Annotated in this window: 196 protein-coding genes, 1 pseudogene, 5 riboswitches and 1 other annotated feature (2 of these 203 cut by a window edge); of the genes and pseudogenes, 37 read left to right on the top strand and 160 right to left on the bottom strand. The window is 41.8% G+C overall.

Features of this window, described 5'->3' with window-relative positions; translation table 11 throughout:
* The 6 genes from hemB to hemA form a co-directional block, all read right to left on the bottom strand.
* A protein-coding gene (hemB, locus tag ACQV1I_RS06745) for a porphobilinogen synthase (RefSeq protein ID WP_116333166.1) crosses the window boundary here: on the bottom strand, positions 1-800 show its 5' portion. 181 nt of this gene lie to the left of the window's left edge; the window shows 800 of its 981 coding nt (coding positions 1-800); it begins with the start codon at positions 798-800; the stop codon falls past the left edge of the window.
* A 15-nt stretch (positions 801-815) separates the two neighbouring features.
* Entirely contained in the window at positions 816-2,324 is a 1,509-nt protein-coding gene (gene cobA / locus ACQV1I_RS06740; protein ID WP_197261742.1) for a uroporphyrinogen-III C-methyltransferase, read from the bottom strand.
* Positions 2,321-3,262, bottom strand: a complete 942-nt coding sequence (gene hemC, locus ACQV1I_RS06735; protein WP_116333164.1) for a hydroxymethylbilane synthase — start codon at positions 3,260-3,262, stop codon at positions 2,321-2,323. The genes cobA and hemC overlap by 4 nt, the downstream gene beginning before the upstream one ends.
* Positions 3,263-3,276: 14 nt before the next feature.
* Positions 3,277-3,915 (bottom strand): precorrin-2 dehydrogenase/sirohydrochlorin ferrochelatase family protein, encoded by a 639-nt coding sequence (locus ACQV1I_RS06730; protein WP_094701292.1) that lies wholly within the window; start codon positions 3,913-3,915, stop codon positions 3,277-3,279.
* A 13-nt stretch (positions 3,916-3,928) separates the two neighbouring features.
* Entirely contained in the window at positions 3,929-4,747 is an 819-nt protein-coding gene (locus ACQV1I_RS06725; RefSeq protein ID WP_116333163.1) for a cytochrome C assembly family protein, read from the bottom strand.
* 100 nt (positions 4,748-4,847) lie between these two features.
* On the bottom strand, positions 4,848-6,215 hold the full coding sequence (hemA, locus tag ACQV1I_RS06720) for a glutamyl-tRNA reductase (protein WP_018672777.1): 1,368 nt from the start codon (positions 6,213-6,215) through the stop codon (positions 4,848-4,850).
* A 359-nt stretch (positions 6,216-6,574) separates the two neighbouring features.
* Here hemA and ACQV1I_RS06715 point away from each other — a divergent pair, with 359 nt between their 5' ends.
* Entirely contained in the window at positions 6,575-7,492 is a 918-nt protein-coding gene (locus tag ACQV1I_RS06715; RefSeq protein WP_328588821.1) for a DMT family transporter, read from the top strand.
* 96 nt (positions 7,493-7,588) lie between these two features.
* Here the strand turns inward: ACQV1I_RS06715 and ACQV1I_RS06710 are convergent, their stop codons facing one another.
* The 14 genes from ACQV1I_RS06710 to racE form a co-directional block, all read right to left on the bottom strand.
* Positions 7,589-8,959 (bottom strand): protein O-GlcNAcase, encoded by a 1,371-nt coding sequence (locus ACQV1I_RS06710; RefSeq protein WP_116333162.1) that lies wholly within the window; start codon positions 8,957-8,959, stop codon positions 7,589-7,591.
* Positions 8,960-9,028: 69 nt separating this feature from the next.
* Positions 9,029-9,664, bottom strand: a complete 636-nt coding sequence (gene yihA, locus ACQV1I_RS06705) for a ribosome biogenesis GTP-binding protein YihA/YsxC (RefSeq protein WP_104030582.1) — start codon at positions 9,662-9,664, stop codon at positions 9,029-9,031.
* Positions 9,661-12,000, bottom strand: coding sequence for an endopeptidase La (lon, locus tag ACQV1I_RS06700; RefSeq protein ID WP_094701288.1), 2,340 nt, complete (start codon positions 11,998-12,000; stop codon positions 9,661-9,663). The genes yihA and lon overlap by 4 nt, the downstream gene beginning before the upstream one ends.
* Before the next feature lie 321 nt (positions 12,001-12,321).
* Complete coding sequence (gene lonB, locus ACQV1I_RS06695) at positions 12,322-14,049, bottom strand: ATP-dependent protease LonB (protein WP_094701287.1); 1,728 nt, start codon at positions 14,047-14,049, stop codon at positions 12,322-12,324.
* A gap of 298 nt (positions 14,050-14,347) precedes the next feature.
* Complete coding sequence (gene clpX, locus ACQV1I_RS06690) at positions 14,348-15,607, bottom strand: ATP-dependent protease ATP-binding subunit ClpX (protein ID WP_064017814.1); 1,260 nt, start codon at positions 15,605-15,607, stop codon at positions 14,348-14,350.
* 50 nt (positions 15,608-15,657) lie between these two features.
* Positions 15,658-16,236, bottom strand: a complete 579-nt coding sequence (clpP, locus tag ACQV1I_RS06685) for an ATP-dependent Clp endopeptidase proteolytic subunit ClpP (RefSeq protein WP_018672784.1) — start codon at positions 16,234-16,236, stop codon at positions 15,658-15,660.
* Between the two features lie 99 nt (positions 16,237-16,335).
* A complete protein-coding gene (gene tig / locus ACQV1I_RS06680; protein ID WP_116333161.1) occupies positions 16,336-17,619 on the bottom strand; it encodes a trigger factor in 1,284 nt (427 codons plus the stop codon).
* A gap of 134 nt (positions 17,620-17,753) precedes the next feature.
* Entirely contained in the window at positions 17,754-18,275 is a 522-nt protein-coding gene (locus ACQV1I_RS06675) for a metallophosphoesterase family protein (RefSeq protein ID WP_104030585.1), read from the bottom strand.
* Positions 18,276-18,277: 2 nt separating this feature from the next.
* Entirely contained in the window at positions 18,278-18,886 is a 609-nt protein-coding gene (locus tag ACQV1I_RS06670; protein ID WP_018672787.1) for an XTP/dITP diphosphatase, read from the bottom strand.
* 263 nt (positions 18,887-19,149) lie between these two features.
* The gene (gene rph, locus ACQV1I_RS06665) at positions 19,150-19,887 is read right to left on the bottom strand and encodes a ribonuclease PH (protein ID WP_116333160.1); all 738 of its coding nucleotides are present in this window, start codon (positions 19,885-19,887) and stop codon (positions 19,150-19,152) included.
* Positions 19,888-20,159: 272 nt separating this feature from the next.
* Positions 20,160-21,218, bottom strand: a complete 1,059-nt coding sequence (locus ACQV1I_RS06660) for a GerMN domain-containing protein (protein ID WP_094701283.1) — start codon at positions 21,216-21,218, stop codon at positions 20,160-20,162.
* A gap of 100 nt (positions 21,219-21,318) precedes the next feature.
* Complete coding sequence (locus tag ACQV1I_RS06655) at positions 21,319-22,476, bottom strand: MFS transporter (RefSeq protein ID WP_116333159.1); 1,158 nt, start codon at positions 22,474-22,476, stop codon at positions 21,319-21,321.
* Positions 22,477-22,543: 67 nt separating this feature from the next.
* Positions 22,544-22,960, bottom strand: a complete 417-nt coding sequence (locus ACQV1I_RS06650; RefSeq protein ID WP_116333158.1) for a MerR family transcriptional regulator — start codon at positions 22,958-22,960, stop codon at positions 22,544-22,546.
* 180 nt (positions 22,961-23,140) lie between these two features.
* Positions 23,141-23,965: a glutamate racemase gene (racE, locus tag ACQV1I_RS06645; RefSeq protein WP_116333157.1), complete on the bottom strand. Its 825-nt coding sequence runs from the start codon at positions 23,963-23,965 to the stop codon at positions 23,141-23,143.
* Positions 23,966-24,123: 158 nt separating this feature from the next.
* On the opposite strand from racE, the gene ACQV1I_RS06640 reads away from it, so the two are divergent.
* Both ACQV1I_RS06640 and ACQV1I_RS06635 read left to right on the top strand, forming a co-directional pair.
* Complete coding sequence (locus ACQV1I_RS06640; protein WP_094701279.1) at positions 24,124-25,149, top strand: superoxide dismutase; 1,026 nt, start codon at positions 24,124-24,126, stop codon at positions 25,147-25,149.
* 526 nt (positions 25,150-25,675) lie between these two features.
* Positions 25,676-25,948, top strand: a complete 273-nt coding sequence (locus ACQV1I_RS06635; protein ID WP_003338869.1) for an HU family DNA-binding protein — start codon at positions 25,676-25,678, stop codon at positions 25,946-25,948.
* Positions 25,949-26,092: 144 nt separating this feature from the next.
* Here the strand turns inward: ACQV1I_RS06635 and ACQV1I_RS06630 are convergent, their stop codons facing one another.
* The 16 genes from ACQV1I_RS06630 to cobJ form a co-directional block, all read right to left on the bottom strand.
* Positions 26,093-26,977: an energy-coupling factor ABC transporter ATP-binding protein gene (locus ACQV1I_RS06630; RefSeq protein WP_094701278.1), complete on the bottom strand. Its 885-nt coding sequence runs from the start codon at positions 26,975-26,977 to the stop codon at positions 26,093-26,095.
* Positions 26,978-27,052: 75 nt separating this feature from the next.
* On the bottom strand, positions 27,053-27,853 hold the full coding sequence (cbiQ, locus tag ACQV1I_RS06625) for a cobalt ECF transporter T component CbiQ (protein ID WP_116333156.1): 801 nt from the start codon (positions 27,851-27,853) through the stop codon (positions 27,053-27,055).
* Positions 27,850-28,158 carry an energy-coupling factor ABC transporter substrate-binding protein gene (locus tag ACQV1I_RS06620; RefSeq protein WP_018672796.1) on the bottom strand — a complete coding sequence of 103 codons (309 nt, stop codon included), beginning with the start codon at positions 28,156-28,158 and terminating at the stop codon, positions 27,850-27,852. Before ACQV1I_RS06620 ends, cbiQ begins: the two co-directional genes overlap by 4 nt.
* Complete coding sequence (locus ACQV1I_RS06615) at positions 28,158-28,925, bottom strand: energy-coupling factor ABC transporter permease (RefSeq protein WP_094701276.1); 768 nt, start codon at positions 28,923-28,925, stop codon at positions 28,158-28,160. Before ACQV1I_RS06615 ends, ACQV1I_RS06620 begins: the two co-directional genes overlap by 1 nt.
* Before the next feature lie 20 nt (positions 28,926-28,945).
* A complete protein-coding gene (locus ACQV1I_RS06610; RefSeq protein WP_116333155.1) occupies positions 28,946-30,544 on the bottom strand; it encodes a cobyric acid synthase in 1,599 nt (532 codons plus the stop codon).
* 15 nt (positions 30,545-30,559) lie between these two features.
* The gene (locus tag ACQV1I_RS06605; RefSeq protein WP_094701274.1) at positions 30,560-31,225 is read right to left on the bottom strand and encodes a cob(I)yrinic acid a,c-diamide adenosyltransferase; all 666 of its coding nucleotides are present in this window, start codon (positions 31,223-31,225) and stop codon (positions 30,560-30,562) included.
* A gap of 82 nt (positions 31,226-31,307) precedes the next feature.
* A complete protein-coding gene (locus ACQV1I_RS06600; RefSeq protein WP_116333154.1) occupies positions 31,308-32,744 on the bottom strand; it encodes a cobyrinate a,c-diamide synthase in 1,437 nt (478 codons plus the stop codon).
* The gene (locus ACQV1I_RS06595; protein ID WP_094701272.1) at positions 32,734-33,942 is read right to left on the bottom strand and encodes a cobalt-precorrin 5A hydrolase; all 1,209 of its coding nucleotides are present in this window, start codon (positions 33,940-33,942) and stop codon (positions 32,734-32,736) included. The genes ACQV1I_RS06600 and ACQV1I_RS06595 overlap by 11 nt, the downstream gene beginning before the upstream one ends.
* The gene (gene cobM / locus ACQV1I_RS06590) at positions 33,939-34,760 is read right to left on the bottom strand and encodes a precorrin-4 C(11)-methyltransferase (protein WP_094701271.1); all 822 of its coding nucleotides are present in this window, start codon (positions 34,758-34,760) and stop codon (positions 33,939-33,941) included. The genes ACQV1I_RS06595 and cobM overlap by 4 nt, the downstream gene beginning before the upstream one ends.
* A 5-nt stretch (positions 34,761-34,765) precedes the next feature.
* Positions 34,766-35,533 carry a precorrin-2 C(20)-methyltransferase gene (gene cobI, locus ACQV1I_RS06585; protein WP_176452436.1) on the bottom strand — a complete coding sequence of 256 codons (768 nt, stop codon included), beginning with the start codon at positions 35,531-35,533 and terminating at the stop codon, positions 34,766-34,768.
* On the bottom strand, positions 35,526-36,779 hold the full coding sequence (gene cbiE / locus ACQV1I_RS06580; protein ID WP_116333153.1) for a precorrin-6y C5,15-methyltransferase (decarboxylating) subunit CbiE: 1,254 nt from the start codon (positions 36,777-36,779) through the stop codon (positions 35,526-35,528). The genes cobI and cbiE overlap by 8 nt, the downstream gene beginning before the upstream one ends.
* On the bottom strand, positions 36,745-37,887 hold the full coding sequence (locus ACQV1I_RS06575) for a cobalt-precorrin-5B (C(1))-methyltransferase (protein ID WP_116333152.1): 1,143 nt from the start codon (positions 37,885-37,887) through the stop codon (positions 36,745-36,747). The genes cbiE and ACQV1I_RS06575 overlap by 35 nt, the downstream gene beginning before the upstream one ends.
* On the bottom strand, positions 37,884-38,549 hold the full coding sequence (locus ACQV1I_RS06570) for a precorrin-8X methylmutase (protein WP_018672806.1): 666 nt from the start codon (positions 38,547-38,549) through the stop codon (positions 37,884-37,886). The genes ACQV1I_RS06575 and ACQV1I_RS06570 overlap by 4 nt, the downstream gene beginning before the upstream one ends.
* Before the next feature lie 32 nt (positions 38,550-38,581).
* Positions 38,582-39,352 (bottom strand): precorrin-6A reductase, encoded by a 771-nt coding sequence (cobK, locus tag ACQV1I_RS06565; protein WP_094701267.1) that lies wholly within the window; start codon positions 39,350-39,352, stop codon positions 38,582-38,584.
* Positions 39,349-40,416: a sirohydrochlorin chelatase gene (locus tag ACQV1I_RS06560; RefSeq protein WP_116333151.1), complete on the bottom strand. Its 1,068-nt coding sequence runs from the start codon at positions 40,414-40,416 to the stop codon at positions 39,349-39,351. Before ACQV1I_RS06560 ends, cobK begins: the two co-directional genes overlap by 4 nt.
* A gap of 13 nt (positions 40,417-40,429) precedes the next feature.
* Positions 40,430-42,256, bottom strand: a complete 1,827-nt coding sequence (gene cobJ / locus ACQV1I_RS06555; protein WP_116333150.1) for a precorrin-3B C(17)-methyltransferase — start codon at positions 42,254-42,256, stop codon at positions 40,430-40,432.
* Positions 42,257-42,445: 189 nt separating this feature from the next.
* Positions 42,446-42,639, bottom strand: a riboswitch (cobalamin riboswitch).
* A 194-nt stretch (positions 42,640-42,833) separates the two neighbouring features.
* Between cobJ and ACQV1I_RS06550 the strand changes: the two genes are divergently transcribed.
* Complete coding sequence (locus ACQV1I_RS06550; protein WP_018672811.1) at positions 42,834-43,397, top strand: nitroreductase family protein; 564 nt, start codon at positions 42,834-42,836, stop codon at positions 43,395-43,397.
* Positions 43,398-43,494: 97 nt separating this feature from the next.
* On the top strand, positions 43,495-44,013 hold the full coding sequence (locus ACQV1I_RS06545) for a hypothetical protein (RefSeq protein WP_236645687.1): 519 nt from the start codon (positions 43,495-43,497) through the stop codon (positions 44,011-44,013).
* Between the two features lie 175 nt (positions 44,014-44,188).
* Here ACQV1I_RS06545 and ACQV1I_RS06540 read toward each other — a convergent pair whose 3' ends face one another.
* On the bottom strand, positions 44,189-44,761 hold the full coding sequence (locus tag ACQV1I_RS06540; RefSeq protein ID WP_018672813.1) for a bifunctional transcriptional activator/DNA repair enzyme AdaA: 573 nt from the start codon (positions 44,759-44,761) through the stop codon (positions 44,189-44,191).
* Positions 44,762-45,020: 259 nt separating this feature from the next.
* Positions 45,021-45,587 (bottom strand): energy-coupled thiamine transporter ThiT, encoded by a 567-nt coding sequence (gene thiT, locus ACQV1I_RS06535; protein ID WP_094701300.1) that lies wholly within the window; start codon positions 45,585-45,587, stop codon positions 45,021-45,023.
* 229 nt (positions 45,588-45,816) lie between these two features.
* Positions 45,817-45,928: riboswitch (TPP riboswitch) on the bottom strand.
* Between the two features lie 366 nt (positions 45,929-46,294).
* Here thiT and ACQV1I_RS06530 point away from each other — a divergent pair.
* Entirely contained in the window at positions 46,295-46,516 is a 222-nt protein-coding gene (locus ACQV1I_RS06530; protein ID WP_003334928.1) for a helix-turn-helix domain-containing protein, read from the top strand.
* Between the two features lie 66 nt (positions 46,517-46,582).
* Here ACQV1I_RS06530 and ACQV1I_RS06525 read toward each other — a convergent pair whose 3' ends face one another.
* From ACQV1I_RS06525 to ACQV1I_RS06465, 13 genes are all read right to left on the bottom strand, one after another.
* Positions 46,583-47,506 (bottom strand): ABC transporter permease, encoded by a 924-nt coding sequence (locus ACQV1I_RS06525; protein WP_116333149.1) that lies wholly within the window; start codon positions 47,504-47,506, stop codon positions 46,583-46,585.
* On the bottom strand, positions 47,499-48,362 hold the full coding sequence (locus tag ACQV1I_RS06520; protein ID WP_236645686.1) for an ABC transporter permease subunit: 864 nt from the start codon (positions 48,360-48,362) through the stop codon (positions 47,499-47,501). The genes ACQV1I_RS06525 and ACQV1I_RS06520 overlap by 8 nt, the downstream gene beginning before the upstream one ends.
* Positions 48,363-48,508: 146 nt before the next feature.
* Positions 48,509-49,924 carry a 6-phospho-beta-glucosidase gene (locus ACQV1I_RS06515; protein ID WP_116333148.1) on the bottom strand — a complete coding sequence of 472 codons (1,416 nt, stop codon included), beginning with the start codon at positions 49,922-49,924 and terminating at the stop codon, positions 48,509-48,511.
* A gap of 84 nt (positions 49,925-50,008) precedes the next feature.
* Positions 50,009-51,892 carry a beta-glucoside-specific PTS transporter subunit IIABC gene (locus ACQV1I_RS06510; RefSeq protein ID WP_116333147.1) on the bottom strand — a complete coding sequence of 628 codons (1,884 nt, stop codon included), beginning with the start codon at positions 51,890-51,892 and terminating at the stop codon, positions 50,009-50,011.
* A gap of 345 nt (positions 51,893-52,237) precedes the next feature.
* On the bottom strand, positions 52,238-53,071 hold the full coding sequence (gene licT, locus ACQV1I_RS06505; RefSeq protein WP_018672819.1) for a BglG family transcription antiterminator LicT: 834 nt from the start codon (positions 53,069-53,071) through the stop codon (positions 52,238-52,240).
* 160 nt (positions 53,072-53,231) lie between these two features.
* Positions 53,232-54,992, bottom strand: coding sequence for an FTR1 family iron permease (locus ACQV1I_RS06500; protein ID WP_116333146.1), 1,761 nt, complete (start codon positions 54,990-54,992; stop codon positions 53,232-53,234).
* Positions 54,993-55,026: 34 nt separating this feature from the next.
* Positions 55,027-56,343: an iron uptake transporter deferrochelatase/peroxidase subunit gene (efeB, locus tag ACQV1I_RS06495; protein ID WP_116333145.1), complete on the bottom strand. Its 1,317-nt coding sequence runs from the start codon at positions 56,341-56,343 to the stop codon at positions 55,027-55,029.
* A gap of 6 nt (positions 56,344-56,349) precedes the next feature.
* Positions 56,350-57,216: an iron uptake system protein EfeO gene (gene efeO, locus ACQV1I_RS06490; RefSeq protein ID WP_116333144.1), complete on the bottom strand. Its 867-nt coding sequence runs from the start codon at positions 57,214-57,216 to the stop codon at positions 56,350-56,352.
* A 143-nt stretch (positions 57,217-57,359) separates the two neighbouring features.
* Positions 57,360-57,740 (bottom strand): hypothetical protein, encoded by a 381-nt coding sequence (locus tag ACQV1I_RS06485; protein WP_104030610.1) that lies wholly within the window; start codon positions 57,738-57,740, stop codon positions 57,360-57,362.
* A gap of 118 nt (positions 57,741-57,858) precedes the next feature.
* Positions 57,859-61,656, bottom strand: a complete 3,798-nt coding sequence (locus ACQV1I_RS06480) for a S8 family serine peptidase (RefSeq protein ID WP_116333143.1) — start codon at positions 61,654-61,656, stop codon at positions 57,859-57,861.
* A 200-nt stretch (positions 61,657-61,856) separates the two neighbouring features.
* The gene (sdhB, locus tag ACQV1I_RS06475; RefSeq protein ID WP_018672825.1) at positions 61,857-62,606 is read right to left on the bottom strand and encodes a succinate dehydrogenase iron-sulfur subunit; all 750 of its coding nucleotides are present in this window, start codon (positions 62,604-62,606) and stop codon (positions 61,857-61,859) included.
* Between the two features lie 2 nt (positions 62,607-62,608).
* On the bottom strand, positions 62,609-64,372 hold the full coding sequence (sdhA, locus tag ACQV1I_RS06470; protein WP_094701256.1) for a succinate dehydrogenase flavoprotein subunit: 1,764 nt from the start codon (positions 64,370-64,372) through the stop codon (positions 62,609-62,611).
* Between the two features lie 18 nt (positions 64,373-64,390).
* Positions 64,391-65,002: a succinate dehydrogenase cytochrome b558 subunit gene (locus ACQV1I_RS06465; protein ID WP_018672827.1), complete on the bottom strand. Its 612-nt coding sequence runs from the start codon at positions 65,000-65,002 to the stop codon at positions 64,391-64,393.
* A gap of 449 nt (positions 65,003-65,451) precedes the next feature.
* Between ACQV1I_RS06465 and ACQV1I_RS06460 the strand changes: the two genes are divergently transcribed.
* Positions 65,452-65,931, top strand: a complete 480-nt coding sequence (locus ACQV1I_RS06460) for a DUF2507 domain-containing protein (RefSeq protein WP_018672828.1) — start codon at positions 65,452-65,454, stop codon at positions 65,929-65,931.
* 109 nt (positions 65,932-66,040) lie between these two features.
* Here ACQV1I_RS06460 and metX read toward each other — a convergent pair whose 3' ends face one another.
* The 3 genes from metX to ACQV1I_RS06445 form a co-directional block, all read right to left on the bottom strand.
* Entirely contained in the window at positions 66,041-67,141 is a 1,101-nt protein-coding gene (gene metX, locus ACQV1I_RS06455) for a homoserine O-acetyltransferase MetX (protein WP_104067985.1), read from the bottom strand.
* Between the two features lie 104 nt (positions 67,142-67,245).
* Positions 67,246-67,356: riboswitch (SAM riboswitch) on the bottom strand.
* A gap of 51 nt (positions 67,357-67,407) precedes the next feature.
* On the bottom strand, positions 67,408-68,229 hold the full coding sequence (locus ACQV1I_RS06450) for a GNAT family N-acetyltransferase (RefSeq protein ID WP_116333142.1): 822 nt from the start codon (positions 68,227-68,229) through the stop codon (positions 67,408-67,410).
* A gap of 181 nt (positions 68,230-68,410) precedes the next feature.
* Positions 68,411-69,649, bottom strand: a complete 1,239-nt coding sequence (locus ACQV1I_RS06445; RefSeq protein ID WP_116333141.1) for an aspartate kinase — start codon at positions 69,647-69,649, stop codon at positions 68,411-68,413.
* Positions 69,650-69,854: 205 nt separating this feature from the next.
* A riboswitch (Lysine riboswitch) is annotated at positions 69,855-70,045 on the bottom strand.
* A 165-nt stretch (positions 70,046-70,210) separates the two neighbouring features.
* Here ACQV1I_RS06445 and ACQV1I_RS06440 point away from each other — a divergent pair.
* On the top strand, positions 70,211-71,146 hold the full coding sequence (locus ACQV1I_RS06440) for an SDR family oxidoreductase (RefSeq protein ID WP_116333140.1): 936 nt from the start codon (positions 70,211-70,213) through the stop codon (positions 71,144-71,146).
* 2 nt (positions 71,147-71,148) lie between these two features.
* Here the strand turns inward: ACQV1I_RS06440 and uvrC are convergent, their stop codons facing one another.
* The 11 genes from uvrC to ACQV1I_RS06385 all read right to left on the bottom strand — a co-directional run bounded on the left by uvrC (position 71,149) and on the right by ACQV1I_RS06385 (position 83,541).
* Positions 71,149-72,876 carry an excinuclease ABC subunit UvrC gene (uvrC, locus tag ACQV1I_RS06435; protein WP_236645698.1) on the bottom strand — a complete coding sequence of 576 codons (1,728 nt, stop codon included), beginning with the start codon at positions 72,874-72,876 and terminating at the stop codon, positions 71,149-71,151.
* Between the two features lie 294 nt (positions 72,877-73,170).
* The gene (gene trxA, locus ACQV1I_RS06430; protein ID WP_018672834.1) at positions 73,171-73,485 is read right to left on the bottom strand and encodes a thioredoxin; all 315 of its coding nucleotides are present in this window, start codon (positions 73,483-73,485) and stop codon (positions 73,171-73,173) included.
* A 162-nt stretch (positions 73,486-73,647) separates the two neighbouring features.
* Positions 73,648-74,502, bottom strand: a complete 855-nt coding sequence (locus ACQV1I_RS06425) for an MBL fold metallo-hydrolase (RefSeq protein ID WP_116333138.1) — start codon at positions 74,500-74,502, stop codon at positions 73,648-73,650.
* Positions 74,503-74,694: 192 nt separating this feature from the next.
* The gene (locus tag ACQV1I_RS06420) at positions 74,695-75,657 is read right to left on the bottom strand and encodes an electron transfer flavoprotein subunit alpha/FixB family protein (protein WP_116333137.1); all 963 of its coding nucleotides are present in this window, start codon (positions 75,655-75,657) and stop codon (positions 74,695-74,697) included.
* Positions 75,658-75,671: 14 nt separating this feature from the next.
* Positions 75,672-76,439 (bottom strand): electron transfer flavoprotein subunit beta/FixA family protein, encoded by a 768-nt coding sequence (locus tag ACQV1I_RS06415; RefSeq protein WP_104030618.1) that lies wholly within the window; start codon positions 76,437-76,439, stop codon positions 75,672-75,674.
* 12 nt (positions 76,440-76,451) lie between these two features.
* A complete protein-coding gene (locus ACQV1I_RS06410) occupies positions 76,452-77,228 on the bottom strand; it encodes an enoyl-CoA hydratase (protein ID WP_094701246.1) in 777 nt (258 codons plus the stop codon).
* A 191-nt stretch (positions 77,229-77,419) separates the two neighbouring features.
* On the bottom strand, positions 77,420-78,007 hold the full coding sequence (locus ACQV1I_RS06405; RefSeq protein ID WP_018672839.1) for a TetR/AcrR family transcriptional regulator: 588 nt from the start codon (positions 78,005-78,007) through the stop codon (positions 77,420-77,422).
* A gap of 260 nt (positions 78,008-78,267) precedes the next feature.
* The gene (locus tag ACQV1I_RS06400; protein ID WP_116333136.1) at positions 78,268-79,977 is read right to left on the bottom strand and encodes an AMP-binding protein; all 1,710 of its coding nucleotides are present in this window, start codon (positions 79,975-79,977) and stop codon (positions 78,268-78,270) included.
* Between the two features lie 240 nt (positions 79,978-80,217).
* Complete coding sequence (locus ACQV1I_RS06395; RefSeq protein WP_116333135.1) at positions 80,218-81,255, bottom strand: LCP family protein; 1,038 nt, start codon at positions 81,253-81,255, stop codon at positions 80,218-80,220.
* Positions 81,256-81,406: 151 nt separating this feature from the next.
* A complete protein-coding gene (locus ACQV1I_RS06390; protein ID WP_104030622.1) occupies positions 81,407-82,582 on the bottom strand; it encodes a thiolase family protein in 1,176 nt (391 codons plus the stop codon).
* A gap of 23 nt (positions 82,583-82,605) precedes the next feature.
* Positions 82,606-83,541, bottom strand: a complete 936-nt coding sequence (locus ACQV1I_RS06385) for a 50S ribosomal protein L11 methyltransferase (protein ID WP_116333134.1) — start codon at positions 83,539-83,541, stop codon at positions 82,606-82,608.
* A gap of 353 nt (positions 83,542-83,894) precedes the next feature.
* Between ACQV1I_RS06385 and csaB the strand changes: the two genes are divergently transcribed.
* Together csaB and ACQV1I_RS06375 are read left to right on the top strand one after the other, a co-directional pair.
* Positions 83,895-84,998, top strand: a complete 1,104-nt coding sequence (gene csaB, locus ACQV1I_RS06380; RefSeq protein WP_018672845.1) for a polysaccharide pyruvyl transferase CsaB — start codon at positions 83,895-83,897, stop codon at positions 84,996-84,998.
* Between the two features lie 31 nt (positions 84,999-85,029).
* Positions 85,030-85,878 carry a class I SAM-dependent methyltransferase gene (locus tag ACQV1I_RS06375; protein ID WP_116333133.1) on the top strand — a complete coding sequence of 283 codons (849 nt, stop codon included), beginning with the start codon at positions 85,030-85,032 and terminating at the stop codon, positions 85,876-85,878.
* 122 nt (positions 85,879-86,000) lie between these two features.
* Here ACQV1I_RS06375 and ACQV1I_RS06370 read toward each other — a convergent pair whose 3' ends face one another.
* The 7 genes from ACQV1I_RS06370 to ACQV1I_RS06340 form a co-directional block, all read right to left on the bottom strand.
* Positions 86,001-86,912 carry an ABC transporter ATP-binding protein gene (locus ACQV1I_RS06370; protein ID WP_116333132.1) on the bottom strand — a complete coding sequence of 304 codons (912 nt, stop codon included), beginning with the start codon at positions 86,910-86,912 and terminating at the stop codon, positions 86,001-86,003.
* A 6-nt stretch (positions 86,913-86,918) separates the two neighbouring features.
* A complete protein-coding gene (locus tag ACQV1I_RS06365; RefSeq protein WP_116333131.1) occupies positions 86,919-87,989 on the bottom strand; it encodes a FecCD family ABC transporter permease in 1,071 nt (356 codons plus the stop codon).
* 18 nt (positions 87,990-88,007) lie between these two features.
* Positions 88,008-89,012, bottom strand: a complete 1,005-nt coding sequence (locus tag ACQV1I_RS06360; protein WP_116333130.1) for an ABC transporter substrate-binding protein — start codon at positions 89,010-89,012, stop codon at positions 88,008-88,010.
* A gap of 227 nt (positions 89,013-89,239) precedes the next feature.
* Positions 89,240-90,871: a PepSY domain-containing protein gene (locus ACQV1I_RS06355; RefSeq protein WP_438769130.1), complete on the bottom strand. Its 1,632-nt coding sequence runs from the start codon at positions 90,869-90,871 to the stop codon at positions 89,240-89,242.
* Entirely contained in the window at positions 90,852-91,397 is a 546-nt protein-coding gene (locus ACQV1I_RS06350) for an RNA polymerase sigma factor (RefSeq protein ID WP_104066226.1), read from the bottom strand. The genes ACQV1I_RS06355 and ACQV1I_RS06350 overlap by 20 nt, the downstream gene beginning before the upstream one ends.
* Before the next feature lie 194 nt (positions 91,398-91,591).
* Positions 91,592-92,785, bottom strand: coding sequence for a hypothetical protein (locus ACQV1I_RS06345; protein WP_116333128.1), 1,194 nt, complete (start codon positions 92,783-92,785; stop codon positions 91,592-91,594).
* 444 nt (positions 92,786-93,229) lie between these two features.
* Positions 93,230-93,610: a hypothetical protein gene (locus ACQV1I_RS06340; RefSeq protein ID WP_094701235.1), complete on the bottom strand. Its 381-nt coding sequence runs from the start codon at positions 93,608-93,610 to the stop codon at positions 93,230-93,232.
* Positions 93,611-93,783: 173 nt separating this feature from the next.
* Between ACQV1I_RS06340 and nfi the strand changes: the two genes are divergently transcribed.
* Positions 93,784-94,461 (top strand): deoxyribonuclease V, encoded by a 678-nt coding sequence (gene nfi / locus ACQV1I_RS06335; RefSeq protein ID WP_116333127.1) that lies wholly within the window; start codon positions 93,784-93,786, stop codon positions 94,459-94,461.
* 391 nt (positions 94,462-94,852) lie between these two features.
* Here nfi and ACQV1I_RS06330 read toward each other — a convergent pair.
* The 21 genes and pseudogenes from ACQV1I_RS06330 to ACQV1I_RS06230 form a co-directional block, all read right to left on the bottom strand.
* A pseudogene (locus ACQV1I_RS06330) lies at positions 94,853-95,076 on the bottom strand (bacteriocin immunity protein).
* Between the two features lie 151 nt (positions 95,077-95,227).
* The gene (locus tag ACQV1I_RS06325; protein ID WP_116333126.1) at positions 95,228-95,815 is read right to left on the bottom strand and encodes a CbrC family protein; all 588 of its coding nucleotides are present in this window, start codon (positions 95,813-95,815) and stop codon (positions 95,228-95,230) included.
* Between the two features lie 302 nt (positions 95,816-96,117).
* A complete protein-coding gene (locus tag ACQV1I_RS06320; RefSeq protein ID WP_438769950.1) occupies positions 96,118-96,288 on the bottom strand; it encodes a DUF7660 family protein in 171 nt (56 codons plus the stop codon).
* Positions 96,289-97,936: 1,648 nt separating this feature from the next.
* A complete protein-coding gene (locus ACQV1I_RS06315) occupies positions 97,937-98,506 on the bottom strand; it encodes a hypothetical protein (RefSeq protein WP_236645685.1) in 570 nt (189 codons plus the stop codon).
* Positions 98,503-104,454 (bottom strand): RHS repeat-associated core domain-containing protein, encoded by a 5,952-nt coding sequence (locus ACQV1I_RS06310; RefSeq protein WP_236645684.1) that lies wholly within the window; start codon positions 104,452-104,454, stop codon positions 98,503-98,505. The genes ACQV1I_RS06315 and ACQV1I_RS06310 overlap by 4 nt, the downstream gene beginning before the upstream one ends.
* Positions 104,455-104,497: 43 nt before the next feature.
* Positions 104,498-104,926, bottom strand: a complete 429-nt coding sequence (locus ACQV1I_RS06305) for a DUF4280 domain-containing protein (RefSeq protein ID WP_018671272.1) — start codon at positions 104,924-104,926, stop codon at positions 104,498-104,500.
* Entirely contained in the window at positions 104,914-105,471 is a 558-nt protein-coding gene (locus ACQV1I_RS06300; RefSeq protein WP_116333124.1) for a serine protease, read from the bottom strand. Before ACQV1I_RS06300 ends, ACQV1I_RS06305 begins: the two co-directional genes overlap by 13 nt.
* Positions 105,472-106,716 (bottom strand): pentapeptide repeat-containing protein, encoded by a 1,245-nt coding sequence (locus tag ACQV1I_RS06295; protein ID WP_236645683.1) that lies wholly within the window; start codon positions 106,714-106,716, stop codon positions 105,472-105,474.
* 35 nt (positions 106,717-106,751) lie between these two features.
* Complete coding sequence (locus ACQV1I_RS06290; RefSeq protein WP_116333123.1) at positions 106,752-108,176, bottom strand: contractile injection system protein, VgrG/Pvc8 family; 1,425 nt, start codon at positions 108,174-108,176, stop codon at positions 106,752-106,754.
* Positions 108,173-108,865 carry a hypothetical protein gene (locus ACQV1I_RS06285; RefSeq protein WP_236645682.1) on the bottom strand — a complete coding sequence of 231 codons (693 nt, stop codon included), beginning with the start codon at positions 108,863-108,865 and terminating at the stop codon, positions 108,173-108,175. Before ACQV1I_RS06285 ends, ACQV1I_RS06290 begins: the two co-directional genes overlap by 4 nt.
* Positions 108,866-108,896: 31 nt before the next feature.
* Positions 108,897-109,673 (bottom strand): DNA and RNA helicase, encoded by a 777-nt coding sequence (locus ACQV1I_RS06280; protein WP_094700500.1) that lies wholly within the window; start codon positions 109,671-109,673, stop codon positions 108,897-108,899.
* An 89-nt stretch (positions 109,674-109,762) separates the two neighbouring features.
* Positions 109,763-112,411 carry a molecular chaperone gene (locus ACQV1I_RS06275; RefSeq protein ID WP_116333121.1) on the bottom strand — a complete coding sequence of 883 codons (2,649 nt, stop codon included), beginning with the start codon at positions 112,409-112,411 and terminating at the stop codon, positions 109,763-109,765.
* 26 nt (positions 112,412-112,437) lie between these two features.
* The gene (locus tag ACQV1I_RS06270; RefSeq protein WP_094700502.1) at positions 112,438-113,133 is read right to left on the bottom strand and encodes an iron-dependent peroxidase; all 696 of its coding nucleotides are present in this window, start codon (positions 113,131-113,133) and stop codon (positions 112,438-112,440) included.
* Complete coding sequence (locus ACQV1I_RS06265; RefSeq protein WP_116333120.1) at positions 113,124-114,410, bottom strand: normocyte-binding protein; 1,287 nt, start codon at positions 114,408-114,410, stop codon at positions 113,124-113,126. The genes ACQV1I_RS06270 and ACQV1I_RS06265 overlap by 10 nt, the downstream gene beginning before the upstream one ends.
* 30 nt (positions 114,411-114,440) lie before the next feature.
* Positions 114,441-116,405, bottom strand: a complete 1,965-nt coding sequence (locus tag ACQV1I_RS06260; protein ID WP_116333119.1) for a PP2C family serine/threonine-protein phosphatase — start codon at positions 116,403-116,405, stop codon at positions 114,441-114,443.
* 52 nt (positions 116,406-116,457) lie between these two features.
* Positions 116,458-117,306: a PP2C family protein-serine/threonine phosphatase gene (locus ACQV1I_RS06255; protein ID WP_116333118.1), complete on the bottom strand. Its 849-nt coding sequence runs from the start codon at positions 117,304-117,306 to the stop codon at positions 116,458-116,460.
* Positions 117,307-117,316: 10 nt separating this feature from the next.
* Positions 117,317-117,832, bottom strand: a complete 516-nt coding sequence (locus ACQV1I_RS06250; RefSeq protein WP_094700506.1) for an FHA domain-containing protein — start codon at positions 117,830-117,832, stop codon at positions 117,317-117,319.
* A gap of 34 nt (positions 117,833-117,866) precedes the next feature.
* A complete protein-coding gene (locus tag ACQV1I_RS06245; RefSeq protein WP_116333272.1) occupies positions 117,867-118,427 on the bottom strand; it encodes an FHA domain-containing protein in 561 nt (186 codons plus the stop codon).
* Positions 118,428-118,563: 136 nt separating this feature from the next.
* Positions 118,564-119,010: a DnaJ domain-containing protein gene (locus ACQV1I_RS06240; RefSeq protein ID WP_018671285.1), complete on the bottom strand. Its 447-nt coding sequence runs from the start codon at positions 119,008-119,010 to the stop codon at positions 118,564-118,566.
* Between the two features lie 93 nt (positions 119,011-119,103).
* Positions 119,104-119,529, bottom strand: a complete 426-nt coding sequence (locus ACQV1I_RS06235; protein WP_018671286.1) for a hypothetical protein — start codon at positions 119,527-119,529, stop codon at positions 119,104-119,106.
* Between the two features lie 125 nt (positions 119,530-119,654).
* Positions 119,655-121,823 carry a transcriptional regulator gene (locus tag ACQV1I_RS06230; RefSeq protein ID WP_094700507.1) on the bottom strand — a complete coding sequence of 723 codons (2,169 nt, stop codon included), beginning with the start codon at positions 121,821-121,823 and terminating at the stop codon, positions 119,655-119,657.
* 502 nt (positions 121,824-122,325) lie between these two features.
* Here ACQV1I_RS06230 and ACQV1I_RS06225 point away from each other — a divergent pair.
* Complete coding sequence (locus ACQV1I_RS06225; RefSeq protein ID WP_094700508.1) at positions 122,326-124,362, top strand: vWA domain-containing protein; 2,037 nt, start codon at positions 122,326-122,328, stop codon at positions 124,360-124,362.
* Here ACQV1I_RS06225 and ACQV1I_RS06220 read toward each other — a convergent pair.
* Both ACQV1I_RS06220 and ACQV1I_RS06215 read right to left on the bottom strand, forming a co-directional pair.
* Positions 124,359-125,330: a serine/threonine protein kinase gene (locus tag ACQV1I_RS06220; RefSeq protein WP_116333117.1), complete on the bottom strand. Its 972-nt coding sequence runs from the start codon at positions 125,328-125,330 to the stop codon at positions 124,359-124,361. The two genes, ACQV1I_RS06225 and ACQV1I_RS06220, sit on opposite strands and share 4 nt — an antisense overlap.
* 45 nt (positions 125,331-125,375) lie before the next feature.
* The gene (locus ACQV1I_RS06215; protein WP_116333116.1) at positions 125,376-125,738 is read right to left on the bottom strand and encodes a thioredoxin family protein; all 363 of its coding nucleotides are present in this window, start codon (positions 125,736-125,738) and stop codon (positions 125,376-125,378) included.
* A 300-nt stretch (positions 125,739-126,038) separates the two neighbouring features.
* Between ACQV1I_RS06215 and ACQV1I_RS06210 the strand changes: the two genes are divergently transcribed.
* A complete protein-coding gene (locus ACQV1I_RS06210; RefSeq protein ID WP_116333115.1) occupies positions 126,039-127,415 on the top strand; it encodes a hypothetical protein in 1,377 nt (458 codons plus the stop codon).
* A gap of 118 nt (positions 127,416-127,533) precedes the next feature.
* Here the strand turns inward: ACQV1I_RS06210 and murJ are convergent, their stop codons facing one another.
* Positions 127,534-129,060 carry a murein biosynthesis integral membrane protein MurJ gene (gene murJ, locus ACQV1I_RS06205; protein WP_018671292.1) on the bottom strand — a complete coding sequence of 509 codons (1,527 nt, stop codon included), beginning with the start codon at positions 129,058-129,060 and terminating at the stop codon, positions 127,534-127,536.
* Between the two features lie 130 nt (positions 129,061-129,190).
* Between murJ and ACQV1I_RS06200 the strand changes: the two genes are divergently transcribed.
* From ACQV1I_RS06200 to ACQV1I_RS06190, 3 genes are read left to right on the top strand one after another with little or no spacing between them, the layout of a single operon-like run.
* A complete protein-coding gene (locus tag ACQV1I_RS06200) occupies positions 129,191-130,471 on the top strand; it encodes an O-antigen ligase family protein (protein WP_018671293.1) in 1,281 nt (426 codons plus the stop codon).
* 20 nt (positions 130,472-130,491) lie between these two features.
* Positions 130,492-132,138, top strand: a complete 1,647-nt coding sequence (locus tag ACQV1I_RS06195; RefSeq protein ID WP_116333114.1) for a hypothetical protein — start codon at positions 130,492-130,494, stop codon at positions 132,136-132,138.
* Positions 132,125-132,958, top strand: a complete 834-nt coding sequence (locus ACQV1I_RS06190; RefSeq protein ID WP_116333113.1) for a hypothetical protein — start codon at positions 132,125-132,127, stop codon at positions 132,956-132,958. Before ACQV1I_RS06195 ends, ACQV1I_RS06190 begins: the two co-directional genes overlap by 14 nt.
* Before the next feature lie 142 nt (positions 132,959-133,100).
* Here ACQV1I_RS06190 and ACQV1I_RS06185 read toward each other — a convergent pair whose 3' ends face one another.
* Positions 133,101-134,642, bottom strand: a complete 1,542-nt coding sequence (locus tag ACQV1I_RS06185; protein ID WP_116333112.1) for a glycosyltransferase family 4 protein — start codon at positions 134,640-134,642, stop codon at positions 133,101-133,103.
* 173 nt (positions 134,643-134,815) lie between these two features.
* Between ACQV1I_RS06185 and ACQV1I_RS06180 the strand changes: the two genes are divergently transcribed.
* Positions 134,816-135,958: a glycosyltransferase gene (locus ACQV1I_RS06180; RefSeq protein ID WP_094700515.1), complete on the top strand. Its 1,143-nt coding sequence runs from the start codon at positions 134,816-134,818 to the stop codon at positions 135,956-135,958.
* 193 nt (positions 135,959-136,151) lie between these two features.
* Positions 136,152-136,979, top strand: a complete 828-nt coding sequence (locus tag ACQV1I_RS06175; protein WP_094700516.1) for a M55 family metallopeptidase — start codon at positions 136,152-136,154, stop codon at positions 136,977-136,979.
* A gap of 111 nt (positions 136,980-137,090) precedes the next feature.
* Here the strand turns inward: ACQV1I_RS06175 and ACQV1I_RS06170 are convergent, their stop codons facing one another.
* The 3 genes from ACQV1I_RS06170 to ACQV1I_RS06160 all read right to left on the bottom strand — a co-directional run bounded on the left by ACQV1I_RS06170 (position 137,091) and on the right by ACQV1I_RS06160 (position 141,472).
* A complete protein-coding gene (locus ACQV1I_RS06170) occupies positions 137,091-138,389 on the bottom strand; it encodes a nucleotide sugar dehydrogenase (RefSeq protein ID WP_094700517.1) in 1,299 nt (432 codons plus the stop codon).
* 296 nt (positions 138,390-138,685) lie between these two features.
* On the bottom strand, positions 138,686-139,096 hold the full coding sequence (locus tag ACQV1I_RS06165; RefSeq protein WP_094700518.1) for a DUF350 domain-containing protein: 411 nt from the start codon (positions 139,094-139,096) through the stop codon (positions 138,686-138,688).
* 18 nt (positions 139,097-139,114) lie between these two features.
* Positions 139,115-141,472 (bottom strand): endonuclease MutS2, encoded by a 2,358-nt coding sequence (locus ACQV1I_RS06160; RefSeq protein ID WP_018671301.1) that lies wholly within the window; start codon positions 141,470-141,472, stop codon positions 139,115-139,117.
* A gap of 202 nt (positions 141,473-141,674) precedes the next feature.
* Between ACQV1I_RS06160 and ACQV1I_RS06155 the strand changes: the two genes are divergently transcribed.
* Positions 141,675-142,028: a phage holin family protein gene (locus ACQV1I_RS06155; RefSeq protein WP_018671302.1), complete on the top strand. Its 354-nt coding sequence runs from the start codon at positions 141,675-141,677 to the stop codon at positions 142,026-142,028.
* A 170-nt stretch (positions 142,029-142,198) separates the two neighbouring features.
* On the opposite strand, the gene zapA is transcribed toward ACQV1I_RS06155, so the two are convergent.
* The 5 genes from zapA to ACQV1I_RS06130 all read right to left on the bottom strand — a co-directional run bounded on the left by zapA (position 142,199) and on the right by ACQV1I_RS06130 (position 148,022).
* On the bottom strand, positions 142,199-142,489 hold the full coding sequence (zapA, locus tag ACQV1I_RS06150) for a cell division protein ZapA (RefSeq protein WP_003335012.1): 291 nt from the start codon (positions 142,487-142,489) through the stop codon (positions 142,199-142,201).
* 96 nt (positions 142,490-142,585) lie between these two features.
* On the bottom strand, positions 142,586-145,027 hold the full coding sequence (gene pheT / locus ACQV1I_RS06145; RefSeq protein WP_116333111.1) for a phenylalanine--tRNA ligase subunit beta: 2,442 nt from the start codon (positions 145,025-145,027) through the stop codon (positions 142,586-142,588).
* Positions 145,028-145,059: 32 nt separating this feature from the next.
* Entirely contained in the window at positions 145,060-146,094 is a 1,035-nt protein-coding gene (gene pheS, locus ACQV1I_RS06140) for a phenylalanine--tRNA ligase subunit alpha (RefSeq protein WP_018671304.1), read from the bottom strand.
* A 442-nt stretch (positions 146,095-146,536) separates the two neighbouring features.
* On the bottom strand, positions 146,537-147,364 hold the full coding sequence (locus ACQV1I_RS06135; protein WP_116333110.1) for a TrmH family RNA methyltransferase: 828 nt from the start codon (positions 147,362-147,364) through the stop codon (positions 146,537-146,539).
* Between the two features lie 4 nt (positions 147,365-147,368).
* Positions 147,369-148,022 carry a potassium channel family protein gene (locus tag ACQV1I_RS06130; RefSeq protein WP_003335016.1) on the bottom strand — a complete coding sequence of 218 codons (654 nt, stop codon included), beginning with the start codon at positions 148,020-148,022 and terminating at the stop codon, positions 147,369-147,371.
* A gap of 133 nt (positions 148,023-148,155) precedes the next feature.
* Between ACQV1I_RS06130 and sspI the strand changes: the two genes are divergently transcribed.
* The gene (sspI, locus tag ACQV1I_RS06125) at positions 148,156-148,392 is read left to right on the top strand and encodes a small acid-soluble spore protein SspI (RefSeq protein WP_018671306.1); all 237 of its coding nucleotides are present in this window, start codon (positions 148,156-148,158) and stop codon (positions 148,390-148,392) included.
* Positions 148,393-148,525: 133 nt separating this feature from the next.
* Here the strand turns inward: sspI and ACQV1I_RS06120 are convergent, their stop codons facing one another.
* From ACQV1I_RS06120 to ACQV1I_RS06095, 6 genes are all read right to left on the bottom strand, one after another.
* The gene (locus tag ACQV1I_RS06120; protein ID WP_094700521.1) at positions 148,526-149,608 is read right to left on the bottom strand and encodes a M42 family metallopeptidase; all 1,083 of its coding nucleotides are present in this window, start codon (positions 149,606-149,608) and stop codon (positions 148,526-148,528) included.
* Positions 149,609-149,640: 32 nt separating this feature from the next.
* Positions 149,641-150,021, bottom strand: coding sequence for a DUF1294 domain-containing protein (locus ACQV1I_RS06115; RefSeq protein ID WP_018671308.1), 381 nt, complete (start codon positions 150,019-150,021; stop codon positions 149,641-149,643).
* Positions 150,018-150,644 (bottom strand): DedA family protein, encoded by a 627-nt coding sequence (locus ACQV1I_RS06110; RefSeq protein ID WP_116333109.1) that lies wholly within the window; start codon positions 150,642-150,644, stop codon positions 150,018-150,020. The genes ACQV1I_RS06115 and ACQV1I_RS06110 overlap by 4 nt, the downstream gene beginning before the upstream one ends.
* A 231-nt stretch (positions 150,645-150,875) precedes the next feature.
* Positions 150,876-152,651: a B12-binding domain-containing radical SAM protein gene (locus tag ACQV1I_RS06105; RefSeq protein WP_116333108.1), complete on the bottom strand. Its 1,776-nt coding sequence runs from the start codon at positions 152,649-152,651 to the stop codon at positions 150,876-150,878.
* Positions 152,652-152,685: 34 nt separating this feature from the next.
* Positions 152,686-153,198, bottom strand: coding sequence for a MogA/MoaB family molybdenum cofactor biosynthesis protein (locus ACQV1I_RS06100; RefSeq protein WP_018671311.1), 513 nt, complete (start codon positions 153,196-153,198; stop codon positions 152,686-152,688).
* A 214-nt stretch (positions 153,199-153,412) separates the two neighbouring features.
* On the bottom strand, positions 153,413-154,114 hold the full coding sequence (locus ACQV1I_RS06095) for a pirin family protein (RefSeq protein WP_116333107.1): 702 nt from the start codon (positions 154,112-154,114) through the stop codon (positions 153,413-153,415).
* 255 nt (positions 154,115-154,369) lie between these two features.
* On the opposite strand from ACQV1I_RS06095, the gene ACQV1I_RS06090 reads away from it, so the two are divergent.
* On the top strand, positions 154,370-154,741 hold the full coding sequence (locus ACQV1I_RS06090) for a hypothetical protein (protein WP_018671313.1): 372 nt from the start codon (positions 154,370-154,372) through the stop codon (positions 154,739-154,741).
* A gap of 281 nt (positions 154,742-155,022) precedes the next feature.
* A complete protein-coding gene (locus tag ACQV1I_RS06085; protein WP_116333106.1) occupies positions 155,023-156,369 on the top strand; it encodes a TrkH family potassium uptake protein in 1,347 nt (448 codons plus the stop codon).
* A gap of 67 nt (positions 156,370-156,436) precedes the next feature.
* Here the strand turns inward: ACQV1I_RS06085 and leuB are convergent, their stop codons facing one another.
* The 7 genes from leuB to ACQV1I_RS06050 form a co-directional block, all read right to left on the bottom strand.
* Entirely contained in the window at positions 156,437-157,534 is a 1,098-nt protein-coding gene (gene leuB / locus ACQV1I_RS06080; RefSeq protein WP_116333105.1) for a 3-isopropylmalate dehydrogenase, read from the bottom strand.
* A 110-nt stretch (positions 157,535-157,644) separates the two neighbouring features.
* Positions 157,645-159,180, bottom strand: coding sequence for a 2-isopropylmalate synthase (locus tag ACQV1I_RS06075; RefSeq protein ID WP_094700527.1), 1,536 nt, complete (start codon positions 159,178-159,180; stop codon positions 157,645-157,647).
* An 80-nt stretch (positions 159,181-159,260) separates the two neighbouring features.
* The gene (ilvC, locus tag ACQV1I_RS06070) at positions 159,261-160,283 is read right to left on the bottom strand and encodes a ketol-acid reductoisomerase (protein WP_018671318.1); all 1,023 of its coding nucleotides are present in this window, start codon (positions 160,281-160,283) and stop codon (positions 159,261-159,263) included.
* A gap of 73 nt (positions 160,284-160,356) precedes the next feature.
* Positions 160,357-160,857: an acetolactate synthase small subunit gene (gene ilvN / locus ACQV1I_RS06065; protein ID WP_018671319.1), complete on the bottom strand. Its 501-nt coding sequence runs from the start codon at positions 160,855-160,857 to the stop codon at positions 160,357-160,359.
* A 1-nt stretch (position 160,858) separates the two neighbouring features.
* A complete protein-coding gene (ilvB, locus tag ACQV1I_RS06060; RefSeq protein WP_094700528.1) occupies positions 160,859-162,583 on the bottom strand; it encodes a biosynthetic-type acetolactate synthase large subunit in 1,725 nt (574 codons plus the stop codon).
* A gap of 862 nt (positions 162,584-163,445) precedes the next feature.
* Positions 163,446-164,621 carry a sulfate adenylyltransferase gene (sat, locus tag ACQV1I_RS06055; RefSeq protein ID WP_116333104.1) on the bottom strand — a complete coding sequence of 392 codons (1,176 nt, stop codon included), beginning with the start codon at positions 164,619-164,621 and terminating at the stop codon, positions 163,446-163,448.
* Between the two features lie 50 nt (positions 164,622-164,671).
* Entirely contained in the window at positions 164,672-165,364 is a 693-nt protein-coding gene (locus ACQV1I_RS06050) for a phosphoadenylyl-sulfate reductase (protein ID WP_116333103.1), read from the bottom strand.
* 299 nt (positions 165,365-165,663) lie between these two features.
* Between ACQV1I_RS06050 and ACQV1I_RS06045 the strand changes: the two genes are divergently transcribed.
* On the top strand, positions 165,664-167,289 hold the full coding sequence (locus ACQV1I_RS06045) for a nitrite/sulfite reductase (protein WP_116333102.1): 1,626 nt from the start codon (positions 165,664-165,666) through the stop codon (positions 167,287-167,289).
* Positions 167,290-167,386: 97 nt separating this feature from the next.
* Positions 167,387-167,593: a DUF3906 family protein gene (locus ACQV1I_RS06040; RefSeq protein WP_018671325.1), complete on the top strand. Its 207-nt coding sequence runs from the start codon at positions 167,387-167,389 to the stop codon at positions 167,591-167,593.
* Between the two features lie 161 nt (positions 167,594-167,754).
* Here the strand turns inward: ACQV1I_RS06040 and ACQV1I_RS06035 are convergent, their stop codons facing one another.
* From ACQV1I_RS06035 to ACQV1I_RS06000, 8 genes are all read right to left on the bottom strand, one after another.
* A complete protein-coding gene (locus ACQV1I_RS06035; protein ID WP_116333101.1) occupies positions 167,755-168,921 on the bottom strand; it encodes an aminotransferase class I/II-fold pyridoxal phosphate-dependent enzyme in 1,167 nt (388 codons plus the stop codon).
* Positions 168,918-170,081 (bottom strand): aminotransferase class I/II-fold pyridoxal phosphate-dependent enzyme, encoded by a 1,164-nt coding sequence (locus ACQV1I_RS06030; protein ID WP_094700533.1) that lies wholly within the window; start codon positions 170,079-170,081, stop codon positions 168,918-168,920. The genes ACQV1I_RS06035 and ACQV1I_RS06030 overlap by 4 nt, the downstream gene beginning before the upstream one ends.
* A 99-nt stretch (positions 170,082-170,180) precedes the next feature.
* Positions 170,181-170,289: riboswitch (SAM riboswitch) on the bottom strand.
* A gap of 128 nt (positions 170,290-170,417) precedes the next feature.
* Positions 170,418-170,777 carry a 50S ribosomal protein L20 gene (rplT, locus tag ACQV1I_RS06025; RefSeq protein WP_018671328.1) on the bottom strand — a complete coding sequence of 120 codons (360 nt, stop codon included), beginning with the start codon at positions 170,775-170,777 and terminating at the stop codon, positions 170,418-170,420.
* A gap of 100 nt (positions 170,778-170,877) precedes the next feature.
* Positions 170,878-171,075, bottom strand: coding sequence for a 50S ribosomal protein L35 (rpmI, locus tag ACQV1I_RS06020; protein WP_003335042.1), 198 nt, complete (start codon positions 171,073-171,075; stop codon positions 170,878-170,880).
* A gap of 24 nt (positions 171,076-171,099) precedes the next feature.
* Complete coding sequence (infC, locus tag ACQV1I_RS06015) at positions 171,100-171,609, bottom strand: translation initiation factor IF-3 (protein ID WP_116333100.1); 510 nt, start codon at positions 171,607-171,609, stop codon at positions 171,100-171,102.
* Between the two features lie 344 nt (positions 171,610-171,953).
* Positions 171,954-173,867 (bottom strand): threonine--tRNA ligase, encoded by a 1,914-nt coding sequence (gene thrS / locus ACQV1I_RS06010; protein ID WP_116333271.1) that lies wholly within the window; start codon positions 173,865-173,867, stop codon positions 171,954-171,956.
* Positions 173,868-173,946: 79 nt separating this feature from the next.
* Positions 173,947-174,191 (bottom strand) — a binding site (T-box leader).
* 10 nt (positions 174,192-174,201) lie between these two features.
* Positions 174,202-175,119, bottom strand: coding sequence for a putative sporulation protein YtxC (ytxC, locus tag ACQV1I_RS06005; protein ID WP_116333099.1), 918 nt, complete (start codon positions 175,117-175,119; stop codon positions 174,202-174,204).
* A 182-nt stretch (positions 175,120-175,301) separates the two neighbouring features.
* Complete coding sequence (locus ACQV1I_RS06000) at positions 175,302-176,354, bottom strand: FAD:protein FMN transferase (RefSeq protein WP_116333098.1); 1,053 nt, start codon at positions 176,352-176,354, stop codon at positions 175,302-175,304.
* A gap of 255 nt (positions 176,355-176,609) precedes the next feature.
* Here ACQV1I_RS06000 and ACQV1I_RS05995 point away from each other — a divergent pair, with 255 nt between their 5' ends.
* Genes ACQV1I_RS05995 through ACQV1I_RS05955 form a run of 9 tightly spaced genes read left to right on the top strand, consistent with a single transcriptional unit; the run spans position 176,610 to position 185,658 of the window.
* On the top strand, positions 176,610-176,996 hold the full coding sequence (locus ACQV1I_RS05995) for a NusG domain II-containing protein (protein ID WP_018671332.1): 387 nt from the start codon (positions 176,610-176,612) through the stop codon (positions 176,994-176,996).
* Positions 176,980-177,546, top strand: coding sequence for a Gx transporter family protein (locus ACQV1I_RS05990; RefSeq protein ID WP_094700536.1), 567 nt, complete (start codon positions 176,980-176,982; stop codon positions 177,544-177,546). The genes ACQV1I_RS05995 and ACQV1I_RS05990 overlap by 17 nt, the downstream gene beginning before the upstream one ends.
* A gap of 30 nt (positions 177,547-177,576) precedes the next feature.
* Positions 177,577-178,413 (top strand): ATP-binding cassette domain-containing protein, encoded by an 837-nt coding sequence (locus tag ACQV1I_RS05985; RefSeq protein ID WP_116333097.1) that lies wholly within the window; start codon positions 177,577-177,579, stop codon positions 178,411-178,413.
* Complete coding sequence (locus tag ACQV1I_RS05980) at positions 178,389-179,288, top strand: ATP-binding cassette domain-containing protein (RefSeq protein ID WP_094700538.1); 900 nt, start codon at positions 178,389-178,391, stop codon at positions 179,286-179,288. Before ACQV1I_RS05985 ends, ACQV1I_RS05980 begins: the two co-directional genes overlap by 25 nt.
* Entirely contained in the window at positions 179,282-180,112 is an 831-nt protein-coding gene (locus ACQV1I_RS05975) for an energy-coupling factor transporter transmembrane component T family protein (protein WP_094700539.1), read from the top strand. The genes ACQV1I_RS05980 and ACQV1I_RS05975 overlap by 7 nt, the downstream gene beginning before the upstream one ends.
* Positions 180,096-182,027 (top strand): peptidase U32 family protein, encoded by a 1,932-nt coding sequence (locus ACQV1I_RS05970; RefSeq protein ID WP_116333096.1) that lies wholly within the window; start codon positions 180,096-180,098, stop codon positions 182,025-182,027. Before ACQV1I_RS05975 ends, ACQV1I_RS05970 begins: the two co-directional genes overlap by 17 nt.
* Positions 182,028-182,055: 28 nt before the next feature.
* Positions 182,056-183,330 (top strand): aspartate aminotransferase family protein, encoded by a 1,275-nt coding sequence (locus ACQV1I_RS05965; RefSeq protein ID WP_116333095.1) that lies wholly within the window; start codon positions 182,056-182,058, stop codon positions 183,328-183,330.
* A gap of 26 nt (positions 183,331-183,356) precedes the next feature.
* Positions 183,357-184,811, top strand: coding sequence for a menaquinone biosynthesis decarboxylase (locus ACQV1I_RS05960; RefSeq protein ID WP_116333094.1), 1,455 nt, complete (start codon positions 183,357-183,359; stop codon positions 184,809-184,811).
* Complete coding sequence (locus ACQV1I_RS05955) at positions 184,786-185,658, top strand: UbiA-like polyprenyltransferase (RefSeq protein ID WP_116333093.1); 873 nt, start codon at positions 184,786-184,788, stop codon at positions 185,656-185,658. Before ACQV1I_RS05960 ends, ACQV1I_RS05955 begins: the two co-directional genes overlap by 26 nt.
* 362 nt (positions 185,659-186,020) lie before the next feature.
* Here the strand turns inward: ACQV1I_RS05955 and ACQV1I_RS05950 are convergent, their stop codons facing one another.
* The 6 genes from ACQV1I_RS05950 to ACQV1I_RS05925 all read right to left on the bottom strand — a co-directional run bounded on the left by ACQV1I_RS05950 (position 186,021) and on the right by ACQV1I_RS05925 (position 192,157).
* The gene (locus ACQV1I_RS05950) at positions 186,021-187,001 is read right to left on the bottom strand and encodes a polyprenyl synthetase family protein (RefSeq protein ID WP_116333092.1); all 981 of its coding nucleotides are present in this window, start codon (positions 186,999-187,001) and stop codon (positions 186,021-186,023) included.
* Positions 186,988-187,425, bottom strand: a complete 438-nt coding sequence (locus ACQV1I_RS05945; RefSeq protein ID WP_018671343.1) for a hypothetical protein — start codon at positions 187,423-187,425, stop codon at positions 186,988-186,990. Before ACQV1I_RS05945 ends, ACQV1I_RS05950 begins: the two co-directional genes overlap by 14 nt.
* A 129-nt stretch (positions 187,426-187,554) precedes the next feature.
* Positions 187,555-189,435: an FAD-dependent oxidoreductase gene (locus ACQV1I_RS05940; protein ID WP_116333091.1), complete on the bottom strand. Its 1,881-nt coding sequence runs from the start codon at positions 189,433-189,435 to the stop codon at positions 187,555-187,557.
* A 79-nt stretch (positions 189,436-189,514) separates the two neighbouring features.
* Positions 189,515-190,387, bottom strand: a complete 873-nt coding sequence (locus tag ACQV1I_RS05935; RefSeq protein ID WP_018671345.1) for a hypothetical protein — start codon at positions 190,385-190,387, stop codon at positions 189,515-189,517.
* A 362-nt stretch (positions 190,388-190,749) separates the two neighbouring features.
* Complete coding sequence (gene mqnC, locus ACQV1I_RS05930) at positions 190,750-191,856, bottom strand: cyclic dehypoxanthinyl futalosine synthase (protein WP_116333090.1); 1,107 nt, start codon at positions 191,854-191,856, stop codon at positions 190,750-190,752.
* An 82-nt stretch (positions 191,857-191,938) separates the two neighbouring features.
* A complete protein-coding gene (locus tag ACQV1I_RS05925) occupies positions 191,939-192,157 on the bottom strand; it encodes a hypothetical protein (RefSeq protein WP_018671347.1) in 219 nt (72 codons plus the stop codon).
* Between the two features lie 253 nt (positions 192,158-192,410).
* On the opposite strand from ACQV1I_RS05925, the gene ACQV1I_RS05920 reads away from it, so the two are divergent.
* On the top strand, positions 192,411-192,986 hold the full coding sequence (locus tag ACQV1I_RS05920) for a YqaA family protein (RefSeq protein ID WP_094700548.1): 576 nt from the start codon (positions 192,411-192,413) through the stop codon (positions 192,984-192,986).
* Positions 192,987-193,176: 190 nt separating this feature from the next.
* On the opposite strand, the gene ald is transcribed toward ACQV1I_RS05920, so the two are convergent.
* Together ald and ACQV1I_RS05910 are read right to left on the bottom strand one after the other, a co-directional pair.
* The gene (gene ald / locus ACQV1I_RS05915) at positions 193,177-194,301 is read right to left on the bottom strand and encodes an alanine dehydrogenase (RefSeq protein WP_094700549.1); all 1,125 of its coding nucleotides are present in this window, start codon (positions 194,299-194,301) and stop codon (positions 193,177-193,179) included.
* Between the two features lie 257 nt (positions 194,302-194,558).
* Complete coding sequence (locus ACQV1I_RS05910; protein ID WP_094700550.1) at positions 194,559-195,968, bottom strand: amino acid permease; 1,410 nt, start codon at positions 195,966-195,968, stop codon at positions 194,559-194,561.
* Between the two features lie 183 nt (positions 195,969-196,151).
* On the opposite strand from ACQV1I_RS05910, the gene ACQV1I_RS05905 reads away from it, so the two are divergent.
* Complete coding sequence (locus ACQV1I_RS05905) at positions 196,152-196,574, top strand: cell wall hydrolase (RefSeq protein ID WP_094700551.1); 423 nt, start codon at positions 196,152-196,154, stop codon at positions 196,572-196,574.
* An 18-nt stretch (positions 196,575-196,592) separates the two neighbouring features.
* Complete coding sequence (gene gerQ / locus ACQV1I_RS05900; RefSeq protein ID WP_094700552.1) at positions 196,593-197,066, top strand: spore coat protein GerQ; 474 nt, start codon at positions 196,593-196,595, stop codon at positions 197,064-197,066.
* Positions 197,067-197,226: 160 nt separating this feature from the next.
* Here the strand turns inward: gerQ and ACQV1I_RS05895 are convergent, their stop codons facing one another.
* From ACQV1I_RS05895 to ACQV1I_RS05795, 21 genes are all read right to left on the bottom strand, one after another.
* Entirely contained in the window at positions 197,227-197,685 is a 459-nt protein-coding gene (locus ACQV1I_RS05895) for a DUF420 domain-containing protein (protein ID WP_094700553.1), read from the bottom strand.
* A 33-nt stretch (positions 197,686-197,718) separates the two neighbouring features.
* Positions 197,719-198,624 (bottom strand): cytochrome c oxidase assembly protein, encoded by a 906-nt coding sequence (locus tag ACQV1I_RS05890; RefSeq protein ID WP_094700554.1) that lies wholly within the window; start codon positions 198,622-198,624, stop codon positions 197,719-197,721.
* 317 nt (positions 198,625-198,941) lie between these two features.
* On the bottom strand, positions 198,942-199,256 hold the full coding sequence (locus tag ACQV1I_RS05885; protein WP_018671355.1) for a cytochrome C oxidase subunit IV family protein: 315 nt from the start codon (positions 199,254-199,256) through the stop codon (positions 198,942-198,944).
* A 1-nt stretch (position 199,257) separates the two neighbouring features.
* Positions 199,258-199,884: a cytochrome (ubi)quinol oxidase subunit III gene (locus tag ACQV1I_RS05880; protein WP_018671356.1), complete on the bottom strand. Its 627-nt coding sequence runs from the start codon at positions 199,882-199,884 to the stop codon at positions 199,258-199,260.
* Positions 199,884-201,731: a cytochrome c oxidase subunit I gene (ctaD, locus tag ACQV1I_RS05875; protein WP_116333089.1), complete on the bottom strand. Its 1,848-nt coding sequence runs from the start codon at positions 201,729-201,731 to the stop codon at positions 199,884-199,886. The genes ACQV1I_RS05880 and ctaD overlap by 1 nt, the downstream gene beginning before the upstream one ends.
* A 36-nt stretch (positions 201,732-201,767) precedes the next feature.
* A complete protein-coding gene (gene coxB / locus ACQV1I_RS05870; RefSeq protein ID WP_116333088.1) occupies positions 201,768-202,787 on the bottom strand; it encodes a cytochrome c oxidase subunit II in 1,020 nt (339 codons plus the stop codon).
* Between the two features lie 561 nt (positions 202,788-203,348).
* On the bottom strand, positions 203,349-203,876 hold the full coding sequence (locus tag ACQV1I_RS05865) for an ACT domain-containing protein (RefSeq protein ID WP_116333087.1): 528 nt from the start codon (positions 203,874-203,876) through the stop codon (positions 203,349-203,351).
* A 106-nt stretch (positions 203,877-203,982) separates the two neighbouring features.
* Positions 203,983-204,297: a hypothetical protein gene (locus ACQV1I_RS05860; protein WP_099327268.1), complete on the bottom strand. Its 315-nt coding sequence runs from the start codon at positions 204,295-204,297 to the stop codon at positions 203,983-203,985.
* A gap of 124 nt (positions 204,298-204,421) precedes the next feature.
* The gene (locus tag ACQV1I_RS05855) at positions 204,422-204,886 is read right to left on the bottom strand and encodes a DUF1284 domain-containing protein (RefSeq protein ID WP_116333086.1); all 465 of its coding nucleotides are present in this window, start codon (positions 204,884-204,886) and stop codon (positions 204,422-204,424) included.
* Positions 204,887-205,155: 269 nt separating this feature from the next.
* The gene (locus tag ACQV1I_RS05850) at positions 205,156-206,580 is read right to left on the bottom strand and encodes an aldehyde dehydrogenase family protein (RefSeq protein ID WP_116333085.1); all 1,425 of its coding nucleotides are present in this window, start codon (positions 206,578-206,580) and stop codon (positions 205,156-205,158) included.
* Position 206,581: 1 nt separating this feature from the next.
* The gene (gene gabT, locus ACQV1I_RS05845) at positions 206,582-207,946 is read right to left on the bottom strand and encodes a 4-aminobutyrate--2-oxoglutarate transaminase (protein WP_116333084.1); all 1,365 of its coding nucleotides are present in this window, start codon (positions 207,944-207,946) and stop codon (positions 206,582-206,584) included.
* A gap of 204 nt (positions 207,947-208,150) precedes the next feature.
* Positions 208,151-209,566 (bottom strand): sigma-54 interaction domain-containing protein, encoded by a 1,416-nt coding sequence (locus ACQV1I_RS05840; RefSeq protein WP_116333083.1) that lies wholly within the window; start codon positions 209,564-209,566, stop codon positions 208,151-208,153.
* 45 nt (positions 209,567-209,611) lie between these two features.
* The gene (locus ACQV1I_RS05835; protein ID WP_438769125.1) at positions 209,612-211,087 is read right to left on the bottom strand and encodes an aminoacyl-histidine dipeptidase; all 1,476 of its coding nucleotides are present in this window, start codon (positions 211,085-211,087) and stop codon (positions 209,612-209,614) included.
* Between the two features lie 117 nt (positions 211,088-211,204).
* Positions 211,205-213,004 carry a M3 family oligoendopeptidase gene (locus ACQV1I_RS05830; protein ID WP_116333081.1) on the bottom strand — a complete coding sequence of 600 codons (1,800 nt, stop codon included), beginning with the start codon at positions 213,002-213,004 and terminating at the stop codon, positions 211,205-211,207.
* 236 nt (positions 213,005-213,240) lie between these two features.
* Entirely contained in the window at positions 213,241-214,485 is a 1,245-nt protein-coding gene (locus ACQV1I_RS05825; protein ID WP_018671367.1) for an MFS transporter, read from the bottom strand.
* Between the two features lie 11 nt (positions 214,486-214,496).
* Positions 214,497-215,861 carry an ATP-grasp domain-containing protein gene (locus ACQV1I_RS05820; RefSeq protein ID WP_018671368.1) on the bottom strand — a complete coding sequence of 455 codons (1,365 nt, stop codon included), beginning with the start codon at positions 215,859-215,861 and terminating at the stop codon, positions 214,497-214,499.
* A complete protein-coding gene (locus ACQV1I_RS05815) occupies positions 215,858-216,994 on the bottom strand; it encodes a KamA family radical SAM protein (protein WP_094700566.1) in 1,137 nt (378 codons plus the stop codon). The genes ACQV1I_RS05820 and ACQV1I_RS05815 overlap by 4 nt, the downstream gene beginning before the upstream one ends.
* 139 nt (positions 216,995-217,133) lie before the next feature.
* Complete coding sequence (locus ACQV1I_RS05810; RefSeq protein WP_116333080.1) at positions 217,134-218,279, bottom strand: mannitol-1-phosphate 5-dehydrogenase; 1,146 nt, start codon at positions 218,277-218,279, stop codon at positions 217,134-217,136.
* A gap of 1 nt (position 218,280) precedes the next feature.
* On the bottom strand, positions 218,281-218,703 hold the full coding sequence (locus ACQV1I_RS05805) for a PTS sugar transporter subunit IIA (protein WP_116333079.1): 423 nt from the start codon (positions 218,701-218,703) through the stop codon (positions 218,281-218,283).
* The gene (locus ACQV1I_RS05800; protein WP_116333078.1) at positions 218,700-220,868 is read right to left on the bottom strand and encodes a BglG family transcription antiterminator; all 2,169 of its coding nucleotides are present in this window, start codon (positions 220,866-220,868) and stop codon (positions 218,700-218,702) included. Before ACQV1I_RS05800 ends, ACQV1I_RS05805 begins: the two co-directional genes overlap by 4 nt.
* A gap of 34 nt (positions 220,869-220,902) precedes the next feature.
* Positions 220,903-222,363, bottom strand: coding sequence for a PTS mannitol transporter subunit IICB (locus ACQV1I_RS05795; protein WP_116333077.1), 1,461 nt, complete (start codon positions 222,361-222,363; stop codon positions 220,903-220,905).
* A gap of 444 nt (positions 222,364-222,807) precedes the next feature.
* Here ACQV1I_RS05795 and ACQV1I_RS05790 point away from each other — a divergent pair, with 444 nt between their 5' ends.
* Complete coding sequence (locus ACQV1I_RS05790) at positions 222,808-224,019, top strand: GNAT family N-acetyltransferase (RefSeq protein ID WP_094700571.1); 1,212 nt, start codon at positions 222,808-222,810, stop codon at positions 224,017-224,019.
* A gap of 64 nt (positions 224,020-224,083) precedes the next feature.
* On the opposite strand, the gene pflA is transcribed toward ACQV1I_RS05790, so the two are convergent.
* From pflA to ACQV1I_RS05765, 5 genes are all read right to left on the bottom strand, one after another.
* Complete coding sequence (gene pflA / locus ACQV1I_RS05785) at positions 224,084-224,824, bottom strand: pyruvate formate-lyase-activating protein (RefSeq protein ID WP_116333076.1); 741 nt, start codon at positions 224,822-224,824, stop codon at positions 224,084-224,086.
* 141 nt (positions 224,825-224,965) lie between these two features.
* Positions 224,966-227,230, bottom strand: coding sequence for a formate C-acetyltransferase (gene pflB, locus ACQV1I_RS05780; protein ID WP_116333075.1), 2,265 nt, complete (start codon positions 227,228-227,230; stop codon positions 224,966-224,968).
* 367 nt (positions 227,231-227,597) lie between these two features.
* Positions 227,598-227,918: a nitrite reductase (NAD(P)H) small subunit gene (locus ACQV1I_RS05775; RefSeq protein WP_094700574.1), complete on the bottom strand. Its 321-nt coding sequence runs from the start codon at positions 227,916-227,918 to the stop codon at positions 227,598-227,600.
* A gap of 49 nt (positions 227,919-227,967) precedes the next feature.
* Positions 227,968-230,403, bottom strand: a complete 2,436-nt coding sequence (nirB, locus tag ACQV1I_RS05770; RefSeq protein ID WP_116333074.1) for a nitrite reductase large subunit NirB — start codon at positions 230,401-230,403, stop codon at positions 227,968-227,970.
* A gap of 268 nt (positions 230,404-230,671) precedes the next feature.
* Positions 230,672-230,686 carry the final stretch of a Cof-type HAD-IIB family hydrolase gene (locus ACQV1I_RS05765; protein ID WP_116333073.1) on the bottom strand. 768 nt of this gene lie beyond the right edge of the window, so the window shows 15 of its 783 coding nt (coding positions 769-783); its start codon lies off the right edge, out of view — the gene reads right to left on this strand; its stop codon occupies positions 230,672-230,674.

Below are 230,686 nucleotides of genomic sequence, written 5' to 3'. Positions count from 1 at the left end.
GGCAAATCAAAGCTTTGACGCAAACGTAAAACCATGTCCATATAGGCAAGACCTGGTTTTACCATTAAGAAATCGGCCCCTTCCAGCACATCGGATTCTGCTTCACGTAAACCTTCACGCGCATTAGCATAGTCCATTTGGTAGGACTTACGGTTACCAAACTTCGGAGCGGATTGAGCTGCTTCACGGAATGGGCCGTAGTATGCAGAAGCATATTTAACCGCATAGGACATGATTGGAATATGTGTAAATCCAGCTTCATCTAAAGCTTCACGAATGGCGGTTACAAAACCATCCATCATATTGGAAGGCGCGATGATATCCGCACCAGCTTTAGCTTGTGATACAGCAGCTTGGCTTAATAAAATCAGAGACTCATCATTTAATAACTCTCCACATTCATGCAAAACACCACAGTGACCATGATCGGTATATTCACATAGGCATGTATCTGCAATGACCAGCATCTCGGGGAAAGAGGCTTTTATGTGACGAATAGCTTGCTGTACAATCCCATTTTCTGCATAAGCTTCCGTTCCAAGAGCATCTTTATGCTCTGGCACTCCAAACAAAAGAACAGATTGAATGCCTAAGCTAACGATTTCTTCAAGTTCTTCATTAAGACGATCCAAGGAAAAATGGAAAACGCCAGGCATAGAGGAAATTTCATTTTTAATATTTTCCCCTTCTACTATGAACAGTGGATAGATCAAATCTTCTACACGCACATGGTTTTCTCGTACAAGGTTACGCATCGCTTGGCTTCGGCGCAAACGACGATGACGGTCAAATTTAATCATAGTCTACTTCCCCTTTTACGTGGTAATTAGTGCATTTACGAGTCCTTCAATAGTATATTCACTTGCCATGATATCCACTTGCAGTCCTGCTTGTCTTGCCGTATCCGCTGTAATCGGTCCGATGCAAGCAATCTGCACACCTTGAAGTAATTGGGTAAGATCGTATTCCTTCAGCGCTTCCACAAAGTTTTTAACCGTGGAGGAGCTGGTAAATGTAATGATCTGTATCGCCTTTTCTTCCAACAGAGAAACTGTTTCTCCAACGTTCTGTGCATCTATAACTGTATCATAGGTATCTACTTCCGTCACTTCCATGCCGAGAGTTCTCAGCTCTCTTGGTAAGGTTTCGCGCGCTATATCGGCACGTGGAAGCAGCACTTTAGAGCCTGGTTGTAATTCATCCTTAAGGGACTCTACCAAGCCTTCTGCAAGAAATTCGCCGGGTAAGACGTCTACCGTCAAGCCTCTTTCTTCTAGCATGGAGGCCGTTTTTGGACCAACTGCCGCAATCTTACCGGTTAGGGTACGAATGTCAATCTTTAGTTCACGCAGGCGCTTAAAGAAGAATTGAACCCCATTTGGGCTAGTAAACATAACCCAGTCATACTCTGATAGCTGTTGAAGTGCGGTATCCAATTGTGGTAGGGCTTGTGGCTCAACCATTTTTATCAACGGGAATTCATATGCCTCCCCGCCCAATTCATTGATTTGATTCGATAGTTCGCTAGCCTGACTTCTAGCACGCGTCACGAGTACACGCTTCCCAAACAACGGTTTCTTCTCAAACCATTGTAGTTTTTCACGAAGCTGTACCACTTCACCAACCACAATAATAGAAGGATTCGTTAAGCCCGCTTGCTCACGCTTCTCTACAATGTCTTCCAAGGTACCAACCAAGGTTTCCTGCTCTACTAAAGTCCCCCAGCGCACCAAAGCGACCGGTGTTTTTGGAGAACGACCATTCTTCATTAATTGTTCCGTAATATAGGGTAGATTGCCTACTCCCATATAAAAGATGAGCGTGCCGACAGCCGTAGCTAATTTTTCCCAGTTAATACTTGATTCTGTTTTCTCTGGACGCTCATGTCCTGTCACTATCGCTAAAGAGGAATTAAAATCTCGATGAGTCACCGGGATGCCTGCATAGGCCGGAGCAGCAATCCCTGAAGTGATGCCTGGCACAATTTCAAATAAAATATCGTGCTTAGCTAACTCTTCAGCCTCTTCACCAACACGACCAAAAATAGAAGGGTCCCCACCTTTTAGGCGAGTAACGACTTTCCCTTCTAATGCTTTATCGACTAATACCTGATTGATTTCTTCTTGGGTTAAGGTATGACGGTCAGGCAGTTTTCCACAATATATTAGCTCTACGTCCGGTTTTGCATGAGCTAACAACCGTGGACTCGCCAAGCGATCATACACGATGCAATCAGCCATTTGAATCGTTTCCAATCCACGCACCGTAATTAACTTAGGGTCACCAGGCCCAGCACCTACTAAAAAAACTTTCCCTTTGTTCATTGGCGATTCTCCTCCAATACTTTAGCAAGCACTTCTCGCGCCCCTTGACGGAGCAGCTCATCTGCCAAATTTTCACCCAATGCTTGAGGATCGTCTCCAGTCAATGTTGCTTTAAACATTTGGCTTCCATCAGGAGACCCAACCATTCCTGTAATGCTAATGGAAGGTTTCTGTTCGGAGTCTAGCTGTACTTCCGCATAAGCACCAATCGGTACTTGGCAGCTCCCCTCCATCTTGTGGAGAAAAGCTCGCTCCGCCTCGACCGCATAACGGGTCTCCAGATGATCAAACCGTTGTAAAAGTGACATCATTTCAGCATCATGTGTACGGCACTCAATAGCAAGCGCCCCCTGACCAACCGCAGGAAGGCTGATTTTCGGATCGAGATACTGCGTGATCGTACCCTTCCATTCCACACGTTTAAGGCCTGCAGCAGCCAGAATAATCGCATCAAAATCCTCTTCTTGCAGCTTGCGGATTCGCGTATCAATATTTCCCCGAATGGGTTTAATAATTAGGTCAGGTCGATAATGTAGCAATTGGGAAGAACGACGCAAACTGCTCGTTCCTACCACCGCACCTTCCTTTAGTTCATCTAGTGTCTTACCGTCCTTGGAAATCAGTACATCCCTTGGGTCCTCCCTTTTCGGAATTGCACCGATCGTCAAACCTTCAGGTAAGACAGCAGGCATATCTTTTAAACTATGGACAGCCATATCAGTTTGTTCTTCCAACAGGGATTGTTCGATTTCTTTAACAAACAGACCTTTACCGCCCACTTTGGAAAGTGTAACATCCAGAATGCGATCTCCCTTTGTAACAATCTCTGTGATGCTAAAACGTGATGCAGGGTCTATTTCACGCAAACGAGCCAGCACCCATTTTGTTTGGGTAAGTGCCAGCAAGCTTTTACGCGATCCAACTTTCCACTCTTTCATGTCTGCCTCCCTAATTATTGCTCTCTTTGTTTCACCTGTTGTAGTAAAGCATCTGCCATCTGCTCTCTTTGCAGGGAAGGCGCCTCTACATATCTATCATCAAGCAACTCTTGAAAGATTTGTTTGCGTACGGTGGCATCTTTAACCTCTTGTAAAACCTTTAGCCTCATCTGAGCTAAAAAGTCAACATAGCCCTCATATTCCTGGCCAAATTCTCGCTCAAGCCTTCTGCGTAGTTTACTTGCCAAACTGGGGCTTGCACCCGAGGTAGATACAGAAATAACTAGCCTCCCTCGCTTTACCGTAGAGGGAACAATGTAATTACATAAGTCTGGTCGGTCTGTAATATTTATAAACGATTTCGTTCTTTTAGCTTGTTCATATACCGAATAGTTAACTTGTCGATGATTGGTCGCAGCTACGATAAAAAAATACGGACTTAGATCCTGTCCCTGATACAGCTCACGTTTCCAATTGATCTTACCCTGCTCGTTCCACTCAGCTAACAATGGCGTTATCTCAGGAGAAATAACGGTGATTTTTGCCCCACACTCTAGTAGAGAACCTACCTTACGTTGGGCTACTTCTCCACCACCAATAACTGCACAGAGCATTCCTTCCATTTTAACATGAATCGGATAATGCGGATTCATCTGCCCCACCTCTCTACGACCATTGATGAAATTGCGAGTAGGGATCAATCAGCAAAAAATTAAGCAATAAACATACAAATGCGATGATGTTTATCCAAGCCGCCACTTTTCCCAACCATTGATTCCGAACCCTTTGATATAACAGCACACTATATAAGATCAGAACAATGATAGACATACACACTTTTGCATCCATCCAGAATCCATGCGAAAAAATCAACTGTGCCCAAATACTGCCTAAAATGACCGACAACAGTAATAGCGGCACACCAAAAATGTTTAACTTAAAAGAAAACGCATCCAATTTCTCCAAACTGGGGAGTCGTTGCCAAAGTGGTGTCCATTTTTTTTGCTTCAGCATATGTAGGTTCACTAGATACATACCTGAGAATATCATGGACACTGCCAATAATGCATAGCTAATAATAGCGATTGTCACATGAATAAAAATAAAATCAGAGATAACCCCGCTATGTTGCAGAGTTGCTGGCTCTGAAAAGAACATGGATAAGGTGAGAACTCCAAACCCGATCACATTAGTAAAAAAGAGTAAGAAATCAATGCGAGCTACAGCATGAATGATCAGAGAAAGGGTCACCAGTACCCAGGAATAAAAAACTAAGGTTTCAAAAAATGTTACAACGGGCAAATATGACTTTACTATCACTTGGTAAACGAAAAAGATTGTTTGTAACACCCAGACAATCGAGAGTAGTCCTAGCGCAATTTGCTTCATTCGCCGGTTACTCTGCAAAAAATCATTGAAGTAACAAAGTACACCCGCTGCATAGAGAAAGATGGTCAAGTCATAGAGCCATCTTGCATTTGCCATACACGCTCACCTTTCCCTATTATCTATATCACGCCTATTTTCTCAATTGCCTGTGAAAACAGGCGGAGCAAGAAGAAAGGAGCTTCTCCCTCTCTTCTTGCTAAAAACGCTGTTCCCGTGATTGTAATGATACAGCTTTTTCACGTCTTAAGCTTTCACGCTTTTGTTGTTCCCATAATGCTTCCTGTTTTTTTCCTTCCAATCTTTCATCCAAAGCAAAAATAGTAGAAAAGATATCGAGTACCTCTTCTCCTTTCTTTTGGACGGTCAACTCCTTCAGTTGAACAATTGGGTCATGTAATAATTGAGAAATAATTCCCCTTGTATGTTTACGAATAATATGCATTTCCTTTTCATCTAAATGAGGCAATTTGTTTTCAATTTTGCGGATTGCTTCTCCGTGAATGGAAAATGCTTTTTCTCGCAATGCCGCAATTAGTGGTACAACGCCTAGCGTCTGTTTCCAGTTTATGAACTCCTGCTTCTCTTCTTCAATCATGAGTTCAATACGCTCTGCTTCCTTGGAACGCTCAGCTAAATTGCTCTGAACGATACCCTCCAGATCATCTATATCATATAAGAAAACATTTTCTAGCCCATGAATATCAGGATCAAGATCACGCGGCACGGCGATATCAATCATAAACAATGGCTTATGAGGACGCTGCTTCATAATCGGCTTTAATTGTGCTTTTGTTAACACAAAGCCGGTTGCTCCCGTCGAGCTGATGACGATGTCTGCTTTAGCCAGCTTCTGGGGCAGATCCTCCATGGTACAGGCTTCACCTCGGAACTGTTCAGCTAAGGTCTGTGCACGTTCTAACGTACGGTTTGCGACTGTAACATGAGCCACTCCGTTTGCGTGCAAATGCTTGGCTGTTAACAAGCTCATCTTACCTGCACCCAAGATCAGTACATGTTTATCAGCAAAGCTTCCAAAAATTTTTTTGCCAAGTTCAATCGCCGCATAGCTGATGGAAACAGCATTTTGGCCAACAGAAGTCTCTGTATGAGCGCGTTTTGCAAGGGTTACAGCCTGTTTAAAAAGTGTATTAAAAATGGTTCCAGTAGTCTCATGTTGTTGTGCTAGGAGAAAAGCGTTGCGAATTTGACCAATAATCTGTGTCTCTCCCATCACCATGGAATCAAGTCCACAGGTTACACGGTACAAATGTTCAATCGCTTCGTCATTTTCCTTTACATACATATAATCGAGAAGCGACTCTTTCTCTACGCCAAACCATTCTGCAAGAAAATTCCGTGTATAGAATCTACCGGTATGCAATTGATCGCAAACCACATAGATCTCAGTCCGGTTACAGGTTCCTACAATTATACATTCTAGAATGCTTTTGGTATGAGATAGAATATGAAGTGCTCTCGGCGTACTGTCGTCATTAAACGTGAATTTTTCACGAATTTCGACAGGCGCTGTCTTATAATTTAGGCCGAGCAGTAAGATTTCCATAGCCTTCCTCCCGTGTCATTCAAATACGGATTTTAGCTTCTTTATTATAACATTATGTCCGTAAGCAAGTAGTTTAAAATGTGAAATTTTCATTAAAGTTATCCAAAAAACCTTGTCAAATGTGCTATTCACTGGTTCGACAAATTACTTTCAGTATTTCACATCATTTTCCATTAATTAACATTTGTCGTTTTTGTTATTTTATCCAGATTTTTACTCACTTAGTTTGTCTCTTTTTTACTTGTTCATGCTTCTTTCGGAACTATCAAAAAACTCCTTCCTTCCCTGCTTATCAACTCTTATAATGAGTGATATAGATTAAAATCGGCCAACACATCTTCTAGAAACGAGGTAGTACAGTGAAAAAAGCATTTATGGTTGACTTTTTATTGTTATGTATCGTTTTTATCTGGGGAGCAACCTTTGTGGTCGTTCAGAATGCTGTTCATATGCTTCCTCCCAATACGTTTAATGCTGTCCGATTTTTTAGCGCTTCGTTATTCTTAGCCCTTATCTACTTTATTCGAAATCCAAAGGCTTGGCAAACATGTAACTTTTCTTTAATACTCAGCGGTGGATTTCTAGGCTTCTGGTTGTTTGTTGGGTATGCAACTCAAACAGTGGGGCTCTTGTATACCTCACCATCAAAAGCAGGTTTTATTACAGGTCTATCCGTTGTGCTTGTGCCACTACTCTCTCTTGTTGTTCTCAAGCATAAAGTGAAAACCTCTGCTCTTGTGGGCGTCTGCATGGCCGTGATTGGGCTCTATTTGTTAACGATGAATGGTAGTCTTTCTCTTACATTTGGCGATTTTTTAGTGCTTTGCTGCGCCATTTGCTTTGCGATGCAGATTGTGTTAACTGGACGGTATTCACCCCGATTCCCTACGATTCCCTTAGTTATCATTCAATTGTTCACTGTTTCATTTTTGAGTATGTGCTACGCCCTTCTCAAAGAAGACTGGCAAGCCGTATATGATCCTATGATCATAGGACATCCTGAGGTTCTATGGGCGCTATTTATCACTGCGATCCCTGCTACTGCCCTTGCGTTTTTAGTGCAAACTTCCTTTCAAAAGGAAACCTCTCCAACGCATGTGGCACTTATCTTTTCCTTAGAGCCAGTTTTTGCGGCATTCACCTCCTATCTATGGATCCACGAGGTGTTGACGATCAAACAATTGATCGGCTGTGCTTTTATCCTTAGTGGTATGCTGTACTCAGAACTCCCTATTCTATTATGGCTACGCAATCTAAAAGCAAAAATATCCGCTTAGTTTCCCAGCCCTTAGAACTAGCTATTTTCAGTTAAAAAATCAAACAGACATCTTCCTTGGTATTAGAAAGGTGCCTGTTTGATTTTGCTTCCTACCCTATACGCGTCGTTTCCATGTCCGATAATTGCGCACTTCCAAGCTAAGTGCTTCTACCATTAACCGCATTACATTGCTACTTACCTTCTCAGGAAGCTTCTCTGCTTGCCGTAATCTTCGTCTCATTCGTAAAAAATAAAAGACGGCACGGATCGTTTGTCCCTTCCGACCAGCATCAATTAAACGAGTTGCTGTCTTACCCAATTTAGCCCAGTATGCATATTTTTTGAGCCATCCTTTTATTTCTTTATATAACCTCTCATTTTGCATTCCGTTCAATAGGTGCTGAGCAGAACTCTCCATATGTGAAAAGGTATGCTCCAAGATTTTTACAGCTTTCTGTTGATCACCGTGAAAAAAGTGGTAGCGAAACTGATGTAATTTTTCCAGTAATTGCGGCGCTTCCTCGTCACATAAAAACGATGCACGCACATGATCGGCAAACAAAAGAAATGCATGAAAGTCTTCAGGCCCTACTATCTCTTTAACTGCGCGCTGAAAGGCTTCCTCAGGATCATAGGAATCCGGATGAGTTAGATACTCTCCGACCGTAATGATAGGAATTTTGGAGCTCTCAGGATATTCCATTGCATTAGCTACATACCCAGTAGCAAAACGATAAAGAGTAGCATCCCTATTTTGCAAAGGACCAATGTGTAGCTCGCTCGCCATCGCCAGGTCATTGACCGGATAATTATCCCAATAAAACGGATAGTGTCTTGTCTGTTCAAAAAAGTATTGAGAGTCTGCTTCTGTCAAATAAGGAGAGCAGACAAACCTTCCCGTCCAAAATAGATCAATTTCCTTTGGTAAATGTTGCCCCATATAAGTAATATACGCTTCATCACCTCTCCCATGATAAACCGTAGGACATACCACGAGATGGATGTCATCCCTACCATTCTCTTTTAACTTGTTCCAGACCATAAGGGTAACCTGTACATGTGCCTCTGCTAAATGGACGAATGTTTCTATGTCACTTTTGTGCATTAATTCTTGTGGAATATCGTCAAACAACAGGGCAAATTTCGTCACACCGCAAGTAAGAAGGTTCTCGTACTTTTCTATCAATCTATCTACATGTTTAGAGTTGGCATACTGCATACTCATCCCCGGGCTGAGACAATAGTAAAAGGCACATCCAACCGAATGTGCCTCTGTAATCAGCTCCGAAATGAGACGCATTTGGGCGGGAGAATGATGCATCTGCCAATCATCCCGCAGGATCGCATCATCTTTGGGCGCATAAAAATAGGCATTAAAGCCATGCTGACTGATAAAACGCAACATATCAATCCGTTCTTCATGCGACCACGGCTTACCATAAAATCCTTCAATAAGTCCCCGTAATGCAAATCCTCGTGAAGACATCCTTTCTCCTCCTCGGGAAGCTGTTTGTCTATCTAAGCTGCTGTGTCTCACTAACGTAGCTTGATGTATTTACTCATGACCTTCCAGTATATGAGTGGATTCCTCCGGCGATTCCTGCTTACCTTTTAGTCTACGTAAAATTTCTCCCCATAATTCATCCCTACCTTGTCCCATTTCCGTCGAGAAAACAATAAGTGAATCCGTTGACTGGAAATTCAAAGTTTGGCGAATTACTTTTAAATGTTGTAACCATCTACCGCGAGAAATTTTATCTCCTTTGGTTGCTACCACAATGGTAGGGATTCCAAGCTCCTTACAATATTCATACATACTAACGTCGTCTTTAGAAGGAGCATGACGAATGTCCACTAACTGAACAACAAATTTAAGCTCCTCTCGTTGACTCAAGTAAGCATCAATCATACCGCCCCAGGTTGACTTAATGGATTTGGAAACCTTCGCATATCCATAACCAGGAAAATCCACAAAGTACATTTGATTATTTACTTTAAAATAGTTAAGTGTCTGTGTTTTTCCGGGACGTGAGCTTGTCCGAGCAATTGCTTTACGACTTAGCATTTTATTGATTAAAGACGATTTTCCCACATTGGAACGACCCACCAGAGCAATCTCTGGCAGGCGATCCTTCGGGTATTGTTGAGGTCCTACGGCACTGATAATAAATTCTGCTGAAGTAATCTTCATTTCTTTTTCACCATTTTCTCTTGCACGAGAGCATATTTAATCACGTCATCCATGTGTTCTACAGGATGGAACGTCATATCATTTTTCACACTGTCTGGAATATCTTCTAAGTCTTTCTCGTTTTCAATTGGCAAGATAATGGTAGTTAAGCCGGCACGATGGGCAGAAAGTACTTTTTCCTTCAAACCACCAATCGGCAATACACGGCCACGTAATGTAATCTCACCTGTCATACCCACTTCTTTACGCACAGGAATATTTGTCATGGCCGATAACAAGGCCGTTGCCATCGTAATCCCTGCGGAAGGGCCATCTTTTGGAATTGCTCCTTCTGGTACGTGAATATGAATATCATTTTTCTCCAAGAAATCTTGTGTAATGTCCCATTGACTAGCACGAGAACGAATATAGCTAAGGGCCGCTTGCGCTGACTCCTTCATAACATCGCCTAATTGTCCTGTTAATGTCAAGGTCCCTTTACCTGGATAAACACTTACTTCAACGTTTAAGGTATCTCCACCCACCTGGGTCCAGGCTAATCCAGTAACAGACCCCACCTGGTCTTCCTTCTCTGCTAGACCATAGCGGAATCGTGGTTTTCCAAGCAGGTTTTCCAAGGTCTTCGGTGTTATGACGACACGCTTTTTCTCTCCACTAACAATGATTTTAGCCGCTTTACGGCATAGATTTGCCGCTTCACGGTTCAGGTTACGTACCCCTGCCTCCCGTGTATACTGACGAATCACCTTCATCATGGCTTCATCAGCCACTTGGAGTTTCTCTTTTGTAATTCCATGAGATTTTATATTTTTAGGAAGGAGATAATCTTGCATAATATGGAACTTCTCCAACTCGGTATAGCCGGCAATTTCGATCGTCTCCATCCGATCAAGCAATGGTCTTGGTATCGTGTGAAGCGTATTTGCCGTTGTCAAAAAGATAACATTGGACAAATCATAGGCTTCTTCTACATAATGATCACTAAATTTTTCGTTTTGATTCGGATCAAGCACTTCCAATAATGCTGACGCTGGATCTCCACGGAAATCACTAGCGAGCTTATCGATCTCATCAAGCAAAATTACGGGATTAACAGTACCCGCTTGACGCATGGATTGAATGATTCGACCCGGCATCGCCCCTACATAGGTACGACGGTGTCCACGAATTTCAGCTTCATCACGCACACCACCAAGTGAGATACGGATAAACTCCCGGCCCATCGCTCTTGCAATAGATCGACCAAGCGAAGTCTTACCTACACCTGGAGGACCTACAAGGCAAAGAATCGGCCCTTTCATCTCACTTACTAATTTTTGCACAGCAAGATACTCCAAAATGCGCTCTTTTGGTTTTTCAAGACCATAGTGGTCTTCATCCAAAATCGCTTCGGCATGGGCAATATCCAGATTATCCTCTGTCTTTTTCGTCCACGGCAAAGAGAGCATTGTATCGATATAAGTACGGACCACACTGCTTTCTGCAGAAGTAGCTGGCATCTTATCTAAGCGATCGAGTTCTTTCTCCAACTTGACCTTGATACGTTCCGGGGCATCAGATTGGTCCAATTGCTCACGCAAATCATCCATTTCCCCATTACGTCCGTCACGTTCACCTAGTTCCTTTTGAATGGCCTTCATCTGTTCACGCAGGTAATATTCCTTTTGCGTTTTTTCCATTTGCTTCTTAACTCGTTGACCAATACGTCGTTCTAGCTCCAGTACTTCTCGTTCATTGTTTAAGATATTTAGTAAAATTTCTAGGCGGCGATGTACATCTATTGCTTCTAATACATCTTGCTTATCCTTCATCTTAAGCGGTAGATGGGATGCAATGACATCTGCCATACGACCGGCTTCTTCAATATCACTAACTGAGCTTAGCGTCTCAGGAGACACTTTTTTAGAAATTTTGATATACTGCTCGAACTGCTGTAAAACAGTTCGTACCATAGCTTCGATTTCATTTTCGTTTTCCCTGGTTTCCGGTAAATATGTAATCGAAACATAGTAGTAATCATCTTTTTGTAGATATTCGTTAATAGAGGCACGCTCTAAGCCTTCCACTAATACACGAATCGTTCCATTCGGTAGCTTTAGCATCTGCTTCACTCGTGCAACTGTACCTACCGAATAAATTTGTTCCGCATCCGGTTCCTCCACCTGCACATCCTCTTGCGTAGAAAGCAGAATATAATTATCATCTACCATTGCTCTTTCAAGAGCTCTTACGGATTTCTCACGTCCTACATCCAAATGCAACACCATGCTTGGATAAACCAATAAACCACGAAGCGGCAGCAGTGGTATTTCACGGGATCCTGTATGTTCACTCATGACCAAGCACCTCCCATTTCTAAGGCCACGATATCTCTCTTTTATAATGTCTGAAAGACGGTATCGTCTCATTGTATCGCAAAATGATACCCAATGTCTAATGACCACATGCATTTGCTTACATTGCACGCCTCTCATTGAAACATTCGTACCATATTCGATGATGAGCAGTTTTTATTATACCCAAAAATTCCTAATCTTTCATAGAAGCTTCTGGCTCCTTTATACACTTTGATTGAAAAAAAAGGATAGAGATAGGCCCCGTCTAACCATGATAGGAACGGAGCCTATGTGTAAAACAAGCATATCTATCTTCTTCTGCTACAACGGTAAACCACCTGACTGAATCCCTTCCACTTGTACAGGTACACTAAACGGCGGTAAGTAGGATTCTTCGGTCTGCTCAGTCTCATCAACTTGAGTTAAAGCGCCTTCGTCTACAAACGCCATTCGTATTGCCTCCTCTACATGATGGATTGCGATTACTTCAATTCCCTCCATATCCGCAAAGATCGTCTGCCAGTTCTCCGCTGGAATAAAAACACGTTTAGCCCCTGCTTGACGAGCTGCTTCTACTTTAGCAACTACTCCGCCAACTGGCTTTACCTTTCCATGTATGCTAACCTCACCTGTAACTGCCAACAAATTGTCAATTTGTCTATCTTTGATAGCTGAATAGATAGCGATTGCGATCGTCAAACCTGCGGAAGGACCATCCACGGGCACACCACCGGGAAAATTAATGTGTAAATCATAGTCATATGGCTGAATACCCAAGCGGTGAAGAACAGTTAATACATTATCAATGGAGCCTTTCGCCATAGATTTACGACGGATGGTACGGCTAGGACTGCCTAACTCCTCTTCTTCCACTAAACCAGTCAGAGTTAGTCTACCTGCACCTTTAATGGGCGCTAGCGAGGCCGTTACCTCCAATTCCATCACTGTTCCCATGTTAGGGCCATAGACAGCTAGCCCGTTAATAACACCAATTTGTGCTTGCTCATGAACCTGTTTCTCTTGACGTGGCGATTTTTGACTGCTATGAACCACCCATTCCACGTCTTGAGTGGTTACAACCTCGCGTCCTTCTGTCATACATATTCCTGCAGCTATCTGTAAGGTATTAATTGCTTCTCGTCCATTGGTAGCATAACGTTCTATTACAGCAATAGCCTCATTCTCTACCTGAATTTGCATTTTTTTCATGGCATTTGCAACAATACTCCCAATCTCATTAGGCTGTAGAGGACGGAAAAAAATCTCTAAACAACGCGAACGCAGAGCAGGTGGGATTTCTTCTGGTGTACGTGTTGTAGCCCCAACTAAGCGAAAATCCGCCGGCAGTCCGTATTGAAAAATCTCATGAATATGGGCAGGTATCTGGTTGTTTTCCTCGCTGTAATAAGCGCTCTCCAGCATTACTTTTCGGTCTTCCAACACTTTTAGCAGTTTATTCATCTGTACCGTATGTAGCTCGCCTATTTCATCTAGAAATAAAATCCCTCCATGTGCCTTGGTGACCGCACCTGGTTTAGGTTGTGGAATTCCAGCTTGCCCCATAGACCCAGCTCCTTGGTAAATCGGATCATGAACCGAACCAATTAGCGGGTCAGCAATACCACGTTCATCGAACCTGGCAATAGTCGCATCAATCTCCACAAATTTAGCATCTAGCTTAAAGGGAGAAAGTGAGCTTTTTTTAGCAGCTTCCAACACTACACGGGCAGCAGCTGTCTTCCCTACACCCGGTGGTCCATAAATAATGACATGTTGTGGATTAGGCCCACATAACGCTGCTCGTAATGCTTTTAGTCCATCCTGCTGTCCAACGATATCTTCTAACTTACTAGGTCGTGTTTTCTCAGACAACGGCTCAGTCAATGCGACCATTTTCATTTTACGTAAATGATCTACCTCTTTACGGGATTCCTTTTCCGTCGAAACCTTTGTTGTTCTTTGCATCTTTAACAAATTAAAAAAGTAGATGCCAATAATGATCCCAACGACAAGCTCAATAGCCCCTACAATGACTGTTGTATATTCCAATTCTATACCCTCCCAAGTAATGCTGGTAGTACCTCCAACTATATAAAAGTAGTATTACCTAGTGCATGGGAGAGTAAACAGGATCGTTACACAACCTTTTTGTATCAGGTTAGCCCTTATGCACAAACTTCCTTTCTTTGCCTCACTGTTCTGCTCAGAAGCTGTATCACACATGAATCCTTGGCATAGAACAAACTATAATTTGACACAAAAAAAGGTGCCTGTTCCAAAGAACGAAGCACCTTTTTATTAGGATTTTCTCCAAATAGGCCTTAGCCTACATTGTTGAAAGTCTATTTTACGCTGATTGGATAATGTCGCCCTCTTTATTCTTTAGCTGTGGTTTCACTTTTTCGGTAACCACTTCCTCAGTAATTAGGCACTTCTCCACGTCCTCACGAGAAGGAAGCTCATACATCATATCCAACATGATTTGTTCAATAATTGCACGTAGACCACGAGCACCAGTGTTACGCTTAATCGCTTCTTTCGCGATTTGAGTCAAAGCACCTTCTGTAAACTCAAGTTCTACTCCATCTAGGCTAAGTAGCTTTTGGTATTGTTTGATCAAAGCATTCTTTGGCTCTGTCAAAATCCGTACCAATGTCTCCTCATCTAATGGTTCAAGCGTTGCATGTACCGGCAATCGACCTACAAATTCCGGTATTAAACCGAATTTAAGCAGGTCTTCAGGCAATACATATTTCAGGTATTCGCCTTGTTTTAAGTCGGACTTCACGCCTTCTACCATTTCAGAACCAAAACCAATTACCTTTTTACCAATACGACGCTTGATAATTTGCTCGATGCCGTCAAATGCACCACCGCAAATGAACAAAATATTGGAGGTATCGATTTGAATAAACTCCTGATGAGGATGCTTACGCCCACCTTGAGGTGGCACACTCGCTACTGTACCCTCTAGGATTTTCAACAACGCCTGTTGTACACCCTCACCTGAAACATCACGCGTGATAGAAGGATTCTCAGATTTACGAGCAACTTTATCAATCTCGTCAATATAGATAATCCCTTTCTCCGCTTTTTCTACATCATAATCAGCAGCTTGGATAAGCTTCAGTAAGATGTTCTCAACATCTTCCCCAACATATCCAGCTTCGGTTAGCGATGTAGCATCAGCAATCGCGAATGGCACATTCAGGATACGAGCTAGCGTTTGAGCTAATAACGTTTTACCGCTACCTGTTGGTCCAATTAGTACGATATTGGATTTAGATAATTCCACGTCCTCAATTTTCGCACCAGAATTAATTCGTTTGTAGTGATTATATACAGCAACAGCCAAGGATTTCTTAGCTTGATTTTGTCCAATAACATAATCATCCAAGATATTACGGATTTCCAATGGTTTTGGAATTTCCTTCATATCAATTTCTTCATCGGTCCCTAGCTCTTCTTGCACGATCTCATTGCAAAGCTCAATGCACTCATCACAAATGTAAACACCAGGACCAGCTACAAGCTTGCGAACCTGCTCTTGAGACTTTCCGCAGAAAGAGCACTTTAATTGACCTTTATCGTCATTAAATTTGAACATGTTTTTCACCTCACGTCGATGATTTTTTCAGCCTAGCACAGGATGGCCCCTTAACCGCGTTCGATCACACTGTCAATTAACCCGTAGTTTTTCGCTTCCTCAGCAGACATGAAGTTATCGCGATCTGTATCGCGGTCAATCACTTCATAAGGTTGACCTGTTCTTTCTGCCAAAATCTCATTTAATTGACGCTTTGTTTTGATAATCCAATCAGCGTGAATACGAATATCCTCCGCCTGACCACGAACACCACCCAGCGGTTGATGAATCATCACTTCACTGTTTGGCAACGCAAAGCGCTTACCTTTCGCGCCTGCAGCCAAAAGTACCGCACCCATGCTGGCCGCCATGCCGATGCAAATCGTGGAAACGTCCGATTTGATAAATTGCATGGTGTCATAAATCGCCATGCCTGCGGTTACAGAACCGCCTGGAGAATTTATGTATAGGCTGATGTCTTTTCCTGGCTCTTCAGATTCAAGGAATAACAATTGCGCAACTACCGCATTTGCTATTTCATCATCAATCTCACTTCCCAGAAATATGATACGGTCTTTTAACAGACGAGAATAAATATCGTACGCACGTTCTCCGCGGTTAGTTTGCTCTACGACCATAGGGATCAGCATAAGGGATGGCCTCCTTCACTCATTTCTGCTTCCTCTATCTGAGAAAACAAGGCACGAAAAAACGTTCGTGCCTTGCGCCCATATCTAAGGTTATGCAGTTTATTTGCTTTCTGCAACCAACAAATCTACAACTTTACGAGTTAAGATTTCACGGTACAATCCAGCAAGTCCGTCTTGAGCAGCAAAGATTTTCTTAAGCTCGTCAGCAGGACGACCATACATCTTCGCATATTGCTCAAGCTCTTGATCTACATCTTCTTCTTTTGTTTCAAGGTTTTCTGCATTAGCAATCGCTTCAAGAACCAATGCTGTGCGAACGCGCAACACTGCATCTTTACGCATTTGATCGCGAAGAGCAGATTCATCTGTACCAGAGAATTGGTAGTACAATTCTAGGTTCATACCTTGCATTTGTAAGCGTTGCTCAAATTCTTTAACCATCTGATCAAGCTCTGACTCAACCATAACATCTGGAATTTCAATCTCAGCATTCTCAGTAGCTTTTAGAACCAATTGCTCACGGACGTGGTTTTTCTTTTCCGCTTCTGCTTTTTCTTCTAATTTAGCTTTAAGGTCAGCTTTGTATTCTTCCAATGTGTCAAATTCGCTTACATCTTTCGCGAACTCATCGTCCAACTCAGGTAAGTTTTTACGTTTTAGGCTGTTCAATTTTACTTTGAACATAGCTTCTTTACCAGCAAGGTTTGGAGAGTGGTATTCTTCAGGGAAAGTAACAGTAATTTCTTTCTCTTCCCCGATTGCCATACCTACTACTTGCTCTTCAAAACCAGCGATGAATGTACCAGTTCCAAGTTCCAAAGCATAGTCTTCTGCTTTACCGCCTTCGAATGCAACTCCATCTTGGAATCCTTCGAAATCGATATTTGCAGAATCGCCAATTGCAGCTGGGCCTTCTTCAACTGTTACCAGTTCAGCGTGACGAGCTTGCAGAGTCTTTAATTCTTCTTCGACCTGTTCTTCGCCTACAGTAAAATCTTTCTCTTCAACAGAAAGACCTTTGTAGTTACCCAATTTTACTTCAGGTTTTACTGTAACAGTTGCTTTGAACACTAATTTTTGACCAACTTCCATTTGCTCTACATCAACCTCTGGACGATCAACAGGTTCAATACCTGCTTCACGAACAGCTTGTCCGTATGCCTTTGGAAGAAGAATGTCCAATGCATCTTGGTACAAAGACTCAACGCCGAAGCGATTTTCGAACATTTTACGAGGTACTTTTCCTTTACGGAATCCAGGTACGTTCACTTTTTTTACTACCTTTTTAAATGCTTCATCCAGAGCAAGGTTTACTTGATCGGCATCAACTTCTACCGTCAAAACCCCCTGGTTATTCTCTAACTTTTCCCATTTTGCTACCACTTAAACTTCCCCTCCTAGATTAAATCCAGAAAACATTGCCTCACCCACACAGAAACAATCTATGTCATTAAGAAGCAATTTACCTGCCATTATAACCATTTCAGTATATCACATAACAAATAAATTTCAAGAAATCAGCGTCGTACCAAAAATTGACCACCACGTTCAGAAATTTCTTGTCCTTGTCGATCGTTGAAGCGCACCTGTACCTTAATATGGAAATCATCAGTACCTATTTGGTCCAGAACAGCATATGTAGGAGTCCTAAAACCACGTGGCATCATCAAACTACCAGGGTTAATGAACAAGATATCCCTCTCGACTTCACATACTGGAAAATGAGAATGTCCAAACAACACAACATTCGCTCCCACTTCTTCAGCACGATAGTGTAGCTTCATCAGTGAGCTTTTAACATCGTACAAATGTCCATGTGTTTGGTAAATGATTAAATCTTTCCAGCGTGTAACTCGATCTTTAGCAACTGGTTCAAAATCACAGTTTCCTTGCACGAGTTTCATTTTTGAAAATGGTGCTTGCTTCTGGTCGACACAGAAGTCTCCACAATGCAAAATGATGTCTGCTGGGTGACGATCCACCACATCTTGTACCTCTTTGATTTGCCCATGTGTATCGCTGATGATGAGAATGCTCACGCCTATCTCTCCTTCAGTTTTTCTAGCAAATCCTTCATTGCCATGGCGCGGTGACTAATTGCGTTCTTCTGCTCTGGTGACAACTCTGCCATGGTGCATAATTGACTTGGTACAAAAAAGACTGGATCATAACCAAAACCATTGGAACCAGATGGTGCATGTGTGATTGCCCCTTCGCAAGCCCCTGTCGCAATAACTGGCTCTTGGCCTGGTGCTACATAAGCGAGCGTGCAACGGAATCGAGCTGTTCGATCTTTCATCGGAACATCTGCCAGTTTGGTTAATAGTTTCTGATAGTTTTCTTCATCTGTAGCCTTTTCTCCTGCAAACCGTGCAGAATAAACTCCTGGGGCACCATGTAAAGCATCTACCTCTAAACCAGAATCATCCCCGATTGCTGGTAATCCTAACAACTCTGAGATTGTTTTCGCTTTTTTGAGTGCATTGGCTTCAAACGTTTCGCCATCTTCCTCTACCTCGGGTGCATCTGGAAATTCCGAAACACTGATAGCTTCCAGATTCAATGCCGCAAACAATCTGTTGAATTCGCGAACTTTTCCTTGATTTCTAGTGGCTAACACCACTTTTTTCTTTGATGTTTGTTCACTCATGCTCGTCCCCCGCTTTCGTGATAAAAAGCTACCTTACAATCTTTATTGCTTATGTATTATCCCACATTATAACGCAAGCATTGTAAAAATTCACCTTTTCTCTGTAAACAAGATAGGCCTAAGACTTCTCATCCTTCCCTGACCTTTCATCCCTACAGTATTTTTTTCATGCCAATCATGTAAAAAACCCGAACAACAGACATATGAAGATGTCCGGTTTCGGGTTTTATTTCACCTATGTAGGCCTATTGTGTACAGGAAAGTTACGCTTTACTGTAAAGCTTCACTTCTCCTAGCACTTCTTTTTGTAGTTCAATAAGGTCTTGAATCCCCTTTTGACCCAGTGCAAGTAATTGCATTAACTCATCTGTGCTAAATGGAGATTCTTCCCCTGTCCCTTGCAACTCTACATATTTGCCAGCGCCTGTCATGATAACATTCATATCAACAATCGCTGAAGAATCTTCTTTATAATTCAGATCCAGCACTGGTACACCCTCTACTACACCTACGGAAGTAGCAGCTAAAAAATCTATGATGGGTAATTCTTTCCACGTTCCAGCAGTTACCAATGTATTCATAGCATCCACCATCGCTACAAATGCACCTGTAATAGACGCAGTACGCGTACCACCATCTGCTTGAATAACGTCACAATCTAACCAGATTGTCCGCTCTCCCATCGCTTCTAACTTCACAACTGAACGAAGAGCACGACCAATCAGGCGTTGAATCTCCATCGTACGACCTCCAACCTTGCCCCTAGAAGATTCGCGCGCATTTCGTGTTTCTGTTGCACGTGGCAACATAGAGTATTCAGCTGTAATCCAGCCTTTTCCACCGTTTCGCATAAACGGAGGTACTTTTTCTTCTAACGTCGCTGTACAAATTACCTTGGTATCGCCTACCTCAATCAAGCAGGAACCTTCTGCATGCTTGATGTAATTACGGGTAATTTTAACGGGACGCAATTGGTCGCTCGAACGTCCATCCAATCTCATAAAAGACCTCCTAATATTTTCAGATTCGTAATTATGTCGCTGTGCTTGTTTACTGGTTGTCTTTGGAATGGTAACGTTTAATCACAAAGCCTTCAACTAGTATACCAAGGCACACCATGAACTGCTAGTTTTTCACTCTGATTCTCAGAAGAGCATGCTCGTTTTAACACAAAAGCACCAGAAATAACACTGAAAAACCATTTTTGGAAGCTGTAAACCATGTAGACATGGACTATAAATAAACATCCACGCCCCTAGACGTGGATGATAGCTTACAATTCAAAGGCATTAATTTGAATCGGTCTGGATACAGGCTGGTCGAATTTCATTGAACCTGCTTGAGCTAACGGTTTTCCCTCCACCTGAACCTGCACCTTCTTTATTCCTGTATTCTCTGTTAAAGACAACACAAGTGATTCCATCGCTTCAGGGTTTGCTTCCTTCCCCTTATCATACTTTAAAACATCGTTGCTTAGATTTACAACTACTGTATCTTTTTGTTGCTCAACTCCAAGTACCTTTGTAGTTCGTAATAAGGAGCTAAATAATGGGGAACCTTCTTTTGGCCCTTTGATCAGCTCTTCAACAGCTGCTTTCGACATGTCTTGCGTCTCCGGGATTAAACGTGTTACTGGCACAAAATAGGTTCGTTTATCATCTAGCTGACTTTGAAAATATACTGTTACCGCAGAAGTTCTGCCAGGATGTGCCCCTTCCACCAGTTCCGTGTTAATGCCCTTTTGACGGTTCAATAATGAGATAGGTGTACCATTTGCAGGCATCTCGTTTAAGGCCTGCCCATTTACCCAAATGGCAATGTCTTTAACCGTATCAAACTCTGTCATGGAACGAGTAATTGCATCGAGAATTTTTTGTTCATCGGTAGCTTTATAATTTTTAAACTCAGATGAGAATTCTATAGTTGCTTTTCCTTCTTTAATTGACATACCCAAAATTTTCGTTCCTTCGGGCAACAGAGCCTCAAATCCTTGTGGCTTCAACGTTTCCACAGGACCTCCCTTTACCATATAGCTTAGCACTTGTTTTGCGGGCCCTTCTGCTTTAGGCAAGATTAAGGAGACTGGGACGACAAAACCATTGGTATCTTGCAGATAAACCGTACGCTTTGTCGTTTGAGTAACCACTCCTTGTGTCTCTTCTCCAGTCTGGTCTTCTGTTATCTGTAATGGATTAGGATCTACACCTGTAATGGATGGGGCCTGTATAGGGGCACTCGTTTCCTTGGACGGACCAAACAGCCCGCATCCTGTCATGAGTATCGCACTTAACCCAACAACCGCTGTCATTTTACCTATAGGTCTTTTTTTCATCCCATATCCTCCTCGTTGACACTTTGTACTACCATGTATACGAGCAGGGCTTGGGTTTATTCCTCCTTGGCCAAAGAAATCTAAAATCTAGCAAGCCTTCTTAGACAGATTTCTCTTTAGAAGCGATGTTTATACTGATGATGATAATCGCAGCAACCGACATAATTACTGCTACCGCAAATGGAGCTTGTGGTGCAATTGCATGTCCAATTACTCCTGATAATAGGGGAGCTATCGCTGCTCCTAACCAACGTACAAAGTTGTACACACCAGAGGTAATAGCCCGTTCAAATGGGGAGATTTCCATGACATAGCTAGAATATAGGGCATTATTTAATCCAAGTACCAATCCTGAGACAATAATAAGTATAATGTTAAATGTAATGCTAGGAATAGCATATAAGCCGATTAAAATAACCGCTAAAGCAAGTAATCCATAGCGAATCAATGCTTTATAGGGAAATAGCGCCTCTAGCTTATGGGAAAGAACCGCTGATCCATACGCTAGCATTAATCCCCATCCAAAAAACACAAAACCTAATTGAATGGCAGTCAAATGTAAAATAAGCGGCGAGTAGGCCAAAATAACAAAGAAACAATAATAATACAACATACCTGACAAAGCACCTTGCATAAACGGTCTGTAGGTTAAGAGGCTTAGAAGTTCCTTCATACCCGCTGTTTTGCGCTCTTGTTTTTTGGATGGTTCATTGACAAAAAAAATGACAAGAAGCAGTGCACAAAAAATAAAGAAAGAAGTAGCAAAGAATGGATAATTCCACGCAAAACCACCTAATAGACCACCTACTAAAGGACCCCCAGCCATTCCTAGTCCAATCGCTGCTTCATACATTCCAACAGCACCACTCACCTCATCCGATAGGGCAATTAATAACGTCATCGCTGTAGCAAAAAACATCGAGTTTCCCAATCCCCATCCCGCACGAAACCAAGATAATCCTACAATAGATGAGGACATTGCACACAACAACGAAAAAACAGTGACAATCGCTAAACCAATCGTCATTAATTTTTTATCCCCTAAACGCACAGCTAAAATACCAGATGGCAACATCATAATGGCCATGGTAAAAATATAGGCGGTAAATAACATCTCTACTTGCCAATGAGTCGCATGGATTTGTTCGGCAATGACTGGAAGAATGGGATCAACTACTCCTATTCCCATAAATGCAAAAAAAGTGGCTAGCACCGTGATGATACGTGCACGTTTTCGATTACTCTGAGTAAACTCCATCTTTGATACACCCCTACATTTTGATCTTGTTCCTGCATTCAGGTTGTATATACATCTTTTATAGAATCTATGTTGTTCGCTTGTCGTTCTGCCGAAGCTTATCTATCTCGAGAAGCATATGCTGAAGGTCTTGACGAAAAGACTCCATTCGTCTCATTTTTTCCGTTAACATATCCACCTGCTGCTCTAATAGTTCATGGAGCCTATCAGCATGGATTGACGCTTGTTCATCTTCTTTTTCATACGCTTGATCCATCTCTTCCTTCAAATTAATAAAATGTTGAAGCTCTGTTAAAGAAAAGCCAAGTACCTCGCGTGCCTCCAAAATCTTTTTGATATCACGAACATCCTCTGAGGAATATAGCCGAATTTTACCTTCCGTACGAATTGGGGGTTTAATCAAGCCTATCTCTTCATAATAACGTAATGTTCGTTTGGTTACTCCAACATGCTTGGTTACCTCATCAATTTTAAAGAACGTCATGGTATCTCCTCCTTTTATATAGTTTGATATACAACTATATTTCACAAATAACAATTTACGTTAACGTAACTTTTTTGTCAAGAGAGACAGAACTTTTTTAAAATGTCTAGTAAATAACAAAGCCAGTTTCCTCTGTTACAAGGAACTGACTTTGTTTACATATCAGTCTATCCAAAATTCCTAAAATGATGAAGTTGCTTGCTCCAACGCTTGCTGCTGTACATTTAATGGACATTCCAGCCACTCTTCTCCAATTTGCTGAAATACCTGTTTATTGCCGCTTGTATAAAACAAATGTTGTTTTGGTTCGATTTCCTGCCGCTCATTCAGAAGTCCCTGCATAGACAACATTGCACTGAGTTCACGCGCAGTTTCTTCTGCCGAATTAATCAATGTAATACTATCTCCCATTGCCTCCTGAATGAGTGGTGCAAGCAAAGGATAATGGGTGCATCCCAAAATCAATGTATCCAGCTCTTCATTTCGGAAAGGCTTCAAGGTCTCTGTGATGATGCGCCGAGCATCTTCGGTGTGTAGGCGCTGTTGTTCAACTAAAGGAACAAACGCCGGACATGCCATACCCACTGTGTACAGCTCCGGATTAATACGGCGCATCGCTTTTAGATAGGCTCCCGTACGAATCGTCATTTCTGTACCGATTACTCCGATACGTCCCGTGCGAGATGCAGAGATGGCAGCACGTGCTCCTGGTTCAATTACACCGATAACTGGCGAATTCATTCGTTCCTTCGCTTCATGCAACACCACGGATGCTGCCGTATTACAAGCGATTACCAACGCCTTTAATTGAAATTGAGAGACAAATTGAATCATTTGATTCGTATATGTGCGAATCTCTTTGGAATCGCGTGAACCATATGGACAACGGGCATTATCGCCAAAATAGACAATCTTTTCACGCGGTAATTGCCGCATTACTTCTTTTACTACGGTCAAGCCGCCTACTCCTGAATCTATAATCCCGATGGTTTCTTTTCCATTCATTGATGTTAGCTCCTTTGAAGTCAGAGTCCCTTTTTTACCATATGCCGTTCACAGGTTCTATGCAATGACGCAAAGAGAATTAGCCAGCAAAAAATTTTGAACCTGTAGGCATTTATCATCATAAAGTATACAGCAGGAAAGTTGAAGGAGGAATTACCTTGAACCACCGAATACAGCATCTCCTAGATTGGAGCGAATGGGGTCGGCAATGGGTCGATTACCTGCGTCAAAATCCTCATTGTGCTGAAATGAAGCGGGATTTGCATAAATTCCATGTGGCCTTTAGCGAAGTGGGGCGCAAAGCCAACTATTACCAAGATAAAGAGGACCGAGAGGAAGAAATTTCAAAATTAGCTTCCCAAGCTGAAGACATTCAGCGGCACTTCCATGACCTCCTCCGTCTCGTCCAAAATCGAAAAACAGAGGAAGAGAACAAAGAGGAAGAAAAGCAAGCCAACACGAAGACAAGAGGTCGCTTTCAACGGCATCCTAGGGTAGAACCACCCACAAAACCAGCTATTATTCCAGTTATGTCAGAATCAACCTATTCTAATAATGCCGTTCCGATTGGTGGTCACACCCTTCCACCTCTTCCCTATTCTTATGACGCGTTAGAACCATATATCGATGAGGAAACAATGCGTATTCATCATGATATACTACATCGCAATTATGTTAACAACTTAAACAAAGCTGAAAAAATGATGGCCCAAGCTCGCGAAACAGGAAATTATGACCTAATTAAATTCTGGGAAGGGGAAGCAGCTTTTAATGGTGCTGGGCACTACTTGCATACCATTTTCTGGTCTGTTATGCGTCCAGATGGTGGTGGTATGCCAACAGGAGAACTAGCTACCCAAATTAATAGTTACTTCGGTTCCTTTGATAAATTCATGCAACAGTTCTCACAAGCAGCTGAAAAAGTAGAAGGGGGTGGTTGGGCTATTCTGGTTTGGTCTCCACGCTCCCACCACTTGGAAATTTTACAGGCGGAAAAACACCAAAATTTATCGCAGTGGGATGTAGTTCCATTACTAGTTTTAGATGTATGGGAGCATGCCTACTTCCTCTCTTATCGTAGCCGAAGAGCTGATTATATCAAAGCATGGTGGAACGTCGTCAACTGGGAAGAGGTAGAAAATCGCTTCCGTCAAGCAAGTCGTCTACGTTGGAAACCATATTAATCTTGTATGGTTGCACTCTACTGTCTAAGATAATACTCCCCAGTCCTTGAGAAAAACATATCAGAGACATGAAAAATACATGACAAATTCAAGATAAAAGAAAGTAGATGGGATTATTCTTTTGTCCATTCGTTTTTACAATTTCAATACCCATTCAAACGAAAACACAAAAAGAGCATGCGAGTTGCCCTATGACCCGCCTGCTCTTTTGCATTTTTACTTTTATTAGCTTAAAAAAGGGGTAGATATCAAGTTCCTTACCTAACATGGTTACTATGTTTAACAGACTATTATCATTTGTTTTCTACGTTCTTCTCTCCTGATTTCGTTTTCTTTTCGTTGATTTTTAGGTTTGTAATAAGTAAAATTTGGCAAATATAGGAGCAAACAAAAAATTTTATCCTTTGTTTTGTCCTTTTTTGAAAAAAAAGGTGATTTTTTAAGGGTTTCTCTGCTTTTTTACTGTTCTAATAAAAGATTTTTTGGTATGATGAGTAGTAGTTTTTTAAAGAAAAGAGGTAAGAAAATGAACAAGACAGAATTGATTGCAAAAGTAGCTGAAACAGCTGAATTAACAAAAAAAGATGCTGGACAAGTGGTTGACGCCGTATTCGAAGCAATCACTGGCGCACTAAAAGGTGGAGAAAAAGTTCAATTGATGGGCTTTGGTACTTTTGAAGTACGCGAACGTGCTGCTCGTAAAGGCCGCAATCCTCAATCTGGTGAAGAAATCGAAATCCCAGCAAGCAAGCTACCAGCCTTCAAAGCAGGTAAAGAATTAAAAGAAGCTGTTAAGTAATCATTCTTCCTACATAAGAAGAGACAAATAAGGCTAGCAAATGACCAAAGGTTGTTTGCTAGCCTTTTTCTAATTAAATCACAATACACATCACTTACTGCTGAAGCGACTCCTCTTCAACGCTCTTACTCTAAGCTATGCGTTTTAGTTTTTCGTTACCAGCATCCGTTCCTTTTCTTTCATGCCTATTCTCTCTGCATAACTACACCATTCTTGTACGGTTCGTGGCGCCTTCCACGTAGCACGCTGCTCCTCATTTAATAGTGGTTGAGTACCTTCCCAGACAGTGTAGAGTAGAGGAATACCTAGCTGTACTTGGCGTAAAAGATCTTTCTGCTGAAAAACATCTTGTGGAGTTCCCTCCAAAAGGAGCGAGCCTCTATGCATAACAAAAACCCAATCTGCCCAAGCATAAGCTAGCTCCAAATCATGTGTAGACATAACAACGGTCGTACCTTGCTGATAAATTTGTTCCAATTGAGTCAGAAACAGCTGTGTATGATAGCTATCCAGATAAGCTGTTGGTTCATCAAGTAGGAGTAACTCGGGTTGTAATACAACAACTCCCGCTAGAGTCACTAGCTTTTTTTGTCCTAGGCTTAACTGATGTAATGGCAGGTGTAACCACTCTGTTATTTGAAAGGCTTCAGCTGTCGCCAACACACGCTCACGAACCTTATCTACGGATAGGCCTTGATTACATAAGCCATAGGATAGATCTTCAGCCACTGTAGCCGCCAATAATTGATGCTCCGGATCTTGCATCACTAATCCTACTTTGCTACGTAACTCTTGTAAAAAACGGCGATCATAACGGTATGGTTCTCCCTTGTAGTACAGTTCTCCCTCTGTTGGGCGGTAAATACCATTTGCCTGCAAAAACAAAGTAGATTTCCCCGAACCATTATGTCCGAGAAGTACGCTCTTCTTACCTTTTGGGATACGTAAACTGATTTCCTTTAGAGCGAGGCTATTTGTCTTGTGTTCGTAGGCATAACTTACTTTTTCCAGGCTGATCAAGGTTTCCACAAGAGCCACGCTCCCTTTCTAGTAGTAAAGAAACTTGGCGATTGCCAAGTCCCTCATTTTATCCGTTCTTATCTCTTATAAAAGGGAGTGCCAGAAAATCAGAGCTACACAGCACGCTCCCCCAATTGTAGCCTCGATGAGATATCGCTTTACATATACTTCTTTTTCCATATGAACTACTTGCAGATCTCCATCGAATCCACGTGCTAGAAGACCATAAGTTAATTGTTGATACCGTTGCATACTTTTAGCAAACAACAAGCTGACTAGTCGGCCCATGTCCTTCAATTGGGCTGAAAAACTCCCATGCCCACCACGTGCTTTTTGCGCAATCCATAAATCATGTGCCGTTTGGAAAAATACAAATAAGAATCGATACATCAACATAATAAGTTCAACAATGATGGGAGGCACTCGTAATGCGCGCAATACGTCAAGCAATTGAACTAAAGGGGTCGTTAGTAGCAAAAATGCAAAACAAGCACTAGCACCCAATGTGCGGCTAAACAACTTAGCGATCACAAACAAATTACGTTGATCAATAAAGACATACCAGTCACCTATCGTGATCAAGTGCCAGCTAGCTTCTAGCCCAATGTTGGCTGAGCCAGACAAGTGTTGTACGTCGATTAACAAGGCCGGCGTACTACTAATAAAAAACAAACAGGCAACTCCGATAAAAATAAGATAGCTACGCAAAGGAACACTGGCATAGCCTACAATCCAGATACTCATCCAGATAAAAATAGCAATTTGGATTTCCATATCTGCACATAAAGCAAGCACAAGCATTCCTGCCGCAAAACCAGCTTTGAAACGAGCAGATACTTCACGTAGTCGATTTTGGTACGCTATCCGATCGATCCAGAGATTCATTCTTGTACTTCTCGTGTCGCTTCATTTTTTTTGCGACCTTTAAAAAATCCAATTGCGTACCCAATCACACCAGCTCCAATGGCTGCCTGAACCGCAAACAACAAGCTTTCTGTTTCAGAGCCTGGTACTTCCATTAACGGTTGAAACCATGGTTCGTACTCTGGTGCTAGCTCCTGAATCGCTTCTTCTGCTTGACCATCTGCTCCACCAAATTCCGAGTCCTTGATCATCATTAGTGGAATGACAGCAATAACTACCACAAGGGCAAGTAACAACAAGTTTTTCCATTTGGCTACTCGTTTCATTATTTGGCACCTCCCCGCAAGCTAAGCAACATTTGCAATTCCTGACGGTTATACGCACTAATCCAGTTCCAAACAACTACAGTAAGTAGTCCCTCACAAATAGCTAACGGAATCTGAGTGACCGCAAAAATGGTTCCAAACTTAATGAACGCAGCAGCAAAACCACCAGTAGCCGCTGGAAAAGCGAATGCTAATTGAACAGATGTAGTGATATAAGTAGCTAAATCAGCCAAAGCAGCAGCGAAGAAAATGCTGACCCCTTGCTTTACTTGCATACCGCTTAGTAAGCGATAAATACCATAGCCTACAAACGGTCCCACAACGGCCATAGAAAAAGCATTAGCTCCTAGTGTGGTCAATCCTCCATGGGCAAGTAAAATCGCTTGAAATAACAGAACGATACTACCTAAAACGCTCATAATTTGTGGTCCGAATAACACTGCTCCAAGTCCTGTACCTGTTGGATGAGAGCTACTGCCTGTTACCGACGGAATTTTAAGCGCCGACAATACAAAACTAAACGCACCAGCCAATGCTAATAACAGTTTCACTTGGGGTTTGTCATTCGTCAAACGTATTAAAGAGCGAAGTCCCCAAACAAAGAACGGTACAAACACTACCCACCAAAAGATCGCCCATCCTATAGGTAAAAAACCTTCTGCAATATGCATAGCGTAGGCACTTTCAGGGGAGTTCACCAAAAAATACAGAGCAAACACAGGAAGTAACCATAACAAACGACTACTTGCTTTCCATTTCCGATTCATTTTTCATCATCCTTTGGAAATTAATTAGTATCCTTCTTTTGAAACCATGCTTCAAGATGACTAATATTTAAGTGACTTTCCACGTGATGTGCTAGTTGATCATAAGCTTTTTCGCGTCTCATCTGTTCGCTGACAACCTCTTCTGTAAAGATCGGTAACCCTTTTTCCTGACGTAACAGGTTAGTAAGTTGTCTGGTAAAATGTCGATTATGGAAAATCCCATGCAGGTACGTTCCACTAGCTCTTCCATCTTTAGATATGGCACCGTCTTGTTTTCCATCCTGTAAGACAAGGAAAGGAGAACCGGAGTGATCAGTCATACAGGTCTCTCCTAGATGGATTTCATATCCCGTTACTTCAGTTTGCAGATTCTGGTTGTCCCTAGTCTGTTCCATAGTGTGCTCATGCTGTTGGTCAACTTCCCCAATCGATAATCCTAGCATTTCCTGTGCCTTTGGATGTAACTCTCCGCTTACTTGCACGGTTCGTTTCTCCTGACAAAATGTCGTTTCAACAGGTAGGAAACCTAATCCAGCACGCTCTTGAACACTACCGTCTCCTTCTACGCCGTCTGGGTCGAGTAGTTTTTCACCCAGCATTTGGAACCCCCCACAAATCCCAAACAATCTTGTACCTGATCGATGCAACTGGCGTAGGGCATCAACAATTCCTTCCTGTTCAAGCCATGCCAAGTCGTCTAACGTATTTTTTGTACCCGGAATAATAACTAGATCAGGTGTTCCTAGCTCCTGTCGGTTACGTACATATCGCACGCCTGTTTCTGGTTCATCAAACAACGGATCAAAATCAGTAAAGTTCGAAATACGAGGTAATCGAAGAATAGCAATATCAATAGGGAATTCAGCTTCTTGTGGTTGTTTAAAGCGAAGCGATGATAGTGCTAGCGAATCCTCCGCCTCAATCTCAACAGCCATATAGGGTAAAACAGCCAAAACAGGTATCCCCGTTTTCTTTTCGAGCCATTCCACTCCATCGTCTAACAAATCGCGTCTTCCCCTGAATTTATTAATGATAAATCCTTTAATTCTTGCCCGTTCTTCTTCATCAAGTAGTTCCAGTGTCCCTATAATAGAGGCAAATACTCCGCCACGCTCAATGTCTGCCACTAAAATAACATCAGCATCTGATAGATGAGCCATTCGCATGTTGGCAATATCTCGATCTTTCAGATTAATCTCTGCCGGACTTCCTGCACCCTCTAAAATGAGAACATCGTACTCCCCTTGTAAACGTTCCAAAGCTTCCTTTACAATTGGCATAGCTTGTTCCACATAATTTTCTCGATACTCTCTTGCATCCATATCAGCGTAACGCTTTCCATGTACAATGATTTCGGCAACCATATCCTGCTTTGGCTTTAACAAGATAGGATTCATGTCTGTAGTAGCAGTTGTTCGTGCTGCTTCTGCCTGTACACCCTGAGCACGCCCGATTTCCTTACCATCTTTTGTTACATAGGAGTTAAGCGCCATGTTCTGTGATTTAAACGGTGCAACCCGATATCCTCGATTGGCAAAGATACGGCATAAAGCAGTACAAATTAAACTTTTCCCTACATCTGAGGCTGTGCCGACTATCATGATGGCGTTTGCTTGCATGTAAGCACTTCCTCTCTAAAATTCCAAACCTTTTACCGCTGGAATTCCTTCATTATAATAGTGCTTAGACGGCTCAATGGTAGAGACCAAATCTGCTAGTTCAATCAGTTCCGTTTTCGCACTGCGACCTGTGATTACCAAATGCATATTGGTAGGGCGATTTTTGATCGCTTCTACCACTTCTGTTAATGGTAGAACATCTTCAATCGGAAACGTAGAGATTGCTAATGCATTATTTAATTCATCTAATACCAATAAATCAATGGTTGGATCGCTTAATTTCTCTTTCGTCAACGACCATGCTTTTTTTAAAGCCTCACGATGCTCCTCTGGTGTCTTGGTCCAAGTAAAACCAATTCCCAGCTGTTGCATCTCCATTCCTAATTTACGCATGGACAATGACTCACCATAGGAGCGTTGGGGGGACTTAATAAATTGTAGAAACGTCACATTCATTCCCCGTCCCAAGGCACGCAGGCTAACACCTAAAGCCGCTGTTGTCTTCCCCTTACCATCACCTGTATACATTAAAAACAGACCACGTCGTTCGACTCTTTCTTTTGGACTGTCCTTTTGCTGTAATTCATCAAGAGATTCCACTGGAACCACTGTAGCTGCTCCATTAACATTTTGCTCCTGGCTGTGTTCCTGTTCTTGATTCACGTCATTTCGATGAGACATGCTTTGCTTCCCCCTTCTGATGATTCGCTGCCGCCTGTTGTACAGTAGGTAAGTCCTTAAAAATGTAACTAGGCTGAATGAATTAATTAGAAGTTTTGTCCACAGCTGATTTACACGCGGCATACTCCCTGCATGAATCTAGCCAACGCTTAATCATTCCTGGTTGAGAAGCAAAATGCAAGTGTGTATAACCTGCCAACAAGTTACCCTTGGCGTAGCCTTCCTTTTTCACTCCTCGCATTCCCTTCACTTGGTAAGCATGATTCTCTGTAGGCTCCTCTGTTATTTTAGAGTAATGGAACTCATGACCGCGAGCAGTTTCACCTTCCAAAAGTAACAAGGAATCCCGCTCGGCTAACGCTTCCCGATAACCCAGCGCCGCTAACTTCTGTTGCATCTCTACTTTATAAGGAATAACGCCTACCATCTCATGCTGTTGTCCCGCACGATCTGTAATTGACTGACATAGATACATGAATCCGCCACATTCAGCAAAAGTAGGTAACCCCTCTTCGATCATGCCATGCAAGGTTTGCCGTTCTTTCCCCCATTGCGACAATCGTTCAGCAAATTCTTCGGGAAAGCCGCCACCAATATAAAGTCCATCAGCATCCTTAGGGGGAAGCTCCCCGTGTAATGGGCTAAAATAACTAAGCTGGGCTCCATACGCTTCCAGTAACTCTAAGTTTTCCTGATAATAAAAGTTAAACGCTTCATCCTTTGCCACAGCTAGTTTCACTGGGGATAAATCGGATGATGCAGTAGATGGGCCAACTAGCAATTTCTCTGTAGGCTCAGCTAGGGCTGGTGCTCCATTTGCCAACGATAGTAATAATTCTAAATCAACTGTCGCTTCTATTTTCTCGGCTAACAGATCAAACCATGGCTCCATCTCCCCACGTTCAATAGCAGGAATTAGCCCAAGATGGCGTTCAGGTACTTGCAAGGACGGATCATTCGGTAAATATCCAATCACTGGTACATCACACATTTGTTCAACAGCCGCTTTTACTAGCTTAAAATGATTAGCGCTTCCACATCGATTGGCAATAACACCGGCGATTTTTACAGCTGGTTCCAACGCTTGAAAGCCTTTAACAATCGCTGCCGCACTACGAGCCATAGCCTTTACATCAAGAACAAGAATTACCGGCGCTTGTAGTAATAAACTTATTTCTGCTGTACTCCCTTGATTGCTAAGTGGATCTTTTCCGTCATAAAAACCCATGACCCCTTCAATCAAGCTGATATCAGCTGATTGGCTTCCACGCAGAAAAACTTCATGCATGACTTGCGGTGGCATCATCCATGTATCCAGATTACGAGATATTCTGCCAGTTGCGGCTGTATGGTAAGTAGGATCAATGTAGTCAGGACCAACTTTAAATCCTTGTACATGGAGACCACGCTTGCGCAAGGCCGCCATTAATCCGATAGATAATGTTGTTTTCCCTGCGCCGCTACTGGTTCCTCCCAACACGATTCGTGGACGTTGATGAGTCTGTCCCTTACTCTCCATGTAGAATGCCTCCTCCGTTAACCAAAGCGATGGACAAGGTTACATTTCCGTTTTTTTGTTTTGCTAAGAAAGGAGTCTCTGCCTTAGCACAACGCAATGCGGCAGGTTCACTAACACCATAGGCCCCAGTAAATTTATAGACTGTTTCCGAACGTTCTGTCATTGGCATTTCATTTAATTGCTCTGGTGTATAGGCAATTAATTTCCAGCCATATTTTTGACAAACAGCCAAAAGCCCTGCTTCATCCTGCTTTAATGTAATAGTTGCGATATTGCGTACGCTTTTGACTGAAAGACCCTGTTGCTCCAAGATTTGTAGAATGACTTGTTCGATTTCTTCCGCTGACGTTCCACGATTGCAGCCAACACCAAGCACAATGGTTTTGGGACGATAGACAACCCCATTTTCTAAAAAGCGTGCCTGCTCTTCTACTGTTAATAACCGTGGTGTAATGACCAATGCTGCCTTAAAGGTATCATTCCAAGCCTCGGCCATGGAATGATACACTTGAAAATGTCCCGGCAATGGCTTATCTGGATAAGGCCACCAACCGCTTTCTCCTGCTTCTTGAATAATAGCTACTTTTTCTTCATTGACCACACTGGCACTTACAGGAGTTACCTTATCAAAACTATCTAACTCCCAGCCAAATCCACGTCCGAACAAATCTACAGGAATCGTTTTTTGCACGTCTGATGCCGTAGTAATCACTGGATTTGCGTCTAGTAATCTCGCAAGCTCACGAGTTAGCTCATTTGCTCCGCCTAAATGTCCTGATAAAACGCTGACGACATTCTCTCCTCGGTCATCAACGACTACAACACCTGGATCTACTTTTTTATCCTGTAAAACGGGAGCCATCATTCGAACAACAGCGCCAAGCGAGATGAAAAAGATAAGACCGTTATATTTCTTAAAGAAATCGGCAAACAATAGGCGAACAGAGCCAGTAAACATGCGAATATCTCGTTCTTGCTCATCTCCTACCATGAATTTTTCCATGTAGTATAAATGTGAACCAGGTAATACCTGATGCAAGTGACGAGCTTTCTCCACGCCATGTTTGGTAATGGCAACAATAGCGTATGGTAGTTGCTCTGGATTTTGTACGATCTCGCTTGGGGTACGTCCAGCGGTTACGGTGTTTCCTTCGGCTCCTGCTTGCCTTCCTACGCCTACTCCCGTACCCTCACTCATCCGTTAGTCACTCCTTTACGGAAACGATGCGTAAATGTCTTATCATACAGCTTGGAGCGATGCTCAGAAGATTCATGAAGCATCGGGTCAAGTGCCCAGCCGGCTAAGATCATGGCATGGCTACGAATTCCATTTGCCGCCATATCTTTATCCAAATTCTCAAGGGTTGTACGGACAATTTTTTGATCTGGCCAAGATGCTCTTTGTACAACAGCTACAGGAGTTTGTTCGCTCCAGCCAGCTTCTACTAGCTCACGTACAACCTTTTTAGTTAACGTAGCACTTAAATACAGTGCAAGTGTACAGTGATGACTAGCCAGATCCTTTAGTTGCTCACGATCTGGTACAGGTGTGCGTCCCTCTGCTCGTGTTAAAATCAGAGTTTGTGTTAATTCAGGTACCGTTAACTCTGCTTGTAGTGCTGCCGCAGCTGCAAATACTGAACTAACTCCCGGAACGATGGTAAAGGAAACCTCTGCCTTTTTCATTAACACCATTTGTTCCAAAATCGCACCGTACACAGCCGGATCTCCTGTATGTACGCGAGCGACGCTTTTTCCTGCTCGAACTCGCTCTACCATCATCTCAACCATTTCATCAAGAGCAAGTCCTGCGCTTTTGATTACTTCTGCTTCAGGTTTGGCACGAGCAATTAATTCGTCGTTTACTAAAGAGTCTGTATAAATCACTACATCTGCTTTTTGTAGAATATTTAATCCTTTTACAGTGATTAAATCAGGATCTCCTGGTCCTGCTCCCACAATATAAACCATAGGCTCAAGCCCATTACTTGTCATTTTTTCACTAGGTTTGTTCATGTCATTCATCCCTTCCGTACTACCATTAGTGTAAGATATTCTAGCTCTTTACCTTTTAGCTGGCGAACGTCTTTCCAGATCGTCTCTTCACCAGATGTCACCTTGGTAATTACAGACGCACAGTCTGACATACCTAGCTCTTCTAGCAAGCCAATCATCATATCTAACACTTTAGCTACTTTCAAGAAAATGACAGTATCATGATGCTCCAAGACTCTGCGCATTGATTCTCGATCCTCGGTTGCTGGAATGATACCAACCTGCTCATCTCCGTCAGCCAATGGAATGCCTAATTGTGCAGCCGCTCCCAATACCGAAGAAATACCTGGAACCGTTACAACTGGCACTTCTGGATGCAATTGATTCATTAGGCGAGCCATATGGATAAACGTACTATATAAATTTGGATCTCCCTCTGTAACAAATACAACATTTTTACCTTGAGATAGCTTTTCCCAAACTTGGGTTACTGTCTGAGTCCATTGTTTCTTCAGAACACTTTCTTCTTTCGTCATTGGGAAAACTAATCCTAATAGCTCTTTTGAAAGACCATCCGTATACTGCTCCACAATGGTTAACGCATAGCTTTTGCCGCCCTTACGCTTTTTAGGATAAGCGATTACATCCGCTTCCTTCATTAGACGAAACGCTTTGACTGTGATAAGCTCAGGGTCTCCAGGCCCAATTCCAATTCCATATAAAGTTCCAACAGAGGCATTCACCTGATTATTTGTCAGTGTATTTTCTTGATTTTCAAGAGTTGTATTAGTCATGTTGCTCATCTTTATTCTCCTCCTTGGCTTTGTGTTTAGCAGTTATGATATAGACAGGATTTAACCCTTCAAGTCGGGTCAGATGCAAAATTGGTTTACTGCGCGACACCTGTAGCATTGTGACCGACACGTCAAAACCGACTGCTTTGCAAGCCTGCATCGCATCTGCTAAATTTTCAATGGTAACCGCATTGATTACTACACGTCCACCTGGACGCAGGCGTTTGGCGAATAACTGGACTAGCTCTGTCAGCTCGCCTCCGCTTCCCCCAACAAAGATAGCATCTGGATCAGGAAATTCGTCCATACCAGCAGGCGCTTTCGCATGGACTACTGTTATATCCGTACGAAACTTGTACATATTAGCGCGCGCATTTTCTAAATCTGGCTCATTCTTTTCTACAGCATACACAGCTCCTAAAGGGGCGAGTTTCGCTGCTTCTATCGCCACCGAACCAGTTGCTGTTCCGACATCCCAGACGATGCTATCAGATTTTATCTGCAACTCAGCCAGACTAGCTACCCGTATTTCTTTTTTGGTAATCAGTCCCTTATCTGGTTTACGTTGAGCAAATTCCTCATCAGGAATGCCCAAGGTCCAATTCACAGGTGAGGCATTCTCTTTTCTTTTTAAAATCATTACATTCAAAGGATCGCACTCTGTCTCTGCCAATTCCACAAGCGTAAACCACCGACAGCGTTCTTCTTTATTTCCCAGCCGTTCAGCTACAAACGCTTCATATTCATCCATACCAAATCGCAGTAGATACTGAGCTACTTTTGCTGGAGTATTTTCCTTATCGGTTAAAAGAGCTACCTTGGACTTGCCATTAATACGCTGTGCTAATCCAAGCATCGGACGACCGTGTACACTGTCGATATGAGCATCTTGCCAAGCTTCCTTCATTTTGCTAAAGGCAAGTTGCAAGCTACTCAAATGCGGCACCACTTGCACGACATCACGACCGAGTTTACGGGTAAGTAAACCTCCAATCCCATAAAACAATGGATCTCCAGAAGCAAGCACTACAACCTCTTTACCTGCTTCTAACGCTTGTTTTATTTCGCCAATTGCTGCTAGCACACCACTTTTTAACGCATAGCGTTCACAGTCAAGGTCCGGGAAAAATGCTAAATGTCGTTCTCCCCCTACCAGCAATTGCGCTCGTTTGATTAGATCAACAGCCTGGGGAAATAACCCTTGAGCACCATCATCCCCGATCCCGATTATCGTTACCTGTGTCATCTACTACCGCCTTTCCCAACAGTTCGCCTTTCAATGTGGTGAGCACGGTTTCTATAACCATGCCTCCCCCGACGTGCTTATTGATTTGTTCGGAGCATTTGTATGCCAATAATTCAAAAAAAGCGGAGTGTCCCGCTTGGCTCATGATTTCGCCCACCTGCATGGCCGTGTTGGCTCCCTCAATTTCTGCTATATGTTCTTCACTTGCACCTATTTCTCTGGCTACCCCCGCCAAAAATTGAAAATCAACAGAAGATCCTTTGGAATGCACCATCATTGCACCTTGGGCAACCTTAGACAATTTACCCATCATCCCAACCATGGCAATGTGTGTAAATCCTTGTTTTTTGCCAATGAGTGCACTAAATCCCACGAAATCTCCCATTTGAATAAACGATTCTTCTGCCCAATCCGGATACAGTTCCATCGCTGTTTTTTCACTACGACCACCGGTTGTAATCGCAATCGCTTGGCAATTACTTGCCTTAGCTACTTGAATAGCCTGAGCTACCGATGCTTTGTAAGCAGCCGTTGAAAATGGTACGACCGTTCCTCGTGTTCCCAAAATGGAAATACCACCAACGATTCCCAGCCGTCCATTCAGTGTTTTCTTTGCAATCTCTTCTCCGTTCGGCACTGAAATGACAACGCTGACACCACGATCCTCTAAATCATGTTGATCTAAAATCGCTTGAACAACACCTTTAATCATTTTACGTGGAACAGGATTAATAGCTGCTTCACCCACTGGAATCGGTAACCCCGGCTTTGTAACTCTACCGACACCAATTCCGCCATCCAAATGAATGCCACTATCATCATGCCAAGAAACACGTGACAAAATAAGGGCCTTATGAGTGGCATCTGGATCATCACCACCATCCTTGATGATACCAGTCTCCACCCAATTCTCTCCTCGTTCCTGAGATACCATCTGGAACGTAACCCGATCCTTATTAGGCAAAAGAATTTCCACCTCCGAAACTTCTTCCCCACTAAGTAAGGCTAGCAGGGAAGCTTTCGTGGCGGCGGTAGCGTTGGAACCTGTTGTATATCCGTGACGAAGTGGCTTCTCATTTTCTGCCTCCGCTACCTTTGCATTAGTCATGCACGCTCGCTCCGTTCTGTTGCTAGAATGGACAACGCATTAACCGCGGCCACAGCAACTGGGCTACCGCCTTTGCGATCCAAATTCGTAATAAATGGAATATCTAGCTTCGCTAATTCCTCTTTAGATTCGGCTGCAGACACAAATCCGACAGGTACGCCAATAACCAATGAAGGGTTGGCCTTGCCCTCTTTCACAAGACGAATCAATTCGAGTAAAGCAGTCGGAGCATTCCCAATCGCATAGATACCACCTTTAATTTGGCTCGTAGCTTTGCGAATAGAGATGATGGCACGAGTTGTATTCTCGGCTTTAGCCTGTTCCATTACATCAGCATCAGAAATATAAACATGTACATCTCCACCAAACGCCTTTAGACGTGGCTTACTAATACCTACTTGAACCATTTGAACATCTGCAATAATTGGCTCACCAGCTTGAATAGCGCGAATTCCCGCTTCTACTGCATCTGGATGGAACTGCATGCTACGTCCTAAATCAAAATCGGCCGTTGCGTGAATGACACGCTGTACCACACGATACTGATCATCCGTAAATGGATGTGGGCCTAGCTCCTCTGTAATCATTTCAAAACTTTTCGATTCAATTTCTTGTGGTTGAATCGTTAATGGTTTAAATTCCGTATGAAATTGCGATGACATATTATAACTCCCCTTCTTTTCCCACGATATTTTTAGATCGTAGCGTGTGTTTTTATCGCTTTCAAAACGCTATCAAATGTGTGATGCGTTTCTCCGTACACGAGTTTAGGTCTGTCAATCATAATGGTATAGATGCCAAGCTCTAGGGCTGCCTCCAGCTTTTCATCCACTGCGCCCACCTTACCGCTTTCTTTCGTAATCATTGTAGTAACACCAAATTGAGTATACAGAGCGGCATTCAATTCTTTAGAAAAAGGACCCTGCATAGCAATGATATTTTTTTGCTCTACACCTAACTCTTCACATTTTTCCATATTGTCTTTACGTGGCAGCATTCTTGCAATCAAACGAATCTCAGGATCACCTAGCAAATGCTTGGTAAAAGTACCGAGTGTTTTACTTCCAGTGGTTAGCATAACCACGCCTTTTCTGCTTTTTGCTTCCAATGCTGCTTGTTCATAATTTTCCACCAAGAGCACATTAGGATGATCAACATAACTACGGGTCTCCCTCTCAAAACGAATGTAAGGGAGCTGTAATTCTTCTGCGCATGCCATAGCATTTTTAGAAGCTTCCTCTGCAAAAGGATGACTCGCATCCACAATGGTTGTGGCCTTCTGCTCCTTGGCTAAGGCAATCATATCCGCTAGTGGCAATCTTCCTACCCGCGTGGCAATACCTTCTTCCTCCAAGCTTTTTGCAGCAGAATCAGTGACAACCGTTGCCAGTAGATCAACACCTGTTGACTTCAAAAGAACAGCCAATTCGCGTGCATCACTTGTTCCTGCCAAAAACAGGATCATACACGTACCCCCCGTTTTTCATTAGCTTCTGTAGCTTGCGATTCCTTGCTACAGGATGCTTGTTCGTTTTTTGGTATCGGGGTATGACTATGTCCACTTGCATTGTGATGATCATGGTCGTGGTGATGATCATGGTCATGGTGATGATCATGGTCGTGGTGATGATCATGGTCATGGTGGTGATCATGGTCATGGTGGTGATCATGGTCATGGTGGTGATCATGGTCATGATCGTGGTGGTGATGATCGAATACAGCAAGTTTTCTAAATTGACAAAGATCACAGTTGGCTAATGCCCGTCCTTGTAGTGCTTCCACAGAGCGATCTACTACAATTTGTTCTAGCAATTCATGGAAGCCTAACGCCTCGCTCATCGATGCTTGTATATCAGGGAACTCCTGATGAAACTGTTGTAAATTCTCTTCTAGACGCTTTAACAGAATACCCGTAAATAACAAATAAGGAAGGACATAAATTTGCTTAGCTCCTTGTCTCACACAACGAACTAACCCTTCTTCCACTGTTGGATAGGTAACGCCCATGTACGCCACTTCAACGTTACCTACCCCTGTGCTCTCCCACAACAAACGAGCTATTTTACATAGGTCACTGTTTGCGTCCGAGTCACTACTCCCACGACCTACTAAAAGAATGGCACTATCCTTGTTTGCCTGTTCTAGTGGAGTAAATGTGGTTGTATTTTGTAAACGATCTCGCAAAATTTGCACCATATCTTCATGGACACCTATAGGGCGGCCATAGCGAAAATCGACATGTGGATATTTCGCTTTAGCTTCATCTATTTCATGGGGAATGTGTAGTTTTGCATGGGCTGCTTGAAACAGCATTAATGGTACCATTGCTACAGTGGTAGCCCCGCGCTCTACTATTTTTTGCACCCCTTGCATAATGGTTGGTCTGGTTAACTCCAAGAAACAAGTCTCATACAGTGTTACCTCTGTTTGTTCCTTTAACAACTCAGTAACTCGCTGTGTAAACTGTAGAAGATGCTCATTTCCCTCGGCATCTCTGCTACCATGACCGATAAAAAGTATTCCGTTCAAAGAATTCCCCCCCTTAATCTCCACACGGTTCTTCGATTTGCAACGGCGCTATGAATTCCTGATAACGATATTCAAGTACTTGCCCTGTACGTTTAAAGAATTTATGGAATCGTTCATCGATATGACCTTTTACCTTATATTCATCCACGATTCGTTCTACAAGGCCAATAATTTGCTCTTCTGGTACTCCCTCGGCAATGCGTTGTCCAGGATGTGCATTACGCCCAATACGTTTACCACCTAAAAACACATCATATGCACCACGTCGATACACAAGACCAATGTCCTCCATAACCGCACCATAGCATGCCATTCCGCAGCCGTTAAAACCAATTTTTAAATCTTTAGGCACAGCTAGACCATCCAATCGTCTGCCTAATTCTTCAGCTACGGGTATGGATTCATCCTTTTCTAAATCACAAAAATCACATGCTTTTACCTGTGCACTAGCTCCGATCGGAAACAACTGAAAGTCTACTGCTCTTAATTGTTCTGTTACTTTTTCCGGATCTACCTGAGGTAATCGGAGAAGAATTTGATGCTCAATGCTATACATCATTTCTCCGCCATCTTTAGTCAAATCTGCCAAGAGTCGCATTTGTTCAGAGGTAAAATTCTTGCGCGCTACGCCAGGCGAAACGCCTAGCTCTAAAATATCAACAACTCCGCTAAACGGACGTGGTGGAGGAGTGATACCCTGATTAAGCTCTAAGGCTGTCTTTTCATCAACACACGCAAGCGCTTCCATCGCTAGTTGAAAAGCTTTAACCGCTTGTTTAGGAGCTTGAAAGCTCTCCGTTTCTACCTGAAAAGAGTTTTCAGGTACCTGCTCTACTTCTCCAGAGCATTGCCTGGGATTTGAAAGGGCTTCCATTGTCGCTAATGGTGTTGAGTCAGAAACTTGAGCTTCTTGTATTGTAGCTTGTGGTGACGTCGCTACAGTCACTCCACCAGTTGGTTGGCCTTGTTCAGAAGAAGAGCCAGATAACAGATCTCCACTCTCAGGCTGACTGTGAAGCGCCCAAGGCTCTGCCTTCTCCTGTAAACGTTCATGAGGTTTTAGCGGTTGTTCCATACGATTTAACGTATATTTACGTTGATATCCGCGTGGTGTAATGATTTTTTGGTCGTAAACAAAGGTGGTCGTGTTTCCGATGATTACCGTTGTCAACATTCCAATTTCATGCTGCAACATGTCTGCAAGAGTTGTAATTACAACATGCTCACGGTCTCGGTAGGCGCTTTTCACGATTCCTACAGGCGTATCAGGAGAACGATATTTTAATAAAATTTGCTGTGTTTCTACAATTTGTCGTGTACGACGACCACTGCGAGGGTTATATAACGCAATTACAAAATCAGCAGAAGCGGCTGCTTCCACACGCTTAGCGATCGTTGCCCACGGTGTAAGATGGTCACTCAAGCTGATTGTGCAAGCGTCGTGCATGATTGGAGCACCTAATAAAGAGGCGCAAGATTGAATTGATGAAATCCCAGGTACAACCTCCACCTTCACCCCAGTGGATTCTTTCCAGTCTTTTTCTACAAGTACTTCATAGACTAATCCGGCCATGCCGTATACTCCAGCATCCCCACTAGAAATAACGCCAACAACTTTACCTAACTCAGCCAATCTTACCGCTTCTTGAGCACGACTAACCTCTTCTGTCATCCCAGTACGTACGACACTTTTTTCTGAGATTAGTTCTCTAATTAAATCTACATAAGTGTTGTAGCCAATTACCACTTCGCATTCTAGGATAGCCTCTTTTGCGCGATGCGTAATGTGATCATGATGTCCTGGTCCAAAGCCAATTAGTAGAATTTTTCCTTTATCCATCTACTCCAAGCCCCCTATCCTTATTTGCAATCGATCTTACATTTTTATACAATAAAAAAACAGCACTTCCCCCCCGTCTGACTTACGTGAGAAGTGCTGTTATGATGAGCTTGTTATTTTTTGAAAAGGAGTGTCCCCTTCTGTAGCAAAACTGCTCTCATAACACCTCCCCATCTGCCGTAGGTCTGGCGGTGTTGTTAGAATAAAGAGGGTAGCCTGACTCATGGATCGCATCCTGCTCCTTTTCGCCTCCTGAATATTTGTTATATCCAGTGACAAAAGCGGGCTCTCCAATTACAGTGGCGGGACCGTGTTGGATTTTCACCAACTTCCCCATGTGAATCGTTTCTCATGTAACAATTCCTTTATTCCCAAGCTTATGTGATTACTTCTATCATAATCCAATTTGCATTTTATTGTCCATACTTTTCTGTCTAGCCCACTCGGGACTGGACAAGAAGTAAAAGAAGATCGTATACTGACATACTATTAGAAATCTTCTATTTTTATGCAAAGACAAAAACATATTTGAATAAACAGTATCATATTTAACATATTATAGAAAGGTTGTTAAAACATGTCCCTCTTAAACACATTACAACAGCGTCAAGCTATACGTGCCTACGATGGTCGCGATGTAGAAAAGGCAAAGATTGAGCAGTTACTAGAAGCAGCTGTACTAGCACCCAATGATCGCTTGCGAGAACCTTGGCATTTCTATGTTATTCAAGGCGCTGCTAAAGAACGATTTAACCAACTAGCACAGGATTTCTTACTTGAACGCTTTCCTACCAAACCTCATTTAGTAGAAGAGTCCATGAAAAATGTTCTAGCTACCCCTCTCATTATAATCGCTACATCACAAATCGTAGACGGAGACGAAGCTTCCTCGCTTGATAATGATTACGCTGTAAGCTGCGCTATCCATTCTATGTGGCTGATGGCGTCTGAGCTAGGACTAGGTTTTGTGTGGCGTACGCGCGGTGTAGGTCTAGCAAGAGATGAACGTCTCAAAGCATTCTTATCCCTATCCGATCAAGAGAAGGTGATTGGTTCGTTATTCATTGGCTATCCAACTGACGAAGCCACACCTCGTACTACTCGCAAGCCTTTTGCACAGAAAACAACCTGGGTCGAGTAAGATTTTGGCATAATTGAAAAGGTTACATTTTTCCCCGCTTTGTTGTAACATTTTCCTCTCCTGCTACGTATTATTTTTATAGTAGGTGATGATACATATGACAAATCACATGACTTTTGCCATAATGGTAGGCTTGTGTGCGACAGCGGGACTTTTTTTATTTCGACGCGCTGTGATGAGTGGGGATCGTCAGCAAGGTGGATTCTGGATTAATGGCCTAGCTATCGCTATTGCAACTTTGCTGGTTTTGTTCTCAAGCGCCATCGTCGTGTTCCTATTGGTTACGATTCTCTGGACAGTCGGCTTTCTGTTTCCTATGTTTGTCGACAAATCTGATTTCTGGGTACTCGTTTCCTTTGCGGGCGTCTCCTTTTTCATGTTAATGCTGTACGAACTCATTCTTGAACCAGTCCTTTTATACATAATGCAAAGACTACATATCTCAAGAAATTGGAAATTGATACCTGAAATTTTAGCAACTACCTTTATTTTTTATCTCGTGCATACCACATGGATTCCCGGTGTCTTGTTAACTCCATTAACTCCCTTATTTGTTGGTATCCTGGCTGTAACAGTCGATTATTTTTTAGAATGCATCATGGGTGAAAGAAGATAAAACATAGACACGACAAAAAGCACCTCTTTGTGCGCGAATTTCGCAGCACGACAGTAGGTGCTTTTTATCTGTCCTTTCATTGGACAAAAAGGCGCTTCTGCTAGATACAGAAACGCTCAATCTGTTCTTACATTCTTTTTTATATGTATGTTCTACCGTTTTACAACATGTACACTTAGCGTGTTGTTCCTGTTTTGCCCTGTTTCTTCTGCTGTAAGCGGTACTGAGTAGGTGTACAACCTGTTTCCTTCTGAAAAACAGCGGCAAAATAGGCACTATTGCGAAACCCTACCCCGCTTGCAATCATTGAAACATTTCGATCTGTTTCTAGTAGTTGCTTCTTCGCTTCATCCATTCGGATGCGCGTTAAATATTTGCCGGGTGTTATCTTCATGCAACGAGAAAAACAACGCTGCAAATAAAAAGGACTCACATAGAGACGTGACGCCATTTCACGCAGAGTTACGGGTTGGTTATAGCAATCGTGAATCATCTCTAGCAGACGGGTTGCCGCATCTTCTTCCGCCGATTTCCATGTTGGTTCAGATGGTCTACACCGCTTGCAAGGACGAAAACCTGCAGCAATGGCATCGGACGCCGCATAATAAATCTTCACATGCTCTCTTTTGGGTGTCCTTGATTTGCATGACGGTTTGCAAAAGATCCCCGTCGTGCTAAGGCCATAAAAGAATAGTTGATCATAATTTGGATCGCATTCTACTATAGCCTTCCAGAACTCCTCTTTCATCCACGATCCCTCCTAGCCTTCAATCTTCAGTATAACGTAATGTTTTTACTTGTAGTAAGCAACCAAGAATAAAAGAGCAAAATTTCGATAGTTTTTTCTTAATTTCACAATTATGTAACTTTTTCCAATACATATGATTGTTCCATTTCATGTTCTTCTTGATCAATTTACTAACAGAACATTCTTTATTTTACTGATACTAAAAAAGCTAAGAGAAGGAAGCAAGCTCCTTCTTTTAGCTTTTTTACAAATTACTTTATTATATACGTCGATAAGCGCCCGCATTCTGCTGAAACAATTGAGGTGCCCCATTTGCCAGTAGTGTAACTACTAAAGCCGTAATCACATACTCAGGTATCAAATAGGTCGCATTATATATGAGGGAATAAAGCGTTGCAGGTGTTCCTTCCGGGGCATAGCTACCAAACCAGACAGCCCCTGAAGTCGTACGGATAGCCAGACATAACGCGATTCCGACTAGTAATCCACCCCAGATGGATGCAATTTTTGTTGCTTTGTTTTGCGTCTTACTAGCGTAAAGGAACGCACCAAAGCCTAGCATGGCATATGAGAGGGGATAGTCTAACAACATTTGAATAGGATGCACCATCTCGCCGCCAAAAAAGAATTTAACCATGCCTACCAGCGCACCTGTGATTAAACCTGCTACCCAACCACGGCGAAAAGCCAATAAGGCTATGGGTACCATTACCAAAGAAACGCTCCCACCTTGAGGCATAGCAAACAATTTTACCTTACTTAAAATAACAGCAATCGCTGCCATGATAGCTATCTCCATCATGATGACCAATCGTGTTCGTGACATTTCTTCTCCTCCTCGTTCTGATGCAATATGTATGTAAGCAGCAGAAATAGAAAGGGTCCAACTCAAGTTTTTATAGACCAAAAATAAAAATAAGGGCAAATTGTATCTCCTAGTTGGTTGTGAAAAAGGTGTTTTTGATGTTTTACACACAAAAAAACCACCCTTAGACGGATGGTTCTCAACTCGGCGATACAACCCCATCTCGACGATAGAGCTACAGCTTTCGCACTTGAAGTCAGCTACCTCTCCCTCCGCTGGCATTACCCAGTTCAGGTTCTACGGTTAGTAACGCATTCTGTTACAATCTCAGCCGTATTTGCTCGGCCCCCGTTTAGTACACGCTTATTTCATTTTTCAATGTTACAAATTCAAGTAATACCATAACATATTACGAATGTTTTGCAAAGCACATCTTTGATGCAACGTTTTTTCGTTTCTACTGTCCTTTTTCATGGTTATAGGCTATGACTTTGCTTCTACCAATACAGAAAAATTAGGTTGAATAAGTCGAAATGTTTACAATATGTATTGGAAAAACGGAAATTGAGTGGGCCGAGGTACCCACCTCTCACGCTATGAATAGTATGTAAGGCAAAAGCCTAAAAAGCCTGCTACTTCGGCACCAACACACTCCCCCTGACATAGGATAAGGTGACTGTATCCCTCAACCTTGTTCCTGTAGAGCCCACAAGGAGGGGTGGCACGTTTTGAAGAGTAGCGACCAAAGTAAACCGTTATTAACTAATCGCGAAAGAGAAGTGTTTGAACTCCTGGTCCAAGACAAGACCACAAAAGAGATAGCAGGACAGCTCTTCATCAGCGAAAAAACAGTCAGAAATCACATTAGTAACGTCATGCAGAAATTGGGCGTGAAAGGGCGGTCACAAGCCGTAGTAGAATTGGTGAGGCTTGGCGAATTAAAAATTTGACCGCTCGAGTGAAATACCTCCCTTTTCTTCAAATATTTGAAGAGAAGGGGGGATTTTTTCATTACCTTAGACATAAGGGGTCCGATTATATGCTTCTTCATATCGCTTCTTCATTCCATTTACAATTAGAGTAAAACCTAAAATCGCAATCATAAAAGCGGTTAACGGAGCAAAGAAAATCCATTGCTTGGCTTGTAGGAAAGCACGTGCTTGTCCGATTAATCCAGCCCATTCATACGTTTTAGTTAAAAAAATACTCGGATCAAATTGCTGAATCGTCCCACCGATAAACAGGTTAAAAATACCCAATTGTCCCATCAAAGTCATAACCCCGATAATCTCCATAACAAAAAGCATCATAATCTGCTCTTTTAGTTGAGGAAGGATATGCCTGAGCATAATGTGATTTTTGCTAGCCCCAATAGAAATGGCTGCTGTGACAAAATGAGCTTCCTTCAACTGCTCTGTTTTTTGACGAACTGATGATACAACACTTGGAATACCTAGCACTGATACAACAATAATAAAAATCATCACTAAGCCAAACGAAGATAGGGGTGAATTGATATTAATACGGTACAGCAGAAAATATACTGGTAAAAACAGCGGCACATGACCCCACACATTTTCTAGACTGAGCCACCATCTCTGTGGACGATCTGCCATTCCTATTTTGAGTCCGATGATCATTCCTAGCATAACTCGCAACAAGGCACAAGCAATCGTAACAAACAGCGTATATCTTGCACCATATAACAAGGAAGTTAGCATATCACGTCCCCATTTATCTGTTCCAATTGGATATTTCTCTGAGGGTGGTAATGGTGGTGAAACGATGACTTGCGTACCATTTACCTCTACATATTCAGCTCGTACCTGAAAGTCTATATCATATGGAGCAACCATTGGTCCAAAAATAGCAACAATGAATAGCACTGATACAATAAAGAAACCCAACCATAATGAAATTCTACCTTTTTGCTTATTCATAAATAAACCCTCGCTCGAACAAATATAGGAGAAAACGAATAATGGTGTAGACTAGACCTGCGATCAGTAACAAAATACACAAACCAATCACAACTATATTAAATTGGTATGTGCCGAAAATAAATCTCGTGATTCCTGACACATTTAGAAGGTATTCTACAATAAACAAATTAGTCACAGAAATCGAGATCGCTTTCTTTAGATCAGCAATAAAAAACGGTTTTATATTTTTATACATGTGGTGCAATTGAACATGGAGTCCACCGAGCCCCTTAGCAACGGCAGTCCGTACGTAATCTTCTCCCCCGACCTGCTTGTATTTTAAATCAACTAGCTTCACTAAATACAGCATGGGTCCAATCGATAGAACCAAGATTGGAAACCAGATCCTTGAAAAATCCTTGCTTAACGGTGAGATGGTAAGTAGACGGACACCCGTTGTTTTATAGATCGTAACCGTCAAAAATAAAAAGAATAAAATTAAAATAAAATCAGGAATAATGGAGATGAAATCAAGTACTTTTTTTATCCACGTAATAATTCGCCACCTGTGGAGAAACAATCCGAACAGGATACTCACAATGATAGAAACGAGTAAACTGGACAGTAAAAGAATAAATGATTGTTTGGCAAAAGGAAAAATATCTTCTGAAATATTGCGTATATTGGCACCAGATGTATATTGTCCTAAGGTTCCCTGAGAAACATCGTGTATAAGAGCCCCTGTTTGTAGGATTACGTTTTCTGGGGTTATGAACAATAATCCGTCTTCATTAATGGCAAGCATCTGTGGTAACCCTGCCATTATTATCACTAGAATAAGCATGATTATTATTTGTTTTAAAAATTTGAACAATTCTTACACCTCCACTTTGTAAAGAGCGTACTATATCATGAATCAAACTTCCAGACCACTCCATATATTTTATTTTTATTTATGACTTTTCTATCAAAATAATAAAAAGGCGCAAAGGTTATAAATAACCTAGCGCCTCTATCATTTTAGTCTAGCACTTCTCCATTACTAGCAATGACATTTTTATACCAGTAGAAGCTTTTCTTTTTCAATCTTCTCAGCGTTCCCCTTCCTTCATTATCTTTATCTACATAGATGAACCCGTAACGTTTCTTCATCTCAGCAGTGGAGGCACTAATTAAATCAATTGGTCCCCATGTTGTGTAACCAATCAGGTCAACACCATCGGCAATCGCTTCTTTCATTTCAGCAATATGATCCTTTAAGTAAGCAATACGATAATCGTCCGCAATGACGTCTCCTTCTTCCACAACATCAACTGCCCCTAATCCATTTTCAACGATAAACAGTGGTACCTGATAACGATCGTACAAAATATTAAGTGCGATACGTAGACCTTTCGGGTCGATTTCCCATCCCCAATCTGTTGCTTTCAAGTACGGGTTTTTCACTCCGCCCATGATTAGATTTCCATCTGTTGCGCCAGCTTTTTCAGGGGTTACTGTTGCAGTTCTACTTACATAGTAGCTAAAGCCTAGATAATCTACTTTATACGTGCGCAATAGCTCTTCGTCGCCTTCTTCTATGACGATTTGAATATCATTTTCAGCAAAATAGCGCTTCGTATAGGATGGATAGTATCCTCTCACTTGAATATCGGTAAAGAATAATGTTTCCCTATCTGTTATAAATGCTTTCCATACATCTTCTGGATTACTTGTTAGTGGATAGGTTGGCAAATACGCTAGCATGCAACCAATCTGAGCATCAGGAATGATCTCGTGGCATGCTTTTACAGCCAAAGCGCTTGCAACAAACTGATGGTGAGCCGCTTGATACATCGTATTCTTCTCGTTCTCACCTTCTGCAAATACAAGTCCGCCACCCGTAAACGGTGCATGTAGCACAACATTAATCTCATTGAAAGTCATCCAGTATTTCACTTTATCTTTGTAACGTTTAAAGAGTGTTTTAGCAAACCGTTCATAGAATTCAACTAACTGACGGTTTCTCCATCCCCCATATTGCTTCACCAGATAGAGAGGCATCTCATAATGAGAGATCGTTACTACCGGCTGAATACCGTGCTTACGAATTTCATCAAACAAATTATCATAGAATTTCAATCCTTCTTCGTTTGGCTCAAGTTCGTCACCATTCGGGAAAATTCTTGTCCAAGCAATCGAGGTACGGAAGCATTTGAAGCCCATTTCTGCAAACAAGGCAATGTCTTCTTTATAGCGATGATAAAATTCGATAGCTTCATGATAGGGATAGAACCCTTCCATTGATTCATCATGCGGGTACATAATGCCTCGTGGTGACACATCTGCTGTTGAAAGTCCTTTACCACCCTCTTGGTATGCACCTTCTAGCTGATTAGCTGCTACCGCTCCTCCCCATAGAAAGCCTTCTGGAAATTTCTTCACGATTTGCTTCATAACTTGTTTCCTCCTTATAAGTAGAATTGCATCTATGCAAAATTTCGTTATAAACACAGGTTGTAGATCATCATGTGATACCCCTTATACACGCAGGGTAAGCAACAGCTCTGTCTCTTTCATTTCAGCTTGAGTCGAAGGCTGTATCTCTGGATATTGATCTGTATTCGTGATGATCACAGGAGTTATTGTCTCAAAGCCTGCCTGTCTAATCTCATGAAGATCGAATTCGATGAGCAACTCACCTACCTTGACCTGCTGACCTGTCTGTACATGGGTTGTAAAGTGTTTACCCTCCAATTTAACGGTATCAATTCCAATATGAATCAATACCTCTGCTCCCTCATCACTGATTAATCCTATGGCATGCTTCGTATTAAAAATCGAGACAACAGTCCCATTCACTGGCGAGACAACACGTCCCTCCGCGGGTTCAATTGCTATTCCTTTTCCCATAATCTCTCTGGAAAAGGTAGGATCGCTTACTTCTTGTAATGGATGAACAGCTCCAGCTAATGGACTGTAAATCTGTTCACTTTTTACAAGCGTATGTCCTATTTCCACTACTTTCTCTATCTCTATCATTTCTTCTGTCTCTCTCGGTTCTTCCTTAGCTTCGTTGCTTGGAATATCAACAAACCCCAGAAGATATGTCATAACTGCTCCGACAACAAAGGCAATGATCATACCAATAATCGCATACCAGAACGTTTCGCCAATGAGGATAGGCACTCCAGGCAATCCTGCATTTCCTCCTACAATATACGCTTTCGTATTAAACAAGCTGATAAAGGCTCCACTGACTGCTCCACCGATTAACGCCGCGATGAATGGTTTTTTTAGTCTCATGTTGACCCCATACATCGCTGGCTCTGTAATACCCATCGTTGCTGTTATACTTGTAGACATGGCAATTGACTTAAATTCCTTGTTTCTTGATTTCAAGAATACCCCAAAGGCTGCTCCCGCTTGTGCTAAGTTAGCTACGAACATAATCGGAAGAATGTAATCGTAGCCAAGCTGAGCGACGGTACCAATCATAATCGGTATAAGCGCATAGTGCATGCCAGTAATAATAATGAGGGACATCGTTCCACCAAGTAGCACACCTGCAAACAATCCTGCATGATCAAACAACGCGGTAATCCCTGAGGCAAGTCCATTTCCGATAATAGTTCCAACTGGTCCAATGGCAATGAGCATAAGCGGTACCACAATGAGCAAGGTAATCATGGGTACTAAAATCAGCTTCATTGATTTATGAACTGCTTTATCTACTGCTTTTTCCACATAAGATGCCAGCCAGATCGTAATGACGATTGGAATAACCGACGAAGCATAGGTAACGGCTGTTACCGGCATCCCAAGAAAGCTTGTATTTTGACCTGTTCCTAACAAGGCTGTCAGTTGAGGATGAAGGACAGCAGCCGCGACAGCAACAGCAACGAAAGGATTATTCCCAAATTTATTTGCCGCACTAAATGCTAAGATAAGCGGTAGGAAGTAGAAAGCACCGTCTCCAATCGCATTTAGTATCAGATAGGTACTATCGTCTGGCGACATCCAGCCAAAGGTTGCCGCTAGAGACAAAAGACCTTTAATCATCCCAGCACCAGCTATGGCTGGTAGAATCGGTGTAAATACCCCGGCAATTACATCAAAAATAGCACTTATCGGGTTTTGCTTCTTTTTCGGAGCCTTATCATGTCCTTGTTTCGTAGTTACATCGGTACTCTTCATGATCTCTTTATAAACCTGCGCCACATCGTTTCCAATAATGACCTGAAATTGACCTCCACTCTTCATGGTACCCATGACACCTTTTGTCTTTTCCAGCATCTCTTTATTAGCAAGCTGATCGTCATGCAAGTTAAAGCGTAATCTCGTCATACAGTGGGTGACATGTGCAATATTTTCTTTTCCTCCAACAAGCGCTACAATTTCTTTTGCTACTTTTTCCTGATCCATAGAAAAACACATCCTTTTCCTAACATGACTGAGATAAAGGCAATGCACTTGTTCAAATGGGCCCAATTGATCAAAAGATTCGCATCATCTCATAAAAAAAACCCAAACATCTACCCATGTATCGACAACAGAGTCGCACATGAATAAACATTTAGGTTTTGCCTGCTTACCAGTAACAATCCTAGTAGTATGAAATTAAAAAAAACCTAAATCGCTGTCCACATAAATGGACAACCATTTAGGTTTTGCCTGCTTAACCAGTAACAATCCTAATCAATAAGAACTTGTCTTATGAAGTTACTTATAAAATATCATGCTCTTTTATAAATGTCAACGCTTTCATTCTTACTTTTTATTTACCACTCGATGAATGTGGATTGTTAAGTAAAGCACTTCCTCATTCGTCAACTCATGCTTATATTCCTTAGAAATGTATCGCTTGATCTTCTTCGTACACTCATAAGCTTCCTTATACTTGCTCTTAACCATCTCATATAAGAAATCATCGCTACTCTCCATGTGAGCTTCCTTGCACAGGCGTTGAGCAAAAAACTTTAAATGTGTGATAAACCGATAATAATGCAACGATTCCTCGTCCACTTCGATATTGAAATGATATTTAACGATATTTAAAATCTCCTGCATCACCTTCGTAATGGTAACAATCGTTGGCATTTCTTCATTTAGTTCAGCATTTACAATGTGTAAAGCAATAAACCCGGCCTCATCATCAGGCAATGTAACTCCCAATTTCTGATTGATCTGTTTGATTGCCTTTTGTCCAACTGAAAATTCATCTTGATACAACCTTTTGATCTCCCAAAGCAATGCATTTTTAATATCTAATCCGTCCCTGTTTCGCTGAATAGCAAAATAAATATGATCAGTAAGGGAAACGTAAATGCTTTCATTTAACTTTTTGCCCAAGCTCATTTTTGCATAAGTAATGATTTCCTCTGAGATTTCCATATACTCCATCGGAATTTCATAAAGCAACGTTTTAAACTTCTCGGAGATATCTTTATTTTCTAATGTGAAAATTTTCTCGATCTTTTCTTCTTCAACTGTATCACCTGGTCGCTTCTGAAAGGCAATCCCTCTGCCCATTATAACCAGTTCTTTCTTTTGATCGTTGTATACGCTGATCACATTGTTGTTAATAACCTTGGCTATTTTCATGCTGATGATCCTCCCTTAGGCTGAAACAAATGCTTATCAGAATCGCTCCTAATCTTTTTTTGATCGTACCTTTCTTTTCAAACGAGGTCAATGGAAAATGAATAGTGAGAAAAAAGCCCGATCACCATACTGATCGGACTCTTTCTTTATCTTATTGCACTTATGCAGGAATCACGGGTTTTTTAGCTCGTTTGTGGGTCCAAATAAACACCCCAAGCACAATTATCAATAAAATGCCTTGTGACATCACTGTTTCCATGGTTGGAAATAACCCAATTCCTTCCCACAACGGCACCTGACTTATTGGATGGACAGGCAAGGATTTGGTGATTTGTAATGCATGTACACTGACTCCAACAATCTTGAAAGCTAGCGCATAGATAACAACTGTGGCCGTCGTAAAGAATAATCGAATCGGCAGTTTTACACTGTAACGAATAAGTACAAACCCAACAACCACTAAGATAGCTAGCGCTAGGGCAATTCCCGCTAGCAATTCTTTCATCGTAATGGATGGAGCCAACCCGATATAGAAAATAACTGTTTCGGCGCCTTCACGGAAGATCGCTAGAAAACTAACGGTTGCCATGGCCCATAGTCCGCCCTTAGCAACTGCTGATTCTACCTGACCTTTAAGATAGACATTCCAATTTTGAATGTTGGATTTATTGTGTAACCAGTTCCCTACCAGCACCATCATTACAACAGCCGCAATTCCGAAAACTCCTTCTAAATATTCACGGCTAGCACCTGCTGTCGCTTGTGAAAAGAATAGCTGGATACCAACAGCCAACAAACCACTACATATAATTCCGACAATCACACCTGCCCAAATCCATTTTTGTTGATGGGCGTGGTTGGTTTTTTTCAGAAAGGAGAGTAAGGCTGCTACGATTATTAAAGCCTCAAATCCTTCACGTAATAAAATCACCGCAGCATCCCACATATGATAAGAGCCACTTGACACATATGGAGCCAGATCAATCTGTAGCTGAGCCAATCGATCAGTTGCCTGTGAAGTCTTAGGAACCTTAGAGCTAAGTTCACTGATAGCTAGTGGAATTTCATTCTCTACTTTTGCATATAAGCTAGGTGCCCTCGTCATAATCTCACCTTCGACTAGTGGCCAAATCGTTAAAAATTGATTTAGGGTATCAATAGCAGTAGCATTATCATTGGCCCCTATAGCAGAGATTGAGGTCGAAAGCAAATCTAACAAGCTCTGAACGGAGTATGTCCCTTCTGCTGGGGCTTCTCCACTTGTTTTCCCGTCTAAAAATGCTTGAATAGACTGGTGAAGTCCATCCATTTTTTCAGCTACCTTTTTCAAATCTAATGGTTCGGCATTTAACGCAATGCGTACAAAAGCCATTTGTTTCTCAATATCACCGTATGCCATGATGCTTTTATTGCGGACAATTAATTCTGCTCTCGTCCAATTTCTATCCAAGGATTGATAGGCCTTAAGCATCTCTGGTTGGCTTTGTTGGTTGACATCCTTTTGCCATTTTTCCAGTTGGGCAAGGACATCCTTAAGCTTCTGTTGATTCTCCTGTTTGGGAGGAGCTATCGTTTCTTCGTAAGTTCTCAGGGCTTTGGACAGTTGTTGCAGACTAGCATAAATGGCCTTATCGTCCTTTGTTTCTTTTTGTAACTCTGCCTGTACGTGTGCTATTGCATTGTCAACCTCTTTGGCTTGAGGAATAGCGGTTCTCTCTTTCGTCCATTCCCCTGCAAACGTGGTGATCGTCGCTTCTACATGAGGCCAATCCTGCTCTTTTGTCTTCAAGAAGGCATCAGACATCGTAACAAAAAGGCGGTCTGTCGCTTCTGTAGCCCAAGCTGGCATACTTACAGCCATCAAAAAAGTAGCCATCATTAACATGGCTATCATACGCTGTTTACTCTTTAAAAACCACATGGGGCTCACAACTCCTACTCCTTATAGATCTACGTTACCGGAACAAGCCCTCACCTATATAGCTTCCCTTTTTTACCCCAGGGAAGCAAGCAAACAAACCACTTCCGCGATGAACAATATATTCGTTTAATTTATCATTTTTCGCCAAACGATGCTGCATAGGGATAAATTGTTTAATCGGGTCTCTCTGGTAGCATACAAACAATAGACCAGCGTTGAGAGTTCCCGTTTTTCCATCCATACCATCTGCATAGGAATATGATCTGCGTAAAATCTTGATGGAACCATCTCCATGCGCAATTCGTGCATGGGAAACGTCTGGTAATTTCTCAGGCTGTAGTGGTTCAAACTCGTCTGTTCCTCCTAAAGGAGCACCACTAGCTCGATGTCGACCAAATGTCAGTTCTTGATCACTCAAATTGGTTCGATCCCAAACTTCCAGACGCATCTGAATGCGGCGATAAACCATATAGGAACCGCCTACCATCCAATCTGGTCCGTCATTAGGCTGTACCCAAACATGTTGATTAAGCTGTGCTGGGTCTTTCACATTAGGATTGCCTGTGCCATCTTTAAAACCAAACAGATTACGCACCGTTTCACCCTTTAAATCAGCCTGCTTGGTACGTTGGAAACCCGCTTGGTTCCAACGCATGGTAGCGACGCCTCTCGCTCGTCTTATGAGATTGCGCAACGCATGAAACGCCACCTGTTGATCATCTGCACATACCTGTACAACAATATCTCCCCCCATCCATTCCGGCTGAAGAGCATCCTGTGCGAAATGTGGTAGTTCGATTAAAGCTTGCGGACGTTTCGCTTTAATCCCAAAACGATCTATACCGTCCTTCACAAAAAACTGGGCGCTTACGCCAAACGTAATGGTAAGCTGGGAAGCAGCAAGTCCTTCTGCTTCCCCCGTATCCACCGGAGGGAGATACTGACTTGTCTTCGTATCCTCCACTGGCAGACCTTGTGTCATGTTTTCTGTAGCTTTTGTCCAATCTTTAAAAAGGGCTATTACATCAGAGCGTTTGGTTGTAACTAAGTCAAAGGCTGCTACATATACAAAGTTTTGAACCTCTGTAGTAATGCCTGCCTGATATTCCCCGTAAAAGGGGACAATATCATCTTTCATACTACCTGATTTGTTTTTTGTCTTGGCCGAGTCACCTTGCAAATGGTTAGCTGCAGCAATGACACCGCCCACTCCACTTGCTCCAACTAAAAGTCCAAGTCCTCCAACCCCTACCATTTTAAGCATGTCTCGGCGAGAAAGCTTCGTCTCATTCTGATCAGAAGTTGTGTTCTGTTGTTGCTCGTGGTGTTTTTTCTCACGTTCTTCTTTCATAAATGCCTATCCCTCCAGCACAACACCAATTTTAGACAGTGGCTCGGCTAGTGCATCAATCGCTTGGCTAAGTTTTTTGACTTGATCTGGTTTTAGTTCGGTATAAGAAGCATACTCTTCACCTTGTTTGAAAGGTGCTAATAGTCCAAATACATCATCAAATCGCTTTTTGATCTCATCTGATACTTTCTGATCCTTTGTTACCAAGGCTGGTTGAAGTAGCTCATAAATTTTTTGCGCTCCTTCTACATTGGCAACAAAGTCATACAAGTCGGTGTGAGAGTAGCGCTCCTCTTCACCTGTTACCTTGGAGGATGATACCTCGTTTAACAAATCAACCGCACCTGTCACTAAAAGCTCTGGTGTTACTTCTACTGTTTCCACTTTGGCACGCAATAACTTCACATCATTAAGCAACTGATCAGCCACTTTTTCATAGCCTTTTGTCGTTTTGTCTACCCATAATCCTTGCTCTATCTTATGGAAGCCGCCCCATTCTTCTTTTGGTACGTCACCGTCACGAGCGTCAATTTTAGGGTCCAAGTCTCCCAAGGATTCTGCAATTGGTTCAATGCGCTCGTAGTACATGCGAGACGGAGCGTATAATTTCTTCGCTGTTTCCAAATCTCCTGTTTTTACAGCAGTAACGAATTTTTCAGTAGAAACCACAAATTGATCGATTTGATCAATAGAATATGTTCGATATGCTTCAGTTACACTTTTTAAAGCATCCTTTTTTTCTTCTATCTTTTGTGTAGCATCTGTTTGGGCAACCGGCTTATCTGCCTGTGTTGGCTGGGATTGTTGCGTGCATCCAAGAAGTGATGCGCTAACTAAAAATATCGTTGATAGAGCAAAAATAGACTTTTTCATGAAGAACTCCCCTTAATTGTTAGAAATAGAAATAAGTTCGTACCACATTATAATACGAATGATAATCATTATCAATAGATTTTTTACTTCCATTTTCAAAGTCCCGTAGCAGCGATTACGCCCGAGTAATAACAGGTATCTTCTTAGAATGACATGATGAAATAAGGAAAGGAAGGGAATAAGCTTCTAATAGACTCATGCTCCTGTGTTGCATAAATTGCTACTGTTTTTCGCAAATCAAGAATTGGAACCGCTATTTCATGTTTACTTAATTGCCATACAGGAGTAGGTAACGAGCGGAAGGAAAAGACGACATTCCCAAAGCGACGACACTCTCGTAAGCAAGTGTCTTGTGAATACTCCTTACTCTCTTCTAACAAATGAATGGGTTCAAGACCAAACTGCTCAATCAAATGCATCCTGTCAGCTAAGTCCTTGCCATGTTTATAGGGAGCTGTCCGTCTTGGCGACAGGATTGGATAATGTTCAATGACATATTTCTCATGAATGCCATGATAAAACAAAAGCCTCACCTCTTTGTTATGAAAGAAAGAGCGACCATGATTTTGATGGTCACTCTTTTTTAATGGTATAAAAAGCATCCATTTATTCTTGCAGATTAGGCTTTATGCGTTGTGATTGTCATTTACTTCCCGTCACAATAGCCTGAGCCTTTGTCTCACGCCCTAAAAGATCGTGTGCCACTACCGTGATCGTCACTCTTCCTTCTTTTATCCGTGGGATTTCTAACAGAAAATCTCCTTGATCGCTTACATCACCATATAGGCGCTGATCACCATAGTAAAAGGATAGTTCTGTATTAGATTGCTTAACGACCCGCCCTCTCACCTGAAGGGTAGAGCCTGCTGTATCGTTATAGCTAGGTTTCGCGAAGCCCACAGAAAGAGGCTTAGCAGGAAGAGCCTTGTACGTAATACGTTTTTGATCCTGCATCACAACCACTGATCCTATCGTTGCGTCCGCATAGCATATAACAGCTTGGGTTGTCAGATTCTTCGCTTCGTCCATTGCCTCAACCAAAATTTTATTCTCACCATGCTTGAGAGCTATCTGATGCGAAAAGTATTTCTGAACAGGCTTCTCAATTTGATCCTCTTCCCAGCTTGCAATAATTTCACCATTAATTTTTATTCTTCCTTTGTAATTCATATCACGATACATCCAGCGAAGAGGGACCACGATCTTTTTGCTGGTAGCGTCAAACATAATATCCTCGTTACCATCGTTAACAAATTGCAAGACAGGTGGTGTTTTATCCACGATGATACGTTGCGTAAATTCACGGGTGTTACCAAACGCGTCTGTCACTTTATAGGGCACATATTGTATCCCCTCTGGCAAGTCTAGTACAGTCTGAAATCGACCGTCTTGTTCCACTTTCACAGATTGTTCTTTGATGGTCAGCTTAACCCGATTCATCATATCTTCACCCGTTACCGTACCACGAATAGCCACATGATTTTGATTGCTAACCATGATTTGTTGAAAGATCTGATCAGGAAACTCGATGCCCGGTGGTGTCATATCACTTTGTCCATTGATATGAGTATAGGAAGTGTTACCAGCGTAATCATAGGCAACCAGCGTCATTTTTTTGTGTGGCTGACTAACCACTGCTTGCGTAATAGTCGGTGCATAGGGTCCCCCTGTTTTTTTCCCGTCTACATACAGCAGATAACCCTGAATATCCTTATCTTTCGTCTGCCACTGGAGCTTATTTTTATTTAGCTGTGCCGTGATTTGTGGCGCTTGGCGATCCACACGAACAGGTAGCGTAAGCGTCTGCCATTTTGCGTGAATCCCATCATTTTTGGCACGGATGACAAATCGATATGCTCCATCAGGCGCCGGTATATAGGCCCCTTTATCTGAGGAATAAATCATTCCGTCCCAAGCCCACTCTTCTTTCTCTGTAAAGAAAAAGGAATCACCTTTTTTAGACTGGTCAAATTTATTTACTTTAGCATCTTTGACAAGAGATCGAATAACTTTACCTGTTGTATCTGTAACATTAATAGAAAGCTCGCGCGCATTACGTAAGAATGTAATGGATGGTGCTGCTTTGTCGTAATGACCATCTCCATTGGGTGAAAAAGCAATATGGTCTGAGTTGATTAAAACATGGCCATTCTCATCTACACCATTTACACCTAACGCATCTCGAAAACGCCATTTGTCGCTTTCTTTATCGTGATACCATGTTGTTTTTACACTGGTCAGCTTTTCCTGACTCTCAGCGCTCCACATGGGGGCATCCATGATTCTAGGTTCATTCCACTCTCCATAAAAACCATAGTAAGGAACTCGTAGAGCAGGTACATGAGCTTGTTTGGGTGTAAATAGCAAGTATCCTTCTACAAACATTTGTTTAGGAGCGGTCTTTGGCACAGTTATGGTCACCTGAACTTCTTGTTTTTGACCTGGAGCTACTGTGACGCTTGGAGTTTGGAATTTAACCTTGGCTCCAGGCAATCGAGTTCCCTTCATGCTAAAGTAGCCATTCTCTATCTGGTCGGTTAACACACCGAATTCATCGCTTAGTGTATACGTAATTGGCTCTTTGCCGAATTTGTTAGAAAGTCTGAGGCTAAACGTTCGTTTCTCACCGATTTGACCTAGGGATACACCTGCTTTTCCCTCTTTATTAGTAATAACGACAGGAGTTTTCGCTGCTTTAACCACTTGCATGATTCCTGCCCCCTGCACACGAGGCGAATAAGGAGTAGGTGGGAGCTTTTCGTCTTTTGTCTTAGATGAAATAAGACGACGTGGATCAAGTACGGGCTGAGCTGTGTTCATGGCTACTGCTTTTAGGGTTTCAACCAGCTCCCGTCCTTCTAAACCATATCCTTGCTTTTTATAATACTGCTTTAGTAAGGCCATCGCTCCTGCAACGTGCGGGGTTGCCATTGATGTACCACTTTTCACTCCATATCCGTCATGCGAAACAGTAGATAAAATTCCACCACCAGGTGCGGATATCTCCGGTTTAAATTGTAAATCTGGTGTAGGTCCCCAAGAGGTAAAGGACGAGATCGTTCCACCTTCTGGATATGGCAATTCATTTTGTGCAAATTGGCCATCAAAGGTAATTTTTACCTTTTTGCCTTTTTTTAATTTTGTTGCCATAACCTCGCCCATTGATTTTAAAATAGAAGCACTTGGTATATTTTTACTCTCACTGCCACTCATCAAAAAAGGGCCTGCTTGATTGTTATAAATAAGAGCTCCAGCTGCACCGGCTTCCTTTGCTAGACGTAGCTTTTCATCAAATGTTATGTCACCGCGCTCAATTAAAACTACTTTATTTTTGACACTAACATTGTAATCCTCTTTCTTCCCTTTCCCGACATATGCCATTTCATGTGGCTGTGATAAATACTGTTCGGGTTGTAGTGCACTACCGCTTACTGGAATTCCTGTCAAATAGACCACTCTCGGTAGCTGATCTACTCCTTCAAGTGCAAAACTATTGCCAGCAAAAGTAGTGGCGTTAACGGATGCAACGCTAAACGCATCTGGAGCCAATCCTGGTGTCCCGATCATTGCGTAATCCGGATTGGTTCGTTTCACTTTATCACTACCAAAATAAGAATCATTGCCAGCTGCTGCGACAACGATAACACCACTATCGACAGCATTTCTGACTGCATACTGTTCCGTATTGGTCTCATCTACATATCCAGCAGAAGACCCCAGACTAAGATTGATTACATCCGCCTTTTTGGCAATAGAATCTGTCATCGCAAATAAGATGGATTCACTAAGACCAGAAATACTACCTTGATAATTGCTAAAAACCTTTTCGCTAAGCAGTTGAGCTTCGGGTGCAACCCCTTTTACTTTGCCATTTCCAGCTACAATTCCGGCTACATGAACACCATGCTGAGATTCCCCTACGTCTTGAGTTATTTGATTGCGATCGGCCCAATTGTATCCGGTAATGACCTTTTGTGTTGTTCCAGCCTTTTGTTGTGCTGCATTTTTATCATGAGGTGCTGGAAAATCCGGGTGTTTATGATTAATACCTGTATCCACAATGGAAATCAGCATCCCTTCCCCTTTTACCCCTAACTCCTGCCAAGCTTTATCTGCCTCTATCATAGACAAAGTAGATTTTCCAGCTTTAGACACCGATTCCCCTTTAATCACATGCTTTAAAGCATTCCATTCGTTTGCTTGGTTCTGAAACATGCTAAAAAGATTGCCCGGGGAATGACCGACTGTTTTTTTGGGGAAAGAAGCCTTGGTTGCCTCCTGAATATCTTTTTGAATTTGCTCACGTGAAATAATTTGCTGCGTGTTATCAATCGTCTTGTGGTTATGTAAAACGGTATCTGCTCCAACGTAACTGACCGGATAATATAGCAACGGTACAACTGCACCCGCACAAAACACTTTGATCATTTGTTTCTTCATACGCAGCCCCCTCCTGGTGAAAATTCTTCATGTAGTATCTTCATCAGTTTGCCAAAGGAAGCTTATGGGTATACACCACTACCAATACAAGGGGGGAGAAAGCATACTACCAATTTTTGCAAAAAAGAAAAAAAGCCCTCTCACGTGGAGAAGGCTTTTTTGAAGTGACGTCGTATAAAATGTAAGTAGTTATCTTGTTCTTACGAGAAGAAGAAGGATTTAATGGCATGCTTCGTTGTTTCTTTGTTCATATGAGCAATTGAAGTAGTCAGTGGAATGCCTTTCGGGCAAGACTGTACGCAGTTTTGTGAGTTACCGCAGTAGCTAATTCCACCCTCGTCCATCAAGGACTCTAAACGTTCATGCTTGTTCATTTTTCCTGTTGGATGCTCATTAAATAAACGTACCTGGGAAATGGCAAACGCCCCAATAAATGGTGATTTATCATTTACATTCGGGCATGCTTCTAAACACACACCGCAAGTCATACATTTAGATAATTCGTATGCCCATTGGCGATCTACTTCCGCCATTCTTGGTCCCGGTCCTAAATCATGAGTTCCGTCGATAGGAATCCAGGCTTTAACCCGTTTTAAAGCATCGAACATACGACTGCGATCTACAGTTAAGTCACGCTGTACAGAGAACGTTTTCATTGGCTCAATACGCACTGGTTGTTCCAATTTATCAATCAGAGCAGAACAGGCCTGGCGTGGTTTTCCGTTAATTACCATTGAGCAAGCACCGCATACCTCTTCTAGACAGTTGGATTCCCAAATGACAGGTTTTGTCTTCTGTCCTTGAGAGTTAACTGGGTTGCGTTGAATCTCCATTAACGCTGAAATAACGTTCATATTTGGACGATATGGAATTTTAAACTCTTCCTTATAAGGCGTGGAATCAGGTGTGTCTTGTCGGGTAACGATCAGATGGATTAAACGATCAGCCATGATCATTTCCCTCCTTTTTTATCACTGGTATAGTCACGCTTACGTGGTTTGATTAAAGAGACGTCAATATCTTCATAATAGATTTCTGGCGCAGTTGTTTCTGGGTTATACTTCGCCATTGTCGTTTTCATGAAGTGTTCGTCATCACGCTCAGGGAAATCAGGCTTGTAGTGTGCACCGCGACTTTCATCACGTTTCAAGGCACTGATTGTAATAGCACGCCCTAGAACAAGCATGTTCCACAAATGACGTGTAAACTGTGCTCCAGAGTTACTCCATTGTTGGGTATCTTGAATGTTGATGTTTTTGTAGCGCTCTATGAGCTCCAAAATCTTATCATCTGTTTTTTGCAATCGATCGTTGTAGCGAACCACTGTTACGTTATCAGTCATCCACTCGCCCAACTCTTTATGGATCACGTACGCATTTTCTGTACCATCCATTTTTAAGATGTTGTCATATTTCTCTTGTTCCTGCTTCGCATAGCTGTCAAACAAGCCACTTGGAAGATCATCTGAAAGCTTATCCAATGAGTTGATATAATTGATTGCATTTGGCCCAGCAACCATCCCGCCATAAATAGCAGATAACAGAGAGTTCGCACCCAAACGGTTCCCACCATGTTGAGAATAATCGCACTCACCTGCAGCAAATAGGCCTGGGATATTCGTCATTTGGTTGTAATCCACCCACATACCACCCATGGAATAGTGAACAGCTGGGAATATGCGCATTGGTACTTTACGTGGATCTTCACCAACGAATTTTTCATAAATTTCAATGATACCGCCCAGTTTTACATCCAATTCTTTTGGATCCTTATGGGACAGGTCTAAATACACCATGTTTTCGCCATTGATGCCCAATTTCATATCTACACAGACATGGAAAATTTCGCGAGTCGCAATATCACGCGGTACGAGGTTTCCGTACGCAGGATATTTTTCTTCTAGGAAGTACCATGGTTTACCGTCTTTATACGTCCAAATACGTCCGCCTTCACCACGAGCTGATTCAGACATGAGGCGTAGTTTGTCATCACCAGGAATAGCTGTTGGATGAATTTGGATGAATTCGCCGTTTGCATAAATGACACCTTGTTGATACAACGCAGATGCTGCTGTACCAGTGTTAATGATAGAGTTAGTAGATTTACCAAAGATAATACCAGGTCCACCAGTCGCCATGATAACTGCATCCGCATGGAAGGCTTTAATTTCACCTGAACGCATGCTTTGTGCAGTTATCCCACGACAGACACCAGCATCATCAAGAACAGCTCCCAAAAAATCCCAGTACTCATATTTTTTCACAAGTCCTTCTGCCTCATAACGGCGTACTTGCTCATCTAATGCATATAATAATTGTTGGCCTGTTGTGGCTCCAGCAAATGCAGTACGGTGATGCTTCGTTCCCCCAAAGCGACGGAAGTCTAGCAGACCTTCTGGAGTACGGTTGAACATAACTCCCATACGGTCTAGCATATAAATGATACCAGGTGCAGCATCACACATTGCTTTTACTGGTGGTTGGTTTGCTAGGAAGTCACCGCCATAAATCGTGTCATCAAAGTGTTCCCAAGTAGAGTCGCCTTCCCCTTTGGTATTAACAGCTCCGTTAATACCACCCTGCGCACAGACAGAGTGAGAGCGCTTAACCGGAACTAGGGAAAAAAGTTCTACGGCTACCCCTTTTTCTGCTGCTTTAATTGTCGCCATAAGTCCAGCCAAGCCACCGCCGACAATAATTAATTTACCCTTCGCCATGTTTTATTCCCCCTTCTCTTACACGAATGCAAATACGGCACGCAAGCCTACGTAGGATAATGCTACGAACAGGATCATGGTGAAATAAGTTGCCATACGTTGTGAACGTGGCCCTACTGTAATGCCCCAATGCACTAAGAACGACCATACACCATTGCAAAGGTGGAACACAGCGGATAGAACTCCCACAGCGTAAAACGCTATCATTACTGGGTTAGTAAAAATATCATGCATGAGGTCATAGTTAATTTCGGCGGTACCAAGAGCTTTGGCAATACGAGTTTGCCACACATGCCACGCTACGAAAATCAGCGTGAAAACACCTGTAATACGCTGCCAGAGATACATTTGATTACGGAAAAACGAGTAGTTGCCATTGTTAGGTTTTGCTTGAAATGCAAGATATAGACCGTAAATGGCGTGAAACAACAGCGGGAGATAAATGAATGCAAATTCCATAAACAATAAGAACGGTGCCTTTTCAATTAGACCAACCGCTTCGTTAAATGCTTCCGGCCCTTTGGTTGCTTGAAAGTTCGCCGTTAAATGGAACAGTAAAAACAACCCGATCGGAAACAACCCGAGTAGAGTGTGAAGCTTGTGCAAAGCGAAGTTTTTCTTACTTGCCATGCCTGGGTCCCCCCTTCATTGATGTGTGGAAAATGTTATCTTACAATACCTATGCTTTAACCCTGTAGGTTTCAGCAAGACACATGTTCCGCTCCGCTTCCACTTTGGAAGAACATCCTCTATGCACGAAGAACCAGTCTCTCAATAGGAATAACAAAATGTTTCCAGTTTGCGAAATGGTTTCAAAAGTCTGTCAATCCAACGTATAAAAAGCCGCGGGCGCAAACGAGTTGTGTCCAAATAAAGAATAAAGATTGGAAATTATGTGACCAAAACAATTGTACTCCTACCTTTTAGTAGCGTCAAGCAATTGAATAGACTTAATACATTCTTAGATTAATTGTAATCTATAACAATCCTATCTTACTCCTATCAATTTCTTAGTCTTAGCATAAATGTTTTTTTGCTTCATAGAATAGAAATCATGCACAAAAGGAGGACGAGCTACAGTGAGACAAGCTACTGATGTCTTACAACAACTTTTACCTACGTTTTCACCACATGATCGTCAGCGCATGCAACAAATGAACATGCCCTTTGCCGGTCATCTCTTTTTTCGAAATGTAGTCACACAGGAATTATTGGGAGATTGCGAAGGTCCCATTCTTTATTGGATGGGAAAAGAGATAGGGGAGACCTATCATATACATGCAGCAGAGGATCTGATATTAGCCTTCATCCAACTTGGCTTAGGAAAGCTTGAACTAATCTCTTGTACAGCTAAACAGATTGAGTATCTCCTGACACATCCCCATCTTACCATGCAGACGACAAACCGATTAGAACGTACCCTACAGTTTGAAACAGGCTTTCTTGCCGGATCTATTGGTAACTGGTTAGAACGTGAGACAAATGCCACACTCACTCTCCTGGAAAAGGACAAAAAAAAAGAACCAACTGCACATATTCAGGTTGTTATCTCAGGGTAACAACCTGTTTTTACGTGCAAGCTCTTATATCCGCATAAAACAGCTACTAGTAATCATTATTGTTGTTGCCTATCTATCTCCTACCTACTTTTTAGAGCAGAGAAGCTGGTTATCCAATTAATTGTGATGTTTGTTGACCTTTTACTCTCACAGGAAAATAAGGCCCTAGCAATTGAGCCATTTTGTCTATTTCAACTAAAAAACCATCATGACCAAATACAGAGTCAATCGCAAAAAAATCAACGTTTTTCCCCTGTCTCTTTAATGTAGAGGATAGCCAAAGCTGATGGGGAATTGGATACAATAAATCATTGGAAATAGCTATACAGACCACCTTTGCATCGATGCGTGTCAGTGCGTTTTCAATTCCATCCCTTCCTCTACCGATATCGTGTGTATCCATTGCTTTTAGCAGATAGAGGTAGCTATTTGCATCAAACCGTTGCACAAGTTTATCTCCTTGATAACGTAAATAGCTCTCCACTTCAAAAGTGGTCTCCACTAAGTCGGCATGCACGGTGCCTTGATGAGCCCTACCAAATCGCTCTTCAAATAATTCGGCTGTCCGGTATGTAATCATGCCGACCATACGCGCCGTTGATAATCCGCGAATTGGGCCTTGATTCGGATAATAATGACCATTATTCCAATCAGGATCATTGCAGATCGCTTGCCTTGCCACATCATTATAAGCGATGGCCATAGCAGATAACTGTGCGCAGGTAGCAACTGGTACCACCAAATCCATCATCTGTGGGTATTCAACTGCCCACTCATAAACTTGCATCCCACCCATCGAACCACCTATGACCGCATAAAGATGCGGGATACCCAACTGCTCGATGAGCTTATATTGAGCCCGCACCATATCCCGGATGGTCACAACAGGAAAATGAGTCGCATATGGCTCTCCAGTCTCCCTATTCATACTTGCAGGCCCTGTTGTTCCGTAGCAACCACCTAGTACGTTTGCGCAAATCACGTAATAGAAATTGGTATCAATCGCTTTCCCTGGCCCAATCAATCCATCCCACCAGCCTGACTTTTCACCATCACCTACAACTTGACTGTCTCCCGTTAATGCATGACACACCAAAATTGCATTCGATTGCTCAGAGTTGTACGTACCGCTTGTCGTATATCCGATTTCCACTTGACGGAGCACCTCGCCACATTCCAACTCTAGGTCGTGAATCGTTGCTTTTTTCAATACAATTCCTCCTATTTCCACTTGATGCCCTAAAGCGCAGGTACATATGTGCTAAAAAACCCCTCTTCCGGAGAAGAGGGGTTTGATCGTATCGACTAGACCCGCTCTTATCTGCCAGACTACTTCATGCGTGCCTGCTGGATTTAGCACCTCTCCGCTTCTTGCGGGGTTGCCGGGTTTCTTCGGGCCAGTCCCTCCACCACTCTTGATAAGAGATTTCTATATAATTTTGTTTATCATACTTCTTTCGAGTAAGAATTGTCAATCTATTTCAACGAAAAGGATTCTTCTCTTTTTATTTGATACATCGTCCACATTCCAATGTCCTGAAAGCCCAAACGTTTATAAATAGCTCCAGCCGTTGGGTTATCATAAAACAAGCACAAGCTTCGCCCTTCCGCCAAAACATCCCTGCACAGCGCTACCATACAAGCACTAGCATACCCCCGCTTACGATAAAGGGGATGAGTACAAACACCAACAATCATGGCAGCCATCGAACACTCGGCTGTTGTTGAAGCACAGGCTACCGTTTCTGTGTTCACCTCTACATAATAAGTTCTCCCTGTACCGCTTTCCAGTGTGTGTTTCAATGCTTCTTCTGCATCAGCAGATCTGCCAAACTCTTGTATCTGATCACGTAGGCTGACGATTTTTACGACATCATGAACTGTGGCTTTTTTTACCTCAAATCCCTTGATGTCATCCTGAGATAGTTGAGAGTCATCTTCTAATTCTGCAAAATAGGTAGTTTTGATCTCATGCTTCGGAAGATGGCTTGCAAAGTCCTGTAAAGAATCTTGTTTTCCTGATAAAACCTCCAGCTTCTTGTCAGCAAGTATAATTTCACTGAACCCTTCGATATCAAACCTATCCAAAGCATAAAATACGTACGAGTGATAATACCGCAGGAGTACCGCAGAGAGTTTTGTCTGGTCACTCGCTGACCATTCTCCCCATAACTCTTGAAAAGGTGTAGAGAAGCCAAAATTTTCTACATCACCAATAAGAAATAAGTTCAAGCTTCTCTCTTTTGATACCAATTCCATAAATGCTTCATAATCTGCTTCTGTTAGTTTTCGGATCATTTGGCAATTCCCTCTCCAAAAGTTTTTCCCTCCATTATTTGAAAAAGTGTACTACTTGTCAATAGAATTCAGAAAAAACACATAAAGCCCGGTGGAAGTCTCTCCACCAGGCTCCTTGATTAATCCAATCCTATCCCTGTCCATTTGAAACACTCTACATTCTGTTTTATTTAAAAACAAATTAAGCGTGCACGACAGCATCCGCAGAAACATCCAATCCAAACGCCGTATGCAGTGTAGCTACAGCTTGCGCAACTTTTTCTGCTGGGATAACACAAGATACCTTAATATCAGAGGTAGATACCATCCGAATGAGAATATCCTGGCTGGATAAATGACTAAACATATCGGCTGCAACCCCCGGATTGGTTATCATACCAGCTCCTACAATTGAAACTTTTGCAAGGCCAGATTCATATTCCACATGCTCAAAGCCTAACTCCTCCTGATGAGCCGCCAAGGTCTCCAGCGTTCTATGTAAATCGTCAGCGGAGATCGTAAAGGAAACATTATTTGCTTTGTCATGATAGGTGCTTTGAATAATGATATCTACATTAATTGATGCGTCCGCCAATGCTTTAAATAATAAGGATAACATGCCTACTTTTACAGGCATTCCGATAACCGTTATAGAAGCTACATCTTTGTCATGAGCTATTCCGCTGATTACTTTCCCTAACTCCATGTTTGTCTCCTCCTCAACCAATGTTCCCTCTTCTTCTGTAAAACTGGAACGAACCACAAGTCGAACTCGATGTTTTTTTGCACTTTCCACAGAACGTGGATGCAACACACCAGCCCCTAGAGTTGCTAATTCTAGCATCTCATCATATGAAATGGAGCTTAACTTTTGTGCACGAGAAACAATGCGCGGATCGGCTGTAAATACCCCTGATACATCTGTGTAGATTTCACAGCAGGTAGCCTGTAGACTAGCCGCAATTGTTACCGCTGTAGTATCAGACCCGCCCCGTCCCAATGTTGTAATTTCTCCGTTTTCGCTAGCTCCTTGGAAACCTGCTACGATGACAATTTTCCCCTGCTGTAATTCTTGCTCAATCCGTTGACTGTTAATCGTACTAATGCGTGCCTTTCCATGCTTCTCTTCCGTTAAAATGCCAGCTTGCCAGCCTGTCATGGACACAGCTTCGTACCCTCTGCTTTGTAGGGCCATACTAAGTAACGCAATGGAAACCTGTTCGCCTGTGGCAAGCAGCATATCCATTTCACGAGCAGGCGGGCTCTCATGTAATTCCTTTGCTAAATCGACCAGCACATCTGTTGTTTTTCCCATAGCAGATACCACAACCACCATGGCATACCCGGCATCCTTATAACGGATAATTCTCTGTGCTACCTCTTGAATACGCTCCGCAGAGCCTACGGATGTTCCCCCGTATTTTTGCACCACAATTTCCATTTTGAATCTCTCCTCTGGTATATTCTGCTAGTCTGGATCATATGCCTTCCTTGGTTCATTTATAATGAAAGCTTTTTACTAATTAAAGTACAAAAAAGGCAACGACAAAGGAAATACCTAGTCGTTGCCCTAACTGGACATACACGGTCCCTCCTTCCCCTGATTCACGGAAATGCCAAAGCAAGTAATAATAGCTCTAGCAGCCCGGTGAGATAGCTCTCCATTTGCATGACGGGTAGGACATGCAAATGACAGTCTTACGCTTATTCAACGTAAGCCCAGCATGCACCGCTTGGGTATCGCGTGCACACTTCGGCAAATTCCCCTTTCCCAGCTCCATCATAGATTCCCATATCTCCGGAGGGTACTCTTGGTTTTTGCGCCTCTACCTCACTCCTGTATAGGGAAGTGAGGTTGTTGCTTATGAGATTATTCAGAATTATATCACGTTACTTTGCCAGTTACAATTCTTTTTGTTAAGGGATATAAGAACATATTAGCGTGATACAATGAGCATAGTTTTCGTATCTTTTTATATAGAACATGAAAGGAGGCTTTCTAATGAAAGATAATAAAACCTTGCAGAACCAACCCGAGGCAAACACGGACAATAAAACTCCTTCCTCCGTACATTTGAACTCAAAATCCACCTCGCCTGTTGTTCTTATCACTGGGTGTTCAAGCGGCTTTGGAAAACAAATTGGTATAGCTCTTGCAGAAGCTGGCTATCAAGTAATCGCCACAATGCGTGATGTAACAAAAAAAGAGCCTCTTCTTCAAGAGGCTTCAGCCCGTAGCATTGAGGATCGTTTACACATTATCTCCTTAGATGTTACGAAACAAGATAGTATTGTGCAGGCCATCGACCAAACGCTACAACTATTTGGCAAGATAGACATATTGATTAACAATGCTGGCTATGCGACTGGCGGTTTTACTGAAGAAATCCCCCTAGAGGACTGGCGCAATCAGTTTGAAACCAATTTTTTTGGAGCGGTAGCCACTACTCAAGCGGTTTTAAAGCCCATGCGTCAGCAAAGGAGCGGTCTCATTATCAATATGAGCAGCATTTGCGGACAATTTGGCTTCCCTATGCTCGGTCCATACACCGCCTCCAAACATGCACTAGAAGGCTTCAGTGAATCTCTACGCTTAGAAATGCTCCCATTTGGCATCAAGGTGGTCCTAATAGAGCCTGGGCCATATCGAACTGATATATGGGAAAAAAGCATAGAAGCAGCAGCTTTCTCACCTGAGTCTCCCTATCATACCTTTTTAGAGTATTTGAAACGGCAAGCCAAGTACAACGCCATGCACTCTGGCGATCCAGAAGAAGTAGTCCACACCGTATTACGTATTGTAAAAGCTCCTAATCCGTCCTTTCGTTATCCGATTGGAAAAAGCATCAAAAGCTTACTCTTTAGTAAAAAAATATTACCCTGGAGATTCATAGAGCTAATTGTAAAAAAGCAATTACATAAAATACTGAAGAAATGAGCTTATTTATCATCCTTCAATCCTCTTACATGTGTAATAATATCTCTTGCTAATTTGTCACCAATACCAAGCTGACGGAAATCTTCCACTGTTGCTTCGCGCATCTTTTTCAATGAACCAAAATGCTGAAACAACTTCTTACGTCGCTTCTCTCCTATACCTGGTATCTCATCTAATTGTGAAGAAAGCATTGTTTTGGAACGAGCCTGCCGATGAAAGGTGATGGCAAAGCGATGTACCTCATCTTGGACACGTTGCAACAGATAAAACTCATGGCTATCCCGCTTAAGCTCTACAGGCATGGGCGGGTCACCATAGAGTAACATCGCTGTTTTATGCTTTTCATCCTTAGCAAGCCCACAGACGGGAATGAACAACCCTAATTCATTTTCTAGCACATCCATAGCGGCACTGATTTGACCCTTGCCCCCATCAATAACAATTAGATTAGGTAATGGTTGATTTTCTTTTAACAGGCGAGAATATCTCCGCAAAATAACCTCTCGCATGGAGCCGTAATCATCAGGGCCCTCTACCGTTTTTATTTTATATTTCCGGTACTCTTTCTTGTCTGGTTTCCCATCAGTAAACACAACCATGGCCGACACAGGTTCGGTTCCTTGTATGTTAGAGTTATCAAAAGCCTCGATGCGATGAGGGGTGCCTATTCCCATAATGTTACCTAAATTATGGACAGCCTGCACTGTACGGGCATCATCTTTTGCTAATAAGGCAAATTTCTCTGCTAAGGAAATACGCGCATTCTCTTTTGCCATATCAATTAATTCATGCTTTTTCCCACGTTTTGGGGTTAATACTTTTACTCCTAGCCATTCAGAAATTAGCTCCGATTCACTTTCTTCAGGTAGTAGAATTTCTTTTGGCAAAGCCTGCTGTTTATCAAAATAATACTGTGCAACAAACGACATGAAATCTTCTGTGGCATCTCCGTAAAAGGGAAACGAGCTAGTATCACGCTCGATTAGCTTACCTCCCCGCATATAGAAGACCTGTACGCACATCCAGCCTTTATCGGTATGAAAACCAAAGATATCACGGTCAACCGTATCAGTCAGTGTAATCTTTTGTTTCTCCATGACTGCTTCAATATTATGAATTTGGTCACGAAATTCTTTTGCCCGTTCAAACTCCATATTCTCTGCAGCCATCATCATTTTTTCCGTTAAGATTTCTTTCGTAGCCTTGTGACCACCATCTAGGAATTTAGCGATCTCATCAACAATGCGTAGGTTCTCCGCCTTATCCACCTCGAACACACAGGGTGCCATACATTGATGCATGTGGTAATACAAGCATACCTGCTTTGGCATATTTTTGCATTTACGAAGCGGGTATAAACGATCCAATAGCTTCTTTACTTCCTGAGCAGCTGTCGCATTGGGATATGGTCCAAAATACTTCGCTTTATCCTTTAAAAGGCGACGCGTGATCTCCAAACGCGGATGTGCCTCATTAGTAATTTTAATATATGGGTACGTCTTATCATCTTTTAATAAGATATTGTATCGAGGATCATATTTTTTTATCAGATTACACTCTAAAATAAGGGCCTCTATTGGACTAGAGACCACAATATATTCAAAATCAGCAATTTCATTTACTAGTAACTGAGTTTTCCCATCATGACTGCCAGTAAAATAGGAACGAACGCGATTTTTTAATACCTTAGCTTTTCCCACATAGATAATGTCGCCATTCGCATTTTTCATTAGATAACAGCCTGGCTTATCCGGCAATATCGCAAGTTTATCTTTTATTTGACTCACGTCGCGTTCTCCCTTCCTGAGTATGTAAAATTATAAATCTCATCCGAACCCGAAATGTCTTTTTTCCTACCCTTTATCCTAGCACACTTGTTCTCTTTTTCCTACTTATAAAGATTGGGATGGAAAACATATGGGAAGAGTGGAAAACAAAAAACCCGCACTCCTATTTAGGAGCCGGGCTTTTAGAACGAATGATGGCAACTTCCGCATCAAACGCACTTGATCTTACCAACGACCTTACAGATGTTTGTTGATTGTTTCCATCAAAGCATCTTTTGGTTTAAAACCAACCATTTTGTCCACAGGTTGACCGTCTTTGAAAAGAATCAAAGTCGGGATGGACATAACGCCAAATTTACCAGCAGATTCTGGATTGTCGTCAACATTCACTTTCACGATTTTCAGCTTTTCGCCGACTTCATTATCCATATCTTCAAGCACAGGAGCGATCATTTTGCAAGGTCCGCACCATGGAGCCCAAAAGTCTACCAATACTGTACCTTGTTCGATATCTTGTGCAAAAGATTGATCCGTCGCATTTGTAATAGCCATAGGATAAAATCCTCCTTTACTCTTAGAAAAATAACTTAAAGCCTTCTGAAAGTATATCATCTACAGCCAAAATTGACCATGACTCAAAATACTTTCATTATACTTTGAAAAAACAATTGCTATTCTTATCTTATCCTGCTACAAAATGGTTGAATCCATTCGTTACAGTTTACCAAATCCATCAACAAAAAAACGAACGGTCTCTGTCTCATCCTCATTTAATTCTCTATGTAAGAGTGCAGTCATACCTTTACTGATTTTTTCTTGATTACCCTTGAACTTTTCTGTAAAAAAGGCTGTATTTTTTAATAGCAGAAGCTCTGCGTCAAACTCCTCTTTTGTTAAAGGAGCCTCTTGATGAGATAGAAAAATAATGTTCGCATCATATTTTTCAAGCTGTTCTACTAATTTTCGTGATTTCTCAACTGTGTAATTCCACTTTTTAGCATAGATATTCGGATATAGGCAATCACCTAGAAACAATACTTTTTCTTCAGGGATATAAATCAGACTTGAATCAGATGAATGATCTCCTCCCACATGTTCAATTACACAGCTTACCCCACCTAAATGAATTGTCATTCGACTATCAAATGTAAGCTCAGGTAATCGCAGAGTGACATCTCGGTTCGTCCCCAGTTCCTTTTTTATTGCCTCTGCACAAAATGGTATTTCTATTCCTAGCTCAACACGCTTATCTAAAGCACAATCTGTCCAGGTTAGGTCCATTAGTTCTTTAATATATTGAAGTGTTTGGCTATGTGAAACGATCGGCATGTCCATTTCGTTTAAACCAAATACATGGTCCCAGTGCCAATGGGTAAGGGCCAACCAGTCAGCTTTGATACCTTTTTTGCCTAACTGTTCTAGGAATAACTTCGCATGGTTAGAAGAATTACCCGCATCAATCAAAAGTGTTTTTTCATCTCCCACTATCGCTGCTAGAATGGGGCGATCCGTTTCCTGATAGGGGGGGACATATAAAATACGTTTTGAAATTTGTACAAGTTGCTGCAATCTCTCCCTCTCCTGACTCACTTGTTTTATAGTTCATTCGCAGCATACCATTCTTATTTGTTTCTTCATTAATATTTCTTCATTAATATTATTTTTTGACTTCGTTTTAATCTAAACCAAATTCCCGTCAAAAGCAAAAAACTACGGTCCTAACTAAGCAACCGTAGTCTATACACCCACCCTTATTAAACTTTAGCCTACTACTACCTTTTTGAATTCTTCCGTTAGTAATGGCACCACTTCAAACAAGTCACCCACGATGCCATAGTCAGCTACTTGGAAAATAGGGGCTTCAGGATCTTTGTTGATAGCCACAATCACTTTGGAGTTTGACATTCCTGCCAAGTGTTGAATAGCCCCGGAAATTCCGCATGCGATATATAAATCAGGAGTTACCACTTTACCTGTTTGGCCGATTTGCAGTGCATAGTCGCAATAATCTGCGTCGCAAGCTCCACGTGAAGCACCAACTGCTGCTCCTAGAACCTCAGCTAGTTCTTCCAGCGGCTGGAAGCCGTCTTTACTCTTAACGCCACGGCCACCTGCGATAATTACTTTCGCTTCGGATAAATCTACTTTGCCAGACGTTTTGCGAACGACTTCTTTAATAATGCTACGTAAATCTTTTAGTTCTACGTCTACCGTGACCACTGTAGCAGATTGACCTGACTTTGTTTCTCCCAAAGCAATATTATTCGGACGGATCGTTACGAAAACTTTATCACTGGAGAATATACGCTTTTGAAATGCTTTCCCTGCATAAATAGGTCGAGTAAAGACAGGACCCGCTTCAACACTAGTAACATCTGAGATCAGACCTAATCCTAATCGAGCAGCAACCCGTGGTGCGATATCACGTCCAATCGCTGTATGTCCTGCCACGATAGCGTCTGGATTCACCTCTTGAATTACCTTCACAATAGCCTGTGCATATGCATCGGGAGCATATTGGTCTAATGTTTCATTTTTTACTGCATAAAGGCTAGTCGCTCCGTATTCACCCAGTGCATTGGCATATGTATCTGCATCGCTACCGAATGCAGCAGCTACTACTTCGCCACCCTCTGCTATGATCTGGGCGGCAGCCAATGCCTCCAAGGAAACGTTACGCAATTGATGATCACGTGCTTCAGTTAGTACGAGTACTTTTTTCATTTGGAAGTCCTCCCTTAGATCACTTTTGCTTCGTTACGCAGTAGTTGCACTAATTCAGCCACTTGGCTCGGAACATCACCTGACAAGATACGACCTGCTTCTTTCTTTTCTGGTACATATTGATATACGATCTCCGTCTTACTTGCTACATCTTCTGCTGTAAGCCCCAAATCATCTGCGGACAGACGATCCAATGGTTTCTTTTTCGCCTTCATGATACCTGGTAGAGATGGATAACGCGGCTCGTTTAAGCCTTGTTGCGCCGTAATAAGGACAGGTAGGGAGGTTTCTACTACCTCCATATCTCCTTCCACATCGCGTTCCACGCGGACAGTAGTACCATCAATGTCAATTTTAACCGCTGTTGAAACATGGTTGATGGATAGCTCTTCAGCTAAACGAGGACCACCTTGACCTGCACCCGAATCCACAGCCATTTGTCCACCTAAGATGAGATCGAATCCTTCTTTTTTGGCAACTGCGGCTAGTACCTTTGCTGTCGTATATTCATCACCAAATAACGATTCATCATCTACTAAAACTGCTCGATCAGCTCCCATAGCTAGAGCAGTACGCAATTCTTTTTCGGCTCCATCTTTGCCTAGGGTCATTACAATAACCTCGCCACCAAGGTCATCGCGTAGCTTGATTGCCTCTTCAATGGCATATTCGTCATACGGATTAATAATCGTTTCCACACCATCATCACTAATGATACCGTCCTGAATAATGATCTTTTCTTCCGTGTCAAAGGTCTGCTTCATCGCAACTAAGATTTTCATGGTTGAACCCTCCTATCGATTGGAAAATTGCGGTTTGCGCTTTTCAAGAAAAGCAGTCACGCCTTCTTTCATATCTTCAGTAGTGAATACCTGACCAAATAATTCAGCTTCACGCTTCGTTCCAGCAGATAAACCCAGTTCTACGCCACTGTGAATTGCATCCAGTGCGTATTTGACAGAAATCGCACCCTTTTCTGAAATTTTATAAGCTAGCTTTTTACTTTCTTCCAACAACTGTTCCACTGGATAAACAGCTTCTGCCAGACCGATCGCATGAGCTTCTTCACCATCGATCATATCGGAAGTCAGTATTAGTTGGGTAGCTTTTCCTCGTCCAATCAGACGCGGCAAACGTTGAGTACCACCGTATCCGGGGATTAGACCTAGATTAAGCTCAGGTAGCCCTAACTTCGCTTCCTTTGCTACATAACGGATGTGGCACGCCATAGCAAGCTCCAACCCGCCGCCGAGGCAAGCTCCATTTATTGCAGCAATGATAGGTTTAGAAAAAGTCTCCATTCGCAGAAACAATTGTTGTCCTCGCTCCGCCACCTGCTGTGGACTCTGTTCAGCCAATTCAGTAAATTCTTTAATGTCAGCACCTGCGATAAAAAAGCGGCCTTCGCCAGTAATAACAATGGCACTGATCTGATCATTTTGCTCCAAATCGTCTAAAACCTGAGCCAAACTGGTGAGTGTAACTTGATTTAACGCATTGGCTGGCGGATGGTTAATCGTCAATATAGCGATAGTTCCTTCTGTTACAAGCGTAAGATTTGGATACGACATGCTTTGTCCCCCTTTTACACCGAACGAGCGAATGAATGAGCGCCCGATCAGTTTTGTACAAAATAGAACCTAGGCAACATTGTATCAGAGGAAATCTCTATACAAAAGTCTTTTTACAAGTTTTGTTGAAGTGAAATAACCAAGATTATTTCAAAAACGTTGTATTGAGATTTCCTAGGCTTGAATGGGGTCTAGTTTTTGCAGAATCCCTTTAGGAAAAGATTGTGAATGGGATCCACAAGAGAGACGAGATCGTACTTACATTCTTTCATAATCCAAGAAGTTACCGTCTGATCCAACGTACCAAAAATCATAGTGCGTGCCATCCGTACATCAATATCTGAACGGAAGATACCGCTGTCCATCCCTTCCTGAACGACTGCATCAATCAGGTTAAAGTATGATTTCAACACTTCTCCAATACCCTGACTTACCTCAGGATTAATCTGACGCAACTCAATTTGTGTTACAATCGCTAAGTTATGATCCTGCGCCAATTGGCTGAGATGACTCCGAATGAGAATACGTACCTTCTCAGAAACATCGTTTGCCTGAGAAGTCAACTCACGGCAATTCTCTACAAATTGTCCCATCTTCTCGTTAAACAGCGAGATAAGGACATCATCCTTGTTTTTAAAATAGAGATAAATGGTCCCGTCCGCTACCTTAGCTTCTTTAGCGATTCGCGATACCTGCGCGTTATGATAACCGTGCTTGGCAATCACCGTGACGGCTGCATTTATAATGGCTTGATACTTTTCCCCCGTTTTTTTGGCCATGTTGCCCTCCATTTTACTTTCTTAGATGTCCTTGTTTAATTCTTAATAAATGAATGAATATTCATTCAAGGAAATTTTATAATACCTAGGCACCTCTGTCAAGCATTAGACAAATAAAAAACGGCTTACCCCATCTCAGGGTAAACCGTTGCTACAATTGTAACTCTGTTTGAATAGATAGGCAATTCTTCCTAGCCGGAAAAGTGCTAGAATCATTTCTTACGTCGAATTTCGTCGCATTTTAGACACATTTTAGAGATTTATCCTAATTTACTAGTGTTTTCTAATTCCATACGTTTCTTCTCTTCTTCTTGCAAATGACGACGAAGTACCTTGCCGACCATGGTTTTAGGTAATTCTTCCCTAAATTCGTAGGAACGCGGCACCTTATAGCTAGCTAACCGCTGACGACAGAATGCATTTAACTCGTCCTCCGTCACCTGATAGGAATCCTTCACTACAATAAAGGCTTTAACCGTCTCTCCTCGATATGGATCTGGTATACCGACTACCGCAGCCTCTTGAATGGCAGAATGTTCAAACAAAACTTCTTCCACCTCACGAGGATAGATATTAAATCCACCAGCAATGATCATATCTTTTTTACGATCAACGATATAGAAAAAACCCTCTTCATCCATATACGCAATATCTCCAGTCAGTAACCAGCCATCCTTGAGAACCATCGCCGTATCTTCGGGACGGTTCCAATACCCCTTCATAATCTGAGGGCCACGAACAGCCAATTCACCAATCTGATTAGGAGGCATTGCTTCATCAGTGGCTGGGTCAATAATACAAGCTTCTGTATCTGGCCACGGAAGTCCAATGCTGCTATTGACACGTCTTTCCCACAGATTATTTGAATGGGTAACAGGAGAGGTTTCGGTTAGACCATATCCTTCGACTAATTTGCCACCCGTAATTTCTTCAAATCGCTCTTGTACTTCTAAAGGCAACGGAGCAGAACCACTAACACAGGCCTCAATAGAGGATAAATCATAATTTTTAATGTCTGGATGATTAATCAGGCCGATATACATAGTAGGAGCTCCTGGAAAGATAGTCGGGCGCTCCTTTTGTATTAATTGCAAGATTTGCTTAACGTCGAAACGTGGAACCAGCACTATTTCTGCAGCCATCTGAACTCCGCAATTTATCACGGTAGTCAGTCCATAAACATGGAATAAGGGTAAGACTCCTAGAATTTTCTCTTGTCCTTGCCTCATCTTATAAAGAACAGCCTTGCATTGAACAGCGTTTGCCACCAGATTGCGATGGGTAAGCATCACTCCCTTGGCAAGACCAGTCGTTCCACCTGTATATTGCAAGATGGCCAATTCTTCCTCCCAGTTTGCTTCAATATGGATGGGATCAGGTTGTGCCTGCTTTAAAGCGCGCACAAAATTCACTACCCCATCCTGATAGAGAATGGCTGGTACTGGCACCGCTTTTTTATCAAATTTCTGAGCTATTGGGTAAAGCGCTTTCTTCATGGGGGGTAAAAAATCTCGTATGCTGGTTAGAAATACATGAAGTAATTTGGTATTTGACTTCACATTCAGTACTCGGTTGTATAAGAGATCGAGGGTTACAATGACAACTGCACCAGAATCGTTTAACTGGTGTGTTAATTCACGTTCTGTATACAAAGGATTGGTCATAACAACCACCGCTCCAGCAAATATCGCTCCATAAAAAGCGATTATGGTTTGCGGAATATTTGGCAGCATAATGGCAATGCGATCTCCCTTTTGTACGCCTCGTGCTCGTAATACATGAGCAAAACGATAGGATTGGGTGAGTAGTTCTTGATAGGTCATGCGCTTTCCCATAAAAGAAAGAGCATAATTTTGTGGATAATCTTGTGCTGATTTTTCTAAAAAGTAAGTCAATGGAACACGGGGGTATTCCACTGTAGCGGGGACTTCTGCTGGGTAACAAGATAACCAAGGCTTGGCAATTAACATCGCTTTCCCTCCAACCTTTGATACCTCATCTTTCCCATCTTCACATTCACAATCTCTCCTTAATTGTCTATTTTATTCTAAACAGATAGACTTTTCCAGATTTTTTTACTAATCTTTCCAGCGAGGAAAGGCAAAACGAAACAAAACGAACTGCTCCAACTGATGGTTATGCCTTTCCTTCTCCTACTATTTGGTTTTAACATGTTTCTTCTTTCTAAAAAATGAGGAGCACAACTCTGTTTATTCTGTTGCGTCCGTTTTCAATACTTTTCTTATTTTTTCTTGGATTCGCTCTCGCTCACCTAATGAAACCAGATAGTACCATCCGAGTGTTGAATGATTCCAAATACGTTCATCACGTCCTTTAATTGTTTCTGTTGTGATGTGATTTTGTTTAGGATCATAGTAGGTAACAAGCAACGAGGAAATTTCATTTTGTGTGAGGTCTGTCTTGATATGTTTTCCTAAAATATCCATCAACTTAAATGCCTTTAAAAAAGCATCTATGGAGCTTCCTTTATTCGCTAAGGCCCGAATGATTTCTTGCTGACGGGCAATTCGTTCGTAGTCGCTGTCTTCGTGGCCTAGATCACTTTTCCGATAGCGTGCATAATCTAGTGCTTGCTTGCCATCCAGCACTTGTTTGCCCGGATATAGATCAATATTTGTTCCATCACTAGGGTCGGTATACTTCATACGTTTCTTGACGGTTACTTCTACACCGCCCAATTCGTCAATTAGTTTTCGGAAACCATCAAAGTCAATCGTGGCATAGCGATCAATCTTGATTGACAAGTAGTCTTCCAATGTCTTTTTTAACAGAGCAGGTCCACCAAAGGCAGTTGCGTGATTTACTTTGTCAAAGCCTTTGCCGGGAATTTTAATATAAGTATCACGAGGAATCGAGATCAATTGAGCTTGTTGAGTTAATGGATTGATGGTAGCTATCAAAAGGGTATCCGAACGTGCACGCTCCCCTTTCCTGCTATCTGTACCAATTAGCATCATACTAAAGGGCTGAAGGGTTTGTTCTTTGTGATAGAGCTCTTCTGCTGTAAGGGTGGAGGACTGATCCGAGGGAAGCCCTGGTGCCTGCATGATTGAGGTATCGTCTGGAAATGAAGAGCCACTCACCTGAGGAAGCGGCTCATACCAATCTTGCGTCATCTGCTTGTATTGTTGAAAAGCAGTACCTAGATAGGCGATCAACGCTATAAATAAGACGCAAAGGACAATGACGATCACTTTTTTTACGGTTTCTTTCTGCTTGGCTTGCATCTGATCTTCCCCTTACCTCATCGCAGTGTCTACAAAAAAAGAACCCTAAACAGGGTCCTTTATACTATGGTCAAAAAATGTCCGATTTATGCAATAGCTACCAAGCCTAGTCTAGCTCTTAGATCATCCTCTATCGTTTATTCACGCCATTTTATCGCTCTACAATCATGCTCATACCCAGTCCTCCGCCTACGCATAAAGTGGCTAGCCCTCTCTGTAACTGGCGTCTCTTCATTTCATGCAAGAGGGTAACGATTAGACGACAGCCAGTTGAGCCTACTGGATGGCCAAGTGATATCCCACTACCATTTACGTTCGTGATGGTTCGATCCAACTCCAATAGCTTTTCTACCGCCAGATACTGGGCAGCAAAAGCTTCATTAACCTCAATCAGTTGTATGTCTTGTAAACGAAGCCCTGCTTTCTTCAAAGCTTTATGCGTTGCTGGGACTGGTCCATATCCCATTAAGTCAGGCTCGACACCTGCCCATGCATAAGAGACAATTCGACCTAGTACCGTAAGGCCAAGATGTTTTGCTTTACTTTCTTTCATCAGTAGCACGGCAGAAGCACCATCATTTAAGCCTGAAGCATTCCCCGGTGTAACCGTTCCCTCATCACGAAAGGTTGGCTTTAATTTGGCTAAAGCATCGAGCGTAATGTCTGGACGAATATGCTCATCTGTGGCTAGTGTGATCGTTTTATTTTTTTTACTCAAAACAATCGGTATGATTTCGTCCTCAAAACGTCCCTCTTTAGTGGCATGTGCCGCTTTCTGATGACTTAAATAAGCGATCTCGTCCTGCTCTTCCCGACTAATCCCATAGCGATCCACCAGACGCTCTGCTGTTTCACCCATTAAAATATCGTGATGCGGATCTGTAAGTAGGTCCCACAAAGCGTCTGTCATTTCACCATGCATCAACCTTTTGCCAAAACGAGCTTGCTTTAAAACATAAGGAGCACGGCTCATACACTCTACACCACCCGCGATCACAACCTCGCTATCGCCTAAAGCTATCTGTTGCAGACCTGAGACAATTGCCTGCATACCGGAAGAACATTGTCGCTGAACAGTCAATCCTGTCACTTGCTGAGGCAGACCAGCATCCAGAAGAGCTGTTCTTGCAATATTCGGCTCATCTGTACGTTGAATACAATTCCCTAGAATAACTTCATCGATCTTTCCTGGGTCAATCCCTGTTGTATCCATGATGTCACGAATCGTTAGTTCAGCTAATTTACGTGCTGACACATCTTGAAACATGCCGCCAAATGTTCCGATTGGCGTCCGTTTTGCTGCGACGATTACGATAGGCTCTGCCATGCTACTCCTCCTTGGGGATGCAACTATTTTCCTTTATTGTCGCACAATTCCAATAAGAGTGTCACCCATTCTTCGCTTTGTTTTTGTTCCATTACATAAAAACCTGCTTGTTCATAAGCTTCTACTACTTTTGGTAAAATCCACTCTACTATTCCTGACAGGATCAAGCGGCCTGTAGGCTTAAAGGTACGTCTTACTAGCGGTAACATCTGAATCACTTCTTCTCCGCCAATATTAATGAAGATAAAATCAAAATGCTTTTCTAAGGATAATAAGTTATCGTCGACTGATGCATCACCTATCAATACCTTCACAGATTGATCAGATAATTGATTGAGGGCTAGATTTTGCTTTAGTTGATAATCGGTTTCTGGATTGATATCTGCTGCATAGACAGGGTATGCGGCTCCATTTAATAAGCTGAAGATAGAGAGAATCCCTGACCCCGCTCCCACATCCAAAATAGTTTTGCCTGCTAATTGGCTCTCCTGTAAAAACCGCAAAATATCCTGAGTTGTTCCATGATACCCCGTTCCAAAAGCAGCACCGGGATCAATGTAGAGCACATGCGCCGCTTGCTCTACCACCTTCGCGTCTTCCCAGGAAGGCGCTATTAGCCAATCACCTATTTGTATGGAGGTAAACTCATCTTTCCACGATTCGTTCTCCTCCTCAACTTGTTCAGTAGCTGCAATTCTAATTCTGCCTTCCCATTGATCAAGATATCTTTGTAGTCTAGCTGTCTGTTCTTGCTCGGTAGTCGCTAGTGGTTCAAACAGATAGGCTGTCATCGGTTTCTCAGTTAATTCCGCATAATCGTAGCCATTGTCAGTCGTAATGACCTCTACTTGGGGTTCAATCCACCCTAATGTGTAGTCGGTTTCCATAATGGTATAGGAAAATATCTCCTCTAATTCTCCTGGTAGGGAAAGCGTATATTTCATCCAAAATTTTGTCATGCAACAAGTTCCTTTCTGCCAAAAATCTAGCATATTCTAGTGTAGACATGGTAATATGAACGGTATTAGAGCGTGTTCAAGAGAGGGGTCTACATGATGTTTGATGAGTTTTTCTATCGAAGACGAAAAAACAAAGGCATCCTGTATGTAATGATTAGCTTTATCGTACTTAGTGTGTTGTTAGTTGCCGCAGGAATCTACTATATTATGTAGTTCTGTCTCCTTCGCTTTACTTACCTATCGCCTCTCGATTATACTTGAGGATGTGCCCAATTTAGAAAAACGGCACTTATGATTGTATACTACTTATCAGTTACGTTACCAGTACGTTTGAATAGAAAGAAGGTTCTCTCATGTCGCGAATTCTCATCTCCGGATATTACGGCTTTAATAATGCCGGGGACGATGTTGTGTTATATGGAATAATTACCTCGCTCAGACGAGAACAACCGAATATTTCCCTATCCGTGTTGTCAAATACGCCTGAGCGGACAACATCGCTATTTGGGATATCCGCTCATAATCGTTGGAAGCTCCCCACGATTGTGCGAGAATTAAAGCAAAGCGACCTGTTGGTAATGGGTGGCGGTACACTCATGCAGGACGTTACCAGCCCCCGCAGTGTACTCTATTATCTCGGGATCGTTACCATTGCCAAATTGTTAGGCAAACCCGTTGTATTTTATGCCCAAGGCTTCGGTCCCATCCTAAAATCCTTTAGCCGTTCCATGATTAAAACAGTCGTGAATCATGTAGATGTCATCACTGTACGCGATCATGAATCAGGTGAAGATTTTAAAGCTTGTGGAGTAACCAAGGCTCCGTTATATGTTACAGCGGACCCTGCACTCACTATTCATCCTGAAGATATTTCAGATAAGCGAGGGGCTGAGCTGGTATCACCTATGTTCGAAGATTCATCCCGACCGCTTGTGATCTTTTCCGTTCGTGATTGGAAAACGGAAGCGCGTTTCAAACAGGTGATTGCCGATGCTGCGGATTATTATCAGGAACGCGGATGGAACGTTCTGTTTCTACCAATGCATTTCCCAAGTGATATCGCCCCTTCTGAGGATATTTTAAAGGCGATGCAGCATAAGGGCGCGGCAATGCTGAAAGAGCATGTCTCTTTTCATGACATTATGTGCATCTTGAAGCAAGCGGATTACGTGGTGGGGATGAGGCTTCACTCTTTGATCCTTGCTTGTATGCTTCACATTCCGTTTATCGGGATTTCCTATGATCCTAAAATCGATCGTTTTGTGGAACGTGCAGGCATGACCTGTGCGGGCCATATCAAGGATTTAACATCAGAACAGTTGCTTTCGCTACTTGACGATCGTATGCAACACCTAGATCGAGAGCAAGCTATCATCCGTGAAAAAGCTGACATGCTCAAAGCGGAAGCTATGAAAAGTAGTGAGCTAGTTTTACAAGCGTTAGCCAGCAAGAAATAACTGTCGTTTGTTTGTAAGGAGGCAAAAGATCTTGTCACTCTCTTCGTCATTACTTATCGCGTTAAACAAAATGTTTCCTTTGCCCGTTCATCCGTTCAATCTAGCGAATGACGGTAAAATGAGCTATACCGAATGGCAATTCCGCAAGGGTGATCAGACCATTCAATTCTTCTTGCCGTTCCATTCTCAGGAAGAAATGTTTAAAAATAAGACCGTGTTAGATATCGGTTGTGGCGGTGGCGGTAAAACCTGCTATTACGCTACATTTGGTCCAGAAAAGATTATTGGAATTGACATTGTTCCTCATTATGCAGAAGAAGGTAATGCCTTTGCTCGGGAAAAAGGCTTGGATAACATCACCTCCTTCATGACAGGTGATGCATCCAAAATGTTGTTTGAAGACGAGACGTTCGATTCAATCATCATGAACGATGCGATGGAACACGTAGATAATCCAGAGAAAACGCTGGAGGAATGCTTTCGTGTCTTGAAAAAGGGCGGTCATCTATACATTAACTTCCCACCGTATTACCATCCATACGGCGCTCACTTGTCAGATGCAATTGGATTTCCCTGGGTTCACTCCTTCTTTTCTGAACAAACCTTGATCGATGCGTATCGTAAACTCGTTCAAGATTTGCCAGACGGGGAAGATCGTCTAGGCTTTCGTATCAGCAAACGTCCAGATGGTTCCGAGTACTTCTCGTATATCAATCGTATGACGATCAGACGTTTCCGCAACATTCAAAAAGGCGTCCACTACCCTGCTGTGTATGAAAAGGAAATCCCTCTGCGCAATGTAGTAGCTAATTTAGCAAAAACGTCTTTGTTCCGTGAGTATTTTGTGAAGATGGTCGTTTGTGTTTATCAAAAGAAATAAGACAAAACCCCCAGTCCGGTCAAAAAATCCGTCTGGGGGTTTTACTATTTCTATATACCTCTATTTCATTTGTCTCTATCATGATTTTACTTTTGATCTAAGGTAAGAACATGCCTGCGTATCTATTCATTCCCTAGCTGTTCTGATCGCTGTTTTGGGCAAACCAGTACCTGAGGTCGCTCCGTCTTGGGATGAGGGACAATCGCTGTGTTCACTTGAAAAACGTCAGAAAGTCGCTTTGTGGTCATCATTTCAGTCGGTGTTCCCTCAGCCGAAATCCTACCATCATATAGCACAATAATCCGATCACAGTACAAGGAAGCTAAATTCAGATCGTGTAAAACAGATACGACTGTTACTCCGCAATCCTGCTGCCACTCCTGCACCACGTCCATGAATTGCACTTGATGATGAATATCTAAATAAGTGGTTGGTTCATCCAACAAAACGATGCTAGGCGACTGAGCCATTAACTTGGCTAACGCAGCTCTCTGTCGTTGTCCACCACTCAATTGGTCTAGTCTTTTGTTTGCCAGCTTCTTCAACTGTAGTCGATCCATAATGCTATCGATAAACGGTCCACTATCCTCGGTTTCTGTTCCCCACCAGGATTGATATGGAAAACGTCCCATTTCTACGACTTCTTGCACCGTATAATGAATCGCAGGAATCGTTTCCTGTTGGAGAACAGCCATATGCTGGGATAATTTTTTTCTCCCATATGACTTGATGTCTTTTCCATATACGAGAATCTGTCCAGCAGATGGCGTCTCTGCTCGTGACATCAGAGATAGCAGGGTAGATTTGCCACTGCCATTCGGTCCAATAATACCTAGCCACTCACCCGCTCGAATCTCGATGCTCACCTGTTGCAAAACCGATTGATTTCCATATCGATGTGAGACATCACAGACAGAAATGACAGGATCATTCTGTTCTTTTTGCAAGGTCTCCTGGCTATTGAAGTATGTGGAATAATCATGATTTTGCTGTTGCTTATGTTCTGATGTTACTTGTTGTCCTCTGCTCTTCATCAGCGATCATCCTCCCCTGCGCTTCCGTTTATTTCGGATCAGTAGCATGGCAAAAAACGGTGCACCGATAAAGGCGGTTACTACTCCAAGTGGTATCTCTGTTGGGGCAAGCAAGGTACGGGAGATGGTATCCGCCCACAACACATAAATAGCACCACCTAAAGCAGACATGGGGATCAATAAGCGGTAATCAGACCCTATGATCATCCGAAGTAAATGAGGAACGACCAATCCAACAAAACCGATCACACCTGCCACGGATACAGCGGCTGCCGTCACGAGAGTAGCTGTTAGTAGCACGATCCACTTCGTCCGTTCTACATGCAGACCTAGATGCCCGGCTTGTCTCTCTCCCAATGCAAGCATATTTAAGGGACGAGCATATGCAAATAAAATCAGTAGTCCTATCACTAAGTATGGCAATAAGACACTTGTATAGGACCAGCCCCGCATAGCCAGACTTCCCATCACCCAAAATAAAATTTCATTGATGGTTTGCTTAGACATTGCCACAAGAAAAGAAACAATCGAGCCTAGAAAGGCTTGCATAACTACCCCAGATAAAATCAGGGTTTCAATCGGAATCTTTCCGTTTTCTCTTGCCATCTGCAACACAATCACTAATGTACAAACTCCGGTCACAAAGGCAGTCAATGGCACTGTCCATTGTCCCAACCAAGCATATTGCAGGCCAAAGTAAATAAGTATGGCCGCCCCAACTGAAGCACCAGAGGATACTCCTAAAGTAAAGGGGTCTGCTAGTGGATTGCGTAAAACACCTTGAAACGCTGCTCCTGCTATCCCAAGCGAAGCCCCGACTAACAAAGCCAAGATTACCCTCGGCAATCTGACGTTTAGCATAATTTGTGTAGAGGACTCATCCCATGTAACGGGAATAAATGAATGAATCCCAGGAATCTGGTGCAATAAAATGCGCGTAATCTCATCCATCGGCAACATAACAGAACCAATGGCTAAACTAGCCACAACAGACAGCAGGAGCAGTATCATTCCCACTGCTCCTGCTGTCATTCTTTTTTTCACATTCATCTGTCCGTAAGCGTTATTTGTACTCATCCTAGAGGTCAGCCCCACTTACTTAAATTTATCAGGATAGATTGCTTTCGCCATCTCTTTCAAGCCTTCTGCAAGGCGTGGTCCAGGACGACTGATGATATTCTGGTCAAGTCCTACTACTGTGTTGTTTTTAATCGCCTCAATCCCACTCCAGCCTTTACGAGAACGTATAATATCCTCTAAGGATTGGTTTGTTTTAGAGTCTATTACTCCCAGTGTGTAGAGAATAACATCGGGATTTTTTTTAATGATGGTCTCTTCATTAATTTGTACCCAGCCTTTTGTGTCACCAGCCACGTTGATTCCACCAGCAAGCTCTATTATTTGGTTTAAAAATTCCCCGCTACCAACCGTCCAGCCTGGAGAAAATTCAAGATAAACTTTCTTTTTCTCGTTCATATTTTTTACAACAGCTAAAATCTCGTCACGAGTCTTTTGAAGCTCGTCCACAACTTTCTTCGCTTCAGCCTGATGATCGGTGATTTTTCCATACAACTCCATATTTGCAATCACGTCATCATACGTCTTTGGTTCTACCTTAAAGATTTTTACACCAAGCTCTCGGAATTTCTTGACCGTCTCTTCTTTCATTGAAATCCCTGTAAATACAATATCCGGTTTGGCAGCCAAAATGGACTCAACGTTCGGCGCCATAATGCTCCCCATTTTCGGCTTATCCTTAGTAGATGCCGGGTAATCATCGTAGTCAGAAACTCCCATGATTTTTTGCTCAAGTCCAAGTGCAAATAACGTTTCCGTTTCAGCAGGCGATACTGATACAATACGTTCCGGGGCTTTTTCGAAGGTGAACTCTTCCCCCGTCACATCTTTTACTTTGAGTGGATAGATGGTTTTTAGTGTAGTATCTGTCGCTTGATTATCCGATGCCGAATCCGTCGCTTGGTTCTGACTTGGGGAAGGTTGTGCTCCGTCCTTTGGTGTTGTTTCACCTGAACACGCGGTTAGTGAAACAGCTAAACATACTGTTAGCAATGCTGTTAGACTATGTTTCATTTTTTTCATGGAAATATCCTCTCTTCACTCGATTTTTACCGATCATATCTACCAAAAATCCCTAATCCTTCAAACAGACGGATTAGGGATGGTGTCGCCTCTTGAACGGGAGGACTGCTCTCCTCCATCTAACTTAAAGAAATACAATTGTGTCGTAAAAGAAACTATCGTATTTAATTATAGGAGAAAGAAAGCGAACTTACAAGAAAACTGGTATATAAGATAAAATAACCTTTCTATCTAATCACTTCACCGGTAATCGCATCAACATACAGCCTAGGTGTGTCATGATAATATATCTGATAAACCAAGTGAGGAACTGCTATTTGTTGCTTCTTATCCATTAGCATGACATAGACTAAAGACAATGGGCGTTCCTTCAAGTAGATAGTAGCAGCTACGTCTGGTGTCATTGCTTTCGATTTGTCCGGGAGGCTAGTAGTTCCTTGTACTCCATAGCCCAGATCAAGTCCAATTACCTTTTCTGTTTTGGCATCAAGGGTCACAGAATAACTTCGATTAATGATGGGAATACCTTGATACGACCTTCTAAATCGATAGGTTTGAGTCAAACTTGTTTTTTCAACATCTATCAATAGAAGCTCTTTCGTATGAACATTCATATATCTTTCTATGATGCCCTTCGCTATTCCAGACAATTCCTTGTGAACTGCGATGGTAGAAGAATCCCTCTCTTTCACACCTGGAGTACTAATCCTAAACCCCATCAATTGTCCGTCAAGGGTTTCTACCTTAATTATTTTTCCTTCTTCGATTTGCCAGGAATATTCTTTATAGGTATCGGTAGACAAAGTATCCTCTAACGCTCCAGGTCCATATACGACGATGCCAAATTCCTTTTGAAGGATTCTCACAACCTCTTCTGGAGTATGAGCAATCAGTTTTTTACCCTGAGCTACGATCGGAATAGGCTTACTAGATCCTTGGTTTTGCTCCTCTTCCTTCGCTTCTCTTACTTGTCCACTGACCGCATCAATATAGCCTGAAAAGTTAAATTCATAGGTAAGCCGCGGTTGTTCATCCCCTTGGTAAACTAGCCTCATGTCTTTCATAAATAATTGTTTAGCAGTCGCTTTGGATATAGCTTGCTGTGGCAAAGGAAATTTCATATTTGTATCTGTGCTTTTTGTGATGGTTGATTGTTTTATTTGACCTGATTCATCTAATTCCACTTTATAGCTATCCGCTAAAAAGGGGATTCCATTTACCATACGATTCATGAAAATGTATCCGCGAGCAGGGGCAGAGAGTGCGGGATTTATTTGATATCCCTTTAAATCTTCACCTCCAAGCTGCTGCAAATAGCTCAATGCCTTTTCCTTCGGTGTAGAATTATTCGTTTCTTTACTCTTATCTTTTGCTTTTGGTTTTGGGGTTACCACATCGTTCTTTTCTTTTTCTTTGGCTGTTTGCTTCTGTGAAAGTGACTCCTTTAGAGAAGTCTTTGGCTTAGATACAAGCTGTTGCTGTTGCTGTTGCTGTTGCTGTTGCTCTTGATTTTGTTTTTGTTCTTGCTTTTGTTCCTGCTTTTGCTCTCGTTTTTGCTTTTCTAAGACCTCAACAGGGGGTTTCGCAATAAACTCCTGTTTCGTAGGATAGCTGGACATAGGTGGCAAAGCCTCTTTATTCACTGAAGGTGCAAAAAGGTACAATAGAAGTGCGAATACGCTTGCTAGTCCAAGCCCAAATTGAATTGGTCGATAAAATCTGTTTCTTCTGTGCACCACAATATTTGTCTGATACTCTAGCTGGGTACGTAAGGTTTCTACAAACTCTTTTCTTGGTTTATTCTTTGTATGTAATTTTCTTAATCGAACGAGCAATTCCTTATCTTTTTGCCAATCCATCGTACAGCTCCCCTCCTATCCGTCCTGCTAGTTCCTTTTCAAGCTTTTTCAATGCTCGATGCAAGGTCACTTTCACCTGTGATTCCGAATAATCCATGATGGAGGCTGTTTCCCTAACGCTGTATCCCTGAATTCCCCTGAGGATGACAACCATTCTATAATGCTGTGGTAGCTTTTGGATCGCTCGGATCAGCTCCTGCTCCTCTTCCCAGCTCTCTACTTCTTTTTCTGGTAACCCATCTGAAGACACATGTTTTTTTAGTACATCAATGGAAAACAGACTTTTCCATCTTTTCTTGCGATGATAATCAATCGCAATGTGCTTCGCTATCGCAAATAGCCACGTTTTCAGGTTCGCTCTATTTTCATAGCGTGCCAGGGAACGGATCACACGGACAAAAACCTCCTGTGTCAAATCCTCTGTGTCATTTTGATTGCCAGTATAGTACAGCAGAAAATGATAAACATCTAAATAATACTGCTCATAGATTAACAATACTTGCTGTTTTATATCTTCGTCATACAATGCAGTTCCTCCATTCACAAGCTCTTGTTGATACATATCTCAGATTACATAAGCAACATTTACTGCCAATATCCTGCTACTCTGTTTCTTGTTTAATTGTTTAATAAGGTCTCCTAACATACTAAACAAGCCTATATATGGCTGTATTCCTAACGCGTGGTTACCCTACCCTTGATTTACTTGTCATTTTACAATTAGCCATCAAAGCTATAGATTTTACCGTCTGCTCCCACCCCAAAGGCATAATGCTCTTTTTCAGGAGTTGTACCATCTAGGATGACTAGCGTTACCCCATTTGTTCCAGTCATGATCATATTCCCAACTGTGTAGCTTTTTGCATTGTCTCCTTGTACACGCTGTAAGAATTCGTATGCCTTTTGTTTGGCCAGCTCTGGGGATGCCCCTTTTCCTGATGGGCGTTTTTCAAAATGTATATATACAAGCTTGCCTGTTTCTTCCTCTATATGCATTCTGATCTCTTCTTTCTTGTCAGTCTTTGACTTTTTAAAATTAATATCGTAAAAAGTATTATACTTAGATAGGCTAATTTCTTTTACGTTATAATCTCTTAATTCCGGGTAAAGTACGTGCATCCGATCAAACATAGCCTGTGCCGGCTTTGTCAGCTCGTCATTTGGCATTTCCCGATTTTCGAGGTCAGCCGCAAACCATTTATCAAATAGAATTGGCTTTGTTACAGCATCCAAACTTTCAATTTTACCGTTTTCACCGAAACGCACTGAAACGTAATTTGCCACATTACTCTTATTTGGTAGGCTAATTCGGAAATTGACCACCGGAGGCAGGGTTTTAGCTGGGATTATCTTGCCTTCCACTTCTTTTTCTTTTTGGGTTTCTCTCCATACCGAAATAGGGGAGTCGTTCTTTGCCTTTCCTCCATATAATTTTTCTACTAAAAGAGCTGCTTGTTGTTTAGCAGTTTCATCCGTTATTTGTTTTTCCAATCCCTTTGGCGAAGCGTAAACACTTGTCCCATTTGGATATTCTGTGCGTTCTAAAAAGCCGAAATATAGCAGTTCTCCTGTTTGTTTGTCCAGTTGAATATTGACGAGTGGCGTGTTACCTGCACCATTTTTGCTTACTTCTACGTCGATTAATTTACTCCATCTTTTTTTAAGCTCAATCTTCTGATTGTTATACTCCTTGATTTCGGGAAAGGCTAGCGTCAGCTTTTCTATCACACTCTTTACCTGACGATTGATATCAGCTTGTGGGGGAATTTGCCCTTGTGTAGAGGTAGTTTGTTTCCCATTCGTCTTCGTATCTATAGCCCAAACCGGTGAAATCGGTACAGAAAGTAGCGTTATGACGGAAGCAGTTGCCATAAATCTGTGTAATGACATGGTTTTGTTTTTGGGGATATTCATCTTATCTCTCCTCAATGTCTACCTTTTTTAACCTCTATTAGTCGAAGCAAGTTCGAAATGGTTACAGTCTTTTCTTTTTTTATGGGTGATATGCACTAAATCGACTTGGTGAGGGATAAATGAGTTAGCTTTTCCCTTCATCAAAATAACCCCGAGTTCTTAAAAGTCAACTCGGGGTTACAGATGTTTGGGATAGCGACTATGACTTATCTGAAGTAAGTCTTCAGTGAAGTGCATCCATTTACTATCAGCTTCATCTAGCATTTTGGGGTCTAACTCGATAAAAGTATTGTAATCTACCTTCCAAGCAGAAGGTATTCTTAAGGGTTGTAATTTCACAGTTGGGAGGGCACATTTTACTCTCAAGATATCACCTATTTATCTATTTTGGGGTTAGATTTTCAAACATTTATCAGAAGTAGGTTAGAAGATCATATGGAAATATCACAAATGATTATTGTAGAGAATGACACTCTTGGTTTGAACTCTTAGAAAACTTCCTACTTTCAAAGGAATTCCTTCTGTTTCCACAAGGATGATACTTTCCCCAACCCGGACTACACAGCAGCCATCATCTTCAGATACTGATTCTAGTTTCCCTACGAAATCAACCATGTCATTTTGTATTTTAATTGGGTGCTCATCCATATTTGTTGCTTGGATATCTTTATCCCATGCAAGTATTTGTGGAATCTCGATCTCAACATCGTATGTGCTACCTTCTTTTGGAGGATTTCCGTGCCATATTGCACTACCTTCTCCATACTGTGAGGTAAAGCGTACCTTAGACTCGTCAGGTTCATATTGCTTTATTAATATTTTCATTTTTCACCTCAACTTGCTTTCTAGTAAACCATCTGGTCATTTTATTTATCTAGTAGGAATATTATCTTAACCTTTTACATCTAATTGATATAATCTAGTTTGCTAGTAACCGAGATACCTTGGTAAAATTCTATTTATTAATCTAGTATAAAAACTTGTAGGAGGGTTTATTAATGGAGCCCGTTTTTAATCACCCATGGGATTTATCTGAAGCAGATGCCATAGAGCTACAAAATACGTTAGCAAAAAAAGTCATACAAAATGACCAATTAAACGAGATCACTTATATTGCGGGAATTGACGTTGCTTACAGTGAGCATAACGATACACTCGTCGCCGCTATTGTTATTCTGGAAGCTTGTTCGCTGAAAATCGTTGAAACGGTTGTTGTAGAGGACGTCGTACACTTTCCCTATATCCCCGGCTTATTTTCTTTCAGAGAATTACCGCCTGTAGTGAAAGCTTTTAAGAAATTAACCATCATTCCAGATTTAGTGGTATGTGACGGACAAGGGCGTGCCCATCCTAGACGCTGTGGGCTAGCAAGTCATTTAGGTGTCTTATTTGACATTCCCACTATAGGCTGTGGAAAAACCAATTTGCTAGGAGAATACGCTGAACCAGATCGTACAAGGGGTTCCTATTCTCCATTACTTTCAGACGATGAGATCATAGGTAACGTCTTACGTACTCAGGATTCTATCAAACCTATCTATGTATCCATCGGGCATCGTATTTCGTTGGCAACGGCTCGTGAATGGATATTGAAACTATCTCCGAGATACCGCATACCAGAAACAACTCGACAGGCAGATCAGCTTGTTAGGAAGAGTATAGGGAATTTGGATTAGCGTTTTGAATTTAAAAAGGGCTGGAATGTAAAGCCCTTTTGTTTTTTCTTTTATATGTGCAAAAGATATTTTAGAGAAGGCTAAACAAAACCATAGACCAATCCATTTATAACTACAAATAAGATACATACACCTAACGAGTATTCAGTTCTTAGCTTTTATCTTAATTCTTTATATCCTATTCTATTAAAAGTAAACAAATTTTATAAAGTCTCCTTTAGTTTCAACTTTTCCAGTATATCTTGAATATCCATATATTTCTCCCATCTTATAGTTTAGCCCAAATTTTTTCCAAGTAGTAAGGCAACGGATTTATCTCCTATTTCTATGCTAAATTTCCATTCTTCTTTATAAACCTCAGCTGCTGCCATATTGTGTATAAGTTTCTAATTCATTTCCTTTTATCGGTTTCTTTATAGTTTAATGCTATCTCTACTATTTCTTCAGGTGTTAACGTCGTGTCACTCCAAAAAATTAAATCACTTGGAGCAGGATGGGGTACATTTTGTTCTAGGATATCAATATATATTCACTTACCACCTCTTCTGATAACTTTGGATTACATATTTTTTCTACTAGTTTGATTAGTTCCTCTTTTCTTAGTTTCTCTGACATTTCCCTTCCTCCTTATACTATCTTGTAATTGATTTATGATGAAGAGCCATACCATTTTATTTTTCCATGAAACCAACTTTGAGCGTATGATTTACACATAAGAAAACCCGAATAAGGGCTTTTTATCATGTCCATTATTCGGGTCTCATTATTAGGTATGATCAGAATGCAATCTATATTTTCCACATTTTTTACATTGAAACAAGTATAACCCTATATCTTCACCTAATTGATCAACAGATAAGCCATAATTCTCCTTTAAAAGGCTTACCCCTTCTTGTAAATCATTTCTCATATCATGTAGTTCACTTTTATCCAAATATCTAACAAATGAACAAAATTCATTACAATGACTTAGCCATTGTGGTTCTTGCCAAGCGATATAACTAGGCGTGCGGAAGAGTAATTCTTCTAGGTTATCATCATGTATAAGCTCAACATCATCATATCCCATAAAATACATATACTCGTTTGTTTCATCATTAAAAGAAACAGACAATAGCTTATCTTTATATTCTACCGCACCTTGTAAAACCCCTTTAAAATCCGTAGTAGCTCTTCCATCATAAATACACCAAGGACATATATTATTTACGTCATCAACGGAATAAAATGGACCAGAATAAATATACGTCGTTTCGTTGTTACAAACGGAACAATTTTGTTTAGGTACTTGCTCAAAAATACTGACTTTGTACGCGTTAGGATGATACTTAAACTTCGGCAAATTATCTCTCATGGAATGATCCTCCTGATGAGTAAATAAACCATAAATACATAATAATTCTATGTATACTTAAAAATTTGATTATTTTGATAGGAATTGAAATTATCCCTTATCTTCTTCCTATTGTTTTTCTTGATGTTAAAAAGATTCCTCCCTCAAATTAAAGTTGGAATAATCCTTCCCTATTCCTGTGATAATTCCAACTTGGGCGTAGGTATACCAGACGACCCGTCAATCACCGCTTACCATCTAATGATTAATTTACAACTTTTCCATAATCTAATGCAGTTTAGATAATTATTCATATCTACTCCCTACAAATAAAACTGTCGCAGTTGCATTCCAATCAACACTTTCTTCAACTCTTCCTTAGCATTATCCATTAGTTCATACCTATCTTCAATCCATGATGCAATCCCATTAAGGTAATCTGCAGGGCTTGTATTAGCCCATTGACTTCGGTTTTGTTCTAAATCTTCGACCAGTGATTAATTAAACGTTATTAATCCTTCTACATCCTTAACATTTTCTAGTTTATCTTGAATATTCAAGTTACCCCATCAAAATTCTCTTCTATTCTATTTATTCCTATTTCACGTTCTTTTTCATAATCAATTTGGAATTTGAGTTTGAAGATTTTCCCTTTCTCTTAGCCTTGCCCTGTTGACACTGCCTAGTCCCAAGCCCCGCCAACTTCAGTCCCGGGTGATAGTACCGTTCCCTCATGTAATATAAGCCATTCTGGTCGGTCATGACACCACCTTTACCATTATAACAAAACAGTTGAGAAACCTTTAAATCATCCGCCTAAAAAATAGGAATTTAATTGCTATTTTTAACAAATAACTCATTTTATATATTTTGCAAAAAACCTCCTTTGTCCTCATTTTCGGTTTCAAAAGGCAGAGGTGTCATTCTCATTCAATTCGTTATACCCCGGGACAACCGCATATCTGATAGCCTGTAACTGATGAAGCTCTTCGTTTATATTCATATTACATATATAATCAATATCTTCGTAAGTTATATATTCTATATCTATAAATTTTAATAAACTTAATATATGAATCGGTTTTATATCCTTAGTCCTCATTTCAAGTTCACTTTCAGGTTCCACTAATCTCTTACCCAATAGCCAGCAATTATAAAAATTATTGTCCCCATACCGGAAATGCAGTAATAGGTTGAAATTTGGATTGAGAAGACTCGATCAGAGTACGAGACTCCAGAACTTGTCGTTACTGATATCCTTCCACGATGATATTGGTAAACTTTATTGAGGTCTCAGCTTTATTTGAATTCCCCGAGTTTCTTAGTATTTGTTGTGCTCGTTGAATCATATTTAACTGATCTCTATGGTTTAAAAATCTTGTGGTAGCTGAAGGTAAGTTACCCGACTTCGTCAGTCCTAGGATTCATTCCTTGCTTCACGTAATCATATTGAGATTGCAATGTTGTTTGAGCACCAAATCTCTTTAAGAAGTGAGCACCAGATATGGAGTTTTCCAAATCTTGAAGTCGAGGCATCTGTAGCGAAAAAAAGATTGCCTTCTGTTATCGTAGCTGATATCCTGTACCTTATTTCCCAACGCATCTCAGATCTGAATTAGGTATCCTGTTTCATCATAATCGACGTTCTCTATTCTACCTAACGGATCAGTAGTGTAAATTACAACCCAATTGGTCCCGCTCAAAAGTAAATTTCCGCTTCATTTAGTTGGATAACGGCAATCCTAGAGCGTCCGTTACGCTTTCCATTGGTCCTAGCGATAACAGGCGGTTGCTCCTGAAGAGATGGTTACTTCCATGCGATGATCAAATTCATTATAAGAAAAGGAGAACTTTGGCGTTTTTAAACACGTTCTGAAAACAGTACCACTCCAGAACGTGAAGTCATTCGATTTATAAATGCCCAATCTGTATCTTAATATTGTGGGTAAATGGTTAACAATAATAGACATTTACTAAAAGCAATAACCCGAATATGGACTTTAATATGTGTCCAGTATTCGGGTTACAATTAATGTTGTCTATCAAGATTATAACTCATGCAAAAATTTAGGAAACAAACCTAGGTGATCTGGAGTTTTCAACATTTTGTTTTTCAATAACTAAAACATGGTAAGCCTTCTTTTAGTCATCTTCAACATCTTCTTTTCTTTCCACCTCAAATGTCTCCATCCAATATTTAGCTCTAAATGCAATCTTTTCATTAGATGAATTTAACAAGGTAGTAATAAAATCTTCTGCATTTTCGTCATTCCAAACAATTGTTTCAAAATACTTTTCAATTACTTCTTCAGTCCATGCTGGATTTATTTGTTCTGTTAGTTTTTTCAAACTTACTATTACAAGTTCAGAAATATTCTCAGGCATGTATTCTATAGCATCCAAAACCCAATAGTGAGGAGCATTAGGATCTTCTTCTTTCAATATTTCCATAAAATACTCCAAATATTTAGGAGAAGGGTGCTCAAGAACTGAACCAATCCAATACTGAGCATCTGTCCAACTTTTCGTAACAAGGTTATTTTTAATATAAGAAATTATTTCTTTTTCAACAGTATCCTGCTCTAATAATTTGACTGCCTGTCCAAATTCTCCGAGCTTTTTTTGTACTAAATTAATATCAGATTTTTTCCCTGCATCAGCAATTTCACGACTATAGATTTCAATTAATTGTTGCAATTTATTATTTTTCAAAGTTCCCTCCAAGATAAAATGTTTTTATTAAATAAATCAAGTCCTTCTTTGCTAGGACCCAAGCCCAAACTTAATACCCCCCTTTTTTCAAATTTGACTTCAACTAGACCTTCTCTATGTTCAGGTAAGTTAGGAAACTGTACCCTAGCAGACCCATGGGTTCCACCAAGCTTTATCAGTTCTTCCTTGGTACCTGGTTTAACCTCAAACTCAACAAAACGAGTATAGTTCCTAGATTTTTGCGACTTACGTTTAGATAGATCACCCGATCCATAATGAGGATCATCGGTAATTTTTAGCTCACTTTTCCCTTCAGGTCGTTTGGTTAGAATCTCGTTTTTTTCTAGCTTTTTAAATTCTTTTTCCGACATCCCTCGATAAAATTTTTCAGTTTGCTGATCATGATTCCCCTTCTGGCACTGCCCAGTCCCAAGCCCTGCCAATCCCAACGGATCAATAAACCCTACTGGATCGCCATTCACATAGGCAAATCGGTTAAAGGTCTGCCCTTCTGTCACGTCTCCTGCTAAAATGTCTCGATTCAGGAATCGCTTCAGTCCGGGATGATAGTATCTCGCCCTCATGTAATACAAGCCATTCGGGTCGGTCATGACACCATCTCTTCCATTATAACAAAACGGTTGGGAAGTTGTACCATCGTGTTGTTCTAATTCGCCATACACGCCGTAGCTGTAGCGGTCAGTGACTCGTCCGCTCCAATCACTCAGCATCGTGGTACTACCACGCATATCTGTATGATACGACAAATAATTTCCTTGTGCATCCTCTCGACCGATTAGGCCTTGTCCGTACACATAATAGGCTTTCGGCCTACCGTCTTCTCCTAACTCCATAAGAACACGGCTAAGCTCCTCCACTTGGTCGACTACATAGCGTGTTGTCTTTCCCTTCCACGTCATCGAAGTACGTACGTACTCGGCATCATAGGTGTAGTGCGCTTGACCTGTGCGAACTAAGCGATTGCGGGCATCGTATGCATAGGTATGGGTTTGCTCATTCTCTGTCCATACGAGAAGATTGCCGTCTGCATCCATCTCTACTGGCTGTTCATTTACATGGGAAAGTCTGTTGTCTTTTCCATACCCTATTGCCTTCTTCCGTGTGGTCTCTACCGACCCAATACCTGTGACATTTCCACCTTGGTCGTAGCTATACCAGACACGACCGCCTGGCCATTCACCGCTTACCAGACGTTTTAAAGCGTCGTAGGTATACTGCTTTTCCTCTTCCTGCACAATTTGTCCTAGCTCATTGTACACGTAGCGATATTTCTGGAACATGACCCCTTGGCGGTTTTGATCCCACAGACGTACCATTTGTCCGGTGGCATCGTAGCTACGTTGCTCGATGGTTCCATTTGGCCGTACCGTCTTGATCAGTCGCCCATTTTCGTCGTAGGTGTAGGTAGTACGACGCCCTGCCCAGTCTTTTACCTCCGTGAGCTGTCCGGCTACATCATAGGTATACTGAACAACCTTCCCATCTGGATAGATGAGATGTGTCAACTGGCTATTTTCATCATAACGGTATCGGATGGTATTTCCGTAGCTATCTGTGCAAGCAGTAACACGTCCCAACAGGTCGTACTCCCGATGCTTCGTGCCTGCTCCTTCTTCCTGTACTTTAACGAGATTGCCGTCTGTATCGTATTCCCTGCGTACAGCGCCAACCTCATCCTTTTGTTCAAGAAGTTGACCGGCGGCATCATAGCGATAGTGGGTTTCCTGTCCTCTGGCATTGGTACGTTTGTGCATCCAGCCTCGTTCGTCATAGGCAAAATGGATAGCTTCCCCGGTGGCATTTTGTTCCTCCACCACCAGCCCACTTTGATCGTACCGAAGTGTCGTTTCATTTTCATTGGCATCGGTATAGCTGATGAGACGACCTTCCTTGTCATATTGCTGACGATAGATAGCGGCATCATTTTCCATAACCTCGGTCAGACGAGCAACGGCATCGTAGGAGTAGGTTGTGTTTTGTCCGAGAGCATTTGTCTTCTTGGTGCATTGGTATAATTTATTAAAACCGTATAGCGTTGTATGACCCAAGGCATCCGTAGCGGAAACGAGATTGCCTCCTGCATCGTAGCTGACGTCCTGTACCTTATTTCCCAGCGCATCCCAGACCTGAAGGAGGCGTCCGGTTTCATCATAAGCGGCTTTCTCGGTTCGACCTAATGGATCGGTAATGGAGACAATGCGCCCCATTTGATCCCGCTCATAGTGAATTTCCGCTTCATTTGGCTTTATAACAGCAATCAACTGGCCCTCAGCGTCATATCGATAGGTGGTTGTCTGTCCTAGCGCGTCCGTTATGCTTTCCACTTGTCCTAGCACATGATAGCGATAGCAGGTGGTTACTCCTGAAGGCATCGTTTCTTCCACGCGCTGATCAAAGGCATCATAGGCAAAGGAATACTGGCGTCCAAGTGGATCGATTACTTGTACGATATTATCGTTAGCATCATAGGTGCGGCGTACTTTGCCACCTCGTCCATCTTGGAACGATGCAATACGACCAACCTCATCGTAGCCTACCTGTATGACACGACCTTCTCCGTCATAGACAGCCGTGAGTAGGCCTTTGTCATCGTACTGATAACGGCTCGTCACACCATTCGAATCCATATAGCTTACGCGTTGTCCATGCTCGTTATAGCCAATCTCTGAATGACTTTCGTCTGGACGGGTAATGCTTACCAAACGTTCACGCTCATCATACGTGTAGCTCGTGATGCCACCCTCTGCATTGATTTCGGACAACAGCAAATCATCCTCGCTGTATACATAGCTGGTTTGATTTCCTAGTGGATCGACTACCTGAATCAGATTGCCTCGCTCATCGTACTCGTAGGTGGTGGTCTCTTCTTTTCCTACTGTTTCGGAAATCATTTGACCTCGGTCATTATATTCATACGTAACACGACTACCGTCTCTTTCTTGTTTCTCTACTAGTAGCATCCGCTCGTCATGAATCATGACCTCTGTAGCACCCAGACGGTCTGTGAAAGTTGTAATTATGGAACCAGGTATGCTTTCTATGTCATAGGTGAACTGAGAGGCTAGTCCTAAGGCATTGGTCTGAGCGATAACCCGTTCCTCATGGTCGTAGGCGTTGCGATATTGCAAAATTCCATCCACAGTAAGAGACTCGATCTGTCCTTGTTCGGTATACGTTAGCTCGCTTATGGTTCCATTCGGATCGACGAATTGGCTGAGGTGACGAGACTCGTTGTAATCGAATTGCACACTGCGATAAGCATCATAAACACTATATAATAGCCCGTCTTGTCCATATGTTAAGGATAGAGAGCGACCTGTAATCACATCTGTCATTTTGACAAGGCGATTAGAGGAATCATGGATAAAGGTTAACGCTTGCCCCAAGGCATTCGTTTGTTTACTTACCTGTCCATTTCGTTTAAAGTAGTAGGTTTCCCGCGTATTTCGATTGAACAGCTCAAAACCATTCTCCAGACGGCGAAGCTCGTAGAACATCATGTCTACATCTTCTGAAGAAAACAATGGATTCTCTGCTTCCATCTGCATAAACACATTTCTTCTGCCTGTGTTCCACCAGATGGTAATCTCACCCTGGTCAATACGCTCTATGTCGGCATGCATTTCATAATTATGCGTCCAAGCTTTACCGAGTACGCCCTGCTGGAGAAGCAACGAATTGTAGTGTAGCTCGAACGTCCATGTCTCAGCTCCATACAGCTTCAGAGTAGGATGAATGATAAATTGCGATCCGGAGCCAGCATGAATGGGATCGTCTACACAGCTTTTTTTATTGGCAGCTGCATTTTTTGCCCTTTGAGCGGCTTTTTTGCGCTCTTTTTTCGATAGCTTTTTCTTTCCTTTGTGTCGGTTTCTTTTACCACCCATTAAGCCCGCAACAGTGGCAACCCCACTACCAGCCACTTCTTCTAGCACTTGGTATCCTGCTTCTGTCGCGACTTCTTTTGTAATGGCTTTTCCAATTTTGCCAACACGACTGTTTGCAATTGCCTTAAGCTTCATACTGCTTTTCATCTTCTGAACAGCTGCTAATTGATTGACAGTGCTCTTTAGCTTACGCGAGGCGGTATAGACCTTTCCAACTACTACATCAGCTACCTTTGTGACCACTTTGGCTACATCGGCGGCTTTATCAGCTACTTTGGCTACTGTTTTTCCCATTTTTAACGCCTTCGCGGCTTTCATGCCGAGCTTAGCACCGGTCGCGGCTGCTCCCGCAAATGGAATACACGCAACTAAGGAAAGAGCCGCTCCTGCATAATCTCCACGAGCTACCGAGATGCCTGCATTAGCAACATCGGCAACGATCCCAACTACCGGAATCATTCCCACTACATCTAGCGCCAACTGCACGCCATCCAGTAAGCTTCCCCAGAAGCCCTTTTCCTCCTCCGGCGGCGGTGGCGGCGGAGCTGGGTCCTCTGGCTCTGGCTCCGGTTCTAGATCAGCTACCGAGACAGGAGATTTAATCAAACCATCTACTTTTAGCACCGTTCCTTGAATATCTGTCTCCCCATCTAGCACAATGCTGCTTTCCTTACACAGCAAATAAATCGCTTCCTGTGCTTTAATCTCGAACTTGGTATCTGTCTCAATCTCCAAGTCCTTTTCCGCGGAAAACATAATCGCCTTATCACTATGTATCTCGATGCCGTCTTCTACATCCAGCTTAATAAACATCTTGCCTTCTTTTGTATCCTTTGCAGTGAGCACAAAATCAGAGCCGCCCAGCTTCATTTCCTTTCCAAAGTTCGTGCCCCAGTATTTTTCGCTTGGATTGCCCATCTTCGGAGAATCCTGTCCTGTTTTGCGGACGGAGCTCATCGCTACCGCCCCGTCCTCCTGGCTGGTTGCGAAATAAACCTGGACAGCATCTCCCTCTTGTGGCATACAGTGAAAGCCATCGGCACCTTCTGTTGAATAGACGGAGGAATACGGAAACCACCAGGCCTTGCTCTTGTCTTGGGTTTTATCGATATCGAGGTGAACCTTGACAGTATCTCTGCGAATCTCCATAATCTTTCCTTCGAGCGAGACACCTGTTAGCTGTTCATTTCGAATCGGGTTCTGCAAAACGCCTTCCTCTTGGCAAAGGGTGTAGGTATATAACAAGCCGCCTTCGGTAAAACGCGCTGTAGATGCCGCTACCGTCAGCTCCTTCTCTTGAAATAGTACCTTGTCTCCCAATGCAAAATACTGTCCGCTTTCTACCGTATAGTGAGTGAAGGCTGTCTCGTCTAGCTCGCTACCATGTCCCGTGGTGGCTTCCGTGTACCTGTCTAATGATCTTGCCACACCGTAGTGATAGTCTTGTAGTTGTCCTAATTTTCCATCTGGCACACCAAGTGAGAACTTCGGTGTCTTGGAGCTTGTCTCTGGTAACAAAACCGCACCAAAGCGTGACGCCATTCGCTTGATAAACGCCCAATCTGTCTCTTTATATTGCAGCGTAAAGCCTTCTAACTTGGCATCGTTTGTAGCATAATCGAGATAGTCTGATCCTGGATAATCCTTTAGAATCAAATCTAGTAGAGCTGTGTACGTCATGTTCTTATCTTGAAAGGATCTGGTCTTCTCTTTTATATCGAGCTGGCTCGTCAGCGAGATGCCTTCTAGCTCGATATAGTAGATGCCACGGACAGCTCGAACGCCGATATTTTCTATGAGTCCCGTAAATAGATTCCGGACCACTCGTCCATCCTCTACCTCGTTGACCTCGATGAGATCGCTACTCGTGGCCATCGCGATGTAGCTATCCTTCTTCTCTTCCGGAATGATTCCGGTTAGATAGAGCTTGGCGTGGTCGGTTGCTTCCTTGACTAGCTGTAGCTCCTGCAATGTTTGGATATCGTAGGGAGATACGACTTGAAGGTTTCCGTATCCCGCTACTTTAGCTGTCGTTTTCACACACAATCCCCCCTCCCGATGGGTGGTATGGTTTCATTCAGATTTAGTCCAATTCCTGTCCGTCGTCGATGATGCTTATCTGTCCGCCACAATGTAAGCACATGTTGGTACAATCGTTGAGCAGTACGGGCGCGTCTTCGATCAGCTTGTCCTCCTTGCCCCCAATCCATGGCATGGTAACAATCGGCATGCATGGCATACGCTTTAAATAGCCGCCATTTGCTTCCGTCGCCGCTGCTACCTCTGGATTTGCTAGGTTACCGCATCTGCCAAAGGGCATGATGTTTACATTTGGCACGAAATCATTGATGTTCATTTGCGCCTTTTCTTTCACAAATACCCCATGGCTTAGCGGGGTTTTCAATCGACTTTTTTGGGTGCCAAAGGTGCAAGTAAGGATGGCTCCTGCTACCACATAGCTCTTCTTGGCTCCTTCTCCACCTTCTACTTCCACGTCTTCTATGAGGGCCATTTCATCTCATCCTCTCTTTGGACCTCCAGCTCTACTTTTTGAAGCTGGATGCCTGTAAAATCCCGGCGCAAAATACTTTCCGCCAGTCCCAGATTGACTACAAGATGCTCTTCACGAATGCCGTCTATGCGAAAAAACGATCGTCTACCAATCTTGTTTTGATCTACTATGAGTCGTTTAATGGTATTGTCCTGATAAAACTCGGTTTTATCTGATAAGCAGTCGATACGTGGGGGTATAAACACCCAGTACAAATCCTGTCTCATCTGCTCCTGATCTGCGAGTACCACAGCCTTGCACAGCATTTTTGGTACATATTTGACCACCAGCTGTTTGAGACGATCGGACAACAAGGGAATCGGACGTTGAATAAAATCCACGTAGGTGACATGCTCTCGTTGCTGAATGGGAACCTGCAAGACCAATTCATCTAGGAGATGCACCTTTTCCTCGGTTAACATCTCTTTGGTTAGAAGGTTGGTAAGTCCCGCAGGCTCCACAGCGTCTAATATGCGATTATCTTGGGACAGAATAAAATAGCTCATCTAGGTACGCCCCTCGCTCTCTGCTTCTATCCATATAACAGTGGCTTGTTGTTGCTCGTCTAAGTTCAGATTGCCCTGATCTCGTGCTGAAAAGGATGCACCTTCTACATCCGCTCCAGTAAAATCGACAGATGCCACACTAGCCCCAACAAACACAGCCCCACGTAAATTAGCATCTGTGAAGCTGGCGTCCGTCAAATTGGTTCCAGCAAAATTCACGCCCACTAGATTGGCTCTACTAAATTGGGCTCCCGCTAAGTGAGCACCGACAAAGCTGGCTCCTGGCAAATTAGCTTCTGTAAAGGAAATTTCCCAAAAGCCTGGCATTTCCCAACTGTCTGGCTCCAACAATCCTTGAGAAGCTTGAATCCCACTGAAGTCTGCCCCTGATAGCTCACTCTGATAAAAGGTAGCTCCGAACAGGAGGCTGTAAGAGAAATCTGCCTGAGCTAGTCGCGAATGATTCCACCTTGTGCCCATTAGTACACAACCGTTGAACCGAGCGTCGGATAGATCACTATGCTCGAAACGTGAATAGCGGAAATCCAGCTCCGAATAATCTCCTTTAGACAAATCCAAACGTTCGAAAACTTCATAGGCATATTCCTGTTCGCTTCCTTCATCGATCCATTCCCTGACTGATTGGGCATCTCGTGCTCGCCGATCTATTTTATACACAACTTCGCTAACGTCCATGTATTCACCAACACGTATTTCAACAACATCCTCTGTGGATAACTCTACAAATTCCTGCGATTGAATCGCTGTCGGCAAGGCATATCTAGCTAACTGAATTACGTACTGATGAAAATGAACGGCTTCTCTTAAAGCAATTTGCTCCACGTCTGGTAGTGTAATAGCACCCATATATGCCTTACTACCGCTGTTGATTTCATCCTTCAACTGATCTAGATAGCGTAATGCCCAGCTAGCATCATATTCCGTTTGGCAAGGATTCCGATCAAAAAACCAAGAGCTATCGGTCGCCTCCACTAAATAAATGGCCCGCCCTACCGCTAATTCGGTTCGCAACAACGAAAAGGTAAGATGTCCAATCAACGGTTTGTCCTTTCGAATCTGTTCGCCACCTAGCTGCTTGCAAATCTGTTGAAAAACGATCGTCCATTCTGTAGCTAAAGCAGTTTTATTGGTCTGAAAATCCTGCTCTAGGCGCATCAATGCTCGCAGTCGTGCAGGCTCCACTACATTTGTCAAAAAATGCGGCATCGCTTCTGGCCTGTCCATTCTCTCCCTCCTCTCTTTCATTGAAGCTTAGGCAATTAGTTTGTCTTAGTCTCATTCCCCATGATCATGGTATTGCCATCCATCTTGATATTGCTCTCCTTGCAGGTTATGTTGATCTCTTCCTTAGCAGAGATAATCACCTTTTTCTCTGAGTCCATCATGATGTCTTCTTGAGAGATGATCTTGATTTTTTTCTTACTCATGATCTGAATACCGTCCTGATCGTTTAGCCTGATAAAAATCTCACCGTCTTTAGCAGTGATCACGATCTCACTAGGGCTCATCATGAGCTCCTTGCCATTCGGTGTACGGAAATATTTAATATCCGGATTTCCTAGCTTATTATTCTGAGCCTCTCCCGCATCCTGACGAACGGAGCTACTAGCGACTCCATCTCCTTCTTTATTGCCAGGAAAATAGACACGCACGTGGTCATTAAGCTCTGGCATACAATACCAGCCGCTGTTTCCTTCTGCGGTATAAACCGAGGAATATGGGAACCAATGCGCTTCACTCTTGTTCTGGCTCTCGTCGATCGAGAGGTGCACCTTCACCGTATCCTTGGCAATCTCAATGACCTTTCCTTGCACCGAGGCTCCGACGATTTTCGAGTTAAAAAGCTTGTTTTGGCTCATTCCTTTTTTGGTGCAAAGCGTGTAAACATGCTTTAATAATCCCTTTTTCATTTCTGTATAGGCTTCCGCCACAAACAGCGTTTTTCCTAGAAATTGTACCCCGTGTCCTACCTCTAGCACTTTGTCCGATTCCACTTCATAGTAGATAAAATCATTCTCCTGAATACCTGGGATATGATTCTCTGAGGAGTGCCTGAAAGCAGACATGCGTTTTTTTACGCTATAGTGGAAATCCTCCAATTTGCCCTTGGAACCACCCTCTGGCATTCCGAAATAAAACTTAGGCTTATCAAAAATGGAAGCTGGCGCGAGACCTGCATTGAATCGAGAGGCCATTCGCTTGAGGAACTGCCAATCCGTCTCGTCATATTGCATGGTAAATTCTCCGAGCTTACCACCTTTGGATACACTGTCCATTACATCTAGTCCAGGGTAGTCGGCAGCAATCTGTTTGATTAGCGCGGAGTAGGTCATATTTTTATTTTGAAAGGAACGTTTTTTACGCTTAATATCCAGCTTGTAGGAATGCGAAACCGCCTCGACCTGCATATAATAGATGCCCCGTACTGCTTTAATTTCAATATGGAGAACGAGTCCGTTAAAGATAGGCGTACTTCCGCCCTTTTCGTCAATCTGGCTGATCGTAAGCGGCGTCTCGGCTTGTGTCATTTCCACGTAGCTGTCTTTTAGCTCCTCTGGCACAATACCCGTAAAGGTTACTTTGGCATGCTCATTGATCGTTTTGGTCATGACTAGCTCTTGTAGGTTGACTAATTGATAAGGGGAAACCTGGAGATTGTGATACGCAATTACCGTTGAACTCACTCTTCCTCTCCTCCTTTTTGGTCACTATGGATGACTAACGCTTCCATCATGCCTCGGGCTACAAGCCGCCAGTCCTCCATCTCATCTTCTATGCAGTTGAACGTACACAGCAAAGCCTTACCATCTAGCTCCGTAAAAAACATAAAATTATAGAGATTAACATTGTAGGCTGGAGTCAAAAATTCGCAGTAGCCAATCGGTTTTCCATTCACTTCTTTTACACCATCTCCATGCCATTGAAGAAGCTTCTGCGTCTTACGCAATAGCTGCACCATGGCAGCTGTAAACTCTTCCATTTCGGCATCCGTCAATCGAGTTGGGGTGTGATTAATCGCTACATTAATGGAACCACTGCTATTGGTAAAAATCAGGGTAGGCCTGCGTTCTGAAGGGTATTTTATTGCCGCCATCTCAGGCGTCATTGGGGTAAAAGCTTTTGGCATCGGGATGCTTATTTTTTCCTCTAACAAACTACGCTCTGCAAATGAAATCATCTCACCGTCAATCTTTACTAACGATTTCCGCAGATCGCACGCCCACTTGTGATCTAATTCCTGCACCTTTTCCGACTGCACATCTGGTCCTTGTTCGTCCTTTTTCTCATCCTGCTCCTGTAACATCGCGATAATCTTCTCGTCCATATGCTCCATAACAGCCACCATCCTTTCCTTGTCCGTGCATGATTGCATGTACCTTCCCTACCTACTAGACTCTTTGTTGTTAGTCCACAATCATTCGGTGAAAACCACCCTGACGCAAATCGGCTCTTGCTTTGCCTCCACCTCGTACTTCATCTAAAATGCGTCCCAAATATTTATGAATCTGTCCATTGCTGTACTCCTTAAACCCCGTACCCAATCGGTTGGCGAGATAGGTAAGGATGACCTCCCGATTAACTGTCCCTTCGTTAAGACATAGCAGAGCAAAACTAATATCAAACGCTGTCAGATTCGTTCCTTTCACTAGCTCTCTAGCAAAATGGCGCATGATGGTCGGGGCAAGCGTACTTTGTGATTCACTTGCATAGGGAACATGAATTGTGATAAACGTGTTGTATTCTGTAGCCAAATCTACAAAGCTCTGGTATTCAGAGCGTAGCTTGGCGCCTTCCTTTAGCTTAAAACGACCTAATTCTAGTTCGTTCTGACCAAGCTCCACCTGTTCATCCAGCACAATTTCCGAACTGTTAATCGTGAAGTCGCTGTCTGTCATCTGTTCATGAAACCTGATTTTGACCACGGTTTCTCGATTGTTGGCTTGATACATAAGCTCATGCTCTTTCTTTAATACATACAAGCGCCCGGAATGCTTCACGATCCCCGGAGTGATGGTGATACTTTGCTCTCCAATACGTATTTCTGATCCAGTAATGATCCCATCTGAATACTCTTTGTATTGAATATCGAAAAAATCACGAGGGTAATCTCGAAGATTGGCAAGCATGTCTGTTTTTAAGATGCGGCCTTTATTAAAATTGGGATACAGATGGGTAAACAAGTGGCGACCTCCTTTATGCATGCCGTGGTTGTTACTGCAAGCTGTCTGACAAGGACAAGCGATTTATACTTGTCCGATTCTTCCCCCACTTACTTTAGGCCGTCAAAAAAATCCAGCTCAGACAGGTCGTTTTCAAACGCAAAGAACTGTTTCTTACCGAGATAAAGCTGTTCGTTTTGCCTTGCAACTGGCACTACGTAGAAGCCCCAGCTCTTTTCATCTGTAAAAACAAAGAATTTAACTTCCCCATTAATGATTGAATCTGTATCATCCTGCGGGATTTTACCTGGATAGATGCTTGCGATCTGCTCGTAGACCATCTGTTTATAGCTCTCAGGCTGATTGATAAACACGTAGTGATGCCGTGGATTTCCTTTCGCATCCTTTAAATAGAACTGAATCTCTCTAACAGCAATTGGGCGTGAAATAAAGCCCTGTACCTGATTGGCTCGCTCTAAGCTGTTGATTAACGTTTTTTCATGCTGATTATGGGTAAATGCGCTCACCGAATAAGGAATGATTGGTGCGTGGTTCGTGATGCTTGCCTCGATGAACCCAGATTTTTTAGCACTCAGATAACGAAGAGAGCCGCGTAAACATGCCAGCTTGAGGTCAGATACCTTGCCCGTTTCCTCTATTTTTTGCTTAAATTCAATACTGCGCCCCGGCACAAATTCTTTTAACGCTTCACGAAACACATCGATACGGCAGGATTGACCTGTTAATTTAATGATGGAAAAGTCTTGTAAGCGTCCATCTTGGTAATATTCATCCAAAAACTTACGCACAATCTCATAGATGTCTGCACGGATCAGCTGGCTGATTTCCCTGATGGTAAATACCACATTGGGGAATTCGTACTCCTCTCGAAACACTCCCTGATGAAGGACAGAGAGGAACCAGCGATCCATTTTTGTGATTTTTAAATCATTGTCCGAATCCTCGCTGGCGGCAGACTGGAATCGATTTCGTAGGATACCCGTCCTGCGGAAGAACTCTTTTTTCATGTTCTCAGCTAGCTCCCACAGGAAGTAAAAGTTGTTGCGCACGCGGTGATATTCTTCACGTGAGCGATTTTCGTACAGCTTAAATTGTGTCGGAATAAACCGATCTGCCTCCAGATAGCTTGCCTCGAAGTTTTCGTAGACAGCCCCTACACCATATTCATCCACATAGCGATATAGATCGGTAGCTGGGATAGGAATCAGTTCATCTATATCTGTGTTCATTCGTCTTTTCGTATAGTAATTGGCAAAAACAATCTTCATAAATTGCATAATACGATAGGTGATGTTATTGCCGCCAAAGTTGGTATCACCATTCTCATAGGTTGTATGTATATCAATCTTGTAGGAAATATGCCCATCTAAAATGGAAAACTGGCAGGAGGACAGATCAGTGGTACCTCCTCCACAATCAATGACCAATGCCCTATATTCCTCGCCATCCAGGAATCGATTTTTCTCAATCTGATCGGCTATGGTATTGTAGAGTACCGCCATGCCCTCATCCAATGCATCCTTTGCTTCAATCTGGTACTGAGGTAAAATCTCATGAAACATTTCAATAAATTGTGTTTTTAATTTGACTGGACTTGAGATATGCAAGTGGGTGAAACGGCATTTAAACTGATGCTCGGCCATTTCCACAATATAGGTCAGGAAGCCGCGTAGGATGTCGCTTCGTTTGACATAAGCTGTGTTGCCTTCCATATCAACTATTTCTTCTGTCTTCGTGTAAGCATTTACCCATCTTTTTAGACCTTGGAATTGAGAGGATTGACTGCTGAAGCCATTCTTTTTGCGATGGGAGAGAGCTTCATAGCCGAAATGGTACTGAATATCCTCTTGATCTCGACAGTCTGCTACACTAACGATCGTTGGCACAACCGCGACCCAATCGATCGTCTGCTCTGTCTCATCAGGAAATTTTACGTAATTAATCTCATTCAGGCGTATTTGTCCATTTAATAAATCATGGCTTGAGGGCGTAGAAATATATTCGCTATCCAGATAGGCTCCTGCGGTTGTATTAGATGTCCCAAAATCGATTGCCAGTACAGCACCCGTCTCTTCTAACTCGCAAATTTCCAAATCTGTCACAGGAACCTTGCAATAGTGGAGGCTGGCTGGTAACAAAGGGCCATCCTGATAGTAGGCTCTATACAGGTATTCCGAATCCTGCTTTCTAAAGAACAACAGGCTATAATTTTGATTAACCGTTCGCCGTAGCTCCGTGTTGCGATCCATTGCTAAGTAATAAAGCTCTGGTTGCGACTCATACTTTTTCAGATGCAGGACCCCACATAATTCCATGCTGTCATTGATCAGTAACACATTAGACTCTTGCAGACCGATCGCTTCTACTAGGTATTGATCCAATTTGTCTACCTTTAGTCCACGGTACAAAGAGATTTTGGCTGGAACTTTGATTCTTACCTGATCAGATAGGGGCGTTTTTAAATACGCATGGATCGCTTCCTCGATCCGCTGGAAGCCACCCTTATGAAAGCCTCGAATCAATAAGCTGCCCACTGATCCACGGAATTTTAGGATCGTATCGATCAAAGCCTCCCGATCAAGTTTATTGGCAACCCCTTCGACTAATCGCTCCGTATAACAAATGTTACGCAATTGGAAGGTGGTCATATCCTCCAGCTCTTCTCGCGAGTATCTGATCAATAAGCGACTTCTATCTCGCCCTTTGTCCGTATGCAATCTATACGAATATCCGTTCATTGTTTTCTGTCCTCCTTGCTTGTCGGTCAGTAAAGAGCGATGTAGTCCACTTGCATCGTTTCTTCCACTTCCATAATGCCAAAATGATAGCTCCAGTATAGTTCCGTGGAAAAACGAACGGGCAAAAACAAATCCTTAATCAATTCAATCTTAGCCCGAGCGATCGGTGTTTCTGGTTGACCGATATAAAACAACAGCTCATCCTTCTCCTCGCAATTTGCGTATATCGTGGAGCGAGTAAATACCTTTTTGGTTGTGTCTTTTAATAAATAAACAGCTTCACCTGTCTCATATAAACGCAAAAGATTACTAGCTATCATTTCCCGTTCCTCTCGGGTAAACAGGTATATGTTCTCTTTCACACTGCTCCCAAACACGCCTGCCTCTAAATCCTTTTGCAAAAACCGGATATAATACTCCCGCTTGTTCATGCCTTGCATTAAATCAATCTCTGCTAAAAAATGAATGAGAATATCAAACAAGCTATTGCGAAGCTCTACATCCGTCTCAATATTTGGGTCAAATAAATCCCTAAAAATTTCGTAAAAACGATAATAGGGATTGATTTCAATGGTTTGCTCGATCTCTTTTGCATTCAGATCTTCCAGACTAAGCTCCATGTAGGGCGAAAAGACCTTGGCCGGAGTAAACTGGACACGTTTTTTCTCTATACCGGATCGCTCCGCCTTTATTAGCAAATCCCAAATGTAATTCAAGCCCATTCTCCTTCACACTTGTATTCAGGAAAGCTCATCTGTACTTCTGAAACAAGAAAGCTCATGAGATCATGCAAAATAAAGGAGGTATTACTAAGAGTAGAGCGATGTCGGAAGCGCAAGCGCATGATTTTTTTATCCCGTTCCACCCTGACATTATCGCTAATAAACGGATTCATCTCATAGGTATGCCCTCTTGTCCTTTGATCCTCTTGAATATCAACCTCTACCAGCTCCAACTTATCTGATGCTTCAAATGAGTGAACAATTCGGATGATTTCTCCTTTTGCTCGTACAATCATTGCCTGCTTACGAGCATAACGAGCCAGGAAGCTATCGATGCGCTTATTTGAAACAAGTGGATATTCCAGCTTGCCAATTTTAGATTCCACTGGCTGCATGATCTTCAGTACGTCCCATATCCCTGCCTTTTCTTGAGGTGAAACAATGGTCAGCTCGTCATGAGACCGTTTAATGTAGCGAATATTCTCTTCTTCCCCATCCACCAAATATCCGTGATCAGTACCCGTTTTCCGCAACGACAAAACATGCTCAAAATTAACCCGATCCATAGCCGGGGTCGGAAATCCGCTATTTTTAAGCTGAAGACGCTGTATATTCCACAACGGAATCTTGTCCAACTGTTTATGGCTCTCCCATTCCTCCAGATCGACCGTAATCTCCAGAATCTCTTCTGTTTCATCCAATTCCTCTTCACAGCCTGTTAAAATAACATCAAAAAATTTATAAGCAAAGGGATTGTTTACAGTCTTCCACGGTACACCATTCTTTTGAAAAACCGTATAAAGCTGTTCAATCTGTTTCATATAAGTGCGATTTTGCTCTAATCGGACATGGATTGACTTGGTCTTAGTTGCTGTAGTCAGCTTGCCTGAAAAAACGCGTTTATTATTCAATAGCGGTTTGATCGTAGGGTAATCACATTGCAAAAAAAGAGTAAACAGTCTTGCTTCTTCCTTGTTGTTCAATTGGGTAAGTAGACTGTTCATATCACAGGTTTTATTCAATGTATCTTCAGGTAGCATCGGGTATAAAAAATCATGGATTGGGTCCCAGTCATCTTTGGAGCAAATGGTGACGTACACATCATGTTTCTCCTGTTGATCTTCCAGCTCGCCAAACACCCGTTTCTCCAATTTACTGTTCATCTCTTCCTGGTATTCAACGAGATTCACGAACACGCCAGTCATAAGTTGCTTTAGCATGCGGCGTTGTTCTAAATCCTCCAGTTTGTTTAAGCGATCCAGAATAATATCTTTCATGTCGATGTGAGGCCTCCTTTCCGTCAGAAATTACTGGTGCGGATTGATCACAGCTGACGCTGGTTTTTGGTCATCGGCTGGTGGTATATGCGATGCTTGAGCTTGCTTGGGAACTTGCTCTGAATCAACCGTTTTTGGGGTTGCCTTCTGCGAAGACTGCTGTGCTTCGTTTGTTTGTTGCTCCAACGGTGGTGGTACAGACTCTGGCGATGTCTCAGCTGTTTTAGGTACTGCTTGCTGTGGGGTCTGTGCCGGTTGTGACTGTTGTGTAGCTGGTGCAGGTGGTGGGGTAGTTGGTGCTTGTCCCGACTGTTGCCCCGCTGCTGGTGTAGAAGCTGCTCTTGATCCTTGTTTCACAGGTGGTACTGGCGTCTGTTCAGCTGCTTGTCCTGAGGTTGGTGCCAGAACCTGACCTCCAGCTGGTTGCTGGTCCCCTCCATTTGCAGCAGGAACAGGCAACGGATTTAATAACCCATCCACCTTGGTAATTTTACGCTCTATACCTAGAGCTTTTTCCATCATTCCAGCTTCCTGATAAATGGACTGCGCCTGCAAATAAGCACCTAATGCTCCTTCTAAATCCTTCTCCGCCAGCAGACGATCTCCATCCTTCTCCATTTTCTCGCCTTCTAATTGCTGTGTACCTTTTTCCACACCCATATGTTTAAGTTGAGTTTCATCTATTTTAGTCTTAATCTCTTTTTGTCCCTCCGTATAGGAGGCATTGATGGCCGCAAGCTTTGCCTGTTGATACATCTCCATGGCACCTGTATAATCCTCATTGCTAGCTCGCAAATCGCCTTCCTTGATCAAAAGCTGTACCTGGGCTATTTTCTCTGCTTGATCGATCTTTTCTTGAATCTCTTTCTTGTCAAACTCCTTATGATTTTTCGCTTCTTCCAATGCTTTTTTATAGCTCTCCACCGCTTGTTTCAATTTCCCATCTTTTACAAACTTATCTCCATTCACGATTAGCTCGGTAATTTTCAATTTTTTGCTCAACAATTGTTTATATATCTTGTCATCTATCCGTTTCGATGCATTACGCGCCTCACTATATTCTAAGAGCGCTTTATCATAATCCTTTTCTGAAACATAGGCATCCGCACTTTTCTCATGCTCGTAAATACTAGCCACATTTTCTGCAAAGCGTTCTGCTGCACGCACCTTCATATACACCAATCCACCTACAAGCAAAAGGACCGGTATGCCGATAAATAAGGCTGTTTTAATCTTTTTCCAACGTTTTTTTGGGTCTTCTTTAAACACTTTATTAGCATAAATAGACGCTATCGTATAATTATGAATCACTTGTTTTTGTTTACTTAATAACACTTCTTCCAGTTGATCAGCCATCTCTTCTGGACCCTTTGCTTCTTCAAGGGTTTCTAGCATTTCCGAGCAGCTAACCTCTTCCCAAGCTCCAGGCGTGCACAGCATCATCACATCTCCATCAGATAGTAAAATCTTTTTGGACACATATGGTTCAAAAAAATCTGGCTTCCCTAAATAAGAAAGGAGATTGTGTCGTTCTTCGTGTCTATCTATCGCTGCCAAAGAGATTTGCTCCTCATCAGCCATCTGCTGGGCAAGTGACTGATCATGGCTTCTCGTTTGCAAGCGCCCATGCCGAAAGTGGTACAATCTCGCATTGCCTGCCACTGCCCAAATGATTTTGCTATAATCGGTGACAACAATCATAATGCTAGATTTTAATCGGACTCTTGTACTTTCTTCCTTTAGCCAGTTATGGGCATTGAGTAAGTATTTTTTTAGTCTACGCCGAGACATTGTGGGCTTATCTAAAAAGCTTTGTAAAATGCTTTGCACCGCCATCTCCGCACTTTTTACTTCTTTATCTGTGTCAATGCCGTCGGCAATGACCCAGCAAGCTACATCATCTAGTTCTACAAAAGCAAAATAATCCCGATTCTCTATAAAAGTGCCTGCTTCGGAAACGAAACTGGTCTGAAAATTGCTGTTTTCCTTCCTCATCCGTACCTCCGCTTCTCCTTCGCTACCAAAGGCTTAACCAGTCGCTTTCGTCTTACCAGCCTTGCTCTAAAATAATGACAGTAGCGTTATCTTGATTGCGTAATTGCTTGCGTTCAATCTCTGTCACCATCTCTTCTGCTGCGTCATATGGAGATGTGGCATTCATTAAAACCTGCTCCATTTCCACTTCGGAGAGCGTGTTGTATACACCGTCACTCAACAAAATGACCTTGTCTTTCTTTTTCAACAGAAACGGCTCGTTGCAAATCTCCATATTTTGAAACTGCTCATAGCCTAAATAATTGATCAGGCGCTTGCGCATCGGGTTACTTGTTGCTTGTTCCTTGGTAATCTCCCCTGACAGATAGCGTTCCTCTAGCACGGATTCCAAAATGTGCTTATGGTTCATTTTGATAAACTCCCCATCTCGAAACACCATGATACTGCTATCCCCTACAGCGCCCCAATAGAGCTTATCCTTTGTTACCACGGCTGCTACAAGCGTGGTACCGCCATTTGATCCCCCGATTTGTTGCACAATTTCCGCATTGCTTTTACGAGCAGCTTTTGTAAAAAAAGAAGTAATATTTTGTACATCGTCCAGATTCAAAAATTCGCGCATAAAGAGCGTAACAGCCAGTGTGCTAGACATCCGTCCATGTGAAAGCCCGCTAATCCCATCCGCTAAAACAGCCAATGTGCCAATAGGAGTCGTCGCCGTCGAAAAGTAGTCGTCTTGTTCATCTCGATTGCCGATCGTTTGACCGTTTCCGATCTGTATGCCCGGTTCTTTAACAGGAGCCATCAGATTCTGGCGTATCATAAAGAGCAATAGCATAAACGTAAAGGCTGCTAGCACAAAAAAATACGGCGTGAGTTCCTGTCCTTCCAGCATGTTCATCAACCTACCCTCAATTGGTTTCCCATTCAAAATGGACGCCGCACAACGGGATAAAGATAAATTTGCTTTGACCAAGCTGAATGACATCATACGCTGTTAGCTCCACTGGGGAAAAAACAGCCTCATTGTTGTGATAAGCAAGTCCAGACGCATCTCCTGGCAATAGAAAAAAGTTGCGCTTTTTCGGATCATAGACAATGACCGCATGATTGCGTCTAGAGATGGCGTTATCACCAATAATGCGAATATGCATCTCTTCTGAGCGTCCAATGAAATTCTTTTCTGCCATTATTCGATAATCCTGTCCCTGCTGTGGTCCTTCGATACAAACTAACCAGCCTGTCACAGGCTCAATGCCTGTTGTCTCTCCCAAATAAGGCATGGTCTTTTCTTCATCGACTGGGCGCACTTGACTCTTGTTGTCTCCCCGTGCTGCTTGCTCTACAACTATATTGCAATAGGGGCATGTATTACCGTGCTTTCTTGTGCTAAACATATGGCCATTCGTACATCTCGTTAAACTCATTTTTGGTCATCCCCCATGTGATTAGTAGCAACCTTTATTTCACTAAGATACGTGTATTTGCTATGTAAATCAGATCGTTTATATCAATCTGTTGTTGCGTTTCGACCTCTACTTTATTCGTTCGTTTGCTATTCGCTTTTTTAATTCCGATCCCATTATGAGAATCATTGTCCTCAATGAACCAGGTCCCTCCAACGTGGTTAAGCACTGCATGGTGGGTACTGATAAGCGATGCATATTCCGTATCTGATAGATCTATATCAACCTCGCCATTGCGGGAGTTCTTTCCGATCACCAAAGAGGTTTCCCCCTGTATATACCACTCTTTCACTCTTTCGCCGTCTTCATCCAGTAGGACTAATTTTGTTATACCTGCTTGCTGCTTACTTGATTGTTTAGGTAGCCGCTTCTGATTTTTTTGTGTAGTAATTCCAAAAATAAGGAAAGCAATTCCTAACAGACTAACCATCCATTTCATTACTGGGTCTGATTGAATGCCAAACGTAAAATATAAAATATTAATTGCAATGACAAAGAGAAGCACATCAATGATTATGATCCAAATGGAACGGTACTTTTTTGCTTTTTCTTGCACATTCTCAACCTCCATTAACTGGTGTTCTCCACTCCATTCCGATCGTTACCTATAAAGAAAAAAGGCTCCATACCTTGAAAGTTGTATGTCCACTGACATCAAATCACCCACAAAGAGAGGAGCAAGCACTTCCACCTTATTTTTTTCGCGGTCCAAAATAGCTTTGAAAGATCGCTGAGGCATCCAGAGGATTTTTAGAAGATGATCCGTTTTTATGAAGATTCCCTTTTTTATCTTTTGGATTAAAGCCAAAGAATTGTGAGAAATTACGCTCCATATCTCTTGGATCAAAACCCTGATATCCTTGTGTTGTCCTGCGTTCTGTAGATTTCTGGCCTGTTCCTTGGGTGGATGTAGCCCTCTTTTGTGTCCGCTGATCCAATTTCGCATCGTACGCTGCCCGTGATTCCTCGCTTTTTAACACCGTATAAGCTTCATGTACTTCCTTGAAACGTTGTTCCGCCTCACTACTCCCTGCATTCACATCGGGATGATATTTTTTTGCTAACTGTCGATACGCCTTTTTCAATTCCGCTTCAGAGGCATGTTTGGAAACACCAAGTATGTCATAGTAATTTTTCATTATCTCTTTCCCCCTAAAGGATGAGACAAAATTTTAAGAGGCTTTGAACCTCTTAAAATTTTATCCTCCTCCGATAGCCTACAAGACTATCAATTAAACGGCATAGCCGCCTTCAATTTTGGTAAGCTCGGTTTTGTCTTTTTTCTGTTTGATGTATAGAGTGAACTCCCCAACACCTTCTGTATCGCCAAAACGCTCTGTGTAATCTACCACAAAAGCATTTGGCATGTGGATTTTGCGCACTACTTGATCAGCCGCAATTACTTCTAGTGTTACTTTTCTGTAGCAATCCGCTTTTTCAGCAGGTACTAGAGACCATAGAGCTAGTTTCATTGTGTCATCAGCGCTATCACCATCGGTAGATGTAATGATTTTACCGGTTAGGCGTAGTGTAGCTCCTACATCTGTTGATCTAGCATTGGAATCATCCGGAGTGTCAGTGTCATACACAACTGTTTGGATGTTATCCAAACCTAGTTCAATTGTTTCTGCACCTTCAACTTTTAGTCGAAAACCCATAAATAAAACCTCCTTAGAATTAGAAAAAATGGCTCTCACGCCCGATTTAGATTTAGGACGCTGAGATTTATGTATAGAGGCAATCTTTTGTAAGACGGCCTCTACCATACGTTTTAGAAAGGACATCACGATTTCACAGGAGTTGTGCCCTTGGTAATCATCACTTCAAGGTTCTTCACGTTTCCGTTAAAGACCAAATCGATGTGGCACAAATTACTCTTATCATCGATGATGTAGCTAATATCATCTCCATCCTGAACGATGGAATTGACGTACCCGCGTCCACTCATCCATTTGCTCTTTTGGCTGCTTGGATTGTTACTGAAGAATTTCACGATATTTTCGTGTTTGAAATCGCCAGTTTGGAAACGAAGAATACGCTCGATATACGTACTCACGAGAGTTTTATAAATAGGATCAAAACCATCTTCGGCCAAAGCAAGACTTCTTGCTTTATAAACCGTAATGCGTTTAATATCCCTTTCTTGAAGCTGTGCATTCTCTGATGAGAAGACAAAGCCGAAATTTTTACGGTTAATTGAATCTTTAATGTTGTTAGTAAAACCTGAAATTTCTTTCGCCATCGTAGTGACTGCGCGTAAGCTGTTATCTCCAGCTTCAATATCAAAGCGTACGCCTGGATACTCTTTGTTGATATTTTTAAATAGTTCGCGCATGTAATCAGGGCATTGATAAGATGCCACCACACCTGCTGCCACGTAAGAAGAGCCAATATAGACTCCTTCAATCCAGAGCTTTAAGATGTCTTCTTTTTCTTTGGAAAGCTGTGCACCTGAATCAGTTTGCAGCATTCGACTATCAATGACTACCCCAGACTTATCCTTCGGAATGACTGTGAAATTAGGTACACAAGGTACCGCGAATTCACTGTAATCCTTACGAATAAGCGGATTACACTTGTCGATATATTTATCAATACCGGCTGTAGCCATGCTATTAAAGGTGGTCTCTTCTCCTGTTTCAAAGCTGAAGAAGACTTGTAGCTTGTATTCCTTCACCACATTTAGAAGCATCGAAAGTGATTCCAGAGTATTCCCGTCCTGCTTTACAACTTTCTCGTTTCCTTTGAAACGCTCGCGGCTTACTTTTACTCTGCCAGCAGTCTCTAATTCAACGGACGGTACAATACCGAACCAGATGGTATCTGTAAAGTCATTTTTGGAGTTAACTGTGTTCAGATAGGTTTCTAGGCGTGGAATATTGCTACTCTTAACCAACATATCTAGCTTTGTGTTCGTAATGAGAAGAGTAGGTACCATTCCTTTGTTCTTGGTAGCATATTGATCAAAGAACATTTTCACACCAAGAATCTTCTCTACAAGCGGTTTTACCGTTTTGACAAAGTCGTCTTTTGCGTTTTTGTAGAATTCAAGATATGTATTATAGTTTTGAATCTCTGTCTCAATATCCACTTCCGTCTGAACAGCTGGTAGTGGGCAGAAGGTACGTACTACTAAGTCTCTTACGTAAGAAGAAGGTGTCTCTGTAATAGATTCATAATCCTCTTCAAAAACCGTTACTAAACCAGTGCCGCTAGTATCGTCTAATAGCATAAGCTCATTGCTATCGTTTTTTGGAGCCTCGATGATCTTTAATTCTCCGCTCTCCCCGATGGTAAGCATCCCGATTTGTATCGCCTCGGATTTATTCTCCTCAGAAGAAGCGCCTAATAAGAGTCTCGTTTTAATATCCTCGATCGCTAGAGGTAGCATCGCCATAACATTGTTATAGTTTTGACTTGCCTCTTCAAACATGCTATTGAGCTTGTCACCCATATCAAGTTTCTTTGGATCGCCATCATCTAATTTGTCGTATTCGTTATACATGTAATGAATCTCTTTGCGAACCTGTCTAATATCATCCATGACCTTTTTCGGAGAGATCATATCTAACAAATTTTCGAACTTAAAATCTACATTGGTAATCCCCTGACTACGTTTCGTATCAATCAAGGTAAACAACATTTTCAGAAAATCATTATGTTGATTAACCTTGATTTCCGTGATGCAGTCCTCTGCGATTGATTCCGGTTTTTTAAGTGTGTACATCACTTTTTGATTCGCTGCATTGTAAAACGAGTAAACAGTCGGTTCGAACTTGTCCAAAAATTCGTCAAAATTTTTAACAAGAAGATGCTGATTGATTTCTTTTACTTTCTCATCACTTAGACTATCTATGCCTTTAACATCGCCTACAATTGTGACGAGATCCAGTTTCTCTGGATTTATTTCTTCAAAAAGCATCGTTCGGTTGGTTTGATAAATAATGTCCATAATCTGCCCCTTTCTATGTTTCGCTGAGGTATTTACAAAAAGAAGACCTACATGTGAATAATGGCACGTGCATAAAAAGTCATAATTACAAGGGATATTCAGTTCCAAATAATCCCGGATTAATCTAACTTAAATGCTAAATTAACCCATTTTTTACCAGATTAATCTATTAATTTTCCAGATTAATCTATTTTTTTACCATAATTCCCCTATCACCTTTCGCAATTTATATTAATCAACTATTTTCGTCACTGTCAATCATTTAAAAAAATCAGGACTTTATGCCTTTATTTTCCGTTTTCAAAAAATTTAAATTGGTACTTATTTCCTTAACCCCTTATTTTTCGTTGCGAAAATCAATTATTTCTACCTTTTTTTGGTTCCATTTTCCTGTTTTCTATTTTTTCTATTCACTTTTAGGACATTGTGACCGATTCTTATTTTAAGATCATATCTTGAAAAGCTTGAAAAGGATGTGTAAAAAGTCAAGATGAGGAAATCCATGCGTAATTCCACCATGTATCTTGCCATATGCGCTTTGCTTTTAGGGATCGCCTTCTCTTGCCTGCTAGAAGCTCCCCAAGCCTTAGCCAAGGCTGATCCTAATCGGGGTAATGATGCCATGTTTGTATTGGATGCCAGTTATTCCATGAGGGATACGGATAAAGAAGGCATAGCAGCAGAAGTAGTTAAGCTATTTATGGATATGAGCAATGCAGATCGAACAAGGGTAGGTTTTGTCGCCTATAATCACAAAATTGTCAAAACAAAGCCTTTAACAACAATCTCAGTGAAAGATAAAAAGACTGAGATAAAAAAAGCTTTGTCCTCTTTACCACGTTCAGGTTACACAGATCTCGGACTCGGTCTATTAACAGGTACAGATCTCTTAGCCAAACGTACGGAGAGTGGAAATCGACCTTTCTTACTTCTGCTGTCAGATGGGGGCACCGATTTTGGCCCTATGTCCAAAGGGAGAAGTGTAGCAGATTCAAACAGAGATGTTGAAAAAGCCATTAAGCAAGCCAAAGCAAAGGGCTTCCCCATTTATACAATTGGACTAAACCAAGATGGATCGGTTAATCAAGCAGAGTTAAAGCGGATTGCAACCGAAACAGGCGGTACTTCATTCATTACCGATAGTGCCGAGGATTTACCTGAAATTTTTAATAAGATTTTTGCAAAACAAATTCAATCTACACTGATCTCTGTTGCTGCCGTTACTGCGACTGGAGCCCTTCAAGAGGTATCCCTGTCCATTCCTAACGGGAGCATGAACGAGGCCAATATTATTCTGTTATCTGAGCACCCCGTCAAAGAAGCGCAATTATTCTCCCAAGCAAAAAATATCCAATTTACAGAATCAAATAAATACTCCCTCTTAAAAGTGGCACAACCACCAAAAGGGAACGTAACTCTGAAATTCCGCGGTACACCCGGTAACCTGGTAAAAATTAATTTATTAGGTACCTACAATCTGGATATACAAGCCCCAGTGCTATCCAATCAAACACAAAAAGGGCAGGCTACAAGCATCGTTGCCCACCTTATCGATTCTCAAAGCAAAAAATTTACTGATCAAGATGTCAGTCAAACCTTAAAGGCTGAGTTCATAACTGTCCATTTAGCAACAAAACAAGAACAACGAACTCCAATGAATTTAGTTGGGGATGAGTGGAAACTGGAGCATGTCTTCAAACAGTCAGGGGACTATACGTGGAAAATTAGAATGGAAGGGCCAGACTTTTATCGAGAAACCTCTGTAGAAAAGCTACATGTTGGGAATCTTGCGCCACAAGCTACAGCACAGCGCACAATTTCGATTTCCAAAGAGTCAGGGGAATCAGGGATTGATCTGGGCAAATATTTTACGGATGCTAATCAGGATACACTTACGTATAAAATCATAACTGCTCCTGATGAATCAGTATCAAGCTTATCCATTCAAGATCAAACGTTACATATTACGCCACTTACAACTGGAACAACCACTCTGACAATCACGGCTATTGATCCAGATGGTGAACAGGCTACATCGGAATTATCCCTGATCATTACATCAGTCTGGGACAAATATCTAGTAATCGGTGGCATCTTGTTAGCTACCGCTCTTATTGGTGGAATCATTTATCTTATCGTTCGTCCGAAACCTATGCTATCTGGAAAATTGGAAGGATATTTTTTACAAACTGCTAGTGGTAATGATATTCCTGTTACCTACTGGCCACTCAGCTCTTTTCCTCAACGCAGGATAACGCTTCAGGAGTTATTTAGAAGTCTCAATGTAAATGAGCCGTTGCCAGAAGCAGCATACATTGTGTTTGAAGCAGGTAAAAATGGGACGCTATTGGTAAAAAACAATTCCAATTGCATATTAGTACGCGGTACCACACTACTTCGTATCAACAAAAAAGAAATCCTCACCTATAATGATAAATTGTACATTACATTTGAGGATGAAATCACAGAGATCGAACTTCGGTACAAAGCCGTTAAAGTGAGTTCCCACCTTTATTCGGACGTACCTACCAACCATTAATGTAGTTTTTGAGAGGATGAAGTAGAAGCGGCTGTTTTTTGCTTTGATGCAGGAAGCAGCCTCTCTCTACTTTTCCAAATAAACGCTTCTGCATACAGAGCATGCTTGAACCATTTTAACGTAGGGCATCTCTTGTCAGCCTGAACAGCTAATCCCCAGCGAATGACACGTGCCAACATGGGAGTCACGATAGAAGAAGGCAGATGTATTCCATCAAAACGATGCTCAAATAAGCGCTGAGTAACATCCGTAGGAGCACTCCTATTAATATAGAAGAAAAGCGTCGCCGCAAAGCTGTATAAATCAGAGCGTGCGTCTTGTTTTGCTTTCTCTGAATAAAATTCCAAGGGAGAGTAGCCTGCTGTGGTTACAATCGTTTGTTTATCTCCTTTTCCTTCTTGGCTCATCAGAATAGCTGAGCCAAAATCGATCAAGATAGGAGTCCCAGATGGGCTGATGATAATATTGCTAGGTTTAATATCCCGATGAATAACGCCTTCTTTATGTAGATGGTCGAGGGCATTAGCCAGCGGTAGCCATGTCTTTTCTATAACTTCCGCTGTATATAGCTGCTCCGTCTCCTGTATATAACGATCCAGTGTCATCCCTTCACAGTAATTCATTACTAAATAGGCTGTACCATTCTCCTCAAAAAAGTCCACATATGATACAAAATTAGGGTGATTCAATCCTTTGATAATGTCTGCTTCTCGAAGAAATGCCTTCATCAAATCGTTATATTTATCCTGTAAAGAAGGCAGCCGACAAAAAACCGTCTTATTATCAAGATCACGCAAGGCAAGTGCTCTCGGAAAAAACTCTTTTATAATACGTGTATGTTTACTGCCAAGTTGACGTGCGGTATACACGATTGACAGTTCGCTTTGCGAAATCATTTTTTTAATCTGGTAATGTCCACGGAGGCGTATTCTTTTAGGCAATCCCTTCTCTTTGGTACCTGACTTCACGACCTTACCTCTCTCTTCATTTTTCACTTTAACTTTTACTTTATCTTATTCTATCATAACTTTGGCTTGCAGGAGCGCCTCACTCAGTTCTTGCATTTGAATAAATCTAACTTGGCGATATATTTCTTTACCATAGGCAAATACAAGTATGGTAGGTCCAGAAAATGTCAAAAATCTCCCTGACAGTTCAGGAAGCTTATCAATAGATGCTTTTATTACATGAAAGCATCCTAGTACATCCGACTGGAACTGATCAATATTCGACGGTTGATCGTTTGATTGCCAGATATGTAGCTTTTGTTCAACAGCCTCACAAACACCGCAATTCTTAGATGTAAGGAGGACGAGACAGAGCGGAAATGTTTGTAGCTCCTGCTCAACCTCTTCAAATGTCACGCATTCTTTCATCGTAAGTATGCCTCCTAAGAATAGTAAGTTGATGTATGTGTCATATGTAATGTATAAATATTAGGAAATATGGTATAAGCATTCATCTACCTATGCTCGTCTCTTCCAGTCCTCTTTTGATTAATTTGTGTATAAACCAGTATACAGGATTATAGGATGCTATGCATCGCCCTTGCTACTCTCACGGCGTTCAGTCTTGTTTATATTTTATCAGCCTCTACAAATAGCCACTTCCTACATTGACGTGTGAAAATAATCACCTAGAATAAAGAAGAAGGTTTCTTTAGAAGGAGGGTTCCTATGAAATGGAAAATAATCATTCCTATCGCCATTTTACTTATAGTTGTTGCTGGCTTTCTCATTTTTAATCAACAACGCACGGCTGTGTTCAAAAATCCAGAAACAGTCGTCAAGCAGTTTCAGCAGGCGGTAGAACAAAAGCAAGTGGATATCTTTTTACAAGTGACTACTGTTCCAACTGGTGTCAAAGCCGTGTTAACTGATAAAAATGCAGTTGGAATCATTGAGAGTTTATCCCAACATACAGAAACCTGGAAAACATACGTAAACTCTCTTACCGAACAAGCTGCGAGCTACCAAACTAATCCCACTTATAAGCCAGAGACTCTAGACGATGCTGAATCAGCAAATTCTATACTGGTATTAAAAAAGGAAGGTAGCTTATACAAGGTACAGGTACGTCCAATCTATATGCAATTAATTGGACCAAAAGGAACCAAACTAGCAACAGGAGAGCAAGGCGTAGAAATTGCTCCACAGACCCAACCAGCTCAGTCTGAAAAACAACAAAATAAGGATATGACGGCTGAACAAGATAACAAAGCTACTTTCAAAGTAGGCCCCTTTTTCCCAGGAGAACATTTTATGAATGGAAGTCTGCCTACCATGCTCGGTACAGTGAGTACCGAAATCAAATTTGATGTTGGTTATGGTCGTTCTCCACAAGTCATAGTGAATTTCCCTGTTCGTGACGTTAAAGTTTACACCAATGTTAATAAGGCTACATTATTCCATAACGGTCAAGCTATACCCGTCACCTTTGAAAAAAGCTTTACTGGCTACGACGCCTTAATCACAAACGCACCCAAAAAGGCTCTAGAATTTACGGTCAAAGCTTCTACACCGCTAGGCGAGGTAAGTAAGACGGGGACATTAGGAGAGCAAGATACATTCATTGATTTGCCAATCCAAATCTCTGAAGCAGGAAGTATAGAGGATGATATCTCCGCTTTCTTTACAAATTATAATAAAGCATGGCTGCAATATGCCAAGACTAAAACGAGCGTTGATCCTCTCCTCCCTTATCTCTCGCCAAATGGCGATGAGAAAAAGAGTTACGAACGTGAAGTAGAGCAATTTAAAACTACACCAGACATATTGAAGCAAGTCTTTGTAGGTGAATTACTTCACTTAGAAATTGATTTTGGTTCTTTAGAAATGGTAGATGATACCCATTTAAAAGTAATGGTAAGAGAAGTTTATCAGGATAAATGGAAGAATCTTGGCACCAAACAAATAAACGAGCATGGTCAAGATGAACAATGCTGGGAGTATGAGCTACACAAGACAAACGACAAGTGGCAGCTAGCATCTACTCGTGCCGAATCGCTGTCCCGCTTTGGTCTGAATCGAGATCAAGTGAAGATAATAAAATAGACAAAACGTTATAGAAATAAAGAAAAGGCACTCACCGTGTACGATACAGTGAATGCCTTTTCTCTTATTATGAAGAAACCTTTTCTCGGGCTAATCGTCATTTGATAGAGGGTGCCTCTTACTTTTTCAGAAAGCGTCCCGCTACCTTGCCCACAATATCCTTCACAAGCGGTTCGCGCAGAATTAACAATGTTGTAAAGTAAATGACTGTAGATACGGTACCGCCTACCAGTAAATCTATAAGCCTGCCCGATTCCAGCATCAGAACCCGAAGAATCAAGGCGAAAACAGACATTACAGCGCAGGCAATCAAAACCTTTGCTACCGTCAATAAGAAATCCCAAGTAAGAAGCTGGCCAATGGAGCGCCATAGTAACAAAAACAGTAGAATAGACTGTACCATTGCTGATACAGAAGCACTTAATGCTACACCGCCATGCTCTAAAAGCGGGGTAAATATTTTGGCAGTCAACAAGTAAACCCCGATTCCTATCACTCCTACAATCACAGGTGTGCGAGTGTTTTCTAAAGCATAAAAGGCACGTGTAATCAAATCGCGAGCCGCTAAGAAATAAAGACCCATGCCATAGAAGATAAGGCCAAAAGCAGTCCAGGATAACGCTTCTTCATTAAAAGCACCCGATTGGCGAACAAACAGGATGCTAATCAAATTTTCGCCGTATAAAATGAAACCGATTGTCACTGGAAACAACAAAATCAATAAATAAGACAAGCCTTTTTCTAATGTAGCTTTCATTAAATGCATTTCTTTACGCTTTACGTAATTGGCTAAGAGTGGAAACAAAGGTAATGTAAATGCCCCAACAAAGATAGCCATCGGAAGCTGAGCAATCTGATTAGCATAAGAAAGGGCTGCTACTTTTCCATCCCCAAGCCCCGTAGTTAGTCCACGTTCCAGAAAGGTGGTGGTTTGCGAGATTACGGAACCAATGAGGATCGGAACAACCCGTTCACCCATACTGCGCAATTCAGCATCCTGACGATATTGCAGGTTAAACCGTTGACTATAGCCATATTTGCGCATGGCTGGCCACATCACGACTAGAGCAGCTACGTAACCAAGGGTGGTAGCTATTGACAAGCCATCGACTCCAACAATTGGTACCAGGGCAACCATGGCAAGGATAACAATAACACTATTCGCCACCGTACCTAATGTAGATGTAAAGAAATGATGATGTGCATTTAAGACGCTTGCCCATAACCCAGCCAGACCAATAAAGAAAACAGACGGCCACATCAGCTGTAATTGCCGAATGGTCAGTGCCGCTTTTTCACCGCTCACTCCATACATCAGAGCGATCTGAGGAGAGAGAAAATAACCCGCCACGGTCAGAGCAAAAAAGCTGAAGGTTATTAGCGCCAGCATTTTATGGTAGAGAATAGAAGCCTTCTGCAACTGATTCTCTTCTAGTATTCCTCGCATGGTAGGGATCAGGACAGCATTGATTGCTCCTGGAATAATCATGAACAAGGTCATGGGAATTGTTAGGGCAAGAAAGTAGGCATCCGCCTCCATTCCTGTTCCATACAAATGTGAAACATAGAGTGTGCGAATAAAGCCTAGCATGCGTCCTATTAATGTAATTACTACTATCATGGATGCGGTTTTTAGTAAATTCACAGCTCGTAATCTCCTAATTCTTGCGCGCTACTTATCTGTTAGTTAACAACGCTAGATTTCTTTTCCTTGCTACCCTATCTTATGATTCATTATAATGGTAGGGTCGAACATATGTGTAGGGGGACTTCGCTTGAAAACGAATCTAAAAAAGTTGGTTATGAATCCAACCAACTGGATTTACTTATTACTCACCTATCCTATCATTGATTACGCAATGCGTAAATTTATCCCGATTGGATTTATTGTTTCTTTGTGGGATGAAGGCGTTCTTACTGTCCTCCTTCTGTTTACCTTTGCTGCGTATGCAAAAGGCCACCGCACCATGCCTGGCATTAAGCATGCGTTCCTTGCCTTTTTGATATTTGGCCTGGGACTTATGTTTATGGATATGACGAATTTTAATGCTAGCGTGGAAGGTTTTCGAGCTATATTCCAATATATGGTTGCATTATTAATCGGCTTCTATTTAATTGAGTCGAAAGAACAAATGCAGAGTTTCTTGAAAGCCTTCACCTTAGTCGGTCTATTCGTAGCCTTGATTGGCGTAATGCAGGTTGTACTTGGAGTGGAAGTAAACAGCTCGTGGACAGGAGAAAACGAATCAATGAAGAGACGTGCATTCTCCATTGTAACAAGCCCAAACGTTTTGGGTAGCTACATGATCTTTACCGTTCCCATTGCAATAAGTCTATTTTTGCAAGGGATAACCAAAAAACAAAAGCTTCTTTGGGGGCTGACATCCCTGATTATGCTGGTTTGTCTTATTGCGACAGGCTCGCGTGGAGCTTGGTTCGCTCTACTAGCCGTATTAGTTATTGGCTCTGTTTTTGTGAACCGGAAAGTTTTCTTATCTATTGTAGCTGTATCCATTCTAGGCGGCGTTGTTTTGTTGGCTGTACCAGAAACAACTCCTGTCATCGGTAAGGTACAAAACCGTATTACCACCCTGTTTACTGAGGACTATTGGGAAAAGAGTAGCCAAAGCGGTCGCGTAGCACGTTGGACGAATGCTTACCACCGTATGCGACTAGAACCATTATTTGGCGCTGGTCCTGGTCATTGGGGTGGAGCAGTAGGTTCCCGTTATTTTGGAACTATCTATACTGACAGCTACATGTTTAAAACATTGGCTGAAACAGGGATCATTGGTTTAACCCTATTGATTACCATGATGCTTGCCATTGTTAAATATGCGGCTCAGGCTACCCTGCGCTGGAAAAACTCGCCGTATTTCTATACCGGCTTGGGATTATTCTGCGGTTTTCTGGCAGTGTTCTTCCATAACTTTGTGGAAAACATCTTTGAAGTGCCGTTTATGTCTACCTTCTTCTGGCTATTAGGCGGAATGGTAGCGGCGCTAGCCACTCTTGACTTCCGGTACGCCAACCGCAAAATTGGCTCCAGATCATAAACGAGAAAAAGGTGAATTGTATGCGACAGCTGTTTAGGCTGCAAACCTTATACTGGGCAGTTTATGCCTTTGCCCTGTTTATCGCTTATAACTTGGTGGTCAAGGTCGCTTTTATTGATCTATCATGGATTGCATTCGTGATCTTTGTGCCACTACTTATTGGGACGTACTTCCTCATTCATAAAAAGGAACGTCGTCAGGTGATTATTTTTACAATTGGTTTTTTACTGTTAGATAAAGCATTAACAACATTAGATGATCGTATCATGGTCAAATATGTAATAGGCGCAATTGGAGCGATTATTGCCATTGCCTTACTGGTTAAGTTTTACGGTAAAGTAAAGTGGAACGCCGTGTTTGCACTTGTTGCAGTAGCTTGCTTGACTAATTTCACCTATGCGCGCGATAATCTGGCAGCAATTAATCATTTTGTGTTAAAAGCAGAAACAGACCGTTTGTATAAAGGGGAATGGGTCGATTACTTCCCCATCACCTTGTATGACATCGACGGTGATGGAACAATGGAAATTCTGACGTATGGTAACGCAGATGAAGTTGCGGATGTAGAGGAAGATAAAATTCCGGAAACACCGGAAGAAAAAAAGGCAACTGCTGAAAAGCTTCTTTATCTAAAAAATGAGCCTCTGTCCCTTTACGTTTTAAAATGGAAAGACGGCAAGCTTGTGCGTTTAAAACAAGATCAATTTACGCCGCAACAGTGGAAAAAAGCTTTGGCACAAATGCCAACGGACTATCCTGGTTTCCCCTATTACATGCAACAAGGGGATCAATTAGTTCCTACCGTACAGCGCCAAAGCTATACAGAAGCAATGATGCAATCGGGTACAGCACCATTCCGCGCACTATTGCTTGATCTAGCACAGGTTGATAAAAAGCTGACCGATCAAGATGGTTATACGTATGAAACGAATCATTTTAATAAGCTAACCAAATTCCATGATGTAGAAATTAAAAATGGATTTTTGACTGGCTCCTATGGTCAAATCTCGTTCCAGTACAAGACGCGTGGTACCAAGATTTTAGACACTATGCGCCTTCCTGGTGGAGAAGAGGGACTTCTTGTACTGGATGAAGATCTAGCTGTGATTACAGTGAAACCTGATGCAACTGTGGAAGAAAGCTATCGTTTAAATCGTAAATCCCTAAAGGGTGGACTTGCGATGAGCGATATTATGGTAGCAGACATCGACCATGATAATCAGGATGAGCTGTTGATTGGCGGTGTTCCTTCTTACATCTTACGCCCAACCGCTGACGGTAATTGGGATATGTTATTTGCAAGTAACGAAAAAGACACAAGCTTCCGCTTAACCAATTATGCAAGCATAGGTAAGAATGAACACGCAGAACTGATTGCCCAAGCCAAAAGCTGGGTGAGCAGTTTCGATCGTCGTTATCTCTCCGGCTTTGACTATACGCAGGATGGGCTTAAGCAGAATTGGAAGATTTATCTACCATTAATTAAAATGCAAGTTGGAGATATTGACGGAGACCAAGAGAACGAGTTGGTTGCTACGATGTACGATAACCATCGTATCTTAGTATTCAAACGCCACCAATTCCCTGTCTTTCCAATCGCTGTTGGCATCACTATCGCACTGTTTGTTTTTGGTATCGTGAGGAGGGTTCGCTATGCTTCAAAATAAAGGAAAATGGTTACTTGCAGGCATAACTGCTCTCTCTCTCCTCTCCGGTTGTACGTATGAATCTGCTCCAAAAGAGTTTGTGAAGATAGAAGATACGGCTCCTGCTGGCATTGCCCCTGCTGAAAATCCTGCTGCCGTTTTACGTGCTGCTTTGGAAAAGGGAAAATCTTCTTTTGAGATGATGAAAAACGGTGTCCAAACAGAGGTCGATCCTAGTAAATACTGGTTTAGCGGCTATGTGAAAAATCGAATGATGTCACGTGAAACGACAAGTATGTTTGATGGTATCGTGGAAGGCCCAGATGCTTATCAAGTGACCGGTCGCATCGCTCGTCAGGAATTTGTATACTACCGTAAAGGTGACAAACGCTATATTTTTAAGGGCGGAAACTGGATTACAGCACGTGAGGAACCAATTCCTATCGATGTATTTCGCGGTTATGAAGCATGGTTACCTTTCTTAGACAAAGCAGTGCAGATGCCTGATGAAAAAGTGATTAGTACGGAGACAATTCCGTATCAAATCAAAATTACCGGTAAAGAATGGGTAGAAAAGGCTGATAGCAATCTTTTTGCACCCTTTAAGGAACACTTACAAGATCGTCCCGATATGAACGAAATTTTAGCTAACACCACCATTAAAATGACCGTGGGTATTGGTAAAGATGATGGATTGATTCATAGCTATCAAACATGGATTATCCTGCCGATCCCAGGTGGTGGCTACATGGATCAGGAAGTTAAGTTCACTTTCTTTAAATATGGGGAAAACATTCAAATGAAAGACCCAGAAGAAGTGAAGAAATATTTACTTGATTAATTTGTAGTATGGGCTCGCAAAAGTAAAAAAACTCTCTATTGATTGTCAGCTAATGACCGATAGAGAGTTTTTTTGCATTTATTCGGAGCCAACACAAAAAGCGTGCGAGTGTATAACACTCAAACACGCTTCTACTGTTCGTTTATTCTTGCATAAGATCTGCCTTCTTACCTTCCCTACTACCACCTACTAGCTCATTCATTAGGTGTGCCAGTTGACCTGCCTGTTCACGTCGTTCGTACAACTTAACACGTTCATAGAAGCTCTCATCGCGTTCTGTGTGTGACCCGTTCTCCTTCTGCTGTTTCCATGCCTGATACAGATGTAGATAAGCTTGCTTCATCGCATCCTTATCAGTAGGGTTGGCTACCTCGCCTAAACCAAAGCGCTGGATGATCTCTGTTGCCTCTCCAGGCATGTTTAAGGCTAAAATAGGTTTACCTACCCCCATGTATTCATAAAGCTTACCAGGGATGTAGGCTCCCGCATCAGGAGTCACGTCTCCGATCATCAACAAGGCATCTGCACCACTCATCAAGCCTAGTGCTTCTTTATGAGGAAGATTACCAAGCACTCGCACTGCATTCTGCAAACCAAGCTGCTCTACACAATCTCGATTTTCTGAATAGCCCGGATAGTCAAAGACACCCGCAAATGAAAGACATATCTCCTGTTGATCAACCAAGCCTTCATCAATTAGTTCCTTGATAGCACTCAGTAATAATCGCGGATTGCGTTTCTGATATAAAATGCCTGCATAAGCTGCATGAAAACGATCAGGTACCGTATGTGCAGGAGTCAGCTTTGCAAAATCTGCTTTGTCAAAGCCATTATAGATTAGCTCCATTCGGTTTGCGGTAGCTGGATATTTAATCTGAAAGTTTTTAGCAAACGTAGCAGTCACTGTTGTAATAACATCAGCTTGCTTCATTACTTTCGCTTCCATCCGCTCCTCCAGACGCTCTCTCCAAGCAATACCTGATCGATGCATATTTTGAGTCCATGGATCTCGGAAGTCTGCAATCCATTTACAACCGAACTCTGCTGCTAACTTACGAGCAACAAGGTGGTTTGTTACAGGCCCTGATGTAGAGAAGATAACATCAATACGATGCTTGCTCATGATTTCACGTCCTACCTTCAATGCCTCAGGATACCACAATATTTGATCATCCGGGATGAGCAGGTACGGCTTTATTTTTTTGGCTGTTTGAAATAATGTGTTCTTTAGACGTGCAACCAAGGAGGGCTGAGCGATTACCTCAGTCACTTGACGTGAACTTGCTACAACATTCTCGGCGTTTGTAGCAGACTTCTTGTTTTCAGCTTCACCCTTTTCTCCTACATGATCAGGAGTTGAATCTGACCCATTATCTCTTGTCGTTTGACTACTGGAGGCCTGCTTATCATCAGCTTGCTTACCAGACGATACTTGTGTATCTTTTGTAGGTTTACGGAATTTTGCAGTCATCTCCTTTGCTCGATGAATTTGCACATCTGCAGGAACATCTGCCAGTAAGCTGGGGTCAAGGGTAGCATGGTAGCTCGGGTCCGCGGTAAGCACGTGCACACCCCATCCGAATTCCCCTAGATATTTAGCCATTTTAAGCGGGCGTGGAACACCACCGCCTCCAATTGGTGGAAATATATACGAAAGTATTAATACATTATGTCGCTTATCCATATCTATTTTCCTCATCCTTATTCACGTTTCTAACCCAGTTATTCACTTGCTTAACTAGAACAAATCCACAAAAAAATGTCACGTTTACCATACCATAAGTACGGTCATATTGCGAATCACGGCTTCATCTGGTATATTTGAAATGGTCTGTTGGAAAGGTTCGGGTGGATTACATGAAAAGCAAACTACGTGTCCTCCACGTAATCGGCGGTGGAGAATTTGGTGGAGCTGAACAGCATATTCTCAATCTGCTTACTTCTTTTTCTAAGAAGCAAGTAGATGCAGCCGTCGTATGCTTTTACGATGCATTATTTGCGAGAAAATTGCGTGAAGCTGGTATCAAAGTGACAACATTACATACATATGGACGCTTCGATTTCCGTATTTTGCAGGGATTAAAGCAGGAAATTATCGCTATGAATCCAGATATTGTGCATACACATGGAGTTAAAGCTAACTTTATGGGAAGATTGGCGACTCGTTCGTTGGACTGCGCGACATTTACCACAGTCCATAGTAATTTAAAATATGATTATGTGAGTCCACTAGCTTCTTTTGGGGCAACTTTAATGGAAAAACAAACACGCCGCTGGACTGATCACTTTATTACTGTGAGTCAGGCACTCCAAACGGTCTTAATAGAAGATGGCATTCCAAAAGAAAAAACAAGTGTAATTTTTAATGGAATGGATGTTACCCCTTTCCGTGTAGAAAATAAAGCAGAAGTGCGTGCCATGCTACGTGAAGAGTGGGAACTCCCTCCCGATGCTTTTGTATTTGGAAACGTCGGACGTATCGTGCAAATCAAGGGGCTTCCTTATTTACTTCAAGCTTTTGCTCAGGTCTTAGCTAGCACGCAAAACCATCCTAACCTTTATCTAGCAATAATCGGGGATGGTGTAGAGCGCCCAGCTCTTGAAGATCAAGCACGTCAGCTTGGAATTGCTGAGCGAATTCGCTTCGTTGGCTTCCGTACCGATGTTCCTCGTTGTCTTCAAGCGTTAGATATGTATGTGCATGCTGCGTTGTATGAAGGATTAGGTTATACGATCGTTGAAGGAATGGCTGCTTTTCTACCTGTAATAGCTACAGATGTAGGGGGCGTAGGAGAATTTGTCATTTCAGAAGAAACTGGGTTGTTGGTCCCACCAGCCGAAGCAGGTCAATTAGCAAAAGCTATGCTCAGACTCTGGCAGGATAAAGACCTTCAGCTACGCTTGGTCACAAACAGTACTGAAATGATCGACCGTGATTTTACGATTGACCAAATGGCTGAACAAACGATTCAGCTTTACGAACAAAAACGAAAACCTTAACTTATATATGGGTATCAATTATCTATACTGACTTGGAAATAGCCTAAGCGTTCATGCTTATACCCATAATCAATATGTACAAAAACGACTTTCTCCGCTTTCATCTAAGTGAGCAAAGTCGTTTTTTCTTTGTTTGATTGTCTGAATCCTTGTACAATAGTAGTGGAACTACATAGAAAGGTTGTGCGTAATCGTGAAAGTATTTATATCCTGCGATATGGAAGGAATTTCGGGTATTACCGATCCTACTTATATTAACCCCGAAACAGGTAGTAATTATCAAAGAGGTCGTTCCTATATGACTGGTGATGTGAATGCTGTCATTGAAGGGGCAATAGCGGCTGGCGCTACTGAAATCCTGGTAGCAGATAGCCACGAAAATCTTAATAACATTCATTTGGAAGATTTGCATCCGAAAGCTCGCCTGCTTCGTGGAACCCCACGCGATCACTCTATGATGCATGGGCTGGATGAAACATATGATGCCGTTTTTTTAATCGGCTACCATACCCGTCACGGCGTTCCAGGGGTTCTTAGCCATACCATGTCCCGTGTAATTAAGAATATGTATATAAATGATCGAGTTGTTGGCGAATTTGGTTTTAATGCTATCTATGCAGGTTTATATGGTGTACCAGTCTGCTTGGTATCCGGTGACAATCTCATTGCAGAGGAAGCACGTGAGCTCATTCCTGGCATCCAGACAGCAATCGTTAAATATGCGACGTCTCGCACTTCTGCAATCTGCCTTTCGCTACAAGAAAGCCGCGAAATTCTTCAAGAGCAAGCAGGCCTAGCTTTGCAGCATTGTAAGGAGATCGTACCACTCACTACAGAACTGCCACTTGAATTAAAGATAGAGTTCTCTCATTACGGTCAAGCTGAGATGGCCGCTATCGTGCCAGAAACAAAGATCATTCCTAATACAACTGAAGTTACATACTACGCAAAGAATCAGTCTGATATGTATAAAACCATGCGTGCAATGATGAATTTGGCTAGTTCAGTGCCGTTCTGTTAACACCATGCACATGCACAAAGACAAAAAACGTCCTGCTTCCCTCCATCATTTTGGCTGGGGACAGGACGTTTTCATTTATGCTTTTTTCCTTATTTACAATCTATCTACATTCTAAATCCGCTTCACTTTCACTTGCTCATCAAGTGTACGCGGAATACGATTTTTCAAATCTAATACGACCGGAGATGACGCCATTTTCCCAGTAACTTCAGCCCAATTAAGTTCGGTGAACTCCTGTTGCATCGCAGCTAACACCAAAGCATCAGCGCCTGATACAACAGCTTCTAAGCTGTCTTTTTTATGATCATATGGGGTATGAACAGCAGGATCGTAAGAGGTAACTTCTACCCCTTTCGCGAGCAATAGCTCAATAAAATCGTGCACGGGACTGATGCGATCATCATTGGAAAAATCCTTCATCGCTAAACCAAACACAGCTACCTTACTGTCAGCCAAACGTTTACCCACAGATTGTAGTGTCTGCTCCAGCATGTTTACCAGCACAGTAGGAATGCCATCGTTGATCTTACGTGCAGTAGTCAAAAGTGGTAAGTCAACGTGTAACTCCTTCGCTTTTGGTGCCAAGTAATACAGCGCATTTGGCAAACAGTAACCACCTACACCAGGACCAGGTGTTAATAAATTGACGCGAGTATGCGTGTTAGCAACCTTGATTAATTCAAAAACATCGATATCTGCTGCTTCCGCAAATCTCGCAAATTCTTGAACCATCGCAATATTTACGTCACGCTGAATGTTCTCAATAACCTTAGAGGCCTCCACTACACGAATATCTGTAATCGTGATCTCTGTCTCACTAATAAAGGAAAGCAATTCTTTTCCTTTGGCAGCACTCGCCTCGTTAATACCGCCTAACGCTAGAGGCATATGAATAAACTCTTCAAAAGCCCGTCCTTCTGCAATACGTTCAGAGCAGTAGCTTAGATAGAAGTCCTCGCCTGCCTTCATACCGCTCGCTTCTTCAAGGAATGGCTTCACGACTTCTTCCGTTGTACCAGGAATAACGGTACTGCGAATCATGACGTGATCACCTTTTTTAAGTTGGCTTCCTAATGATTGAGCAGCGCTTTTCAAATATTGCAACTCAGGATCACCATTTTTAACAGGGATACCCACTGTTACGATATAATGATCAACCTGCTGTTTTGCTTCCTCATAGGAAGTGGTGGCATGAAAACGACCTGCCTCCACCTGTTCTTTTAAAATTTCTGGCAATGTTTTGCCTTTATATGCTTCCAGATGGTGAGATTTTCCTTCATTTGTTTCCTTCACAAGTTGTTCAGAAACATCGATTCCGACTACTTTTGCACCTTTCATCGCGTAGGTTAATGCGAGTGGCAAACCTACAAAACCAAGGCCTACAACTGCGACACGAATAGGATGTGTCATAATAATCTCCTCTTTCCTTTGTTTCTCCACGTATATATGCTACGTATGTAGTAACTACGATAGATAGTAAATTCCTAACCCCAGAAAAACAAGGCCGCAAATAAACAACGCTTTGTACAGTTTATCCAAATTGCTGCCCCCTCACTATGAGAGATTCTTTCTACCCTTCTCAAAGCCATATTATACCCTGCCAAACGTAAAAAGGACAGCCATTCACAAAAATTGCCGTCCTGATCACGCTTTGAATTATCTTCATGAATTTCTTACCTGTCCATTTTTACATGTAAGAATTGCACTTACACCACCAAACTAGCTCCAATGATGTATGAAAAACCGATGGATAGAAACATGGAAATCAGCCCGATTGCGCGGTTATCCTGCTCGATTTCATGATCGATTTTTAGACTTGGCGTCATGAATTCAAAGATAAAGTAGGCAAGTAGCATCAATAGAAATCCGTAGCTAGCATGTAGTAGGGACGCCCCTAGCTTTTCATGCTGCTGAATGGAAAATCGGAAAATATTAGCAATACCAAATATCTTCCCCCCTGTTGCCATTGCTACAGCAAGATTTCCCTTTTTTAATTCGATCCAGACCCGGTACTTTGTAACCAATTCAAAAATAGAGATAAACAGGATCATTGCAAGACCTGTCACAGCAAAATAGGTAGCCGTGGCTAGATACGTATTTTGAAATAAGATCGCCATAAGAGGCTCTCCTCCCCGCTATTTCAATTCTACAATGGTAGCGCCCACGCCACCCTCGCCTTGACCACCTAGACGGAACGACTTCACGCTACGATGGCGGCGCAAAAATTCATGCACACCTTTGCGCAAAACCCCTGTACCATTCCCATGAATAATGGATACCTTATGGAAGCCTGACAATACTGCATCATCCAGATAACGATCTATTTCTTGAATGCTATCCTCTACATTATAGCCGCGTAGATCCAGATCTAATTTAACGCTATGAGCTTCTCTCTTAATGGTCGTGTACTGCACTGGTTTCTTCGGCTGTACTGATTCCTTCACCACATGCATATCATCTTTTTTGACTTTCATTTTAATAATTCCAAGCTGAACTAAATACTCAGAGCTAGATACCTTATCCAAGACGGTTCCCTTTTGTCCAAAGCTATCTACCATTACTTCGTCACCGATCTTGATCTGAGTAGCACGAACTGCTTTGGCTGGTTTTTTCACCTTTTCCTTTTCCAGCTCTAACACAGCATTTCCTAACCGCTGTTTGGCATCAATTAGACGGTGTTCTTTAAAATCAACACCTTCTTTACGCATTTGACGCAACTCACGAATGATTTCTTCTGCTTCGTCACGGGCTAATTGCACAGCGATGCGTGCCTCTTCTTCCGCTTTTTCTAACAATCGATTTTTTGTCTCAGCGAATTGACGGCGCTCCTCGTCTAATTGCTGACGTAATTCTTCCGCTTGTTTGCGGATATTCTCAGCGTCTTCGCGTTCTTTTTCTGCTGTCTTCTTGTTGGATTCCAAGGAGGCAATCATTTTCTCAACCTGATTCTCCTCTTTAGACACAGAGCGGCGAGCCTGATCGATGATTTGCTCGTTTAAGCCAAGACGCGCTGCAATTGCAAATGCATTAGAACGCCCCGGAACTCCAACCAGCAGTCGATAGGTTGGACGTAGCGTCTGTACATCGAACTCTACACTGGCGTTAACTACTTCTGGCGTATCGTATGCATAGGCTTTTAACTCACTATAGTGCGTAGTAGCTACTAGTCTAGCCCCTTTGTCTAACACATAATCCAAAATGGACATTGCAAGCGCTGCACCCTCTGTAGGGTCCGTACCTGCTCCTAATTCGTCAAACAGCACCAGACTCTTTTCATCCATTTGATCTAATATGCGAATGATGTTAGTTAAATGACTAGAAAATGTCGATAAACTCTGCTCAATGGATTGTTCATCACCAATATCTGCAAAAATAGATGAAAATATCGCCATCTCAGTTTCTTCTTGTGCTGGTATATGAAGGCCTGCCATCGTCATTAAGGATAATAAGCCCAATGTTTTGATGGATACAGTCTTACCGCCAGTATTAGGACCAGTGACTACAATACCTGAATACTCTTTACCTAATTCTACATCTAGTGGTACGACTACCTTTGGATCAATCAGCGGATGACGTCCCTTTTTAAGTAAAATATAGCCTTCTTCATTTAATTTCGGGCTGATGGCTTTCATGCTGTATGCTAATTGCGCTTTTGCAAAGATAAAATCAAGCTCAGCTAGAACGGAAAGGTTCTCCAATAACATATCCACATGATCCGCTACTAGTACGGTTAACGTATAAAGAATGCGTTCTACTTCATGCTCTTCTTTTAATCTAGCCTCACGTAGCTTATTGTTCATCGAAACAATCACTTCCGGTTCAATAAACAACGTGGCACCTGACGCAGATTGATCGTGTACAATACCGCCAAAATGCGAACGATATTCCTGTTTTACTGGAATAACAAAGCGGTCTCCACGTATTGTTACAATGTTTTCCATCAACATTTTTTGTGTAGAGGAAGAACGGGTCATCTGGTCAAGCTTTTCGCGAATTCGTGCTTCAGAGCTTCTAATCTCCTGACGAATCTGACGCAATTCAAGGCTAGCGCTATCCACTACTTCACCGTTATCATCAATACAGCGCTTTATTTCAGTTTCTAATTCACGTAGCCCTTCAATTCTATCTACCAAGCTTTGCAATATGGAAAGCTCATGTTCCTCAGAAATATCATTAATAAACTGTTTAAGACGACGTCCCGCATGCAAAGTAGTAGCAATATCAAGAAGTTCCAGTGGTGCTAAGATCGAGTTCAGCCGAGCACGTTGGATCGGTCCACGGATATTGCGAATACCGCCCAAAGGCACGCTTCCTTTGACACGTAATACCGTGCTTGCTTCCTCTGTTTGTCTTTGTGCATGACGAACAACATCTATATGATTAAAAGGCTCAAGTGACTCAGCCAGTTCTCGTCCGAGTTCTGATGTGGTTTTCTCCATCAGCATGGCGATGATTTTGTTAAATTCCAGTGTTCGTAAAATCCTTCGCTCCACGTATGCTGCCCCCTTCTTATCTAATCATTTTATTATACCATGTAGTGCTATTAAATTTACAAAAACCATTTCATGAAAAATCAATGCCTATTTGGATAAGTTGCCCATTGAAATAATTACATGCTATTTGTTTTACATACTTTATTTCCTGATAAGCCAAAATGAAAACGTACACCTACCCTACTACAAGGAGGACTCGTTTATGAGTTTCATGCGTCACGTTATTCGTTTTATCGTTGCCGCAATTGTTCTGATGTTCGTCGGCTTCCTAGTACCGGGCTTTGCCGTAAACGGTTTTTGGACTGCCCTGATTGCAGCAGTTGTTATTGCCCTCATTGGTTGGGGTGTCGAAAGCATTTTTGGTGATAAAATCTCTCCCTATAATCGTGGGATTGTCGGTTTCGTCGTAAGTGCTATCGTCATTTACCTAACACAATTTTTGGTACCAGGCTTCCGCGTTACTGTACTTGGCGCCTTACTTGCTTCCTTGGTCATTGGGATTATTGACTTGTTTATCCCAATGAAAAGTAAAATGGATATGCGCAACGGAGACTAAAGTAGCTTGCGTTAAGCGATACCTGCTAGGAATACAACACATACTCGCATGTATTCATTAAGTGCAAAACAGACTGCCTATGGCGGTCTTTTTGCTGATGCTCTCGTTTCCTACGGTATATGAAAGGGCTGTTGAGATAATTTCTCAACAGCCCTGTAACCCCATACGGTCTATGTTGTATGTTTATCATTTGAAGGCATTTTACTGGCATCTTCTTGCAACAGTCTGAGCAACTCCTCATACTCCTGCCGCAACCGGAAATACTCGTCAGCAATGTTTACCGAGCTTAGTACAGCAATTTTAGCCGTATCTAGCCGAAAGTTCCCCTGCGCGATTTCTTTCATTTTATCGTCAACATATCTGGCTACCATCCGCATATGGCTACTACTAGCCTTTCCGCTCAGGCGATACTGCTGACCATAGATTTCGACTGACAAACGATTTTTCCCATCTTCCTGCACGGAGTCTTCCTCCTTGAAATAGCCCGACTATACGCTCATTACTACTAGGTTACTGAAAATGACTGTATTCGTCAAGGAATTTGATGGAGGTATTTACTAGGAGCGTAATTCTGCTCCTACCTTAGTTAATGCTTCAATAACTTTTCCTGTTATCTCTTGCACTTCTTCATCCTGCAAGGTTCTCTCTGGATGACGATATACAATGGAGTACGCTACACTCTTTTTATCAGAGGCAATGCGCTCTCCCATATAAATATCAAACAAGGTAACCGACTCAAGCAATTCACCTGACTCTTCACGAATGATTGCTTCTAACTGTGCCACCGGCAAGTTACGTTCTACCACTAACGCTAGGTCACGAGTTATAGCAGGGAATTTCGGCAATGGTTTGTAATCAGTGAGATCGGCCGCAAAGCTGAACAAATGCTGTAGATCAAATTGGAATACATAGGTTTCATCTAAATCATGATCCTTCTCCGTCTTAGGATGAAGCTGTCCTACATAACCAATCACTTCACCCTCAACCATTACATCAGCTGTACGTCCAGGATGCATTCCTTTGCGATTTTTATTTGCAGTATAGGTTACGGCAAGTGAGTTTATTCCCAAACGGCTAAACAAGGATTCAACCAAGCCTTTCACCGTGTAAAAATCAACAGGAGCTTTTACGCCCATCCAATTTACGGGCATCCATTGACCTGTCACAAGACCACCTAGATACAATCGTTGTTCTGGTTGTTCTGTCAGCTCTTCTTGTTCGGATAAGAAAACATGACCTAATTCAAAGAAAGCTAAATCTTGGTTTTGTCTATTCTTGTTATACGTAGCCGTCTCTACAAGGCTTGCTAGCAAATTCGTACGTAATACACTATGCTCTTCGCTAATTGGCATAGCTAGTGGCACAGGATGCAACTTGCGTTCGTCTTGTAATCCGCTAAATTGTGCCAGCTTATCAGGGTGTAATAATGCATAAGAGATGGTTTCAGATAACCCTGTTCCGATTAGGTGATGACGCGTAATGCGGCGCAATTGTTGTTCTTTAGTTAACTTACCTTGGATTGATTCTCCACCTGGTAGTGTTACCGGGATACGATCATATCCATAGAGGCGTGCTACTTCTTCAATTAGGTCCTCAGATAGTGTAATGTCGCCACGACGAGTAGGAACCGTCACTGTGAACAATGCTCCATCTGCCTGTTCTGTCTGGTCAAATGTAAACTGTAAGCGAGTAAAGATATCTGCCACTTGTTCCTTTGTAATACTAGTCCCTAGATGCTCATTAATTTTTGTAAGTGAGACTGGAACCACAGCAGGTTGGTTTACTGTGATGGTTTGTTCAGCTACCCCTTTAGATACCTTGGCATGAGCTAGCTTTTGAATTAAGTGTGCAGCGCGATCAGATGCTACAGAGATACGGGATTGATCAACACCCTTTTCCCACCGAACACATCCTTCTGTACGCAAATTCAACATTTTAGACGTGCGACGGATAGAAGCCGGCGTGAAGTAAGCAGATTCTAAAATGATCTCCTTCGTATTATCGACGATCTCAGAGTTAGCTCCCCCCATTACTCCAGCGATGCCCAAGCCTTTTTCTTTGTCAGCAATTACTAACGCTTCTGGATCGAGAGCACGTTCTTGATCATCTAGCGTAGTCAGTTTTTCATTTTCTTGTGCCAAGCGAACAATAATTTGTTGATCTGCTACTTCTTTTGAATCAAAAGCATGCAGCGGTTGTCCGTATTCTAATAAGACATAGTTGGTGATATCTACCACATTATTAATTGGACGTGTTCCAGCCGCCATCAGACGATTCTTCATCCATTGTGGTGCACTTGTGATCACCGCATCAGTAAAGTGTCTACCTACGTACTGATAACAATGCTCGCTAGCTTCAATCGCAACCGTAACAGGATTTGCTTCTCCATCCTCCGTTACCGATGTATCTGGTAATTTAACCTCACGTCCATAAAGCGCTGCTACCTCATAAGCCACTCCTAGCATGCTTAAACAGTCGGAACGATTCGGAGTCAAGCCCAACTCCAACACGTAATCATTTAATCCCAAATACTCAGTCGCATCCGCACCCAGCTCTGCGTCTTCTGGTAAAACGAGAATACCTTCTTGCTGGTCCTTTGGAAGTAATTTATCGTTTAATCCTAGTTCTTTCGCCGAACAGATCATCCCTTGAGATTCTACACCGCGAAGCTTGGATTTTTTAATTTTAAAGTTCTCAGGTAACACAGCACCGATCATTGCTACTGGAACTTTTTGTCCTTGTGCCACATTTTGAGCACCACAAACGATTTGTAATAGCTCCTCTTGACCTACATCTACCTTTAATACGCTTAGACGGTCTGCATCTGGATGCTTTTCACGTTCCTGAACATAACCGATGACAACACCTGTTACGCCTTTGTTTAGAGATTCGACACCCTCTACCTCGATCCCACTGCGAGTCATTTTTTCCGCTAAATCCTGTGGTGTTATATCTGTTAAATTAACATATTCTTTTAACCATTGATATGATACTTTCATTGCTTACATAATCCCCTTTCTTTCCGAACCGACTAGGAGCGGTTAAATTGACGTAGGAAACGTACATCGTTTGTATAGAAATTACGAATATCCTCAATGCCATACTTCAGCATTGCAATGCGCTCTACTCCCATACCAAATGCAAAACCGCTTACTTCCTGCGGATTATAGCCTGCCATTTCAAGGACGCGAGGATGAACCATTCCAGCACCTAGAATTTCAATCCAACCAGTTTGTTTACAAATGCGGCAACCCTCTCCGTGACAGATTACGCACTGAATATCTACCTCAACGCTCGGCTCTGTGAATGGGAAGAAACTAGGGCGAAGACGAATTTGCTGGTCTTCTCCAAACATTTGCTTAGCAAACGTCAGCAAGGTTCCTTTCAAATCACTCATGCTAATGCCTTTTCCAACCACAAGACCTTCAATTTGAGTAAATTGATGGGAATGTGTCGCATCGTCATCATCACGGCGATACACTTTTCCAGGGCAAATGATTTTAACTGGCGTTTTTCCTTCTTTTTTTAACATGGTACGAGCCTGTACAGGTGAGGTATGCGTACGTAATAACAGTTCCTCTGTAATGTAGAAAGAATCCTGCATATCACGTGCTGGATGTCCTTTTGGTAAGTTGAGCATTTCAAAGTTGAAGTGATCTAACTCCACTTCAGGTCCTTCTGCTACTTCATAGCCTAGACCAATAAAGATATCTTCCAATTCTTCAATAATACGAGACAAAGGATGCATCGTTCCTGTCGGTACAGGACGACCTGGCAGTGTCACATCAATGCTTTGCTTGCTTAACTTCGCTTCTAGTACACGTGCTTCAAATTCCTGCTGTTTAGAAAGAATCGCTTCTTCAATCACTTGACGAACATCATTAACTAGCTGGCCTACTTTTGGGCGCTCTTCAGCAGACAATCCACCCATACCACGTAGAATTTCTGTTAATTCGCCTTTTTTGCCTAAGTATTTGACACGAAGATCCTGAAGCTCCTGTCCTTCGCCTACTTGCTTCAATAAAGCAAGTGCATTTTCTTTTAACTGTTGTAAACGCGTTTGCACAAACAATCTCTCCTTTGTTTACAAATAAAAATACAACAAAAAAACTTCCTCCCTAAAAACAGGGACGAAGTTTAATTTCCGCGGTACCACCCTGGTTAGACATCTCATTATGTCTCACCTTCGCATCCGTAACGTGGATGAACCGGTGCCTCCTACTGTAAGATACGATTGAAACTTTTGATCTTAGCCAGTTAATCACAAGCATTTGATCGCAGTCTTTCAATCTTGGGTTCAGAGGTCTGCTCATGAGGGAATTCCATAGAGATCACGTAAAAGTGCTTCCAGTCGCTTAATAAGCGGCACCTTTTCCCTGAACACGTCATCTGTTCTATGTACTAGTCTCAATCCTAGCATTTATGACAATTATTTTAGAATTTGCGATTAATTATACCTCACAATGAGGGTGACTTGCAAAAGAAAAGCTGATAATATCCAAAAAATCTTAGCCGCAATCACAATCAGCTTTGCGCTGACGTACCGCTTCATACAACATCACGCCAGTAGCAACAGCTGCATTTAACGATTCTGTTCGTCCATAGATCGGAATGTGAATCAGTTCGTCTGCTTGGGAAAGTACGGAATCTGACACTCCTCGTGCCTCATTACCAATTACTATGGCAACCTTTCCGCTATATACTGGTTCGTCATACTCTCGACTTTGTTGCCCAAGGGCTGTCACCAGTATACGTCCACCTGCCATTTTTATTTGCTCTGATACAGCTTTTACATCACAAGTAAATACGGGCATGCGGAAGAATGAACCCATCGTTGAACGCAATACCTTCCCATTATAAAGGTCGACACTGCCTCGTCCCATCAAAACAGCATCTACACCAGCCGCCTCTGCTGTCCGCATAATTGTACCTACATTACCAGGGTCTTGTAATTCGTCAAGAATGAGTATGAGAAAGTCGTATTTTTGCAAACACTTCCACTCAGTAGCCCAATCATTAGAACGCATTTTCACTTCTGCTACGATTCCCTGCGGTGTTTTTGTTTCTGATAACTTACTTAACACAGCATTCGTTGTAGACAAGCATTTGACAGGGTATGGGAATGCCTCAAGCGCTCGGTTTACTGTAGCTGGTAAACCTTTGCTCTCATCATACAAGAGCGTTACTACTTCCATCTTAGACAATAGAGCTTCTTCCAACAGATGCTCTCCTTCTATAAGGAAACGTCCTGCTGTTTCTCGGCCCTTTTTGGTTTGCAATTCCTTCAAGCGCTTTACTAAAGGGTTTTGCAGAGATTGTATATGTTCTACTTTCATGTATTTATGCCTTCTCCTCAAATTCTTTCAAATCCATATTATGGCCAATGACAACCAATACATCATCATGTTGCAAAACAATGTCTGGGCCTGGGGAAATGTTAAACGATTGGTTACTCTTAATAGCAATAACGTTAACTCCATACTTAGCACGAACATCGATGTCGCGTAAAGATTGTCCAACCATCGAATGAGATACTACCACCTCAGCCACACTATAATCTTCAGCAAGCTCGATAAAATCCAGTACATTAGCTGAAATTAAATTATGCGCAACGCGTATTCCCATATCTCGCTCTGGAAATACCACTCGATCCGCTCCGACCTTATAAAGAACTTGCCCATGGCGCTCATTTTGTGCTTTAGCTACGATTTTTTTAACGCCCATTTCTTTTAGAATCAAAACAGTCAAGATACTGGCTTGAATATCAGCTCCAATGGATACAACCACAACATCAAAGTTACGGATTCCAATTTCTCGCAATGCCATCTCATCAGTAGAATCGGCAGCAACCGAATGTGTTACATTTTGGATATTTTCATTAATACGCTCTTCATCTTCATCGATTCCCATCACTTCATAACCCATTTCATACAAAGCATGGGCCACACTGGAACCAAAGCGTCCCATTCCAATAACGGCAAATTGTTTTGACATGATTCAACCTCCCATTTGTCCTACTAGATTATAACATAGCGCTTGAACAGTACAAAAGGAATGTAAATGTAGCGTTCAACGAATACTAACGGTGATCATCTTTATTTTTGATGTAAAAAGGAGTGTTATACAGGTGAACATTAATGCATTAAATCTGCGTCAAGCTATTATGTATAAAATGCAGGGCTCTAGTCCCACCTCTGTACAAGAAACAATCAACGATGCTATTTCAAGTCGTATGGAGAAAACATTACCTGGACTTGGTGTATTATTTGAGGTGTTATGGCAAAACAGCAACTCAGATCTGCAACAACAAATGGTCACTACCATCTCCGAGCATATTCCAACGAATACAGACTCTCCTGTATAAGTAAGAACTCACTCTACTTTGTTACTTCTTTTTTATCAAAAGACAATGGGAACTTGCAAGTTAAGTTACCGTTGTCTTTTTTGCATAGAAAAAGGCGAACACTGGTTACAACCAAAGTCCGCCTTGTTATTGATTATTCAAAAGAAGTTAATTCTGCTACCTTTTCTTTATCCAAGCGCTTCACCAAAGCAATCAATAATTTTACCAGGTTCTCATAATCATCATAATGAAGTACAGACGCATGACTATGAATATAGCGAGTTGCTACAGAGAGTGCAATGGATGGTATACCACTACCTGTTAGAGTAAACGCCGCCGCATCTGTAGCTCCACCTGGAATGGAAGTTAATTGATACGGTATCTTTTCCATTTCAGCTGTCTCAATAACAAAATCACGCAATTTTTGCGGAGCAATCATTCGAGCGTCATATAGCCCAATTTCTACCCCTGCACCTGCTTTTGATGGAGCATCATTTTTGCTAACACCTGGTGTATCACCAGCGATACCCACATCTACCGCGATACCGATATCAGGTTTTACTACATTAGCCACAGTGAAAGCTCCACGAGTTCCTACTTCTTCCATTACAGTTCCTGCCGCATACAAGGTATTTGGGTGCTCAACACCTTGTAGACCCTTCATTAAATCAATAGCAGCAGCACAACCCATACGATTATCCCATGCTTTTGCCATCAGCATTTTTGGATTTTTTAACACAGTAAATGGACACACCGGAATAACCGGATCACCCAAACGAATTCCGAACTCCTCTGCCTCTTTTTTACTAGAAGCCCCAATATCCACAAACATATCTTTGATTTCAACCATTTTACGGCGTTTTTCCATTGGCATAACATGTGGTGGGATGGAACCAATTACTCCATCTAAGAAGCCTTCCTTGGTTTGAATATGCACACGCTGTGCCAGCATTACCTGTGGCCACCATCCACCCAACGGTTGAAATTTCAGAAAACCTTCCTCTGTAATACGCGTTACCATGAAACCAACTTCGTCCAAGTGTCCCGCGATCAACACTTTAGGTCCGTTAGCATCGCCTGTTTTTTTAGCGATCAAGCTCCCTAAATTATCATAAGTAATTTCATCTGCGTACGGTTCTATGTATGATTTCATAACCTGACGGACTTCTTGTTCAAAGCCTGGTACACCATGAGCCTCTGTTAGATCACGTAGCATTTGTTCTGTTTTTTGATCCATATCTTTCATTCCCTTCTGTGTTGCGTGTTGTATCATACGAAATATGGTAACACATAATACCACATGACATAAAAAGCCCCACCATTCCATAATAAACAAAGTGGTATCAGAACACAAAAAGACGGATGCTTGGTTTTATGACGCCATAAAAGCATCCCTAGACCTACGCCCACAGCACCTCCAAGCGCAGCTAGCAAAAAAAACGTAGCCTCTGGTATTCTCCAAGAGTTATGCTTGCGAGCAAGACGTTTGTCCCATCCCATTGCACACAACGCATAAAGATTAATGAACCCAATAGCTACTGAAATAAGCAGAAGCCGATGTAATACCACTCCAGTTAACAGCATAACCCAGGTTACTAGAAAAATACTATTTCTCTGTCGTTTATGAGCATGTAGTTTTTTCGGGATCACTTCCGATCCCCCTCTGGTCTTTTATTCGCACGTTTTTTTAAGCGGCAAAAGCGATAAATAAACAAGCCTATAATTAAGGCTAGTATCACCCACAATGTTATAAAACCGTAATGACGACTCACAGCGATAATATGATCCACATGGTTGCCAAAAAAATAACCGAGAAAGTAGAATGCCAACGCCCAAACCAGACCAGTGGTGTAGGAATATAGCGCATATTTACGAAAAGTCATACCTCCGACTGCTACAACATATGGCACTAAATGACGTACAACTGGCAGCAAATAGCTGATAAACAGTGAAAACGTACCATATTTTTTGATGAGTGCGGTCGATCGATCAATATAAGGTCCAAATTTCTTTTTCTTAGCTAACCGAGTTAGTATAGGTGGACCCACCCAACGTCCTAAAAAGAAGCCGATAGACAGACCCGAAACCACTCCGAAGTAGCCAGCAAGAAAAGCATAGTACGGATTCAAATAACCAAGAGCAGCAACTAATCCACCTGTCGCTACTACCAGTTCATCAGGAACAGGCAGACCCACAATGCCCAGCCATAAGAGAAAAAAGATGGCCAGATATCCATATTGTTCAATAAATTGAAGTAACACATCCACACTCATGTCCAAAGAAGCTCCCCTTTTGTCTTATCTGAGATCCAAACGTCTTTGTCGTTGGTATTACGATTTACTTATCATTTTCGTTACATTCCTGATCGAATTCGCAGGAAAAGTTTAGGCTAAAAAGGTTTTCGTCAGGTGTAGGAACCTACTTTGGGCATGGTGCAAAAATAGCAGTGTGAATCGCGTACCTAGGTCACTTTATACTACTGTCTGTTTACTTTTGGGTATCGTCTAGGCAACTGTTTGTGATACAGGGACACAGATGAACGTATTGGATTCCCCTTCCACAAACGGATAATACATCACCAAAGCAAAATTACCTTCAACCATTTCACCCGTTTTTATATAGTGTTCTACATTAAATGAGACATGCGCTACTGTAGTATGTTTGGCATACTCTTTTTCCGTTTCAGCGTGTAGGGCAAAATCTGCACGTAAGTCAGCACGTTTATTTGCTACATTTTGATAAATCGCTTGTAATTCCGATTTGTTGACCGTATCGTCCCACCAGATTTTACGCGGTCGATATTTCTGATGTAATAAGTAATCAAATTTTAACATACTTAAGGAATGACTTGTTTTATTAGGAACTTTACTTTCAAGAAAACGTTGGAGACGAGTAAATAAATCTTCTAACTGATGCCCAAAACGTCCCCAGCCTTGCTCTTCCCAATAATCCCCAAACTCTTGAAAGAAATCAAATGGCGTCTCAAAATGGTGAGTTAAAATCCATTCAAACGCCTTGTCCATCCTATGAGCATTCCAATATTTTTCTAGAATATCTTCCGTACGCTTAATACGCTGCATATCATTAAAGGAAAGTACGTTATTTCCCAAGATTTCATAGGGTGACTGATCCATATATATGTATCCATGTTCTGCAGCACGTGCCCTCACACCTGTACCTCGCAACATTTTTAAAAAGCCTAATTGTAACTCTTCTGGACGCAAAGCAAATACATCATTAAACGTTTTGCGGAAGGATGCGTAATCTTCCTCTGGTAATCCCGCGATTAAGTCTAAGTGCTGATCAATTTTACCAGATTCTTTGATTTTCAGCACGGTATAACTTAATTTTTCAAAGTTTTGTCGACGTTGTACAAGACGATTCGTTTCGTCATTTGTTGATTGAACCCCAATTTCAAAGCGGAAAATACCTGGTGGTGCATTCTCAGCTAGAAAGTCAACAACATCTGGCTTTAGGATATCGGCCGTTATCTCAAATTGAAAAATGGTTCCATTATGGTTATCAATTAAAAATTGAAAGATTTCCATGGCATATTGCTTATTAATATTAAAAGTCCGATCCACAAATTTAATGGTTTTAACTCCATGATCTATTAAACGCTTTAAATCACGCTTCACACGATCTAGATCAAAATAGCGAACCCCATTTTCAATGGAGGACAAACAGTATTGACAGCGAAAAGGACAACCACGAGACGCTTCAAAATAAACGACACGGTTATTCAATTCATCTAAATCCTCTTCAAATGGAGAAGGTAAGTGGTTTAAATCTTTCGTTTGTATACGCTGCATTGAAAAACGGACACGTTCTCCATCTCGGTAAGCGATACCTGGCACTTCTTTTAATAAAGGAGCTTCTCCGGTTTGTTTTGCCCGTTCATAGGTTTGACATAATTCAAGGAATGCTTCTTCTCCTTCACCCATCACGATCACATCGATTGCAGGATACTTTTTCATCCACTCGTCTGTATCGTAGGAGACTTCTGGACCTCCTAAAATGATCTGCACATTTGGACAAATCTTTTTTACATTATTAATTACGTCCAGCGTCTCGCGAATATTCCAGATATAACAGGAAAATGCAATGATATCGGGCTGACGTTTATGAATATCCCCAACAATATTAATTAGAACATCGTTAATGGTATATTCTACCAGTTCGATATCTGGATAGTAGGGCTTGGCATAGCTACGCAAATACCTTAAAGCCAAAGAAGAATGAATAAATTTGGCGTTAAGTGTTGCAAGTAAAATTTTCATTATGTATGGTTCACTCCTTTTTCTACGCCCTTCATTATACTGTTCTGCGCAATTCTCTGACAACATGTCCTAATTCAGGCAGAATTAATTTGACCATTGCTAGTTTAACCGCTCCTGTAGAACCTGGTGTGGAAAAAATCGCTGTTCCTTTATAGGTGCCCGCTATCGCTCTCGATAATATGGATGCGGAACCAATATCCTCGGTATAACTTAGCATGCGGAAAATCTCGCCAAACCCGGGCATTTCTTTATCAAGCAATCCTTTTACCGACTCATATGTATGATCACGGGGAGCAATACCTGTTCCTCCGTTAAGCAAAATCACATCTACCTCTGGGTGTTGTACCCCTTGTTCAATTACAGCCTGTATCTGCAATGGTTCATCTTTAACAATAGAATAGAGAAGAGTAGTATGACCCGCTTCTTCTAAAAGATTTTTCATTAGCTTTCCACTTTTATCTGTCTCTTCGTCCCTTGTATCAGAGACGGTGACAACCATTACCCCCACACTTTTAGGTGCAGTCGCTTTATGTTCGGTTGTGCTCATTCATGATTCCTCCTCAGATACCTCTTTCTTCAAAAACACCACAACTTCCATTGTACTCGATCATAAGATAGATTACAGAGACAAGCAACGAAAAAACAAGATTGTAATTCCTAGCATACCCTTCTTTTTTCAAGCGCAAAAGCCCGAGACTTATGTGGCAATCTAGACCACAAAGTCCGGGCTAATGGGGGTAAACATAAATGAAATGGCACACTTACGGCAGATCTATCAGCATAAAATAGGAATCTTGCCCTGCTACTAGCTCCAACGTATCCAGATCAGTAATACGAGCCGAGTCACGTCGTTCTAATACTTGGCCGTTAACTTGTAATTGACCCTCCATGATGAATAAGAACGTCCGTCTATTCGTATGTTGGGAGAAAGAAATACTCTTATCAGCTTCTAATCGTGACAAATAAATGGTCATATCTTGGTGTACATGTGCGACACGTTGCTCATGTGGATTGGCTGATACGACAGGCAATAAAGCATTTATCATCGCTTGTTGATCATAAGCAAATTGTTCATAAGACGGCGTTAAGCCATACTGCTTCGGTTCAAACCATAATTGAAGTAGCTTAGCTTCTTCCGTAGTAGAGCCATTATACTCAGAGTGCATAATACCAGTACCAGCAGACATACGTTGAATCTCCCCTGGCTTTAGTTCCTCTTCATTTCCTGTACTGTCTTTATGACGCAAGACACCTTCTAACATGATCGTAACAATCTCCATCTCCTTGTGAGGATGGGTTCCAAAACCATATCCAGCTTGGATTGTATCGTCATTTAACACTCTCATAGGACCAAAGCTCATATTTTCTGGATCATAATATTCTGCAAAGGAAAAACTAAATTGTGATTTCAACCAGCCATGATTAGCTTGAAAACGAGAATCTGATGGAAAAATTTTTATCATAGTAGCTCACCTCATAGCTTTATTGTGTAGGTATTGTTACGATATATTCTTGTCTTCATCATAACAAAGTAACTAACTTTTGTAAAGTAACTAATTATTTTATTTTAAAAACAATAATCCTTTTTGAAACTTATATCAACCATTTCCGTATATAGAAGAAATCGAATTTGTATGTCGATTATTTTTTCATGCAAAAACAATACTTCTTATTCATATAGATCAAGGGAATCGAGAAAGGAGGCATCCCATTTCCTCATGTCTTTATTACTAAAAATTCTTTTACCCATTGGTTGCTTCTTTCTTTGTTGGTATTTTATGAGCCGTTTATTTCATCCCTTACGTGCATTTAGGCAAGCTAGACGAAAAGGTACGTTTCATTTATTAGATACACCTAGTAATATCAGACAAAATCTTCTTTTAACGTATAAAAAAGCGGTTTATGAAGGAGAAAAATACTCCGAACCGGGTAAGCATTCCCATGTAAATTGGATTGTTTTAACCCTAATCAAGCCTACTACGGAAGAACTTTTACCAATAGACTATGATCTAATGGAAAGCCGCTTACAAAAGCATTACCCACAAGCCCAAATACAATGGCCACCTTGTACGAAAAGACACTCTCTTTAGGCCTTGGTTGGGCCTTTTTTTGTATTGTGCTGTTTTTTGAGCAAATTATCATTTTCTTTCATATATTTATGTTCTTCTGCTGCTTGTTTTAGGCTCCTTTTCTGCTGTTATATTCATTAGGATTTCGGTATTTTTGCTTATTGATGAACGGTTCATTTTCTGCTACGCTTGTGAGCAAGTTTCCACTACAAACCAAAGAAGGACCTGACTTTTAACGGTTATACTATAAAATAACGACGTATTTCCTTGAAAGGTACTATCAGGTAAAGGAAGAGGTTGCGATGCTAGAAAAATTAATTAAAAAATTTCATTTAAGCCCACCCAAGGTACTGGTATTAGGTTTTGCGCTTATCATTGCAATTGGTACCATCTTATTAACCCTTCCTATCGCAACGAATGACGGTCAAGGGCTGTCTTGGATCAATGCCTTTTTTACCTCTACGTCTGCTACCTGCGTGACAGGGCTAGTCGTGACGGATACTGGGACAACATTTACGATGTTCGGGCAACTGGTGATTTTAGCACTTATTCAAGTAGGTGGTTTGGGATTCATGACCCTAGCTACTTTTTTTGCTCTTCTTATGGGGAAAAAAATATCGTTAAAACAACGGCTCTTGTTGCAAGAATCACTTAATCAAATTTCTATCGAAGGGGTAGTCAGGCTTGCCAAGATGCTTCTGATCTTTACAGGCTTGATTGAATTGACTGGAGGAATTTTGCTTACGCTTCGCTTTGCCTTCGATATGCCATTTGCAAAGGCTTTGTATTACGGTATGTTTCATTCCATTTCTAACTTTAACAATGCAGGATTCGACCTCATGGGGGAATTCAGTAGCTTAACGAAGTATGTGAGTGATCCCATCGTCAATCTAACAGTCTGTGCGCTGATTATTTTAGGCGGGATTGGATTTATTGTAATGGCAGAGGTGTACGGGTATCGCGAGACAAAACGATTGTCACTACATACAAAGGTGGTTCTAACAACAACAGCCATTTTGATTGTGGTAGGAACTTTAGCCATTTTGATTCTAGAATTTACGAATGCCAAGACTCTACAACCATTGTCTCCTATTGGTAAGTTTTTTGGGGCGCTGTATCAATCTGTTACAGCTAGAACGGCTGGCTCCAACACGATAAGCATTGGAGACATGCGTCAGTCCAGTTTGTTCTTTATTATTGTGTTAATGTTCATCGGGGCTTCACCTGGATCTACAGGTGGCGGTATTAAGACCACCACCTTTGCCACTCTATTAGGAGCCGTATGGGCGCAGATAAAGGGGCGAGAAGACGTTATTTTCTATCGCCAACGTATTCTGCCTCATATGATTTATAAATCGCTAACCGTAACGATGATTGCCTTATTTATCGTAATTATAGTAAGTATGATTTTAACGATTACTGAACCAGGTAAAGATTTTTTAATGATTCTCTTTGAGAGTGTCTCTGCCTTTGCAACGGTGGGTTTATCAATGGGACTGACCCCTGATTTATCTGATATCGGAAAACTCGTCATCTCCTTAACTATGTTTGCCGGACGGGTAGGACCGTTAACGATCGCCTTTGCACTAGCTCAACGAAATCGAAAAGAGTACTTCCGCTATCCTAAGGGAAAAATTATGATCGGGTAATGAAAGAAAAAACGAAAAAGACCACTCAGAAAAATTTGTTCTTCTGTAGTGGTCTTTTTACTTATCTTTATTTGGAAATAACTGCTTTCTTCAGTTCAGCAACAACCAACTGCCCCATTTCTATCGTACCAAGTGCCTCTGCTTTATTGACTGCTAGATCACCTGTACGATGACCTGCTTCTAATACAGCCCATACCGCTTGCTCGACTCGGTCTGCAGCTTCATCCAAATGAAGTGAATATCGTAGTAGCATCGCTACAGACAAAATCGTGGCTAGCGGATTAGCAATGCCCTTACCCGCTATATCTGGTGCTGAACCATGTACTGGCTCATACAATCCAAAGCTGCCTGAAGCAAGACTCGCTGAAGCCAGCATTCCGATAGAACCAGTCAGCATGGCAGCTTCATCACTTAAAATATCGCCAAACATATTTTCAGTCACAATCACGTCAAACTGCTTTGGTGCTCGCACTAGCTGCATGGCGCAGGAGTCAACTAGCATGTGTGAGAGTTCTACATCTGGGTACTCGGTAGCAACCCGATCAGCAACCTTCCGCCACAAGCGTGAGCTTTCCAATACGTTTGCCTTATCCACCGATACGAGCCTCTTTTGCCGTTTCCGGGCGATGTCAAAAGCGGTTCGTATGATGCGCTCTACTTCTTCCTCTCGGTACACTAACAAATCCTCTGCTGTATCCTGACCATCTTCTCCGATATAACGTTTCTTGTCACCGAAGTAGATACCACCCGTCAATTCACGTACTACGACTAAATCTACGCCTGCCACAACCTCAGGTTTTAAAGAAGATGCTTCTACTAGGCATTCATGCATTGTCGCAGGTCGCAGATTAGCAAATAGACCTAAGGCTTTACGAATCCCCAACAAGCCTGTTTCCGGGCGTAAATGCCCCGGGTTTTGATCCCATTTTGGTCCGCCAACTGCACCTAGCAATACCGCATCCGCTTCTTTACATATGCGTACTGTCTCCTCTGGTAACGGTGTTCCCTCTTCTTCAATAGCACAACCACCGATTTTACCATAAGTAAACTGAAAGGTATGGCCTGTTTGTTGTGCTACTACATCTAAAACTTTCACCGCTTCCGCAACAATTTCAGCGCCAATTCCATCTCCTGGAAGAACGGCCACATTAAAGGTTTTTGTCATATCTCGATCTCTCACTTTCGCTTCTCAACTAACTGGTACGTCCCGACCTTGATGTTTCTCTCTATTTTCCCTCTATCCGAATCGTTGGACTTTTGGCTGTAAACTGGTCATTATACTGGCTGTACGTCCAGTACTTCTCCGCGTGTTTGAATCAACTTGTTAATTGCTCGCACATAGGCGATCGCACTCGCTTCCATGACATCGGTACTTAGCCCTCTTCCTTGAGAAATTTCATCTCCCTGCTGTAGACGAACATACACTTCTCCCAGAGCATCTTTCCCATGTGTAACCGAGATAATTTTATAATCGATCAATGTGACCTCTTCACCGATCGCTCTGTCGATTGCCTTGTAGATAGAATCGACAGAACCATTGCCACAAGCGGCTTCTTCACGAATCTCACCATCTGCACGAATAATGCGTACGCTAGCTGTAGGGGTGCTTTGATTGCCATAGGAAAGCTGAATGGAATCAAGCTGATACATCTCTTCGCTATCCGTCATTTTTGCATCAATTAATGCTAAAATATCGTCGTCACTTACTTCTTTCTTTTTATCACATAGCACTTTAAATGCCTGAAAAGCCGTATCAATTTGTTCTGCTTCCAAATGATAGCCAAGCTCTGCTAGCTTATCCTTAAAGGCATGTCGCCCCGAATGCTTGCCCAGTACCAATAGATTCGACTTGTACCCCACCGTTTCTGGACGGATAATTTCATAGGTTTCCGAATTTTTTAATACGCCATCTTGGTGTATACCTGATTCGTGCGCATACGCGTTTGCACCTACAATGGCCTTGTTACCAGGCACAATCATTCCCGTTAGACGACTGACCAATTGGCTAGTACGTGCAATTTCTTTCAATTGCCATTTCGTTTGAACTTGATAGAAGCTTTTCCTTGTTTCCAGTGCCATCACAACTTCTTCCAGTGAGGTATTACCTGCTCGCTCACCGATTCCATTGATAGTACCTTCCACTTGCGTTACTCCTGCTTCAATCGCTGCCAAGCTATTAGCAACCGCCATTCCCAAATCGTCATGACAATGACAGCTCAGCTTAATATTCGCCGTTTCAGGGACACGAATAATCATTTCGCGAAAAATATTTCCGTATTCCTGTGGTGTCAAATAACCAACTGTGTCAGGCAGATTAATAACATTAGCCCCAGCCTCAATAGCAGCCCTCACAACCTCTGCTAAATAAGGGATCTCCGTACGACCGGCATCTTCAGCGGAAAACTGTACGTTAGGGACGTACTTTTTCGCATGTTTGATCGCTGCCACCGCTCGCTCAATCACTTGCTCCTTTGACATGTTTAATTTATGCTCGCGATGAATCGGAGACGTAGCCAGGAACACATGAATGCACGGATTTTGAGCATCACGTAGTGCTTCATAAGCCTTATCAATATCTCCTGATACAGACCGAGCTAAGCTGACAACTGTTGCATTTTTTACTCGTTTAGCGACTTCAGTAACCGACCGAAGATCACCGGGGGAGGCGGCGGCAAAACCAGCCTCCATTCGTGAAACACCCAAACGTTCGAGTTGGAGGGCAATCTCCACCTTTTCATTCATGCTTAAATTCACTCCTGGAGATTGTTCTCCATCGCGCAATGTGGTATCAAAAATCTCGATAGTACGCATTACACTTCCTCCTCCCAGCTCTCATTTTGTTTATGACTCCATACATATACTGCGATTGCTATTTGAACTTGTATGATTTCTTAGGCTTTTACTGGAGCTTGCTCTTCTTTCTTTTCTTTTTGAATCCAAGCCATCATATTGCGTAATTTTTCACCCACTTGCTCAATACCATGCTCACTTTCCAAACGGCGACGAGCATTAAAACCTGGGCGATTAGCTTGATTTTCCAAAATCCAATTACGTGCAAATGTGCCATCCTGGATTTCAGCAAGCACTTTTTTCATCTCTTGACGTGTTTCATCTGTTACGATGCGACGACCTGTGTTGTAGTCACCATACTCTGCTGTATCACTGATCGAGTAGCGCATACGAGCTAAACCACCTTCATACATCAAATCAACGATCAGCTTCAATTCATGCAAACATTCAAAGTAAGCAATTTCAGGCTGGTACCCTGCATCTACCAACGTATCAAATCCTGCTTTTACTAGCTCAGATACGCCACCACACAATACGGCTTGCTCACCAAACAGATCCGTTTCTGTCTCTTCACGGAACGTGGTTTCGATAACCCCCGCTTTGGTGCTACCAATTCCACTTGCATAAGCAAGAGCTGTTTCTAATGCTTTTCCGCTATGATCCTGATGAATAGCTACCAAGCTAGGTACACCGAACCCTTCTACATATACACGGCGAACGAGATGACCAGGGCTTTTTGGAGCTACCATAATGACATCTACATTGTCAGGCGCTACAATTTGACCAAAATGGATATTGAAACCATGTGAGAAAGAAAGAGTTGCTCCCGCTTTTAGATTTGGTTGAATCTCTTGTTTGTACACATTCCCCTGATGTTCATCTGGAAGTAGAATTTGAATGACATCTGCCTGACTAGTAGCATCTGCTACTGTGTACACTTCAAAACCATCATTCTCAGCTTGTTTCCACGATTTCCCTGGACGTAGACCAATGATTACTCGGTATCCACTATCACGTAGGTTTTGGGCTTGTGCATGACCTTGACTACCGTATCCAACGATCGCGATTGTTTTTCCGTATAGAGCAGCTTGATTAGCATCTTGTTCATAATAAATTTTCATCATGGGTAAATTCCTCCTAGTTTTTGGGTGTTTTATTTGTAAATTTTAAAAATTCAATTTTTATTAAAATAAATGATTAAACTTGCATTAATTCCAGACTTAAACCGCGTGCCATTGCTACGCTTCCTGTTCGTGTTAATTCTTCAATCCCATATGGAGATAGCAAAGCTAGCAGGGCATCGATTTTTTCACTATCACCAGTTGCCTGAATAATAATGGATGTGGGACCAATATCGACAATGGAGGCACGAAATGGTTCAACAATACCAGTTAACTCCGTCCGCTGGGCTGCTTCAGCATGGACTCGAATTAAGGCAATTTCTCTTGCTACCATTGGATCCTTGCTTAGATGAGTTACTGAGATAACATCGATAAGCTTACATAATTGTTTCATCAATTGATCAAGTTGATGCTCATCTCCGTTTGTTGTAATAATCATTCGGGACAAACCTGCTTCTTCTGTTGAACCTACAGTTATACTGTCGATATTAAAATTACGTTGACCAAAGAGAATGGCTACTCGGGTCAAAACACCGGGATGGTCGTTTACCAAAAGTGCTAATGTATGTCGTTGCATGTCACTCATCCCCCAACATCATTTGATCTAGCGTGCTTCCAGCTGCCACCATTGGGTATACATTTTCCCCAGCTGCTACTCTAAAATCAATAACCACAGGACCATTGAATTCCAATGCTTCCTTCCAGACAGACTGAGCTTCTGCTGAAGTAGTCGCCCGCATTCCTTTAATACCATAGGCTTCTGCTAATTTAACAAAATCAGGGCTACACGTTAAATCAATTGAACTATAACGCTGATCGTAGAATATCTCCTGCCATTGCCGTACCATTCCTAGACATTGATTATTTATGATAACCACTTTAACAGGAAGCTTATGTTGGGCTAAAATCGCTAGCTCCTGATTGGTCATCTGGAATCCGCCATCTCCTACAATGCTGATTACAGTACGGTCAGGATAAGCAATCTGTGCACCGATTGCGGCTGGGAAACCAAAGCCCATCGTTCCTAGACCACCGGATGAAATAAATGAACGCGGTTTTTTGACCTTGTAATATTGCGCACTCCACATCTGATGCTGACCTACATCCGTTGTCACAATTGCCTCACCATTTGTTGTTTCATAAAGCATTTCGATTACTTCTTGCGGCTTTAATTGACCATCTTTTTTATAGCTGTACGGGTGTGCTTTCTGCCATCCATGCAATTGTTTCATCCATGCACTGGTTTCGAGCGGCTTAGCTAGCAATAACGCTTTTTCTAACGTACTCTTTATGTCTCCTGCTACACATACCGCTGTTTCAACATTTTTTCCTAATTCAGCGGGATCGATATCTACATGGACAATTGTGGCGTTTGGTGCAAATTCTTTGGTGCGTCCCATCGTAATTCTGTCATCAAACCGCGCTCCTAAACCAATCACACAGTCCGCATTCATTAAAGCTTGATTAGCTGCATAATTACCATGCATGCCCGGCATACCAAGTGCTAATTCATGTGTTCCAGGAAAGTTCCCTAGTCCCATAAATGTGCTGATAACAGGGATTCGCGTCAATTCTGAAAAGGCAAGCAATTCCTGATGAGCGTTAGCAGCTAAAATGCCCCCTCCAGCCATTATAACTGGGCGTGTGGACTGATTAATCGCTGTAATAAACTGCTTCATCTCATCATCTGAGGGTACCAGAGTAGGGTGATAACCGCGAACACTAATACTCTCAAGTGCTTGAAATGGTGCTACACTATTGCAAACATCCTTGGGAATATCAATAAGTACCGGTCCCGGACGACCTGTCGTTGCAATATAAAAGGCCTCTTTTATGATGCGTGGAATATCACGGATATCACGAATAAAATAGTTATGCTTCGTTATCGGCATGGTAATTCCTGTAATGTTTGCCTCCTGAAAAGCATCTGTTCCAATCATGTTCTGTGCGACGTTACCGGTAATACAGACAAGCGGTACGGAATCCATTTGTGCCGTGGCAATGCCTGTGACTAGATTTGTAGCCCCTGGTCCTGATGTAGCAACTACTACACCCGCTTTTCCACTCGCTCTTGCGTACCCATCAGCTGCGTGAATGGCCCCTTGTTCGTGCCGCGCTAAAATATGCTTTAGACGACTGCCATAGAGTGAGTCATAAATTGGTAGAACGGCTCCTCCAGGATAACCAAAAATGTGCTCAACACCTTCTAACAACAGACAACGTAGTAAGGTTTCTGCCCCAGTCAATTCTTCGCCAAATCTCATTTCAGGTAACATCCGCGTCTGTTCTGCGGTCTCGATCATCTTCTCTCCTCCCTATCCCTTTTATCAAAGTAAAAGTCTTTTTTTCCATAAAAAAATCCCATCACCCCGACATACGAAAGATGTCTTATTGGGGCGAAGGGATTCGCGGTACCACCCAAATTTGCTGACTCCTCGCGGAGATTCAGCCTTGGACAGGTCAGTGGTTAATCTGACTGTCAGCGCGATAACGGGCGCTAAGCGGTTACACCTACTAGACCTAAATCGTTCAGCTAACAGCTCAGAGGCGAGTAATTCATTACGTTCCTATCCGGTTCTCAGCAATCCGGACTCTCTGTGAAAGAATGAGTAATCAATCATGTCCTCATCAAAGCCATCGAAATATTCTCTCAAATCAAAATAAAGTTTAAAATGTCATGTGAATTGTCTGAAAATAATTGTTATGACTGATTATAGCCAGCCCAAAAATGCGTGTCAATGAAATCAAATTCTTTTTATTAAACTTTTTCCCGAACGATTGCTCACTAGAATTGAGCAGGCTCTTATGGCTCATAAATGAAAGCGCATACACAAATTTCTGTTCACATACCTGTTTTTTTCAAAAGAATTTTTTCTGGTTATTTGTCCCTCGTTACGTATTCTTCAAAAAAACAGATTCGACCAAAACCTTAACATTTCACATTCAAAATGCATATAATATTCGTTTTATTCTCGGTACCTATTCGTTCATGGTCCACTTGGTTATCTGCTGTTTTTCTCTCCGTACGTCTATGTATACATACACATAAAAAAATCGCAGAGAAGCTAGTACGTCTCTGCGCATTGTCTATTTTTCTCTGTATTTATCCACTTTTTCACTCTAATTTCACATTTTTTATTTCTGTGTTCTTACAGACTATCCTTTTCATTTCACTCGTTCTCGAAGACCTTGAATTAACACTTTCGCTACTTCTGGACGTGAGAATTCTGGTGGAGGAGTAATACCGTTCCTGAGCAATTCCCGTACTTTAGTACCTGATAATGCAACGTGATGAGCTTTGTCATGTGGGCAGGTTTTCGTCGTAGCCATTCCTTGGCATGCTTGACAGAAAAAGCTATGCTCAAAAAACAAGAGCGTAATTCCCAGCTCTTCTTGGGTAAATTCTGAAAAAATATGTTGTGCATCATATGTGCCATAATAATCGCCAACACCTGCGTGATCTCGTCCAACGATAAAGTGCGTACACCCATAATTCTTTCTTACCATGGCATGAAAGACTGCTTCTCTTGGCCCCGCATAACGCATTGCTGCAGGAAATGCCCCCAAAAAAATACGATTTTTAGGATAGTATTTTTCCAGTAAGACGAAATAACTTTTCATTCTCACATGCGCAGGTATATCATCCGATTTTGTTTGACCTACTAGTGGATTTAAAAAGAGCCCATCCACAATTTCTAAAGCCGCCTTCTGGATATACTCATGGGCACGATGTACCGGATTTCTCGTTTGAAAACCTACGATACTTTTCCAGCCCAGTTGTCTGAAAAAATCTCGTGTTTCACTTGGAGTATAATAATAATTGGCAAACAGCTCTGGTTGTGGGCGTTGGATCACCTGTATGCTTCCACCTACATAGAAAGGGGGGCGCTGATACAGCTTAGCCACTCCAGGGTGAGCTAGATCAGTCGTTTTGTATACCTGAATAGCTTCTCTCTTTTTGTCAGGTTGATAGACATCCTGTACGGTAAGTACGGCATAATTCTTACCATCCTCTCCACGCAATACCAGCTTTTCACCAATAGCTAAATCGCTAAACTCTTCCGATACTGCCAGTGTGATCGGTACCGGCCAAACTGTTCCATCAGGTAAGCGCATGTGCTCTACCACCGAATCATACTCGCTTTCTGTCAGAAAACCCTTTAGCGGAGAAAAGGCTCCTATCCCTATGCAATCAATATCAGACAAAGTCCATTCATCTACGGTAACGAAACGATAGGGAAGTAAACGTTGATTATTCTCTTCTACAAATACAGGGGATAACAACCGATTTACTAGAGCCCCACCATGAGCTAGATATTGTTCTGCCACGATTCTCTTCATCCTTTCTACGCGTTTCTCACTATACCTCACTGCAGTCTTTATGCATGTAATTATTTGTGTAAACCACACTCCGTTTTTTCAAAACCTGACCAACGCCCTGCACGAGGGTCTTCTCCGGGGAGCACCACACGAGTACAGACAGAACAACCAATGCTAGGATAATACTGGTCGTGTAGTGGATTGTAAATAACCTCATGTTTGCGGATATATGTCCATACATCCTCACTCGTCCATGCTGCTAGCGGATTACATTTTACAAGACCAAATTTCTCATCCCACTCTACCTTTTTGCTGTTGGCACGCGTTGGAGCCTGATCACGACGAATTCCTGTAATCCACGCATCATAGTTGCTCAAAATACGTTTTAGTGGCTCTACCTTCCGAATGTTACAACAGGCTGTAGGGTTGCTTTTCCATAGTTCGTCTCCATACTGTGTACTCTGTTCTTCTAAGGTTAGTAACGGTGAAACCCTAATAAAAGAGGTAGAGTAATGCTCCTCAAGTCGATCGCGAGTTTCGTACGTCTCTTTAAAGTGTTTATTTGTATCCAGATAAAATACAGGAGTTTCTGGTGCCATTGTTTGCAGCATATCAATTAGCACCACATCCTCAGCTCCGAAGCTAGATGCAAGTACGATTTTGGCACCATAGATTTCTGTTGCCCAAGCGAGCAATTCTTCTGCTTCCGCATGCTCAAACCGATTGGCCAACAGTTCAATCTCATGTAATGTCAATTTATTCATTTCTCTACCTCTCCTCTTCAGCATTCACCTACTCATCTTATGTCGTACGCTCTCTCAAGGATACTTGCCTACTCAGATTGCACAGATAATTACACCAGAAGATATACAAGCTCCTGAGACTTAAAACCAAGTTGAAAAGTAGGATTTATAAGCATTTGCCCTACATCATAGTCATTTATTTTTGTTGTGTCAATTCAAACTATTTCGTTTTTTCTCGTTGACCTTGTTGTATCCAGCGGTTATACTCAGTTCAAAGTATCCCGACAAAATTAATATGAATTAAGGGAGGATCAATGAAAATGAGCGATCAACAATCTCGCCCTTGGGAAGCAGATAAGAGTAAATTACATGCATTTGAACTAACAAAATTAGAACGAGATGGCTTAGATATTATCGAGATCATACGAAGACTCGGCTCAAAAGGATATCAGGCGTTTTCCGCTGACGACCTCGCCTTTTTTAAATGGGCTGGAATCTACGAACAAAAACCTAAAGGAAACGGTTTTTTTATGATGAGAGTCCGTATTCCAGGAGGGATTTTACGTGCAGATCAAGCAAGAGCTCTCGCAGACATCAGTCGGGAATACGGTCGAAATTTAGTTGATATCACAACACGACAAGCGGTGCAATTTCATTGGCTGACAACTCCTGACCTTCCAGATATATTTGATCGCTTAGAGCATGTAGGGTTATTCTCTTATGAGGCTTGCGGAGATGTTCCACGTACGATTGTCGGAAATCCACTCTCAGGTATTGACCCTTACGAACTTATGGATACCGAACCCCTTGTACAACAACTAGAAGAGCACTTTTTATTAAATCCTGAATTCTCAAACCTCCCACGAAAATATAAATTATCCATTTCAGCAAACATCTATAATACCGGACATGCAGAAATAAATGACCTCGCTTTTACTCCTGCGTCTAAAATCATAAATGGTCAAGAACAGGTTGGCTTTCATGTCTGGGTAGGCGGCGGTTTGTCTGCCAAGCCTTATCTAGCAAAGCAGTTACCTATCTTTGTTTTGCCTACAGAAGTCGTACAGGTAGCAGATGCTGTGACACGTATTTTTCGAGATTATGGGTATCGTGAGAAGAGACATCAGGCTCGTCTTAAATTTTTAATGGCTGATTGGGGTCCTGAAAAATTTACTGAGAAATTATTAGAATTGACTGGACCATTAGAAGAACTTGGAGAAGATCGGACAGTTGGCTGGAATGCAGGCTACTTTACTGGTGTTCATAAGCAAAAACAGCCAGGTTTACATTATGTAGGACTACTATTGCCTGTGGGACGACTCACTGCTGAGGATTTAGCCGAGTTGGCCGATTTAGCCGACCGTTATGGAAATGGCTCTATACGGACTACGAATTCTCAAAATATAATCCTGCCAAACATTCCCCACGAACATTTGGATTCCTTACTTGCTGAAACCTTGCTCACACGTTATTCCCCTACACCACGAACATTTATTGGGCATGCTGTTTCCTGTACGGGCAATGAATTTTGCAATTTGGCAATCGTTGAGACAAAAGCACGGATGGCTTCTATCGCTCACTGGCTAGATGAACATGTGGAAATTGATACACCAATAAGAATCCACATGATTGGATGTCCCAATTCCTGTGGTCAGCAGCAAATAGCCGATATTGGACTACAGGGCTCTTTGGTTAAAACGGCAGAAGGAACGGTAGACGCCTATGATTTTTTCGTTGGAGGCAGTCTTGGACCAGATGCCCAATTTAACAGTCGTCTAAAGGGGCGTGTTGTCGCAGATCGAGTAGCTCCTGTTATCGCTCAACTAGTGGAATTATTTAAAACCAATCGGGAATCAGGAGAAAAGTTCCACCAGTTCGCTCGTAGGTTCGGAACCGCCAACATCCAGGAGCATTTTACACAAATTATTGCAAGTGTAAGTGTGTAAAGAATACTAGGATGATTTGCTAGAAAGTGGCTGTCTAACACGGCTGACTGTTTGGCAACGCTTTTGAACTCAGCAAGTAAGAAAAGAGGGAAATCTCATGTTTTTATACCATGTCGAGATCGTCACAACCGAGGACAAAAGTCTGGTAGCTGCTGTTATTGCGGAAACGGAAGAGGCAGCCTTTCACACTGCTCATGCACTTACCAAGCGTCAATATCACCCAGCTCCCACTATAAAAACAAGTACCTTACTCGAAAAAAAATATGTAGAAAAAGGTAAGGGGTACGTGTTCGCTATTTCCTAACAATATAAAGAAATCCAGCTAAGTCTGATAGCATGTCAGAAAGGGGCTGGATTTCCTTATGTTCTCGTTTATTTTTTAATCCATTGCTTAAAACCCCCTTTTATTAAAAAAGAGGGTTCCTTTCAAACCATCAAGACAGCTCTTTACATATTCTATCAATCCTACACGTTCACTTGCTCCTCTACTTTCTCCCCCGCTTTCAATCCTCTCTCTAAATCAGCCAACACGTCCGTTACATCCTCTACTCCAAGCGATAGCCTTACTAATCCATCCGTAATGCCCCGCTTTTCTCGCTCGGCTTTCGGCATAGCTGCATGTGACATCTGCGCTGGGTAGGATAAAATACTCTCTACTCCGCCAAGGCTAACTCCTACGAGAGCATATTGTACATTTTCAAATAAAGCTTTCACACGTGCTCGGCTCCCCAAGTCAAACGAAAGAACTGCTCCGTGTCCATTTGCTTGAGTCTCTTGTACTTTATGTCCAACATGGGTGGACAAACCAGTATAATAAACATTTTTTACCAAAGGATGCTCTGCTAAATGATCTGCTACAACCGCTGCGTTTCGGGTTGAAATATCCAAACGTGCCTTTAATGTTTTTAAGCCCCGCATCACTAGCCAGCTATCCTGCACACCAAGAATGGCGCCAAATCCATTTTGAATGGCATATAATTTTTGTCCTAGTTCCTTTGTTTTCGTCACCGCCAGACCTGCTACCACATCACTATGTCCGCCGATAAACTTGGTAGCACTATGGAGTACAATATCAGCTCCTAACTCCAGTGGTCGTTGGTAGTATGGAGTCAAAAAAGTATTGTCCACGATGGTTAGTAGCCCATGACGTTTAGCAATGGCAATTACTCCTCGCAAATCAGTCACCTTTAACGTCGGATTTGAGGGTGTTTCTAAAAATATTGCCCTCGTGTTAGATTGGATCGCTGCCTTTACCAAAGGCAATTGAGTCGTATCCACAAAGGTCACTTCTATTTGCATCCGTTCGAGCACGGTTGTTAAAAAGCGAAATGTCCCACCATAGACATCTTCTGCTACTACTAAGTGATCGCCACTTGAAAATAACAGAAATACGCTGGAAATAGCAGCCATTCCTGATGAAAAAGCAAATCCCCGCTCTCCCCCTTCTAACGCGGCAATCGTTTCCTCTAACGCCTGCCGTGTGGGGTTTCCTGATCTTGCGTAATCGTAGGTGCCAGGCTGGTCAATATCATATTGATGAAAAGTAGAGGCTTGGTAGATTGGGATACTTGATGCTCCCGTCACACGATCCATTCCACACGTACCATGAAGGATTTTGGTTGCAAAATTCATCGAATACACTCCTCTATTTGTAAACATTTATCCAAGGAAAATTTTAAATCAGCGATCAAATCATCAGGATGCTCAATTCCCACTGATAGGCGTAGTAATCGGTTGCAAACTCCTACCTGTTCTCGTACTTCTACTGGAATATCTGCATGTGTCTGTGTAGCCGGATAGGTGCATAAGGATTCTACACCTCCTAGACTTTCCGCAAATGAAACGATTTGTAATTGCTTTAAAAAGATAGCGACCAAAGATTGTTCCTTGATGCGAAAGGAAACCATTCCACTGTAACCACTTGCTTGCTCCGTCTGACTGTCATACCCCGGATGGGTGGGTAATCCAGGGTAAAAGACTTCTGACACCGCTGGATGAGCTTGCAAAAATTCAACGACAGCAATAGCATTTGATTGATGACGATCCATACGCAATGCCAAGGTTTTTAATCCACGCATCACCAACCAGCAATCCTGTGGACCAAGTACCGCTCCAATGGAATTATGCAAAAAACCGATCTTTTCGGTCAGCTCAGTGCCCTTCGTCACGATCAATCCAGATAGCACATCATTATGTCCAGCTAAATACTTCGTAGCACTGTGAAAGACGATATCTGCTCCTAACTCCAACGGTCGCTGATAATAGGGAGTCATAAATGTATTGTCAACAATAGACAACAATTGATAGCGTTTGGCAATATCAAGCATGCATCTCAAATCGGTGATTTGCATAAGGGGATTGGTAGGGGTTTCTATGAACAACGCTCGTGTTTGACTAGTAATAGCAGCTTCCACTAGCTCCGGCTGACACATATCAACATACGTGCAAGTAACACCGTATCGTTTCATAATTTGCTCAAATAATCGATACGTCCCACCATATAGATCGAGTGAGACAACTAAATGGTCGCCATAAGAAAACAAACCCAAAATTGTCTGTATCGCTGCCATTCCTGAAGAGCAGGCAAAGCCACCGTCTCCTCCCTCTAAATTAGCGATTGCCTCCTCAAGTACCGTGCGTGTTGGATTAGCCGTCCGTGTATAATCAAATCCTGTGCTTTCACCCAACGCTGGATGTCGATAAGCTGTTGCATGATAGATCGGAAAACTGAGCGATCCCGTTGTTTTGTCCTTCCCTACCCCAATCTGTGCCAAACGTGTGTCAATATGCATCCTGATTCCACTCCTCTATCTCGCCTTTATTTCCAAACAAAAAAGCCCTCTTTCGATGAAAGAAGGCTTTGGCTACGCAAAGAAATCCGTAAGCAAACCTTCTCATCTTTCAGAACATAAATGTCCTGCAGGAATTAGCACCATCTTGCAATTTACAAGTGGTTGCCGGGCATCAACGGGCCAGTCCCTCCGCCTCTCTGGATAAGAAGTCATGCTATTCAATTTGTGTTGATTCTAAAATTATCAGACACTTTAAACGATGTCAAGTGGTTTTCTTTCGCATCAATCAAAAAAAGGCTGCCGAGTAAACTCGACAACCTTTTCAAAAGAACGTTATTACGCGTTCAATTTGCTTTTAGCAACTGTAGCAATGTCGTTGAAAGCAGCTTTATCGTTAACAGCTAGATCAGCCAACATTTTGCGGTTTACTTCAACACCAGCTAGTTTCAAACCGTGCATTAAACGGCTGTAAGAAAGACCATTCATGCGAGCTTGTGCGTTGATACGAGTGATCCACAATTTGCGGAAGTCACGTTTTTTCTGACGACGGTCACGATACGCGTACATCAGGGACTTCATTACTTGTGCATTAGCGGATTTAAACAGACGGTGTTTAGAACCAAAGTAACCTTTGGCTAATTTCAAGATTTTCTTATGACGACGACGTGTCACAATGCCACCTTTTACTCTTGGCATAATCAATTCCTCCTGATCTGTAGCATGGCGGTCTATATAAGACGCTTATGGGGCTCATGCTAGAAAATTTTTCGTTGCGGAAAATGAGCAGAAATGAATCTTACAAGTAAGTGATCATTTGCTCAATGCGTTTTTGGTCCCCTTTAGAAACCATTCCACCTTTGCGAAGATGACGCTTCGCTTTAGTGCTCTTGTTAGCAAACAAATGGCTCGTGTAAGCAGAATCACGTTTCAAACGACCGCTACCAGTCTTTTTGAAGCGTTTTGCTGCTCCACTGTGAGTTTTCATTTTAGGCATTGGGAAATCCTCCTGTCTCGTATCCTATTTTTCCGATTTCGGAGTTGGAGCTAAGATCATAATCATGCTACGACCTTCGATTTTTGGTTTGCGTTCAACCGTTGCTTCTTGTTCACAAGCGGCTGCTACACGTTCCAGCACCTGTTGTCCGATTTCAGAGTGGGTAATTTCACGACCGCGGAAACGAATCGTACATTTCACTTTGTGTTCTTCACCCAGAAACTTTAGCACATTGCGAAGTTTCGTTTGGAAATCGTGTTCCTCAATGTTAGAGGAAAAACGAACTTCCTTCAGCTCAACAATTTTTTGGTTCTTGCGAGCTTCTTTCTCCTTTTTCGATTGCTCATACTTGAACTTACCAAAGTCCATGATACGGCAAACGGGAGGTTTTGCTGTAGGAGCTACGTTGACAAGATCTAAATCAGATTCTTGTGCAATACGTAATGCTTCTCTCAGTGGTACTACACCTAGTTGGTCACCGTTAGCACCAATTAAGCGTACTTCTCGAGCACGAATCGCCTCATTCACCAACATTTGATCCTTGCTAATGATTTGCCACCTCCATAGTCTTTCGAGAGCAAAAACGGATAATAGAAAAGCTGGGCATGCATAGTTGAAAGCTTTTCATAAGCATGTGGCGATCAATGTCATCAACCGCCACATACATAAAAATGCGGACGCTATAGCGCCCGCATTTAATCTCACCTTAAGCAAAACAACGAATGAATCGGAGGCTTTGCATACGTTAGACCCGTCAACTGTCCAGCTAGACGTCGATTCAGGTGAGAAGCTGGGCGCTTCTGCTTCAATCTCGAAATGTGAAGTTATCACACCCAGTAATTTTACATAACAACTAGGCGTTTGTCAAGCTTTGTATCTTATTTTCTTTCTAAAATCTCGTTTTGAAGGTGAGCCAATACCTCAGCAACCGGCTTACTACCTAGATCGCCTTCTCCACGTTTACGTACGGATAGAGCTCCTTCTTCCATCTCTTTTTCCCCGATAACCAGCATGTAAGGGATTTTTTGCATTTGGGCTTCGCGAATTTTGTAACCAATTTTTTCGTTACGAGAATCTAATTCGACACGAATACCTGCTTGTAGCAATTGCTTGCGTACTTCCTCTGCATAAGGAACATGCACTTCATTAATCGTCATCAAACGAGCTTGCATTGGTGCTAGCCAAGTTGGGAACGCTCCACCATAGTGCTCTACCAGGATACCGATAAAGCGATCAAGTGAACCATACATAGCACGGTGCAAGACAACCGGACGATGCTTCTCATTATCTTGACCAATGTAGCTTAGATCGAACTTTTCAGGTAATTGGAAGTCTAGCTGAATCGTTCCGCATTGGTGACTACGCTTCAGAGCATCTGTAATTTGGAAGTCAATTTTAGGACCATAGAATGCTCCATCGCCTTCATTGATTTCATATTCCATTCCTAGCTCATCTAATACGTTTTTCAAAGAGCTTTCTGCGATATCCCACAGTTCATCAGAACCCATGGAATCCTCTGGACGAGTAGATAGCTCTACACTGTATTTAAAGCCAAATACGCTGTAGATTTTATCAATAAGTTGGATCATACCTTTGATTTCTGCCTCAATTTGATCAGGACGCACGAAGACGTGTGCATCATCCTGACAGAACGTACGAACACGTAACATACCATTTAATGCTCCAGAGAACTCATGACGATGCACCTGTCCAAATTCGGAATAGCGAATTGGTAGATCGCGATAAGAATGCATCTCGTTTTTATAAATCAGCATGTGCCCTGGACAGTTCATCGGTTTAAGAGCAAAAGTTGTATTGTCTACTTCAGAGAAATACATATTCTCATGGTAGTGATCCCAGTGACCGGATTGCTCCCACAGACGTTGGTTCATCATGAATGGTGTACGAACTTCCTCGTATAGAGCTAAGTCTTGCAAACGACGAGAGAATTGCTCCAGTTCGTTGCGGATCGTCATACCGTTTGGTAGATAGAAAGGCATACCTGGCGCTTCTTCAGAGAACATGTACAAGCTTAGTTCTTTTCCCAATTTACGATGGTCACGTTTTTTCGCTTCTTCTAAGAAGTGCAAGTGTTCATCCATATCTGCTTTTTTCGGGAACGCTGTGCCATATACGCGTTGTAATACTTGGTTATCAGAGTTACCACGCCAGTAAGCACCTGCCACACTCATCAATTTGAATGCTTTAATTACTCCAGTGGAAGGCAAATGAGGTCCACGGCATAGGTCAAAGAATTCGCCCTGATGGTACATCGTGATGATGGAACCCTCTGGTAAGTCACGAATTAATTCTAGCTTCAAATGGTCGTTTAATTCACCAAAGATGCGTAATGCTTCTTCACGACTTACTTCTTTACGCTCGATCTTCAGGTTTTCCTTGATGATCTTGTTCATTTCAGCTTCCAATTTGATTAGATCTTCAGGTGTTAAGCTAACAGGAATATCCATGTCGTAGTAAAAACCGTCTTCAATAACAGGACCAATGCCCAATTTAACATCGTTTCCAAATACGCGTTTCACTGCCTGAGCTAGCAAATGAGCTGTACTGTGACGGTATACTTCCAAGCCGTCTTTTGTATCTAGCGTTACTATTTCCACGTTTGTATCTTCATGAATAGGTGTGGTTACATCTACAACTTTTCCATTTACTTTTCCTGCTACCGCTTTTTTCTTCAAGCTGGTGCTAATGGAACCTGCGATATCTTCAATTGTTACGCCCGCTTCGTATTCACGAATAGAGCCGTCTGGCAGAGTTACTTTTACTTGCGCCATTTTCATAACTTCCCTTCCCTATGTGTATCATCACCCAAGTAAACTTGGGCCTGTGAAAAATAAAAAAACGCTCAATCCCAAAAGGGACGAGCGCTATTTTCTCGTGGTACCACCCTAGTTCAGACTTATCCGCTGTTGCTTAGGATAAATCCCTCTACGTAAACGATAACGGTTTCACACCGGCTGACCGATACTAGGCAAAACGCCGTTCCCAGTCGCTACTCGAAGGTGGTAAATCATTGTTCGCTGCGTGGTGAGCTTTCAGCCAGGGCTCTCCTCTCTATAACGCTAAAACAAGATTCTTGTCCTTCTCACTGTATTTGACTCTTATTACTTATGTATTATAGTGACTGGAGAATTGGAAGTCAAGATTTCCAGGAGTCGTTAAACAATGAGCACAACTCACACACGCTAATACACGATCTCCAAATACAGCTCGCATAGTCTGCATCAAGACGTTACTATCTTCCACCCCATGAATAACAATCTTTTCCGGTGCAAGCGCAATTAATGCACTCATAATATAATCCTCTTGTCGATCCGGTCTAAATCCCAAAATGGTGTCTAATTGACTCAGGTCTATTTTGGCATCGTCTTGATCGTACATGATAAATTCTTGCGTCTCTCGCAACACGACATGAACAAGTGGATAACGATGCTCCTGTTTCGATACAAAGAAGCGCAGTAATTCGACAAACTCTTGATATTCCTTGTCCTGTTGATATTGCTGTAACCCCATTTCAAAGGCCTTGTCCAACAAGATACGGTAGTTTTTCAAGCGGAATTTCACAAAACCTTCCAAATATAGGTGCGGTTCATCCTCCAGATATTGAAAAACCTGTTCGTAAATTGCCGCTTTGCGTGTTGAACGATTCATATTTTCACGCACTTCATCTAACTCATGAAACACAAATTGAATATAAGGATAGATTTCGTCAAACTTATGAATAAGCGCCCCTCGTTCTTTTCGCTTTAAAAAGGTGCGCAACAACTCTACTTCCATAACCTGCACAGTCCATTCAGTAACCAGTAAAGCAACAAAGGAAGCCATATATTCCAAAGTCTCACAGGTATACTCTTCCCGTGACCAACTAACAAAGCGAAATTGCGTATGACATTCATGCTCCTCTACTCGGCATTCGATGCGAACAGGGGATGTGTCTATCTTCTCCTGCATGCTTTGGAGAATATGGCAGAACCGCTCAATGTAATGTTGATTTGTTGTTTGTAGGAATACGGATACTGTTTGCACGTGGTTCACCCCCACCCGTTTATACAATCAGTATATGCCCAAGCCTTGGCGATATACTTTTAAACCATTGGAAAAACCATCAAACGAACGCTACGTTCATCTGACGGTTTTATCGGGTAAAAAGGGTGCTAGCAAACTGCATTTATTTTATTTTTGTTACTCAGGACAGTCTCAGGCTTTGTTTAGTTAGCCATCTTATATTGTTCATTGGTCAATTCCCAATTACCTTTCAAGCCACTGGTAATATAAACATTTTTGTCTTTTGTGATAAAGATCGCCTCTACATTTGGCAGGCTTTCCATAAAAGGCATGCCTTTTTCAAGCCCTAATGCGAATCCGGTTGTAGACAGTGCATCCGCATCAGCCGATTCATTCGTAATGATGCTTACACTAAACAAATTATTTTCCACAGGATATCCTGTAGCTGGATTTAATATATGATGATAAAGCTTACCATTTTCCTCAAAATAGCGCTCATAAATACCTGATGTAACTACTGTCTTATTTGTAACTTTCAGCTTTCCTAATTGATTACCACGGTTACGATCTGGATCTTGAATACCAATAATCCAGTCATTTCCATTCGGTTTCTTACCTAGTGCCAATATATTTCCACCTAAATCAATAATGGCACTAGTAAAGCCTTTTTCTGTTAAATAGACAGCAATTTGGTCAGCAGCATATCCTTTGCCTATCCCACCTAAATCAATCGCCATGTTTGGCTGCTTCAAAAACACCGTTCTTTTAGCATCATCTAAGACAATTTGATGGTAATCAATCACCTGTAAGGCTTCTGTAAGTTTTTCTTCGGAAGGTACCTTAGCATTATCGTGCCCAATATTCCATAAGCTCACTAATGGACCGATCGCAGGGTCAAACTGACCTTCTGATAACTCTGCAAATTGTATCGATTTTTTGATTACTTCATACGTTTCTCGAGATACAGGCACCGCTTGCTTGCCCGCTTGTTCATTGATTCGATAGACCTCACTGCCTTGCAAGGTACGACTTAAATGGGATTCAATTTCTTTCATACGTGCTTCCAGCTCTTTAAAATGCTTGTCTGTCATTCGGTCATCATATACACGTACGGTCACAATCGTGTCATAGATAAAGAAGCTTTCAGACTGTGGTTGGATCGCCGTTTTCACACTTTCTTCATGAGTTTTGGAGACACAGCCATTTAATATGAGACTCAATAGCAAAAAAAACAGAAGCGAAAATTTGTGTTTCATGTTGCCAGTCCTCCGCTGTTTTTTTCCCGTCTCAGGCCAAAAATAAGGTCACAACGGGAGTTTTACCCGCTCTTATCCAAAAAACCACCCTTGTAGGCATAGACTTTCGGACAAAAGTGAACGTGGCGCATTATACCACTAGAAAAATATTTTGGAAAGGAAGAGCGTCACACCTCCATATTTTAGATCGTGTATAATACGTATTGACATTGCATTATTTGTAAATCAGAAAAAATGATAACAGGAGAAAAAAACATGAAACGAGCAGATTTTATTTTAATTGGCATTGTGCTCGTCGTGGCTCTGGCTTTTCTTGTGCCTCGTTACTATAGTGCAGATACAAGTGAAAATTTGCACAATGTCCATAAAGTAGCAAAAATTACCGTTAATAACCAATTATACAAGACCATTGAACTTACCAAAGAAGAACAAACAATCAAGGTTGATACCGAGCATGGCCAAAATATCCTCAAGGTACATGACTATGGCATAGAAATGGTTGAAGCTGATTGCGACGATAAGGTTTGTCTATCCTTTGGGTTTATCACCGATCCTAGTCAAACCATCGTTTGCTTGCCTCATCGCGTATTGGTGGAAATCGTTTCAGACGAAGGAGCTGACGTAGATGGCCTTGCCCAATAATTCTTCACAGCTGGAAACGCAATCACAGGTATTAAAAAAAGTAGTGATTATCGCCATCTTTGCTGCCGTATCTGTGGTACTTGGATTAATCGAATCAACTCTTCCCATTAACTTGCAATTGCCTGGGGCCAAGCTTGGACTAGCCAACATCATGGTACTAGCCTGCCTATATTTTTTATCTGGTAAGGACGCCTTTACCCTTGTCATCTTAAAAACCCTGCTAACAGCCATGATTTTAGGTACGTTCTCCAGTTTTTTATTTAGTTTTTTTGGCGCTTTGTTTAGTTTCATCGTTATGTTCGGACTAATGAAGCTAACCGGAAAATCCTTTAGTTTAATCGGGATTAGTATTCTAGGTGGCGTAGCACATAACATTGGGCAATTAACTGCAGCTGTACTTATTTTTCAGACAAGCAAAATTTTTTACTATCTACCAGCCTTGCTGATAACAGGAATTCTTACCGGAATCTTTATTGGCATTGCGGTACGTTATCTTGTACGTTCTCTATCCAAGATGACTTTATTTCAACCTTTCGTTCCAGTCGACTAAGCCCAAGTACTTAGAAAGCAGGTGAAGGCGATGTCTCAGCGACCATTGATTCAGCTTGATTCGGTCTCTTTTCAATTTCCAAATCAGCCCCCTCTTCTCACGGATATTTCTTTTGAGATTAATCAAGGGGAACGCATCGCCATCGTAGGTCACAATGGGTGCGGAAAATCCACTCTAGTTAAATTGTTGAATGGTCTGCTTCGACATACACAAGGAGAAATTTGCGTGGCAGGTCAAGTGCTGTCTGATGTCAGCTTGCCGATTATCCGCAAGCAGATTGGCATGGTTTTTCAAAATCCTGAAAATCAATTTGTTGGAACAACCGTTGCTGATGATATCCTGTTTGGTCTTGAAAATATGTGTTTGGAACGATCTGTCATGCATGATAGATTGATCCACTATGCTGCAAAATTACATATTACGAATTTTTTACATAAACATCCTGATGAACTGTCTGGGGGACAAAAACAACGAGTGGCAATCGCCTCCGTACTCGCCATGCAGCCAAGTATCATCATTTTTGACGAGGCAACCTCCATGCTTGATGAAACAGCGAAAAACGAGATAGGAAAACTAATTGATGGGTTACATTTGGAAGGCGCTTACACAAGCTTGTCCATTACCCATGATTCAGAAGAAATCTTAGCGGCTGATCGAGTGATAGCTCTATCTGAAGGTAAATTACTGGCTGATACTACTCCATCTGAACTGTTTTCCCGTCCAGATTGGGTTGCTGCTTGCCATCTTCATCTGCCTTTTACATTGGCAGTTAGTCAGATGGTTCATGATTTACATCCAGAAATACCTGTTCATTCAGACGAACAAGATTTGATGGAGGACTTATGGCGATTCACTTTCAAGAAGTAACCTACTCGTATCAATTTGGCCATTTGTTTCAAGAAACTGCTTTAGACAATATCAATGTAGGGTTTACTACAGGCTCGTTTACAGCCATTATCGGGCCAAGCGGCTGTGGAAAATCAACCTTATTACAGCATATGAATGGCATTTTATTACCCACAAAGGGTCAAGTTCATGTTCTCGATCATGTCATCACACCTCACCATTCAAAAAAGGGGATTCGCCAGCTTCGAAAGCGGGTTGGACTTATTTTTCAATTTCCAGAGCATCAAATGTTTGCTGATACGGTGGAGCATGAGATTGCGTTTGGTCCGAAAAACTATGGTGCTTCACCCGCGCAAGCGAAAGAATTAGCCATCAAAGCTCTACAACAAGTGAAATTAGATGCAGACCTTTTAGATAAGAACCCTTTTCAATTAAGTGGTGGTCAAATGCGCAAAGTAGCAATCGCTTCAATACTCGCTATGGACCCAGACATCCTCGTGTTAGATGAACCAACCGCTACCTTGGATTGTAAAAGCCGGCACGAGCTTCTACAGCTTTTACATCATTTGTGTAAACAGGAACAAAAGACAGTTCTCATGGTAACTCATCGGTTGGAGGAAGTCCTGCCTTACTGCGATCAGGTGGTCATTATGCAGAAAGGTAAGGTTGCCTTTCAAGGTGGAGTACATGAGCTGAGTGAGCAAAGAGATATTTGGGCTACACTCGGGATTACTGTCCCCGCTCAGCTTCGATTCCAACAGGCTTTTCGTCGGAGATTTCCCACTCTCCCTCTTCCTACAGATCAATCTGTACAGGGCTGGGCCAGATATCTCGGAGAACTGAAAATACATCTGAACGAATCCGAGAAACAGCAGGCAGGTGATCACCCATGTTAAACAAAGTGATGTTTGGACGCTACATTGACACAAATAGCTGGTTGCATCACTTAGACCCGCGTTCCAAATTACTTGGGATGTTCCTGTTTGTTCTTTTAATTATGTTGACCCATTCCTTACTTGCATGCGTTGTTGTCTTTTTAGTTGCTACGGGCATCATGGCGAGTAGTCGAATCCCTTTTTCTTTCTTCGTGAAAGCCGTTAAACCATTACGTTTTCTTATTCTATTCTTATTTCTGTTTCAGCTTTTCTTTATAAATGAAGGGCACTCCTTGCTATCCATTGGCCCATTTACTTTTTATTCAGAAGGAGTACGCCTTGCCTGTTTAACAGCTTGGCGCATGATCCTATTACTCTCATTCACCTCTTTGTTAACCTTTACAACCAAGCCTTTATCGCTAGCAAAAGGGGTAGAAGGAATTTTACAGCCATTCCGTTTTACTGGCATCGCACCTGAAAAACTAGGGCTAATGATCAGCATTTCCCTACGTTTCATTCCAACTATTTTTGAAGAAACGCAGAAAATCACGAAAGCCCAAGCTTCACGTGGTGCCGATTTGGCTGACTTACCCTGGCGTGAAAAAGGCAAAATGCTGTTGTCACTGTTAGTTCCAGTAACCGTAAGCGCATTTCGCCGAGCGGAAGATCTGGTATATTCCATGGAAGCTCGTGGCTATGTACTAGGCGCACCTCGAACTCCGTATGAAACGTTGAAGTGGAAACGCAATGATTCGATCTTTTTAGGTTTGTTGCTTGCAATAAATATCCTTGTAGGATTCATTTTAAATGATTGTGGAGGTCTTACCTATGGCTCGATATTTTAATGAAAAAGAAATTGAATTATTAGCACCTGCTGGAACATTTGAGATTTTTACAACTATCGTAGAGACCAATTGCGATGCGATATATTGCGGTGGGCCCGTTCTTAATATGCGGATGATGCGTAAAGACTATAACCTGACACATGAGGAATTGGAGCAAGCCATCCAAATCGCTCATGAAAAAGGCAAGCGAGTTTATATTACGGTAAATAATTTATTTGACGAAGCCGATGTGGAAGAAGCGAAAACCTACCTACGCTTTTTAGATAGCATTCGTCCAGATGCTCTCATTGTTCAGGACATGGCGATTTTCCCATTGATTCAAGAGCAAAAACTAACAGTACCTCTTCACTCCTCTGTCATGATGAACGTGCACAATTTAGAAATGATTGAAGCCTTACAAACATTGGGTGTAACACGTGTAGTTGCATCTCGTGAAATGGATCTACAAACAGCAAAACAGCTACAAGCCTTGACTAAGATGGAGTTTGAATACTTTGTTCATGGTGACATGTGCACGGTACACGGTGCGAACTGCTTATATAGCTCGATGTTATTTGGTAACAGCAGTAACCGTGGACGGTGTATGAAACCTTGCCGTTGGGACTATCGCGTGAAGAAGGACGGGTATGTCTTCCCAACCGAATATCCTCTAGCAGCTAAGGATATGTACATGTACGAGCATATTCCAGAGTTAATTGAGTCTGGAATTACCTCATTTAAAATTGAAGGTCGTATGCGTGACAAAGAATTCCTAGTTACGCTGATCAATAGCTACGGTGATGCAATTGACCGTTATATGCAAGATCCTATCGGGTTTGATCGTTGTAAAGATCGACAAGCCTTATTGGAAAATCGTAAACGCGACTTTAGTACAGGATATGCCTTTGGTAAGCCTGGACTTGACTATATTAATCGACGTTACGAGGGTACGGGTAAATTTTATAGTACAGGTAAAGTCTTTAGTACACCAACAGAAGAACGCGATATACGTAAACAACGTATAGAAGACTTACAAAACACTTTCCAAGAACATCAGCACACTTCTAGCGCTAAAACAAAAGGTGAGCTATGTGTACGAGTTAATAATCAGGAGCAAGCTGAACTGGCGATCGCAGAGGGAGTGGAACACATCTATTTAGCCGGCGATGTATTCTTACCTGATCTGCCATTTACCAAGGAACAGATAAAACACCTTGTAGCCATGAAAGGAGACAGCAGGATTTACTTGGGGATGCCACGCATGATGTTTGGGTTGCAATTTGATCAATACAATCATTTCTTATCTACATTGGACGTAGAAATAGACGGGCTGATAGCTACGAATATTGGAGCTATGTACAAATTTAAGCAATATGGACTGCCAATGATTGGAGATTTATCACTAAACTTGTATAACCACAAAGCAATTGAGCTCTATCAACAATTCGGGATGACACGCGCTTTCGCATCCGTGGAGCTGAAGCAGAAAAATCTAGTTGAGTTCATTCAGCATTCTCCATTACCTACTGAAGTATTAGTACATGGCTCTCCTGTTGTGATGTACCTGGAGCACGACCTGTATGCAAATACCCGTGTGATGGAACCCATCGCCGAAGAAGATAACAAGTATGTGGATAACAAATATCTAGTTTTATTAACGGATAAAGGCGAAAATCCTGTGTATTGCGATCAATTTGGACGAAATCATTTGACCACAGCGAAGGAGCTTTGTCTCCTACCATTAGTAAAAGACTTGCTGGCTGTTGGTGTTAGCCACTTCCGTATTGAGGGAGCTACCTATACGACTGAGCAATTACGAACCATTATCCGTATGTATCAGGAAGCCCTGCAAGAGCCTGAACGTTCTATAGAGCTTTATGAGAAGGCAGTTCCTGTCCATGCAGGGTATACTCTGGGCACATTATCCTTTGACTAAACTATTTTTTAAGAGGAGCAAGGTAGATATGACTTCTTACTTAGGGCCAACTGGCATTTTAGATAAGCGCAAAGAATATTTTTATCCGTGCACAGCTCATTTCTATAAAAACCCTCCACAGCTTGTGCGAGGTGATATGCAATATTTGTATGACAGCACCGGTAAAGCGTATACAGACTTTTTCTCTGGCGTATCCGTAGTAGCATGCGGGCATTGCAATCGAGCGATTACAGCGGCAACGATCAAGCAATTGGAAACGCTGCAACATACTTGCACAATCTATTTAACAGAACCAAATGTGCAATTGGCTGAAAAAATGGCTGATGTACTGCCTGGAAATTTGAAACGAACCTTCTTTGTAAATAGTGGTTCGGAAGCAAATGAAGCTGCCTTGACGCTTGCTCGTCTTGCTACTGGTAAAAAGGAATTTATCGCGTTTGAATATGGTTTACATGGTCGAACCTTCTTGACCATGAGCGTAACAGGCATTCCAATGTGGCGTTCTGACAACTATTTAGAAGAAGGGGTCAGTTTCATTCCACGTCCTTACAACCCTGACTTGAATGAACAAGAAGCAGTAGAACGCTCCCTATCAGCCCTGCGAAAAGTACTTGAGGAAAAAGGCGATCGCATCGCTGCCATGATAGTAGAACCAATGCAAGGCAATGGTGGTATTGTTCCTGCACCACTCTCTTACTTCAAAGAGGCAAAGAAGCTATTAGAGCAGCATCATGTCCTATTGATCGCAGATGAGATTCAGACTGGGTTTGGACGTACAGGGAAAATGTTTGCTATTGATCATTACGGCATTGTTCCAGATATCATGACTATGGCAAAAGCATTAGGTAATGGCGTGCCAATTGCCGCTTTTGCTACAACTGACGAAATTGCTACACATTATAACCGCCCTTCTGCTTCTACACTTGGAGGTAATCCGGTTTCGTCTATGACGGCTCTCGCTGTCCTCTCCTATATTGAGAGCGAACAACTAACAGCTCGTGCAGAACAGCTCGGTAAGCAGCTAAAAGAAGGATTGCTTTCACTTCAGGCCATTTATCCAGCTATTTCGGATGTGCGCGGTCTTGGCTTGATGATCGGTATGGAGCTTTATGCGAATGAGCCCGAGAAAGCAGTTCCTCTTGTTGATACCATTTTAGAAGAAATGAAAGATCGTGGTTTTATCATTGGAAAGAATGGTGTTAATCGCAACGTAATCGCCTTCCAGCCCCCGCTCGTCATCACACGGCAAGATCTAACAAACATGCTGGAGGCACTAGCAGACACTTTCAAACAACTACTCTAATATCCGACTTGCAGGAGGAGCATACTGTGGCATACGATAATTTACGAGCGTTTATGAAAGACCTACAGGATCAGGGTGAACTTCACACAATTGATATTGAAGTGGACAGTTATTTAGAAATTACGGAGATTACTGATCGTATTTCCAAACAATATGGTAAGGCTTTGTTGTTCACCAACGTAAAAAATTCCCCCTATCCAGTGCTCATTAATAGCATGGGGACAGATAAACGCATGAGCATGGCTTTAGGTGTACAGGACTACGATCAAGTCGCAGAAGAAATGCAAAATTTTATGGATTTAGCGAATTATAAAGGCTTATGGAATCAGCTTAAAATGGCCCCAGACCTATACAAGCTATCCAAGATTTTTCCCAAAAAAGTAGCATCTGCTCCCTGCCAGGAGGTCATAGAAGAACCTGATTTAACACAGCTTCCTGTACTGCATTGCTGGCCAAAGGATGCGGGTCCATTCGTTACCCTGCCATTGGTGATCACCAAAGATCCTGAAACAGGACAACAAAATATGGGGATGTACCGTCTTCAAGTTTACGATAAAAAAACGACAGGCATGCATTGGCATTTGCACAAGGACGGTAAGGAAATCTACGAAAAATATCGGAAATTAGGATATAAACGCATGCCTGTATCAGTCGCACTCGGTGGTGACCCGTCATTAATCTATTCTGCCACGGCTCCTTTGCCAAAAATGATTGATGAAATGCTGTTTGCTGGCTATCTACGTAAGAAACCGATCGAGGTTGTGAAATGCGTAACAAATGAATTATATGTTCCTGCTGAGGCTGAATTTATTTTGGAAGGCTATGTGGAATTAGATGAATTGCGTTTGGAAGGTCCCTTTGGCGATCACACAGGCTACTATTCGCTAGCTGACATGTACCCAGTCTTCCATGTAGAGAAGATGACACGCCGTACGTCGCCGATCTATCCCACCACAATTGTAGGTCAACCACCAATGGAAGATTGCTATATTGGAAAAGCTACAGAGCGTGTTTTTTTGCCACTAATGAAACTGATGCTACCAGAAATCGTAGATATGCATTTACCATTTGAGGGAGTGTTCCATAACTGTGCCATTGTTTCCATAAAAAAAGCCTTTCCAAAACACGCTCAAAAGGTCATGTACGGTTTGTGGGGCATGGGACAGATGATGTATACCAAAATGATTATTATTGTAGATGAAAACGTGAGTCCTCACGACGTTTCGAAAGTAATGTGGAAAGTATTTAACAATATTGATCCGAAAAGAGACCTTGTCATAACCGAAGGCCCTCTGGATGCGTTGGATCACTCTTCTCCGACCGCTTACTTTGGTCACCGACTTGGTATCGACGCTACTAAGAAATGGCCAAGTGAGGGTCATACACGTGAATGGCCCGACGATATAGAGATGTCTGATGAGGTTAAGAGCATGGTCGATGCGAAATGGAGGGAGTATGGTTTTGAAAACGATCCTTCATAAAACCCGCATGTTCGGGGAACTCGTTATGTTTTCCCACACATTGTTCTCGCTCCCCTTTGCCATCATTGCAATGGTTTGGGCGGCCGGGGGACTTGCTTCCTCTCATGTACTAATCTGGTCATTGGTGGCATTAGTAGCAGCTCGTAATGGTGCTAATGCCTTTAATCGTCTCGTGGATCGAGAATTTGATGGCAAAAATCCACGAACAAGCAATCGCCATCTACCACAACGCTTGTTACATGAAAAAGAAGTCGTTGCTTTTATTATCATAAACTATACAGTCTTTATTTTTGCTTCCTATATGTTAAATCCGTTGTGTCTGATCCTGTCGCCAGTAGCAATTTTGCTGATCTCTTCTTATTCTTATACGAAACGCTTTACGTGGTTGAGCCACTTGTATTTAGGCTTTACTATCGCTTCTGCTCCCATTGGAGCCTGGTTTGCTGTAACCGGAGAGATTGCATTTGTACCATTTGTACTTGGAACTATTGTGATGCTATGGATTGCTGGCTTTGACATCATTTATGCTACACAAGATATTGAATTTGATCGCAAGGAAGGACTATGGTCTATCCCCAGTTATTTTGGACTGCAAATGGCGCTTTGGATCGCACGAGGCTTACACTTCATCATGATTCTGTTGCTGTTATTCCTATATTTCTATCAGGATCTGGGCTTCGTTTACCTAGTTGGATTAACAATCTCAACCGTGTTGCTTCTAGCAGAACATAAAATGATCAAGCCTGCTAATCGAAGCTTAATGAAAGTGGCCTCCTATAAGCTGAATCAAGTGATTAGTATGGTTATTTTGACCTGTACCTTAGTTGATTTCTTCTTAATGAGCTAATCTATCGAAAACTCTCAGGGGAATTGTGATACTCTTTTCAAATGTACGGGTAGGAAAGAGAAAAACTCACTGATCCCCGGAGATTTTTTACTTGTAACTGTTCTCTACTCCCCTACCTCTCCTATCTCCTCTCTATTTAAAGCCTCAGGATAATATCGCTTTATAACACGAACAACTTTCCCTGATCTAATGGTCAGTAGCAACAAAAAAACCATAGATGATTCACAGCAATAATGAAGTCTTACCAAACCTCACATTACCTAGAAAAGAATCAGCCATGGATAATCGTATTGTTATCTGAACCTCGCAACCTAATAAATTAACTACATTCGTTAATAGTAGCTCAATTATATTTTTAGTCTTCACATTTTTCGTTTCCCAAAATACGTAATAAGCACACCCAAATCCTTATGTGCTGGAAACTCAGTTAATTCCTCGACAATTTTCATCGCGTTTTGCAAATACTCCTCTGCTAGTTGGTCTGCTCTATCTAAAATATCGCTATTGCGAATTAGCTGCACCACACTTTGAATTTCTCTGGGTGTAGAATACTCATGTATCTGGCGCACGGACACGCTCAGACGCTCATCCTGCAACGCATACATAACTGGTAACGTAATATTACCGTTAGCTAAATCGCTACCTGCTGGCTTTCCTAGCGCTTCTGATGTCCCTGTAAAATCTAGCACATCATCACGAATCTGAAAGGCCATACCCAAATAATCTCCGAATTGCGCCAATTTAGCCGTTAGCTCTGGGGTCGCGCGTCCTAGCTTTGCTCCGACTTCTAAACAGGTTGACATCAATACAGCTGTTTTATTACGCGTTTTGCTTAAATAGGTATCCATTGATAAATCAAAATTAAACCGGTTTGCCATCTGCTGATATTCACCTAAACAAAGTCGCGAGGTTAATAGACCTGTAATCTCTTCCCGATATGGATTTCTGTCATCCTCCATTTTGCTTAACAACTCAGCCACTCTCGCCATCATATAATTAGCCGTATGGATAGCTGTGGGTATGTCACTAAGCACATGCAATGTTGGTTTTCCACGTCGAGTATCCGCTTGATCAATCACATCATCATGTATTAAAGAAGCAACATGTATAAATTCTGTTACAGCCGCCATTTGTAATACTTTTTTTGGGTCTGCCATTCTGCCAAATCGGCTACCGACCATTACCATCATCGGGCGTAGTCGTTTCCCCCCTGCTAAAATCATATGACGTATATTACTAGCAATTGTTGATAGCATCGGTAAACTCATATCCGTACGAACAATACGTAACATCTCTTTATCAATAATGTCTAGGTCAATGTGTACCTGGTCAGCTAACTTCATAAGTCACCTGCTGGTCTGTTTTTGCCAGAAATTTTTCTATACGTTGAAAGAGAATACGTTCTATTGATTTTCCTTGAATTAAACGAATTTGAATTTGCTTTAAAATAGGAGCCAAAAAATTCACTAATTCCTTTTCTCCATGCTTACATGCATATTCATAATAAAAGCTTTGCAGATAATCACCATCTAAAATATCCTTTGTCAAAAAAGGATTTTCGAATGTCAGCTTTTTATGCTTACGAAAAGCAGCCTGCAACAGGACATAGCACCCAAATATATGTTCTTTGCGTGCAGATGAAAGCTCAAATGAATCAAGCAGATGTCTCATCTCCTCCAACAGCCGCCTATCTACGTCAAGCGTGATACAAGCTTGTGGTGACATTTGCTTCTCTAGCTTCTGCAATGATTCCCGAATTCCATTCATCTCTCTCATCCCCTACTCACGCTCTTCTTTCTATACATTTCTATTTCATAGCCTTTATGTGGAAAGAAGGGGAATGTACAATTCACAGCACATTCCCCCATTCCATGTTCTAGCTATCTTGTTATACAATTAGTCCACGTATAAATACCAACGTTTGACGAACGGGATTTTTTTCCACACTTTTTTTAATTGTGGTAATACATAGTAGTCCAGACCCAATGTGCTTCCAGAACCACCAATGAGAGCAATACCTCCTCCAAGGTACCAAAGCATCTCATATGGAGCCATACCGGAAGACCAGATCATCAGACCCATACCAACTGTAGCGATGGAAGAGACAGCTGTAAATAGCCCGATGATCAACAATACACCAAATATAACTTCAGCAAAAACCATCATCGTTTGGAACACAGAGGCCAATGCTGTATAGCTTCCATCTGCATTGTAGAAGAACATATCCATTGAACCTTTTACCATGCTATCAATAAAACCAGGGACTGGAAGTGCTTGTACCGCTTCCTTCGCTGTAGCAACAGCTGAAGCTGCCGAAGAAGTGTCTACGGTTTGCGCTACATCTTGTACGGCTTGTGAAGCAGACGTAATTCCGTCAACCGCTTTTGGAGATGGCGGTATTAAGAAAATATTGGTTGGGTCCTTTAACACTTTATCCATTTTCGCTAAACCCTCTGACAACCACATAGAGCCGACTAAAACACGTAAAGGTACCAACCAGAAATTAGGTGATCTCTTGCTAAAATGTCCACCTAAGAAACTGCGTCTATTATTAACATGGAAAATTTCATACATGAGATAAGACCAAACTTTATTAAATCCACAGATTTGAACGAGATATACCATGTTGATAAAGTGCTTAACAAACATCGCCATGAAACCGCTCATTAAGAACATTTTCCCTGGCACGCCTACACTAGCTACACCATAGCGGCTACCGATACATACCATACAGCCATGGAACGTTGGCTTGTAGGACTTGTGCGTACCACCTTTCACATCTACATAGATGTTATGGGCAACGATTGGAGCTGAATGCTCAGCATTCTCAACCATTTGTGGTACAGGGCGCTCTTCACCTTCTGGAATAAAGAAAATGTTATCCCCTACAACATATACATTGTTATGCTCAGGGCTCTGTAGCTTATCGTTAACCACGATACGCTTGCGACCCTTTTGTTCTAATTCAACATTTTCTAATAGGTCAGAACCTTCTACACCTGCTGTCCAGACAACTGTTTTAGAACGAAGCAATCCTCTCTCGCCCAATTCAACTCCGTCTGGGGAAACACCAGTAATTTTACTGTTTGTAATAATGTTGATGTTTAATTTATGTAAATGTCTCTCTGCCTTCTGAATTAGCTTATCAGGCAGAATGGGTAAGATTTTTGGCGCCATATCAGCAACGTGTAATTGTACTTCAGATGGCTCTATTGCGTAGGTTTTGCACAATTCATCACGGAATTCCGCCAATTCCCCTACCATCTCAATTCCTGTAAAACCAGCACCTACTACCACGAAGCTCAACATATCCTGACGCTTTTGCTTGTTGGTTTCTTTTGAAGCTTTAATAAACATACTGCGAATTTGCTCACGTAGGTTAACAGCATCTTCAAAGGACCAAAGGGAAAACGCATTCTCCTCTGCACCAGGGATTCCAAAGAAGGATGGCTTACAGCCTGTTCCCATTACTAGGTAATCATATTCGTAGGTGCTGTTCTCGGACACTAATTTTTTGCTGGCAAAGTCGATTGTGGAAATTTCATCAAGCACCACATCCACGTTACGTTTTGCAAAAATCTTTTTCAGGTCAACTTTTATGGAGTCCTCTTCTACGCGATTAGCAGCTACTTCATGTAATTCGGTTAGGAGAGTATGGAATGGCTTACGGTCTATTAATGTGATTTGTACGTCAGTATCTTTTTTAAATTTGTTTGCCAGCTTTTTCGCCGTCAAAACACCACCGTAACCTCCGCCTAGTACAATTATTTTTTTCATAACATGTCCTCTCATTTCCATAGATAATTACCCTTTGACGAGTTTACCTGCAATGGTAATCCCCTTTTGTATAATTACCTTACTTTTTCGCGTCTTTTAGAGCCTCTTCAGCCAATTTCACGAAATCGTTCACCTTAATGGAAACGCCAGAAACTGCATCTGTTTTGCCCTCGTTATCCACTGTAATAGCAGCCGGGTCTTGTTTTTCAATTAGGGCTTGTTCTACTTTTGCTGCTTGCTCATGCCATTCAGCCTGGGCTTTTGCTTTTTCTTTCATGCCATACTTGCCTTCTTTAGACTGCGTTTTCTTGTCTGCCTCACCTTTTTCATTGATCGCATTCCAATTGGCAGCAACAATTTTGCCATTTAACACAGTAAAGTCAGCAGTATATTTCCAATCTTTTTCAAATTCTGGCTGTTCTGCATGGTATGCGCCGTCTTTATAAGGACCAGGTTGTTGTGGACCTGCAGCTAATGCTTCCGTTACCAAAGCAGCAAAATCATTCACCTTAATAGATACACCGGAAACTGCATCTGTTTTGCCCTCGTTATCCATTGTAATAGCAGCTGGGTCTTGTTTTTCTATCAAGAATTTTTCTACTTTTTCTGCCTGCTCATGCCACTCAGCTTGGGCTTTTGCTTTTTCCTTCATGCCATATTTGCCATCTTTAGAAAATGTTTTTTTATCCGGTCCCGCATCCTTACTGATCCCAGTCCAGTTCACATTCGTAATTTTTCCATCTTTTACATCTAGGACAACAGCGGAGTTCCAATCAGCATCAGCATTTTTTTGTTGAGCATAATACACGCCATCCGCCATTTTTTTGTCCGTTGCATTAGCTGGGGTAGCTGTTTCTGTTTTCTTTTCAGGAGCAGGTTGTGAAGCAGCACCGCATCCTGCTAGCATAGAAACCGCTAATACACTTGCCATCATAAGTGAAAGTTTTTTCATTTTCTTTCTCCTCCCTTTTTCTCCACACGCATGTGAAAAAAAACACAAATATCATTACGCCATCATTCTAACATTCCTAACTAAATAATCAAGACCTTTTATTTCCATTTTTATGTTAAATTAGGTTAAAAAGCGGGGCTTTTTTTGACAATCTGGAGAACGATTTTGTTTATTCTAATCTACGAGATAAATGAATGAAAAATATGAATATTCCTAGCATGAAAACGCTTTAAAACGTCATACAATCTTCATACAAAACAAAAAACCCGTCCTGTAAAAGACGGGTTTTCTCTATCATTTTCTATCAATCAAGTAGACGACTAACCATCAATAACCAGCTTCGTTATATTCATCTACACTTATTAATTTTGCATAACAAAATCCGTCCGTGCCCATTCCCCCTCCTGAAACACATGTAGCGTTTCATAGGCGGTATTACGCTGAGCTGGGATCTTTCCTGCTTCACGAATTAATTCTAAGATTTTGTTCGTATTTACCTTATAGGCACATTTCGCTGCTGATACAACATTCTCTTCCATCATAGTCGAACCAAAATCATTGGCTCCATAAGACAAGGATAGCTTACCAATCTCAGGTCCCATTGTTACCCAAGAGGATTGGAAGTTAGGAATATTATCCAGCATCAAACGGCTAATCGCCAATGTTTTCAGGTACTCTTCTGGAGTGTTTTTCGTAGCTTTCATGTTGGTATTATCAGGTTGGAATGTCCAAACAATAAAAGCCTTAAATCCATTCGTCTCATCTTGAGCATCACGAATGCGCATTAAAGACAACACTCGCTCTTCCATTTCTTCACCAAAACCGATAACCATCGTAGCCGTGCCAGGCAGACCTGCTCGGTGGGCCGCTTTTTGGATATCCACCCACTGCTCCCAGGTTCCTTTTAAACGTGAAATCTTTTTACGTGTCCGATTATCCAGAATTTCTCCACCTGCTCCTGGCAAAGAATCTAGCCCCGCTTCTTTTAGCTGTCTCAATGCCTCTTCAATTGAAACATCGGAAACCTCAGCCATTTTAGCCACTTCCGCTGTAGATAAAGAGTGCATCGTGATGGCAGGAAAGCGCTGTTTAATCTCACGTAACAAATCCGTAAAATAGGACAGTTTCAATTCAGGATTCGTACCACCCTGCATTAAAATTTCTGTTCCACCCACATCAACTGTTTCTTGAATCTTTTCGAAAATTGTTTCTTTTGGAAGAACATAGCCTTCCTTCGAACCAGGCGGGCGATAAAAGGCGCAAAAACGGCAATAGGTATCACAGACATTGGAATAGTTAATATTCCGTCCGATGACAAAGGTCGTGATCGGTTCAGGATGCCACTTTTGCATGATCTGATTCGCTGCATGACCTATTTTCTCAATTTCATCAGAAGCAAAAAGGGCTAAACCATCCTCTAATTGAAGTCGCTCGCCACGAAGAGCTTTGTCCAATATATGATCAATCAAGAGGAATTCCTCCTATCCTGTGCATATTCCACCTTTCATCCTATCATAAAATCAAATTCCTGCCTATGCTAGAAGTATAGTGCTATTCATAGCCAATCTCTTCATAAACTTCCGGTTCCCAATAAATGACACAGTTTGCTAACGGTAGATTAATTTCACGGGCACCATTTGGCTGACCATTGAAGCGAATGATTTCAGTTACGGAGACACGATCACCTCGAACTACAATCTCTCCTTTAAGGTCTTGACGCTTTCCATCTGGTGAATAAAAGGTTATGACTCCAGAACCAATATCTTTCATATACAATCCCTCTGAATTCTCAAAATTTTTATCTTAATAGTAGTAGAGAAGTTTGAGAACGTCAACTATCTATGTAGAATGAGAAAAAACTGAATCCTTTTTATCCAAGTGTTCGTATAACCTTGTAGCATGCTATAATATTGGTCAGACTTGTCATATTCTAGACTGGATGACCATACATCTGATTAAGTACAAATTTTGTCCGATCCTTGACTACAAAAAAGAATCGACTTTATACATAAAGGAGACTACGATGCTTGACCAAATCAATGTAATTTTTCAGCAATACGGAGCGTGGGGACTATTTACACTCTCCTTTCTAGATTCAATCATCTTGCCGTTCCCCCCCTTCTTTTTACAGATTGCAATGAGTTTATTGGAGCCTTCACTTGCTATTGAATATGCTCTTTTTGCTTTCATTGGTTCTTTACTTGGAGCACCCTGTGGATTTATTCTGGGAAAACTGTTTGGTAAACCGCTGATGAATAAAATTGTCCCGGAAAAATGGATCGGTCTAGCAACAGAACAAATGACCAAAAACGGTGATGCTGCCATTATCATCGGCTCGTTTACGCCTATTCCCTTTAAAGTATTCACCATCCTATCTGGTGTACTCGGCTTCTCTTTCAAAAAACTAATGGTTTATGCCGTTATTGGTCGAGGTTTTAAATTTTTTCTCATCGGTCTTATCTTCCATCTATATGGGAAACAAGCAAAAATGCTAATTGATGAGTATATGGATGTTACTCTTTTGCTTGTAGCTGTTCTACTTGGCGTAGGTTGGCTTATCTTCATGCAAGTAAGAAAACGACGTGCTACTAAAAAGTAAACGCTCAGATCACTATCTAGACCATTGAGGTTCCTACCTATTACGAAGTAGAACCCCATGGTCTAGATCGCTTGTCTGTTAAAACTACGACAGTAGAATAACAATCTCTCGGACTATGAGTGTCACAACAGAAAAAGGGCTATCCATCTTCTTAGATATTGGATAGTCCTTTTTTTGTTACTCTATGCTTTTAGCTTTGATTTTCTAGCAATTCCTTCGCATCTACAGACTCATAGCCCAATGCTTGTGCAACCGCCTGATATGTCACATGCCCATTCAGTGTATTTACACCTTTTAGCAATGCAGGGTTATCTAAGCATGCCTTTTGGTAGCCTTTATTTGCGATTTGTACTGCATATGGAACCGTCACGTTTGTCAAAGCAAATGTAGATGTACGTGGAACCGCACCAGGCATATTAGCTACCGCATAATGTACAACACCATGTTTTTCATAGGTTGGGTTATCATGAGTAGTAATCCGATCTGATGTTTCAAAAATACCGCCTTGGTCAATTGCTATATCAACTAGAACGGAACCTGGTTGCATGGATTTAACCATTTCTTCGGTAACCAATTTTGGTGCCTTTGCTCCTGGAATTAGAACAGCACCAATAACTAGGTCAGATTCCTGTACAGCATGTGCAATATTAAATGGATTAGACATCAATGTTTTTACGCTATGACCAAAAATATCTTCTATTTGGCGTAAGCGATCAGGGTTCAAGTCAATAATGGTAACATCAGCACCTAGACCTACCGCCATCTTCGCCGCATTAGTACCTGCTACTCCCCCACCAACAATGGTAACTTTACCACGTTGCACCCCTGGCACACCGCCGAGAAGGATACCTTTACCGCCTTCCTGTTTTTCAAGGAACTGAGCACCAATTTGTGTAGACATGCGACCAGCAACTTCTGACATAGGTGTCAAGAGAGGTAGTGAGCCATTGCTCAGTTGAACGGTTTCATAAGCAATCCCTATAACTTTATTATCTACTAACGCTTTCGTTAATTCTGGTTCTGGAGCTAAATGTAAGTATGTGAATAGAATAAGTCCTTCACGGAAATATTGATATTCGGAAGGCAATGGTTCCTTAACTTTCATTACCATCTCCATTCCCCAAGCTTCTTGTGCAGTCTGGACGATTTTAGCCCCAGCTGCTACAAATTGTTCATCAGTAAAACCAGAGCCAAGTCCTGCCAATGTCTCGATGAAGATCTCATGTCCATTCTTCACCAAATTCATTGCTCCTGCTGGTGTCATAGCTACTCGATTTTCGTTGTTTTTAATTTCCTTTGGAATACCGATGCGCATGTTTCGACCTCCTCAGTAAGTTAAACATTAATAGTGTCAAACAGTTCTGATGATTATTACAAAGTAGAAGCTTTATCCACGCATTGATTGTAACATGTACGATTTGAAAATGAAAGCGCTTACAAAAAATCTATAAATTCACATTCGCCTAAGTTGTTTGATAGTTTTGAAGTATATAAAAAGAAAGAATCACCAGCTATCCCCTACTGGTGACTCTTTCTTACTAGATGAAAGCAACATATAATTTTACCTACCAATTACCTTCTCTTCTTAGATCCACCAGAAGATCCCATGCTCTCCAAAATGCTATGCTTCTTGGAGTAACCAAAATAGACAACTGTTCCGATGGCAATCCAAATTGCAAAATACATCCAAGTTGATGCCGGTAGGTTAAACATCAGGAACCCACAGAAAACCATTGTTAAGATAGGTAGCAACGGAACTAATGGAACCTTAAAGCCACGCTCTAAATTCGGGTGAGTTTTACGAAGTACGATAACTGATAACGCAACCATTGCAAACGTAAGTAATGCACCGATATTTGCTAAATTAGATAGTTCCTTAATTTCTACAAATCCAGCAATTCCCCCGCTGATAATACCTGTTAGCCATGTGGAAAATACAGGTGTTTCCGCTTTATCAACACGTGAGAATCGTTTTGGAAGCAAACCATCACGACTCATTGCAAAGATAACACGAGTACCAGCAAATACATAGGCAAAAATTACTGCCATAATACCAATAACTGCTCCTACCGCAACGATTCCCGCTATAGTATCCTGACCTACAAGTTCCAAGACAAATGCCATTGCTTCAGGTACATTTAAATTCTTATAGGAGGTAATACCTGTCATAATAAGACAAACAATAATATAAAGAATCGTACAAACGACAAGTGATGAGATAATCCCCACAGGCAATGCCTTTTGCGGGTTCTTACATTCTTCAGCAGAGGTTGATACTGCATCAAAGCCTAAGAACGCAAAGAATACAGCTGCTGCCCCAGCAAAAACTCCTTCAACGCCATATGGCATGAATGGACTCCAATTTTCAGGTTTAACATAAAATACACCTACAGCAATAAACAGTAAGATAACAACTAGCTTTACTAATACCATGAAGTTGTTAAACTTCTTACTTTCTCTTGTTCCACGAGACAATACAAAAGTAATTAGTAATACAATGATAACTGCAGGGAGATTAATGATTCCGCCACTCATTGGCGTGCTGACCAACTGTTCAGGTAAACCCCAGCCAAAACCAGTCAGTAGGTTATTAAAATAAGCAGACCACCCAACAGCTACAGCTGAAGTGGTAAGAAAATAAACGGATAATAGTGTCCATCCCATCAGATGCGCTACAAATTCACCTAGTGTTGCATACGTATAGGTGTAAGCGCTTCCAGAAACCGGGATGGTCGAAGCAAATTCTGAATAACAAAAGGCAGCAAAACCACAAACAAGTGCAGCGATCATAAACGAAAGAATAACAGCAGGACCAGCATCTCTAGCTGCTACAATACCTGTAAGTACCATAACACCTGTTCCTAGCACTGCCCCAATGCCTAGTAAAGAAAGGTCAAAGGATGTTAGTGTTTTGTTTAATGATTTTTTCTGACCTTGTTCCAATAAGTCAGTAACTGATTTTTTTCTCAAAAGATTGCTCATATTGCCCCCCCTTGATTGATAAGATTGTTTCCTTCACATAAGTATCCTACCACACAATATTCATTTTGTTTTATTTATAGATTTTTCTTAAAAATGCAAAAAACCGTTTTTTTATAACGTACAATCACCTATCTGTGAGAACACAATATATTGGGATAGTAGAGAAGATGGGGAGGTGAATGAATGGCCGTTATTAAGTACAACTCCAGAGAACTTGACATGCTGGCTAGGCTGCTGCGAGCAGAAGCTGAAGGAGAAGGGAATCTTGGAATGTTAATGGTTGGCAATGTTTCTGTAAACCGCGTTCTTGCCAACTGCTTAGATTTTAAAAACATACGATCCATCCCTCAAATGGTATACCAAAGTCCCGGAGGTTACGAATCCGTTCAAAAACCGTATTTCTATCAAATGGCTAGAGAATCAGAGAAACGTTTGGCAAAGCGCGCAATAAATGGGGAGAGAACACATCCAGCAAGTAATGGATTATGGTTCTTTAGACCTCAAGGAAGCTGCCCTCCTACATGGTTTAACCAGCGAAACACCGGACGTTTTAAAGCACATTGTTTTTTTGCACCAACCGTACAAGATTGCCCTGACGTTTATTAAAGAGGAGAGAAAAATCAGATGTATTATAATACCTATGCTCAGCAAGGATGCGAGCCCTGCGGCACTCCAGCCTATCCACAATGCTACATGTATCCATATTACCCTACTCCACAGCAGCAGGCACCCACTACACAGGTAAGTCCGGCACAACAATTCCAGCAACAACCCCAGCAAGTCGTGCCTCCTAATGCCAATGGTAGCATGATTCCAGGTGGTCCCCTTCCTGTGGTCGAAGAATCCTACGTAGAAAATATTTTACGTTTCAATCGAGGAAAAGTCGGTACCTTCTACATGACCTATGAAAACAACAGCGAATGGAATGCTAAGGTTTTCCGTGGGGTCATAGAAACCGCTGGTCGAGACCATATCATCATCAGCGACCCTCAAACAGGTATGCGCTATTTGCTTCTGACACTAAACCTCAATTATGTTACCTTTGATGAAGAAATTAACTACATTCCACCAGTTAATCCATTTGCTCGTACCCGCTAGCTATTAGCTATTACAAAGAGAGACAATTCGTCGATGTACCATATATCTGGTTCCACATCGTGTATAGTGGAACAAACATACCAAATAAGCCTCCAAGTACACTAGAAAGTGAAATTGGAGGCTTATTGCTTACCTTTTGGATGTGTATGTAATTCCTTACTTAAAAGCCCAAAATTGTTCGGAGTAAACTAGACGTCTCTCCACCTGGATAAATGACAAACAATAAGAAATAGACAGCTATACCAGTAATCGCTGTACCGAACCAGATGATAGAAGTGACTGGTCCCCACTTGCGGTGCTTAGCAAATTGCTTGGTAAAACCTAAATATAGCGTTACTAATCCAAAAACAGCTGCTGTGGTAGCCAAGGTGATATGGAATATCAAAAAGATTTGGTAATATAAGCGCAATTCATCCGGTCCACCAAAATTCATATTTCCCACGAAAATCGTTCGAGACATATAAATAATGAAAAATGCTAAGGCAAACACGGATGCAACAATCATCGTTTTCTTATGAGCCTCAAATTTACGTTTGGCTACTTGAACCCAACCGATTGCTACAAGGATTGCACTGATGGCAATAAAACTTGTACTAAGTGCAGGCAACAACGTTAGCACTCGATCACTTCCTCTTATTCTTTTTTAGAAATTTTATAATTGTCCACTAGTGGGAACGATAGTGAGTTCTTTTCGCTGTTCCATGGGTTCAAAGGATTCGAGCGGATCAATTTCATCAATACCCGTCGTCGGATTCTCCTCACGGTACCATTTAGAAAAAACATGCCATAGCCCAACCCCATATGCTGTTTCCTGTACCATCTTCATCACGACACCACCCAATTGCTGATCATCGAGTATCGGCAGGATGGCAAACAATTGAGGTCCATAGCTATAAGATTCATATACCAATTGGGAAGCAAAAATGATTAACGCACAGGCTGGTGTCATCAGCACACCTGCTGCAAAGATATACCCCATTAGCTTGACGTTTTTAATCCGTTGCAACTCTGGAAGTGGACAGATAATATGCCACCATATCATGAAGGCTGTAACCAATAACAATAGCTTGTAAGCAATATGAACTCCATGGTACTGCATCACGAAATCAAGTACAAGCGGAATATGATAAACAGAGAAAAATAAATTAAACATAAATAAGGAAATTAACGGTTTTGTTAGATGATCAAACCATTTTCTTACAGCTGCTGGTTCTAGGATTGCTCGTAAAAACCATGCTGGTAAGCCCAGCACAAAAAGTGGTGGGAAAATCATTAATAACAAGGATTGCTGGGTCATATGCAAGGTAAACGACACATGCCCGTAAAAGTAGAGTGGACTCCCCATAGCTACATATAAAGTAAGAAGAGCAGTTATAAATGTAATTTGCTTTCCTACTGAGACAGATTCTGCATTAACAAAACGCTTACGCCATGGACCAATTAACAAGAAATATGCCACACCAAGTAATACAACAAAAGCTAAAAATTCAGGATTCCATAACTCCGCAAACTTCGGTTGATAGCCATGTAAAAGTAAATGTTGTTCATGGGTACCCATCCGTATCCCCCTCTCATGCGGAAGGTAGCTATTTTCAGATAAGTGGAAACATACATGTATATTATACTGAACCGACCTAAGACAAGCTAGCGACCAACATGCTTTTTATGAAGCAAGAATGGGAATGCACTCTCCCTGTTCACCTGTTTGCCATAATTTCTATAAAAGCACTAAAACAAGCCAATTTCTCAGTGTTGAAAAAAACAGAAGCTATCTTCTGCGAAAAAAAGCGAGCTACTGAAGTAGCCCGCTTTAATCAGGTTCAGGGCTTAGTCTTCACCTTTGTATAATCAAAGCTGGACCTTTTCCCTTACCCTTTATACCCAATACAGCGCCATGACAACGCATGTAACCATGATAAACGCCCCAGTGAAAATTCCTACCACTGGAAATAGATGGCCTTTATCCTTTAAGTGCATCCAAATGTATAGTTGCACCAAAGCTTGCACGGTACCTAAAAAGAGAATATAAGGATAAACAAAACCCTTTTTATCCGGCATGTAGATAACGGCTGCAAACGCTAATGCTGTTAATACAATGGACAAAACAAATGAAACGATATGTGGCTTCATGCTAGTGCTATGGGCATGGGAATGTTTTGAAGGTTGAGATGAATGATTATGTTGATCCATCTTATGCTCCTCCTTGTCCAGACATGATACCCATCAGGTACACGACTGTGAAAATGAATACCCATACAACGTCAACGAAGTGCCAGTACAAGCTTGCAATATAGAACTTCGGTGCATTAACCACGGTCAGCCCTTTTTTCATAGCAGAAGCCATCAACGTTGCTATCCAAGTAACCCCGAACACCACGTGCGCTCCATGGAATCCAACCAATGTATAGAAGGCCGAACCATATGCACTACTAGTCATCGTATGACCTTCATGATAGTAGTGATAAAACTCGTAAATCTCTAGTCCTAAGAACGCAAATCCGAGTATAACTGTTACAGCAAACCAGAACATCATCATTTTGAAGTTATGGCGGTGCATTCCGATGATAGCAAACACACTAGTTAAGGAACTGGTTAATAGTAAAATTGTCGCCATAGCAACCAGTTCAATTTTAAAGATTTCATGTGGAGCTGGTCCTGATACGTATTGTTCTCGCAGAGCCAAATACGTGGCAAATAACGAACCGAACAATACCATTTCTCCACCTAGAAAAAGCCAAAAGCCAAGTATTTTATTTCTGCCTTCAAGGGTTGCCTTTTCAGGCTCAGCAGGTAGAACACCATGATCCGTGTGTTGCATTACAGCCTACCCCCTTTTTCTGTTTCCTTGATCTCTTCTACTTCAATATGGAAACCATGGTCATCCTTAATGGAACGGGCAAACATACAAAGTAAAAACAGCCCCATTCCTACGAAAACCAACACATATTTGTGATAAATAAAACCAAATCCTGCAATAAACAATCCTACAGACATCAGGAACGGTAAAACAGATGGAGATGGCATATGAATCGGGCCTAGTGGTTCAGCCGGAGTCATTGCTTTATTACCTGCCATTTTCTCAACCCAGAAAGCATCGAGACCACGTACGCGAGGTGTTTGAGCAAAGTTATATTCAGGTGCTGGAGAAGGAATTGACCACTCAAGCGTGCGACCATCCCATGGATCTGCCACAGCCTTTTTACCTTTCGCATTCGTGTAAATCACGTTAACAATGAACAACACGGTACCGACAGTCATAATGATTGCACCAATAGTGGAAATCAAGTTCCCTACTTCCAATTCTTGACCTGGTAAGAAGGTGTATACACGACGTGGCATACCCATCAAGCCAAGGAAATGCTGAGGGAAGAATGTCAAATGGAAACCGATAAAGAATAACCAGAAATTCCATTTACCAATTGCTTCATTGAGCATTTTACCAAACATTTTTGGCCACCAGTAGTAGAAAGCTGCAAACAGCCCCAGCACCATACCACCAACGAGAACATAGTGGAAGTGAGCTACTACAAAGTAAGAATCCTGATATTGATAGTCAGCTGGTGCTACAGAAAGCATAACCCCAGTCATACCACCAATAGTAAACGTTGGAATGAAGCCTGTGGCGAACAGGTTAGCTGTGGTAAAGCGAATTTGACCGCCCCATAGAGTAAACAGCCAGTTAAAGATTTTAATACCGGTAGGAACGGCAATCAGCATCGTCGCAATCGAGAAGAGCGAGTTAGCTACCGGACCCAAACCTACTGTAAACATATGGTGAACCCACACCATGAAGCCTAAGAAACCGATAACCATGGTCGCAAATACCATAGCAGAGTAACCAAACAGACGTTTCTTGGCAAAAGTACTAATAACGTCAGAAATCATACCAAACGCTGGAAGAATTAAAATGTAAACCTCTGGGTGACCAAAGATCCAGAACAAGTGTTGCCACAGCAGTACGTTACCGCCGCCAGCTACTTCAAAGAACTGTGCTCCGAAAATTCGGTCAAACATCAATAGAACTAAGCCTACGGTGATCGCAGGGAAAGCGAATAAGATCAATGCAGAAGTAATAAATGCTGTCCAAGTAAACATCGGCATACGCATAAAGGTCATCCCTGGTGCGCGCATGTTAATGATTGTAACCAGGAAGTTAATCCCCCCGATTAATGTCCCCAAACCAGCTATCTGCAAACCGAGTACATAGAAGCTGACCCCAGCAGTTTGACTGTATGTGTTTGAAGATAATGGTACATACGCTGTCCAACCTGCATCAGGTGCACCACCCATGAACCAACTTACGTTAAGCAACAACCCACCAAAGAAGAACAGCCAGAAGCCTAGTGAGTTTACAAATGGAAATGCTACGTCACGCGCACCGATTTGTAACGGTACGATTGCGTTCATCACAGCAAAAAGCAATGGCATGGCAGCTAGGAAGATCATAGTGGTACCATGCATCGTTAACAATTCATTAAACGTGGAGCCAATGAACAGTTTACTATTTGGGTACATGAGCTGAATACGCATCAGCAATGCTTCAAGTCCACCAAGCAAGAAAAAGAATCCACCGGCTAATAGATACAGAACGCCGATTTTTTTATGGTCCACGGTTGTGATCCAATCCCACAAGCCCTTATTTCTTGGACGAACATGTTGAGCCACGGTTTTGCCCCCTCTTTTAGATTCAAAATTCAGGTATTATTGACGTTTCAAGCTGGACAGGTATTCAACTAGAGCATCCACCTGATCATCATTTAACTTCAGGTTAGGCATCAAGTTACCAGGCTTCACTGATTCTGGATCTTTCAACCATTCAGCAACGTGTTTTTTATCATTAGGCAACACGCCTGCTACAGTTTGACGATTACCAAAATTAGTTAAGTCCGGACCAGTTTTACCACCATTACCATCAACGGCATGGCAGGAAACACAGCTTTGTTTAAAGACTTCTTCCCCTTGAGCTGCAACAGCTTTATTTTCAGCAGGTGCATTTTCACCTTTTGTCATTTCTACTACCCATTTATCAAACTCTTCTTGTGATACAACCTTTACTTTGAAGTCCATCAAAGCATGGGACGGACCACAGAGCTCCGCACATCGCCCTTGGAAGGTACCTTCAACTGTACTTTCTAGCCACATATGGTTAGTCATACCAGGGTTAGTATCTTTTTTACCGCCTAGTGCTGGTACCCAGAAGGAGTGAATAACATCAGCAGCTTCTAAAGAAAGATACGCTTTTTTATTGACAGGGATGTATAATTCCTGAGCAGTGTTAATTTTTAAATCAGGATATTCAAACTCCCACCAGAACTGGTGACCTGTTACTTTGACTTGAATAGCATCCTTGTCGTTTGAATAGTCCTTTGCCAATGTAAATGTTGTCGAAACCATCGGAATCGCAAGAACAATCAAAAGAATAAAAGGGATAACCGTCCAAATAATTTCTAACTTGTGGTTTCCTTCGATTTGTTCTGGAATACTGTTATCGCCCTTACGTTTACGGTATCGGATCAATACATAGGTAAAAATAACGACAACCACAGTAAAGACGCCTAACATGATGGTAACACTAAGCTTAATCAAGTCATATTGCATGCCTGCTACAGTCCCTTTAGGCTGCAGAGCAGACAGATAAGGGTCGCCACAACCGGTTAGTAAAAGCGCTACCATTACTAACATAGGAAGCATACGCCCGACTTGCTGCAATCGTCTCATCATTGCGATCTAGCCTCACTTTCTCTCCTTTTTCCCTTTAATAGACTTACTAATAGTAATCACACTAAGTCTACTAATGCAATCATGTTTGTTATCTAGAATGTGCTCCATGTATTTACCACTAGAAGCAATAGAAATTATGTAAATTTGGTAAATCGAACAAATCATGATAACAAATCTTTCTTCTTACTAAATGAGAACTTTTACAACTGCGTTATCTGTTCCATTATAGCCCCCTTCTCATTCATATGTAGCGTCGTTTTGCCGCAATTGTAAATAAACAATCAATTGAGGCTAGACTGACAAAAGCTAATTTTAAAAACAGATACATCTATTGTAAACAATTTCCGGCTGTTTTAGGAAAAGAGCGATCATAATTCACAAATTGTTCATACAAATGTAACTCTTTTGACTCTGGCGACTCTTTTCTTTGTGATTTTTTTCATTGATTCACAAAATAATCATACCATGTTATGCAAGCGCTATCAAAGAGCGGAAAACCAATGTTTTCCGCTCTAGTTCACGTTTTCGCCATTTTTCATGCTTTTTTGTTTCCCTTTGAAGCTACGTCAATGAAATCGCTTTCGTAACATTAGGCAATGTTTCAATCTGTTCATTTGCTTTAACTGGTATCTCCTCATCAGTTAGCGAAACCAGTAAGGCCAATTTTCCCTTTTGTTCACGAGAGACATTCAATTTGGAAATGTTAATTTCATGTTGCGCCAAAATACGTGAAACATCGTGAATAACACCAGGGTAATCATGGTGATACACCAAAATACCATGGGTATCCGCTGTTATACGGCACGCGTATACATTAATCTCACTTATATAGGTTTCTCTATAATCCTTGGAGAACACATACTTGTTGGCCCCCACTACAAGCTGGGCAACATGACTTGCGTATTCTCCTGTACTATTTTCCATTTTTATTTGCATATTTGGATTTACTTCACGCAATCCCGCAAGTAACAAATTAACAATTTCTTCTCGGTCGTCTGCAGTCATGATGGTTAGTGTTACTTGTTCCATATTTGGCTCAAAACGCTCCACTAATGTAACCAATGAGCGTAGCCCAGAGTAGTCTGTCATACTGTTTCCCCTCTCATACTTTCAATGTATCATATATATACATCGTCGGAGGATAATAAGCAATGCTTATAGAAGGGAAAACTCTATTTTTTACAGATTCACAACGTCATCTTTGGTCTTCGCCATGTATACCAATGGTCTCTAATCTACTCCGAGTATCTGAACTACCTAAGTGGTAAATGAGTTGATAAATTTTATCAAGGGCTTCATCGTATTCATCTGGTTCCCCACCTAGGTCTTCGTCGTAGGCCATCTCAAACAACTCCTGAAGCTGCCTAATCTCGCCAGGTGTAGCTAATACTTCATAATCAAAAGACGTATCTGTAGGATTGTCGATAATATCTCCCTTTACTGAATGAGGGTGAATGGATAAATAGTACGGTTTTTTATCAGGAGCTGGTGTTGTTGACAAGTAATTCATCCCTTCCTATACCTGCTTTTTTCTTTCTTTATGCCCTTCTCCCCTCTTTTCCATACCTTCCAATTCATATCCTTAATGAAAACGAATAAACAATAGAAAAAGCTTGGAAAATAAGCTCAAGTCATCAAATAGCATCTATCTCTACATATTTGTTTTCCTTTAGCAACGCAATTCCTTTTTTGCAAATCCCGTAAGATAACCAAGAACATCCTGCACAAATTCGGTCTAAATCAGAAGGCTCCACCATGTTTTTTGTCCGCTCAACCAACTCCGACTTGCGGTATACATGGTCTGGCTTGAGACCAAGTTGTACAAGAGCAGCCATATCCATTGTCTGGACATGCTCCTCTGAAGCTAAGTCAGCCACACAAATCCCCTCACCTTTATTCGGACAATATTGACAGGTATCGTCTAGAGCGTGAACCACTCGAATAGAAAAGTCATCTTGATTATCCCTAATTCTTTCAACAATCTCCTTCATTTTGACCGCAAAGGCTGGGCTGTATCCCATTCCCCTAAATCCATGTACACACAGTAAATGATGTCCGCGTAATGTAATAACATTTTTGTTATCTCGATCTATTACCACCTAACCATCTCCCTTGTCATTCCGACTATAGCATGTAATCTCAAAAAACCACATCCAAAAGCGAATAAAAAAATACCCTATCCAAGCAAGCTGCTCGAACAGGGTATATATTTGGATTGGGTAGTAAGTGAACTTTGTCTATGAAAAAACATCTTAACAAAGATCCTTGAGTTAATAATAGCATCTCTTCATATTTTTGAACAAATGTAATTATTTCTTCAGAGGGATAAATATTCCCTGCTTTATAGCACCTGCCAATTTTATCCTGATTATAATTTGATACTAATCAGTTTTAATTCAGTCATTTCTTCAACAGCATATTTAATACCCTCACGACCAAAACCGCTTTCCTTAACGCCCCCATATGGCATGTTATCTACACGGAATGTTGGAAAATCATTAATCATGACACCACCGACTTCCAGCTCTTCAGCTGCTTTCATCGCTACATGAATATTGTTCGTATAGATACCTGCCTGCAAACCATAACGAGAATCATTAACCATCGCAATCGCCTCGTCTAATGTTGAAAATGGGGCTATCATTACTAGTGGTCCAAACACTTCCTGACAAGATACATTTGCATGAGTAGGTACATTTGTTAGGATAGTTGGTGCATACAAACGCTCAGCCAGTTTTTTCCCCCCTGTCACCACTTTGGCGCCTAAGCTTTGGGCCTGACTAACCCATTCTTCCATTCGGTCAATCTCTTTTGGAGCAATCAAGGAAGACAGATCAGTTGCTTCATCAAGTGGATCTCCAACTACCATCTTCTCTGCGGCTAGCTTCAGCTTCTCAACAAAGTCTGCAAACTTGCTTTCGTGCACAAATATACGTTGTACAGAAATACAAACCTGGCCCGCAAATGTGAATGCACCAAATGCACAACGATCAATTAGCTCTTGAGTAAGCTCTACATCATCATTGATAATCAGGGCCGCATTGGAGCCCAATTCTAAAGTAACACGTTTTAATCCTGCTTTTCCCTTTAGAGAGATCCCTACTTCTGGGCTACCGGTAAAGGTAATAGCAGCAATACGTGGGTCTGTAACTAGTAACTCTCCAACTACACTTCCTTTACCTGGCAACACATTGAGTGCGCCTGCTGGTAAGCCAGCTTCTTCAAAAATCTCAGCCAACACCAATGCTGCGAGCGGTGTCTGACCGGCAGGTTTTAGTACAACTGTATTGCCAGCAGCAATAGCAGGGCCTACTTTATGTGCTACGAGATTATATGGGAAATTAAATGGGGTAATTGCCCCTACAACCCCGATTGGTTTTCGTACAGTAAAAGCAAGTCGTCCTTCTCCACCAGGAGCGGCATCTAACGGAACTGTTTCCCCGTGAATGCTACGGGCTTCTGACGCAGCAAATTTATAGGTTTGAATGGTACGGGCTAGTTCTGCTCGCCCAGTCTTCAGTGGTTTAGCTGCTTCCAATGCTAAAAGTCGGGCTAATTCTTCCGTGCGACTTTCCATAATAGCTGCTGCTTTTTCAAGGATAGTAGCCCTTTGATGAGCAGGCATTTTGGCCATGATCGTTGTTGCCTGTTTTGCCGCCTCAATCGCTTCTTCTACATCGTCTCGATCGGCCTGACCGATCTGTGCAATTACTTCTTTAGAAAATGGAGATGTAAGCGTTTGGTATTCCTTTGCTTCTTTCCAAGCACCATTGATATATAAATGCTTTTTCATGTTATTTTACCTCCGTCGCTACTGTTGATTGATACATGCTGACTAAAAGACGGTTCATAATGCTTAGGCCTTCTTGCAATTGTTCATCAGTAATAACAAGTGGTGTCAAAAAGCGTAAAACATTCCCATGCACACCAGCAGCTAACACAATGACACCTTGTTCACATAAAGCTTTTGTGTAAGTAGCCGTAAATTCTTTCATCGGCTGTTTGGTAGAAGGATGAATGAGTTCAATGGCACACATCGCCCCTAAACCTCGAACCTCCGCAATAATAGGTACTTCTTTTTGTAAAGCAATAAAATGCTGCATGATTTGTTCACCAATCTGACGCGAACGTTCCACTAAATTCTCTTTTTCCATCTTCTCAATAACAGCTAGAGCGGCTACGCATCCAAGTGGACTTCCTCCATATGTTCCACCAATTTCTCCAGGTGATGGGGCGTCCATAATTTCCGCACGTCCCAGGACTGCACTGATCGGTAAACCAGCGGCAAGAGATTTAGACATGGTAATCAAATCCGGCTCAATATCAAAATGCGTGGACGCAAACATCTCACCGGTACGCCCAAAGCCTGTTTGTACCTCATCAGCAATAAATAAAATGTCATGTTTACGGCAAATGTTATATATGCCTTGCACGAATTTTTTATGTGGAATAATAAAGCCACCTTCTCCTTGGACTGGCTCCATAATCACTGCAGCCAATTCTTCCGGAGCTACTTCTGTGTACAAGAAATCCTCAAATTGCCCAACACAGAACTCAGCATACTCTTCCTCCGTCATACCAACTGGACGATGTAAGGAATAGGGAAACATCGCTTTATAGGTGGCTGGCGCGAACGGTCCCATTTGGAATTTATATGGCTTCACTTTACTAGTCAAGGACATGCCGAGCAGTGTACGTCCATGAAATCCACGTGTAAATGAAACGATACCTGATCGACCTGTATATTTACGAGCAATTTTTACAGCATTCTCAACCGCTTCTGCTCCACTATTTAACAAGATCGTTTTTTTCTCAAAAGAGCCTGGCGTAATTTCTGCCAATTTTTCAGCAAGAGCAAGATATGGCTCATACATCGCTACATGAAAGCACGTATGAATATATTTATCTAACTGGACCTTGATTGCTTCGACGACTTCCTCTGGACGATGTCCCACATTTAATGTTCCAATTGCACCTGCAAAGTCGAGCAACACGTTACCATCTACATCATGAACGAGTGCCCCATCTGCCTTTTCTACAAAAATAGGTGCATTATTGCCTACCCCTTTTGGTATATAGGCCTTACGTTTCTCGATTAGCTCCATTGATTTTGGTCCAGGAATGCTGGTCTTTATGGATACACATGTAGTAGTTGACATGTTATACTCCCCCTTCATATTTTGCCTACGCTTTTATACATTTGCTACTTAGCTGTTTTTCTACTATTTTATCACTAGCAATTATCGTGCCAAAGTATAGAAAGCGGAGAAAATAACATGCAATACAAAGCATCCTATCTAAGAACTAGCTTATTTATTCATTTTTAAATAAAATTGGTTTCATTTTTATTCATTTATAAATAATTATTCATTTTTGAATCGTACAATCTGATACTTTTTTAACTTCCTCACTACAGAAGGCTGACTAATCCCTAACATCTGTGCCATTTCTACAGTCGTTTGACAAATGTTAGCTGCCTGTTCTATCATACTTTGCTCTAATTTCTCCATTGCTTCTTTCAAGGGGACAGTTGGAGTTAAAGGGAGTTCACCTGAGAGAATCGTAGGAAGACGTAACGAACTGATTTCCGCCGGGAGATGCTCGGCTGTTACCTTATCTTCGTCAGCGATGACCACCATTCTTTCTAATACATTTTCAAGCTCTCGAACATTACCCGGCCATTCATATTGTAGGAGTAATTGAGTAGCTTGGGAGGAAAGTCGTTTCTGTAAACCATATCGATCATTTAAAGCACGCAAGGTCCATTTCAAATGGGCAGCGATATCTTCCTTTCGCTCACGTAAAGGTGGTATTCGCAACGGAATCACATGTAAGCGAAAATACAGGTCTTGGCGGAACGATCCGTTCCTTACCATTTCCTCCAAATCTCGATTCGTAGCTGCAATCAGGCGAAAATCCACTTCTCGATATGTAGTACTTCCAATACGTTGTAGCCGCTTTTCCTGAATAACTTTTAACAGCTTGGCTTGCAAGGGCAAGGGTAGCTCTCCCAGTTCATCCAAGAACAAAGTCCCCTGATTGGCCCGTTCGATTATTCCCATCTTCCCCGCTTTAGCAGCCCCAGTAAAAGAACCTGCCTCATAACCAAATAGCTCAGACTCCAATAATCCATCTGGAATGGACCCGCAATTAATTTCTACCATTTCTCCGTGTGAACGACGGCTGCGCTGATGTATTTCCCGGGCGATAACGTTTTTCCCCACTCCTGATTCCCCTAAAATAAGGACAGTTGAATCTACCCCTGCTACTTTTTCTACTAAGCGATAAATCTCTTTCATAGCTGGGCTAACTGCTACAACTTGATCTGAACCACTATTTTTCTCTCGCAATTCCTCAATCTCATTCTCGAATTGTTTCAATTGCTGTGTTAGATTCTCATAACGGCGCTTTAATTCCAGTATCTCAGTCAAATCATGTGAAAAACTAATGACACCTTCCAATTCGTTAGGCGTTTTCCAAATGGGAAAGGCAGACACCATCAGCTTTTGCTTGTAGATCGTCTCCTGCATCATTGTCTGGGCCTCCCCTGATTCTAGAACCAAACGAGTAGCGGAAGGAGAGAAGATTTTGGCCTCCTCTAATTCTCTTACATTTCGTCCAAGCAATTCCTGTTGTTTTTTACCATAAATTGCTTCGCACGTAGGTCCGACTAACCGAACAACACCATCTCCATCGGTAATAAGTAGATGCTCATGCGAAAAGTGGACGATCTGTTCTAAAATGCGGCCCATCCATTTGTCAGTGTCTGCCTTATCCATGTTTATCCTCCGTATCTCTTTTCCTTCATCATAACACGCTTACTATTATACGAAACTCTTAGTCTCTTTCATTGCAGCTAAAATAGCTACTACATATTCCCAAATGCGAATCACGGAATCAATTTCAACATGCTCTTGTGGTGTATGTGCTCCATAAATATTTGGCCCAAGCGATATCATATCTAAATCGGGATTTTTCTCTGCAAATACACCACATTCTAAACCAGCATGGACAGCTGTAATTTCTGGCTTATGACCATTCATGTTTTCATATACCTGCTCACAAATCCCACGAATCACAGAATCAGGACGATAAGCCCACTCTGGATAATCAGAATCGGTGAGAAGTACTGAACCTGTTAAGGAAGCGAGCATTTCCAACTGTTTCACAATGGCTCCCTTCAAACTAGCAACAGAGCTTCTCACCTCATTCTCTAAATATAGATAGGCTTCATCTGTTCTTACAACACCTAAATTAGTGGAGCTCTCCACGAGTCCTTCAATTTCTTGGCTAATGCTTTGAGCTCCATTTGGTGTGAGCATAAAGGAGGCAAGCAAATATTCAGCTGTCTGGGCCGAAAATACACGCTTTTCATGTCCCTGTGCTTCTGTTAGTTCTACACAAACCTCAGGATCACTCGCCCGTAATTCTGTAACAAATCGCTCTTGGAATTGGCTCACTAGTTGCTTCGCTTTTTCTATGTCTCCATCTTTTATATACAAAATTGCCTCTGCTTCTCGGGGAATAGCATTGGTTTTCATTCCACCCTGTACATGTTGGATCTGATAGGGAATCTCTTGTTGCAGACCATGCAGCACACGACCTAGTAATTTATTAGCATTGCCACGCCCTTTATGAATCTCTGCACCCGAATGTCCACCTTGAAGGCCATGTACAGACAATCGGAATGCCTTACTTTGGTTATCCACTTCAGCCCATTCTATCTCCAGTCGTTGTCTCGCAGTGACACCACCTGCACAACTTACCAGCAAACGTCCTTCCTCTTCCGAATCAATATTAAGCAGAATGGAACCCTTTAATTGACTAAAATCAAGATGCATAGCACCACCCATTGATGATTCCTCTTCTGTGGTTATAAGTGCTTCTATAGCGGGATGCATGAGTGTAGGATCAGCTAGTAAAGCAAGCATGTAAGCTACGGCTATACCATTATCAGCACCTAATGTGGTATCCGTCGCATATAGCATATTATCTACTACCCGTAACTGGATGGGGTCTGTTAGAAAATGATGTACGGTTCCTTGATTTTTTTCACAAACCATATCCATATGTCCTTGTAAAATAATCGTAGGCAATGCCTCATATCCAGCAGAAGCAGGCTTACGAATAATTACATTTAATGCCTCATCGCGTGTAGCATCTAATCCATGCTGTGCGGCAAAATCTAATAGATATGTACTGATTGCTTGTTCATTGCCAGATCCCCGTGGAATTTTTGATATTTCTGCAAAGTAATGAAATACGGGGTGTTGCAAGACTTCCTGGAGTGTTTTAGCCATATATGGTCCCTCGCTTCTATAATAATAGATAAAATGATAGCTTTAGATGCAGGAAAAAGCCCTCTTTATATGAGAGCTTTTCCCTTTTCTTCCTGCTTGTTACGTTAGATAGAATTTTTACGCTTTTTTCTCTGTGAGCGTCATAAATTCATCAATGTTTGCCAAAGCAGCATCTACGGCACTTTGCCAGAAATCTGGTTGAGTCAAGTCTACATTCAGATGAGCTTTCGCCAGATCTTCAACTGTCATGCGACCCGTGTCTTTTAAGAAATCAATATACTTATCCTCAAAGGAAGCCCCTTCTTTTTGTGCCTGTGCAAATAAACCTGCACTCAGCATGTATCCGAATGTATATGGGAAGTTATAGAAAGGAACATCACTAATATAGAAGTGAAGCTTAGCGGACCAGAAGTTAGGGAAGTATTCATCTAAAGCCCCTGCAAAAGCAAACTTCTGCGCCTCTTCCATTAATTGATTAATTTCTTCAGCACTTAGCATTCCATTCTTGCGCTGTTCGTAGAATTTTTTCTCAAATGTAAAGCGGGTAAAGATATCCATAAAGAAGGAAACTGCATCACCAAGCTTATCATCAATCATAGAAATACGTTCTGCGTCGGATTTCGCATTTTTTAATGCGGCATCTTTCACGATTAATTCTGCAAAGGTAGAAGCGGTTTCTGCTACGTTCATTGCATAATCCTTCGCTAGCTCAGGCAAATCCTTCATTACATAAGTGTGATAGGAATGTCCCAATTCATGAGCTAGTGTAGAGGTGCTTGACATGCTGCCGTCAAACGTCATGAAAATACGCGTTTCTTTACTAGATTGTAGATCGGTGCAGAAGCCACCTGGTCGCTTACCAGGACGATCTTCAGCTTCAATCCAATGTTTTTCAAACGCCATTGTTGCGAATTCCGCCATTTTAGGACTAAATTTCTCAAATTGCTCTGTAATGAATTGTGCTGCCTCATCATAGCTCATTTTGCTGGTGCTACCAGGCAATGGTGCCGTCCAATCGTAGAATGACAAGGAATCGATACCAAGTAATTCCTTTTTCCGTTTTAAATAAGGAACGAGACGCTCACGATTCTTCTCAACAACCTCCCACATGACATTCAACGTCTTCTCGCTCATGCGGCAAATTTCAACCGGCTCTTTCAAAAAGTCATCCCACTTGCGCTCTTTATATAATGCTAAACGGAACCCACTCAAATGATTCAATGCTTTTGCACATAGGTCTTCGTTTTCAGACCAAGATTTTTTCCAATTTGCAAACATCTGTTTACGAACTGTAGGGTCAGTATCAGATAGTAGGTTAAAAGCTTGTCCTACTGATAAATTTTCAATTTTCCCATCTTTTTCACTCGGAACATGCATGCGACCAACAATCACGTCATATAACTGCGACCATGCATGGTACCCATCTACTGCTAAATTTCCTGCCAATATTTCTTGCTCCGTAGGGAGTTTAGCTGCCCCTAATTGACGGCGCTCGTCTAAAATGAAAGCAATTGGCTTCATGCTATCTAATTCAAGAAATTGCTTCCAGAGATCCTCAGGTACTTCTAAAATATACTGATCAAACAACGTTCCTGTTTCTGCATTTGCCGCTCCTAATTGTGTGACACGATCACGTTGAAAATGAGCTTTTCCATCATGTACGTTCTGTGCCTCTAAGCATGAGACGAATGAGCTTGCCTGCATCCAATCAGAGCGTACTTGTTCAAAGCGTGTTACAATCGATTCTAATTTTTTTAGCTGCTCCAGCGATTTAGGAGCTTCTAATGCTTTTAACTCAGCCGTTAAAGAAGCCGTCTGTTCCTTTAATTTATCCAAAAATGCAGCAAATTCCTTTGACTCACTTCCTCCAGGAAAGATGCTATCTAAGTCCCACACGGGTTTCAGGTTTTGTAGCATGTAATATCCTCCTTTGTCTTGGCAAAACTCGCCTGTTATGTATAAGTCTTAGCTCTCATTGTACTCGTTTCCTGCTAGATTGGTATGCTTTTTTTACCGAAAAAATTTTTTTGACTGTAAACGATAACGGAAAAATAGTTGGAGGTTAAAAGCATGGAATTGGAATATGATCTGACTCCTCTACACAAAAGGCACCGCTGCATTTGGCGGTGCCAAGCTACTATTTCCATTTTTCATTATGAAGTCAATTCAGTTGGTGCTTTCCATTTCCGATAAAAGTAAATCGTGAATATCAGCGCCATGACCATAGGTACACCATGTAGAATACCTACGACCCAAATAGGCAGCATGATTTCAAATAAAGGAGAGCAAATCAGCATACCAAATGCAAATCCAATCGTTTGTAAGGTGGAGGATACACCAAAAACACGTCCACGCTTGTCATCAGATACTTGCTGTAAGCGTGAGTTATAGCAAATAGCTGAAATACCATCAGAAATTCCCGCAAAGAAAGCACATAGAAGTAGCAGGTATGTTGTAGAGAACGCAAACAGTAAAATAAAGAAGAACGACATTAAAATCGTGGATATGCCAAATGCTTTTTCGGTGAATACTTCCTTAGCATTTTTGGAATGTTTACTCATAAAACGAGAACCGACTAGATTACCAATTGCCCAAATTCCCCATATGAAACCCATAATCATAGAGGGATTGTCTGGCTTAATCATAGATGAATAGATAGGTATCCCTACATTATGTGCAGCGGAACCAAAGGTATCAAATAATCGAATCGTCATTAAAGATAATAAAACAGGGATGACACGTAAATAACGATAGATAAACGAAAACTCTGAAAAAAACGAGACTTTTTGATCTGGTTGGGTTCGAGTTTCATTCGTTTTAATAGGCAGACTAATTAAATTCACAGCCGAAAGCAAGTAGGTTAGGGAGTCAATGAAGAAAATGTTTTGATAGCTTAACAAATTAATGAGAATTCCACTCGATAGCATCCCGACAACCATTGCCATTGCTTGCCATGACTGTAATAAAGCATTGGCTCTTACTCTATTTTCTGGTGAAACAAGCATAGGAATACTTGATTGCATAGACACATTAAACATCGAGCTAAACATTCCCATACCAAAGATCACAAAATATAACATATAAAAATGATATTCTTGTGGTGTAATGAATAGAGAGAATAGGAGACAAAACCGCACGACATCACTAATAATCATTAACTTTTTACGGTTAAATTTATCTGCTAGCATACCAGAATAGAAACCTGCTAAAAAGCTTCCTAATAAACGAACAGCCATAAATAATCCCATATAGACAGCACTGCCCGTTAATAGGTACACATACAGATTTAGGGCAATCATATCTAAATAACTGCCTATATCTGAAATGGTTCTTCCAGCAATCAACTGGTAAATGTACCGCATTTTATTATTCTGTCCTGCTGGAATTGTTGTTGTCATGTTTTTTCCTCCTACACCTTAACCAATTTCTCGATTTCAAATGTGACTAACTCACATGCTTTTTCATATACTTGTTGAATATGTTCATAGCTTTCTCCACGCATCCAGCACATAACTAGAAATACTTCTTCTTCATCCCCTCTTACCTCTGCTCCTATCGGATAAACTTGTGTTGCTCTTAATACCCCAGGAATTTTTTCAAGCTCCTCTAATCCGTTTACCGCTCGGAGAATTCCACTTTCCTTTGGATATAAAGTAAACATTGCATGAGGGGTTTGCTCTTGGTTCAGTAAAGTAGGTAATTCAAATGTTCCTAATGCAATCCCCAATTGGGCTTTTACAGAATCAAAACCAAGCATTGTTTCTAAACTATCCTTAACACACATACCACCTATACGCGGATTAATCTCTAATACTTGCGGTCCTAATTTTTCGTCATAGCGTAATTCAACGTGAGATAACGAATTTTTTAAGCCTACAGCACGAACGGCTTCCACTGCATAATTTTTGAGTTCCTCAACTTCTTTCTCCGTAAAACGTAGAGGAGGAACAACTAGAAGGTGCTCATAGAACACCTGCTTTTCTTCTGTTACTTTTACCTTGTCATGTACAAGTAGAGGAACGATCTCCTTCTCTGTGATCACCATCTCTACACTAGCTTCCCGACCATTCATATACTTTTCCACTAGCATGCAACCCATCGGATCAAAATCAATGAGATTTCCATCCCTTGTTGCATAGGTGTGACAGGATGCATAAAGATTTGAATAATTACAGTTAGGTAGCTTTTGAAGGGCGTATGTAAAATTATCCCTTACCTCTTGTTGATTGTGGGATTTTAAAATTAAATGAGAGGCGACTCCGTTGATCGGCTTTAATATAACAGGATAGCCAATTCGTTCAGCATGAGCGACTGCTGAATCCACATCTACAGCTAGTCCATAATCAACAGTTAGCACTCCAGCATGTCGTAGTGCATCACGCATAAGATATTTGTTATTTGTACGATACAATGCATCTGATTCCTGAGAAGGTAGTCCTCTTTTTTCCGCTACCTTAGCTACATCTGCTCCTAGTAAACCAGCACTTGAAAATAGTCCCAAAATACTAAGTACAGCAGAAATTTTATATGTTTCCTCAAGCATACACGTGTTTTTTTCTAATTCCTCATAGCTAAAATCATCCGTCTCAATAATCTCTGCAAATAAAGCAGGAATCTGATTTTCTGCTTCTAATTGAGAGATTTTAGATCTTTCATGGTCTGTGAGCGGACGAGTAATAATTGCACACTTATACCCCATTTTATTAACATGGACAGCACGATTTATGGTAGGAACTACGGAGAGATTCTCAATAAATACGATTAATTCATTCATATCAATTCCTCCATTGGATTATCATCACCATCAAGATAATGAGACACAATGTATCCGTTTTCATTTATCTCGTGAAGAGGTGGCAACATAGTGTTATCAGAGAAATGCAAGAAATCAGCTGCTTTATAAGGCGTAGTGGAACGAATATATCGTTGACCATCAATTTCTACATAATCAAGCTGAGAATTCGTACCTACTCGATGCTTACCAATAGGGGTTACATAAACATAATGAGGAGCAATACTGCCAGAGAAAGCAGATAATTCACGTATAATATCAATTCCCTTCTGGACGGATGTACGGAAATGCTTAGCTCCTACTACAGCCATACAGTGGAAAAGATAATAAGGCACAATCCCATTACAGAGAAACAGCTCTATTAATTCTCTCATCGTTTTGGTATTATCATTAATATCTTTCATTAAAACAATTTGTCCTCTTATTGTAATACCTCTAGAAATGATCTTTTGGGCAGCGCGAATAACTTCTGGGGTAAGTTCATCTGGATGATTAAGTGATAAACCAATGGAAAGGTTCTTGGATAAACGTGGATTCTCGTAGTTAATTTGATTAAATTCCGTTAACATTTCTGCTGTTTCATCTGTGATGTTTTCGGGAGCAAATAAGATGTTTCTGGTACCTACCCGAACGTTTCGTACATGATCAATTTCTTTGATTTGTTGTAGCACCTTATGCAGCAAATTTACATCTAAGAACGGGTCCCCACCGGTAATTAATACGGTTTTTATCCGTTCATCATTACTAATATAATTGATAGCATCTGCAATGTTTTCATCTGACATGCGCTTAGCTTCTCCCGCTAGTGTACGGGTTTTCTTAAAACAGTACCTGCAATATGCAGAACATTCAAAATAGGGAGTCAATACTGCTCGATCCTCATAAATTCTTTCAAGTCCATATATTCCTTTATTATTTTTTCCCTCTTCAAATGGCTTTTCTGTACCGTATTCTAATGCTTCATAGGGACTTGGTACAAATTGTTTGGCTACACCCTGAGATTGTTTCACAATCTTTGCTAGAGAAGGACTAATTTTGGAGCGGAATTTTTGCATTACCTGCTTCTGCATCTCTCTTGCTCTGTCAGAAACGATTGTTTCAGTCGTTCTTGCCATTTTGTTACCTCCTTTAAAAAAATTTGATTTTTCCATATAAACCTTATATTTAATTTACATTTTTGTCAATAATAGGTTTTTTAATCATTCACAATAAAAAGACCGGGGAACCCCCGATCCTTCTAGGTAAAATTTACTATTATTTTTTAAATACCTTGTATTTCTCCAAAATCCATTCTATCAATGGACTCTCTTCCGTCAATTCACAATATTTCATAATAGTTGCCTTCAAGCCTTGCTCCCTAATACTATTTTGTAGCTCTGTTGCTTCCGAATCTTGTTCGTAATCAAATGAAAGAGCCGCTGCAATCCCCAAGCAAAGTACCTTTGGCTCTATCTGATAAAACAATGCTTGACGGGCTGGGTTAATAAAACGATCGTTAAAACCGAGCTTACGAATTGGTGAACGTGCAATACGTGTCACTTCATCTTGTAAATGTTTATTCTCAAAACGACGAAGTATCTTAGTAATATAAGTTGCATGCTCTTTTGCATGAAAACCATATTTTTTCTGCAACACGTTACCTGTCTCTTGCAATGCTTCTTCTGTTAAGTGACGAATCTGCGGATCTTTGATCGCTTCTTCTATATAGGAATATCCTTTTAGATAGCCAAGATATGCTGCCGTAGCATGCCCTGTGTTCACGGTATATAGTTTACGCTCAATATATGGTTCAAGATTATCCACATATAAAATATCAGAAGATTCAAGTAATTTACCTTTTGCCTGTGATTGATCAATCACCCATTCAAAATAGGCTTCCACCATAACCATTAGCTGATCATCATTCTTTTGCATCGGAACAATTCGGTCTACAGCAGAATCCGGAAATCCAAATTGCTGATCTGCTTTTGCATGATCTGCCTCATGTAAGTGACTATACACATATTGTTTTAACAGTGTGCTTCCACCTATCGCATTTTCGCAAGCAATGATATTAAGTGGCTCTTTGGTTTGATTCATACGTTCCTTCATGCCCAGAGCAATTGATTTAGAAATGTATGGAAGAATATGGGGTCCGACTGCTGTGGTGACGAGATCGGCAGTAGCAATGGCTTGTACTACTGCCTGATCGTCTGCTCCATGTAAAGCACTTACATTTCGGACTGTAAATTCTTGAGTTTCTTCATCAGCGATCTGTACCGTATAAGATTTACGCTGGTTTATTTCATTAACAAGCTCTTCGTTAACATCCACAAAGCATACTTCAAAACCTGCCTGTTCTAGTAACAGTCCGATGAATCCTCGTCCAATGTTACCTGCTCCAAAGTGAATGGCACGCATCCTACATACCTCCCTTGATGATATCCATGATCTCTTCATCGGTAGTAGCATGAACCAATTTCTCAACATTTTCTTCCTCAGATACCACAATCGCTAAATCAGACAAGATATCCAGATGCTCATCACCCACACCTGCAATACCGATCAATAAGCGGGCTTTATTTCCATCCCCAAAATCTACGCCTTCTGGAAGCTGTACAATTGAAATTCCTGTACTTTTAATCAATGTCTTTGCCTCATTTGTTCCATGAGGGATTGCCACACCATTGCCAAGATAAGTGGTTAACATCTCTTCGCGCTCTTGCATTTTATTAATATAGTCTGCTTCAACATGACCTGCTTGCACTAATAGCTTACCTGCTAGTTCAATCGCTTCTTGTTTGTTGTTTGCTTTTTGATCTCGAGCAATTATGATGTTTGTCATAGGTGGTTTCCTCTCTCTCCAGCTTTTCTGAAACAGAACTGTTTCAATTTTTCTATAAAGTAGGTTTTTATCGTGATAGGCTGACTGCTTTCTATTACATTCATTGTCTCTTCTTCAATTAAGAGAGAACTGATTTCACTCAGAATTTCTGTTCCTTCACTCCGCATGTCTTGTGGACTTACCAACATGAGTAATTTGGTAATGTTCATCTCTTCCCCATCCATCGACCGGCGTATAATCGGCTCTTGTAAAAATCCAATTGAAAAGGAGGGTTGTACGATTTCGACACTTTTAACATGATAGAGAACCTGCGTGGTACCTGGTATACCAAGACCGCTTTTCTCTTCGCGTTCTAGTAATTTACGAACTACCTTTCGATAGTCACGCATGACCCCAAGATTCTCCAATTGCTCACACATTGTTTCCAACGTTTCCTTAATATCCTGGTTCTGGTTATTTAGTTGGACATCATACCAACCCTTGCAGATGGTCAGCGTATACCTAAAGTAGGATTCGCCTGCCTCCAAATGATCCATGATTTTTTCTATCGTTTGCGGTTGACTAGGCTTAGCGTCGGTCAAGGGTTCTATCTGTACCTGACTGAGAAAATTTCGTATGCTAACAATTTCTTCACGTGATAATAAAGGACTTACTGTAATGTAAGGCTTTTGATCAAATGGGACAGGAATCGTAGAGATAATCAAGTCGTACTTCGTAAAATCAATTTGATTCACCTCAAAGATAGAAGCATGTTTAAAAACTTCTATTTCCGGAATCTCTGCTTCGATCCGGTCTGCCAACATACGAGAAGATCCAATTCCACTTGAGCAAACGATTAACGCCCTGTATTTGATACGTGTCCTCTTTAATCGCTCCATCGAAGAGCCAAAATGTAGAACAAGATAAGCAATTTCTTCCTCTGGAACTTCTACATTAGGAAACGCTTCCTTGACTGTTTCCGCTATCACTTGGAACACTTGCCCATAATCTTGTTTGATTTTAGTGAGCAACGGATTGCGAATGTGCATCCCTCGCCTCATTCGATTCATTGCCGGCTCCAAATGAGTTAAGAGTCCTGATAATAATGATCGATCTTCATAAAAATTGACCATTAATCTTTTCCCAGCACCCTCCATCAGCTTTTGTGCTACGGCGGTTACTTCCACATTATTGATCTCTAACAGATCGTGCTGACTCATTCGTAGCTTGGAACCTTGGAGATGCATGGTAATATAAGCAACTTCTGCTTCAGGAAATTGAATGCTAAAGGTACTTTCTAATTCGCTAATGATTTGCTTAGCAATTTTATATTCCGCCTGCATTTTCAAGTCTTCAAGGTAATGCTGATCAATCTGGATGTGCTCCCCTTTCATGAGTCGTTCAATCACGAGGGACAAATGAACTACTAAAGCAATATAGGAGCTATCAGCCAATGGATAAGGTAGGTCATTTCGTACACGTTGCAGCGTATTTTCCACAGCAATCAATCTGTCTTTTTGAATCAGACCTAATAACTGTTCGGAAGCACTATCTACCCTTTGAGACGTTTTCTGTTGGATATTTTCTTTTAATAAACCAATTAGCTGTGTTTCATCTAGGTTTTCTGAGAGTAAGGACGTCATGGCTTTTCGCTTAGCTGCCTCCGTGCCCTTCAACTCAATTCCGTATCCTCTGCGACGTACTAAATGTAACTGAAAGCCCTTAACCCAATCTTCCAATTGATCTAGATCATGACTAATGGTAGGAACGGCCACCTTCAGATTATGTGCCAGCAAAAATAGCTTGATGGGTTCATTCGCCGCTAGCAACGTACACAAAATAATAATGCGTCGCTCATCTGGGGTAAACTCTCTTTGGGTCAATTGAACTGTCCCTTGATGTTGTCCCTGATTGTATTCATGCTCGGAGGAATGCTGCATGGCCCGCTCCAGTGCTCGACGTAAGCTCTCTTTATCTTGTTCAGCCCCTTGGAGAATCAAGCCAACCCCCGACCGTTTCATTAAATGAAGTTCGTATTGCCCCATCAATGGTTCTATCTCAGGTAATTCACGGTGTACAGTGCGTGCACTCGTTTGGATTTCATCAGCAATTTTAGCAATGGTAATCCCATTGTGCTCCCGTAGTAGTATCATGATCATTTGTTGTTGTCTCGTTGATATCTGCACATGTACACCGCCTTTCTCCTGTATTTCCTATCAATTATTCACTTAGATAGGTGGTTAACTCATCGTATTTAGGACTACTTAGGAAGTTTTCTACCGAGATATGATGTGCTTGGGGTACAGTTTGTTGAGCACGTTCCGTTAAAGATTTGTGCGTAACAACAATGTCTACATTCTTCGGCAAATCATTAATTGCCTTATTTGTTACCTCCACATCAATGCCAGCCTTTTGAAACTTCTTACGTAGAATAGAAGCACCCATAGCACTTGAACCCATTCCAGCATCACAAGCAAAGATTACTTTTTTCACCTGTTCTTTTGCAGGTAATCCATTGCTAACAACAGCCTGATCTGTTGCGTTAGCGCTTACAACAGCGCTTTCTGTTTTGGTACTTTTCATTGCTTTCATTTGTGCAGTTGCTTTGTGTAGCTCATCCTCTTCATCCGATGCTGCTGAAGCTTTTAAGAATACAGAGGCAATAAGGAATGAAACGATTGTACTAATTACTACCCCAGCAACTACTGGGAATAATCCACCTTTTGGCGCCATAGCAGCTATGGCAAAGATACTACCTGGAGATGCAGTTGCTACTAGACCAGCACCTAACAGTTTGAAAACAAATACCCCACTGATTCCACCACCAATTGCTGCTAGAATTAACTTTGGTTTCATCAAAATGTAAGGGAAATAAATTTCGTGAATCCCACCTAAGAAGTGAATAATTGCTGCACCCGGAGCGGATTGCTTTGCTGCACCACGCCCTACCAGCCAATAAGCTAGCAGAATTCCAAATCCAGGACCTGGGTTTGCTTCAAGCAAGAAGAATATTGACTTACCAGTTTCCGCCGCTTCTTTTAATCCAATAGGACCTAATATCCCATGATTGATTGCATTATTTAAAAATAAAACCTTTGCCGGTTCAATGAAAATGCTGACTAAAGGTAAAAGACCCATATCAACAATCGCTTGAACACCTGCCGCCAAAGCATTTGTAAGAGCGGAAACAACAGGACCTACACCTGTGTAGGCAATAATGGCCAAAATTGCTCCAAGAATACCCGCTGAGAAGTTGTTAACCAACATCTCAAAACCTGCTTTGATCTTTCCTTGAAATAACCCGTCCACCTTTTTCATAGCGTATCCGCCAAGTGGGCCCATGACCATTGCACCAAGGAACATCGGAATTTCTGCACCAACGATAATTCCCATGGTAGCTATCGCTCCAAGTACACCACCGCGTACATCGTAGATCATTTTACCACCAGTGTAGCCAATCAATAACGGTAGAAGATAGGTGATCATCGGACCTACCATTTTACCTAACTCTTCATTGGGAATCCAGCCGGTCGGTATAAACAGAGCAGTGATCAATCCCCAAGCAATAAAGGCACCAATATTTGGCATTACCATCCCACTTAGAAAACGACCAAATTTTTGAACCTTTACTCGTAGGCCCGTATCTTGAGACTGCTGTGTTGCTACAGATGTCTGATTCATAGTCATGCTCCTTTCAAACACAAGCTCCATATGAGAAACAATCATGTCTTGTTCATAACTTAATAGTAGAATGGTCTAGTTACTTATTCAACAAAATGAAAATCTAGTTCCGTCATGAAGAATGTTGACAAAAGTTAAATTAATGACGGAGAAAGGCTTTGTTATGGGGTATTTCCAAGCTACATTTCGGTAACGCCAGCCATGTTGTTGAAAAATGCAAAGCTTGCATACACCTGCAAATAACCAATCATGATAAAAAATGTGTATTGCTTTTGGCATTCTCATCTCTAATGGATAAAAAAACACGAACAAGGGAAGTTAGATGATATGAACTGAAATGTCATGTGAAACACGATACATACATTGTTCGTAATCGTTCATGATTCTATTTTGTATACATAACAAATCTCTGTAGTAAGGTTTCATATAGAAGGGGTAATAAAGATGTTAAAAAACCAACTTAAAGATAGATTAGAAATAAGAAACGTGACTGAGGAACATTTGGATCAATGTAACGAACTAATTAAATATGTATTTCAGGTAACCAACACAGAAATAAGAGATTTAGACGAGGAATTCTGGGTAGAACAAAAAAGACCTATTCTTCGTTCCTGCACTACTATCGGTTGGTTTGATCAAGATAAGCTTGTCTCACAAATCATGGTTTACCCATTTATGGTTAACATTCACGGCACCCCTTACGAAATGGGTGGCGTAACTGGAGTTGGAACCTACCCCGAATATGCCGGATTCGGACTAATCCAAGCACTAATTAAAAAGAGCTTGACCATTATGAAGGAGAAAGGCCAAACCATTTCTTATCTATATCCATATTCCATTCCTTTCTATCGCAAGAAAGGCTGGGAAATTATATCCGACATGATTGATTATCAAATAAAGGATACTCAACTTCCCAAGATGTATGAAGTTAGTGGACGTATGATTCGAGCTGACTTTACGCATCCCGATCTTCAACAGGTCTATGCTACATTCGCCGAACAAACAAACGGTGCCATGCTTCGAAATTCAATTGCCTGGAATGAACGTTTTCGTTGGGAGAAGGATGAATTGTCTGTTGCTATCTACTACAACGCAGAGGATCAACCTACTGGTTATCTTTATTACAGGGTGGAGGATGAGACATTTTATGTGGCTGAAAAAGTCTACTTGGATGAAGACGCACGTCAAGGTCTTTGGAACTTCATCCGGGCTCATATCTCCATGGTCTATGCTGTAAAAGGAAAAATTTTCACAAACGAGCCTATTGCTTTTCTACTTGAAGATGGAGAAATCGAACAGAAAATTTCTCCTTACTATATGGGTCGCATTGTTGATGTCAAAGGATTTTTAGAACGCTTTCCTTTTATTCGAACCAATTGTAGTGAAATCATTTTGCATATAGAAGATCCCCTGCTTGATTGGAATAATGGTACCTTTGTACTGACATGGGACGAGGAAAATCGTATACAAATTACGAATGAAGCAAAAGAAGGTGGAATATCGCTGACGATTCAAACCCTAACGACTATGATGATGAGCTATAAACGTCCTACCTATCTATACAAGATTAAAAGATTACATGGTTCAATAGAAGCAGTTGGCTGGTTAGAAAAAATGATACCAAATGAAACCCCTTGGTTTGCGGATTATTTTTAACAATACAAGTAGAAAAACCCTCCTGCTCATCTAGAGTGGAGGGTTTGGCTTTATTAACCATCTATTACTTAATCACTTGAAGCTGTTGCGTTCTACCTTTAGTAACTAATTCATAAGCACGCTTAACTTCTTCATCTGAGGGAGAGCGCTGTCCTTTTAGTGGATACTCTTTGCCCAGCTCTTCCCATTTATATATACCCATTTCATGATAGGGTAGAATTTCAATTTTTTCCACGCCATGCAGGGAACCAATAAATTCTCCCATTTCAAGCAAATGACTAGCTGAATCCGTAATACCTGGAATCAACACGTGACGAATCCACATTTTTTTACCGTGATCAGATAAAAATTTGGCAAATGCCAATGTCCGGTCATTTGGTTGGCTAGTGAGCCAGCTATGCTTTTCCCGATCCATTTGTTTTAGATCAAGAAGAACCAAGTCGGTCACTTCCAGTAATTTATCCGCTTTAGCTGTGTCACAGAATCCTGAAGAATCTAACGTAGTATGAAGACCCCATTTTTCTTTAACAGCTGTAAATACCTCTGTTACAAATGGTGCTTGTAAGGTTGGCTCTCCACCCGTTACTGTCAAGCCACCACCAGAGTTACGATAATAATTCAGGTAAGGTTCAATTTCAGCCAAAACCTCGTCTACCGTCATCTCTGTTCCACCACTGGTATCCCATGTATCTGCATTATGACAAAATTTACATTTTAAAGCACAGCCTTGTAAAAATAGTACAAATCGAATACCTGGACCATCTACAGTACCAAATGTTTCAAGAGAGTGAATTCGACCTTTCATGTTGATCAATCCTTTCTACACAACAGCAAGAGAAGGAAAGCTGTTCTAAGTTAGTGTGTCATTCTCCGTCACTTTCCTTCCCTTGCTGTTGCCCGAAGTAGCCAAATGGCTACCTCGGAAACAGTCGGGATACATATAATACTAGATTTTGCCGTGGAAAGTACGGTTGATAACATCCAATTGTTGTTCACGAGTCAATTTGATGAAGTTAACCGCATAACCGGATACGCGAATTGTTAATTGTGGATATTCTTCAGGGCGTTCCATTGCATCCAACAATTGTTCACGGTCAAATACGTTCACATTTAGGTGATGACCGCCATCTGGAGTCATGTAACCGTCCATCATCGCAACCATATTATTGACACGGGATTCTATATCTTTACCCAATGCTTTTGGCACGATTGAGAATGTATTAGAGATACCATCCAAGCTATGCTCATAAGGAAGCTTAGCTACGGAAGACAAGGATGCCAAAGCACCTTTTTTATCGCGTCCATGCATTGGGTTTGCACCCGGTGCAAATGGTTCACCAGCCTGACGTCCATCTGGAGTCGTACCTGTCTTTTTACCATAAACCACGTTCGAGGTGATTGTAAGTACTGACATCGTTGGTAACGCATTACGATAAGCTTTATGCTTACGGATTTTGTTCATGAAGCGCTCCATGATATCAATCGCAATGGAGTCAACACGATCATCATTATTACCATATTGCGGGTAATCGCCTTCTGTTTCGAAGTCGACCGCAATACCTTGCTCATTACGGATTGGTTTTACTTTCGCATACTTAATTGCAGATAAGGAGTCTGCCACTACGGATAAACCAGCGATACCGCAAGCCATCGTGCGTAGGATTTCACGATCGTGCAGTGCCATTTCAATACGCTCATAGGAGTATTTATCATGCATGAAATGAATTACGTTCAACGTATTCATGTATAGCTTCGCAAGCCACTCCATAACATTATCGAACTTCGCCATCACTTCATCAAAGTCAAGTACTTCGGAAGTGATTGGAGCAAATTGTGGTCCCACTTGCATGCCTGATTTTTCGTCTACACCACCATTGATTGTATAAAGCAATGCTTTTGCAAGGTTAGCACGAGCGCCAAAGAATTGCATTTGCTTACCAATTCGCATAGCAGATACGCAGCAGGCGATACCGTAATCATCACCAAAGTATGGACGCATCAAGTCATCGTTTTCGTATTGGATAGAGCTTGTTTCAATGGATACTTTCGAGCAGAACTTTTTGAAGTTCTCAGGAAGATCTTTTGACCAAAGAACAGTCAAGTTTGGCTCTGGAGCTGGTCCAAGATTATGAAGTGTATGCAAGAAACGGAAAGAGTTTTTCGTTGTGCGAGTCTTACCACTTAGGGACATACCAGCGATAGATTCAGTTACCCAAGTTGGGTCGCCAGAGAATAACTCATTGTAATCAGGAGTACGCAAGAATTTAACAATGCGCAGTTTCATTACGAAATGATCAACTAATTCTTGTGCCGCTTCTTCTGTCAATGTGCCTTCAGCAAGGTCACGCTCAATGTATGCATCTAAGAAAGATGAAACACGTCCTAAGCTCATTGCCGCCCCATTTTGTTCTTTAATAGCAGCAAGGTAGGCAAAGTATAACCACTGGAATGCTTCATGTGCGTTCTTCGCAGGCACAGAGATATCAAAGCCATGTTCTTTTGCCATCATTTTTAATTCTTGAAGGGAACGAATTTGTTCGGAGATTTCTTCCCGTAAACGAATAACATCTTCTGTCAAAGAATCTACTTCTAATTGAAGCAGGTCGCCTTTTTTCTCAGCGATTAGACGATCAACACCGTATAAAGCTACACGACGGTAGTCACCAATGATGCGTCCACGACCGTAGGCATCTGGAAGACCTGTAATGATACCTGCACGACGAGCCTTTTTCATATCTTCTGTATAGGCATCGAAAACACCTTGGTTATGTGTTTTACGAATATTGGTAAACAAGTTAATGATAGATTCTGGCACTTCAAAGCCGTACGCTTTGCAAGCATCAATCATCATACGGATACCACCGAAAGGTTGAAGTGAACGTTTAAATGGTTCGTCTGTTTGTAAACCTACAACCTTTTCTTTATCTTTATCCAAGTAACCTGGTTTATGGGATGTAATGGTAGAAGGAGTGTTAACATCTACATCAAGCACACCACCATTTTCACGTTCTTTTTTGGTTAAGTCAGAGATGATATCCCAAAGTGCTTTTGTATTAGCTGTAGCACCGGCCAAGAATTTATCATCGCCATGATATGGAGTGATGTTTTCTTCAATGAAGTCACGAGTATCAATCGTTTTTGTCCATTTCCCTGGCTTAAAACCTCTCCATGCGTGTTCGAATGTCTGTAGGTCTTTTTCTTGAATCGCCATCTTACATACCTCCTCAAGTATTGGCTCGTTGTTCTGTACTCGGCAGCACAACTCTTTACATGAGGTGTCTCTGCCTGTAACGAAGGCCATTCTATATTGTTAAAAAGCTATTGAAGGATCTGTTGCGTAAGAGAGCTTGTTTGGATTCTGAACAGCTGCTCTTTACAACTTCATCATACAAGAGAGATTGTATGATGGTGTGTGAAAAAGATCACATATGCACCTATTTTGTGATATGGTTCACAAATTTGTTTCATTTATCTACTAAAACTGTTTTAATACCAAAAAGCATTGATATATAACACATTTCAGACCATCAAAAAAGAAAAATGATACAGGTTATATCCCTGTATCATTCATTTCTTCCTTACTCCATATTCACGGTAACAATATCCCCTATCACCTGTAATTGATAGATTTTTACTTGGCCTGTGTCCGGTTCCTGAACCTGACCGCTTTCTAAGCAAATCTTCCAATCGTAGAGAGGATCATACACATATTTACCAGAGACAATTCCTTCCGATATAGGACCTCCTCGATACGGACTTTTATCTTCGAGCGCATACATACTCCCATCTGATAATCGAAAAACGCAGATTCGTTCCTCTCCTACCTGTACCACTCTTCCCAGTTGAACAGGGAACTCTTCCACTTGTCCAATGGTTATTGTTTTAGTGAACTCCCCCATGCTGTTTTACCCCTTTTCGCTTGACATTGGTCCGTTTCGCATCTCTGTACTATGACAGACTTTCTACCTTAATTGGTTCAAACAGCTGTGTTCTTGTTTCTTGATCTTGCAGTACTTTTTTCCATGGGTCTTGGACTTGACCAAGTGCCAATTCGATACGAGCAAAAAGCTCCTGGCGATTCTTCACATCTTCGACCACATTTTTAGTGATATCTTCTAGCCCCATTCGCTCAACCCACTCAGAAGTACGTTCTAAATACTTTCCTGTTTCACGATAGTACTGGATAACTGCGCCGCAAATCTCAACTAGCTCCTCATCATTTTTTACTTTGCACAATAAGTCTGCGACACGTGCCTTTATACCACCATTACCGCCAACATAGATTTCCCATCCGCCATCGTTACCTACAATCCCGATATCTTTCGTGCAGGACTCGGCACAGTTACGCGGACAACCATTTACCGCCATTTTAAATTTAGCTGGCATATCGAGACGCTCGAATTTTTTTTCCAAAGCAATCCCCATACCAATCGAATCAACTGTCCCAAATCGACAGAAACGAGAACCAACGCAGGTTTTTACTGTACGCAAAGCTTTGGCAAAGGCATAACCGGATGGCATATCAAGCTCTGCCCAGACTTTTGGCAGGTCTTCCTTCTGTACACCTACCAAATCGATCCGCTGCCCACCTGTCATTTTCACCATTTTCACATCATATTTCACAGCAACATCAGCGATTTTCTTTAAATCTTCTGCTGTTGTTACTCCACCGTACATACGTGGTACCACCGTATAAGTACCGTCTTTATTAATGTTAGCGTTCAAACGTTCATTCACAAAACGAGAAGCCTTTTCATCCTGATACGTTGTTGGATGAATCATTCCCAAGTAATAGTTCAATGCAGGACGACATTTGGAGCAGCCTTCTGGGTTTTTCCATGCTAATACATGCATCACTTCTTTAATCGTAGTTAGACCCATCTCTTGTATCTGTGCTACGATTTCATCACGGCTCAACGTGGTACATCCACAGATGCCTTGTTTGTTCGCATTGACATCAAAATGATCACCGAGTACATACTGTAGCACTTGTTCCACCATTGGCTTACATCCCCCACAGGATCGTGCTGCACCTGTGCAAGCTTTTATTTCATCAACCGTTGAGCAACCTTGTTCCTTTATCGCTGTCACAATACTGCCTTTCGTTACTCCGTTACATCCACAGATAATCTCTTCGTCAGACATTTCCGCTACTAAAGCTGCTTGGTTGCCCCCACCACAACATGTTCCTGAGCCCATTATGGAAGCGTACACCTCGTCAGTCATTTCTGTTTGAGTGTTGACCAGCTTTTGTAAGCGAACGGATTCACTCACATCGCCGAATAGAATCCCTCCAACGATTTTGTTATCTCGAATCAAGATCTTCTTATAGATTTTCTTCCAATCATCCTGCATACGTACGATGGTCATATCTGCTTGATCCTGAAATTCACCTGCTGAAAATACGTCTACGCCAGAAATTTTTAATTTAGTGGATACGACTGAGCCTTCATAGCCTTTCGTCTCAATCTCACATAAATGCTTAGCTAAAATAGCCCCCTGCTCAAATAACGGAGCTACCAATCCATAACAAAGTCCTCGATGCTGACTACATTCCCCAACAGCATACACATCTGGTGCAGACGTTTGTAGCAGGTCATTTACAACAATCCCTCGTGCTACCTCAATATTACTTGCTTTGGCCACGCTGGTATTCGGCACTATTCCTACGGCCATCACAACAAAATCTGCCTCCAGTATGCTTCCATCGGAAAAACGTAGTCCCGTAACACGTTCATCCCCAAGTAGCTCTACGGTTTGTTTTCCCATCGCAAATTGGATGCCCTGACGCTCTAGTTCTTCTTTTAGCATGTTTGCTGCTATGTCATCCAATTGACGTTCCATCAAAACATTACCTAAGTGAACAACCGTTGCTTCCATACCTAAATGAACCAAGCCCTTAGCAGCTTCCAATCCCAACAATCCGCCACCAATTACGGCAGCTTTTTTACAGGTCTTAGCCGCTTCCATCATTTGATTACAATCATGAATGTCTCTAAAGCCAATTACTCCTTGTTTATCCGCACCAGGTACTGGTAAAACAAATGCTTGAGAGCCAGTAGCAATAATTGCTTTATCGTAAGAATATACCGATCCATTATCCGTATACACCTTTTTAGCTTCGGTATCAATCCGAGTCACCGCTGTACCCGTCTGTAGTTCAATCTGATTTTCTTTATACCAGCTATAGTTGTTTAACACGATATCATCAATCGTTTTACTACCTTCCAGCACATAAGATAGCATAATGCGGTTGTAGTTAGGATGAGGTTCGTTTCCTATAATCGTGATGTGATACCTCTCTTTGTTGTGCTTCAAGATTTGTTCAATTACGTTGACACCAGCCATTCCATTTCCAATTAATACGAGACGTTGTTTTTTCATAGACAATCCTCCCAAAATCTTCTATATATGTTTGTGAAATAATGCACAAAAATAACTTTACAAGATTCTACGTGAGTTACGTAGTCTACTTTTTACTCCATTTAAAACGCTGCTATATCAAGGATTTACTAATCCTATTATCTGTGTACAGACCGAGTATAGTATAGAAAAAGACCAGCAGATGTGTGGTAGATCACAGGTAAAACGACAATTTATCTAGCCGATAAAATAAAGCCGATCGACTCCTAACAAGACGATCGGCTTTCCTCTATAACAAAATGTT

The sequence above is a fragment of the Brevibacillus sp. JB24b genome, assembly GCF_051713385.1.
Classification (GTDB): domain Bacteria; phylum Bacillota; class Bacilli; order Brevibacillales; family Brevibacillaceae; genus Brevibacillus_B; species Brevibacillus_B laterosporus.
The sequence above is the reverse complement of the archived record's forward strand: the minus strand, read 5'-3'. Positions and strand labels throughout refer to the sequence as shown.

What these genes read in the sequence shown, in the direction of transcription:
- cobA (WP_197261742.1), bottom strand. Translation starts at nt 2,324, where the DNA reads ATGAACAAAGGGAAAGTTTTTTTAGTAGGTGCTGGGCCTGGTGACCCT.
- hemC (WP_116333164.1), bottom strand. Translation starts at nt 3,262, where the DNA reads ATGAAAGAGTGGAAAGTTGGATCGCGTAAAAGCTTGCTGGCACTTACC.
- ACQV1I_RS06730 (WP_094701292.1), bottom strand. Translation starts at nt 3,915, where the DNA reads ATGAATCCGCATTATCCGATTCATGTTAAAATGGAAGGAATGCTCTGT.
- ACQV1I_RS06725 (WP_116333163.1), bottom strand. Translation starts at nt 4,747, where the DNA reads ATGGCAAATGCAAGATGGCTCTATGACTTGACCATCTTTCTCTATGCA.
- hemA (WP_018672777.1), bottom strand. Translation starts at nt 6,215, where the DNA reads ATGGAAATCTTACTGCTCGGCCTAAATTATAAGACAGCGCCTGTCGAA.
- ACQV1I_RS06710 (WP_116333162.1), bottom strand. Translation starts at nt 8,959, where the DNA reads ATGTCTTCACGAGGATTTGCATTACGGGGACTTATTGAAGGATTTTAT.
- yihA (WP_104030582.1), bottom strand. Translation starts at nt 9,664, where the DNA reads ATGAAGATTACTTCAGCAGAATTTATTATCAGTGCCGTAGGACCTCAA.
- lon (WP_094701288.1), bottom strand. Translation starts at nt 12,000, where the DNA reads ATGAGTGAACATACAGGATCCCGTGAAATACCACTGCTGCCGCTTCGT.
- clpX (WP_064017814.1), bottom strand. Translation starts at nt 15,607, where the DNA reads ATGTTCAAATTTAATGACGATAAAGGTCAATTAAAGTGCTCTTTCTGC.
- clpP (WP_018672784.1), bottom strand. Translation starts at nt 16,236, where the DNA reads ATGCTGATCCCTATGGTCGTAGAGCAAACTAACCGCGGAGAACGTGCG.
- ACQV1I_RS06670 (WP_018672787.1), bottom strand. Translation starts at nt 18,886, where the DNA reads ATGAGTGAACAAACATCAAAGAAAAAAGTGGTGTTAGCCACTAGAAAT.
- rph (WP_116333160.1), bottom strand. Translation starts at nt 19,887, where the DNA reads ATGAGATTGGATGGACGTTCGAGCGACCAATTGCGTCCCGTTAAAATT.
- ACQV1I_RS06660 (WP_094701283.1), bottom strand. Translation starts at nt 21,218, where the DNA reads ATGAAAAAAAGACCTATAGGTAAAATGACAGCGGTTGTTGGGTTAAGT.
- ACQV1I_RS06655 (WP_116333159.1), bottom strand. Translation starts at nt 22,476, where the DNA reads ATGGAGTTTACTCAGAGTAATCGAAAACGTGCACGTATCATCACGGTG.
- ACQV1I_RS06650 (WP_116333158.1), bottom strand. Translation starts at nt 22,960, where the DNA reads ATGACGTTCTTTAAAATTGATGAGGTAACCAAGCATGTTGGAGTAACC.
- racE (WP_116333157.1), bottom strand. Translation starts at nt 23,965, where the DNA reads ATGAATGGAAAAGAAACCATCGGGATTATAGATTCAGGAGTAGGCGGC.
- ACQV1I_RS06635 (WP_003338869.1), top strand. Translation starts at nt 25,676, where the DNA reads ATGAACAAGACAGAATTGATTGCAAAAGTAGCTGAAACAGCTGAATTA.
- cbiQ (WP_116333156.1), bottom strand. Translation starts at nt 27,853, where the DNA reads ATGAATCTCTGGATCGATCGGATAGCGTACCAAAATCGACTACGTGAA.
- ACQV1I_RS06620 (WP_018672796.1), bottom strand. Translation starts at nt 28,158, where the DNA reads ATGAAACGAGTAGCCAAATGGAAAAACTTGTTGTTACTTGCCCTTGTG.
- ACQV1I_RS06615 (WP_094701276.1), bottom strand. Translation starts at nt 28,925, where the DNA reads ATGAATCGGAAATGGAAAGCAAGTAGTCGTTTGTTATGGTTACTTCCT.
- ACQV1I_RS06610 (WP_116333155.1), bottom strand. Translation starts at nt 30,544, where the DNA reads ATGCAAGCAAACGCCATCATGATAGTCGGCACAGCCTCAGATGTAGGG.
- ACQV1I_RS06605 (WP_094701274.1), bottom strand. Translation starts at nt 31,225, where the DNA reads ATGTCTCATCGAAATGACGTGAATCAAGAACAGGAACACAGCCAGGAG.
- ACQV1I_RS06600 (WP_116333154.1), bottom strand. Translation starts at nt 32,744, where the DNA reads ATGGAGAGTAAGGGACAGACTCATCAACGTCCACGAATCGTGTTGGGA.
- ACQV1I_RS06595 (WP_094701272.1), bottom strand. Translation starts at nt 33,942, where the DNA reads ATGAGTGAGGGTACGGGAGTAGGCGTAGGAAGGCAAGCAGGAGCCGAA.
- cobM (WP_094701271.1), bottom strand. Translation starts at nt 34,760, where the DNA reads ATGAACAAACCTAGTGAAAAAATGACAAGTAATGGGCTTGAGCCTATG.
- cobI (WP_176452436.1), bottom strand. Translation starts at nt 35,533, where the DNA reads ATGACTAATACAACTCTTGAAAATCAAGAAAATACACTGACAAATAAT.
- cbiE (WP_116333153.1), bottom strand. Translation starts at nt 36,779, where the DNA reads ATGACACAGGTAACGATAATCGGGATCGGGGATGATGGTGCTCAAGGG.
- ACQV1I_RS06575 (WP_116333152.1), bottom strand. Translation starts at nt 37,887, where the DNA reads ATGACTAATGCAAAGGTAGCGGAGGCAGAAAATGAGAAGCCACTTCGT.
- ACQV1I_RS06570 (WP_018672806.1), bottom strand. Translation starts at nt 38,549, where the DNA reads ATGTCATCGCAATTTCATACGGAATTTAAACCATTAACGATTCAACCA.
- cobK (WP_094701267.1), bottom strand. Translation starts at nt 39,352, where the DNA reads ATGATCCTGTTTTTGGCAGGAACAAGTGATGCACGCGAATTGGCTGTT.
- cobJ (WP_116333150.1), bottom strand. Translation starts at nt 42,256, where the DNA reads ATGGATAAAGGAAAAATTCTACTAATTGGCTTTGGACCAGGACATCAT.
- ACQV1I_RS06550 (WP_018672811.1), top strand. Translation starts at nt 42,834, where the DNA reads ATGTCCCTCTTAAACACATTACAACAGCGTCAAGCTATACGTGCCTAC.
- ACQV1I_RS06545 (WP_236645687.1), top strand. Translation starts at nt 43,495, where the DNA reads ATGACAAATCACATGACTTTTGCCATAATGGTAGGCTTGTGTGCGACA.
- ACQV1I_RS06540 (WP_018672813.1), bottom strand. Translation starts at nt 44,761, where the DNA reads ATGAAAGAGGAGTTCTGGAAGGCTATAGTAGAATGCGATCCAAATTAT.
- thiT (WP_094701300.1), bottom strand. Translation starts at nt 45,587, where the DNA reads ATGTCACGAACACGATTGGTCATCATGATGGAGATAGCTATCATGGCA.
- ACQV1I_RS06525 (WP_116333149.1), bottom strand. Translation starts at nt 47,506, where the DNA reads ATGAATAAGCAAAAAGGTAGAATTTCATTATGGTTGGGTTTCTTTATT.
- ACQV1I_RS06515 (WP_116333148.1), bottom strand. Translation starts at nt 49,924, where the DNA reads ATGAAGCAAATCGTGAAGAAATTTCCAGAAGGCTTTCTATGGGGAGGA.
- ACQV1I_RS06510 (WP_116333147.1), bottom strand. Translation starts at nt 51,892, where the DNA reads ATGGATCAGGAAAAAGTAGCAAAAGAAATTGTAGCGCTTGTTGGAGGA.
- licT (WP_018672819.1), bottom strand. Translation starts at nt 53,071, where the DNA reads ATGAAAATAGCCAAGGTTATTAACAACAATGTGATCAGCGTATACAAC.
- ACQV1I_RS06500 (WP_116333146.1), bottom strand. Translation starts at nt 54,992, where the DNA reads ATGTGGTTTTTAAAGAGTAAACAGCGTATGATAGCCATGTTAATGATG.
- efeB (WP_116333145.1), bottom strand. Translation starts at nt 56,343, where the DNA reads ATGAAAGAAGAACGTGAGAAAAAACACCACGAGCAACAACAGAACACA.
- efeO (WP_116333144.1), bottom strand. Translation starts at nt 57,216, where the DNA reads ATGAAAAAGTCTATTTTTGCTCTATCAACGATATTTTTAGTTAGCGCA.
- ACQV1I_RS06480 (WP_116333143.1), bottom strand. Translation starts at nt 61,656, where the DNA reads ATGAAGAAACAAATGATCAAAGTGTTTTGTGCGGGTGCAGTTGTACCG.
- sdhB (WP_018672825.1), bottom strand. Translation starts at nt 62,606, where the DNA reads ATGGCTGATCGTTTAATCCATCTGATCGTTACCCGACAAGACACACCT.
- sdhA (WP_094701256.1), bottom strand. Translation starts at nt 64,372, where the DNA reads ATGGCGAAGGGTAAATTAATTATTGTCGGCGGTGGCTTGGCTGGACTT.
- ACQV1I_RS06465 (WP_018672827.1), bottom strand. Translation starts at nt 65,002, where the DNA reads ATGGCAAGTAAGAAAAACTTCGCTTTGCACAAGCTTCACACTCTACTC.
- ACQV1I_RS06450 (WP_116333142.1), bottom strand. Translation starts at nt 68,229, where the DNA reads ATGATCCGAAAACTAACAGAAGCAGATTATGAAGCATTTATGGAATTG.
- ACQV1I_RS06445 (WP_116333141.1), bottom strand. Translation starts at nt 69,649, where the DNA reads ATGGAAATTGTGGTGCAAAAATACGGGGGAACATCCGTAGGCTCTGCG.
- ACQV1I_RS06440 (WP_116333140.1), top strand. Translation starts at nt 70,211, where the DNA reads ATGAAAGATAATAAAACCTTGCAGAACCAACCCGAGGCAAACACGGAC.
- uvrC (WP_236645698.1), bottom strand. Translation starts at nt 72,876, where the DNA reads ATGAAAAATGCGAATGGCGACATTATCTATGTGGGAAAAGCTAAGGTA.
- trxA (WP_018672834.1), bottom strand. Translation starts at nt 73,485, where the DNA reads ATGGCTATTACAAATGCGACGGATCAATCTTTTGCACAAGATATCGAA.
- ACQV1I_RS06420 (WP_116333137.1), bottom strand. Translation starts at nt 75,657, where the DNA reads ATGAAAAAAGTACTCGTACTAACTGAAGCACGTGATCATCAATTGCGT.
- ACQV1I_RS06415 (WP_104030618.1), bottom strand. Translation starts at nt 76,439, where the DNA reads ATGAAAATCTTAGTTGCGATGAAGCAGACCTTTGACACGGAAGAAAAG.
- ACQV1I_RS06410 (WP_094701246.1), bottom strand. Translation starts at nt 77,228, where the DNA reads ATGTCGTATCCAAATCTTACGCTTGTAACAGAAGGAACTATCGCTATA.
- ACQV1I_RS06405 (WP_018672839.1), bottom strand. Translation starts at nt 78,007, where the DNA reads ATGGCCAAAAAAACGGGGGAAAAGTATCAAGCCATTATAAATGCAGCC.
- ACQV1I_RS06400 (WP_116333136.1), bottom strand. Translation starts at nt 79,977, where the DNA reads ATGTTAATTGCCAAGCCTTGGTTATCTTGTTACCCAGCAGAAGTCCCC.
- ACQV1I_RS06395 (WP_116333135.1), bottom strand. Translation starts at nt 81,255, where the DNA reads ATGCAAGCCAAGCAGAAAGAAACCGTAAAAAAAGTGATCGTCATTGTC.
- ACQV1I_RS06390 (WP_104030622.1), bottom strand. Translation starts at nt 82,582, where the DNA reads ATGGCAGAGCCTATCGTAATCGTCGCAGCAAAACGGACGCCAATCGGA.
- ACQV1I_RS06385 (WP_116333134.1), bottom strand. Translation starts at nt 83,541, where the DNA reads ATGACAAAATTTTGGATGAAATATACGCTTTCCCTACCAGGAGAATTA.
- csaB (WP_018672845.1), top strand. Translation starts at nt 83,895, where the DNA reads ATGTCGCGAATTCTCATCTCCGGATATTACGGCTTTAATAATGCCGGG.
- ACQV1I_RS06370 (WP_116333132.1), bottom strand. Translation starts at nt 86,912, where the DNA reads ATGAAGAGCAGAGGACAACAAGTAACATCAGAACATAAGCAACAGCAA.
- ACQV1I_RS06365 (WP_116333131.1), bottom strand. Translation starts at nt 87,989, where the DNA reads ATGAGTACAAATAACGCTTACGGACAGATGAATGTGAAAAAAAGAATG.
- ACQV1I_RS06360 (WP_116333130.1), bottom strand. Translation starts at nt 89,012, where the DNA reads ATGAAAAAAATGAAACATAGTCTAACAGCATTGCTAACAGTATGTTTA.
- ACQV1I_RS06355 (WP_438769130.1), bottom strand. Translation starts at nt 90,871, where the DNA reads ATGGATTGGCAAAAAGATAAGGAATTGCTCGTTCGATTAAGAAAATTA.
- ACQV1I_RS06345 (WP_116333128.1), bottom strand. Translation starts at nt 92,785, where the DNA reads ATGAATATCCCCAAAAACAAAACCATGTCATTACACAGATTTATGGCA.
- ACQV1I_RS06340 (WP_094701235.1), bottom strand. Translation starts at nt 93,610, where the DNA reads ATGAAAATATTAATAAAGCAATATGAACCTGACGAGTCTAAGGTACGC.
- nfi (WP_116333127.1), top strand. Translation starts at nt 93,784, where the DNA reads ATGGAGCCCGTTTTTAATCACCCATGGGATTTATCTGAAGCAGATGCC.
- ACQV1I_RS06325 (WP_116333126.1), bottom strand. Translation starts at nt 95,815, where the DNA reads ATGAGAGATAATTTGCCGAAGTTTAAGTATCATCCTAACGCGTACAAA.
- ACQV1I_RS06305 (WP_018671272.1), bottom strand. Translation starts at nt 104,926, where the DNA reads ATGGCCCTCATAGAAGACGTGGAAGTAGAAGGTGGAGAAGGAGCCAAG.
- ACQV1I_RS06300 (WP_116333124.1), bottom strand. Translation starts at nt 105,471, where the DNA reads ATGAGCTATTTTATTCTGTCCCAAGATAATCGCATATTAGACGCTGTG.
- ACQV1I_RS06295 (WP_236645683.1), bottom strand. Translation starts at nt 106,716, where the DNA reads ATGGACAGGCCAGAAGCGATGCCGCATTTTTTGACAAATGTAGTGGAG.
- ACQV1I_RS06285 (WP_236645682.1), bottom strand. Translation starts at nt 108,865, where the DNA reads ATGCAATCATGCACGGACAAGGAAAGGATGGTGGCTGTTATGGAGCAT.
- ACQV1I_RS06275 (WP_116333121.1), bottom strand. Translation starts at nt 112,411, where the DNA reads ATGAACGGATATTCGTATAGATTGCATACGGACAAAGGGCGAGATAGA.
- ACQV1I_RS06270 (WP_094700502.1), bottom strand. Translation starts at nt 113,133, where the DNA reads ATGGGCTTGAATTACATTTGGGATTTGCTAATAAAGGCGGAGCGATCC.
- ACQV1I_RS06265 (WP_116333120.1), bottom strand. Translation starts at nt 114,410, where the DNA reads ATGAAAGATATTATTCTGGATCGCTTAAACAAACTGGAGGATTTAGAA.
- ACQV1I_RS06260 (WP_116333119.1), bottom strand. Translation starts at nt 116,405, where the DNA reads ATGAGGAAGGAAAACAGCAATTTTCAGACCAGTTTCGTTTCCGAAGCA.
- ACQV1I_RS06255 (WP_116333118.1), bottom strand. Translation starts at nt 117,306, where the DNA reads ATGAACATGCTGGAAGGACAGGAACTCACGCCGTATTTTTTTGTGCTA.
- ACQV1I_RS06250 (WP_094700506.1), bottom strand. Translation starts at nt 117,832, where the DNA reads ATGAGTTTAACGAGATGTACGAATGGCCATATGTTTAGCACAAGAAAG.
- ACQV1I_RS06240 (WP_018671285.1), bottom strand. Translation starts at nt 119,010, where the DNA reads ATGAAAAATTACTATGACATACTTGGTGTTTCCAAACATGCCTCTGAA.
- ACQV1I_RS06235 (WP_018671286.1), bottom strand. Translation starts at nt 119,529, where the DNA reads ATGGGTTTTCGACTAAAAGTTGAAGGTGCAGAAACAATTGAACTAGGT.
- ACQV1I_RS06230 (WP_094700507.1), bottom strand. Translation starts at nt 121,823, where the DNA reads ATGGACATTATTTATCAAACCAACCGAACGATGCTTTTTGAAGAAATA.
- ACQV1I_RS06225 (WP_094700508.1), top strand. Translation starts at nt 122,326, where the DNA reads ATGCGTAATTCCACCATGTATCTTGCCATATGCGCTTTGCTTTTAGGG.
- ACQV1I_RS06215 (WP_116333116.1), bottom strand. Translation starts at nt 125,738, where the DNA reads ATGAAAGAATGCGTGACATTTGAAGAGGTTGAGCAGGAGCTACAAACA.
- ACQV1I_RS06210 (WP_116333115.1), top strand. Translation starts at nt 126,039, where the DNA reads ATGAAATGGAAAATAATCATTCCTATCGCCATTTTACTTATAGTTGTT.
- ACQV1I_RS06195 (WP_116333114.1), top strand. Translation starts at nt 130,492, where the DNA reads ATGCGACAGCTGTTTAGGCTGCAAACCTTATACTGGGCAGTTTATGCC.
- ACQV1I_RS06190 (WP_116333113.1), top strand. Translation starts at nt 132,125, where the DNA reads ATGCTTCAAAATAAAGGAAAATGGTTACTTGCAGGCATAACTGCTCTC.
- ACQV1I_RS06185 (WP_116333112.1), bottom strand. Translation starts at nt 134,642, where the DNA reads ATGGATAAGCGACATAATGTATTAATACTTTCGTATATATTTCCACCA.
- ACQV1I_RS06180 (WP_094700515.1), top strand. Translation starts at nt 134,816, where the DNA reads ATGAAAAGCAAACTACGTGTCCTCCACGTAATCGGCGGTGGAGAATTT.
- ACQV1I_RS06170 (WP_094700517.1), bottom strand. Translation starts at nt 138,389, where the DNA reads ATGACACATCCTATTCGTGTCGCAGTTGTAGGCCTTGGTTTTGTAGGT.
- ACQV1I_RS06165 (WP_094700518.1), bottom strand. Translation starts at nt 139,096, where the DNA reads ATGGCGATCTTATTTCAAAATACGTATCTAGCCACGGCTACCTATTTT.
- ACQV1I_RS06155 (WP_018671302.1), top strand. Translation starts at nt 141,675, where the DNA reads ATGAGTTTCATGCGTCACGTTATTCGTTTTATCGTTGCCGCAATTGTT.
- pheT (WP_116333111.1), bottom strand. Translation starts at nt 145,027, where the DNA reads ATGAAAGTATCATATCAATGGTTAAAAGAATATGTTAATTTAACAGAT.
- ACQV1I_RS06135 (WP_116333110.1), bottom strand. Translation starts at nt 147,364, where the DNA reads ATGAAAGTAGAACATATACAATCTCTGCAAAACCCTTTAGTAAAGCGC.
- ACQV1I_RS06130 (WP_003335016.1), bottom strand. Translation starts at nt 148,022, where the DNA reads ATGTCAAAACAATTTGCCGTTATTGGAATGGGACGCTTTGGTTCCAGT.
- ACQV1I_RS06120 (WP_094700521.1), bottom strand. Translation starts at nt 149,608, where the DNA reads ATGGATCAAAAAACAGAACAAATGCTACGTGATCTAACAGAGGCTCAT.
- ACQV1I_RS06110 (WP_116333109.1), bottom strand. Translation starts at nt 150,644, where the DNA reads ATGAGTGTGGATGTGTTACTTCAATTTATTGAACAATATGGATATCTG.
- ACQV1I_RS06105 (WP_116333108.1), bottom strand. Translation starts at nt 152,651, where the DNA reads ATGAAAATTTTACTTGCAACACTTAACGCCAAATTTATTCATTCTTCT.
- ACQV1I_RS06100 (WP_018671311.1), bottom strand. Translation starts at nt 153,198, where the DNA reads ATGAGCACAACCGAACATAAAGCGACTGCACCTAAAAGTGTGGGGGTA.
- ACQV1I_RS06095 (WP_116333107.1), bottom strand. Translation starts at nt 154,114, where the DNA reads ATGATAAAAATTTTTCCATCAGATTCTCGTTTTCAAGCTAATCATGGC.
- ACQV1I_RS06090 (WP_018671313.1), top strand. Translation starts at nt 154,370, where the DNA reads ATGTCTTTATTACTAAAAATTCTTTTACCCATTGGTTGCTTCTTTCTT.
- ACQV1I_RS06085 (WP_116333106.1), top strand. Translation starts at nt 155,023, where the DNA reads ATGCTAGAAAAATTAATTAAAAAATTTCATTTAAGCCCACCCAAGGTA.
- leuB (WP_116333105.1), bottom strand. Translation starts at nt 157,534, where the DNA reads ATGACAAAAACCTTTAATGTGGCCGTTCTTCCAGGAGATGGAATTGGC.
- ACQV1I_RS06075 (WP_094700527.1), bottom strand. Translation starts at nt 159,180, where the DNA reads ATGCGTACTATCGAGATTTTTGATACCACATTGCGCGATGGAGAACAA.
- ilvC (WP_018671318.1), bottom strand. Translation starts at nt 160,283, where the DNA reads ATGATGAAAATTTATTATGAACAAGATGCTAATCAAGCTGCTCTATAC.
- ilvN (WP_018671319.1), bottom strand. Translation starts at nt 160,857, where the DNA reads ATGCAACGACATACATTAGCACTTTTGGTAAACGACCATCCCGGTGTT.
- ilvB (WP_094700528.1), bottom strand. Translation starts at nt 162,583, where the DNA reads ATGATCGAGACCGCAGAACAGACGCGGATGTTACCTGAAATGAGATTT.
- sat (WP_116333104.1), bottom strand. Translation starts at nt 164,621, where the DNA reads ATGAAGAGAATCGTGGCAGAACAATATCTAGCTCATGGTGGGGCTCTA.
- ACQV1I_RS06050 (WP_116333103.1), bottom strand. Translation starts at nt 165,364, where the DNA reads ATGAATAAATTGACATTACATGAGATTGAACTGTTGGCCAATCGGTTT.
- ACQV1I_RS06045 (WP_116333102.1), top strand. Translation starts at nt 165,664, where the DNA reads ATGAGCGATCAACAATCTCGCCCTTGGGAAGCAGATAAGAGTAAATTA.
- ACQV1I_RS06040 (WP_018671325.1), top strand. Translation starts at nt 167,387, where the DNA reads ATGTTTTTATACCATGTCGAGATCGTCACAACCGAGGACAAAAGTCTG.
- ACQV1I_RS06035 (WP_116333101.1), bottom strand. Translation starts at nt 168,921, where the DNA reads ATGAATTTTGCAACCAAAATCCTTCATGGTACGTGTGGAATGGATCGT.
- ACQV1I_RS06030 (WP_094700533.1), bottom strand. Translation starts at nt 170,081, where the DNA reads ATGCATATTGACACACGTTTGGCACAGATTGGGGTAGGGAAGGACAAA.
- rplT (WP_018671328.1), bottom strand. Translation starts at nt 170,777, where the DNA reads ATGCCAAGAGTAAAAGGTGGCATTGTGACACGTCGTCGTCATAAGAAA.
- rpmI (WP_003335042.1), bottom strand. Translation starts at nt 171,075, where the DNA reads ATGCCTAAAATGAAAACTCACAGTGGAGCAGCAAAACGCTTCAAAAAG.
- infC (WP_116333100.1), bottom strand. Translation starts at nt 171,609, where the DNA reads ATGTTGGTGAATGAGGCGATTCGTGCTCGAGAAGTACGCTTAATTGGT.
- thrS (WP_116333271.1), bottom strand. Translation starts at nt 173,867, where the DNA reads ATGGCGCAAGTAAAAGTAACTCTGCCAGACGGCTCTATTCGTGAATAC.
- ACQV1I_RS06000 (WP_116333098.1), bottom strand. Translation starts at nt 176,354, where the DNA reads ATGAAACACAAATTTTCGCTTCTGTTTTTTTTGCTATTGAGTCTCATA.
- ACQV1I_RS05995 (WP_018671332.1), top strand. Translation starts at nt 176,610, where the DNA reads ATGAAACGAGCAGATTTTATTTTAATTGGCATTGTGCTCGTCGTGGCT.
- ACQV1I_RS05990 (WP_094700536.1), top strand. Translation starts at nt 176,980, where the DNA reads ATGGCCTTGCCCAATAATTCTTCACAGCTGGAAACGCAATCACAGGTA.
- ACQV1I_RS05985 (WP_116333097.1), top strand. Translation starts at nt 177,577, where the DNA reads ATGTCTCAGCGACCATTGATTCAGCTTGATTCGGTCTCTTTTCAATTT.
- ACQV1I_RS05980 (WP_094700538.1), top strand. Translation starts at nt 178,389, where the DNA reads ATGGCGATTCACTTTCAAGAAGTAACCTACTCGTATCAATTTGGCCAT.
- ACQV1I_RS05975 (WP_094700539.1), top strand. Translation starts at nt 179,282, where the DNA reads ATGTTAAACAAAGTGATGTTTGGACGCTACATTGACACAAATAGCTGG.
- ACQV1I_RS05970 (WP_116333096.1), top strand. Translation starts at nt 180,096, where the DNA reads ATGGCTCGATATTTTAATGAAAAAGAAATTGAATTATTAGCACCTGCT.
- ACQV1I_RS05965 (WP_116333095.1), top strand. Translation starts at nt 182,056, where the DNA reads ATGACTTCTTACTTAGGGCCAACTGGCATTTTAGATAAGCGCAAAGAA.
- ACQV1I_RS05955 (WP_116333093.1), top strand. Translation starts at nt 184,786, where the DNA reads ATGGTTTTGAAAACGATCCTTCATAAAACCCGCATGTTCGGGGAACTC.
- ACQV1I_RS05950 (WP_116333092.1), bottom strand. Translation starts at nt 187,001, where the DNA reads ATGAAGTTAGCTGACCAGGTACACATTGACCTAGACATTATTGATAAA.
- ACQV1I_RS05945 (WP_018671343.1), bottom strand. Translation starts at nt 187,425, where the DNA reads ATGAATGGAATTCGGGAATCATTGCAGAAGCTAGAGAAGCAAATGTCA.
- ACQV1I_RS05940 (WP_116333091.1), bottom strand. Translation starts at nt 189,435, where the DNA reads ATGAAAAAAATAATTGTACTAGGCGGAGGTTACGGTGGTGTTTTGACG.
- ACQV1I_RS05935 (WP_018671345.1), bottom strand. Translation starts at nt 190,387, where the DNA reads ATGAAAAAACTTTCACTTATGATGGCAAGTGTATTAGCGGTTTCTATG.
- ACQV1I_RS05925 (WP_018671347.1), bottom strand. Translation starts at nt 192,157, where the DNA reads ATGAAAGATATTGGTTCTGGAGTCATAACCTTTTATTCACCAGATGGA.
- ACQV1I_RS05920 (WP_094700548.1), top strand. Translation starts at nt 192,411, where the DNA reads ATGCTTGACCAAATCAATGTAATTTTTCAGCAATACGGAGCGTGGGGA.
- ald (WP_094700549.1), bottom strand. Translation starts at nt 194,301, where the DNA reads ATGCGCATCGGTATTCCAAAGGAAATTAAAAACAACGAAAATCGAGTA.
- ACQV1I_RS05910 (WP_094700550.1), bottom strand. Translation starts at nt 195,968, where the DNA reads ATGAGCAATCTTTTGAGAAAAAAATCAGTTACTGACTTATTGGAACAA.
- ACQV1I_RS05905 (WP_094700551.1), top strand. Translation starts at nt 196,152, where the DNA reads ATGGCCGTTATTAAGTACAACTCCAGAGAACTTGACATGCTGGCTAGG.
- gerQ (WP_094700552.1), top strand. Translation starts at nt 196,593, where the DNA reads ATGTATTATAATACCTATGCTCAGCAAGGATGCGAGCCCTGCGGCACT.
- ACQV1I_RS05890 (WP_094700554.1), bottom strand. Translation starts at nt 198,624, where the DNA reads ATGGGTACCCATGAACAACATTTACTTTTACATGGCTATCAACCGAAG.
- ACQV1I_RS05885 (WP_018671355.1), bottom strand. Translation starts at nt 199,256, where the DNA reads ATGGATCAACATAATCATTCATCTCAACCTTCAAAACATTCCCATGCC.
- ACQV1I_RS05880 (WP_018671356.1), bottom strand. Translation starts at nt 199,884, where the DNA reads ATGCAACACACGGATCATGGTGTTCTACCTGCTGAGCCTGAAAAGGCA.
- coxB (WP_116333088.1), bottom strand. Translation starts at nt 202,787, where the DNA reads ATGATGAGACGATTGCAGCAAGTCGGGCGTATGCTTCCTATGTTAGTA.
- ACQV1I_RS05865 (WP_116333087.1), bottom strand. Translation starts at nt 203,876, where the DNA reads ATGACAGACTACTCTGGGCTACGCTCATTGGTTACATTAGTGGAGCGT.
- ACQV1I_RS05860 (WP_099327268.1), bottom strand. Translation starts at nt 204,297, where the DNA reads ATGAATTACTTGTCAACAACACCAGCTCCTGATAAAAAACCGTACTAT.
- ACQV1I_RS05850 (WP_116333085.1), bottom strand. Translation starts at nt 206,580, where the DNA reads ATGAAAAAGCATTTATATATCAATGGTGCTTGGAAAGAAGCAAAGGAA.
- gabT (WP_116333084.1), bottom strand. Translation starts at nt 207,946, where the DNA reads ATGTCAACTACTACATGTGTATCCATAAAGACCAGCATTCCTGGACCA.
- ACQV1I_RS05840 (WP_116333083.1), bottom strand. Translation starts at nt 209,566, where the DNA reads ATGGATAAGGCAGACACTGACAAATGGATGGGCCGCATTTTAGAACAG.
- ACQV1I_RS05835 (WP_438769125.1), bottom strand. Translation starts at nt 211,087, where the DNA reads ATGGCTAAAACACTCCAGGAAGTCTTGCAACACCCCGTATTTCATTAC.
- ACQV1I_RS05830 (WP_116333081.1), bottom strand. Translation starts at nt 213,004, where the DNA reads ATGCTACAAAACCTGAAACCCGTGTGGGACTTAGATAGCATCTTTCCT.
- ACQV1I_RS05825 (WP_018671367.1), bottom strand. Translation starts at nt 214,485, where the DNA reads ATGACAACAACAATTCCAGCAGGACAGAATAATAAAATGCGGTACATT.
- ACQV1I_RS05820 (WP_018671368.1), bottom strand. Translation starts at nt 215,861, where the DNA reads ATGAATGAATTAATCGTATTTATTGAGAATCTCTCCGTAGTTCCTACC.
- ACQV1I_RS05815 (WP_094700566.1), bottom strand. Translation starts at nt 216,994, where the DNA reads ATGGCAAGAACGACTGAAACAATCGTTTCTGACAGAGCAAGAGAGATG.
- ACQV1I_RS05810 (WP_116333080.1), bottom strand. Translation starts at nt 218,279, where the DNA reads ATGCGTGCCATTCACTTTGGAGCAGGTAACATTGGACGAGGATTCATC.
- ACQV1I_RS05805 (WP_116333079.1), bottom strand. Translation starts at nt 218,703, where the DNA reads ATGACAAACATCATAATTGCTCGAGATCAAAAAGCAAACAACAAACAA.
- ACQV1I_RS05795 (WP_116333077.1), bottom strand. Translation starts at nt 222,363, where the DNA reads ATGAATCAGACATCTGTAGCAACACAGCAGTCTCAAGATACGGGCCTA.
- ACQV1I_RS05790 (WP_094700571.1), top strand. Translation starts at nt 222,808, where the DNA reads ATGTTAAAAAACCAACTTAAAGATAGATTAGAAATAAGAAACGTGACT.
- pflA (WP_116333076.1), bottom strand. Translation starts at nt 224,824, where the DNA reads ATGAAAGGTCGAATTCACTCTCTTGAAACATTTGGTACTGTAGATGGT.
- pflB (WP_116333075.1), bottom strand. Translation starts at nt 227,230, where the DNA reads ATGGCGATTCAAGAAAAAGACCTACAGACATTCGAACACGCATGGAGA.
- ACQV1I_RS05775 (WP_094700574.1), bottom strand. Translation starts at nt 227,918, where the DNA reads ATGGGGGAGTTCACTAAAACAATAACCATTGGACAAGTGGAAGAGTTC.
- nirB (WP_116333074.1), bottom strand. Translation starts at nt 230,403, where the DNA reads ATGAAAAAACAACGTCTCGTATTAATTGGAAATGGAATGGCTGGTGTC.